The sequence below is a fragment of the Fimbriimonadaceae bacterium genome (genome assembly GCA_019454125.1).
Lineage (GTDB): Bacteria > Armatimonadota > Fimbriimonadia > Fimbriimonadales > Fimbriimonadaceae > JALHNM01.
The window spans coordinates 1,657,553-1,885,803 of record CP075365.1; the positions used below are offsets into that span (position 1 = coordinate 1,657,553).

220 protein-coding genes, 2 tRNA genes, 2 rRNA genes, 1 pseudogene and 1 riboswitch (2 of these 226 running past the window's edge) are annotated in these 228,251 nt (G+C 63.7%); of the genes and pseudogenes, 114 read left to right on the forward strand and 111 right to left on the reverse strand.

The window, feature by feature from the left end; all coding sequences use genetic code 11:
* On the forward strand, positions 1-13 hold the 3' portion of the coding sequence (locus tag KF733_08205; protein QYK54985.1) for a VCBS repeat-containing protein. 617 nt of this gene lie to the left of the window's left edge; only the last 13 of its 630 coding nucleotides appear in the window; the start codon falls outside the window, past its left edge; the stop codon is at positions 11-13.
* 7 nt (positions 14-20) lie between these two features.
* On the opposite strand, the gene KF733_08210 is transcribed toward KF733_08205, so the two are convergent.
* Positions 21-494: a cyclic nucleotide-binding domain-containing protein gene (locus KF733_08210; GenBank protein QYK54986.1), complete on the reverse strand. Its 474-nt coding sequence runs from the start codon at positions 492-494 to the stop codon at positions 21-23.
* Between the two features lie 105 nt (positions 495-599).
* Positions 600-1,274, reverse strand: coding sequence for a PEP-CTERM sorting domain-containing protein (locus KF733_08215; protein ID QYK54987.1), 675 nt, complete (start codon positions 1,272-1,274; stop codon positions 600-602).
* 173 nt (positions 1,275-1,447) lie between these two features.
* On the opposite strand from KF733_08215, the gene KF733_08220 reads away from it, so the two are divergent.
* On the forward strand, positions 1,448-2,293 hold the full coding sequence (locus KF733_08220) for a hypothetical protein (GenBank protein QYK54988.1): 846 nt from the start codon (positions 1,448-1,450) through the stop codon (positions 2,291-2,293).
* A gap of 135 nt (positions 2,294-2,428) precedes the next feature.
* Here KF733_08220 and KF733_08225 read toward each other — a convergent pair whose 3' ends face one another.
* From KF733_08225 to KF733_08245, 5 genes and pseudogenes are all read right to left on the reverse strand, one after another.
* A complete protein-coding gene (locus KF733_08225; protein ID QYK54989.1) occupies positions 2,429-2,659 on the reverse strand; it encodes a DUF2243 domain-containing protein in 231 nt (76 codons plus the stop codon).
* Positions 2,660-2,661: 2 nt separating this feature from the next.
* Positions 2,662-2,889 (reverse strand): annotated as a pseudogene (locus KF733_08230) (DUF2243 domain-containing protein).
* Between the two features lie 71 nt (positions 2,890-2,960).
* Complete coding sequence (locus KF733_08235) at positions 2,961-3,161, reverse strand: hypothetical protein (GenBank protein QYK54990.1); 201 nt, start codon at positions 3,159-3,161, stop codon at positions 2,961-2,963.
* A 56-nt stretch (positions 3,162-3,217) separates the two neighbouring features.
* Positions 3,218-3,769 (reverse strand): LemA family protein, encoded by a 552-nt coding sequence (locus KF733_08240; protein ID QYK54991.1) that lies wholly within the window; start codon positions 3,767-3,769, stop codon positions 3,218-3,220.
* 25 nt (positions 3,770-3,794) lie between these two features.
* The gene (locus KF733_08245) at positions 3,795-4,172 is read right to left on the reverse strand and encodes a hypothetical protein (protein ID QYK54992.1); all 378 of its coding nucleotides are present in this window, start codon (positions 4,170-4,172) and stop codon (positions 3,795-3,797) included.
* Positions 4,173-4,189: 17 nt separating this feature from the next.
* On the opposite strand from KF733_08245, the gene purL reads away from it, so the two are divergent.
* The 8 genes from purL (at position 4,190) to KF733_08285 (ending at position 12,974) form a co-directional block, all read left to right on the forward strand.
* A complete protein-coding gene (purL, locus tag KF733_08250) occupies positions 4,190-6,457 on the forward strand; it encodes a phosphoribosylformylglycinamidine synthase subunit PurL (GenBank protein ID QYK54993.1) in 2,268 nt (755 codons plus the stop codon).
* Between the two features lie 96 nt (positions 6,458-6,553).
* Complete coding sequence (locus tag KF733_08255) at positions 6,554-8,479, forward strand: tetratricopeptide repeat protein (protein QYK54994.1); 1,926 nt, start codon at positions 6,554-6,556, stop codon at positions 8,477-8,479.
* The gene (locus KF733_08260) at positions 8,476-9,333 is read left to right on the forward strand and encodes an NAD(+)/NADH kinase (GenBank protein ID QYK54995.1); all 858 of its coding nucleotides are present in this window, start codon (positions 8,476-8,478) and stop codon (positions 9,331-9,333) included. Before KF733_08255 ends, KF733_08260 begins: the two co-directional genes overlap by 4 nt.
* Positions 9,334-10,284: an ABC transporter ATP-binding protein gene (locus KF733_08265; GenBank protein QYK54996.1), complete on the forward strand. Its 951-nt coding sequence runs from the start codon at positions 9,334-9,336 to the stop codon at positions 10,282-10,284.
* A gap of 71 nt (positions 10,285-10,355) precedes the next feature.
* Positions 10,356-10,994: a phosphate signaling complex protein PhoU gene (gene phoU, locus KF733_08270; protein ID QYK54997.1), complete on the forward strand. Its 639-nt coding sequence runs from the start codon at positions 10,356-10,358 to the stop codon at positions 10,992-10,994.
* A 1-nt stretch (position 10,995) separates the two neighbouring features.
* Positions 10,996-11,370, forward strand: a complete 375-nt coding sequence (locus KF733_08275) for an FKBP-type peptidyl-prolyl cis-trans isomerase (GenBank protein QYK54998.1) — start codon at positions 10,996-10,998, stop codon at positions 11,368-11,370.
* A 9-nt stretch (positions 11,371-11,379) separates the two neighbouring features.
* Positions 11,380-12,249 carry an ABC transporter permease gene (locus KF733_08280; protein QYK54999.1) on the forward strand — a complete coding sequence of 290 codons (870 nt, stop codon included), beginning with the start codon at positions 11,380-11,382 and terminating at the stop codon, positions 12,247-12,249.
* Positions 12,246-12,974, forward strand: coding sequence for an ABC transporter ATP-binding protein (locus KF733_08285; GenBank protein ID QYK55000.1), 729 nt, complete (start codon positions 12,246-12,248; stop codon positions 12,972-12,974). Before KF733_08280 ends, KF733_08285 begins: the two co-directional genes overlap by 4 nt.
* Here KF733_08285 and KF733_08290 read toward each other — a convergent pair.
* Positions 12,965-13,972 carry a glycosyltransferase family 2 protein gene (locus KF733_08290; GenBank protein QYK57162.1) on the reverse strand — a complete coding sequence of 336 codons (1,008 nt, stop codon included), beginning with the start codon at positions 13,970-13,972 and terminating at the stop codon, positions 12,965-12,967. The two genes, KF733_08285 and KF733_08290, sit on opposite strands and share 10 nt — an antisense overlap.
* A 93-nt stretch (positions 13,973-14,065) precedes the next feature.
* On the opposite strand from KF733_08290, the gene KF733_08295 reads away from it, so the two are divergent.
* The 4 genes from KF733_08295 (at position 14,066) to KF733_08310 (ending at position 18,618) form a co-directional block, all read left to right on the forward strand.
* Complete coding sequence (locus tag KF733_08295) at positions 14,066-15,076, forward strand: prepilin-type N-terminal cleavage/methylation domain-containing protein (GenBank protein ID QYK55001.1); 1,011 nt, start codon at positions 14,066-14,068, stop codon at positions 15,074-15,076.
* Positions 15,077-15,217: 141 nt separating this feature from the next.
* Positions 15,218-17,332, forward strand: a complete 2,115-nt coding sequence (locus KF733_08300; protein ID QYK55002.1) for a catalase — start codon at positions 15,218-15,220, stop codon at positions 17,330-17,332.
* A gap of 274 nt (positions 17,333-17,606) precedes the next feature.
* Entirely contained in the window at positions 17,607-18,083 is a 477-nt protein-coding gene (locus KF733_08305; protein QYK55003.1) for a VOC family protein, read from the forward strand.
* Positions 18,084-18,102: 19 nt separating this feature from the next.
* Positions 18,103-18,618, forward strand: coding sequence for a DinB family protein (locus KF733_08310; protein QYK55004.1), 516 nt, complete (start codon positions 18,103-18,105; stop codon positions 18,616-18,618).
* 83 nt (positions 18,619-18,701) lie between these two features.
* Here the strand turns inward: KF733_08310 and KF733_08315 are convergent, their stop codons facing one another.
* Together KF733_08315 and KF733_08320 are read right to left on the reverse strand one after the other, a co-directional pair.
* Complete coding sequence (locus KF733_08315; protein QYK55005.1) at positions 18,702-19,637, reverse strand: metallophosphoesterase; 936 nt, start codon at positions 19,635-19,637, stop codon at positions 18,702-18,704.
* A 153-nt stretch (positions 19,638-19,790) separates the two neighbouring features.
* Entirely contained in the window at positions 19,791-22,463 is a 2,673-nt protein-coding gene (locus tag KF733_08320) for a hypothetical protein (GenBank protein ID QYK55006.1), read from the reverse strand.
* 187 nt (positions 22,464-22,650) lie between these two features.
* Between KF733_08320 and KF733_08325 the strand changes: the two genes are divergently transcribed.
* The gene (locus tag KF733_08325; protein ID QYK55007.1) at positions 22,651-23,115 is read left to right on the forward strand and encodes a hypothetical protein; all 465 of its coding nucleotides are present in this window, start codon (positions 22,651-22,653) and stop codon (positions 23,113-23,115) included.
* A gap of 67 nt (positions 23,116-23,182) precedes the next feature.
* On the opposite strand, the gene KF733_08330 is transcribed toward KF733_08325, so the two are convergent.
* From KF733_08330 to KF733_08345, 4 genes are all read right to left on the reverse strand, one after another.
* Positions 23,183-24,970, reverse strand: a complete 1,788-nt coding sequence (locus KF733_08330) for a hypothetical protein (protein QYK55008.1) — start codon at positions 24,968-24,970, stop codon at positions 23,183-23,185.
* A 243-nt stretch (positions 24,971-25,213) separates the two neighbouring features.
* Positions 25,214-27,136 (reverse strand): PhoX family phosphatase, encoded by a 1,923-nt coding sequence (locus KF733_08335; protein QYK55009.1) that lies wholly within the window; start codon positions 27,134-27,136, stop codon positions 25,214-25,216.
* Between the two features lie 641 nt (positions 27,137-27,777).
* On the reverse strand, positions 27,778-28,083 hold the full coding sequence (locus tag KF733_08340; GenBank protein QYK55010.1) for a DUF1905 domain-containing protein: 306 nt from the start codon (positions 28,081-28,083) through the stop codon (positions 27,778-27,780).
* Positions 28,084-28,187: 104 nt separating this feature from the next.
* The gene (locus tag KF733_08345; GenBank protein QYK55011.1) at positions 28,188-29,453 is read right to left on the reverse strand and encodes a type II/IV secretion system protein; all 1,266 of its coding nucleotides are present in this window, start codon (positions 29,451-29,453) and stop codon (positions 28,188-28,190) included.
* Between the two features lie 212 nt (positions 29,454-29,665).
* Here KF733_08345 and KF733_08350 point away from each other — a divergent pair, with 212 nt between their 5' ends.
* Positions 29,666-31,600 carry a hypothetical protein gene (locus tag KF733_08350; GenBank protein ID QYK55012.1) on the forward strand — a complete coding sequence of 645 codons (1,935 nt, stop codon included), beginning with the start codon at positions 29,666-29,668 and terminating at the stop codon, positions 31,598-31,600.
* Positions 31,601-32,473: 873 nt separating this feature from the next.
* Here the strand turns inward: KF733_08350 and KF733_08355 are convergent.
* Together KF733_08355 and KF733_08360 are read right to left on the reverse strand one after the other, a co-directional pair.
* Positions 32,474-32,983: a GNAT family N-acetyltransferase gene (locus KF733_08355; GenBank protein QYK55013.1), complete on the reverse strand. Its 510-nt coding sequence runs from the start codon at positions 32,981-32,983 to the stop codon at positions 32,474-32,476.
* Positions 32,984-33,048: 65 nt separating this feature from the next.
* Entirely contained in the window at positions 33,049-34,719 is a 1,671-nt protein-coding gene (locus KF733_08360) for an alkaline phosphatase family protein (protein ID QYK55014.1), read from the reverse strand.
* A gap of 220 nt (positions 34,720-34,939) precedes the next feature.
* On the opposite strand from KF733_08360, the gene tuf reads away from it, so the two are divergent.
* The 22 genes from tuf (at position 34,940) to KF733_08470 (ending at position 51,791) form a co-directional block, all read left to right on the forward strand.
* Positions 34,940-36,148, forward strand: coding sequence for an elongation factor Tu (tuf, locus tag KF733_08365; GenBank protein ID QYK55015.1), 1,209 nt, complete (start codon positions 34,940-34,942; stop codon positions 36,146-36,148).
* Positions 36,149-36,668: 520 nt separating this feature from the next.
* Positions 36,669-36,983, forward strand: coding sequence for a 30S ribosomal protein S10 (gene rpsJ, locus KF733_08370; protein ID QYK55016.1), 315 nt, complete (start codon positions 36,669-36,671; stop codon positions 36,981-36,983).
* Positions 36,984-37,290: 307 nt separating this feature from the next.
* Positions 37,291-37,839, forward strand: coding sequence for a hypothetical protein (locus KF733_08375; GenBank protein ID QYK55017.1), 549 nt, complete (start codon positions 37,291-37,293; stop codon positions 37,837-37,839).
* 476 nt (positions 37,840-38,315) lie between these two features.
* Positions 38,316-38,945 (forward strand): 50S ribosomal protein L3, encoded by a 630-nt coding sequence (gene rplC, locus KF733_08380; protein QYK55018.1) that lies wholly within the window; start codon positions 38,316-38,318, stop codon positions 38,943-38,945.
* Positions 38,942-39,568 (forward strand): 50S ribosomal protein L4, encoded by a 627-nt coding sequence (gene rplD, locus KF733_08385; protein ID QYK55019.1) that lies wholly within the window; start codon positions 38,942-38,944, stop codon positions 39,566-39,568. Before rplC ends, rplD begins: the two co-directional genes overlap by 4 nt.
* On the forward strand, positions 39,565-39,912 hold the full coding sequence (gene rplW, locus KF733_08390; GenBank protein QYK55020.1) for a 50S ribosomal protein L23: 348 nt from the start codon (positions 39,565-39,567) through the stop codon (positions 39,910-39,912). Before rplD ends, rplW begins: the two co-directional genes overlap by 4 nt.
* 3 nt (positions 39,913-39,915) lie before the next feature.
* A complete protein-coding gene (rplB, locus tag KF733_08395; GenBank protein ID QYK55021.1) occupies positions 39,916-40,758 on the forward strand; it encodes a 50S ribosomal protein L2 in 843 nt (280 codons plus the stop codon).
* Positions 40,759-40,767: 9 nt separating this feature from the next.
* Entirely contained in the window at positions 40,768-41,055 is a 288-nt protein-coding gene (rpsS, locus tag KF733_08400) for a 30S ribosomal protein S19 (protein ID QYK55022.1), read from the forward strand.
* Between the two features lie 104 nt (positions 41,056-41,159).
* Entirely contained in the window at positions 41,160-41,747 is a 588-nt protein-coding gene (rplV, locus tag KF733_08405; GenBank protein QYK55023.1) for a 50S ribosomal protein L22, read from the forward strand.
* Positions 41,747-42,601, forward strand: coding sequence for a 30S ribosomal protein S3 (gene rpsC / locus KF733_08410; protein ID QYK55024.1), 855 nt, complete (start codon positions 41,747-41,749; stop codon positions 42,599-42,601). The genes rplV and rpsC overlap by 1 nt, the downstream gene beginning before the upstream one ends.
* Positions 42,588-43,118, forward strand: coding sequence for a 50S ribosomal protein L16 (rplP, locus tag KF733_08415; GenBank protein QYK55025.1), 531 nt, complete (start codon positions 42,588-42,590; stop codon positions 43,116-43,118). The genes rpsC and rplP overlap by 14 nt, the downstream gene beginning before the upstream one ends.
* 32 nt (positions 43,119-43,150) lie before the next feature.
* A complete protein-coding gene (gene rpmC, locus KF733_08420) occupies positions 43,151-43,360 on the forward strand; it encodes a 50S ribosomal protein L29 (GenBank protein QYK55026.1) in 210 nt (69 codons plus the stop codon).
* On the forward strand, positions 43,357-43,635 hold the full coding sequence (gene rpsQ / locus KF733_08425) for a 30S ribosomal protein S17 (GenBank protein ID QYK55027.1): 279 nt from the start codon (positions 43,357-43,359) through the stop codon (positions 43,633-43,635). Before rpmC ends, rpsQ begins: the two co-directional genes overlap by 4 nt.
* Before the next feature lie 55 nt (positions 43,636-43,690).
* Complete coding sequence (rplN, locus tag KF733_08430) at positions 43,691-44,062, forward strand: 50S ribosomal protein L14 (protein ID QYK55028.1); 372 nt, start codon at positions 43,691-43,693, stop codon at positions 44,060-44,062.
* Positions 44,063-44,064: 2 nt separating this feature from the next.
* A complete protein-coding gene (rplX, locus tag KF733_08435) occupies positions 44,065-44,478 on the forward strand; it encodes a 50S ribosomal protein L24 (GenBank protein QYK55029.1) in 414 nt (137 codons plus the stop codon).
* An 11-nt stretch (positions 44,479-44,489) separates the two neighbouring features.
* Positions 44,490-45,077 carry a 50S ribosomal protein L5 gene (gene rplE / locus KF733_08440; GenBank protein QYK55030.1) on the forward strand — a complete coding sequence of 196 codons (588 nt, stop codon included), beginning with the start codon at positions 44,490-44,492 and terminating at the stop codon, positions 45,075-45,077.
* 112 nt (positions 45,078-45,189) lie between these two features.
* Complete coding sequence (gene nusA, locus KF733_08445) at positions 45,190-46,302, forward strand: transcription termination/antitermination protein NusA (GenBank protein ID QYK55031.1); 1,113 nt, start codon at positions 45,190-45,192, stop codon at positions 46,300-46,302.
* Positions 46,215-46,556 carry a DUF448 domain-containing protein gene (locus tag KF733_08450; GenBank protein QYK55032.1) on the forward strand — a complete coding sequence of 114 codons (342 nt, stop codon included), beginning with the start codon at positions 46,215-46,217 and terminating at the stop codon, positions 46,554-46,556. The genes nusA and KF733_08450 overlap by 88 nt, the downstream gene beginning before the upstream one ends.
* A gap of 11 nt (positions 46,557-46,567) precedes the next feature.
* Positions 46,568-48,496 (forward strand): translation initiation factor IF-2, encoded by a 1,929-nt coding sequence (infB, locus tag KF733_08455; GenBank protein ID QYK55033.1) that lies wholly within the window; start codon positions 46,568-46,570, stop codon positions 48,494-48,496.
* A gap of 75 nt (positions 48,497-48,571) precedes the next feature.
* Positions 48,572-49,564 (forward strand): tRNA dihydrouridine synthase DusB, encoded by a 993-nt coding sequence (gene dusB, locus KF733_08460; GenBank protein QYK55034.1) that lies wholly within the window; start codon positions 48,572-48,574, stop codon positions 49,562-49,564.
* A gap of 13 nt (positions 49,565-49,577) precedes the next feature.
* Complete coding sequence (locus tag KF733_08465; GenBank protein ID QYK55035.1) at positions 49,578-50,849, forward strand: hypothetical protein; 1,272 nt, start codon at positions 49,578-49,580, stop codon at positions 50,847-50,849.
* Positions 50,850-50,870: 21 nt separating this feature from the next.
* A complete protein-coding gene (locus KF733_08470) occupies positions 50,871-51,791 on the forward strand; it encodes a proline dehydrogenase family protein (protein ID QYK55036.1) in 921 nt (306 codons plus the stop codon).
* Here the strand turns inward: KF733_08470 and KF733_08475 are convergent.
* From KF733_08475 to KF733_08495, 5 genes are read right to left on the reverse strand one after another with little or no spacing between them, the layout of a single operon-like run.
* On the reverse strand, positions 51,788-53,650 hold the full coding sequence (locus KF733_08475; GenBank protein ID QYK55037.1) for a hypothetical protein: 1,863 nt from the start codon (positions 53,648-53,650) through the stop codon (positions 51,788-51,790). The genes KF733_08470 and KF733_08475 overlap by 4 nt on opposite strands.
* Positions 53,651-53,662: 12 nt before the next feature.
* On the reverse strand, positions 53,663-54,049 hold the full coding sequence (locus tag KF733_08480; protein QYK55038.1) for a hypothetical protein: 387 nt from the start codon (positions 54,047-54,049) through the stop codon (positions 53,663-53,665).
* Positions 54,046-55,203 (reverse strand): hypothetical protein, encoded by a 1,158-nt coding sequence (locus KF733_08485; GenBank protein ID QYK55039.1) that lies wholly within the window; start codon positions 55,201-55,203, stop codon positions 54,046-54,048. Before KF733_08485 ends, KF733_08480 begins: the two co-directional genes overlap by 4 nt.
* Entirely contained in the window at positions 55,200-56,117 is a 918-nt protein-coding gene (locus tag KF733_08490) for a hypothetical protein (GenBank protein QYK55040.1), read from the reverse strand. Before KF733_08490 ends, KF733_08485 begins: the two co-directional genes overlap by 4 nt.
* Positions 56,089-57,117 (reverse strand): hypothetical protein, encoded by a 1,029-nt coding sequence (locus KF733_08495; GenBank protein QYK55041.1) that lies wholly within the window; start codon positions 57,115-57,117, stop codon positions 56,089-56,091. The genes KF733_08490 and KF733_08495 overlap by 29 nt, the downstream gene beginning before the upstream one ends.
* Positions 57,118-57,270: 153 nt before the next feature.
* Here KF733_08495 and KF733_08500 point away from each other — a divergent pair, with 153 nt between their 5' ends.
* Positions 57,271-57,996 carry an outer membrane lipoprotein-sorting protein gene (locus tag KF733_08500; protein QYK55042.1) on the forward strand — a complete coding sequence of 242 codons (726 nt, stop codon included), beginning with the start codon at positions 57,271-57,273 and terminating at the stop codon, positions 57,994-57,996.
* A 324-nt stretch (positions 57,997-58,320) separates the two neighbouring features.
* On the opposite strand, the gene KF733_08505 is transcribed toward KF733_08500, so the two are convergent.
* Positions 58,321-58,563 carry a hypothetical protein gene (locus KF733_08505; protein QYK55043.1) on the reverse strand — a complete coding sequence of 81 codons (243 nt, stop codon included), beginning with the start codon at positions 58,561-58,563 and terminating at the stop codon, positions 58,321-58,323.
* 253 nt (positions 58,564-58,816) lie between these two features.
* Between KF733_08505 and KF733_08510 the strand changes: the two genes are divergently transcribed.
* Positions 58,817-59,425: a hypothetical protein gene (locus KF733_08510; GenBank protein QYK55044.1), complete on the forward strand. Its 609-nt coding sequence runs from the start codon at positions 58,817-58,819 to the stop codon at positions 59,423-59,425.
* Positions 59,426-59,523: 98 nt separating this feature from the next.
* On the opposite strand, the gene hrcA is transcribed toward KF733_08510, so the two are convergent.
* Positions 59,524-60,537 carry a heat-inducible transcription repressor HrcA gene (hrcA, locus tag KF733_08515; protein QYK55045.1) on the reverse strand — a complete coding sequence of 338 codons (1,014 nt, stop codon included), beginning with the start codon at positions 60,535-60,537 and terminating at the stop codon, positions 59,524-59,526.
* A gap of 46 nt (positions 60,538-60,583) precedes the next feature.
* Between hrcA and KF733_08520 the strand changes: the two genes are divergently transcribed.
* From KF733_08520 to feoB, 6 genes are all read left to right on the forward strand, one after another.
* Positions 60,584-61,360: an N-acetylmuramoyl-L-alanine amidase gene (locus KF733_08520; protein QYK55046.1), complete on the forward strand. Its 777-nt coding sequence runs from the start codon at positions 60,584-60,586 to the stop codon at positions 61,358-61,360.
* Positions 61,361-61,364: 4 nt separating this feature from the next.
* Complete coding sequence (locus KF733_08525; GenBank protein QYK55047.1) at positions 61,365-62,066, forward strand: WecB/TagA/CpsF family glycosyltransferase; 702 nt, start codon at positions 61,365-61,367, stop codon at positions 62,064-62,066.
* Positions 62,063-62,611, forward strand: coding sequence for a cob(I)yrinic acid a,c-diamide adenosyltransferase (locus KF733_08530; protein QYK55048.1), 549 nt, complete (start codon positions 62,063-62,065; stop codon positions 62,609-62,611). Before KF733_08525 ends, KF733_08530 begins: the two co-directional genes overlap by 4 nt.
* On the forward strand, positions 62,608-63,315 hold the full coding sequence (locus KF733_08535; protein QYK55049.1) for a hypothetical protein: 708 nt from the start codon (positions 62,608-62,610) through the stop codon (positions 63,313-63,315). Before KF733_08530 ends, KF733_08535 begins: the two co-directional genes overlap by 4 nt.
* Before the next feature lie 90 nt (positions 63,316-63,405).
* Entirely contained in the window at positions 63,406-63,606 is a 201-nt protein-coding gene (locus KF733_08540; GenBank protein QYK55050.1) for a FeoA domain-containing protein, read from the forward strand.
* Between the two features lie 4 nt (positions 63,607-63,610).
* Positions 63,611-65,764, forward strand: a complete 2,154-nt coding sequence (gene feoB, locus KF733_08545; GenBank protein ID QYK55051.1) for a ferrous iron transport protein B — start codon at positions 63,611-63,613, stop codon at positions 65,762-65,764.
* 40 nt (positions 65,765-65,804) lie between these two features.
* Here feoB and KF733_08550 read toward each other — a convergent pair whose 3' ends face one another.
* The 4 genes from KF733_08550 to ahcY all read right to left on the reverse strand — a co-directional run bounded on the left by KF733_08550 (position 65,805) and on the right by ahcY (position 70,912).
* Positions 65,805-67,640: a S8 family serine peptidase gene (locus KF733_08550; protein ID QYK55052.1), complete on the reverse strand. Its 1,836-nt coding sequence runs from the start codon at positions 67,638-67,640 to the stop codon at positions 65,805-65,807.
* A 137-nt stretch (positions 67,641-67,777) separates the two neighbouring features.
* Positions 67,778-68,230, reverse strand: a complete 453-nt coding sequence (locus tag KF733_08555; GenBank protein QYK55053.1) for a hypothetical protein — start codon at positions 68,228-68,230, stop codon at positions 67,778-67,780.
* Between the two features lie 68 nt (positions 68,231-68,298).
* Entirely contained in the window at positions 68,299-69,270 is a 972-nt protein-coding gene (locus tag KF733_08560; protein ID QYK55054.1) for a hypothetical protein, read from the reverse strand.
* A 175-nt stretch (positions 69,271-69,445) separates the two neighbouring features.
* Positions 69,446-70,912 (reverse strand): adenosylhomocysteinase, encoded by a 1,467-nt coding sequence (ahcY, locus tag KF733_08565; GenBank protein QYK55055.1) that lies wholly within the window; start codon positions 70,910-70,912, stop codon positions 69,446-69,448.
* Positions 70,913-71,072: 160 nt separating this feature from the next.
* Positions 71,073-71,158: riboswitch (S-adenosyl-L-homocysteine riboswitch) on the reverse strand.
* A gap of 147 nt (positions 71,159-71,305) precedes the next feature.
* Here ahcY and KF733_08570 point away from each other — a divergent pair.
* Positions 71,306-71,926 carry a hypothetical protein gene (locus KF733_08570; protein ID QYK55056.1) on the forward strand — a complete coding sequence of 207 codons (621 nt, stop codon included), beginning with the start codon at positions 71,306-71,308 and terminating at the stop codon, positions 71,924-71,926.
* A 105-nt stretch (positions 71,927-72,031) separates the two neighbouring features.
* Here the strand turns inward: KF733_08570 and KF733_08575 are convergent, their stop codons facing one another.
* From KF733_08575 to KF733_08620, 10 genes are all read right to left on the reverse strand, one after another.
* Positions 72,032-72,592: a thioredoxin family protein gene (locus tag KF733_08575; protein ID QYK55057.1), complete on the reverse strand. Its 561-nt coding sequence runs from the start codon at positions 72,590-72,592 to the stop codon at positions 72,032-72,034.
* A gap of 51 nt (positions 72,593-72,643) precedes the next feature.
* Entirely contained in the window at positions 72,644-74,140 is a 1,497-nt protein-coding gene (locus KF733_08580) for a NapC/NirT family cytochrome c (GenBank protein ID QYK55058.1), read from the reverse strand.
* An 80-nt stretch (positions 74,141-74,220) separates the two neighbouring features.
* On the reverse strand, positions 74,221-76,116 hold the full coding sequence (locus KF733_08585) for a cytochrome b/b6 domain-containing protein (protein ID QYK55059.1): 1,896 nt from the start codon (positions 76,114-76,116) through the stop codon (positions 74,221-74,223).
* Positions 76,117-76,188: 72 nt separating this feature from the next.
* Positions 76,189-76,518 (reverse strand): hypothetical protein, encoded by a 330-nt coding sequence (locus KF733_08590; protein QYK55060.1) that lies wholly within the window; start codon positions 76,516-76,518, stop codon positions 76,189-76,191.
* 5 nt (positions 76,519-76,523) lie between these two features.
* Positions 76,524-78,836: a cytochrome c biogenesis protein CcsA gene (gene ccsA, locus KF733_08595; GenBank protein QYK55061.1), complete on the reverse strand. Its 2,313-nt coding sequence runs from the start codon at positions 78,834-78,836 to the stop codon at positions 76,524-76,526.
* A 132-nt stretch (positions 78,837-78,968) separates the two neighbouring features.
* Entirely contained in the window at positions 78,969-80,405 is a 1,437-nt protein-coding gene (locus KF733_08600) for a cytochrome c3 family protein (GenBank protein QYK55062.1), read from the reverse strand.
* A gap of 50 nt (positions 80,406-80,455) precedes the next feature.
* Positions 80,456-82,108, reverse strand: coding sequence for a hypothetical protein (locus KF733_08605; GenBank protein QYK55063.1), 1,653 nt, complete (start codon positions 82,106-82,108; stop codon positions 80,456-80,458).
* A complete protein-coding gene (locus tag KF733_08610; protein QYK55064.1) occupies positions 82,105-83,094 on the reverse strand; it encodes a hypothetical protein in 990 nt (329 codons plus the stop codon). The genes KF733_08605 and KF733_08610 overlap by 4 nt, the downstream gene beginning before the upstream one ends.
* Positions 83,095-83,356: 262 nt before the next feature.
* Positions 83,357-84,307 (reverse strand): tRNA-dihydrouridine synthase family protein, encoded by a 951-nt coding sequence (locus tag KF733_08615; protein QYK55065.1) that lies wholly within the window; start codon positions 84,305-84,307, stop codon positions 83,357-83,359.
* 104 nt (positions 84,308-84,411) lie between these two features.
* Positions 84,412-85,836 (reverse strand): vanadium-dependent haloperoxidase, encoded by a 1,425-nt coding sequence (locus KF733_08620; protein QYK55066.1) that lies wholly within the window; start codon positions 85,834-85,836, stop codon positions 84,412-84,414.
* 70 nt (positions 85,837-85,906) lie between these two features.
* Here KF733_08620 and KF733_08625 point away from each other — a divergent pair.
* Positions 85,907-85,991, forward strand: a tRNA-Leu gene (locus KF733_08625).
* Between the two features lie 126 nt (positions 85,992-86,117).
* On the opposite strand, the gene KF733_08630 is transcribed toward KF733_08625, so the two are convergent.
* A complete protein-coding gene (locus tag KF733_08630) occupies positions 86,118-86,789 on the reverse strand; it encodes a hypothetical protein (protein QYK55067.1) in 672 nt (223 codons plus the stop codon).
* Positions 86,790-86,992: 203 nt separating this feature from the next.
* Positions 86,993-87,505 carry an LmeA family phospholipid-binding protein gene (locus KF733_08635; GenBank protein ID QYK55068.1) on the reverse strand — a complete coding sequence of 171 codons (513 nt, stop codon included), beginning with the start codon at positions 87,503-87,505 and terminating at the stop codon, positions 86,993-86,995.
* 21 nt (positions 87,506-87,526) lie between these two features.
* On the opposite strand from KF733_08635, the gene KF733_08640 reads away from it, so the two are divergent.
* The gene (locus KF733_08640) at positions 87,527-88,960 is read left to right on the forward strand and encodes a family 10 glycosylhydrolase (protein ID QYK55069.1); all 1,434 of its coding nucleotides are present in this window, start codon (positions 87,527-87,529) and stop codon (positions 88,958-88,960) included.
* Here the strand turns inward: KF733_08640 and KF733_08645 are convergent.
* Complete coding sequence (locus tag KF733_08645; GenBank protein QYK55070.1) at positions 88,935-90,176, reverse strand: ATP-binding protein; 1,242 nt, start codon at positions 90,174-90,176, stop codon at positions 88,935-88,937. The two genes, KF733_08640 and KF733_08645, sit on opposite strands and share 26 nt — an antisense overlap.
* 33 nt (positions 90,177-90,209) lie before the next feature.
* Between KF733_08645 and kdsB the strand changes: the two genes are divergently transcribed.
* Together kdsB and KF733_08655 are read left to right on the forward strand one after the other, a co-directional pair.
* Positions 90,210-90,953 carry a 3-deoxy-manno-octulosonate cytidylyltransferase gene (gene kdsB / locus KF733_08650; protein QYK55071.1) on the forward strand — a complete coding sequence of 248 codons (744 nt, stop codon included), beginning with the start codon at positions 90,210-90,212 and terminating at the stop codon, positions 90,951-90,953.
* A 14-nt stretch (positions 90,954-90,967) separates the two neighbouring features.
* On the forward strand, positions 90,968-93,655 hold the full coding sequence (locus KF733_08655; GenBank protein ID QYK55072.1) for a hypothetical protein: 2,688 nt from the start codon (positions 90,968-90,970) through the stop codon (positions 93,653-93,655).
* Between the two features lie 54 nt (positions 93,656-93,709).
* Here KF733_08655 and nhaA read toward each other — a convergent pair whose 3' ends face one another.
* Positions 93,710-95,065, reverse strand: a complete 1,356-nt coding sequence (gene nhaA / locus KF733_08660; GenBank protein ID QYK55073.1) for a Na+/H+ antiporter NhaA — start codon at positions 95,063-95,065, stop codon at positions 93,710-93,712.
* Positions 95,066-95,158: 93 nt separating this feature from the next.
* Here nhaA and KF733_08665 point away from each other — a divergent pair, with 93 nt between their 5' ends.
* Positions 95,159-95,944, forward strand: a complete 786-nt coding sequence (locus tag KF733_08665; GenBank protein ID QYK55074.1) for a hypothetical protein — start codon at positions 95,159-95,161, stop codon at positions 95,942-95,944.
* Positions 95,945-95,947: 3 nt separating this feature from the next.
* Here the strand turns inward: KF733_08665 and KF733_08670 are convergent, their stop codons facing one another.
* From KF733_08670 to KF733_08705, 8 genes are all read right to left on the reverse strand, one after another.
* Positions 95,948-99,439, reverse strand: coding sequence for a hypothetical protein (locus KF733_08670; GenBank protein QYK55075.1), 3,492 nt, complete (start codon positions 99,437-99,439; stop codon positions 95,948-95,950).
* Between the two features lie 115 nt (positions 99,440-99,554).
* The gene (locus KF733_08675) at positions 99,555-100,682 is read right to left on the reverse strand and encodes a Gfo/Idh/MocA family oxidoreductase (protein QYK55076.1); all 1,128 of its coding nucleotides are present in this window, start codon (positions 100,680-100,682) and stop codon (positions 99,555-99,557) included.
* 138 nt (positions 100,683-100,820) lie between these two features.
* Positions 100,821-101,234: an EamA family transporter gene (locus tag KF733_08680; GenBank protein QYK55077.1), complete on the reverse strand. Its 414-nt coding sequence runs from the start codon at positions 101,232-101,234 to the stop codon at positions 100,821-100,823.
* 686 nt (positions 101,235-101,920) lie between these two features.
* The gene (locus tag KF733_08685) at positions 101,921-102,460 is read right to left on the reverse strand and encodes an endonuclease/exonuclease/phosphatase family protein (protein ID QYK55078.1); all 540 of its coding nucleotides are present in this window, start codon (positions 102,458-102,460) and stop codon (positions 101,921-101,923) included.
* A 437-nt stretch (positions 102,461-102,897) separates the two neighbouring features.
* Positions 102,898-103,290 (reverse strand): 50S ribosomal protein L7/L12, encoded by a 393-nt coding sequence (gene rplL / locus KF733_08690; GenBank protein ID QYK55079.1) that lies wholly within the window; start codon positions 103,288-103,290, stop codon positions 102,898-102,900.
* A 7-nt stretch (positions 103,291-103,297) separates the two neighbouring features.
* A complete protein-coding gene (gene rplJ / locus KF733_08695; GenBank protein QYK55080.1) occupies positions 103,298-104,005 on the reverse strand; it encodes a 50S ribosomal protein L10 in 708 nt (235 codons plus the stop codon).
* Positions 104,006-104,218: 213 nt separating this feature from the next.
* Positions 104,219-105,193, reverse strand: a complete 975-nt coding sequence (locus KF733_08700; protein ID QYK55081.1) for a hypothetical protein — start codon at positions 105,191-105,193, stop codon at positions 104,219-104,221.
* Positions 105,186-105,605 carry a hypothetical protein gene (locus tag KF733_08705; GenBank protein ID QYK55082.1) on the reverse strand — a complete coding sequence of 140 codons (420 nt, stop codon included), beginning with the start codon at positions 105,603-105,605 and terminating at the stop codon, positions 105,186-105,188. The genes KF733_08700 and KF733_08705 overlap by 8 nt, the downstream gene beginning before the upstream one ends.
* Positions 105,606-105,749: 144 nt before the next feature.
* On the opposite strand from KF733_08705, the gene KF733_08710 reads away from it, so the two are divergent.
* Entirely contained in the window at positions 105,750-106,100 is a 351-nt protein-coding gene (locus KF733_08710) for a hypothetical protein (protein QYK55083.1), read from the forward strand.
* A 57-nt stretch (positions 106,101-106,157) separates the two neighbouring features.
* Here KF733_08710 and KF733_08715 read toward each other — a convergent pair whose 3' ends face one another.
* The 4 genes from KF733_08715 to KF733_08730 form a co-directional block, all read right to left on the reverse strand.
* Positions 106,158-108,017, reverse strand: coding sequence for a glutamate mutase L (locus KF733_08715; protein QYK55084.1), 1,860 nt, complete (start codon positions 108,015-108,017; stop codon positions 106,158-106,160).
* A 143-nt stretch (positions 108,018-108,160) separates the two neighbouring features.
* A complete protein-coding gene (locus KF733_08720) occupies positions 108,161-109,243 on the reverse strand; it encodes a hypothetical protein (GenBank protein ID QYK55085.1) in 1,083 nt (360 codons plus the stop codon).
* Positions 109,240-109,392: a hypothetical protein gene (locus KF733_08725; GenBank protein QYK55086.1), complete on the reverse strand. Its 153-nt coding sequence runs from the start codon at positions 109,390-109,392 to the stop codon at positions 109,240-109,242. Before KF733_08725 ends, KF733_08720 begins: the two co-directional genes overlap by 4 nt.
* Positions 109,393-109,578: 186 nt before the next feature.
* Positions 109,579-110,715 (reverse strand): DUF892 family protein, encoded by a 1,137-nt coding sequence (locus KF733_08730; protein QYK55087.1) that lies wholly within the window; start codon positions 110,713-110,715, stop codon positions 109,579-109,581.
* A gap of 281 nt (positions 110,716-110,996) precedes the next feature.
* On the opposite strand from KF733_08730, the gene ugpC reads away from it, so the two are divergent.
* Positions 110,997-112,139, forward strand: a complete 1,143-nt coding sequence (gene ugpC, locus KF733_08735) for a sn-glycerol-3-phosphate ABC transporter ATP-binding protein UgpC (GenBank protein ID QYK55088.1) — start codon at positions 110,997-110,999, stop codon at positions 112,137-112,139.
* An 84-nt stretch (positions 112,140-112,223) separates the two neighbouring features.
* Here the strand turns inward: ugpC and KF733_08740 are convergent, their stop codons facing one another.
* Together KF733_08740 and KF733_08745 are read right to left on the reverse strand one after the other, a co-directional pair.
* Positions 112,224-112,769: a PEP-CTERM sorting domain-containing protein gene (locus KF733_08740; GenBank protein ID QYK55089.1), complete on the reverse strand. Its 546-nt coding sequence runs from the start codon at positions 112,767-112,769 to the stop codon at positions 112,224-112,226.
* Between the two features lie 146 nt (positions 112,770-112,915).
* Positions 112,916-114,358, reverse strand: coding sequence for an aldehyde dehydrogenase family protein (locus tag KF733_08745; GenBank protein QYK55090.1), 1,443 nt, complete (start codon positions 114,356-114,358; stop codon positions 112,916-112,918).
* A 46-nt stretch (positions 114,359-114,404) separates the two neighbouring features.
* Here KF733_08745 and pyrF point away from each other — a divergent pair, with 46 nt between their 5' ends.
* Together pyrF and KF733_08755 are read left to right on the forward strand one after the other, a co-directional pair.
* Positions 114,405-115,124, forward strand: coding sequence for an orotidine-5'-phosphate decarboxylase (gene pyrF, locus KF733_08750; GenBank protein QYK55091.1), 720 nt, complete (start codon positions 114,405-114,407; stop codon positions 115,122-115,124).
* On the forward strand, positions 115,060-116,133 hold the full coding sequence (locus KF733_08755) for an A/G-specific adenine glycosylase (protein QYK55092.1): 1,074 nt from the start codon (positions 115,060-115,062) through the stop codon (positions 116,131-116,133). The genes pyrF and KF733_08755 overlap by 65 nt, the downstream gene beginning before the upstream one ends.
* On the opposite strand, the gene KF733_08760 is transcribed toward KF733_08755, so the two are convergent.
* Entirely contained in the window at positions 116,079-116,372 is a 294-nt protein-coding gene (locus KF733_08760) for a hypothetical protein (protein ID QYK55093.1), read from the reverse strand. The genes KF733_08755 and KF733_08760 overlap by 55 nt on opposite strands.
* Before the next feature lie 39 nt (positions 116,373-116,411).
* Between KF733_08760 and KF733_08765 the strand changes: the two genes are divergently transcribed.
* Entirely contained in the window at positions 116,412-117,023 is a 612-nt protein-coding gene (locus KF733_08765) for a phosphatase PAP2 family protein (protein ID QYK55094.1), read from the forward strand.
* On the opposite strand, the gene KF733_08770 is transcribed toward KF733_08765, so the two are convergent.
* Together KF733_08770 and KF733_08775 are read right to left on the reverse strand one after the other, a co-directional pair.
* Positions 116,953-117,576: a GerMN domain-containing protein gene (locus KF733_08770; GenBank protein QYK55095.1), complete on the reverse strand. Its 624-nt coding sequence runs from the start codon at positions 117,574-117,576 to the stop codon at positions 116,953-116,955. The genes KF733_08765 and KF733_08770 overlap by 71 nt on opposite strands.
* Positions 117,566-119,113 carry an N-acetylmuramoyl-L-alanine amidase gene (locus KF733_08775; protein ID QYK55096.1) on the reverse strand — a complete coding sequence of 516 codons (1,548 nt, stop codon included), beginning with the start codon at positions 119,111-119,113 and terminating at the stop codon, positions 117,566-117,568. The genes KF733_08770 and KF733_08775 overlap by 11 nt, the downstream gene beginning before the upstream one ends.
* 97 nt (positions 119,114-119,210) lie before the next feature.
* Here KF733_08775 and KF733_08780 point away from each other — a divergent pair, with 97 nt between their 5' ends.
* Together KF733_08780 and KF733_08785 are read left to right on the forward strand one after the other, a co-directional pair.
* Positions 119,211-120,044, forward strand: a complete 834-nt coding sequence (locus KF733_08780) for a polysaccharide deacetylase family protein (protein QYK55097.1) — start codon at positions 119,211-119,213, stop codon at positions 120,042-120,044.
* Between the two features lie 35 nt (positions 120,045-120,079).
* The gene (locus tag KF733_08785) at positions 120,080-122,665 is read left to right on the forward strand and encodes a hypothetical protein (GenBank protein ID QYK55098.1); all 2,586 of its coding nucleotides are present in this window, start codon (positions 120,080-120,082) and stop codon (positions 122,663-122,665) included.
* A 123-nt stretch (positions 122,666-122,788) separates the two neighbouring features.
* Here the strand turns inward: KF733_08785 and KF733_08790 are convergent, their stop codons facing one another.
* From KF733_08790 to KF733_08800, 3 genes are all read right to left on the reverse strand, one after another.
* Entirely contained in the window at positions 122,789-122,935 is a 147-nt protein-coding gene (locus tag KF733_08790; protein QYK55099.1) for a hypothetical protein, read from the reverse strand.
* A gap of 129 nt (positions 122,936-123,064) precedes the next feature.
* The gene (locus KF733_08795; protein QYK55100.1) at positions 123,065-123,961 is read right to left on the reverse strand and encodes an acetylxylan esterase; all 897 of its coding nucleotides are present in this window, start codon (positions 123,959-123,961) and stop codon (positions 123,065-123,067) included.
* Positions 123,958-124,197, reverse strand: coding sequence for an NIL domain-containing protein (locus KF733_08800; GenBank protein QYK55101.1), 240 nt, complete (start codon positions 124,195-124,197; stop codon positions 123,958-123,960). Before KF733_08800 ends, KF733_08795 begins: the two co-directional genes overlap by 4 nt.
* A gap of 76 nt (positions 124,198-124,273) precedes the next feature.
* On the opposite strand from KF733_08800, the gene KF733_08805 reads away from it, so the two are divergent.
* Positions 124,274-124,537 (forward strand): UBP-type zinc finger domain-containing protein, encoded by a 264-nt coding sequence (locus tag KF733_08805; protein ID QYK55102.1) that lies wholly within the window; start codon positions 124,274-124,276, stop codon positions 124,535-124,537.
* Between the two features lie 6 nt (positions 124,538-124,543).
* Here the strand turns inward: KF733_08805 and KF733_08810 are convergent, their stop codons facing one another.
* Positions 124,544-126,211, reverse strand: coding sequence for a hypothetical protein (locus tag KF733_08810; protein QYK55103.1), 1,668 nt, complete (start codon positions 126,209-126,211; stop codon positions 124,544-124,546).
* A gap of 130 nt (positions 126,212-126,341) precedes the next feature.
* On the opposite strand from KF733_08810, the gene KF733_08815 reads away from it, so the two are divergent.
* Positions 126,342-126,818: a hypothetical protein gene (locus tag KF733_08815; protein ID QYK55104.1), complete on the forward strand. Its 477-nt coding sequence runs from the start codon at positions 126,342-126,344 to the stop codon at positions 126,816-126,818.
* Between the two features lie 28 nt (positions 126,819-126,846).
* On the forward strand, positions 126,847-127,512 hold the full coding sequence (locus KF733_08820; GenBank protein QYK55105.1) for a hypothetical protein: 666 nt from the start codon (positions 126,847-126,849) through the stop codon (positions 127,510-127,512).
* Positions 127,513-127,564: 52 nt separating this feature from the next.
* Here KF733_08820 and mqnC read toward each other — a convergent pair whose 3' ends face one another.
* Positions 127,565-128,707, reverse strand: coding sequence for a dehypoxanthine futalosine cyclase (gene mqnC / locus KF733_08825; GenBank protein QYK55106.1), 1,143 nt, complete (start codon positions 128,705-128,707; stop codon positions 127,565-127,567).
* A gap of 168 nt (positions 128,708-128,875) precedes the next feature.
* Between mqnC and KF733_08830 the strand changes: the two genes are divergently transcribed.
* The 4 genes from KF733_08830 to KF733_08845 are packed head-to-tail and all read left to right on the forward strand — an operon-like array spanning position 128,876 to position 133,227.
* A complete protein-coding gene (locus KF733_08830) occupies positions 128,876-129,664 on the forward strand; it encodes a fumarylacetoacetate hydrolase family protein (protein QYK55107.1) in 789 nt (262 codons plus the stop codon).
* A 17-nt stretch (positions 129,665-129,681) separates the two neighbouring features.
* Complete coding sequence (locus KF733_08835) at positions 129,682-130,899, forward strand: insulinase family protein (protein QYK55108.1); 1,218 nt, start codon at positions 129,682-129,684, stop codon at positions 130,897-130,899.
* Positions 130,900-130,909: 10 nt separating this feature from the next.
* On the forward strand, positions 130,910-132,508 hold the full coding sequence (locus KF733_08840; protein QYK55109.1) for a GAF domain-containing protein: 1,599 nt from the start codon (positions 130,910-130,912) through the stop codon (positions 132,506-132,508).
* A 5-nt stretch (positions 132,509-132,513) separates the two neighbouring features.
* Entirely contained in the window at positions 132,514-133,227 is a 714-nt protein-coding gene (locus KF733_08845; GenBank protein ID QYK55110.1) for a GNAT family N-acetyltransferase, read from the forward strand.
* Here KF733_08845 and KF733_08850 read toward each other — a convergent pair.
* From KF733_08850 to KF733_08870, 5 genes are all read right to left on the reverse strand, one after another.
* On the reverse strand, positions 133,224-134,003 hold the full coding sequence (locus KF733_08850; GenBank protein ID QYK55111.1) for a hypothetical protein: 780 nt from the start codon (positions 134,001-134,003) through the stop codon (positions 133,224-133,226). The two genes, KF733_08845 and KF733_08850, sit on opposite strands and share 4 nt — an antisense overlap.
* A 2-nt stretch (positions 134,004-134,005) precedes the next feature.
* On the reverse strand, positions 134,006-134,848 hold the full coding sequence (locus KF733_08855) for a hypothetical protein (protein ID QYK55112.1): 843 nt from the start codon (positions 134,846-134,848) through the stop codon (positions 134,006-134,008).
* An 86-nt stretch (positions 134,849-134,934) separates the two neighbouring features.
* Positions 134,935-135,738 carry an adenylate/guanylate cyclase domain-containing protein gene (locus KF733_08860; GenBank protein ID QYK55113.1) on the reverse strand — a complete coding sequence of 268 codons (804 nt, stop codon included), beginning with the start codon at positions 135,736-135,738 and terminating at the stop codon, positions 134,935-134,937.
* Between the two features lie 105 nt (positions 135,739-135,843).
* Entirely contained in the window at positions 135,844-136,401 is a 558-nt protein-coding gene (locus tag KF733_08865; GenBank protein ID QYK55114.1) for a PEP-CTERM sorting domain-containing protein, read from the reverse strand.
* Between the two features lie 144 nt (positions 136,402-136,545).
* Positions 136,546-137,568 carry an endonuclease/exonuclease/phosphatase family protein gene (locus KF733_08870; GenBank protein QYK55115.1) on the reverse strand — a complete coding sequence of 341 codons (1,023 nt, stop codon included), beginning with the start codon at positions 137,566-137,568 and terminating at the stop codon, positions 136,546-136,548.
* Between the two features lie 37 nt (positions 137,569-137,605).
* Here KF733_08870 and KF733_08875 point away from each other — a divergent pair, with 37 nt between their 5' ends.
* Positions 137,606-138,418 (forward strand): PD-(D/E)XK nuclease family protein, encoded by an 813-nt coding sequence (locus KF733_08875; protein QYK55116.1) that lies wholly within the window; start codon positions 137,606-137,608, stop codon positions 138,416-138,418.
* Positions 138,419-138,432: 14 nt separating this feature from the next.
* Positions 138,433-140,121, forward strand: a complete 1,689-nt coding sequence (locus KF733_08880; protein QYK55117.1) for a polysaccharide deacetylase family protein — start codon at positions 138,433-138,435, stop codon at positions 140,119-140,121.
* Here the strand turns inward: KF733_08880 and KF733_08885 are convergent.
* The gene (locus tag KF733_08885; protein ID QYK55118.1) at positions 140,118-141,887 is read right to left on the reverse strand and encodes a M61 family metallopeptidase; all 1,770 of its coding nucleotides are present in this window, start codon (positions 141,885-141,887) and stop codon (positions 140,118-140,120) included. The two genes, KF733_08880 and KF733_08885, sit on opposite strands and share 4 nt — an antisense overlap.
* Positions 141,888-142,028: 141 nt before the next feature.
* On the opposite strand from KF733_08885, the gene KF733_08890 reads away from it, so the two are divergent.
* Positions 142,029-142,847, forward strand: a complete 819-nt coding sequence (locus tag KF733_08890) for an Fpg/Nei family DNA glycosylase (protein QYK55119.1) — start codon at positions 142,029-142,031, stop codon at positions 142,845-142,847.
* Here KF733_08890 and dtd read toward each other — a convergent pair.
* The 5 genes from dtd to gcvH form a co-directional block, all read right to left on the reverse strand.
* Positions 142,844-143,269 carry a D-tyrosyl-tRNA(Tyr) deacylase gene (dtd, locus tag KF733_08895; GenBank protein ID QYK55120.1) on the reverse strand — a complete coding sequence of 142 codons (426 nt, stop codon included), beginning with the start codon at positions 143,267-143,269 and terminating at the stop codon, positions 142,844-142,846. The genes KF733_08890 and dtd overlap by 4 nt on opposite strands.
* Before the next feature lie 8 nt (positions 143,270-143,277).
* On the reverse strand, positions 143,278-145,491 hold the full coding sequence (locus KF733_08900) for a bifunctional (p)ppGpp synthetase/guanosine-3',5'-bis(diphosphate) 3'-pyrophosphohydrolase (GenBank protein ID QYK55121.1): 2,214 nt from the start codon (positions 145,489-145,491) through the stop codon (positions 143,278-143,280).
* Positions 145,492-145,568: 77 nt separating this feature from the next.
* Positions 145,569-146,873 (reverse strand): hypothetical protein, encoded by a 1,305-nt coding sequence (locus tag KF733_08905; protein ID QYK55122.1) that lies wholly within the window; start codon positions 146,871-146,873, stop codon positions 145,569-145,571.
* Positions 146,874-147,040: 167 nt separating this feature from the next.
* Positions 147,041-147,814 carry an exodeoxyribonuclease III gene (gene xth, locus KF733_08910; GenBank protein ID QYK55123.1) on the reverse strand — a complete coding sequence of 258 codons (774 nt, stop codon included), beginning with the start codon at positions 147,812-147,814 and terminating at the stop codon, positions 147,041-147,043.
* A gap of 68 nt (positions 147,815-147,882) precedes the next feature.
* On the reverse strand, positions 147,883-148,263 hold the full coding sequence (gene gcvH / locus KF733_08915) for a glycine cleavage system protein GcvH (GenBank protein QYK55124.1): 381 nt from the start codon (positions 148,261-148,263) through the stop codon (positions 147,883-147,885).
* An 89-nt stretch (positions 148,264-148,352) separates the two neighbouring features.
* On the opposite strand from gcvH, the gene KF733_08920 reads away from it, so the two are divergent.
* Positions 148,353-148,913: a hypothetical protein gene (locus KF733_08920; GenBank protein QYK55125.1), complete on the forward strand. Its 561-nt coding sequence runs from the start codon at positions 148,353-148,355 to the stop codon at positions 148,911-148,913.
* Between the two features lie 54 nt (positions 148,914-148,967).
* Here the strand turns inward: KF733_08920 and KF733_08925 are convergent, their stop codons facing one another.
* Genes KF733_08925 through gcvPB form a run of 5 tightly spaced genes read right to left on the reverse strand, consistent with a single transcriptional unit; the run spans position 148,968 to position 153,639 of the window.
* A complete protein-coding gene (locus KF733_08925) occupies positions 148,968-149,765 on the reverse strand; it encodes an HAD family hydrolase (GenBank protein QYK55126.1) in 798 nt (265 codons plus the stop codon).
* Positions 149,766-149,768: 3 nt separating this feature from the next.
* The gene (locus tag KF733_08930; GenBank protein ID QYK55127.1) at positions 149,769-150,893 is read right to left on the reverse strand and encodes a hypothetical protein; all 1,125 of its coding nucleotides are present in this window, start codon (positions 150,891-150,893) and stop codon (positions 149,769-149,771) included.
* 29 nt (positions 150,894-150,922) lie between these two features.
* Positions 150,923-151,594, reverse strand: a complete 672-nt coding sequence (locus KF733_08935; protein ID QYK55128.1) for a hypothetical protein — start codon at positions 151,592-151,594, stop codon at positions 150,923-150,925.
* On the reverse strand, positions 151,566-152,138 hold the full coding sequence (locus KF733_08940) for an antibiotic biosynthesis monooxygenase (protein ID QYK55129.1): 573 nt from the start codon (positions 152,136-152,138) through the stop codon (positions 151,566-151,568). Before KF733_08940 ends, KF733_08935 begins: the two co-directional genes overlap by 29 nt.
* 10 nt (positions 152,139-152,148) lie before the next feature.
* A complete protein-coding gene (gene gcvPB, locus KF733_08945) occupies positions 152,149-153,639 on the reverse strand; it encodes an aminomethyl-transferring glycine dehydrogenase subunit GcvPB (GenBank protein QYK55130.1) in 1,491 nt (496 codons plus the stop codon).
* A gap of 193 nt (positions 153,640-153,832) precedes the next feature.
* Between gcvPB and KF733_08950 the strand changes: the two genes are divergently transcribed.
* The 6 genes from KF733_08950 (at position 153,833) to KF733_08975 (ending at position 158,107) form a co-directional block, all read left to right on the forward strand.
* The gene (locus tag KF733_08950; protein ID QYK55131.1) at positions 153,833-155,077 is read left to right on the forward strand and encodes a D-alanyl-D-alanine carboxypeptidase; all 1,245 of its coding nucleotides are present in this window, start codon (positions 153,833-153,835) and stop codon (positions 155,075-155,077) included.
* 4 nt (positions 155,078-155,081) lie between these two features.
* Positions 155,082-155,417 (forward strand): hypothetical protein, encoded by a 336-nt coding sequence (locus KF733_08955; protein QYK55132.1) that lies wholly within the window; start codon positions 155,082-155,084, stop codon positions 155,415-155,417.
* A gap of 47 nt (positions 155,418-155,464) precedes the next feature.
* Positions 155,465-155,555: transfer RNA gene (locus KF733_08960), tRNA-Ser, on the forward strand.
* Positions 155,556-155,562: 7 nt separating this feature from the next.
* Positions 155,563-155,910, forward strand: a complete 348-nt coding sequence (locus tag KF733_08965; protein ID QYK55133.1) for a hypothetical protein — start codon at positions 155,563-155,565, stop codon at positions 155,908-155,910.
* 26 nt (positions 155,911-155,936) lie between these two features.
* On the forward strand, positions 155,937-157,577 hold the full coding sequence (gene carB, locus KF733_08970; protein QYK55134.1) for a carbamoyl-phosphate synthase large subunit: 1,641 nt from the start codon (positions 155,937-155,939) through the stop codon (positions 157,575-157,577).
* A gap of 29 nt (positions 157,578-157,606) precedes the next feature.
* The gene (locus tag KF733_08975; GenBank protein QYK55135.1) at positions 157,607-158,107 is read left to right on the forward strand and encodes a bifunctional nuclease family protein; all 501 of its coding nucleotides are present in this window, start codon (positions 157,607-157,609) and stop codon (positions 158,105-158,107) included.
* Positions 158,108-158,164: 57 nt separating this feature from the next.
* On the opposite strand, the gene KF733_08980 is transcribed toward KF733_08975, so the two are convergent.
* The 4 genes from KF733_08980 to KF733_08995 all read right to left on the reverse strand — a co-directional run bounded on the left by KF733_08980 (position 158,165) and on the right by KF733_08995 (position 161,719).
* Positions 158,165-159,412, reverse strand: coding sequence for a hypothetical protein (locus tag KF733_08980; GenBank protein ID QYK55136.1), 1,248 nt, complete (start codon positions 159,410-159,412; stop codon positions 158,165-158,167).
* 101 nt (positions 159,413-159,513) lie between these two features.
* Positions 159,514-160,158, reverse strand: coding sequence for a hypothetical protein (locus KF733_08985; GenBank protein QYK55137.1), 645 nt, complete (start codon positions 160,156-160,158; stop codon positions 159,514-159,516).
* Entirely contained in the window at positions 160,155-160,814 is a 660-nt protein-coding gene (gene radC, locus KF733_08990) for a DNA repair protein RadC (protein ID QYK55138.1), read from the reverse strand. The genes KF733_08985 and radC overlap by 4 nt, the downstream gene beginning before the upstream one ends.
* Entirely contained in the window at positions 160,811-161,719 is a 909-nt protein-coding gene (locus tag KF733_08995) for an RluA family pseudouridine synthase (protein ID QYK55139.1), read from the reverse strand. The genes radC and KF733_08995 overlap by 4 nt, the downstream gene beginning before the upstream one ends.
* Before the next feature lie 44 nt (positions 161,720-161,763).
* Here KF733_08995 and KF733_09000 point away from each other — a divergent pair, with 44 nt between their 5' ends.
* Positions 161,764-164,751, forward strand: coding sequence for a leucine--tRNA ligase (locus KF733_09000; GenBank protein QYK55140.1), 2,988 nt, complete (start codon positions 161,764-161,766; stop codon positions 164,749-164,751).
* On the forward strand, positions 164,741-165,379 hold the full coding sequence (locus KF733_09005; protein QYK55141.1) for a hypothetical protein: 639 nt from the start codon (positions 164,741-164,743) through the stop codon (positions 165,377-165,379). The genes KF733_09000 and KF733_09005 overlap by 11 nt, the downstream gene beginning before the upstream one ends.
* On the opposite strand, the gene KF733_09010 is transcribed toward KF733_09005, so the two are convergent.
* The gene (locus KF733_09010) at positions 165,372-166,049 is read right to left on the reverse strand and encodes a 16S rRNA (guanine(527)-N(7))-methyltransferase RsmG (GenBank protein ID QYK55142.1); all 678 of its coding nucleotides are present in this window, start codon (positions 166,047-166,049) and stop codon (positions 165,372-165,374) included. The genes KF733_09005 and KF733_09010 overlap by 8 nt on opposite strands.
* Positions 166,050-166,070: 21 nt before the next feature.
* Here KF733_09010 and KF733_09015 point away from each other — a divergent pair, with 21 nt between their 5' ends.
* Entirely contained in the window at positions 166,071-166,340 is a 270-nt protein-coding gene (locus tag KF733_09015) for a hypothetical protein (GenBank protein ID QYK55143.1), read from the forward strand.
* On the opposite strand, the gene KF733_09020 is transcribed toward KF733_09015, so the two are convergent.
* Together KF733_09020 and KF733_09025 are read right to left on the reverse strand one after the other, a co-directional pair.
* Positions 166,337-167,185 (reverse strand): tetratricopeptide repeat protein, encoded by an 849-nt coding sequence (locus KF733_09020; protein QYK55144.1) that lies wholly within the window; start codon positions 167,183-167,185, stop codon positions 166,337-166,339. The two genes, KF733_09015 and KF733_09020, sit on opposite strands and share 4 nt — an antisense overlap.
* Positions 167,186-167,235: 50 nt before the next feature.
* Positions 167,236-169,041: a hypothetical protein gene (locus KF733_09025; protein ID QYK55145.1), complete on the reverse strand. Its 1,806-nt coding sequence runs from the start codon at positions 169,039-169,041 to the stop codon at positions 167,236-167,238.
* A 128-nt stretch (positions 169,042-169,169) separates the two neighbouring features.
* Here KF733_09025 and KF733_09030 point away from each other — a divergent pair, with 128 nt between their 5' ends.
* Positions 169,170-169,559, forward strand: coding sequence for a VOC family protein (locus KF733_09030; GenBank protein ID QYK55146.1), 390 nt, complete (start codon positions 169,170-169,172; stop codon positions 169,557-169,559).
* Positions 169,560-169,563: 4 nt separating this feature from the next.
* Here the strand turns inward: KF733_09030 and KF733_09035 are convergent, their stop codons facing one another.
* Positions 169,564-170,166: a hypothetical protein gene (locus KF733_09035; GenBank protein ID QYK55147.1), complete on the reverse strand. Its 603-nt coding sequence runs from the start codon at positions 170,164-170,166 to the stop codon at positions 169,564-169,566.
* A 216-nt stretch (positions 170,167-170,382) separates the two neighbouring features.
* Between KF733_09035 and groES the strand changes: the two genes are divergently transcribed.
* Entirely contained in the window at positions 170,383-170,700 is a 318-nt protein-coding gene (gene groES, locus KF733_09040; protein ID QYK55148.1) for a co-chaperone GroES, read from the forward strand.
* A gap of 3 nt (positions 170,701-170,703) precedes the next feature.
* Positions 170,704-172,299, forward strand: a complete 1,596-nt coding sequence (gene groL, locus KF733_09045; protein ID QYK55149.1) for a chaperonin GroEL — start codon at positions 170,704-170,706, stop codon at positions 172,297-172,299.
* Between the two features lie 163 nt (positions 172,300-172,462).
* Here the strand turns inward: groL and KF733_09050 are convergent, their stop codons facing one another.
* Together KF733_09050 and KF733_09055 are read right to left on the reverse strand one after the other, a co-directional pair.
* Positions 172,463-172,705, reverse strand: a complete 243-nt coding sequence (locus tag KF733_09050; GenBank protein QYK55150.1) for a hypothetical protein — start codon at positions 172,703-172,705, stop codon at positions 172,463-172,465.
* A 1,330-nt stretch (positions 172,706-174,035) separates the two neighbouring features.
* Positions 174,036-175,289: a hypothetical protein gene (locus KF733_09055; protein ID QYK55151.1), complete on the reverse strand. Its 1,254-nt coding sequence runs from the start codon at positions 175,287-175,289 to the stop codon at positions 174,036-174,038.
* Between the two features lie 202 nt (positions 175,290-175,491).
* Here KF733_09055 and KF733_09060 point away from each other — a divergent pair, with 202 nt between their 5' ends.
* A complete protein-coding gene (locus KF733_09060; protein QYK55152.1) occupies positions 175,492-176,628 on the forward strand; it encodes a hypothetical protein in 1,137 nt (378 codons plus the stop codon).
* A 74-nt stretch (positions 176,629-176,702) separates the two neighbouring features.
* Here the strand turns inward: KF733_09060 and KF733_09065 are convergent, their stop codons facing one another.
* A complete protein-coding gene (locus tag KF733_09065; GenBank protein ID QYK55153.1) occupies positions 176,703-177,026 on the reverse strand; it encodes a hypothetical protein in 324 nt (107 codons plus the stop codon).
* Positions 177,027-177,187: 161 nt separating this feature from the next.
* Here KF733_09065 and KF733_09070 point away from each other — a divergent pair, with 161 nt between their 5' ends.
* Positions 177,188-180,073, forward strand: a complete 2,886-nt coding sequence (locus tag KF733_09070; protein QYK55154.1) for a tetratricopeptide repeat protein — start codon at positions 177,188-177,190, stop codon at positions 180,071-180,073.
* Positions 180,074-180,729: 656 nt separating this feature from the next.
* On the opposite strand, the gene KF733_09075 is transcribed toward KF733_09070, so the two are convergent.
* Positions 180,730-181,491, reverse strand: a complete 762-nt coding sequence (locus tag KF733_09075; GenBank protein QYK55155.1) for a hypothetical protein — start codon at positions 181,489-181,491, stop codon at positions 180,730-180,732.
* 290 nt (positions 181,492-181,781) lie between these two features.
* Here KF733_09075 and KF733_09080 point away from each other — a divergent pair, with 290 nt between their 5' ends.
* A complete protein-coding gene (locus tag KF733_09080) occupies positions 181,782-182,147 on the forward strand; it encodes a hypothetical protein (protein QYK55156.1) in 366 nt (121 codons plus the stop codon).
* 91 nt (positions 182,148-182,238) lie between these two features.
* On the opposite strand, the gene KF733_09085 is transcribed toward KF733_09080, so the two are convergent.
* The 3 genes from KF733_09085 to KF733_09095 all read right to left on the reverse strand — a co-directional run bounded on the left by KF733_09085 (position 182,239) and on the right by KF733_09095 (position 183,495).
* The gene (locus tag KF733_09085) at positions 182,239-182,394 is read right to left on the reverse strand and encodes a DUF1508 domain-containing protein (protein QYK55157.1); all 156 of its coding nucleotides are present in this window, start codon (positions 182,392-182,394) and stop codon (positions 182,239-182,241) included.
* A 185-nt stretch (positions 182,395-182,579) separates the two neighbouring features.
* On the reverse strand, positions 182,580-183,188 hold the full coding sequence (locus KF733_09090) for an ImmA/IrrE family metallo-endopeptidase (GenBank protein ID QYK55158.1): 609 nt from the start codon (positions 183,186-183,188) through the stop codon (positions 182,580-182,582).
* Positions 183,178-183,495, reverse strand: a complete 318-nt coding sequence (locus KF733_09095; protein QYK55159.1) for a helix-turn-helix domain-containing protein — start codon at positions 183,493-183,495, stop codon at positions 183,178-183,180. Before KF733_09095 ends, KF733_09090 begins: the two co-directional genes overlap by 11 nt.
* 309 nt (positions 183,496-183,804) lie before the next feature.
* Between KF733_09095 and KF733_09100 the strand changes: the two genes are divergently transcribed.
* The 5 genes from KF733_09100 (at position 183,805) to KF733_09120 (ending at position 190,495) form a co-directional block, all read left to right on the forward strand.
* Entirely contained in the window at positions 183,805-184,467 is a 663-nt protein-coding gene (locus tag KF733_09100; protein ID QYK55160.1) for an N-6 DNA methylase, read from the forward strand.
* Positions 184,464-186,101: an Eco57I restriction-modification methylase domain-containing protein gene (locus KF733_09105; GenBank protein QYK55161.1), complete on the forward strand. Its 1,638-nt coding sequence runs from the start codon at positions 184,464-184,466 to the stop codon at positions 186,099-186,101. Before KF733_09100 ends, KF733_09105 begins: the two co-directional genes overlap by 4 nt.
* 45 nt (positions 186,102-186,146) lie before the next feature.
* Positions 186,147-187,058, forward strand: a complete 912-nt coding sequence (locus KF733_09110; GenBank protein QYK55162.1) for a DUF3644 domain-containing protein — start codon at positions 186,147-186,149, stop codon at positions 187,056-187,058.
* A gap of 8 nt (positions 187,059-187,066) precedes the next feature.
* On the forward strand, positions 187,067-189,607 hold the full coding sequence (locus tag KF733_09115; protein QYK55163.1) for a hypothetical protein: 2,541 nt from the start codon (positions 187,067-187,069) through the stop codon (positions 189,605-189,607).
* 174 nt (positions 189,608-189,781) lie between these two features.
* Positions 189,782-190,495, forward strand: a complete 714-nt coding sequence (locus KF733_09120; GenBank protein ID QYK55164.1) for a hypothetical protein — start codon at positions 189,782-189,784, stop codon at positions 190,493-190,495.
* 101 nt (positions 190,496-190,596) lie between these two features.
* On the opposite strand, the gene KF733_09125 is transcribed toward KF733_09120, so the two are convergent.
* Positions 190,597-191,130 (reverse strand): hypothetical protein, encoded by a 534-nt coding sequence (locus KF733_09125; protein ID QYK55165.1) that lies wholly within the window; start codon positions 191,128-191,130, stop codon positions 190,597-190,599.
* 195 nt (positions 191,131-191,325) lie between these two features.
* Between KF733_09125 and KF733_09130 the strand changes: the two genes are divergently transcribed.
* Together KF733_09130 and KF733_09135 are read left to right on the forward strand one after the other, a co-directional pair.
* Positions 191,326-192,912: a choice-of-anchor B family protein gene (locus KF733_09130; protein QYK55166.1), complete on the forward strand. Its 1,587-nt coding sequence runs from the start codon at positions 191,326-191,328 to the stop codon at positions 192,910-192,912.
* A gap of 129 nt (positions 192,913-193,041) precedes the next feature.
* Entirely contained in the window at positions 193,042-193,326 is a 285-nt protein-coding gene (locus KF733_09135) for a hypothetical protein (protein QYK55167.1), read from the forward strand.
* Between the two features lie 45 nt (positions 193,327-193,371).
* Here KF733_09135 and KF733_09140 read toward each other — a convergent pair whose 3' ends face one another.
* A complete protein-coding gene (locus KF733_09140; protein ID QYK55168.1) occupies positions 193,372-194,082 on the reverse strand; it encodes a hypothetical protein in 711 nt (236 codons plus the stop codon).
* A gap of 106 nt (positions 194,083-194,188) precedes the next feature.
* Here KF733_09140 and KF733_09145 point away from each other — a divergent pair, with 106 nt between their 5' ends.
* Genes KF733_09145 through KF733_09155 form a run of 3 tightly spaced genes read left to right on the forward strand, consistent with a single transcriptional unit; the run spans position 194,189 to position 196,070 of the window.
* Positions 194,189-194,644 (forward strand): hypothetical protein, encoded by a 456-nt coding sequence (locus KF733_09145; protein ID QYK55169.1) that lies wholly within the window; start codon positions 194,189-194,191, stop codon positions 194,642-194,644.
* Between the two features lie 24 nt (positions 194,645-194,668).
* A complete protein-coding gene (locus KF733_09150) occupies positions 194,669-194,866 on the forward strand; it encodes a hypothetical protein (protein ID QYK55170.1) in 198 nt (65 codons plus the stop codon).
* A gap of 55 nt (positions 194,867-194,921) precedes the next feature.
* Positions 194,922-196,070: a 2-isopropylmalate synthase gene (locus KF733_09155; protein QYK55171.1), complete on the forward strand. Its 1,149-nt coding sequence runs from the start codon at positions 194,922-194,924 to the stop codon at positions 196,068-196,070.
* A 74-nt stretch (positions 196,071-196,144) separates the two neighbouring features.
* Here KF733_09155 and KF733_09160 read toward each other — a convergent pair whose 3' ends face one another.
* Entirely contained in the window at positions 196,145-198,514 is a 2,370-nt protein-coding gene (locus tag KF733_09160; protein ID QYK55172.1) for a hypothetical protein, read from the reverse strand.
* 117 nt (positions 198,515-198,631) lie between these two features.
* Between KF733_09160 and KF733_09165 the strand changes: the two genes are divergently transcribed.
* From KF733_09165 to KF733_09190, 6 genes are all read left to right on the forward strand, one after another.
* On the forward strand, positions 198,632-199,081 hold the full coding sequence (locus KF733_09165; GenBank protein QYK55173.1) for a hypothetical protein: 450 nt from the start codon (positions 198,632-198,634) through the stop codon (positions 199,079-199,081).
* Positions 199,082-199,106: 25 nt separating this feature from the next.
* On the forward strand, positions 199,107-199,991 hold the full coding sequence (locus KF733_09170; protein QYK55174.1) for a carbon-nitrogen hydrolase family protein: 885 nt from the start codon (positions 199,107-199,109) through the stop codon (positions 199,989-199,991).
* Between the two features lie 8 nt (positions 199,992-199,999).
* Positions 200,000-200,704, forward strand: a complete 705-nt coding sequence (locus tag KF733_09175; GenBank protein QYK55175.1) for a hypothetical protein — start codon at positions 200,000-200,002, stop codon at positions 200,702-200,704.
* Between the two features lie 108 nt (positions 200,705-200,812).
* Positions 200,813-201,352 carry a PEP-CTERM sorting domain-containing protein gene (locus tag KF733_09180; GenBank protein ID QYK55176.1) on the forward strand — a complete coding sequence of 180 codons (540 nt, stop codon included), beginning with the start codon at positions 200,813-200,815 and terminating at the stop codon, positions 201,350-201,352.
* 73 nt (positions 201,353-201,425) lie between these two features.
* Positions 201,426-201,641 (forward strand): hypothetical protein, encoded by a 216-nt coding sequence (locus tag KF733_09185; GenBank protein QYK55177.1) that lies wholly within the window; start codon positions 201,426-201,428, stop codon positions 201,639-201,641.
* Positions 201,631-202,509, forward strand: coding sequence for a hypothetical protein (locus tag KF733_09190; GenBank protein QYK55178.1), 879 nt, complete (start codon positions 201,631-201,633; stop codon positions 202,507-202,509). Before KF733_09185 ends, KF733_09190 begins: the two co-directional genes overlap by 11 nt.
* Here KF733_09190 and KF733_09195 read toward each other — a convergent pair.
* From KF733_09195 to KF733_09215, 5 genes are read right to left on the reverse strand one after another with little or no spacing between them, the layout of a single operon-like run.
* Entirely contained in the window at positions 202,484-203,221 is a 738-nt protein-coding gene (locus tag KF733_09195; GenBank protein QYK55179.1) for a dihydrodipicolinate synthase family protein, read from the reverse strand. The genes KF733_09190 and KF733_09195 overlap by 26 nt on opposite strands.
* Complete coding sequence (locus tag KF733_09200) at positions 203,218-203,949, reverse strand: class I SAM-dependent methyltransferase (protein ID QYK55180.1); 732 nt, start codon at positions 203,947-203,949, stop codon at positions 203,218-203,220. Before KF733_09200 ends, KF733_09195 begins: the two co-directional genes overlap by 4 nt.
* Before the next feature lie 11 nt (positions 203,950-203,960).
* Entirely contained in the window at positions 203,961-205,217 is a 1,257-nt protein-coding gene (locus tag KF733_09205) for a hypothetical protein (GenBank protein ID QYK55181.1), read from the reverse strand.
* A 40-nt stretch (positions 205,218-205,257) separates the two neighbouring features.
* A complete protein-coding gene (gene rplI / locus KF733_09210; protein QYK55182.1) occupies positions 205,258-205,830 on the reverse strand; it encodes a 50S ribosomal protein L9 in 573 nt (190 codons plus the stop codon).
* A gap of 30 nt (positions 205,831-205,860) precedes the next feature.
* Positions 205,861-207,264 (reverse strand): MCE family protein, encoded by a 1,404-nt coding sequence (locus KF733_09215; GenBank protein ID QYK55183.1) that lies wholly within the window; start codon positions 207,262-207,264, stop codon positions 205,861-205,863.
* 75 nt (positions 207,265-207,339) lie between these two features.
* Between KF733_09215 and KF733_09220 the strand changes: the two genes are divergently transcribed.
* From KF733_09220 to KF733_09260, 9 genes are all read left to right on the forward strand, one after another.
* Positions 207,340-207,798, forward strand: a complete 459-nt coding sequence (locus tag KF733_09220; protein ID QYK55184.1) for an arsenate reductase ArsC — start codon at positions 207,340-207,342, stop codon at positions 207,796-207,798.
* Positions 207,795-208,859, forward strand: coding sequence for a TlpA family protein disulfide reductase (locus KF733_09225; GenBank protein ID QYK55185.1), 1,065 nt, complete (start codon positions 207,795-207,797; stop codon positions 208,857-208,859). The genes KF733_09220 and KF733_09225 overlap by 4 nt, the downstream gene beginning before the upstream one ends.
* Before the next feature lie 31 nt (positions 208,860-208,890).
* Positions 208,891-209,535 (forward strand): class II aldolase/adducin family protein, encoded by a 645-nt coding sequence (locus KF733_09230; GenBank protein ID QYK55186.1) that lies wholly within the window; start codon positions 208,891-208,893, stop codon positions 209,533-209,535.
* On the forward strand, positions 209,532-210,788 hold the full coding sequence (gene hisS, locus KF733_09235; protein ID QYK55187.1) for a histidine--tRNA ligase: 1,257 nt from the start codon (positions 209,532-209,534) through the stop codon (positions 210,786-210,788). The genes KF733_09230 and hisS overlap by 4 nt, the downstream gene beginning before the upstream one ends.
* Positions 210,767-211,654: a hypothetical protein gene (locus KF733_09240; GenBank protein ID QYK55188.1), complete on the forward strand. Its 888-nt coding sequence runs from the start codon at positions 210,767-210,769 to the stop codon at positions 211,652-211,654. Before hisS ends, KF733_09240 begins: the two co-directional genes overlap by 22 nt.
* Positions 211,655-211,660: 6 nt before the next feature.
* Positions 211,661-212,377 (forward strand): hypothetical protein, encoded by a 717-nt coding sequence (locus KF733_09245; GenBank protein ID QYK55189.1) that lies wholly within the window; start codon positions 211,661-211,663, stop codon positions 212,375-212,377.
* Complete coding sequence (locus KF733_09250; protein ID QYK55190.1) at positions 212,374-212,802, forward strand: J domain-containing protein; 429 nt, start codon at positions 212,374-212,376, stop codon at positions 212,800-212,802. Before KF733_09245 ends, KF733_09250 begins: the two co-directional genes overlap by 4 nt.
* Positions 212,803-212,890: 88 nt before the next feature.
* Positions 212,891-213,685 (forward strand): SDR family oxidoreductase, encoded by a 795-nt coding sequence (locus KF733_09255; GenBank protein ID QYK55191.1) that lies wholly within the window; start codon positions 212,891-212,893, stop codon positions 213,683-213,685.
* A 5-nt stretch (positions 213,686-213,690) separates the two neighbouring features.
* Positions 213,691-213,930, forward strand: coding sequence for a hypothetical protein (locus tag KF733_09260; protein ID QYK55192.1), 240 nt, complete (start codon positions 213,691-213,693; stop codon positions 213,928-213,930).
* Positions 213,931-213,957: 27 nt separating this feature from the next.
* Here the strand turns inward: KF733_09260 and KF733_09265 are convergent, their stop codons facing one another.
* Positions 213,958-214,440, reverse strand: coding sequence for a redoxin domain-containing protein (locus KF733_09265; protein QYK55193.1), 483 nt, complete (start codon positions 214,438-214,440; stop codon positions 213,958-213,960).
* 39 nt (positions 214,441-214,479) lie between these two features.
* Positions 214,480-215,235 carry a helix-turn-helix transcriptional regulator gene (locus KF733_09270; GenBank protein QYK55194.1) on the reverse strand — a complete coding sequence of 252 codons (756 nt, stop codon included), beginning with the start codon at positions 215,233-215,235 and terminating at the stop codon, positions 214,480-214,482.
* Between the two features lie 159 nt (positions 215,236-215,394).
* Here KF733_09270 and KF733_09275 point away from each other — a divergent pair, with 159 nt between their 5' ends.
* Both KF733_09275 and KF733_09280 read left to right on the forward strand, forming a co-directional pair.
* Positions 215,395-216,681 carry an NHL repeat-containing protein gene (locus KF733_09275; protein QYK55195.1) on the forward strand — a complete coding sequence of 429 codons (1,287 nt, stop codon included), beginning with the start codon at positions 215,395-215,397 and terminating at the stop codon, positions 216,679-216,681.
* A 26-nt stretch (positions 216,682-216,707) separates the two neighbouring features.
* Complete coding sequence (locus KF733_09280; GenBank protein QYK55196.1) at positions 216,708-217,661, forward strand: ROK family protein; 954 nt, start codon at positions 216,708-216,710, stop codon at positions 217,659-217,661.
* A 242-nt stretch (positions 217,662-217,903) separates the two neighbouring features.
* Here the strand turns inward: KF733_09280 and KF733_09285 are convergent, their stop codons facing one another.
* From KF733_09285 to KF733_09300, 4 genes are all read right to left on the reverse strand, one after another.
* Positions 217,904-218,824: a PEP-CTERM sorting domain-containing protein gene (locus KF733_09285; protein ID QYK55197.1), complete on the reverse strand. Its 921-nt coding sequence runs from the start codon at positions 218,822-218,824 to the stop codon at positions 217,904-217,906.
* 181 nt (positions 218,825-219,005) lie between these two features.
* A 5S ribosomal RNA gene (gene rrf / locus KF733_09290) occupies positions 219,006-219,122 on the reverse strand.
* Between the two features lie 97 nt (positions 219,123-219,219).
* Positions 219,220-222,117, reverse strand: a 23S ribosomal RNA gene (locus tag KF733_09295).
* Between the two features lie 298 nt (positions 222,118-222,415).
* Positions 222,416-224,575 carry a S8 family serine peptidase gene (locus KF733_09300; GenBank protein ID QYK55198.1) on the reverse strand — a complete coding sequence of 720 codons (2,160 nt, stop codon included), beginning with the start codon at positions 224,573-224,575 and terminating at the stop codon, positions 222,416-222,418.
* A 271-nt stretch (positions 224,576-224,846) separates the two neighbouring features.
* On the opposite strand from KF733_09300, the gene KF733_09305 reads away from it, so the two are divergent.
* Entirely contained in the window at positions 224,847-225,476 is a 630-nt protein-coding gene (locus tag KF733_09305) for a hypothetical protein (GenBank protein QYK55199.1), read from the forward strand.
* Here the strand turns inward: KF733_09305 and KF733_09310 are convergent.
* The 3 genes from KF733_09310 to rpsL form a co-directional block, all read right to left on the reverse strand.
* Positions 225,455-226,615, reverse strand: a complete 1,161-nt coding sequence (locus KF733_09310; protein QYK55200.1) for a Gfo/Idh/MocA family oxidoreductase — start codon at positions 226,613-226,615, stop codon at positions 225,455-225,457. The two genes, KF733_09305 and KF733_09310, sit on opposite strands and share 22 nt — an antisense overlap.
* Before the next feature lie 111 nt (positions 226,616-226,726).
* Positions 226,727-227,197, reverse strand: coding sequence for a 30S ribosomal protein S7 (gene rpsG / locus KF733_09315; protein ID QYK55201.1), 471 nt, complete (start codon positions 227,195-227,197; stop codon positions 226,727-226,729).
* A gap of 5 nt (positions 227,198-227,202) precedes the next feature.
* A complete protein-coding gene (gene rpsL, locus KF733_09320; protein ID QYK55202.1) occupies positions 227,203-227,586 on the reverse strand; it encodes a 30S ribosomal protein S12 in 384 nt (127 codons plus the stop codon).
* Positions 227,587-227,917: 331 nt separating this feature from the next.
* Here rpsL and KF733_09325 point away from each other — a divergent pair, with 331 nt between their 5' ends.
* Positions 227,918-228,251 carry the 5' portion of a hypothetical protein gene (locus KF733_09325; GenBank protein QYK55203.1) on the forward strand. The gene runs 32 nt beyond the window's last position, so the window shows 334 of its 366 coding nt (coding positions 1-334); it begins with the start codon at positions 227,918-227,920; its stop codon lies off the right edge, out of view.

Genomic DNA, 228,251 nt, shown 5'->3' on the forward strand with positions numbered 1-228,251 from the left:
CAAGCGGGGGTAGCGCAGCGTCAGCTGGCGAAGTCCCAGGGGTCGCGCTGCTTCCCGGCCAGCTCGTCCACCACCGCGTCGGTCTGCCGCAACCGGGCGCTCAGCACCCTGGAGAGGTTGGCAAGCATGTGGAAGCCAACGTCCTTGTGGGTCACCATGTAGTTCCGCAGCTCCCTGGCGGGCAACCGCGCATAATGCACGGCGCTCTTGCAGACGGCGTTCGCGCTCCGCGGCTGGTCGTCCACCAGGGCGACCTCGCCGATCACCGACCCCGGCCCGATCTCGGCCAGCTTTTCGCCGTTCAGGCTGGTGATGGTGACCGTGCCGTCCAAGACGACGAAGAGGTCGCAACCCTTCTCCCCGCGCCTGCAGATGTCTTCGTTGGCCAGCTTCGTCTCGAAAGAGGCCAGCTCGATGAGCTCGTCGATCTTGTCGTCCGGAAGCCCATAGACGAGGTAGTTCTGGCGGAAGACATCGTGGCGGCCTGATTCCATGGTCGCCTTGCATCTTACCGGCCAGGCTATTCCGGAAGTACCGATACGAGCGCGGCCCCGGAGGAATCTTCCCCCAGGGCCGTGCAGCGAAGGATGGCTGGTGCCTCAGCGAGAGCGGCGGCGGCGGATGAGCGCCACGACGCCAAGACCGAGCGCGGTCATCGTGGCGGGCTCCGGAACGACCTTCAGCGCAAGGTCGTCGTAGTAGACCGAGGTCTGACCGTTCGCGAAGAGGTCGATCGCGCCGACATTCAGGGCGCCACCGTTCTGAGTCCAGGTGCCCGTCGAAACGGTCTGGTTCATCAGCGAGACGGTGCGGAAGTCGTTGGTAAGGTCGATGGCGACCTTGAAGTCCATCCAGGTGTCGCGCAAGAAAGCGACCGGGGTGGCGGTGCCGTTGTCGTCCGTCACCGTGCCCAGCGCACCCTGGAACTTCATCTGCACGCTCCAGTGGGCGTTGATCGTGCCCGGGTACGTGTTCATCATGATGAAGTAGGAGTCGCCGCGCATCGCGGTCGGGACGTAGACCTTGCCCGTGAACTCCCAAAGGCCGCTGTTCGCGCCCGTGAACTTCTGGACGAGGTCGCTCGCGCCGCGGATGTCGACCGAGTTCGGGTTGCTGGCGGACTGGGCGTTGGTGACGAGAGCGCCCGCGCCCGCATTGCCCTCCCAGCCTTCCCAACCGTTCACGTTGTGGAGTTGCTGGCCGTTTTGGTAGCTGTCGAAGTTGTCGCTCCATTGGGCGTTGGCCAGTACGGCGCCAGTGATAGCAGCGAGCATCGCAAATTTCTTCATGTAATCCTCTGAGACTAGAGCCACCTAGAAAGGTGCTACCACCGATTATAGTAGAACGAACATTCCAATTACCATAAGAAAAGTATAAGCAGGTAAATGTCTCAGCAGACACTTTTTATTCAGCGCCGAGCGGCCCTCGCCCGCGTAGAATCCCGCGAATGCCCGAGTTGCCCGAAGTCGAGGCGGTGCGGAGGCTGCTGGAGCGCGTTGTCGCTGGGCGGCGGATCGTCCAAGCAAACGCCGCAGACGACCCGATCGTCTTCAAAGGGTCCTCCGAACCCGTGGTGGCCGCGCTCCTCGGTGCGCGCGTTAAGGCGGTCGGGCGGAAAGGGAAGGTTTTCTGGCTGGAGTTGGAAGACGGGCCCGCCGTCATGGGGCACCTCGGCATGAGCGGATGGATCCGCGAGGTGAGCGGGACGGGGCCCGAAAAGCGCCTCGTCAGCCACGGGAACGCGCCCCTCGACGACCCCGAGGGCCAGCCGCGGTTCCTCAAACTTCGGCTCGCCACGGACGAGCAGCGGACGGTCGCGTTCACCGACGCGAGGCGGCTGGGTCGGGTCTGGCTCGCCTCCAGCGCGGCAGAAGACCCGATGCTCAGAGCGCTCGGCCCAGACGCTTGGCTCGAACCCTACAACCCGCCGCGCCTCGCGAAGGCCCTCGCCGGACGCACCGCGCCCATCAAGTCGCTGCTGCTGGATCAGCGCCTCTTCGCGGGGGTCGGCAACTGGGTCGCGGACGAGGTGCTCTACCAGGCCCGCATCGCGCCGGCCCGCCCGGCGGGCACCCTCAACGCCAAGGAGAGGGGCGCCTTGGTGCGGGCGCTCAAGACCGTGCTCGACCTCGCCGTGGAGGTGGAGGCCGATGCCGACCGCTACCCAGAGGGCTGGCTCTTCCACCACCGCTGGGGAGGGCGCAGGGGCAAGGACGAGATCGAGGGACGGCCGATCCGCCGCGAGACGATCGGCGGCCGCACGGCGGCATGGGTGCCCAGCCTCCAGCGCTGAAGAAGCCGCCGCGATTTGGCCCTGTGATCGCATTTGCAGGTCTTCGTTCGTCCATCCATCGGGAACGAAACACGGCGGTGGGGAAAAGGTGGTGATAGCCTCGCAAGTAGCCGTGAAGGATTTCGTGACTGCGACCTAAAGAGGGGTGCCCGCCCCGGCAGGTGCGTCGGCCACGGCGAGCCAACCCGTCTTCCCGCTCCTTTGGAGGCTCCACCCGACGAGCAGGAGAACCCCGCCAGCGGTAAGGAACGCGAGGTCCGCGAAGGTCTGCGCGTCGCGGTCCGCATATTCCAGGACGTGGTGCAAGCGAAGGATGTGGTGGTCGACGATGCCTTCCACCAGGTTGAAGAGGCCCCAGCCGGACACCCACCGCCGGCGACGACGCGGCCAGACCACGGGACGTCGCGCCGGAGACCCGCTCGGTAAAGGGCCACGAGCCCGATCATGGTCACGAGCCAGACGCCCCCGTGGAACAAGCCGTCCCAAACCATGTTCGTCTTGGCGCTGGCGAGGTCCGTGACCGGGACCACGGCCGAGAGCATGTTGTGGACTTGGAAGACCTGGTGGAAGACGATGCCGTCCACGAAGCCGCCCATGCCGATGCCGAGCAGGGTGCCGGCCGTGACAAGGGGGCCGAAGTGGTAGGCCCGGGAGCCAGTGCCTCCGTTCACTTGGCGATCGGCCTTTCAAAGCGCCCGAGCGCAACGGCGGCCATCCCCATCAGGGCGAGGGGGAGGAGCAGGATGGTTAACGTTTGCCCGAGGGCGGGGGTGAACACCTCCGCCATCGCCTGCAATCGGCACTCGGAACACGACTTGGCAACCGGGCAGCAGAGGACGGCGGCGCCCGCAAGGCAGAGAAGTCTCATGGTCGTTCGCGGCAAGCTCCAAGCTTTAACCGATAAACGACAGAACGGGCGGGAAGCTAGAACTTTACGCTGACCGGCTCGCGGTGGGCCGAGTCTTCGATCTCGAAAAGCTCGCGCGGCTTGAACCCAGCCGTGGACGCGAAAATGCTCGAAGGGAAGCTCTCGATCTTCGTGTTGTAGGCCGTGACCACGTCGTTGTAATATTGGCGAGAGAAGGAGATCTTGTTCTCGGTGCCGCGCAGCTCCTCTTGGAGCTGCATCATGACGCTGTCCGACTTGAGTTGCGGATACCCTTCGACAAGCCCGAAGAAGCCTTGCAGGGCGGCCGCCACCTTCGCCTCGGCCTCGGCCTTCTCGTGGACGGTGTTCGCGGCGAGGGCCTGGTTGCGGGCTTGGATGACGCGCTCGAGCGTGTCCTTCTCGTGCTGCATGTAGCCCTTGACGGTCTCCACCAAGTTCGGGATGAGGTCGTAGCGCCGCTTGAGCTGCACGTCGATCTGGCCCCAGGCGTTCATCGTCTGCCGCCGGAGCGAGACGAGCCCGTTATAGGTCGCTATCGAATAGACGAGAACGATCGCTAGAACCCCGAGGACGACCCAAACGTACACGACTTACGGTACGGGCGAGGAGGCCTCAACGTTGCGCCTCTCTGCGCAATTCTACGGGTTCCACCCCTTTCCGCCAGAACTTTAGAGTTCCGTCCTCGTTCATTTCGAGTTTGCGTTCGCCCCCCATGCCCGCCGCCTCCGAGCCCATGCGCTCGGGAACCCGGCCCATGACGCGCTCGACGACCAAGGTCGCGGACTTCCCGGAAGAGAGCACGCGCCCGGTCTTGTCAAATCCCGCCTCGATCAACGTGAAGGAGCCGTCCGGCTTGATCGTCAGGGTCACTTTGGCCAGGCTCGCCTCAACGGGGTCGTTCTCGTGGCCCTTGGGCAACTCATAGCGGCCGACCCATTCTCCGGACCAGTTCTGACGGTCGGCGCAGCCGTATTGGCCCAGCGCGACCAACGCTATACTTACCTGCAGTGCCCACGATCTCACCAGATACCTACCGATCTATGGGTTTGACGACGGAAGAGTACGAGACGATCCTTCGGCTCTTGGGCCGCGAGCCGACGCAGACGGAACTGGGCATGTTCAGCGTGCAGTGGAGCGAGCACTGCTCCTATAAAAGCTCCCGCTCCGTCCTGAGCCGGTTCAAGCGCTACCGCGAGGCGATCGAGGGCGACGGACTGGAGAACGCGGGCGTCATCGACGTCGGCGACGGGCTCGGCATTGTCATGAAGGTCGAGTCGCACAACCACCCCTCGGCGGTGGAACCTTACCAGGGGGCGGCGACCGGGGTCGGCGGCATCATCCGCGACATCCTGACGATGGGTGCGCGGCCCATCGCCTCGCTGAACTCGCTCCGCTTCGGGCCGATCCGTGAGGGCATGACGGATGACCCGACCGTCGCCCGCAACCGCTACCTCTTCGAGCGCGTCGTGGCCGGAATCGGGGGCTATGGCAACTGTGTGGGCGTGCCCACGGTCGGGGGCGAGGTGGACTTCCACCCCGGATATTCCGGCAACCCGCTTGTGAACGCGATGAGCGTGGGCGTGGTGCGGCTGGACGCGGTGACGACGGCGGCGGCGGGCGGGGTCGGGAACCCCGTGCTCTACCTGGGCTCGGCGACCGGGCGCGACGGTATCCACGGGGCGAGCTTTGCCAGCGAGAACCTCGGCGAGGACAGCGAGGCGAAACGGCCGAACGTCCAGATCGGGGACCCCTTTGCGGAGAAGCTCTTGATCGAAGCCACGCTTGAGGCGCTGGCCACGGGGGCGGTGCAGTCCATCCAGGACATGGGCGCGGCTGGGCTCACTTGCTCGACCACCGAGATGTCGTCCAAGGGCCAGGTCGGCATGGAGATCGACTTGGACCTCGTGCCGATGCGGGAGCCGGACATGACCGCCTACGAACTCATGCTGAGCGAGAGCCAGGAGCGCATGCTTTGCGTCGCTTATAAGGGGCGGGAGCACGATGTGGTCGAGGTCTTCCAGAAGTGGGGGCTGAACGCGGTCGTGATCGGCACCGTCACCGAGGGCGACGCCGTCCGGGTCTACCGGAACGGCCGGCTGGAGGCTTCCGCGCCTGCGGCCGCCTTCACGGACGGGTGCCCGGCGCGGAGCCTCTCGGGGAGCGCGCCAGAGTGGTTCGAGCAAGCGAAGGCCTTCGACGCCGGCGCGCTGCCGGACGTCGACCTGACCGTTTCACTCAAGCGCCTGCTCTCCTCGCAGACCGTCGCGAGCAAGCGCTGGGTTTTCCAGCAGTACGACCAAGAGGTCCAGACGCAGACGAAGACCGGTCCCGGCAGGGGTGATGCGGCTGTCCTCGCCTTGCGGGGCACCAAGCGCGGGATCGCGGTGACAATCGACGGCAATAGCCGCTGGGTGGCCCTAGACCCCTATGTCGGCGGCCTCCTCGCGGTCTGTGAAGCGGCGCGCAACGTCGCCTGTGTCGGGGCGAGGCCGGTCGGTGTTACCGACGGCTTGAACTACGGCGACCCCGGAGACCCCGAAGTGTTCTGGCAGCTTGACGAATCGGTGCGAGGGATCGCGGAGGCGTGCGAGGCTTTCGCCACACCGGTCGTGAGCGGCAACGTCAGCCTCTACAACAAGAGCGACCTCGGCGCGATCCCGCCCACGCCGATGATCGGCATGCTCGGGCTCCTGGAGGACGTGGACCACTCGGTCAGGATGGGCATCCGTCCGGGGTCCCGAGTCGGGTTGCTCTGGTACCCGGTGCCGCTCGGGCCCGGCCAAGGGCTGGGGGCGAGCCTCTTCCTCAGCGTGTGCCACGGATTGGCGATGGGGGTGCCGGTCCCCCCAGACATCGCGATGGAGAGGCAGCTCTGCGACGTCTGCGCCCGGCTAGCTGAGGAGAAGGCGGTCAGTTCGCTGCACGACGTCTCCGACGGCGGGCTGCTGGTGGCCTTAGTGGAATCAGCCCTGGCGGGCGGTTCCGGGCTAGACTTGCAGATACCGAGCGCTTTCCTAGAAAGTCGAAGGTTGGAGTCCACGTTTTTCGGCGAAGTCCCGGGCCTGATCGTCCTATCCGCCGGCCCCGAAAACGTGGAAAAGATCGAAGCGGCGGTGCCGCAAGGACTCAACCTCGCCTGGATTGGAAACGCGGTCGAGCCAGAAGCCGGGTTGGCGTTTAACCTTGAGAACGGCTTACGAGTGGAACTTTCCTATGGTGAAGCCCGTGGCCTTTATGAGGACAGCCTGTCACGGATCATGGACGATCAAGGATAGTCTAACATTGGTAGGTTCCTTACACCAGGCCGCTGTGATGTTCGTAGGAACCTGCCAATAAACATACGAGGAGCCCGTTTGGCTTCAGAGTTATCGATGAGAAGTGCGTTTATCGTCGCCAGTTGTCTGGCAGCCCTGCTTGCGCCCACATCTGGAATGGGACAATCGTCCCCGCAGAAGCAAGAGGTCAAGCCGCCCCGGGCATACCTAAAGAAGCTCCACGACGCGGTCACCCTCTTCACCGAGAAGGAAGACGCCGAAGGCTCTATCCAGGCCCTGAAGCCGCTCGCCCAGCAGCAGCCGGACTTCTTCGAAGTCCACGCCTGGCTCGGCTATGTCCAGCTCCGGAGCGGACGGACGGCGGAAAGCGTACCGTCGCTCGAACGGGCCAGGGCTATCCGGCCTGGGAACGAGGACACCCTCGTGAACCTCGCGGTCGCGTACACCGCCCTCAACCGCAGCGACAACGTCATCAGCATCTACCGTGACCTCGTCGAACTTCAGCCCGCGAACCCGAACTACCAGGCGAACCTGGGCGCCGCCCTGCTCGCCGACAACCGCCCGCAAGAGGCGCTTGTCCACCTGGAGCGCGCCCACGAAGCCGTCCCGGACGACCCCACGATCTTGGCGAACCTGGCCAGGGCCAGCGTCCAAGCCGGCAACGGCGATAAGGCGGAGGCCTATTTCAGGCGCGTCCTGTCCCTGGAGACCGATCGGGAGACCCGGGCCACAGCCCTGGCTTGGCTCGGCTATTACTCCCTCCAGGACGAGAACTACGCGGAAGCGGTGACCTCTCTGGAAGAGGCGGCGTCGCTGCGCGAGAACGACCTTGAGATCCTGAACAACCTCGCCCACGCTTACGCCCGGTCGAATCCCCCGCGTCGCGCCGAGGCCGCCCGCCTCTATAAGAGGATGTCCGAGCTGGATTCGGACCAGTTCACGCCTTGGTACAACCTCTCCGTCCTTTCCATCGAATCCGGTGACGCCGACGAGGCCGTTCGCGCAGGCGAAGAGGCCCTCAGGCGAAAGCCGGGCGACGCCCACACCCTCAACAATCTGGCGAAGGCCTACTCGATGAAGGGCGACGATCGCAAGGCGGCCGATGCCTACGGCAAGGCTGCCGACGCCGAGCCTTCGAACGCCGTGTTCCAGCGCAATGCCGGTGCGGCCTACGCCGCGATCGGGGACGTTGACCGAGCCTCCAAGTACATCGAGCGGTCGATGTCGATGGGCGAGAGCGACCCGACCCAACGCCAGGCCCTCGCCAGCGTGCGCTTGCGCCAAGGGCGATATGACGAGGCCATCCGCCTTCTTGAAGGCATGGAGGGCCAAGTCGGGAACGATCCGAAGGACCAGTCCACCTATTGGTACAACCTGGGCTACGCCCGCCAGCAGACCAACGACCTGCCCGGCGCACGCACCGCCTATGAAAAGGCGCTCGCCCTGACGCCGGACGACCAGGCCGTCCTGCGCAACCTCTCCAGCGTCTATATGGCGCAGAACGACTACGACGCCACCCTGCCGGTCTTCCTGAAGCTGAGCCAGATCGACCAGAACGACATGGAGGCGAAGCTCAACCTCGCCGCCGTCATGTACCGTTCGGGCCGCACCGCCGAGGCGGTGGAGTTCTGGAAGCAGTTCATCCGCGCCAACCCCGGCCGGAGCGACGTCCGCCTGAACCTGGCGAACGCCCTTTGGGACCTGCAGGACTTCGACGGCGCACGGTTCCACTGGCGCACGGTGCTGAAGCAGGACCCGAACAACGCCGAGGCGAACAACGGGGTCGGGCTCTACCAGCTCCGAGCTTCCGAGAATAAAGCTGCGGAACAGTCCTTCCGGACGGCGATTTCGGCACGACCGGACTTCATGCCACCGTATAATAACCTGGCAGTGACTTTGGAGCGTCAGAACCGCCGGAAGGAAGCGATCCAGGCCTTGGAAAAGGCCCTCTCCATCAATCCCGGCTTTGACGCGGCTCGACGCAACCTCGACCGCATGAAAAAAGCCGAGAGCGGCGGGTGACGTTCCACCTCCTGGTCAACCTCTTCCGCCCGGACGCCAGCCGGGCGGCGAGGACGACGGTGAGGTGGCTCAAAGAACGGGGCCACACCGTGGCCACAGACCGTGAAGCGGCGGCAGTCCTGGAAGTCGAAGGGCTGCCGCCGGAACGTCTGGCCGAAGCAGACCTCGTCATCAGCTTCGGCGGAGACGGGACCCTCATCCGGGCCGCGCACGTCTGCGCCGCCCGGGGGACGCCGATCCTGGGCGTTTATTACGGACGCTTCGGCTTCGTGACCCAGGTCAAGCCTGACGAGGTCGGGGCGGCGCTCAGCCAATTTATCGACGGCGTCTGCCGAATCCAGGAGCGCATGATGCTCCAGACCGATTTGCTACGGGGCGATAAGGTCGTCGCCTCGCTCCACTGCCTGAACGAATCCGTGCTGCAAAGGGCCGCGACCGCACGGATGCTGACCTTTGAGGTGAAAGTGGACGGTCGCCGCCTGAGCCGCTATCCGGCGGACGGCATCATGGTCTCGACTCCGACCGGCTCCACCGCGTATGCGCTCTCGGCGGGCGGGCCTGTCGTTGACCCCTCCCTTTACGCCATGCTGATCACGGCGATCATGCCGCACACCCTTTCGGCCCGGCCGCTCGTGCTCCATCCCGATTGCCAGGTCGAAATCGGTGCGGAAACGCGCGGCGACAGCGTCCTTTCTTGTGACGGGCAGAGTCGGTTGCACCTCTTGAGCGGCGACCGGGTGCGGATCACGCGCTCGCCGCGGGCCACCCGCCTCATCACCTTCGACGAGCATGACTTCCTTGAGAAACTCTCCGAACGCCTCCACTGGAGCCATGGCGACCTGTCGCGCGAATAGATGAGCGTCCTCGAAGTCAAAGACGCCTGTGTGGAGTTCCACACCGCGGGCAGGGTCGTGCTTGCGGTGGACCGGGTTTCGCTCTCCGTCGATGCGGGCGAGACGCTTGCCGTCGTCGGAGAATCCGGCTGTGGCAAGACGACGCTCGCCCGGGCCGTCCTCGGCCTGCAACCCCTTGTGCGAGGCGAGATCCGCGTCCAAGGCGAGCCCGTCCGCGGCGTCACCCGTCGCCAGGCCGAGCGGGTCGGCATGGTCTGGCAAGACCCCTTTGCAAGCCTTGACCCGAGGTGGCGCATCCAGGCCGCGATCGCCGAGCCTTTCCGACTTTCCGGCCGGCCCCCAAAGGTGGAGGAAGTGATGGAAGAGGTGGGGCTGGACACCGCGCTTGTATCTCGATTTCCCCACGAGCTCAGCGGAGGCCAGCGCCAGCGCGTCGCCATCGCCCGGGCCCTCGCCCTCAAGCCGCCCCTTGTCATCTGCGACGAACCGACCGCCGCTTTAGACCTCAGCATGCAGGCGCAGATTTTGAACCTGCTGCGCGACCTGCAACGCACGCTCAATTGCGCGTTCCTCTATATCTCGCACGACCTTTCCACCGTGCGCTTCCTGGCGGACCGCGTCGCTGTCATGTACATGGGCCAGATCGTCGAGAGCGGGCCGATCGAAGACGTCTTCGACCGCCCCGCCCACCCTTACACGGCCGCGCTGCTCGCCTCATCACCGACGCTTGAGACGCTTGGCAAGCTGCCCGCGGAAGTCGCTGGAGAGGTCCCGGATCCGCGCCAACTTGGTGCCGGGTGCCGGTTCGCCGGTCGGTGTCCGCGGGTCCTAGACTCGTGCCGCAGCGCTGGGCCTGAACGGCAACAGTGGACTACTCGTCTCGTCCTTTGTAACAACCCTATCCCGCAAAGCCAAACGACCAGTAGCGTTGCCGGGCCGGGGGTAAGTTAGGAGCTACCGAAGCTTTGCGAACTGCAATGCCCCCTGATCCGGTCGAATCATCACAACTTTACTCGCGCGAAATGCGTGAGTTGGAGCAAGACGTCTTGCAAATGGCCAGCCGCGCTGAAGCCATGGTCACCAAGGCGATCGCTTCCTTACAGTCCCTCGAAACCAGCGCCGCCTATGAGGTGATGGACGACGATGACGAACTGGACGTCCAGGAACTCTACGTCGAGCAGCGCTGCCTGAAGCTTCTTTCGGACCATCAATCCGACGAGAGCGAGCTCCGCGAGATCGGCACCGTGATCCGGCTTATCACCGACCTCGAGCGGATCGGGGACCTGGCCGTCGACGTCGCGAAGATTACTTTGAAAGTGGAGAAGGAACTTGGAGCGACGGACTATGTCGACATCCCCATGATGGCCAACGTCGCATGCAAAATGCTCCGTATGGCGATCCAGATGTTCGTCAAGAAGTCCGACGCGGACCTCGAAGAAGTCAGCTGCCTGGAGGAGCAGGTCGATTCGCTCTATCGCGATATTCGTGGCCAGATCTTCGCCTACATGATCCAGAACCCGGACAAAGTCGTGCCGGCGGGCTGGATGCTTTATGCGATCCATCACGTCGAGCGCATCGCGGACCACTCGCTCAACATCGCGGAGCGCGTCTCGTTCATGGTGACGGGCAAGCCCGCCGCCCACCCACGGGGGATCCGGTAGCGTGCCCCTCGTCTTGGTCGCGTTGCTCAGCATCCTCTCTCAGGAGGCGCCGCCCCAAGTCGTGAAGGTCACCGTGCGGGACGAGGTCGTCGGAACGGGGGAGGTCGCGGAACGGGGCACGGTGGCCACATGTGAGCTCGCCGTGTGGGTGGACGACCGCCTGAAGGTGGACACCGCCACAAGGCGCATGCCGTACCGGTTCAAAGTCTCGACCGAAGAGCGCGGGAATTGGCGCGGCCGGGTCGCCGGGCTGCGGGTGGGAGGTGTGCGCACCATCACCGTGCCAAAGGAACTTTTCGGCGAGGAAAAAATCAGCGTTTTTCAGGAGCCGGGCGCCGTCCGCATCCGGGTCGAACTGTTGGCTGTGACAAAATAGGCCCGCACCGTGAAGGCAGAGCTGGTCGAACTTTACAGGTTTCGGGAATTGCTCGCCGCTATGGTCGAGCGCGAACTGAAAATCCGCTACAAGAACAGCTTCTTAGGGTTCTTCTGGTCGCTCGTCAATCCTCTCGTGACCGTCATGGTCATGTGGTTGGTCTTCAAACTTTTCTTGCGCAATGGGACCGAGAACTATAGCGCCTACGTCCTGAGCGCTTACATCCCGTTCATGTTCGTCAACCTGGCGATCCTTGACTCGGCACAATCAATTATCGCGGCGCTTCCCGTCGTGAAAAAGGTCTATTTTCCGCGAGAGATCCTTCCACTTGCCAGCGTGATCGCAAACTTCATACACTTCATTCTCGCGATGACCGTCTTCTTCGGCTTTTTGCTCGCGGTTTGGGCGAGCACGGGTTTCACAACGACCCCCTTCACCTGGCGCATCACGTTCTTGCCGGTCTTGATGCTCGTGAGCCTGAGCCTGGCCACAGGCGTCGCGTTGATCGTCTCCGCACTTAACGTCTATTACGAAGACGTAAAGTATGTGATGAGCGTCTTCCTTTATCTGGCGTTCTTTTTGACGCCCATCATGTACTTCAGCGAGAACGTTTGGTACGCGCTCAGAGACAAGGGCTCGTTCGGACAATTCGCCTTCGTGCTCTTCCACTTGAACCCGGTGGCGATGCTAGCAACGGCTTACAAGAAGACGCTCGTGCCGCCCGGCCCGATCGACGTCGGCGGGGCGGAGGGCACCGTCGCCGCCCTTCAGTTCGATTGGGCCCTCTTCTCGGTGACTTGCGTGGTCTCCGTGGTCTGCCTTGTCGGTGGGTATGCCTTGTTCAACCGCCTGAAATGGGGGTTTGTGGAACGCCCATGACCCCAAGCGCCATCGAGATCGAGGGGCTGAAGAAAAGCTTCGTCTTATCCCATAGCGGAATCGGATCCCTAAAGACGGCTGCGCTCTGGTGGAAGAAACGGAAGGTGGAAAGGCTCGAGGTTCTGAAAGGCCTTACGTTCACCGTTCCTAAAGGACAATGTGTTGCAGTTGTCGGCAAGAACGGTGCGGGGAAGAGCACGCTCCTATCGCTCTTGGCGAACGTTTACCGCCCCGACCAAGGGACGATAAAGGTCCACGGCAGGATCGCTCCCCTGCTCGAGCTTGGCGCAGGGTTTCATCCAGATCTTACCGGCTTAGAAAACGTCCTGTTCAACGGCATGATCCTTGGCCTAAAGCGCAAGGAAGTGGTCGCACGTTTCGACGATATCGTAGAGTTTTCCGAGCTGAGCAGCCATATAGACTCGCCCGTGCGGACCTATTCTAGCGGCATGCTCGCACGGCTGGGTTTTGCCGTCGCCGTCCACGTCGACGCGGAGATCCTGATCGTGGACGAGGTGCTCGCCGTCGGAGACTACGCCTTTGAAGAAAAGTGCTACCGCTATATCGAGGGATTCAAGGCCCAGGGCGGCACCATTCTCTTTGTCTCGCACAATCCGGACAGCGTCCTGAGGGTGGCCGACCGTTGCCTCTGGCTGAAAGACGGCCAGGTCGAGATGGATGGAGAGCCCCGAGCCGTCCTTGGAGTCTACGAAAGTCAGGGCTGAGCGTCCCGGGGCATAGCCGGTCCCCGGAAGGGAGCGCTGAGGACCCGTGCGAAAAGCGTGACCCCCTGCCAACCCCGGCCGGGCTTCACGAGTGAGAGCGCCAGATAGCCAAAGAGCCGCATCAGCGCCCCGAAGCGATCCATCACGAAGCAGGCCGCCATCGCCGCGGGCCCATGGTGCTTCAAGAAGTAGAGCTCTTTTCCCCGGTTGTAGCGCGCCACCGACATCCACCGGTTCCCCGTGCTGGAGGCACCGAGTTCGTGTTCGAAGACCGCGTCCGGCACGTAGAGGATGCGCCCGTGACGCCGGAGTTTTCGGCAGAGGTCGGTGTCCTCGACGTACAAGAAATAGTCTTCGTCGAAGCGCTCCAACGGCCGGAAAAGGAGGCACGCGCCTTGGACCTGCCCGACTGGACGGGGCTCGCTTGAACCTGTGGAGAGGATTGCTCTAGTCGTCCAATAGGGGGCGAGGACGGGGTTGCGAGGGAAGGCCTTCTCCAGCAGGGTCTGCTCGCAGAACACGGCCCAGAGGGTCAATTCGTTCGCACAACTGTTTTGGGGCCGTTCTGTCCCGGGGTCTACGAGCTTGCCGCCGACTGCCACGACGCCAGGCTCGGCCGCTACCTCCAGCAGCCTGGCGACGGCGCCCGGCCTGGCCAGTGCGTCCGGGTTTAGCAAGAGGGCGAAGTCCGTCGCGACCGAGTCCAGTGCCTGGTTGTTCGCGACGCCAAAGCCCGCGTTGCGGTCGTTCGCGATCAGCCGTACCCAGGGGAACTCTTGGCGCACCATTGCGACCGAGTCGTCGTGGGAGGCGTTGTCCACTACCACGACTTCGGTCACGACGCCGGCACTGTGGTCGGCCGCAAGGCTGGCGAGACAGCGCCGCAAGGCGTCAACCGTGTTGTAGCTGACGACGATGACGGTAAGGCTCGGGGCGGGCGAGGGAGTGGGCAGTCCGCTATGAAAGACGAAGGGTGGTTCCTTGGAGTTGCCGGGAATTCCAGGTCAAACGGTACCTACAGTGAACGGACCGGTCCTAGCCGGACCTTTCCCTTAACATGCGCTTAACATGCGGGCTAAAAAATGTTCGGTATGCGTGGAACCCGTCCCGCGAGAGCCTTTACCCTTATCGAGCTCTTGGTGGTCATTGCGATCATCGCCATTCTTGCCGCCATTCTCTTCCCGGTCTTCGCCCAGGCAAAGGTCGCGGCCAAGAAGATCTCCGATCTCAGCAATACAAAGCAGCTCGGCGTTGCGCTTCAGATGTACCTGAACGACAACGACGACACGTACATGCCGAGCAACCACCGCGAGGACAACAACGCGGGGAACGAAGTCCACTGGAGCTGGATGCTGCTTCCTTACGTGAAGAGTGAGCAGATTTTCGTGAGCCCGGCCGACTCGATCAAGGGCTGGGCCCCCGGTTGCACGGACCGCTCCACGAACAACCGGGGCTATGGCGAGCCGCCGATGCAGCTCACCGTGGACGGCTGCGCCGCCCAGGGTTACCAGGCCGGCGTCTACACCAAGCAGGTGGGCCGCATCAGCTATGTGGCGAACCAGTCGGTCATCGGTCGCAAGCGCCAGGCAAGCGACACCGCAAACGTCGTGGTCGCCTCCGCGCTCGACCGCCCGTCCGGAACGATCCTGCTCGCCCCTGCCACCGAAAAGCAGTTCTGCATGCAGGTCTCTGCCGGTGGTGAGTTCCGCACGTATCGTCCGGCGTTCGGCATCGGCCGACGCAACCAAGGCGACCTCTCTGGCACCAGCGTCCCGACCAGCCCCTCGGATCTCCCGCTTGAGGCGCTCACCATCAGCGGCAATGTGAACGGCCAGCTAGGCAAGTTCGTCGGCAAGGGAATGGTCGGCGCCATCTTCAGCTGCGAACTCCGAACGACCAATGGCGGCCCTGCCCACACGCTGCGCTATACGCACAGCGGCCGGTTCGACCAAGGCAACAACTATGTCTTCGGCGACACCAGCGCCCGCTTTGTCCCGCTCTACCGAACGTTCGACGTGAAGAACTTCCTTTGGGGCATCCGCGCCTATTCGCTGAACGGCCTCCCGGTCGTCGATCCGGTTACCAAGCTCGAACTCGAGTAGACAGTCTCGCATCCAGGCCCCCCCTTCCCATTCCACGGGGAAGGGGGCTTCTTCGTGCCTGGACCTGCCCCCAGAAGCCTCTTGATGATTCCGCCAAGCCCCAGGCGCCCTTGAGCGGGAAGACGTTAGGGGAGGAAAGCCATGAACGACCGCTTTCCACCTCCCGGACAGGATCGAGAACACGAGACGCTGACTACGAACCAAGGCTGTCCCGTCGCCAATAACCAGGACCAGCTGACTGCCGGCCCGCGCGGCGGCACGCTCATGGAGGACTTCATCTTCCGCGAGAAGATGACCCAGTTCGACCACGAGCGCATCCCGGAGCGGGTCGTCCACGCCCGCGGGTCGGCGGCGCACGGTGTGTTTCGGGTCTATGACGACTCGATGAAGGAGTTCACTCGCGCGCGCTTCCTCACCGACCCCAGCCTGGAGACCGAGACGTTCACCCGGTTCTCGACCGTGGTCGGCAGCCGAGGCTCGGCCGATACCGTACGTGACGTCCGCGGTTTCGCCACGAAGTTCTACACGGTCGAAGGCGTCTACGACCTGGTGGGCAACAACATCCCAGTGTTCTTTATCCAGGACGGCATGAAGTTCCCGGACCTTGTGCACTCGATAAAGCCCGAGCCGCACCACGAAATGCCCCAGGCCAGCGCTGCCCACGACACCTTCTGGGACTTCATCTCGCTCACCCCAGAGGCGATGCACATGGTCATGTGGGTGCTTTCCGACCGGGCGCTCCCCACGAGCTACGCGAAGATGGAGGGCTTTGGGGTGCACACCTTCCGGCTGACCAACGCGGAGGGGCGGTCGACACTCTGCAAGATCCATTGGAAACCTACCGAAGGGCTCTCTTCTTTGGTCTGGGACGAAACACAAAAGATCGCGGGCAAGAACCCCGACTTCAATCGAAAAGACCTTTGGGAGCGCATCGAACAGGGCACCTTTCCCGAGTTCGAACTCGGCCTACAGCTCTTCACCGAAGAGGAGGCGGCGGGGTGGGACTTCGACGTGCTGGATGCCACCAAGATCGTGCCGGAAGAGCTAGTCCCGGTGCGCCGGGTCGGCAAGATGACGCTCAACCGCAACCCCGACAACTTCTTTGCCGAGACCGAGCAGGTCGCCTTCCATCCCGGCCACCTTGTGCCGGGCATCGACTTCACGAACGACCCGCTCCTCCAGGCGCGACTCTTCTCCTATCTCGACACCCAGCTCAACCGGTTTGGCGGCGTCAACTTTCACCAGGTGCCGATCAACCGCCCTCGATGCCCGGTCTTCAATAACAACCAGGACGGCTTCATGCGCATGGAGCAGGACAAGGGACGCGTCAACTACGAGCCTAACTCGCTGGCTGGGGGCAAGCCCCACGAAGACCGTGAGCGGGGATTCACCAGCCACCCCGAGCCTCAAGAAGGCGTGAAAACGCGCGGCCGGCCGGAAAGCTTCGACGACCATTTCAGCCAGGCCGAACTCTTTTGGAACTCCCAGTCCGAGCCCGAAAGGGAGCACCTCGTCGAGGCGATCAAGTTCGAACTTGGCAAAGTTGAGCATATGCATATCCGCGAGCGCATGATCCAGCTTTTCTACCGCGTCTCACCCGAGATCGCCGAGCGTGCCGCCCCCCACGTCGGAGTGGAGAAAGTAGATGGCGATATCAGCTACCTGGAGGAGACGACGTCTCGGACTCCGCGAAGCAAGCTTGCGCCTATTGGTTCGTCACCAGCGCTCAGTATGGAGAGGTCGCAGCGGACGGCCAGAGGGCGAAAGGTCGCGATCCTTGTCGCCGCCGGTGTTGCCGGCAATCAAGCGAATGAGCTTAAGCAAGCGCTGAAGCAGCACGACGTGACCTGTGAGGTGGTCGCCCCAATGAGCGGAAGGGTCGAGACCTCCGACGGTTCCGAAGTGATGGCCGACCATAATTTTTCAACCGCGGCCTCGGTGCTTTTCGACGCGGTCTACGTCCCCGGCGGCACCGGTGCGCTGGAGAAGCTCAAGTCGCAGGGCGACGCTGTGCACTTCGTGAACGAGGCGTTCAAGCACTGCAAGCCGGTCGCGGCGAGCGGCGACGGGGTCGGGCTTCTGGAAGCCTCCAACATTGTCGGCGTGAGCTTCGCTGAGGGGGCCAGCCTCCTCGAGGACAAGGGCGTGCTCACGACCCGGGCCGACTCAGCCGCCGAGCTGGCGCATGCCCTCGCCAACGCGCTTGGCCAACACCGCTTCTGGCAACGGGACAGAAAGGACGAGGTGCCCGCTTGAGGCTCTTTTGCGGTTCGGTTGCTTGAGTATTGGCCGGAACGGGCCGGGCGGCGTGGAAGCAAGGTGATCTCGCCCCGTTCCGGAGCCCCCTCTCCTACCGCGAAGGAGAGGGGGTTGGATGTGAGGTTCCCTGGCGCTTGCCGCTCGGTGAGACGTCCCGTTTCCAAGCGGTGTCCTATAACTCCAGGACGCGACCCAGACCAGTGTGGTCAAAATGGCGTCTCACTCGTCAGCCAAGCGTTTCGGCTGGGCTGCAAGGAAACACGGATACACCATGACACCAAAAAACACGATCTGCCTTTGGTACGACAAGGACGCGCTTGAGGCGGCCGAGTTCTATGCCAAGACCTTCCCGGACAGCGAAGTGATCGCGGTCCACCGGGCGCCGTCCGACTTTCCCGGGGGCCAGCAGGGCGACGTCCTCACGGTGGACTTCACCGTTTGCGGCATCCGGTGCATGGGCCTTAACGGCGGCCCCGTGTTCAAGCACTCGGAGGCGTTCTCCTTCCAGATCGCCACGGACGACCAAGAGGAGACCGACCGCTATTGGGACGCCATCCTGGGCAACGGCGGGGAAGCGAGCGAGTGCGGGTGGTGCAAAGACCGATGGGGCCTTTCCTGGCAGATCACGCCCCGCACCCTCACCGAGGCCATGGAGGCTGGCGGTGACGAAGCGAAGCGCGCTTTCGAGGCGATGATGACGATGCAGAAAATCGACGTCGCCAAGATCGACGCCGCTCGCCGGGGATAAAAACCCTCTCGCACGGGCGATGGACCTATCCCGATATACCGAACCTCTCGGCCGCACCCCCGCAATGCTGGCGGCGGCCCTACGCGGGCAGCCTGACGAGTGGCTGGACGCGAAACACACGCCCGACGTCTTCAGTCCTCGCGAGGCCGTGGCCCACTTGCTCATCGTGGAGCGCGAATGGGGCTGGATCTTTCGGATCAAACGGGTGATGGATCCCAAATACCGGGAAGACGGCCAGGACATCCTGGAGACCGACTATGCCCAGGCGCACACGGTCGAGGACATGCTCCGCGAATTCGAGGCGGTGCGGCGTCGGTCGCTCCAGCTGTTGCTCGAGCTCGGGCTTGCCGAAAGTGACATGGAACGGTCGGTCCATGACCCGGAGTTCGGCACGGAATCGGTGCGGAACCAGCTGGCCGGTTGGGTGGCGCACGACCTCTACCACCTAGGGCAGATCTATAAGTCGTACGCCTCGCTCTACCGGGAGGAGATCGGCCCCTACCAGCAGCACCTCAACTTGCCGGACTTCAACTAGCGTTCCGAAGACAGGGGGGCGAGCACGGAAGGGGCGGGTGGCGAAGTTCCCTCGTTCGCCACCCGCTCTCCCATGGCCCTTCCTCAGCCGCGAGTCTTCCAGCCGTAAGGTACGTAGCGGTTTTCGAAACTCCCGTCGTCGAACAGGTCGACGAGGGCGTAGCCGTAGGTGCACTCGTGGTAGTCGCCGCCCCACCACCCGCCAGAGACCGCCCCGTTGCAGAAGTAAGCGACGTTGTTGTAGACCACTTGGTCGGTCAAGTGCTCATGGCCGCTGACGCAGAGCCGCACGTTCGGGTTCTTCTTGAAGAGGTCCTTGATGCGGCGAGCGTCGATGTGGACCCAGGAACCTGGGATGACCCAGTTGCCAGACTTCTCGTTCTCCCCGTCGAAGAAGCTGCACACGGCTAGGATCGGGATGTGGCTGACGACCATCACGTTCGTTTTGGCATCCACCTTGGCCAGATCGTCCGCGAGCCACTCGAACTGCTCATCGTCGAGCTTTGCCGTGTAACCATTGCCCGCGCGGAACGTGCTGTCCAGCACCACGAAGTGCCAGCCCGCCTGGTCAAAGCTGTAGTAGGGCTTCTCCAAACCCAAGGCGTGGCACGCCCACGCCTTGGCAAACATCGGGTGCTTCTCGTGCGCGTCCCCCAACCCCCAGGCCCAGACGTCGTGGTTGCCCACGGTGTGCCGCACCGGCAGTTCCGCGTTCGCCTTCATCACCCGCGTGAAGATGTCCCATTGCGTCTTGGTCCGCTCTTCGCTCGCGCCGAAGGCGTCCATGATGAGGTCGCCGCCTGTGACGATCAGGTTGGGCTTGTCCTTTTGCGACTGCGCGTGGGCGAGGCACGCCTCCATGCCCTCCGGCGCGCCCTTCTCGGGCTGCACGTGGATGTCGGTGAGGTGCGCGATGCGAAGCACGCGTTTACGGTCGGGCCGCGGTGCCGGCAAGCAGACGGCGGGCAACAACACTCCGGCCGCGGTCGCGGCGAACAGGTCTCTTCGGGTCAAGGCCATGCCTCAGATGGTACTCGGAAGAACCTGGCGAAAACACTGTTCGGCCGGATTCAAACGCTACCTTTCTGACATGCGCCAGCCGTCCCTGGGGGGCTTCGGAACGGTGGCGCGGAGGTGGCGGTGCGGAAAGCCTAGGTTTTGGCTTTCGTTGGGTTAGTCGTCATCGTCCTTGAGGCCTCGCTTGTTCATCCATTCCATGAAGTCGGGATCGTCCATCTTCGTCTGGGCAGGCATCCACTTCCGGTCTTTGAACCGAGGGTCGCCCGGTTTGTACGCGAGTTCGGCCTGGAAGACGCGGGGGTCCGAATCGACGTGGGAATAGCCGGTCAGGTTTGGCTCGACCGTGAACATGTCCCGCAGGTCGGTCGCCAGGGCGTCGAACATGTTGTTCGGGCCGAGGCCGAAGATCTGGTAGATCGTCTTATGGATCGACATGATCGACGTGTGGTCCCGGCTGATGTAGCCTCGCTTGGCATAGGGGCCGAGAACGAGCACGAACGATCGGTGCCGGTCGACGTGGTCGTTGTCCCCGCCCGAGTCGTCCTGCGTCACGAAGACGGCCATGTTCTCCCATTCGGGCTGCTGACTGAGCCACTCGACCAGGCGGCCTAGCGCGAGGTCGTTGTCGGCCATGTAGCTACAGACGTAGGGGTAGCCCCACTCGGGCCGCTTGCCGTCGCCATGGTCGTTGCACAGGGTGATGTTGATGAACTGCGGCAGCGGCTTACCCTTGGCACGGAAGTTCTTCTCGACGTCCTCTTTCAGCCACTCGACCCGGGCGATGTCGGGAATGTTCGTGTTGTAGACGGGGTACTCCCAGCAGGTGCTGTCCCAGAGCGCCTTGTTCAGCGGATGGTTGACCTGGAGGACCGAGCCGGTCTTGGGCGGGTTGCCGGGCTCGATCTGACCGGGGAACTCGAAGCCCTCGCCGTAGTTCCGGAAGCTGATGCCGCCCCGCTCAAAGTGTTCCCACATCGAGCCGTTCTCGAGGAAGTCCTCGGGGATCTGCGACCCGTCGCTGCCGATGCCCGGGAGTCGTCCCTTGGTGGCGTCGTCGGCGCGGAAGTTCCACCCGGCGTAGTACTGGCGCGTGGTCCAGAGCGAGGGATAGACGCCGATCAGCCACCGGTGCCCGTCCCCGCTCGCCTGCGGCTCCATGTAGAAGTTGTCACTGATGGCGAACTGCTCGGCGAGCCGGGTGTGGTTCGGCATGATCGGAAGGCGCTCGCCCTTGCCCTTCTCCGTGATCCACCCCTCCATGCCGAACTCGGCGTAGTCGGGCTCGCCCTTGGCGCCCTTCAGCCCGCCGAAGATGCCGTCGAACGTGTGGTTCTCTTTCGTGATGAAGACCACGTGCTTGATCTGCTTGCTCCTTTGCCCAGGTTGGGTCGGAATCGGGCTCGGGGCGTTCTCGCGGTCGGCGTCGTACACGTTGACCAGGCCGTTGTTCTTGAGCACCTGGGCCGTCAGCTTGGGAAGGGAACTGGTGCTGGGAACCTCGGTCTCCAGTACCATGCCCGGCATGTCGGACAAGCCGTGGCGCTCGTCGCTCTCCGGTCGCGGGTGCTTGGGTCCGCGGGGCCCTCGGCCCAGCCCCTTTTGGCAGGCGACGTAGAGCTTGGTCTCGTCTGCGTTCAGTCTCAACTGCATCGGGAACCAACCGGTCGGCAGCATGCCCTTCACCTCGCCCTTCTTAGGGTCGATGACGACGACGGCGTTCAGGCCGCTGGCGCAGACGTAGAGCGTCTTGCCGGCCCGGTCCATGGCCATGCCGCTGGGGATCACGCCTCGCAGGGCGTTGACTTCGGGGATCGGAGAAAGACGGATGTTCTTCACCGTCTTCATCGAGGCCGCATCGAACACCTGGACCGTGTCGTTGTTCGCGTTGCTCACGTAGAGCAGGCCGCCCTGCAGGAGGAGCGCGTTCGGGGCGCTGCCCCCCACGGCGATCCCCCCTTCCGTGATGCCGCGGATCATCGTGCCGCACTTGGCGTGGAGCTCAAACTTGGGCGCCGTCGGCGTGGAGACGTCGAACCGGTAGACCGATTGGGCGCCGGGGGCTCCGTCTTCGCCGAGGCCGGGGACAAAGCGGCCCTCGAACTGCACGCCCTTCGTCGCTTCCTCGCTCGGGTAGGCGAAGGCCGGCCGCGTCAGGCCCGCCTTCTCGAACTCGGGGTCGTTCGTCGTCGGGATCTTGCTGTAGTCGAAGAGCCCGATGTTGGCGACGAACAGCTTCTTCCCGTCGCCCGAGAGGGCCAAGGCGTACGGCTGTCTTCCCCCGTCCACCTGCGAAACGATCTTGCCGCTGGTGGAGTCGAGCGTGAGGACTTCCTGTCGCGCCACGTCCAGGGCGAAAACGTACCGGCCGTCCCGAGAGTAGGCCATGTCCACGATGTACCGCCCGTAGGTGCCCGCGTTGACGTCCCACTCGGATTTCACCGACCAGTCCGCGGTCGAGAGGACCGCGACCTTGCCCGCGTCGCCTCGGCTGGCCAAAAGAACTGTCCCGTCAGGCGAGAACACGCCGGCGGGGGCCAGCTCCTTCAGGGCGACGGCCCGCCTCTGGGGCTTGGGCTCGTCGACCCGGTAGACCGAGAGTTCGTTCTCAGCAAACGCCACGAGGGTCTTGCCGTCGCGCGAGAGGAGCGTCTGCCAGACGTCCGGGCCCGTATAGAGCCGCCTTCCGCTCGGGGTGAGAAGACGTCCGTTGGGCAAGATGGTCGTGCCTCCCGGCACGACTTTGGCGTACTCCTTGTCCGCAGGAGCACGGAAGACGAATGGAACGTCAGCCGCCTGACAAGCGAGGAGCATGAGAGTCGCAAGCATGAACCCGTGAAGTGTACGGGCCTCCTGTTAAATTCGCGTTAACAAGCGATGTCACGCCTCCACCCCGGACAGAGCCCCGGTTCGGCCCCAGAGGAGCCGCGCCGGGCATCGGCCCGACCAGGCTGACTCGGTACCCGTCGCGACAAGAAAACCTCCGCGGTTTGCGGCCATGATTGGGGGTCGTTCCATGGTGCCTGCCCCTCAAAAGCCTTCGCCGGAGAAGCGGCGCACGCGGGTCTTGCTCGTGTCCGTGGCGCTCTTCCTTGCGTCCTGCGCCCTGCCGTGCCTGCATTGGCAGAACGGAGACTCGATGTTCGGATGGGAGGTGCTGCTGCTGGGGTGGATGGGCGTCCTCTACGGCCAATTAGCCTGGTTCGCGAACCCGCTTTATGCGCTGGCCATGCTCTGCTCTGTCTTGTCCCGCGGCCGTTGGGTGACCCTGCTTTCCCTGGGCTGTGTCTTTGTCGGGCTCTTGACGGTCACGCTCTTCTTCACCGAGTTGCCCGCGGACGAAGCGAACGTAAACAAGCTTCGCCTCCAGTCGCTCGGCCCCGCCGCCTGGCTCTGGATGGGATCCTTCCTCACCCTTGTTTACGCCAACGGCCGACGCGACCCCATCCGCGGCACCTTCCAGGGCATAGGACAGGCTTAGGATAGGCAGAGGCGGTTTTTGCCCGGTGAGCGGCCCGCACCAGGTACGGGCCGCTCGTCGGGTCGCGTCAGTATCCTACGACTTCGAAGTGGGAGTACGTCGTCGTGATGCCGGGGAAGAGCAGGGGGCCAGTCCGCGTACTGCGCAAGCGCATCGAGAACCGTCCCTCGCCGTCCAGGAAGTTCGTCGCGTCCACGCCGAAGATCTGGATGAACCTGTCGCTCGTCGTGAGGTTCGCCGTTCCGACCGTGACGTACTGGTTTTGGTTACGGTCTAGGATCTCGACCGTCAGGTTCGCCGTGACTTGGTCCACGCGGGCGACACAACGGATGTCGAGCCGGCGTTCGGGAATCGCAGTCGCCCGGCAGTCAAGCTGGAAAAGGCTCGTGTACGTCGTGCGCGACTGTTGCGGGCCGCCGGTCTTGATCGTGAGGTCGAGGTCGGCCGAGTCCTCGGGCGACCACACTCCGTAATCGAGGACGGAGCCAAGCACCCCGACGCCGTTCTCTATGAGGACGGGCTGCACGTTCTCGACGACCGAGACCATGCGCTGTCCGGGAATGTCGAACCTAATGGTCGGCCCGACGAAGCTCGGCGGGATCGGCGTCCAGTCGTCTGCCACGAAGTCGTAGAACATAGGCGTGATGCGACCCGGATTGCCGATGAACTCCAGTTCGTAAGTGAGCAGTCCGGTGGTCATGTTCGTGACCCCTGCGTCCCGGAAATCGAAGATTCCGCTGCAGAAGCGCCCAAACGGAGCGGGTTTCGGTGGTTCGAAGATGTCGAGCTGGAACGTTTCGACCTCGACGAGGTCACCGGGTTCTGCGATGACTTTTGCCGTGAGCATGGAGATCTGAGGGTCGAACGTATAGACAAAAGCCATTCCAGCGTCGTACTGGGCCACGGGCTCGTAAATCGGCGGGTCGATGCCAAAGTCGACCGGGGGATCCGTGCGGTAACGCAGTCCGACACACGCGCCGGTGTTCCGAATCAGGTCGTTGAGAAAGGCGTAGGCGGTGCCGGCAGGCAGGGAGTTGATGAAAGCGCTGACGTTGGCGTCTTCGACCTTCGTGCTGTTCGGCGGCATGAACCCTCGCTCCTTCGCCTCTTTCTTGAGCTTTCGCAACGCGGCCGCCCTTTGCTGCGGGGTGCCTTTGGTGAACTCCCAATCAATGTAACCCGCCAGTTTGCGAGGGAAGTCCTCGACCGTCCCCACACCCGGGACACCCCCGAAACTCTGGCCGACTGACTTCTTTGGTCCGCCCGGCCCGTCCGGGTCGGTGCCGCCGTTGCAGACGTAAAGCGTGACTTTGATGTTCGCACCCGGGCGGGGGGTCAGTTCATAGCCGCCGCTCGGGTTCTTGGGCGGCTTGTTGTTTTGGAAGCCTGCGCCCGTGCCGCCTTGCTGCCCCTGGGGCCGGACGCCGTCGAAGGTGCGGCCGCCGTCAAGGTGGACTCCTCCACCTTGAGTGCCGTTCCTGCCACCGCCGTGCTTCATCACGACGAAGCAACCGTTAGGGGCCACGGCCATCCACGCCATGTTCGTGGTGGTCCGGTTGACATCGTAAGCCTCCTTCGTGCCGTCGAGGCTGCGGTAGCCGATCACACGGCCCTGCCCGTCCTTGATCACGGAACCGATCTTTTGGTTCTGGCTGTTCGTGATATCGCCGTTGGGTTGGATAGTCCCCGGCTTGCCGTCCGGCTCGAGCAAGCCGAGGTCTTGCCAGATGTAGTTCTTAGCGAACTGGTTGGCCTGGTCGCGGTCGTCGTTGAAGACGTAGACCTTGTCAGGTGCCGCAAACGCGGCTGACAGCAGGAACTGCAGAAGCATCAGGATGACGATGGGCCGTTTCATGGTTCTGTCTCTCTATGCAATCCGTGAGTTCGAAACCCCTGCCAGACGACCGCGTTGTAGTCGGTCGTCTCCCATACCGATTCCTCACCAGTACAGGGGGCAATTGTAGCAGACATTCTACGAAAATTCTCACTATTTTCAGAAGAAAGATTAAACCAAGCCTGACCCCACACGTCAGGCCAGGGGGTGAGAGCACGGCTTCCGGGCGGTCGAAGATCGCGTGCAACTGGGGCCCGGCACCCGCTACGATCCGATCACGCCGCCCGACTCTGACTGGACCGCGATCACGGATGGGCGCGGGACGCCGGTGCCGTCCGGCCACTTCGTCGAGGGGTCCGAAAAGCTCGAGCCTTCTCCGGGGTGCTGGATCGCCAGGAACGCGGTCGTGCCGTCCGGGGTGAACTCGGGGCCGCAGACCTCGCTGCCCACCACGCTCGCCATGAACTGCCGCAGCTTGCCCCGCTCGGGCCCCTCGGTCGGCACGGCGAAGAACCCGTCGCGGAACTTCAGCGCAGACTCCATCCCGTCCGTCGCGATCCAAAGGTTGCCCCGAGGGTCGAAGCAGATGTTGTCCGGGCAGGAGATCGGGCTCAGGCCCTCCTTCGGGTAGCCCGCGAAAAACGTCCGGTCGTCCGCCGGGTCGCCGCACACCATGAAGAGCTCCCAAGCGAACGTCGTGGCCGCATGGTCGCCATCGGCCTCGACGAGCTCGATGATGTGACCGTGCCGGTTGCCTTCGACCGGGTTCGCGGCGTCCGTGCCGGGCTTGCCCTCCTTCGCCCGGTCCACGTTGTTCGTACAGACGACGTAGACCTTCTCGTTGACCGGGTTCACCTCGATGTCCTCGGGCCGGTCCATCTTGGTGGCCCCGACCAGGTCGGCGGCGATCCGTGCGTCGATCACCACGTCGGCCTGGCTGTCGAACCCGTTCTCGGCCGTCAGCGGCCCTTTTCCGTGGACCAAGGGCAGCCACACGCCGGTGCCGTCCTCGTCGAACCGGGCGACGTAGAGCACGCCCTCGTCCAGCAGGCTGCGTTTCGCCTCTCGGTCGCTCCGGTCATAGGGCTTGTCGCAGACGAACTTGTAGACGTACTCGAACCGTGCGTCGTCCCCACTGTACATGACCACGCGGTCGTTCTTGGTGACGTGCGAGGTCGCGGCCTCGTGGCGGAACCGGCCCAAGGCCGTCCGTTTGACGGGCGTCCAATCCGGGTCGTAGGGGTCGATCTCGACGATCCAACCGAAGGTATAGGCCTCGTTCGGCTCCTTGCGACAGTCCAGCCGGTCGATGTGCCTTTCCCAGGCGTAGGACGATTCAGCCTTCCCAAGCCCATACCGCTCAGCGCTGCGGCGGTCCTTCTCGCTCGTGTAGCTCGTGGCGTGGCCGAACTGGCCTTGGAAGTTCTCCTCGCCGCTCAGCACCGTGCCCCAGGGCGTCTTGCCAGCCGCGCAATTTTGCATCGTGCCCCGGCACCAGCGCCCGTCTGGGTGGGCGCTCGTCCGCATCCGCGGGTCGGCTTTGGCCGGGCCGCTCACCCGCATGGGCGACGTGGCCGTGTAGCGCGCGTTGTAAGGACTGTCCACCACGGTGGCCCACCGTCCGTCCTTCCGCTCGACCTCGACGACCGAAAACCCCATCGCTTCCATGCAGGCCGCCGCCATCTCCGCGGTGACCTCCTTCTCGTTCTGAATCGGGAACATCAGTTCCGGGTTGGCGTACTCGTGGTTCACGCCCAGCAGGCCGCGGTCCGAGTTTTCAGATCCGTAGGGAAGCGGCAGGAACCCGACGAAGTCGCAGTTGTAGCCGAAGCACCGCGCTTGGGTGGCGGCGTCCATCTTGCCCGGCTCGGGCTCAGCCTGGCCAGGGAACATGGGGTCGCCCCAGCGCAGGAGCGGCTGCCAGCGGTATCCCGGCGACAGGACCACGCCTGGAGCCGTGCTCGGGCCGATCGGCTTGAAGTCCAGCCCCGTCGGGCTCTTAATCACCGGGTGCGGCAGGCTGAAGGCAGAGGCGCCGCTCAGCGTCAAGAACGTCCCGAGCGCGCCCTTCAGCACGTCCCGCCGTCGCAAGCGCCGCTCGACGATCTCGGCGAAGGGAAGTCCCGACCCTCCGGTGGACCGCACGATCGGGTCGTCGTCGTAATGGCGCTGCGTTGAATCGGACATCCGTCAAGGATGCCCTCATCATTGTTAAAATTGCGATAAGGCCGGGTCCCCCAGCCCGGCTAAAGCCCCCGCACTCCAGGCTAACTCATGCTACGTGGCCTGACCCGGGATGAAGGCCAGACAACTGATCGCAGGACTGTCCCTCCGGAAACCGGCTCGCGTGGCCGGTTCTTCAAAGCTCCTTCGGTCACTCACCGTCGTGGCTGAGTGTAAACCAGGGTGGCCTGGCCTGGTTGCTCCGGCGACAGGCCAGGATCCGCAGACTCCTGGCAGCTCGGCTGTTGGCCACGCTCCCTGGCCCCCGGCCTGTCCACCGGGCCAGACCGCGCCACCCGCCACGTGCAAACCACTGCGTTGGCACGGCTGTGGCACGGCTGTGGCACGGCTACGGCACGGACCGGGCCCTGCCAGAGTCGCGGCTGGGCCGGGGGGACTGCGGGCCATGCACCTCCCCTTGCTGGTTCTCGGTCGCCTCGACACGCGACGTGCCTAGGCATTCAAATGCTCCCCGGAGTGAGGGTGGCCTGGTCTGGTCGCTCCGGCGACAGGTGAGGGTGCGCAGGCTCTTGCCCATACGGCCGGTGGTCCCGCGACCTGGCCCCCGGCCTGCCCTCCGGGGCAGACCGGGCCACTCGCCGGGCCTATTCCCCCGGGGGGCCAGTTAAGCCGATCTCGACTTCGAGCTCGACCTCATGCCCTTCGTCGAGCCCTTTCGGCTTGCGGACGCTTGCCCGGATCGGGACAAGGTAGAGCCCGTCCTTTGGCATGAGCGAAGTCGACCACTCGGTCTCGTCGATCCGAACCCGAACCGGAATGCACCCCCAGCCATAGCTGGCGAGCTTTTCGACCGCCTTGATCTCTGCGGACAGGTCGTCCGGCACAACGACAAAGTAGTGCGGCGCGGGCCCCCTCCAATAGATGATCTTTCCTTTGAAGCCGATCGTCATGCGAACGTGAATGATGCCTCAGACATCAGGCATGGAACTCGCTCCGATCCCTATCTACTGCCTTCCAAAGGCGACTTCATGCCTCGGCACGCCCCGTGCCGCGGCTACTCCAGTGCCTGCGTATACACGGCCTTCACGACCTCGTCCGGCGTCGTCACGCCTGCGAGCACCTTCTGCTTCCCGTCCTCGAGCATGGTGCGGAAGCCTTGCTTGCGCACCGTCTCCATGAACTCCGCGTAGCCGGCGTTGCGGGCCACGGCTTCTTTCACCTCGCGGTTGGCGACCATGAGTTCGAAGACTCCGACTCGGCCTTTAAAGCCGGTGCCGCGGCAGTTCTCGCAGCCGGCGCCTTTAAGCAGCCGTGCCCCGGCCATGTCGGAGGGGCCGATTCCGATGGCGGTGAGCTCCTCCTTCGAGTAGGGGTGGGGGGCGCTGCACTTGGGGCAGTTCGTGCGGACGAGGCGCTGGGCCATGATCGCCACGAGCACGCCCGCGATGAGGTACGGCTCGGCGTTCATGTCCACCATGCGCCCGACCGACTCGATCGCGTTGTTGGTGTGCAGGGTGCTGAGCACCAAGTGGCCGGTGAGGCCGGCCTGGATGCCGATGGCGAGCGACTCGGGGTCGCGCATCTCGCCGACCATCATGACGTCCGGGTCCTGGCGCAGGAACGAGCGCATCACCCGCGGGAAGCCGACCTTCTCGGTCACCTGCACCTGGGCGATGTTGTGGTCGAACTCGTACTCGACGGGGTCTTCGACCGTGACGATATTGCGCTTGCGGCTGTCGAGCTGGTTGAGGCTGGCGTAGAGGGTGGACGTCTTGCCGCTGCCGGTAGGGCCGGTGACGAGGATAAGGCCGTAGGGGACTTGGATCACCTGGCGCCATTTCGCCTCGACGTCCGGCGGCATGCCGAGCGCGGAGAGCTCGACCTTCATCGACTGCGGGTCGAGGAGGCGCATGACGAACTTCTCGCCGTTGAGGCAGGGCACGCAGCTGGCGCGGGCACTGAGGCGGCGGCCGTCGTTCTCCATGTCGATGCGGCCGTCCTGGGGCTCGCGGGTCTCGTCGATGCGCATGCCGGCGGCGAGCTTGAGGCGGGCGAGCACGTTGGCGGCCTGCTCAGGGGGCAGGAAGCCGGTCTCGGTGAGCACGCCGTCCTGGCGGAAGCGGATCTTGAGCTGGTCGCGCTCGGGCTGCAGGTGGATGTCGCTGGTCTTGCTCTCCAGCGCCTGCATCATGATGTTGTCGACGATGCCGACGGCGAGCGACATCTCGTTCCCGCCCATCTCGCGCGTCTGGCCCGACTCGCGGAGGATGAGGCGGAACTTCTTAGCCGCCCCCCAGTTCCCTTGCTCTTGCACGCTCATCTGTGTGTGATGTTAGCAGTTGGCGGTTGGCGGTTGGCGATTGGCGGTTGGGGTTGGTTCGGGTTGGATCGGGTTGGTTCGACCTGTGGCAAAAATCTTTCATCGCAGGCTTGACTTTAGACCCACTGTCACGGTAAAAGCCTGGGCATGATCGCTCTGTTCGCTGCCGTTCTGATGTTGGCGCCCCCCCCCCCCCAGCGTATCTTGAGTCTGTGCAGCTAGCGCAGGACTTTGTGATCGGTTCGACTCAGACGGTCGGCACAGTGGTGATGAGCCAGAACGTGGGCTCGGCCACGGTCGTCCAATTGGAGACGACAGACGGTTCAGTCACGACGCCGCCGACTGTGACGGTGCCGAATGGCCAGAAGACCGCTACCTTCACGGTGACTGTCGATAACCCAGGCGGCCCGGTCGTGGCCCAGGTCATCGCCCACACCCCGGGTTACAGCCAAAGGGCGAAGATGGCCGCAGTCTCTGCGCAAGGAGACCTTGCCATCACGGCATTGGAGGCGCGGTCTGGAAAGGGGGGAGTGTGGCTAGGCTGGACAGGATTCCCTGAAGACGTCTACGGCAAGACGCTACCCGGCTACAAGATACTGAGGAAGCAAGGCACGGGCCAGTTCTTACAAGTGGGCAAGGTGACCGACACCGCCCAGTTCGTGGACACGACTGCCGCCGAGAACACTGCGTACACTTACAAGGTCGAGCTACGCAATGCGGGAGGGACGCTCCTCGCGGCCTCTCCAGAAAGGACCGTCACGAAGACAGGGGGCGGTGCCACGATCAACTGGCCCCCAACCGGCGGTACGACCTGGAGCGGCACGAAGACCGTGCTCCTCGCCAACCCGGACCCGAGCCAAGAGCATTACGACGTTTACGTCAACGACCGCCTCTACGGAACGGCGTCCGCCACCGAGTCGAACGGCGGCTCCTCACAGACTATCCGCCTCGACCTCGACACCACGCAACTGGCCAATAGCGTCGATATGAGCGGAGGCGAGCTCAATCGGCTCCTCGTCGGCGGTGGGACGTACAAGATCGTGCTGTCGTCGACCGACGAGCAGACGGCCCTGCACTCCAGCCCGCCGCTCTACTTTAACGTGTCGAACGAACTGTCCTCAGTCTCGAACGACGGCGTATGTCAGACGGGCGGCAGCGAGTACGGCGCGATCCAGGGCACGTTCCGAGAGGCGGGAACGACGACGATCCAACTTCAGAGTCAAGCCGGGCAGACGCTTAGGACATGGACGTTCGACGACCGCCGCTTCGCGATAGTCTGGGACGGCAAGGATAGCCAAAACAATGCGGTCGGGGATGGAAGCTATAAGTGGAGAATAGAGGGCACTGGCGGTGGAGGCACCTTCTTCTACCGCATTGTCAAGGTCGGGCAAAGTCCCCAATTCCTTTCCATCATCAACTATCCAGCCAACGAACCGCTAAGGAGTGAAGGGATAGCTTATGCCTCCCGAGTCGCCGCGTACCTTCAACAAATGAGTCAGACGACGACCAGCTTTAGCTGGCTAGTATACACCTTGTCTGAGAATGAAACAGTTAGCCGAACCATGGTTCAAAAGATATGCAAATGGATTCGATTTAGCTGCGACTTCTTTCACCTCGATGGTCACGGTTACCGAGCAACCGAAGGGCAAACAGAAAGCACGGCCAAGATCGGAGCCAACGTATACGTACGTAATTTTGGATCGGCTGTGAAAGGCTGGAGCTTTATTACAGTTCCATATTGGACTCAGGGCCGCCAGTACAGGTTTGCGTGGTTGGACACCTGCCACTCTGGAGGATGCAACAAGAGTGGTGTGCCGGCTGATCCCTGGCAGACCTTTATGACTCGACAGCCGCACGACCGATGGGCAGATGCTTTCAACATTGACCGAGAGATTTTCGAGGGTGCCTTCCTCGGGTTTAACGGACAAGTGTCATTCAATGGACCAAGCGGGCCCGCGAAGTCCTACCGTGATTGGCGAGACTTTTTCTGGCAGGCGCTTGCAAATGGCTTGACGTTCCGAGAAGCTCTAACCCGTGCGGATCAGCGACTGGTTGGTAATGCGCCTCAACCTAATCCTCGGTCAATCTGGGTTTACCAGCAGAGCCAGTTCCCCAAACGAGTCACAAGTGGGGAGTATAAGTGGTGAGGGGCTTAGTAGTCACTTGTTGCTTTCTGATCCTTTGTGCGGGATGCACTGGCAGCGTTCAGCACGAAGGAGACAAGAGCCCTGCTGCGCCGCGCTTGATCGCTAACGATGACGTAAGATCACTTGCCACAAAGATTGCCCTTCAAAAGCCAGATCAATGCACGATTCATTTCACAGTTGGGCTGGGAAGAAATTGGGAGGAGGGCTTTGCTGAGCGCACAGATACGGGTTCCGATGTGTCAGGCATTCGCCACATAATACAAGATCGGATTGTGATCGAAGCAGTACTGGTCGCCCTGGGCAAGAGCGCAAGGACTATCAAAGTCGCACAGTCTCCGCTAGCTAATTATACAAAAGAGCCTCACGACCGACTCGTCTTTAGCCGCTTAAAAGAAGAGATCGCAACTGTCCCATTTCAAGTCGAACAACTAAGAGATCATTGGGGCGCAGATTTAGCTAACCTCATCGAACCATTGTACAATCGAGAAACGAAGGCGTCCCAATCGAAAGAAGGTCCTAAGTGATTGCGCACCCGCCGTGCTCTAGACACTGATTGCGGGTAGCTCGACCTTCATCGACGGGGGGGCGAGCAGTCGCATGACGAACTTCTCGCCGTTCAGGCAGGGCACGCAGCTGGCGCGGGCGGGGGATCTCCACCCCCTGGCCCCCTATTCAGATGGCAGGGACATCCATCCGAGGAGGAAGAAGGCCGTCTCCATGTCGATGCGGCCGTCCTGGGGCTCGCGGGTCTCGTCGATCCGCATGCCCGCGGCGAGCTTGTCTCCACCCCCAACTCCCTCGTCATTTCGACCGGCACGAGCCATCCGGCGCGAAATGAGGAAGGGGTCGAGGAGCCGGCCTGGATTGAGGCCGTCAGGCAAGGGGCTTTGAGAGCACGAGGCTCGCGTAGTTGACGCCTGGACGCCAGTCGTGCTGGCCGATCACCGCGTACCCCCAGGATTCGTAAAGCTTGACGAGCCCGGGGGCGTCCTCGCTCGTGTCCAGCGCCATGGCCCGGTAACCGTGCTCGCGAGCTTCGGCTTCTGCAAGCTCGACGAGCCGCCGTCCCAAACCCTGGCCCCGAAAGCTGGGCAAGACGCCGAGCATGCCGAAATAGGCCACTGCCGGATCTCGGTAGTGGGCGACATCGTGGTAAGGCCGCGGTTCGTACCACGTGACGGTGCCCACCCACTCTCCGCCCGAGCCGGCCAGCCAGCACCGCCCGCCCTGCAGGCGTCGCCGGGTCGTCGCGTCCGTCTGGTGGGTCGCCGTGAACCGAAGGCCTTGCTCCAGAAGGCTCGCATAGCAAGCGTGGAGCAGGCGGGTCAGCCGCGCGACGTCGTCAGTCCCGAGTTCAAAACGCCGGAATTCGACCTCAGGCACGAGGCGAGTATACAAAGTGGGAGCGCTCCCCCTTGCGGGCGACAAAGGGGAGCGAAGCGATATGGTCAGCGAGCGAGCGCCGGCGCCAGGGGTACGCCCGTGCAGCCAGACGGGTACTCGATGCCGAGCAACAGACTCAGCGTCGGCGCGAGGGCCGTGGTGTAGACGCGGTCGTAGTGCCAGCCCCGCTTGATGCCCTTGCCGGACAGCACGAGGGGCACGTGGGTGTCATAGACCCAGGGGGAGCCGTGGCCCGTGCCCGTCCCCCCGCCGAAGTAGGTGCCGACGGCCTCAAAGACCAGAACATCGCCGCTTAGCGGGGCAAAGAACGAGTTGTGGGCGAGTTCGGCAAGGCGCGTCCAGGGAGTCTCGCCGCTCTGAATCTGGTGCCGCGTGAAGGCCGCGGCCACACCAGGCGCGGCGAGGGCCGCGTCGCGCGCCACCTTCTCGACCTCGATCGGATCCAGCCCCTTCTGCTGCATGAGGCCGCGGTTCAGGTAGAGGTTCGGCAGCGCGCCCAACGCCCAGTTGCCTTCGCCGTAACGGGCGGTTAGGGCCTTGGCGACCGCGTCCACCACAGGCTTTTCGGGCTGTCGCTCGCTGCTGGTGATGTTGAAGTGCTCGTGGGCCTCTTCGGGGATCGGCACGACGCCGTGGTCGGCCGTGACCGCGATGACGACGTTCTTCAAGCCCCCGCGGACGTGGCCGTTCAAGAAGTTGAACATCCGGCTGAGCATCCGGTCCGTACGGACGCTGACGTCCGCCACTTCCGGGCTGTTAGGGCCGTAGCGGTGGCCGACATAGTCGTTCGTCGAGAGGTTGATGACGAGGATGTCGGTGGTCTCCGCCCTGCCCAGGAGGGTCTCGTTCAGGGCGCGCTCGACAGTCTCCGCGATGTAATCGTTACCGAAGCCGCTGGTCGTGAACTCGGAGTAATAGGCGCGGTCCGGCTTGGTGCCGAGCTCGTGGCGGAAGACGCCCTCCGCCGCGGGTTTCTCGGCCGGGGCCTTGCGGGAGAATCGGTAGCTCTCGGCCGGCAGCAGGGGAACCCAGGCCTTGCCCAGTTGCCTGTCGATGACCCGCTCCTCGTTCATCTTGGCCGCCCAAGAGGGAAGCTTCTTGTCCGGGCAATAGAAGGTGCTGCTCGTCCAGTTGCCGGAGGCCGAGTCGAACCAGACGACCTGGTCGGCGGCGTGGCCCGCCATGAGGATCGAGGCGCGGTCCTTGAAGGCGATGCCGACCACGCGGGACTTGCCGTTCGTGGCCATCTTGAGCTCGTCGCCCACGGTCGTCACCTTTAGGTTGCGGGGGCTCATCGGCTTGCCTCCGGCGACCGCCTGGACGCTGGGGTCTTGGACGCAATAAGTCTCGTGAGTCTTCGAGAGGTCGGACCAGTCGATGGTGGCGGGGTCGTACCAGTCGTTGCCGACGATGCCGTTGCTGCCTGGCCCTGTCCCGGTCATCAGCGTGGCGTGGCCGGGGCCGGTAGCGGTCGGGACGTGGTTGTGGTGGGCGTCCGCGAAAACGGCGCCATTCTCCATCAGGTATCGGAAGCCGCCGACTTTGTTGCCGGTTCGGGCGGGAAGGTAGAGGGGCGCGAAGCGGGTCAGATAGTCCGCGCGGAACTGGTCGATGCTGACTACCACGACTAAGCGGGGCGGGTCGATTCCGATCGAGGTTTGGGCGGTGGCGGCCCCCGCAAGGAGGGCTCCAGCCAGGAGCAATGTCGGGCGCATTACGCCCATATTGATACCGTGCTGAACAATCAGCGGTCCGTGGTGCCGCTCACAAGGCCCAGAAATAGGGCTAATGATGCAAGGGGTAGCCCATGGGCCCGGGCTCGCCCCCGGATATGTGAGGTATCGTTTCGGGGCTCGGGAGCGTGCATGCCCGCAGTCTTCATTGAAGCTGCGACTTGGCGCACGGTCTCACCTGAACCCGCTTAGAGTAACAGACATGGCACGAGCGAAATTCGAAAGGACGAAGCCGCACGTCAACATTGGCACGATCGGCCACGTCGACCACGGCAAGACGACCCTGACCGCCGCTATCACCGGCGTCCTGAGTGAAAAGGGCCTTGCCCAAAAGCGCGGCTACGACGAAATCGACTCGGCGCCTGAGGAGAAGGCCCGCGGCATCACGATTAACATCAGCCACCAGGAGTACGAGACCGACAGCCGGCACTACGCCCACGTCGACTGTCCTGGCCACGCGGACTTCATCAAGAACATGATCACGGGCGCCGCCCAGATGGACGGCGCGATCTTGGTCGTCGCCGGCACTGACGGCCCGATGCAGCAGACCCGCGAGCACATCCTGCTCGCCCGCCAGGTCGGCGTGCCGTACATCGTGGTCTACATCAACAAGGTCGACCAGGTGGACGACGAGGAGCTCATCGAGCTCGTCGAGATGGAAGTCCGCGAGCTTCTCAGCGCCTACGGTTTCGACGGTGACAACACGCCGATCATCAAGGGCTCGGCCCGCAAGGCCCTCGACCAGGTCGAGGCCGGGTCGGTCGACTTCAATGAGAAGTACGTCAAGTCGATCATGGACCTGATGGACGCGGTGGACAGCTACATCCCGACGCCGGAGCGCGAGAACGACAAGCCGTTCCTGATGGCGGTCGAAGACGTCTTCACGATCACCGGCCGCGGTACCGTCGCCACGGGCCGCGTCGAGCGCGGCACCCTGAACGTCAACACCGAAGTCGAGATCGTCGGCATCCGCGACACGCGGAAGACCGTTTGTACCGGCATCGAGATGTTCCGAAAGCTGCTGGACACCGCCACCGCCGGTGACAACTGCGGCCTCCTCCTTCGCGGTATCGACCGCAAGGACATCGAGCGCGGCATGGTCATCTGCAAGCCCGGCTCCATCAAGCCGCACACCAAGTTCGACGCCGAGGTCTACGTCCTCTCGAAGGAAGAAGGCGGCCGGCACACCCCGTTCACCACGGGCTACCGACCCCAGTTCTACTTCCGCACGACGGACGTCACCGGGACGCTCAACCTGCCGGAAGGCGTGGCCATGGTCATGCCGGGCGAGAACATCACGATGACCGTCGAGCTGATCGCCCCGATCGCGATGGAGCAGGGCTCCAAGTTCGCGATCCGCGAAGGTGGCCGCACCGTCGGCGCCGGCGCGATCGCCAAGGTCTACGAGTAATCGCAAACGTTCAAGAGGGCGAGCCGTGGCTCGCCCTCTGCGCGTTAGGCTCAAGGTTGCAATCTTCTCAAGAGGACTAATGCGGCTAAGTGGAAGGCGATGATCACTAGTGTGGTTCCGATCGATAGTGTTCTGTTCTGTCCACTTGACCCGTTCGCCAGGGACAGGTCGACCGTGGGATTCGGTAACCACCTTGTGACAAGTTACATACACTTCCCAACCTTAGGCCCTGGCCAGAGCACACCTGTTTCACTCCCATCCACCAGTGATCACTCGTCCACCATACTCATGGCCGATGACGCTTCTGGTCGGCGGCAGCGTCCTGATGGCGTTTACGATTCGCTCGGCCCTCACAACGGCCTTGCGCACGCCGTCTATTTTGACGGCAGAATGGGATCGTTCAAACCTTGGGCCAGTTAGATCCAGCTCGCAGGCTTGAGAGTGGTATAACACATTCGGCCGGGAGGTGGAGCCATGCTGGGCAAGCGGGCTGAAATTTCCGGCGGAGAAACAAAAGACCATGAGTGGAATGCCCGTCGTTCGTATCCGCATCCGCGCCTACGACCATCGTATCCTCGACCAGAGCGCTGCGAAGATCACCGACACCGCCAAGCGCACCGGCGCCCGCGTCGCCGGCCCCGTGCCGCTCCCGACCCGGCTTCGCCGCTTCTGCGTCATCCGCGGCCCGCACATCGACAAGGAGTCGATGGAGCACTTCGAGCTGCGCACCCACAACCGCCTGATCGACATCCACGAGCCGACCAACAAGACGATCGACGCCCTCATGCGGCTCGACCTCTCGAGCGGCGTGGATATCGAGATCAAGACGGTCTGAACCCGAGCCCGCAAGACGGGTCCATCTCAGCGGCATCCCTTGCCCCACGAAAACCAGTAAAAGTACGGTGTCAATTGGGGGGGTAACGTCTCGGCGTGAGGGATTTTGTGAAGGCTTATTGGGCTGGTAAAACTGGCGTCTTGCCTGCTGCAACCCTACTATTAGTCGGTAGCATGGGGATTGCGCTGTCCTTCCAACCAGTGCCGCCGGTTCACAGCGCCCGGGACGGATGTGCGGCGCGAAATGAAACGCCCGAGCGACTCCGGAAAAGCCTTGCGAATCCCTTCAGGCAAAGAGGAGACCATAAGTGACTTTTATCGCATTGATCAATCGCACGGCAGCGGCCATGGCAGTTGTCGGCGTCGCATTCGTGGCGACGGCCGCCTTTCGATCGCCCCAGCAAAAGGATCCGAAGGAGGCGTTTGAAAAGCTGCGTCGAATCGGGGTGGCACTGCAGCTCTATCGGGCCGAGTACGGCTCTAAGCCCATTGGGGAAAGGTCCTGCTTTGCGGACGCGGGGCTCCCAGCAAACATCGTCACGCTTACGGAGCCTGGCCACAGTTGGACCTTGCCAATGTCGGATTTCCAGTTGAGTTACAGCCGTTACGGCGACAGCAGTAACCAGCCAGAATTCGTGGCGCTGTACTGGCCTCAGGAGTTCTATAGCGAACTGGGTGACATCAGCAGGTATTACGCTCAAAGGGGCGACAAGCTACCTATACTCGTCGATGAGGACTTCAATCGGAAACTGCCAGAGGGGGTCTTCGTTCGCAAGAGCCCCGCTCTGCGGCTAGACGGTTCGGTGGGTTGGATCGAGTACGACGTGCGAGATTTGCCCACGCGCCTGGAGAAGTAAGTGAGCAAGGCTGCCACGGCTCAGTTGCTTGCGCTGAGCCTTGCTCTGGAACGTCTCAGCAAAACTTAGCTTGCCAATCTGCGACGTCAGGGCAATTACCAGCACTGACGTCATCGGCATGAAGTCAACGAGGGCCACGCCCGTTTACGATCAACGCCAGTAACAGTGGCCCCGTTGACCAAAGACCCCCCGCCACGACCGTGGGAGACCAGTTCGAACCTTTGCAGATCGGATCGGCGGGGAAGTGGTGAAGACAGGCCCAGGCCCGTTGCAATCTGCCGCCAAGCCGTGTGATAATCCGCAGGCTCGGAACAGAGCGACGGCGGCTTTTTGGCCCCGCCTGACGGAGGCCCTGGCAAAGACCAGGGGGACGCCGGCAAAACAGGCGAGACGGCCCGCAAAGCTGACTTGAAGTTCGATTTCGGTAATTCCAGGGTGCCCGTGGCTGACATGCCAGAGGGCGGCCAGGAGGGCGCATGCTGACAGGCATTCTAGGCATCAAAGTGGGGATGACCCACATATACGACGAGAACGGACGGTCGATCCCCGTGACGGTGGTGCAGGCCGGGCCCGTCTATGTCACGCAGGTCAAGACTCCCGACAAGGACGGCTACAGCGCGGTCCAGGTCGGTTATGGCGACCAGAGCGACAAGCACCTCACGTTCCCCAAGTTCGGCCATCTCAAAAAGGCGGGCCTTACCAAGAACGTCCGGCACATGAAAGAGTTCCGCGTCAACGACACGGGCAGCTTCGCGCCGGGCCAGGAGATCAAGGTGGACATCTTCGCCGAGGGCGAGGACGTCAGCGTGACCGGGGTCAGCAAGGGGCGGGGCTTTCAGGGCGGCGTCAAGCGCTACGGCTTCAAGGGCCAGCACATGACGCACGGCTACATGACCCACCGACGACCGCTTTCGAACGGTGCGACCGGCCCGCAGAGGGTCTTTAAAGGCAGCCGCCGGCCGGGGCACATGGGCGACGCCCAGCGCACCCAAAAGGGCTTGAAGGTGGTGAAGGTGGACGCCGAGCGCGACCTGCTGCTGATCAGCGGCAGCGTCCCCGGTGCCAACGGAAGCCTTGTGACGGTCAACAAGGAGGGCAAGGCGTGAGCAAGTTTCTCGACACCCTGAAGGGCCTCGGCGTGAGCGGCAACCTGCTGCACCGCGTCGTGGTCGCGGAGGAGGCGAACGCGCGCCAGGGCACCCAAAGCGCCCAGACCCGCGCCGAAGTCGCCGGCGGCGGCAAGAAGCCGTACAAGCAGAAGAAGACGGGCAACGCCCGCCAGGGCTCCATCCGCGCCCCGCACTATGCGCACGGCTCCATGGCCCTGGCCGTCAAGCCGCGCAACTACGACAAGAAGGTCAACAAGAAGGAGCGCCGCCTGGCCCTCATGGTCGCTTTCGCGGCCAAGGCACAGGCGGACAGCCTGGTCGTGGTCGACAAGATCGCTTTTGAGAACCCGAAGACCAAGGACGCCATCGCGCTGCTGGCCAAGCACAAGCTCGGCAAGACGAAGCGGGTGCTGATCCTGATGGCCGAGCACGACGAGGCGACCTATCGAAGCTTCCGCAACCTGGAGGGCGTCGAAGTCCGCACGGTCAACGGCCGGGACGGTAAGGGCGAGGGCTTCTCGACGCGCGACGTCGTGGTCGCCCACAAGATCCTGATCGACAAGGCCGGCCTCGACAAGCTTGAGCAGACCTACATCTCCAAAGAGGAGGCGAGCAAGTGAAAGACCCGCACGAAATCATCGTCCGGCCGCACATCACGGAGAAGTCCGTGAACCTGAGCTACGGTGACGAGAAGATCACCGACGACAACCTGCTCCAGCGGCAGTACACGTTCATCGTCGCGCCGAGCGCGAACAAGATCGAGATCAAGCGTGCGCTCGAATCGATCTACAACGCGGGCAAGCGGGCCAAGGACGACCTTATCCAGGTCGAAAAAGTCCGCACCATCACCGTCCGGGGCAAGATGCGCCGCGTGGGCTCGCGCGCCAAAGGGAAGAAGGCCGATTTTAAGAAAGCCATTGTCACGCTTGGCAAAGGCCAACGGTTGGAGGATTACGGAGTCTAAGCCATGCCAATGCGACGAATGAAACCGACCTCGCCGGGGCGGCGACACATGATCGCCTCCACGTACGAGGAGGTCACGAAAGGTAAGCCAGAGAAGTCGCTGACGGCTTCGCTCCGCAAGAAGGGCGGCCGGAACCACACCGGGCGCATCACGATGAAGAACCGTGGCGGCGGCAACAAGCGGCGCTATAGGATCATCGACTTTAAGCGGAACAAGGACGGCGTCATGGCGACGGTCGCGGCGATCGAGTACGACCCGAACCGCACCTGCCGCCTAGCCCTGCTCGAGTACGAGGACGGCGAAAAGCGCTATATCCTGGCCCCGCGCAACCTCTCGGTGGGCACCAAGATCAGCAGCGGCGAAGGGAGCGACATTCTCCCGGGCAACTGCCTTGCCCTGAAGAACATCCCGCTCGGCACGCTCGTCCACAACATCGAGCTGCAACCCGGTCGGGGCGGCCAGATGGTCCGCTCTGCGGGCGGCGCCGCGCAGGTGATGGCGAAGGAAGGGAGCTATGTCACGCTCCGCCTTCCCAGCGGGGAGATGCGCATGGTGCACGCGACCTGCCGCGCCACGGTCGGCGAGGTGGGCAACGCGGAGCACGAGAACGAACAGTTCGGCAAGGCCGGCAAGAAGCGGGGCATGGGGCGCAAGCCGCACGTCCGCGGCGTCGTGATGAGCCCGCGCGACCACCCCCACGGTGGCGGCGAGGCGAAATCCCCGATCGGACGCCGCAAGGGGCCGGTCGATCGCTGGGGCAACAAGGCGCTTGGACGCCGGACCCGCCATAACAAGCGGACCGACTCGTTCATCGTCCGCCGACGGCACGAGGCCAAGAAGAGGTAAGGCTGAAGAATGGCAAGAAGTCTTAAGAAGGGCTACTTCATCGACGACCACCTGGCCAAGAAGATCGAGGCCATGAACGCCGCCGGTGAGAAGAAGATCATCAAGACGTGGAGCCGTCGCTCGACGGTCACGCCGGACATGATCGGCCACACTATCGGAGTCCACGACGGGCGCAAGCACGTGCCCGTCTTCGTGACGGAGAACATGATCGGCCACAAGCTGGGCGAGTTCGCGCCGACGCGCACTTACCGCGGCCACGACGGGTCTATCCCAGAACGGGGGATGAAGCTTCGCTAAGTCCCAAGGGGGAGTAAGCGAAAGGGTATCGTTAGGGGCCTTGCGCGCAGGGTGGAACCGGTGGAAAAGCCGGGGAAAGCCCGCCCATGGTCGATAAGGACGCAATGGAAGTCAGAGCAGTCGCAAAATACGTCCGGGTGCAACCTAGAAAGGTGCGCATCGTCGCGGACGAGGTCAGGGGCAAGTCCGCCCAGCAAATGGTGGACGTGTTGCGCTTCCACCCCAGCAAGGGCGCTTTCTACCTGTGCAAGGTCATCAAGAGCGCGATGGCGAACGCGGTGGAGAACCACGGCGCCTATCCGGAGGGTCTGCGCATCCAGACCATCATGGTCGACGAGGGCCCGCACATGAAGCGGATCCAAGCCCGGGCCATGGGCCGCGCGAACCGCATCTTGAAGAAGACCAGCCACATCACCGTGGTCGTCGAGGATTTCGAGCCTGGCGCAAAGCCGAAGCCGCACGGCACCAAGGCCAAGTCCCGGCCCAAGTTCGTCGCCCCGAAGAAGGGCAAGGCGGCCAAGGCTGAGGAGGCCGCGGCCGTCGAACCGGAAGAGGTGGCCGAAGCCGCTCCCGTCGCCGCGGCGGAGCCTGAAGAGGCGACTCCGGTGACTGTGGCCGAAGCGCCCGAGAGCGAAGGCGGCTCGACCCCCGAGGAAGAAGCCACCGAGACCAAGGAGGGCGAGAACAGCTAATGGGCCAAAAAATCCACCCCGTCGGTTTCCGGCTTGGCGTGATCCGAGGCCACGATAGCCACTGGATCTACCCGAAGAAGCATTACCGCGAGGCGCTCGCCAGCGACCAGCGCATCCGTGCCTACCTTCGCGAGAAGATCGGCAAGGGGCTGATCAGCCGCGTCGAGATCGAACGCGCCGCGAACCGCGTCAAGGTGACGATCTTCACGAGCCGACCGGGCGCCGTCATCGGCCGGGGCGGCAAGGGCATCGACGAGATCAGCAACGAACTGAACCGGCGGATGCGTAGCGAGGACCCGACCTCCCAAGTCCAGGTGAACGTAACGGAAGTCCGACAGCCTGAGCTGGACGCCCAGCTGGTGGCCGAGAACATCGCGATCCAGATGGAGCGCCGCATCAGCCACCGAAGGGCCATGCGCCAGTCGATGACCCGCGCCCAGCGCATGAACGCGCGAGGGATGAAGGTCATCGTCAGCGGTCGCCTCAACGGCGCGGAGATCGCCCGCATCGAGCAGGAGAAGATCGGCAAGGTGCCGCTCCACACGCTCCGCGCGGACATCGACTACGGCTATGCCGTGGCGAACACGGTCGCCGGCTCGGTGGGCATTCGAGTTTGGATCTATAAGGGAGAAGTGTTGCCGGAAAGGCAGCTGATGGCCGCGATCGCTGCGGAAGCCGCCAGCGAACAACCGCGCCGACGGCGAGACCGGGGCGACCGGGGGGACCGCGGGGGATACCGTGGCGACCGTGCGCCGAGAGGCGACCGGCCCGACTATCGGGGTGACCGAGGACCGCGGCCGCCGCGGGCCGAAGAGCAGCCGAGCACGGAGGTGAAAAGCGATGTTGATGCCTAAGCGGACGAAGTACCGCAAACAAATGAGGGGCCGCATGCGCGGCCGCGCCAAAGGTGGCACCGAGATCAGTTTCGGCACCTACGGCCTGGTCGCCATGGAGCCGGGCTGGATCACCGCGCGACAGATCGAGGCGAGCCGTATCGCGATGACGCGACACGTGCGCCGCGTCGGCCAGGTCTGGATCCGCATCTTCCCGGACAAGCCGTTCACGAAGAAGCCGTTGGAGCAGCGCATGGGCAAAGGTAAGGCCGGCGTCGAGGGCTGGGTGGCCGTCGTCAAGCCGGGCCGCGTCATGTTCGAGATGAACGGCGTCCCGCCGGAGGTCGCGAAAGCGGCCATGCGGCTCGCCCAGTACAAACTGCCCATCAAGACGAAGTTCATGATCAAAGAAGGGTTCGTCTACGTGCCGCCGACGAAGGCTGCCATTGCGGCCAGCCGGGCCGGCGAACGGGACGAAGCCATGACCGCTGATCAGGCGCCCGAAACGGTGGAGACCGTGGAAGAGGGCCAGTCCTGAGCGGCACGGAAAGAGAACGAGGAGACGAATCGATGAAAGCGATCAAAGCGACCGACCTGCGCAGCAAGACTGTGCCGGAGCTTGAGGAAATGTTGAGGGCCGAGCGGGCCGCCATATTCAAGGCGCGGCGCGACCTCGTGTTCCGGCAGACGACCGACGTCGCGAGCTTGAAGACGCGACGGCACAACATCGCTCGAATCCTCACTCTCATCAATGAGAAGAAACGAGGCGGAGAAGCGTGAGCAAGGAAGTCCAACCGGATAGCGGCGAAAGGAACTCGCGAAAGGTAAGAAGGGGCGTCGTGGCCTCCAACAAGATGACCAAGACTGTGGTCGTCCGGTTGGAGAGGACAGGCGAGCACCCCCTCTATGGCAAGACAGTGCGCGATAGCCAGCGGGTGAAGGCGCACGACGAATTCGGTTGCGACGTCGGCGACACGGTCGAGATCATGGAGACTCGGCCCTTGAGCCGGGACAAGCGCTGGAGAGTGTCGAGGATTATCGAAAAGGTGAAGTGACGCCCCTCGGCCAAACGGCCAGGGACGACCACGGACAGTTTTCAAGGAGCGAATTATGGTTCAGCAGTTTACGAGGCTAAGAGTCGCCGACAACAGCGGCGCGCGGGAGGTCATGTGCATCCGCGTGCTTAAAGGGTCGCAGCCAAAATACGGCGGGGTCGGCGACGTCATCGTAGCCAGCGTTAAGAGCGCGACGCCGAACATGCCCGTCAAAAAGGGCGATGTCATCAAGGCCGTCGTCGTTCGGACGAAGAAACCGATCCGTCGACAGGACGGTTCGACCCTGCGGTTCGACGACAACGCCTGCGTCGTGATCAACCCCGCGAACAACGAACCCCGCGGCACGCGAATCTTCGGCCCCGTGGCCCGCGAACTGCGCGACGTGAACTTCATGAAGATCGTCTCGCTTGCACCGGAGGTGCTGTAAGAATGCCGACTAAAGCCGAATTGAAAGCGAAAGGGAAAAAGGTCAAACTCAAGGTCAGGACGGGCGACAAAGTCGTCATCATTGCCGGAAAGGACAAGGGCCAGGTCGGCTTCGTCGCCGCCATCTCCCCGGAGAAACTGAAGGCCATCGTGCTGCAGGAGAACGAAGAGAACCCCGAGCAGCCGAACCCCCTCAACGCCGCCACCAAGCACTTTAAGGCCAAGTACCAGGGCCAGAAATCAGCCCGGATCCGCATTCCGGTGCCGATCCATATCAGCAACCTGATGGTGATCGACCCCGCCACCAACGAGCCGAGCCGGATCGGCCGCCGCACGGAGGAAGGGAAGATCGTCCGCTATGCGAAGAAGAGCGGTAAGACCATCGTCGACACGCCGAACATGAGCCAACGCGACTAACGGAGACCACAATGGCGAGGAAAGATAAGGAACAGAAAGTGAGCGGGCCGCAGGGGCCCTTGCCTCCGGCACGGTTGCGAAAGGTCTACCGTGAGCAGGTCGTGCCCAAGCTCATGGAGCAGTTTAAGTATAGCACCGTGATGCAGGTGCCGCGCCTCGTCAAGGTCACCGTCAACATGGGGACCGGCTCCGAGGAGAAGGAGCTCGACAACTCGTTGCGCGACATGCAGGTCATCACGGGCCAAAAGCCGGTGCCCACCATCGCGCGAAAGTCGATCTCGAACTTCAAGCTCCGCGAGGGCATGAAGATCGGGTGCCGGGTCACGCTCCGCGGCGACCGCATGTACTACTTCTTCGACAAGCTGTGCACCGTCGCCCTCCCGAGGATCCGCGACTTCCAGGGCCTTTCTCCGAAGTCGTTCGACGGCCGTGGCAACTATTCGCTCGGATTAAAGGAGCAGCTCGTCTTCCCGGAGATCGACTACGATTCGTTCGACAAGATCCGAGGGATGGACATCACCGTCGTCACCACCGCCAGGACGGACGAAGAAGGCCGTGCCCTGCTGAAGATGCTGGGCATGCCGCTTCGCGAGAAGTAAGGCGACTGGCGGGACTTCCCGCCTCCACCGAGGCCGCTCGCCCTCCCCTATGGGAGGGCTTCTGTGCTAAAATTCTCGGTTATAGTCAGATCGGAGCCACGAGGCTGGCCGAGTGGCGAGCCTCGTTTTTCGTGGCAGGTCGATGGGAACGATGGATATCCTACAGGAACTGAAGCAGATCGCGACAGAGCGAGAGATCCCGGTCGAGGAACTCAAATATGAACTCGAGCAGGCTCTAGCGGTCGCTTACAAGCGCTTCCGAAACTCTTCGGGAGAAGCTGTCGTTCGCCTCGACCCTTCCAAGAAATCGGGCGCCGTGGTGGAAAAGGAGGTCGTCGGCGAGGTCCTCGACCCCGCTGTCCAAATCGGCCTGGAATCCGCAAAGCGCTACAACCCAAACACCCAGATCGGGGACTTTGTCGACATCGAAATCGACACCAACACCTTCGGTCGCATCGCCGCGCAGACCTTCAAGCAGGTCTTGACCCAGAAGCTGCGCGAAGCGGAGCTGAGGCGAGTCCACGAGCAGTTCAGCGAAGAATTGGGCGAGGTCGTCAACGGCCTCGTCACCCGCCGCGAAGAGGGCAGCGTGATGATCCAGGTCGGCCGCCACGAAGTCGAACTGCCAAAGCGGGAACAGGTCGGGACAGACGACTATCGGCCCAACGAGCGCATCAAGGTCTACGTCCTGAAGATCGACGACACGTACCGGGGGTTCCGGGTGATCGTCAGTCGTTCGCACCCGAACCTGCTGAGGAAGCTGGTCGAACTCGAGGTGCCGGAGATCGCCGAAGGCCTCGTCGAGATCAAGAGTGTGGCGCGCGAACCAGGTCAACGGGCCAAGATCGCCGTCCTCTCGCACGATGAGCGCATCGACGCGGTCGGCTCCTGCGTCGGCCAGCGGGGTAGCCGGATCCAATCGATCATGGACGAGCTTCGGCCTGAGAAGATCGACGTCGTTCCGTGGAGCGAAGACCCGCGCCAGTTCATCATCAATGCGCTGAGCCCAGCGAAGGTCAACACCTTGCGCTTGAACGAAGAGGAGCGGAGCGCGTACGTCATCGTGCCGGACACGCAACTTTCGCTGGCGATCGGCCGGGGCGGGCAGAACGTGCGGTTGGCGGCACGTCTTACAGAATGGAAGATCGATATTCGAAGCGAGGGCCAGGCAGCCCAGGAAGCGAAGGAGCAGCTGGGGACGAAGACAGAGGCGGCGGAAGCCTGAGAGCACCGGTCCGCACCTGCGTCGTTTGCCGGGCCAAGCGGCCCCAATCCAGCTTGGTGCGGGTGCGCCAGGGCTGGGACGGCTTGGCCGTCGGGCTGGCCCAGGGCCGCGGGCGCAGCGCCTACTGTTGCTTCGCGGCGGAATGTCGCCGGCAACTCGGTGAAAAGGGGCGGCTCGAACGCGCTCTTCGAAGACAAATCCCGGGCGCAGAGAAAGCGAGAGTCTTGACAGAGGTTACGAATTGGCAGAATTAAAGGAAGCAGGTATGAGCATCGCGATCCAGGAGTTTGCAAAGAAGCACGGTCTGACTGAAAAGCAGGTCACCGGCGCGCTGGACGAACTCGGCATCGCACACGGCAACGGCACTTTTGAAGCCGATGCGGACGAAGTCGAGCTCATTCTGGAGCAGGCTAAGACGCTCGAAGGAGAGGCCGACGGCAACACCCTCATCCTGCCTCCAAACCGCACCCCGCGCGACCTCGCCGTCGCCATGGGCAAACCGGACAAGGACGTTCTGAAGACGCTCATGACGAAGGTGAAGGTCATGGCGACCCTGACCACGGCGCTCCAGCCTGCCGTCGCCGAGCGCCTGGCGAAGGAATACGGCTTTAACGTCCGGTGGGAAGAGCCAAAGCCGGAGCCGAAGAAAGGCGCTAAGCCGACGAAGCCCGGCGCGAAGACGGGCGAGGCCGTCCTGCGCCCGCCGGTGGTCACGATCCTGGGCCACGTCGACCACGGCAAGACGTCGTTGCTGGACTACATCCGCAAGACCAACGTCGTCGCCAAAGAGCACGGCGGGATTACCCAGCACATCGGCGCTTACCAGGTCAGGCTGCCAGAAGGACTGATCACCTTCTTGGATACCCCGGGCCACGCGGCTTTCACCGCGATGCGCGCCAGAGGAGCCCAGGTGACGGACATCGCGATCCTCGTGGTGGCCGCGGACGACGGCATCATGCCGCAGACGATCGAGGCGATCAGCCACGTGAAGAACGCGGACGTGCCGATCATCGTCGCGGTCAACAAAGTCGACAAGCCGGAGGCCAACCCCGACCGCGTCCTGCAACAGCTCACCCAGTACGAACTCATCCCGGAGAGCTTTGGCGGTGAAGTCATCACCGTGCCCGTCTCGGCGGTTACGGGACAAGGGGTCCCCGAGCTTCTTGAAATGATCCTGCTCCAAGCCGAGGTGATGGAGCTCAAGGCCAATCCTCGCGGCGACCTGGAAGGGGTCGTTATCGAAGCGAAGCTCGACAAGGGGCGCGGCCCAGTCGCTACGGTGCTCATCGAGGAAGGCACGCTCAAGATCGGTGACGTCGTGACCGTCGGCAACACCTGGGGCAAGATCAAGGCGATGAACGACTGGAAGGGGGAGCGCCTCAAGGAAGCGGGCCCCTCCACTCCGGTCGAGATCCTCGGCCTCTCCGAGGTGCCCCATGCCGGTGACCGGCTCGATAGCGCGAAGGACGAGAGGGCGGGCCGGGACATGAGCGAGACCCGGCTGCTGGACGTCCGCAACAAGGCGATGACCACCGGCAAGCGGAAAGTCAGCCTCAAGGACATCCGCAAGTTGGGCGAAGAAGACGACATCAAGGACCTGAACCTGATCGTGAAGGCCGACGTCCAAGGCTCGGTCGAAGCGGTCAAGGGCTTGCTGGACAAGATTGAGAACGAGGAGGTGAACGTCAGCGTCATCCATACCGGGGTCGGTAGCGTCACCGAGTCCGATATCCTCCTCGCCAGCGCGGCCAACGCGATCGTGGTCGGTTTCAACGTCAAGCCGGAAGGGCAGGCGAAAGCCGAGGCCGAGCGGCAGAAGGTCGAAATCCGGACCTACAACATCATCTATGAGCTGATCGAGGACATCGAGAACGCCGTCAAGGGCATGCTCGAGCCCAAGTTCGAGGAGCAGTACATGGGCACGATTGAAATCCGGGTGGCGTTCAAGCTCTCGAAGGCGGGCAAGGTCGCCGGCTCCCACTGCACTGACGGCAAGGTCACGCGCAACGCGAGCGTGCGGGTGCGCCGAGCGAACGAGGTCGTATACCAGGGCAAGCTCGCTTCTTTGCGCAACGTCAAGGAAGACGTGCGCGAGATCATTGCGGGGCAGGACTGCGGCATGAAGTTCGACGGCTGGGAAGACTTCAAGGAAGGCGACGTCGTCGAAGCCTACGAGCTCGTGCAAGTGAACTAGGCGGGCTCGCCCGGGAGGAGAGGATTGGCCACGCCTGGGTTTCGGATCGGAAATGTCCGCGTCGACCCTCCCCTGGTGCTTGCCCCCATGGAGGACGTCACGGCCCTCCCCATGCGCCTCATCGCAAAGCGGGTCGCGGCGCCCGGGCTGATGTTCAGCGAGTTCGTCAGCGCCATGGCCATCCATTACGGCGCGAAGAAGACGCTGAAGAAACTTCGCGTCCATGAGGAGGAACGGCCCCTCGGAATCCAAATCTTCGGCGCGGAACCCGACGTGATGGCCGAGACGGCCCGGCTCTGCGAGGAGGCGGGGGCGGACCTCATCGACATCAACATGGGTTGTTGGGTGCCGAAGGTGTGCCGGACAGGCTCCGGCGCCGCGCTCCTCAAGGATCCCGACGCGGCCGAAGCCATCGTCCGCGCCGTCGTCCGAGCGGTCGCCGTTCCCGTGACCGTAAAGGTGCGCGCAGGCTGGGATTATTCGCTCTTCGCCGCGCCCGAGCTTGCCAAGCGGTTTGTGGGCGTGGGCGCCCAGATGATCACGCTCCACGCGCGTTTCGCGAAGCAGGGCTTCGAGGGCGAGGCGGACTGGAGCCTGGTGCGCGAACTGCGGAAGGCGGTCGAGGTGCCGCTGCTGGGCAACGGCGATGTCAAGACGGCCGATGACGCCCGACGGATGGTCGAAGAGACCGGGTGCGACGGGGTCATGGTCGGCCGGGCCGCCATTAGCAACCCGTGGCGGCTCCGCTCGATCCGTTGCGGCCTGACCGGCGAGCCCGCGCCCCCCGAGCCGGGCCTCTCGGAACGAGTCGCGACAGCGCTGGACCACGCCAAACTGATGGTCCAGTACGAGCATGAAGCCGACGAACAGACCAGCGCGAAGACCAGCGAGGCGGACGTGGAGCTTCGCGCGATCCGCGCCCTGCGCGGCCAACTCCCCCTCTACATCAAAGGCGCACCTGGGGCGAGCGATGTCCGTGGTCGCCTCAGTACGGTCTCGAGTGTCGCCGAGCTTGAGGACATCCTAACCGGCTTCTTGCAGAGAGCGTCGGCCGCCTCCGCCGTTTAGAAGGGCAAGAGGCATGCTGGAATACACCGCGTACACCCTCTTCCACCTCGTGCTCAGCCCGGTGCTCGCCCTGCGGGGCCTCGCGCGCGCGCGGCGTCGCGGCTACGGGCGCTTGATGCGGGAGCGGCTCTTTGGGGGCGGGAAACCGCCTCACAAGGCGGACTGGACCGCGGTCTACGCGGGCTACATGGGGGAAGCCCGTCTTGGCGAGCGGATCGCCAGAGAATTGGCCGCGGAGCTAGGTCTCGACACCGTGCTCCTGGTTGCGACCGACGAGGCGGCAAAGACCAGGGACGGGGTGCTCGTACGAGGCGCCCCGTTTAACAGCCCTTTCTCAGTCCTCCTCTTCCTGGCGCGCTGGGGGCCTAGAGAGCTCATAGCGGTCGGCTCGGTGGACGCTTGGCACGTGAAGGCGCTGGCCCGGCTTACGGGGACTTCGGTCTTCGTGGTCGATGGGGACCTGACGGGCGAGGAGGCCGCGCGGCAAAGCGGCCGTTTCGGCCACAGGCACCAGTTCGCCCTGCCGAACGGCTACACGGTCTCCAGCGCCGCGGGCAAGGACCTCTTGGCGAGCCTCGGGGCGGATCCCGCCACGATCTTGGTCGAGACGCCGCTGAGCCTCAACGTCAGCCCGCCTAAGGCGGCCTTGCCGTGGCACGCCGTTCTCGGTAGCGACGCGGGAGATCTTGTCATCGTGGCGGGGTGCACCCACCCGGAGGACGAGGGTCCCGTGCTCACGGCCTTCGAAGCAGTCCGCCAGGTCATTCCAGATGCGCGGTTGATTCTCGCCCCTCGGCGGGTCGAACGCGCACCCGAGGTCGCGGCTAAGGTGAAAGCCGCGGCGATCCCGTGCGTCCTGCGCACGGAAGGCATATCCGCTCCGCCCGGTGCGGTCTTGGTGCTGGACACCATCGGTGAGCTACGCGACGCCTACTCAGGCGCCACAGTGGCCTTCATAGGCGGCACGTTCGGCGCATCCCGAGGGGGGCACTCGCCCAGCGAGGCAGTCGCCTGGGGAGTCCCCCTCACCCTGGGCTGCCACTTCGAACAGCACCGGTCCGCCTACGAGTTCCTTCGGGAAGCGGGTACCGCTACCTTCTGCCCTGACGCGGAGCACCTCGCTAATGCCTGGAAAGAGGCCTATGAAAACCCTGCCGTGAAAGAACGGGCCGAAGCACTAGCCCGGCGGCTGGCTGAAGAGGGGGAAGGCCAGATTGCCCGCCTTTACCGCAAGCTGACCGGTTTACGTCCCTCTGGGGCCAAGGCTCGGCCTTCGGGCCAGTAGAATCGTCTCTGGACACCAACGATGCTGTTCCGCACCTTGATCCTGCGCGCCTCAGCCCTGCCGTTCGTCAAGGCGTTCATGACTCGGTCGCCGCTGGTCCGGCCGGTCGTCCGAAGGTTCATCGCGGGCGAGACGGTCGAGCAAGCCATCCAAGTTGGCGACGGGCTCGCGGCCTCGTGCTTTAACGTGTCCTTGGACCTGCTCGGCGAGAACGTGGCGTCCGTCACGGAGGCGGAGCGGGAGCGCGACGCCTATGTGGACCTCGTCCGCCGCATCGGGCAAAGCCCGCACGTCGAGAAGATCAACGTTTCGATCAAGCTGACCGCGCTGGGCCTCGACCAAGGAGATGAGATCGCCGAGAAACACTATCGCGAGATCGTCGCCGAGGCGGCGAAGTTCGGCATGTTCGTCCGTGCAGACATGGAAGCGAGCGCCTATACCGAGCGGACGGTGGCCATGGTGGCGCGGGTCTTCGCCGACCTCAAGAACACGGGGACGGTTCTGCAAAGCATGCTGCACCGCACCCTGGACGACGCCCGCACGATGATCGCCCTCGGCGCGCGTGTCCGCATCGTCAAGGGCGCCTACCTAGAGCCGGCCACGGTCGCCTATCAGGACAAGGCCACAGTCGACGCGAAGTACGTCGAGGTGGCGAAGATGCTGCTTTCGGAGGGCAACTACCCGGCTATCGCGACCCACGACGAGCGGATCATTGGCGAGCTCAAGGCGTTCGTGCGAGAGAAGGGGATCGACCCTGCGAAGTTCGAGTGGCAAATGCTCTACGGCATCCGGCGCGACCTGCAGGACCGCCTTAGGGAAGAGGGTTACAACGTCCGGGTCTATGTCCCGTTCGGCTCGGCTTGGTACCCCTACTTTTCGCGCAGGCTGGCCGAGCGCCCTGCAAACCTGGCCTTCATCGCGAAGAGCCTGGTCCGCCGCTAGGGGCGGTAACGGACAAGGAAGAGCTGGCTGCCCTCGTAGACGACCTCGCCGTAAGGTCGCAAGTCGGCCAGCGGTAGCGTCTCTCCCGCGAACTTCTGGTTCTCGAACGCGACCGGGTTTGGGGCGACGATGAAGTCCGGTTTGATCTCGCGAAGGATCGCCTTGCGGTCGGCGTCGGAGGTCGTCGAAAGAAAGAGGAGGGTGGCGAGCGTGCGGCGGCGGCCGTAGTCGGGCGTCTCGCTCCAGTGCCCAGCGAATGTGTAGGCGCCGGTCATGCCCGAGATGATCGAGTTGAGATCGGCGAGGATCGGCGTGTCAAAGTCGGCGGGGCCCACGGGGTTGGGAATGCCAGGCATTGCGACCACCACCTTGCGGCCCGGGGCGCGGTCGATCTCCTCCAGGACCCGCACCGCGTCCTGTGAGTAGTAGACCGAATGAACGGTCGTGCTGCTCACGTCCTTGCGGATGAAGACGATCTCGCGCTGGAACCACAGGATCGAGACCGCGCAGGTCATCACTAGCGCAAGGGCGGCGACCAGGTTGCGGGTGGAGCGGTCGCGGTGGGTGAGGATTTGGGGCAGGCTGAGGGAGGCCAAGATCGCCCACGGGACGACCAGCCCCATCGAGAGCTTGCGCTCAAAGAGGGCGGGGAAGTAAATGGCGACGAGGCCCAGGATTGCCCAAGACCAAATGAGGTTCCAGCCCGCGTCGGCTTTGGCCAGAAGAGCCAGCAACCCGAGCGCCACGATAAACACCGCGATCCACGGCCCCAAAGTCAGGAAGTAGCCCTGGCCGGGGTCGTGGGGGCGGGCGAGGACGTAGAGCGCCAGTAAGAGCCCGCTGAGGCCGAGCGTCGCGAAGGGCTTCCGCTCCCCCCCGCACTTATAGAGCGCCACCAGGGCTAGGAAGACCGGGGGCAGGATGCCAAACAGGACTTGCTGGAAATTCGCCGAATAGGTCGGCGTGGCCGCCCTCATTTGAAAGACAGGGTCGTGTTGCAGGACGTAAAGGAACCAGAGGGCGGAAGGCAGCGCCCCGAGTCCGATCACCAGGACGCGCCCCACCCAGGGCCAGGTCGCCTGCTTCGAGACCAGCTGGGTCACGAGGAAGCCGACGAGCACGATCGCGATGAGGAGCACATCGTAGCTGTGGATGTTCATCAGCACGCCATAGGCGAGGGCTCCGCCCAGCACGCCTTTCCAGGAATCGCGGGCGGAAAGGACGGCGTTGAAGACCGTGACCATCAGGCAAAGGCTCGCCATGAAGAGCCCGTTCGTGAGCGCGGAAGGGAACACGAACGCCTCCGGTTGCCAAACGTCGATCGGAGCACGGCCCGAGACCAGCGTCGCCACCGTCCTCGACCCGTTGACCGCCGCCTGGCCGAACCGCTCCCAGAAGAGAAACCCGAGGCCGCCGCCAAAGCTCGCGAAAATGAGGCCGAACTTCGCTTCGAAGACCCGCATGTTCAGTCGGATCAAAAGCCGCGACAGCAGGTACACAAACCCGAACGTGAAGACGGCCCGGGAAATCGCCATCGCCGCGGGAATGCCGACCAGCTTCGCGACCAATCCCAGCGCGAAGAAGTAAACGTGCACGGTCAACCCCGGTTGCGGGTCGATGGCAAACCGATTGTCCATGAGGAACCGGCCCTCCATGGCCTGGCGCATCCATGCGGCATAGACCATGTGGTCGTCCAGGTTCGTCTGGATTCCGAAATAAAGCGAGCCCGTAGGCGCGCTCAGCCAACCGATCAGGGCCGGCAACAGGGCCAGGAACGTGACGGCTAGGCCGAGGCGGACGGCAAACCGGGTGATCTCCTCGATCCGGTCTTCTTGTTCTGCGCTGACGTCACGATCCACCGGGCGCGGATTCTACTTGGGGATGGGCCGGTTCATGCTGCGATAGATGTCTTCGATGAGCTTCTTGTTCTCGAGTGCGTGCTTGTTCTTCGGGTCGACGGTCAAGACCTCTCGGTAAAGCCGCAGGGCCTTGGGATACTTGTCCTTCGGCGTCAGAGACTTCGCGACCAGGACGGCGTCGCCATAGTCGTTCGTGGCGGAGACGTAGGCTTTCCGGGCGGCGGCGTCGTCCTTTCGCTTCCCGTAGGCCGCTTTGGCCGCCGTGTACTTTTTGTCGAGCGCTTCGAGCTTCTTCTTATCGGCCTGGATGCTGGCTGCTTGGGCGTTCGGCTGCGGCTGCTGGCCGAAAGCAGGCACGGCGAGCAGCACGAGGGCCAGGAGCGGGAAAACGCGTTTCATCGTGCCATTCTATCCCCTTCTGCCCGACGCCTTTCCCGCAAGGAAGTGCGCGTCCAGGTGCGCGACCGCTCGGTCAGCTCGCCGGCGACTTTTACCGCCGCCTCTCGGGAGAAGCCTTCCTCGTAGAGCGCCGCCTGGAGCAAGCGCCGATCCTCCCAAGGGAGCGACTGCAGGATGCGCTGCTCCGAAGTGCCGGGCGGCACCCCCAAGAGCTTCCGCGCCTCGTCCAAAGTGTTCTGCCCGAGGACGCGTACGGCCAAGTCCTGCTTCTTGGAAAGGCGCATCGTCTCGGAGACGGCGTCGATCATGTCGCGGCTGCCACGTTGGTGGGTGGTCTCAGGGTCTGGCCGGCCAAAGCGCGCGCCGAGGCTGAAGACGACCACGCCTAGCAGCAGGATCAATTGCCATTGGGCGGCGACTGCCCACGAGCCGAGCGCTCCCAGAAAGCCTTCGCGGTCGATGTTCCCGAAGGAAGCCTCAGTGAAGACGACGCGCCCACCAGGGCGGCCCACCCGGGAAACGAGGTCCGCGATGTACTCGGCATTGTCCTCTCGCCCAAGAAACCTGTTGGTGGCCGCGATGCCGTTTTCCACCTGGATTGCCACGCCCGTGCCCTCGAGGTAGCCGCTGGCCAGGGGTTCGCCCGCGGTCCAAAGGACGTAGGGTTCGGACTCGCCGACTTCTAGCGAAGACGTGCCTTCGACCTCGACGGTCGACAGCGCCCTGGGTTCGGGATCGTTGAGGAGGGCGGCTTCCACCGTCCGGGCCTTGGTGGAGGCGTCCGCAAAGTCGCCTGGCAGGACGAGATGGATCACGGAGCCGCCCTCCGAAAGGAAGGCGTGCAAGTTCTTGTTGAACGGCGGTTCCTGAAAGGGAATCGGTTCTTGGTCGAAGATGCCGAGGAGCTTCTGCGGGATCGTGACCGCGATCGCCACGTCCTGCGGACGGAGGCGGGGACGCTCGCGCCGGTCGATCACGACGTCGTAGCCTTGCTGCCGGAGAAGCTCGGCCAAGCCGGCGAGGCCGCTGGGGCCGCTGTTCGTGGCGCTTGGGTTCGTCCTCCGCTCCTGCCGGGCCACGCTCAGCACGAAGTACGACGCGGCCAGCAGTCCGACCAAGACCAAGGCGACGCGCAGGTAGGAGTTGCCCCTCATCGCGGTGCCACCTCCTTCGTGGCGTCCTTCAAGAAGACGTAGAACTCCCGCATCCGGTCAAGGTCCGGCTGCCCCTCCAGCATGTTGCCGTACCAGACTTCCTCAAAGTGCCGGGTCGGCGGGAGGAAGTCGATCGACTCCGGTTTGAGGGCGCTGTCGTGGATCCGGCGAAGGTGCTCCCGGTTGGTCTCGGTGCGGATGAAGCGGGCGATGCCCGCCTCGTCGATCCGCATCAAGCAGGCGAGGTAAAGGCAGCGAACGGCGTCGCGGTAGCGGCCCTCCGCCTCTAGCTGCCCGGCCCGAAGCAGCCATTCGTCGGAAGAGCGGTCGGGCTCGTCTTCGTCCAGGACGCCGCCGCCCCGTACCTTGCGTTGCCACTGCCACCGAAAGGCCCGCACGAACAAGAACACGAGGAGGCCGAACCCGACCGCGACCAATCCCCAGATAAGGGGCGCGAGGCCGGGGAAGGCAAACCCAGGCACGCCGGCCGCGGCGGTTGGACGGAAACGTCCCAACAACTCCCTCAGCCAAGCGGTGAGCCGGTCCCCCGCATTGGTCGCAAGGGAGCGGTTCTCGGCGATCCCGGGATCCTTGTAACGGGGCGAAGAGAGGATATCTTTCGCGGTCTGCCCCGCCTTGTCGTTGGGCGACTTTCGGGCGGAAAGCCGCTCGCGGAGCTCGATCTGGTTGGCGAGGTTCTCCCGGTTAAGCGGCACGTCGGAATCGCTCGAGAGGGCGATCTCAATCTCTTCCGCGACGTTGAGGTCTTCGGCGATCTCCTTCGGCAGGGAGTTTGCCACCCGGGCGAGTTCTTCGCCCGTTTTCGTCGCGCGGACCTTGCTCGCCCAGTCGGTGTGCTGGGCGAAGGCGAGCGCGGCCAGGAGGCTAACGGCCGCGAGCGCCTTGCTTCGCAAGGATGTCCTCCGTCAAGAGCCGAATGTCGTAGGCTTCGAGCCTGACCCGACGGTCGAAGTAGAGAAGCGTCACGACGCTCGTCCAGATGGGGGTCAGGAACCAGAGCGTGACGTAAGTCGGCAGCGCCTGGACGACGCCGGAGAGCAGCTCGCCCAGGCCGAACGGGCTGAACGTCCGCTCGATCAAGCTCTGGAGCCCGAACGCGCCCAGAATGAACTCCATCGAGCCCCCAAGGCCGAAGCCGACCAAGAGCAGCACGGTGATCGCGCCGACCACCGGCCCATAAGCGTTGGACTGGCCGCGGGCGGTCCGCATCAGCTTCCTTGCCCGTCGGAGCGAAGCCAGCGGCTTGGCCGATTCGAGCAGGCACACGACGGGTGCCACGGCGAAGACGCAAAGGCCGACCGGGATGAGGATCCATGCGACGGTCGCGAGGCTCAGCCAACTCAGGGCGGTCACCGCGTCGGTCGCGACATTGTGCGCGCCTGTCCGCTCCGCATAGGCGCCGGCTAAGATGCCGATCCCAGAAAGGACGGCGACCCCGCAAGAGGCGGCGATGACCAGCAGGATCGTCTGGGCCGTCCGCAAGGCGGCCCCACCGCCGACTGGCGGAGGATCTGTCAGGTCTCCTCGCACGAGCGGCGCAAGCTTCGAAACGGTGGCCGCCATCGAACTGCCCAGTCCGAGGGCGAGGAGGGGAAGGGCTACGCCAAGCGCGGTGCCCATCGTGACCATGATCTCGGTCGCCTCGATTCGGAGGTCGCCCCCGGCCCGGGTCGTGAAGAGCCCGTTCAGGACGAACGTGTTGTAGAACGTCAAGCCGGCCAGGCAGAGGATCATGGGCACGGCCGTCGCCTTGAGCACGGGGCGCGCGACCTTTTGATAAAGGCTCAGGGCCGTGTCCACCAACTCGGTCGCGGCGTAGGCGCGGACGAGGGAGCGCCGCTCAAGCGCACCCATCCTTTTCGCGTACGATTCGAGCGGCGTCGCCCGCGCCATTTCGCAACTATACGCGGTTTAGGGCCGGACGGTCACTGGCCCGACCGCCCTCGGCATAGGGCCGATAGCCGGCTTCGGCCGGGGGACTTTCGACGCAAGCCGGGAATCGTTGGCGGGCTGGAGCGTCTTGGCCCCATAGAGGAACCGCGCAGGATGACCGCACTATTCGCCGCAATTGCCACCGCCGCCTTGGGGCAAAGCAGCCCGACGATCGAGTCCTACATCAACACAAACTTCAAGGACGTCTCCTTCGTCGCCCAAGTCCAGAACGCCAAGCAAGCCGAGTTGCGCAAGATCAACAAGGACTTTGCCGATTCCTATCGGTTCAAATCCAGCCAGGTTTGGATGAAGGAGCCGCTGATGCTACGCATGGAAGGGAAGGTCGAGGACACCTCGATCTTCTTCATCGTGAACGGCACGAAGCGCCTCGTGCGGGTGCCGCGGGCTAACATCAACCAGAAGGAAGACCTCAGCCGGAGCCCGGGCAAGCGGCAGACCCCGCTTGACTTCGGCCTGCTCACCCCCTCGCTCTTCAAGGACTTCTTCCAGTCGAAGTTCGTCCGGTCGGAGACTCGCGGGGATTTCGCAGGCTGCCAGGTGTTCGACCTCACCTACATCCCGCGACTCGACGACACCAGCCGCCACCGGGTCTGGGTGGACTCGCAGATGAAGTTTGTGCGTAAGCGCGAGTGGTACAGCCAAAACGGCGGCAAGCTTCTCGCCATCTTCACGTACGACAAGCCGCAGCAAGTCAGCGGGGTCTACGTCCCCACCCGCGTGACGGTCATGAACTCAGAAGGCAAGGTCGGCGGCTCGACGACCTATGGCAGTTTGAAGGTCAATACCGGCCTCCCGAACTCCCTGTTCGAAATCAAGTAAGGGCATGGCCGGGGTGGTGTCTTCTGCACCCCGGTTCCTGCGGAACCTTCACGCCGCATAGCAGTGCGTGGCCGGGGTGGTGTCCTTAGGCACTCTGGCCACGCAGCCGGCATTTACCCGGTCTCCCCGACGGTTCCCCGAGGGTTCCCCCCGGGTTCCCCACGGCACCGGTGCCGTGGGGAACCCTCGGGGAACCCGGGGGGAGTGCGGGGGCAGTTGGCTGGGCCGTGGATTTAATGTTTAATGTCTCGGCACGCTCCGTGCCGAGGCTATTCTCGACCGTGCGATCCCTTCGACGTGGTAGAGCCTGGCCGAGGACCAGCGCTACTCCTCTCCCCGGGCGCAGAGCCCAGCCCTGACCGGGTTGTCGTGGACGTGCCTCACCTTCTGGTCAAACACCGCCCTTTCCTCGCACCAGGTGCAGGTGATTCGACAGACGACGAAGGCGTAGAGCGGCGTGCCGTACCTCTGGCGGTCGGCGAGAAGGGACGCCGCCCCCAGTTCCTTCAGCCTTGGCCTCGCGAACACGGGCGCGAAGTCAAGTGCGGTAGCGGCCAGGAACGCCACCGGCCGCCTGCGCCCAGTTCGTCCGGTGCCGCTTGCGCAGGGCAGGAGTCTAGCCTCAGCACGGGGCGTGCCGAGGCATGAGAAGTTTGTGTCAAGACATCCTGAGGATGCCACCCGCGGGAAAGGCCGTTTCCAGGTTCGGCGAGGGGGCTCTTTGGGGACGTCCCGGGCTTGTCACGGTTTCGTAACGGTCGCAGGTGGATCATGCGCTTGTCGATGGCGCACTGGCTCCGGAGACGCATCGAGGAATCGCATGAACCTTAACACTTGCTTCCGTTCTCTTCGGGCTGCGATGGCCGTTGCCCTCGCTTGCTCGGCCGGTTCGGCTCTTGCCGTCACCTGGTATTCGCAGCCCTGGACCCCGCCGCGCGCCTCGACCCTTTCGGTCGTCGCCAACATCGGCGGGGTGCCTTTTCCCACCAAGGCTTACGACGACTTCGTCATCGCCGCGCCCCAAATCCTCCGCAAGGTCGAGTTCTGGGGGACGCTGCCCGTCGGTTCCGTGGTCCGCTTCGAGCTCTCGTTCTATCAGAACCTGAACTGCAAGGTCGGCGCCCGGACCTACACGACCGCGATCTATCCGCAGAAGACCCCGGTTGGCATGGACTGCCAGGGGCGCACCGTCTACCACTTCCTCGCCAATACGTCGCCTGTCGTGGTCCCGGCGGGCAAGTGGTACGTCTCGATCGCCGAGGACGACTCGACGAGTTCGATCGTCGGTCTCGCCCAGTTCGGGTGGTCCGGACGCAGGCCGTTGACAGGCTGTCCCGCTTGGCTCGAAAAGCCGGGCCCAGCTTTCGACTACGTGAAGGACGCCTGCGACGGCAACCGGAACGACTTGGCCTTCCTGTTCGGCAACTAAACAGACTTACCTCCCGGGGGGGCTTTCCCCACCCCCTCTTCGTCCGGCCCCCCGAAAGGGGGGCTCTTTTGTTGGGGCAGACCCGCCATGCGGCGTCGTTACTTCAAGAGCCGGGTGAGGGTCTCGGAGACCGCCCGTGCGGTGAAATCGAGCAGGGCGCTGGTGCGGTCGTAGGGCAGCCGGGTGGGGCCGATCACGGCGAGGGTGCCCGCCTCGTCCTCGCCCACGAAGAACGTCTTCCGGATCACGGAGAGGCCGTGCATAGATTCGATCGGGTTCTCGCGCCCGATCGTGACGCCCTCGCCGATCGCGGCCGAGTAAAGGGTCTCCTCGTCCTCCAAGCTATCGAGCAAAGCGGCCATTGACTCCATGTCGCGCTGGAACTCGGGCTGGGCGATCACGTACTGCTGGCCGTCTGCGACCAGCTGGCCCCGCATGATCTCGCGTGCCGTCGTGCGAAGGAGGGCGAAGGCGTTGCGCATCAGGACAGAGAGGACCGGGTCTTCGACCGAGGGCGTCTTCGCCCGCGAGACCGTCCGCAGGCTCGAGCCCTCGACCAACGCCCCGAGCGCCGCGTTCGCTTTGCCGAGATGCTCGAGGGTCGTGCCGGGCGGGCAATCGAGGATGCGGGTCTCGACGTGGCCGTTCTGCAGCACGAAGACGAGCAAGGCGCGGTCCGGGCCGATGGCGGTGACGAGCACGTTCCGCACGGTCACCTCTCCGTTGCGGATCGTGGCCGCGATGCTGAGGAGCCGGGTGAGCCGGCTGAGCGCCTTCGTGGTCTCCCGGAGAAGCTCGTTGAGGGTGTCGTCCTCGGAGGTCGCGTCCCCAATGCGGCGCTGCTCCGACGCTTGGAGCACGACCGGGATCAGCAGGTGGTCGACATAGTAGCGATAGCCCAAGTCGCTGGGGATACGCCCGGCACTGGTGTGAGGCTGCTCAAGATAGCCGAGCTCCGTGATCTCGGCCATCTCGTTGCGCACGGTCGCGCTCCTGACCCCGAGCTCGTACTGGCGGACGATCTGCTCGCTGCTGACCGGCTCCGCGCCTTCGACGTATTCGACGACGACCGCCCGCAGAACCTGGCGCTTCCGGGGGCTCAGATCGCTCACAGGCTCTATTTTACTTTGGCCCGGGTTTGGTATCGTGCCGCAACCTATGGTCGCATGCGCCATCCTCGCCGCTTTGCTGGGCGCCAGCCCAAAGCCGGTGGTCTGCCTGGACCCAGGGCATCCGAGCGAGGTGGGCCGCGGGGCATCGGGAAAGCGGGTGACTGAGTTGGAAGTCGCCTGGAAGGTGGCGCTAAAGCTGCGACCGCTTCTGGAGAAGGGCGGGTACACGGTGGTGCTTACGAAGAGCAGCCAAGGGCAGAAAATGACGAACAGGCGGCGGGCCCAGATCGCGAACGAAGCGAAGGCCGACCTCATGCTGCGGCTCCATCTCGACGCAGCAAAGGAGTCCGGGCTCGCGACCTTCTACCCGGCCCGGGAAGGGAGGGCGCAGGGCGTCACGGGGCCCTCGAAGGCGGTACGGGAAGCCTCCAAGCGCCTAGCCCCGGTCTTTCACAAGGCAGTCATGGAAAGTCTCAAGGGCAAGCTGAAAGACAGGGGGGTGCGGGACGAAGGGCAAACGACCGTCGGGGGGAAGCAGGGCGCCCTGACCGGCTCGATCTTTAGCAAGGTGCCCGTCTTGCTGGTCGAGATGGCCGTCATCACGAACCCCAATGACGAGAAGTTTGTGGCGACGAACGCCGGGCAGAACGCGCTTGCGGAAGCACTCAAGGCAGGCGTGGACGCGGCGCTCGCAAAAGTGCGGGCAGGTTCGAAAGAACCGGGATCCAGCGGAAGAAAGGGGACGGCCCGTTTCGAGCATCTCGGTACAATCGCGGATGGCGATGACCGGTCAGAGGACGCTTTCGGCGTATCCAACGATTAACGTCTTGGGAGTCCCCATTTCCACCCTGGACATGGATGGGACGCTGGACGCGGTGGAGTCGCTTATCGCGAGCAAGACCGCGCACCAGTTGGTGACCGCTGACGCGGCTGGCTTGGTCCAGGCCCTGGAAGACGCCGAGCTTGCCCGGATCTACCGCTCCTCCGCCATCGCGACCCCGGACAGCCAAGGCGTCGTCTGGGCGATGAAGCGGGCGGGGGCGAACGTCCAGCGGGTGAGCGGCGTCGACTTGCTCGACCGTATTTGCGCGTTGAGCGCGGACAAGGGCTACAGGGTCTTCTTCCTCGGTGCCGAACCGGGTGTGGCCCAATTGGCGGCCGAGCGGCTGATGCTGCGGCACCCCGGTTGCAACGTGGTGGGGACCCATCACGGCTTTTTCCCGGCGGAAGACGACAGCCTCGTCGCCCAAGAGGTCGCCCGGGCGAAGCCGGACGTGCTCTTCGTCGCGATGGGCATCCCGCGCCAGGAGAAGTTCATCGCGAGGACGCTGGGCGCCACGGGCGCCAAGGTCTCGGTCGGAGTCGGCGGCTCTCTGGACGTCTTCAGCGGCCGGGTCAAGCGGGCCCCGCGCCTCATCCAGGCGGTAAAGGCCGAGTGGGTTTGGCGGCTCCTCTTGAACCCGAAGAAGCTGGACAAGGTCCGGCTCTTGCCGCGCTTCGCGCTCGAAGTGCTCAGGTCGTCGCGGTGAGGATTTACACCCGGACGGGCGACAAGGGCGAAACGGGGTTGATCGGCGGGGCGCGCGTCGGCAAAGACGACGTCGTGATCGAAGCCCTGGGCGACCTCGATGAGCTCAACGCCGCGATCGGCATTGTCCGGTCACTTGGCGTCAGTGCCGAGCTCGACCACCTCCTCGCCCGGGTCCAGAGCGCCCTCTTTGACTGCGGGGCAGAGGTCGCCGCCGAACCGGGGAGCCGCTTCGCCAGGCCCGCGCCGGTCCAAGGGCTGACCGCCTCATTGGAAGGCTCGATCGACTCGCAAGAGAACGCCTTAGCCCCGCTTCGCAACTTCCTTCTGCCGGGGGGAGCCGGGCCAGCCGCCCACCTCCACCTTGCCCGGGCCGTGTGCCGTCGGGCCGAGCGCCATTTGGTGGCGTTAAACCGCCATCGGCCGGTCCGGCCAGAACTCATCGCCTTTGTCAACCGTCTTTCTGACTGGATGTTCCTTGCCGCGCGAACCGAAAACGCCCGATTAGGCACGCAAGAGTCCGTGTGGCGGGGAGGGTCGGAATGACCCCCCTTTTCGTGCTTCTGGCCGCTTGCCAGAACGATCCGCCGACGGCCAGCGAGCTCATCAGTCGGATGATCGCCCACTATTACGAAGCCAAGACGATCTCCGGCACGATCGACACCACGATCCAGATCGGGGTGGAGAAGGCCACGATCACGTCCGTGCTGGTCTTGGAGCGCCCGACGAGGCTCTTTATCGGGCAGACCACCTCGGTCGCGCCGAAGGCCAGGTTCCTGTTGACCTCCGACGGCAAAGAGTTCAGCTACAACAGACCCGTCCAGACCTCCCAAGACGTGGTCGGCTCCGGGGCCCGGCTGATCGAGCCGGTGACCGAGGAGACGACGCTCGGCGACATCTATCGCGCAGCCGGCCTGAGCCTGGCCGAGCGCTCTGTCCCGATCGACCTGGCCATCGCCGACGTCCGCGACCTGCGCCTCTTTAAGGAGCAGCTCGTCACGCTCGGCGAACCGGTCGAGGTTCCGGGCACGGAACCCAAGCAATACCGGATCGAAGGGGACTGGCGGCTCACCGCGCTTGAGCCGGTCACCGCCCAGTACCGCATCACGTGCAATGAGAAGGGCGACCTTCTTGAGTACGAACTTGCCCAAGGCGCAGAACAAGCGGGGGCGGTCGTCCGTAGAATCTGGAAGGTGGACTTTAAAGTCGACGAACCGGTCGAGAAGAAGGCGTTCACCGTGGTCCGGTAGGAGGGATCCTACGCCGTTTGTGGTATGAAGGAGGTGGACGTGGAAAAGCCGAAGGGTTGTAAGTCAGATAGCTTCAAGCCTTGCGCTGGCATGCGGTGCCGCATTGTCGGCGTCGATATCCTCGCGTGCGGCGCGTGCCGCCTCATGGAGATGGGCCTGACCCCGGGCACCGAGTTCACCGTCCTTAAGATTGCGCCGCTCGGCGACCCCTTTGAGATCGACTTGCGAGGCGGCCGCGTGTGCCTGCGAAGGCGCGAAGCGGAGTGCCTGACCGTCGAACCGGTGGTATAGCCCTTTGCCCAAGCCGGTCGCCTCTGTACGAAGGGCCGCGGTCGTCGCCCTGGTCGGCAACCCGAATTCCGGCAAGACCAGCGTCTTCAACGCCCTCACGGGCTCCCGCCAAAAGGTCGGCAACTATGCGGGCGTGACGGTCGAGAAGGTGACCGGCCGGTTCGAGGCGGACGGCGTGCCGATCGATCTCCTGGACGTCCCGGGCATGTACAGCATGCGTCCGGTCTCCACCGACGAGACCGTGGCGGCCGACGTCATAGCCGACGACGACAAGATCGAAGCCCTCGTCTGCGTCGTCGACGCCTCCAACCTCGAGCGCAACCTGTTCTTCTTCAGCCAGCTTCTCGGGGCGGGCCAACCGACCGTCGTGGCTCTAACCATGACCGACGTCCTCGCCCAAGAAGGGGCCGAGATCAACGTGGGCCGGCTTTCCGAGATCCTCGGCGTGGAAGTGGTCCCGGTGGTCTCGCACAAAGGCAAGGGGCTCGCCGAACTCCGTTCTGCGGTCGTCCGGAGCCTGGAGGCGCAGCGCCGTCCAGACGTCGACTTGGGCTTTCCGAACGTGGTCCGCGAACCGGTCTTCCGGCTCCACGAGCGGCTCGCCATGGCCGGCATCGACGCCACCAAGAGCCAGGTGCGTGAAGCCCTGCTGGACGAGAACGCGGCGCTCAACCGCCGTCTGGCGAACCTACCCGAGTTCGTCGAGGCCTTTGTCGAGGCCCGTCGGGAGGCGCTAGGCGCATCGGGCGACGGGCGGACCCTAGACGCCCAGACCCGCTACGCTTGGGCAGGGAGGGTGACCCGCGAAGTCCTGATCACGAGCGTCCAAGCCACCCGCCGCGTCAGCGACCGCATCGACGCCGTCCTCACCCACCGCATCTTCGGGCCGCTTGTCTTTTTCGCCCTGATGTACCTGGTGTTCCAGAGCATTTACACCTTGGCAAAGCCTTTGATGGACTTGATCGAGGCGGGAACGTCGGCTGTCTCTAGCGCGGTCTCCCCGGCCCTGGCCTTCAACCCGATCCTGCAATCGCTGGTCGTCGACGGGGTGCTGACCGGGATCGGGGCGGCGCTCGTCTTCCTTCCCCAGATCTGCATCCTTTTCTTCTTTATCGCGTTGCTGGAAGGCACGGGCTACCTCGCGCGGGCTGCCTTCCTCATGGACCGCATGCTCGGTTGGGCTGGGTTGAACGGGCGGGCGTTCATCCCGCTCCTCTCCTCGTTTGCCTGCGCGGTGCCGGGCATCATGGGGGCGCGGGTGATGCCCGACGAGCGGTCACGGCTGGCCACCGTCCTCGTGGCCCCGTTGATGTCGTGCTCCGCCCGGTTGCCGGTCTACGTGCTCATGATCGGAGCCTTCGTCGAGCCAAAGTTCGGCCCTATCGCGGCGGGTTTGACACTCTTCGGCATGCACTTCCTCGGGCTCTTGATCGCGGTGCCGACGGTGTGGGTGCTGAACCGTTTCGCTTTCCGGGCCCGTCGCATCCCGTTCGTGCTCGAGCTGCCCCGGTACCAGTGGCCGCGTGGCCGCGACGTGCTCCTCACCGTCTCCTCCCGGGCGAAGGTCTTCCTCACCACGGCCGGCACGGTGATCTTGGCGCTCTCTGTCGTCATCTGGGCTCTGACCTATTTCCCAAGGTCGGCCGAGGCGGAGGCCCGCTACGAAGCGGAGTACGCGAACGAAAGCGCGAGCTTCCGCTCAGAGGTCTTGGTCGAGAACTATGTCGCCCAACACCAGATCCGGGATAGCTATCTGGGACAGTTCGGCCGCTTCGTCGAGCCCGTCTTCCGGCCCGCCGGGTTCGATTGGCGCCTTACGACGGCGGTGTTGGCCGCTTTTCCGGCCCGAGAGGTCGTGGTCTCCGCCATGGGGATCATCTTCGACCTAGGCGGGGAAGTGGACGAGACGAGCCGCAGCCTGCCGGAGGCGCTGAGCAAGGCGACATGGCCCGACGGAAGGCCCTTGCTGACCCTTCCCACCGCCATCGCGCTTATGGTCTTCTTCGCGCTCTGCGCCCAGTGCATGGCGACCCTCGCCGCGATCCGGCGGGAGACCAACTCCTGGAAGTGGGCTGCCTTCTCGTTCGGATATATGACGGTGCTGGCATACGTCTTCGCCGTGCTGGTCTACCAGGTGGGAACCCGCATCACAGGATAGCTGCAAGGAGGCCGGGCCGCGGCCCCCTTGCGTATGGCTCCTAGCGACGAAGCTGCAGGCGGAGGCTGTCCACGAGCAACCGGGCGTTACCGGGCTGGTTCGGCACCACGATCCGGGCGTAGACGGACCCTTCGGGGTCGATGTACTTCGCGATGTCCGGGACGGAGACCAGGGTGGTGGTGTCGGTCGTCGGCACGGGCACGGTCGATACGGTGTCCCAGCTCCCATAGGGATAGGAGTTCGAAGACCAGTCGTAGAGCCGCACCGACTCATTGCCACTCGCGCCCGTATAGCGCCGCCGGACGCGGAGCTGCATGCCCGAGTTGGCGGGCACCTTGCGGAAGACCACCTGCAAGTCCAGGTTCGCCCCGTTCGTGGTCGCGGTCAAGACCTGGGCGTCGTCGTTCAAGGTGGAGAAGAAGTCGCCCGTCGCTGATCCGCCGGGCGTGCTGAACTCGATTGCGGGGAAGGCGAGACGCGGCACGACCGGGGGCTGGACGGTCGCCAGCAGGGTCTGGCCGTCCCAGACCTGGACCGGGGCGTTGACCTTCACGTCGTGCCGGTAGTCGACCCAGTCGCGGTCGCGATTGACGAGAAAAGCCTCGACCGCCCCTTGCGTCACGCGAAGGTTGGCGACGCCATTGAAGCCCCGGCCATAGATCCGGGCGATGGAATAGCGGGCGGGCAAGATCGACGAGGTCGAAAGCGAAATGCCGAAGTTCGTGATGTAGCGGACACGGACGCTCTTCGGGGGCGCCGGCGCCCCGAGAATGGCCCGCATGGCAGCCTCAGCGTCGACGAGACCATAGTTCGCATACTCGCCGAACGGAGCCTGGTTGAGGGTCGTGGCCGTGTCCTCGATCGCTTCGCGGACTTGGCGCGCGGTGGCGTTCGGGTTCGCGCTGAAGAGCAGTGTGGCGAGGCCGGCCACGTGGGGGCAGGCACCGCTCGTGCCGCCGAACCAGCCGTAACCGCCGTCGTTGTGGGTCGTCGTGAGGTCCTCGCCCGGGGCGGAGACGTCGACCCAGGTGCCGAAGTTCGAGAACCCAGACTTGTTGACCGACTGGTTCACGGCCGCGACGCTGACGACGTTCTCATAGCCGGCCGGGTATTGAGGGACGGCCGAGGCTTCATTGCCTGCGGCCGCCACCGGGAGCACGCCTCGCGAGACCGCGTAGTCCATGGCGTCCTTTTCTGCGGCGGAGACGCGGTCAGACCAGTAGCTCATGGAGAAGACCCTCGCCCCGTTGTCGGCCGCATAGATGTACGAAGGGATCAAGTAGCTGTCGAAGAGGTATCCGTCTTCGTTCGTGGCCTTGATCATCATGACCCTGCCCAAGGGGGCGACCCCGCTGACCCCGAGGTTGTTGTCCTGCGTGGCCGCGACGATGCCGGAACACGGCGTCCCGTGGCCGTAGTTATCGGCCAGGTTCTTCGTATCGTTGACGAAGTTCCAACCGTGGACGTCGTCGATCTTGCCGTTGCCGTCATCGTCGATCCCGTTGTTGGGGATCTCGCCAGGGTTGGTCCAGAGGTTGTTGGCCAGGTCCGGGTGGGTCTCCAAAATGCCAGTGTCGATCACGGCTACGGTGACGGGAGTGGTGCCGCGGGAGACGTCCCACGCCCGCTCGACCTTCAGCGTGCGAAAGTGCCACTGTTGCTGCCAGAGGGGGTCGTTCGGAGTATAGGCAAGGCGGGCGGCACGGTCGAACTCGACTCGCTTGACCCCGGCCACGCCGAGCATCGTCTGACGGGCCTTGTTGAGATCGCCGGGGAGCTCGACCACGCTCCAACCGATCTGGGGGACATTCGTGACCACGCGACCCGCGACGCGGGCGGCAGCGGCCGAGGCGACAGGGGCGCTCGCCTTGACCAACAGCCGGTGGGGGTGTTGATTTAAAACAGGCTGTTGTGCGAGTGCAGGCAAAAAGCCAAGAGTAAACATGGTCAAGCCTGATGATAACATGGCGTTGGCCCACACGCCCTGGTTTAGGTACCGGAAATCGGCTGTACCTAATCGTTCGAGCGAAGCAGGGCTCCGCCCGCCAAAGCGAGGGCAAGGACGGCATAGGTCGCGTAGAGCGACCGCCTGCAAATCCGGTGTTCGAAGCCGGGGCTGAGCCTCGGCGGCACGAGGTGGAAGTCCGTGACATAGGCGATCCCGGTCACGGCGGCGCTGACCGCCGTTTTCTCCGCCGCGGACGGTTTCCCTCCACGGGCGCGGAACCAGAGCTCGGCCAGGCCCGCCCAACCGAACAGGGCAAAGGCGTTCAGCACCAGCCCAGTTACGAAATACTTGGGCTCCGGCTCATCGACCGTCAGCGCCTCGTCGCCGAAGGCAATGTGGCTGACCGCGTTGATCGGGGCAGCCGCGCTACGGTTCTCGGCCTTGCCGAACGCGAGGAGTGCGACGGTCGTGGCGACCGCGGCGGGCAGGCCCATGAGTGCCGTATTGCGCAGGAACATCTTCTTACCGTACGAAGACGCCGGGAAGGGATCGGCAGGCTAGGCCCGCCGATCGCCGTGGGCAATCGCTACCGCCCCGCCCTTGCCTTCAAGTCACAGAACCATTCTTCGGTCCAGATCGCCCGAGTGGCCATGTTCACGCAGACCGCCTCCAGCACGGCCGGGTCGTAAAGCGCGTTCGGCATGAACATGCGGAAGGCCAACTTGCCGTCGTGCTCGCACCAGGAGCCAAGGCTATGGCAGCGCTTGTACTCGGTCTTCTCGTGCGTGTTCAGGTCGATCACGAGGTGCCCGATGGCGGCCGTGTTCAAGGGCATGGGGACAGTCAGGGTGCAATGGAGCCCGTTGCCCAGTTTTGGATGGGGCTCGTCAGTGCGGACCTCCAAGTGCATGGTGCCCTCGCTGCAACTCCAGTCAAAGTCGGCGGCCAGCCGGCTGTGTTCGTCAGAGTCCAAGTGCCGAGCCTCCCGCTCCATGATCCAGCCTGCCCGCTTCCAGCCTTCGTCCCCGATCCAGCGGCTGGGGCCGTCACCCGAAGGGTGGAAGAAAGAGACCGCCCGGTCGACCATGGGGTCGTGGTCGCTCCGAATGCCCGACTTGGGATGCTCGCTGCAGGCCCGCGTCGCGTGGAACCGCTGGCTCAGCCGCTGCACCATGTCGTAAGCTTCGGTGGCCTGCATCGCGACTGCCGCCGCGAACGTCTTCTTCAGCCAGTCCGAGTCCTCGTCGGTGGCGTAGACGCAACAAAAGAGGCGGATGGTGTCCGCTTTCTCATCGTAGACCGGCCCGCTGAACGTGCAGTGGTCCATTTCATGCTCGAGCGCCTCGGCCAATTGCTGCAGGTGGCCGCGGCCCTTGAGCATGTCTGTCTCCGCGGTGATGCGGTAGACACATTGGGAGTGGCGGAAGACGCCCATGTCCGTGCTTACTCGGGTGGCGAGGTCGCTCGGCCACCAGGTGAAGCCGTCGATCGAATCCGCGACGTATTGGTCATCGACGTGCAGCACGTCGTGGGCCAGCTTCACGAAGCTTTCGCCCAACGATCCCGCGTTCCTCCAGGGCAATCTGTTTACCTCCTCTTCATTATCACGGATTAGGAAGTGTTATAGTTGCGTGCTTCGTCGCTGGCACCCAGCCCTGAGACGAAAAGCAGGTGCCCTAGAGGGGAAGACTCTTGTCGAGCCCCTCCCTTTTCTGCGGCGAGGGGCTCCTGAATTAGTACCGATAGCTCTCGGTCTTGTATGGGCCCTCGACCGGCACGCCGATATACTCCGCCTGCTTGGGAGTGAGTTTGGTGAGTTCGACTCCTAGCTTGCTCAGCTGGAGCCGCGCGACCTTCTCGTCGAGGTGCTTTGGCAGGACGTAGACGCCGGGGGCGTACTCGCCGCGCTTCGTCCAGAGCTCGATCTGGGCCAGAACCTGGTTCGCGAACGAAGACGACATCACGTACGACGGGTGCCCGGTGCCGCAGCCGAGGTTGATCAGCCGGCCCTTGGCGAGCAGGATGATCCGCTTGCCCTCCGGGAAGATGACGTGGTCGACCTGCGGCTTGATCTCGTCCCACTCGTACTTCTCGAGCGAGGCTACGTCGATCTCGTTGTCGAAGTGGCCGATGTTGCAGACGATGGCGTTGTCCTTCATCCGCGCCATGTGGTCGTGGGTGATCACGTGGTAGTTGCCAGTGGCGGTGACGAAGATATCTGCCTTGTCGGCTGCGTACTCCATCGTCACGACCTTGTAGCCTTCCATCGCCGCCTGCAGGGCGCAGATCGGGTCGACCTCGGTGACCCAAACCTGGGCGCTGAGCGCGCGGAGCGCCTGGGCCGAACCCTTGCCGACGTCGCCATAGCCGCAGACCACGGCCACCTTGCCCGCGATCATCACGTCGGTCGCCCGCTTGATCCCGTCTACGAGGCTCTCCCGGCAACCGTAAAGGTTGTCGAATTTTGACTTGGTGACTGAGTCGTTCACGTTGAAGGCGGGGAAGGGGAGGTCGCCCTTCTTCATGAGCTCATAGAGCCGATGGACGCCCGTGGTGGTCTCCTCGCTCACGCCCACGATGTTCGCCTTGATCCGGCTGTAGTAGCCCCCTCCTCGGCTTTCGGGGATGGCTTGTGCCCCGGAAACTGAGGAGGGGGTTGGGGGAGGAGAAATCCGCTTTCGGATGCTCGCGTAGAGGGCCCTCTCCTCTTCACTGGTCGGGTTGTCGAGCACGCTCGGGTCTTGCTCGGCCCGCGAGCCGAGGAGCACGAGGAGCGTCGCGTCGCCCCCGTCGTCGAGGATCATGTTCGGGGTGCCGCCATCGGGCCACTCGAAGATGCGGTGGGTGAACTCCCAGTACTCGTCCAGACTCTCGCCCTTAAACGCGAAGACAGGGATGCCGGCGTCCGCGATCGCGGCGGCGGCGTGGTCCTGCGTGCTGTAGATGTTGCAGCTGGCCCAGCGCACCTCGGCGCCCAACGCCTGCAGGGTCTGGATGAGCACGGCGGTCTGGATCGTCATATGGAGCGACCCGGCGATGCGTGCGCCTTTGAGCGGCTGGCTCGCGGCGAACTCGTTCCGGATCGCCATGAGGCCAGGCATCTCGGTCTCGGCAATGGCGATCTCTTTCCGCCCCCAATCAGCGAGGGCGAGGTCGGCCACGTGGAAATCGGTCTTGATCGGGTTCGTGACGGTGTTCATCGTTTCTGTGTCTCAATTTTCGGTCGGCTTCGGCCAAACCACGCGGCGGGCGGGTCTCCACCCCCAACCCCCTCCTCAGTTTCCAGCGCACGAGCCATCCTTGAAATCCGAGGAGGGGGCTCCGGACCCCTTTGACGAAAAAGGCGCCCGTGAGCGGTTTGCCTCACGAGCGCCGTTCTGCTTTCGGCCCGTCGGGCCGGACGCCGAGCCTGGTCTCATTTCGAGATCGCAGCGCCCCTCGGTGTCCCCAATCAATTATACGGCACAGATTGGCGGGTCCTCTCAAGGACCTGTCTGAGCCTGCCAAGTCATGGCCACTTTTCGAGGAAGCCAACTTTTTGTTGACTCTGCAAGGTACAAGGGAGAAGGCCCGGCAGGGTCTCCAGACTGACCATGTTCAACCAAATACTAGGGCGGGTTCTCGCCATAACCGTGCTCAGCGTCGTAGCAGTTCCTTCCGTGTTGGCCCAGGCGGATTCGCGAGGCTCGATGCTCGTTTACCCCGTGATCTTCGATGAAACCGGCACAGACGGATCTCGAGCAAAAGCGCAGGACGCCTTGACAGAGATCTTCAAGAAGGGCGGATTCAAGGTGGTCGACGACTCCAAGGCCGGTTCCGTTTGGAAGGCCAAGGGCTTCCGTACGCCCACCATCACTCGGCCGCCGACCGTCCAACAGCTCGTCGCCCTTGGTAAGACGGTCGGCGTGCGGTACGTTTGCACGACCTCGGTCACCTTCCACACGCGCTCTATTTGGGTGAACCTTGGCCCCAAGACGATCTCAACGTGTAACATGACGGTGACGATCGTCGATGCGAAGGCTGGCAAAGTAGCCTACGAAGCCGAGGGCGAGGCACGCAGCGACGAGAAGTCTGACAAGCTGAAAGTGGCCGGAGCTCTCTTGCTGACTCCGCTCGTCACCGCGGTGAGCGGTGGGCCAAAGACGCCGCAAGAATCCAGGGCAGCTCAAATCGCAGCCGCCCACGCGCTAGAAAAGTTCGTCGTCGTCCAATAACCAGGATGCGCCCTCCCTCATGGATCCGGGGAGGGCGCGGCACCACACGGGAGGAGCAAGGGCGCCCTCACCGCTTTGCGTGCACAAAGAAGGGAAATCGCGCGGTTACGACTTAATTGTCTTGGCGACGGCTTCCAGCTCAGCTTTGAGCGTGGCACGCTCCCCCGCGGTCATCTTCGGGGCGGCCCTTTCGAGCATGGTCATGAACCAGGCGATCTCTTCAGGCGTGGCAGGATAGCCGATGTTGCCTACCGGCTTGTCATCGACGACGCGCCTGGAATCCACCAAGACTTTGCCTTCGGCGGTGAGGAACGCCGTATAAGGAATGCCCTCTTCGGCGCCGTTGAGCTTCTTGAGCCACATGTCGCCCCCCGGGTTCTCGAGGTCCTTCTTGTCGTCGCTTTCGAGCACATCGAGCCAGAGCGTGACGAAGTGCTTGTCCCAAATCTCGTGCACCTTCGGCATCGCCAGCCATGCTTCCATGCGCTTGCACCATCCGCACCACGAGGCGTGGAAGCCAAGGAAGACCGTCTTGCCCTCGGCCCTGGCCTGCGCTCGGGCGAGCGAAACGGCCGTTTCAGCGGGCATCGGCTTGGGTGATTGCGCGAAGGCGCCGACAGACGCCAAAGCGAAGAGGACGACGGCTAAGCGGGCATGAGTTCGCATCCTGTTAGGATAGACGTTTCACGCCCCAAAACGCGTGCGGCCAGGGCCGCGTCACTCTTTCGCGGGCCCGGGTTCTTCAGGCGTGTAGCCGTGGCAGTCTTTGCAGGGTGTGGTCTTCCACTCGTCGCCGATGTCGACCGGGTGCTGGAACTCCACGCCTTTCATGTTGCCCTTGTTGTCGTGCGCGACAAAGGTGTGACAAGTATTGCAGTCGTTACTAATGACCCTGCCCGTGTCACTCTTCAGACGCCCGTTGTGGCAACGGAAGCAGCCGTTACCCCGTAAGTGGTCAAGGTTGTTCCGGTGCGACCGCCAGTCCGTGTTCATCGCGGGGAAGTAGTTGTTCCGATAGATCTTTTGGAGTTCGGCTATCGCTTTGTCGAGCTTCGCCCCGTCTTTTGCCATAAACTCGGCATAGTTCTCCTTGTAGTACGCCTTAAGCGTCTCCAAGATCTTGCTAAGCCCTTCTTCCTTCGTCGCGTACTTTGCGTCAAGCGCTTCGACGCCTTTCATCTTAATTTCGGGAACGGCCCTGTCGATGGTGCCGGCGCTGATTGCCAGGTTCACAGACTCGTCGGACGGGTGGAAAATGTGGGTCGGCCGGTTGTGGCAGTCGATACAGTCCACTTTGCGCGACACACCCTTCGCCACGTCGTTCGGGCCGAACTTTACGGTCTTGTCCCAATACTTCGTGACCTTGCCATCCTTATCGACCATTTCGACATAAGGAATCTCCTGTCGCTCAAAGTCGCTGGCGATGTAGCTCACGGTGCTGTTCAAGTACATGTGGGCATGGATGCCTTGTGCTTCCGGCCCTTCGCCACCGCCGATCTTAACGAGCATGCCGACCTGGGCGTGTGTGTTATCGGGATCAGAAAGGTAGTAGTCATGCATCCGCAACTTTTGCGAAAAGAAGTGCTTGGGCCAGTGGCACTTTTCGCAGGTTTCTTGAGCCGGGCGGAGGTTCGCGATGGGCGTTTTTATCGGCCGCTCGTATTTGTTAAAGATCGTTGAATAGACCTGGTAAGTCCCGGAAAGTTTTGACTTGACGTACCAATCGACGCCCTCGCCGATGTGGCACCCGGCGCACGAGACACGGGCGTGGGGCGAGTTCTGATAGGCCACGTGCTCCGGCTCCATGAGCGAGTGGCACGTGGTGCCGCAGAACTCCACCGACTCGGTGTACTCATACCCCTTATAACTCCCGAAACCCGAGATCGCCATAAGGAGCAGGCCGCCTACCGCAATCGAGGTGGCTGTGGCGCGGCCCCGCGGCTGGTTAAGGTCTAAGACCGGCAAGGTAGCCGTGGCGAGCCCCTTCTTCTGACGCCGTCTCTCAATGATGAGCCCGATGGCCGCCACACCAAGGCCGAGGAACATCAAGCCCGGCAGCGCGATGTAGGTGACCAACCCGCTATACGCGTTTGCAAACCCTCCAAAAATGTCGAACGCGATGAGGATAAGCGCGAGGATGAACATGACCGTGGCGAAGGTCATCCCGAACATCGTTATCGCGTTGTTGAAAATGGAAGGTAAGCGCCTTTTCATAATCCAGCCCCTATCCGCGTTTCACGCGGTTTCTTTGTTGGTAGTATAGCTTGATGGAACATAGTGGTTGCAGCGTAATCTCAGGAAAGATCGGGCTCAGGCGTTTCCGTCGGAGGTTCCTTTGAGCCTTGCTCGACGTCATTCCCACCTTTTTGATCAGCTTCTTGTTCAGCTTCTGGCGGGGTGCCCGGGGGTTCGGGCTCGACCATCGCAGTCCCCTGACTTTGGGGACCCTCGGCCGCTAGGATCCTTTCCAGCTCAAGGGGGTGCTCGGCCCGCATCTCTTCCTCGGTGAGAGTGCCCTTAAGCCATACCGGATTCATGGGGAAGTGGTGCGGATTGAAGTGAGTGTTGTAGAGGTGCCAAGTCACGATCGTGAGCAAGGAAAGCACCGGTTCATAAGAGTGCGCGATGTACGCGATGGGTATGCCCGTATCCGGGAAGAACTGGCTGAAGTAGACCGGGTACCAAAGAATTAAACCCGTAACGATCATGATGGGCGTTCCCCACCCGACCGCTAGGTATTCGAACTTTTCGCGGAAGTTATAGCGTTCGTATTTTGGCGGTTCAGGGGAAATGCCAAGGTGGTACCGAATGGTGCCCGCGACGTCTTCGAGGTCTTTCTTTCTCGGCATCATCGTCATGGCCGAAGCTTTGAATCCGTTCCGCTTCCAGCGAACCATCAGATCCAAGATGTGGTACAGCCAAGAGATGATGAGGACGACACCGGCGACTCGGTGCACGACGCGCAGGACGGGCATGCCGCCGAGCGCGTTATAGAAGGCGGTCAGTAGGTCGTTCTCAGGGAAACGGATCGGCAAGCCGGTGATGATCAGGAGGCTGAAGCTCACGACCAGGATCCCGTGCTGGATCCGTTGGGACTTGTCCATCCGGACAAACTTGCGCCCCTCGACCTCGACATGCGTCTTTTTCCGGCGTTGGAGGTGGCTATAGAGGGCGAGGCCAGCCAGGGCAAAGGCGACAATGGTCGCGAGCAGGCCACTGGCCTGCCCGAGGGCACCGAGCACGATCGCCACGACGAGGGTCAGGAAGCCGAGGCTGATCAGGATGGCGACAGGACGGCCCGTGGGGGGCGGCTCCTTGGCCGCGATCGCGCGACGAAGGTCGAGGATGATGCCGGTGGAGAGAAGCGTGATGACCGTGAAGGTCAGGACTTTGAAGAACATCTCCAAGCCGGCGAGGATCGGCTTTTGGTTGATCGTCAGGTACATGTGGTTCGCCCCAGAAGCCGCAAAGTTCATTTGGGCGCCGGGGTGGCAGTTGGCCTGCCCACACGTCTTAGGAAGGTTCGCTCGGAAGGTGCGCGACGTCGGGTCGGTCGAGTGCTTCACGTCGTGATATCCGTGGCAATCGGTGCAGACCGCCGTGTGAAGCTCGCCGAACTTCAGGAAAGCCTTCCCGTGGAAGCTGAGTTCGTAGCTGTGGACTGCGTCCAGGCTTGGGCCATAGCGGCCCATCGGCTCCTCGCTCCGGTGGCACGTGCCGCAGTTCTCAATGCGGTCTCGCTTAGGGAGGTTGACCAAGGGCACGATGCCGTGCGGATCGGAGTAGCTATGGCACCGGACGCAGGTGGGATGATCCCCCGGTCTTTTGTCGGGCCGGGCGTGGACGCTCGAGGCCCAGAGATCGGCTTCCTCTGAATGGCAGTCCGCGCAGGCGGGCGTGCTCTTCCGGGCCTCTTCAGAGTGCGACTCGTCCGCCTTGAAAAGCGAGTGGCAGTTGGTGCAGTCCAGCTCGCGGTGCGGGGAAGCGGCGAGCGCCTCGAGGTGCATCGCGGGGCCGACTTCGGCTTTGGGGTCGTGGCAACTCAGGCAGGCTTTGTTTTCTTCGCTCTGTTCGACGGTCTTTGTCTGGACGTTGGCTTGCTCCTGTCCGAAGACGAGTGCCACGAGCAGAGGCACGCACGCGAAGACGAGGAGCGCGGCCGGCCGAGCTTTCCCTGCCGAGATGGCCATCAATCAGAGTCCTTTCTTGAGGATCCCGCCCTGCCCGACCACCTTGTCGAGCAGGGCGGAAGCGCTCGGTCCTTACCCTTTGCCGCCGGGAAGTTTGCCTTTCTTGATGGTGTCGAGGTTGTTCACCCCGTCCTTGTTAGAGTCCATCTTTTCGACGGCCTTCAGGTCTTCGACCAGCAGCTTCTTTCGCTTCGCCTTATCGACGACGACCTTGAGGTCGGCGCCGTAGGGGTTGAGCTTGCCTCCCTTAGCGCTCACGTGGCAGACCATGCACTTGGCCTTGCCCAGATCGGAGCCGGGGTCGACCTTGTAGAAGTCGTTGAAGGTCTTCGTCGCGGTCGCGAAAGCCATGGCCATCGCGGCGGCGGAAAGGACGGTGACGATCGTCAGTGTTCTTTTCATTAGGGTTATGTCCTTGTTGTTATGAGTTCTCGAGAGGCAGGGGACGTTTCTGTCCGGACAGGTTGGGCCGCCGTCTTGGGCACGCGTTGGCGTCGGTAGAGGGCGGCGAGGATGCCACCAAGGGTCATGGTGCCGGTTCCAAGCCACACCAGGCCCGTGAAGGGTTTGTTGAAGACCTCGACGGGGTAGATCATCGCGTCCTGTTCGAACACGATGCGGACCGATCCGTCCGCGGCGTCCATACCGGTCATCTTCAGGCGAAGGTCTTGACCCACGCCGACGGGATGGTTGATCGGGCCACCCTCGCCTAGCTCCATTTGGGGCTGGAGTTCCGTGACGTTCTCACCGTCGGTCAACTCGATGCGTGCGCCGAACTTCGTGCCTGTCACGCCGGCCTCACCTTCGCGGGTCATGCCCAGGTACTTGATCTTCCTTTTGTTGTCGATGGTGAGTTCTCCACCTTTTTTGAGCGAGAACTCGCGGCTCGTCTGGGGCTGCGGCGGGTAAAGGGTCACGTAGACGTCGTGGGCCGCATAGCGCTGGATCGAAGGCCACTGAACGGGGGTCAGTTCGCCGCCACCCATTTGGGTGTAGTAAAGGCCCGGCTTGGCGACGAAGAGGGGCTTTGTCGCATCCTTGCCCTTCGCGTCGAAGACCTTTATGAGCACTTTGTTCTCCTTGTCCGTAAGGTCAGACGTTCGACCGTCCAGCATCAGCACGTAGTCAAGGATCCGCGCCGGGTGGCCCTCCATCACGACCCCTTGCTCATGCCGTTCGAAGCCGCGCGAGAGAATGAGGCCGGCCAGAAGGACTGCAACGCCGATGTGGGACACGAACGAACCCATCCCGAGCTTTGAGGCTCTGGCCAACTCGACCATTCGCACGCCGTTTGCGACCAGCACGAAGAGGCAGGTTCCGACCAGGATCAAGACCCAGGGCAACCCGGGGACTTGCATGTTCATCGGGAAGGTGACCGACTTCGTCAAGTCAGCAATGCCCGCCATCGGCGTGAACTTGAGCCCGATGAGGGCGAAGCCTAGGAGGCCGATGGTCACGCAAAACGCGGTGTAGGCCCGGCTAGCGAGCTCACGGGCCTTCATGCCCTTCCACGCGGCGAACGGCGCGACCGCCATCACCAGCATGAGTGGCACGAAGATGTACGGCAGCACCATGTGATAGGTGTGCTCCTCGACGACCGCCGGTTTGCGCCCGGAGAGCGCCATGAAGAGCGGCACGCTCATGCCGATCATGGTGGCCACGCCCATCGCCGAGAGCAGGAGGACGCCGGTCCGGTAGAAGCCTTCACGGTTAAAGCCCTTGACCTCGTCCTCCGGCGCGTTCCGCTTGTCCTGGAAGTAGCGGACCCCCCAAAGGCCAAGGAAGCCCAGGGTCATGACGCTCATGAGGCCGATCAGGAGCTTCAGCGCGGAGCGGTCCATTTCCGCGAAGCTATGGACGCTGGCGTCGGCCAGGAAGCCCGACCTTGTGAGGAACGTGCCGTAAAGGAACGCAAGGAACGGCAGACCGCCAAGGGCGAGGTTCGTGAGTTTCCACTTGCCCCGCGAGGCTTGCACGATGAGGCCGTGGATGAACCCGGCGGTCAGCACCCAGGGGACGAAACTGACGTTCTCGACCGGGTCCCACATCCAGAACCCACCCCAACCGAGGGTCTCATAGGCCCAGAACCCGCCCATGCAAAGCCCGAGGCCGACTAGCGTGGTCGAGACGATGGCCCACGGTCTCACGATCGGCACCCACTTGTCATAGTCGCGGATGATGAGCGCCGCCGTGGCGAGGGCGAAGAGCGCGGTCAGCGAACCAAAGCCCAGGAAGATCGTGGGGGGGTGGATGACGACCCAGTAGTTCTGGAGAGTCGGGGCGAGGCCGACGCCGTTGAGCGGCACCAGCGGCCTGCCCTCAAGCATGTTCAGCTTGAAAGGCGACTCATAGGCGAGGATGCTCGCGATCGACCCCAAAAAGAGTGAGGTGACCGCCACATACCAACGCTTGTAAACGCCGGCTTTGGGCAGGACAAGGAGGCCGAAGACGGCGGCGCAAACCCCCCAAAGAAGGAAGGAGCCCTCTTGGCCGGACCAGATGCCGGCGATCCGGTATTGCAGGGCGTTGCCGTGCTCGGCGTGCGCCCAGACATACGAAAATTCGAACCGGTCGTTGACGAACAGTGTCGCAAGGGCCGCGAACACGCCGAAGATTCCGGCGCACCCCGCGACGAAAGCCCACGAAGCGGCCTTCTCGCGCCACCTCGCGGGCGCGAAGACGGCCAGCAGGAAGGAGGCGGCAAAAAGGGTGGCGGTCAAAAGGACGAGCCCCCTGCCTATGTCTCCTGTTAACAGGGACCAGGATGGGGGGCTCGCGAAATCTGTGTGGGGCATCGTATCCATGTCGAATTAGAGGGTGGAGGGGCTTGCGCCCCTCCACAGGTCAGTCCGTCAGAAGCCTTTGGCGTCTGCTCGGTTCGATCGGGCGCGGGTTTCTTCGATCACCTTGCGCATCTGGGCGACGCTCACGCCCTTTTTCTGCGGCCGGCCGACGTTGACACTGTCAAGGTTGTCGTTGGCGACCTGGATCAGGTGCTTGGCGTACGGGGCGTTGTGGACTCCGTAGTCGCCCGAGCGCACCACGAAGTAGTAGTTGTGCCGGGCACGCTTCAACTCGATCGGGACGAGGTTCTGGTCTGGCGGGGTCTTGCCCTCCGCCGTGATGACGCTCGTGTAGTCCCAGAGGTCAGCGTCGCCATAGTTCGCTTGGGCATAGGCTTCCATGCGGTTCTTCAGGGCGAAGAGCTGGCCGATGACGTCGTCGCGAGTCGATGTGGCGCGGGCCGCCGCGTCAGCGGGGGTATGGCAGGGGTTGCAGCCCTTGTCATAGCTGACCGTGAACGTGTGGCGCGAGTCCGGCATGTGGCACTTGGAGCACTGGCCGGGAGCTTGCGAGTGGGCCGTGTTCCTCTTGACGGGGCCTCCTCCTTCCACGCCGCCGAAGCCCAGCAACATGTTGTACTGGTTGCTGTCGTGCATGTTCGGTCGGGCGGTGCCGTTCTGGAGCGCTTGGTCAGCCGGGTTGGCACCGCGACCGTTGTGGCACTGGGCGCAAATGTGATTGAACTTCGTGAAGTCCGCCGGCCTGCTGCCTGCGCCGACCGTCGTCGTGTCCGTGCTGAAGACGGCGTGCCGAAGCTGGGCTTCTTTGCCGTTGTCGGTCAAGTTCTTCGTCTGGGCGTGCGGGTTGTGGCACGTGGCGCAGGTGGCCGTGTGCGGAGACTCGGTCAGCGTCTCATCGGCGAGCTTGATGATCTCCTCGTCGGTGAGGCTCCCCAGGTCCACTCCCTTGTCGTTCTCAACGCGGAAGATGTTGCTGTGGCACGCGACGCAGCGGTTGGTGCGGCCATAGCGATCGGGGTTGTTGACCGCCTCTTCCACCGGGGATTGCAGTAGCTTGCTGTGGGCGCTGGCCTGCCACTCGTCGTAGGTCTTGCCGTGGCACTGGGCGCAGACGACGGCGGAAAGGCTCTTCGGCGAGGTCAAGATGTTCTCCGCCGAGGGATTGGCCTGGTGGGCGCTTCCCGGCCCGTGGCATCGCTCACAGGTGACCCCGACGCTTGCGTGCTTGGTCTCCTGCCAGTGGGCGAAGATCTGCTCGCCGCCCTCGGCCCGGCCGTTGTGGCACGTACCGCAGGCGTCGGCCCCGATGTAAGAGGCGTTCTTCTGCGCGGGCGTGAGGAGGGCAAGGAACTGCTCGGTGACCCCCGGAAGCCCGCCACCGTTACCGCTGGTAGGCCCTCCTTCGCCGCCGCAGCTCGATACCGAGATGAGCGCTGCCGCTAGCGGCACGACAGCGAATAGAGTGACGAACCACTTAGCTTTCATGATGTTCCTCTGCTTGTCCTGTTTCCTTGATTGCGAGATGGGATTGCGTTTCAAAACTTCACCGTCCAGTTGAGCCCGAAGAAGGTGGCGCGGTAGCCGTACGTGTCGTCGACGCGGTCTTTGTACGCCCACGGGGCGACGAAGAGTTCGAGCGTCTGGCGCTCGCCCAAGTCGCGCCGCAAGGTGGCGGTCAATTCCGTGTTCCGCACGTTGCCCTCTGGCAAGCCCAAGGGGTTGTCGTTGTTCGCGAACGTGTGCTGGATCGCGAGCGAGAACGACGTCGCATCGTCGAACTGGTGGGCCGCCCCGAAGGCGATGCTGGTGGCGGAGGGGAAGTACCCGTCCAATTCCGGGTTCCCGGCCACGCGGTACTGCTCACCATAGACCTCGGCGTACGCTTGGGTCCGCTCGTTGAACGTATAGGCCGCACCGACCGTCAGCGTGTTGAGCGAGATCTCGACGTTCCGAGGCTCGTTCTGCCGGAAACGGTAGCCATAGCTCGCATAGGCGTTCAGCCTGTCCCAGTCGAAGTCGATGCGGGCGTCCAGCTTCGACCTATCGTCCCACCAGAGTGAGCGGAAGTCGGTGCCGGTCTGGACCTTGGGGAGGCTTTGCATGTGGTCGATCGAGCCCCGCACCGTGTAGTGCCAGGCGCTGCCCAACCGGCCAGAGACCCGCGCTTCGAACTCGTTCCACTTGGGGACGTCGACGTAGGACTGGTCGCTGCGAAGCCGCTCGTACTCACGGTGCCGATAGGCCAGCTGCACGTTCGCAGCCCGGGAGAAGCGGTGCGAGAGCTTGGCGCCCGAGACCCATTGCTGGCGGACGAACGCGTTCTGCACGGCCGGCAGCGAGAGGTCGACCCGGCGGAACTCGGCGCTCAGGTTCGTTTCCGGCCCGATGTCCCAGCCCCCGCGAAGGGCGAGGCTCTTGACGTTGCTGTCCCGCTCGTTCCGTTGCTGGATGCGGGTGGTGGCGTAGACCCCTTCCAGGCTGACGTCCGGGGTGACGTCGATCCCGTAGGAAGCGTCGACCCGGCGATAGATCGTCAGCGGCAGGGCGTCGTTGCGCTCGTTGAACCTCTCCTCGCTCGCGGTGACGGCCAGTGTCCCGCCGAGGACCTGGCCCTGGGTGCCGACGGCGGTCTCACGTGTGTAGGTGTCGAGGGACGGCTTCGGGCCTTCGTAGTTCTTGTTCTGCTTCCGCTCGCGGTAGCTGGCGAAGGCTACGATCCCCGGCGTGAACCGGTACGAAAGAGCCGCACGCGTGAACTGGTCGCGGCTGTCCGGGAAGACCACCGGCGAGGGGTCGTCATAGTTGAACCGGTTTGCATCGAGATCGATCCGGGCGCGCCCGTTCGCGAAGATCAGCGTGCCCTGTTGCACGTTGTCGCTGAGCCACGTGCCGTTAAGCCGCAGGCGGCCCCAAGGTTGGCTCGCGCCGTCCCCCGGCAGGATCGTGGAGAACTCGACGAGGTCGAACCCTTGGACGGGGGTCGCGTACTGGAACAGCTTGTGCGAGTTCCGCGTAATGTCCCGACCCCGGTAGCCGATGGTCAGCTTGGACCAAGCGGGCGGCGGGGTTTCAGGTTCGTCCGTCGCCGTGGCCGACCCTTCCTCTTGGGCGACGGCGAGGACCGCGGTCGTCAGGAGGGCAAGGATCGTCAGGCGTCGGGAAAGCCAAAGGCTGGAACCGGTGGTCATCGCTTAAGCAACTCCGGGCTTGTGTTGCTCCCGTGGGGAGCGGTATGGCAGCCGGCCGTCCAGCAAGTCCGGCCCGGGTAGTGGTTCTGGAGCCGGTCGGTGTGGCACTGGGCGCAAAGGCCGCGGGAGAAGGAGTTCAGCATCTTCGGGTTGTTCGAGCCGTGCGGTTTGTGGCACTCCATGCACCCGTCGCCGCTGTGCCCCGCCACCGGGTCGTGCTCGAAGACGAACGGCCCTCGGAACTCGGTGTGGCAGGTGACGCACTTGTCCCGGTCGTCCTTCACCTTCACCTTGTCGCCCTTGGTCGCGTGGACGGTGTGGCAGTCGCTACAGAGCATGCGGCCTTCAGGGACGGGATGGTGCGTGGAGAGCCGGAACTGCGCGGCCTGGGCGCCGTGGCAGGAGCCGCAGAGCGTGGCTTCGTCCGCGCGGAGAAGGTTCTTCGATTCCCGCCTTGCCGTGAAGACCGGCGCCTTGGTCTCGGAGACTTTGCGCAAACCCTTCATCGGCAGGGCCGGGTCGGAATCGGGGTGGATCTGGTGGCAGCTCACGCAGGCGAGGTCGGCCTTGGCGTGCTCGGAGCGCTTCCAGTGGGTCGGGCTCAAGGTCGCCTCGTGGCAACGCAGACAGGCCGCCGAGGATTCTTTCGGGTCCATCTTGCGGAAGGCGAGCACCTCGGCGTTCTCGTCCGCCTGGTGGATGGCGCCCGGCCCGTGGCAGCCCTCGCAGCCCTGCTTCTCGATCGAGAGGCTGGCGTCGTGCATCACGGCCGAGTGGGCGCTCCCCGCGAAGGCCGTGACCTTTTCGCCGTGGCAGCTGCTGCAGAACTCGTCGCCCATGAAGTCGTCCGCCTTGGCGCGGGCGAAGAGCTTCTCCGCCTGCGAAGGCTCGTGCTTCGCCTGCTGCGCTTGCGAAGCCGCCCCATAGAACAAGGTGCCGAGGCCAAGGAGCAAGACGAGCGTCTGCGCCTTAAAAACTTGCCTCAAAACCGACTCCTTTCGGTCATTTCGCTCCTTTAGAGATTTGGGAACTGACCTCCCTTGACCTCTGTGCGGAAAAGTTAGCCGTTCTGAGGAAGGCAAATATATACCCCCCAAGGGTCAATTTCCGGAGAAAGTGTCGTTATGGACAAGATATATCGGTCTTGCAGGTTCAAATGGTGGCCGCGCGGCGAGTTTGCGTGTCCCCAAAAATCAGGGCACGCCATTGTCTCCCCCGGGAGTACCGAATGCTGATAGACCTACCAGGTCAGCCTGCGAGGAACTCCTCGACCGAGGTGGCGCGCTTAACCCGTTCGAACCCCGTCCAACCGCCGAACCGGTGGGCGAGGCTGCCCCACTGCTTCAGCCGCATGAGGGCTCGGCCCTCGACCTTGAGCGAGTAGTGCGCCGTCCAGGGCAGAAGCCGCCGGAAAGTGGAGGGCCAGTCCGGGCCCGGACTTGACGGCACTCCCGAAAGCCCGAGTTCTGCCGCCACGAGGCCGGGCAGAAGGGGGTTGGCGAGGGCGCTGCGCCCCAGCATGAAATGCCTTGCCCCGGTCTCGTCCTGGCACCGACGGAAGTCGTCGAGGTTCCAGATGTCACCGTTTGCCACAACCGGGATCCCAAGAGCTTTCGCCACCCGCCCGACCGGCTTCCAATAGACGGGCGGCTGATACCCCTGCACTCGCGTCCGGGCGTGGACGGTCAGCCAGTCCGCGCCGCCTTCGGCCGCCATCTCCGCGTTGCGGTAGACGTCCTCCACCGTCTCCCATCCGAGCCGTAGCTTGGCCGAGACGGGCACCCCGCGGGGCACTGCCTGGCGCACGGCACGGACAAGTTCTCGAATGCGGCAGGGGGCCTTGAGCAACGTCGCCCCGCCGTCGTTGCGGTTCACGGTCTTCGCCGGGCAGCCGAAGTTGATGTCGATCGCGGTCGCCCCGGCCTTCACGGCGTTCAGGGCCGAGGCGGCCATGCGGTCAGGGTCGCCGCCCAGAATCTGCACCTGAATGGGAAGGCCGGTCGGGGTGGCGGCGCCCGTTAGAAGTTCGGGCACAGCCCGGCGGAAGACTTTTGCGGGGAGCGCCTCTTGGCTCACCCGGACGAACTCTGAGACGGCGAAGCTGAAGGCGCCCATCTCACCCATCAGGGCGCGCATGGGGGCGTCCGTGACCCCGTCCATGGGGGCAAGCACCAGCGCCGGCAGGTCCGCCTTCAGCATTGCTCTGCTGGATACCGCCTCGGCGCGGTGCGCCCTGGGCCGATCCGCGGGCAAGAGGAGCGCCGGGCGGCGAGGATTCAGCGGCCCGGCTTCATGGCAAGGATCTAAGGCGTGGCGGCGGTGCCGTTAAAGTAGGTCAAGGCCTTCTCCCAGACCTGGCGGCCGACCTCGCGGCCCATCGTCCGCGCGTTCAGGTCACCGTCCGCGAAGTGGATGCCACCCAACCGGCGGGAGAGACCCGCCTCGTCTGCCGCGGCGCTGAAGGTGGGCCAGGAGAGGGTGGTCGCCGTTTGCGGCGTCACGCCGGGCTCCGTGGTGGACTGGCCGGGACCCCAAGAGACCGAGGCGCCGAACCGGTCGCTGCCTGTGAACCGCTTCAAGACCTCCGCGCTAGCCGCGCTGAAGGTGCTATGGCCCGACGTGTACTCGGCGAACGGCGGGGTGATGAAGGTCGAAGGCTGGTAAGGGACCCATTCGGAGCCGTCCATGTCCACGACGCCCTTGCCGGGGCCGCCCCAGCCCTTAATGGTCTTGCCCGCGTAGAGGAAGCGGATCGCCGTGATCGGGCGGCAGAAATCATAGAAGCGCTTGGACTCCCAGCAGCAGATGCCCGCGTCCAGCACCGCGTTGCCCACCAGGAAGAACATCTTCACGTCCTCGTCGATCCCGTGGCCGTCGCGTTGCGAGACGTACTGCGCAAAGAGGCACCAGTGCCCCGGGGGCAGCTCGCTGTGGGGACCGTTCGCCCAGTATTCGGCGATCATCTTCTCCTTGTCCGTCAGGTTCGCGGTGAGGTTCAAGACCTCGTCCGCGCGCTGCTTGTACATGGGATCCGGATAAAGCTTCGGCGGGGCAGGGCGCAGAGCGGCCGCGTTCGTAATGGCGAACGACCTGACGTTGCCCCAATGCGGGGTCAAGAAGCCGGGCGCCTTTCCGTTCGAGAACCGCAGTGGCTGCCAGCGGTTGGGGTCGTTGATCGTGTCCACCGTGTTGACGGGGGTATAGCCGCTGGTGTCCGCATAGCCGTTCTGCTGGTTGCTGCCGTCCGTCTTGCGATAGTCCAGGACCGCCTGGGCGGCACGGTTGCCGATGCCGGCCGGGGTCGTGCCGAAGCTGGTGAAGTTCGCGTCGTAGCCGAGCTGCACGAGCAAGGCGTCGAACTTCGCCTTCTCGGTCGGAAAGAGGTCCGCCAAGGCGCGGCGGGCGGCAAAGCTCACCGCCTCCTCCTTGTTCTTCGTCGTCATCTCGATGCGCGGGCGGCGGAGGCTGCCCCCGAGCCGGGTGCCGACGGCGACCTTGTCATAGGGCGCCCAAGCCTCGTACATCGCGGTGTGGACGATGGCGATGGCTCGCGAGCCGGGCGTGGGGCCCGGGCTCACATCGCGGATCGCTTGCAGCAGGGCTTCGTTCCAGAGAACAACGACGGTCTTGGATCGGGGGCCGGGAGCGGCCTGGAAGGACGAGCCACCGCACCCGATTGCAGAAAAGGCAAGCGCAAAGACCAATGCACGGCCAGCGAATTGAGCCATGTCCTTATTATTAGCCACATCGGCACCCTCTGTAGCGATTTTTAGCAGCAGGTAAACTTTTTTGTGGACTGGGCGAGTGGCGGAATTGGTAGACGCGCTGGGTTTAGGTTCCAGTGCCGCGAGGCGTGTGGGTTCGAGTCCCACCTTGTCCACCAATGGCGAAGGCACCCTCGCCCCTCTGGGGGAGAGGGTCGGTGAGCGGAGCGAACCGGGGTGAGGGGTGGCTTTCCCAGGTGCGACGCAAGTGAAGCCGCCTCAAGCCGCCGCGCTCCGGGCTCCTCTCAATCCCACTCTGTGACCGTCGCCCGACCGATAGGCACTAACTTTGTGGCCCTTCCCGTGGCCGATTCCACGAACCGCGTGGCGCAGGCATAGGGAGCGGCGTAGCGGGTCGCACGGAAGGTCTCCCCCGCCCCCGCGAATTCAACGAACCCCAGGGTGCGGTAGCCCCGCTCCTTCGGGGCGTTGTGCGGGCCCATCAACCGCTGGGCCAGAAGTTCGGTCAGCACGCCCGGCTGGTTGGCCGCACTGGCCGTGAATACGAGTTCCGCGTTTTCCCCGGCCACGGTGACCTGGACGGTGTCGCCTAAGAATGTGCCTTGCGGAGGCAGGAGGGGCGGCGTGGAGGGCCCGTGGACCTGATAATACTTCACGCAAAGGCCGACAAAGAGGTTCACCGCCTTCGGCACCGTGAGCATCCCGGTCGCCGGGTTCCGCCGGACCTGCCTGCGGGCATAGGCGCGCCACGCCTCGACTTGATCTTCGTCCAGCCCGTACCAGAATTCGTTGGCCCGCGCCATCGCATAGTTCACGGCGGCTCGCGCATCCGTGTCCCGCCCAGAACGGCCCGGCACATCGCGCACGACGATCCCGTACTCCGTGTTCGAATAGACGGCGTTGCCCACCCGCCCCGAGAGAGTGCCGAACCCCGCTCCTGGTTTTAAGACTGCCATTGCTAAGATGGATGGTCGGTCGCCAGACAAGTCTTCTGGACGCCAACTTCGTCCGTCCTTCGGTCGCGACCGGTGGTCGATCCGTGGTGCACCGGTCGTCCACCCGTGCCCGACCCGCGGCGCAGACGGGAAAGCCTTGTGGCCCCACTCTGAGCGCTGGCCGGTGCTGCTTGCTGAGGGCCGCCCTGGAGAGGGGGAAGAGCCTACTGGACGGGGGCTTCGGCCCGGAGGGTGATCGCGCCGCTCTCCGCCGTGACCTCTCGCAGAAGGAGGGTCAGGGGTAGGTCGGCCGCGTCGATGAGCGGGTTGATCTTGGCGAGTTGGCCCTCGACCGCGCCACGGGCCAGAGGGACGGAAACGTCCTCCAGTTCCACCACGAGCCGCCGGTCGTCTTCGATCACGAGCCGGCATGTGACGGTCGCGCGGACCTCGAAAATGAGCTTCGCGGTGGCATGGATCTTCACCAAGCCGCCGCCGATTTCCGCTTCCACTTGGCGCAGGACCCCGTCGGACTGGCGCTCGATGAAGGCGGCCACATCCTGTTCCCGCACGACGGCGGTCGCCGATCCCTCCTCCGCGAGGGTCAGGCGGTTTGTCGCGAGGTCGAACGAGGCCCCGCCGAGGTCGAGTTGGAGGTTGCCGATGCGCAAGCCCACGGGCAGGACGAGCCCCTCCGACGAGGCCGTTAGGCTGTTGAGCAGGTAGGTGCCGTCCATTCGCTCGGGTAGTGTGGCTTGGTGCTGAGCCTAGTTGTCGGGGCCATGCTGGCGGTTGAGCCGTCCGACCCAGCGGACTGGCCGAGGGAGTTCCGCGGGGCGTGGGTGGCGACCGTGGACAACATTGACTGGCCCAGCAAGCCGGGCTTGCCCGCCGCCCAGGCAAAGGCCGAGCTCGTGAAGCTCTTCGACGGCCTGCAGAATGTGGGGATCAACGCGGTGGTCTTCCAGGTGCGGCCGATGTGCGACGCCTTGTACGTCTCGGACCTGGAGCCTTCCTCGTGGTTCTTGACCGGGCGCTCTGGCGCGCCGCTGGAGTTCGACCCCCTGGAGGAAGCGGTGCGCCTGGCCCACGAGCGGGGGATGGAGCTGCACGCCTGGTGCAACCCCTTTCGGGCGCGTCACCCCGCCATGAAGGACAACGTCTCGAACGCCCACGTTGCACGGTCTAAACCCGGCTTAGTGCGTAAGTACGGCAAACAGTTGTGGCTCGACCCGGGGAGCGCGGAAGCAAGGGAAGCGACCCTTAAAGTCTTTGAGGACATTGTGCGCCGGTACGACATCGACGGCTTCCACATCGACGACTATTTCTATCCTTACCCGATCTATGAGTCTGGGAAAAAGGTGCGTTTTGACGACGACCGGACGTTCGCCAACGCGGGCACGGGCGACCGGCTGGCGTGGCGACGGGCGAACGTCGACGGCTTCGTCGAGTCCATGTATACGCGGCTTAAGAAAGTGAAGCCGTGGGTGAAAGTCGGGGTGAGTCCCTTCGGGATCCTAAGGCCTGGGGTGCCGCAAGGAATCCAGGCAGGTCTGGACCAGGTCGCCGATCTCGGCGCCGACCCCGTGCGCTGGTCGCGGGAAGGATGGGTGGACTATTTGGTGCCGCAGCTCTACTGGAAGTGCGACTCCAAGGGGCAGCCCTTCGAAAAGCTGATGGAGTGGTGGGCGAATGAAACGGTCCAGCCCCACCAACTCTATGCCGGGCTCTTCACGAGCCAGACGAACAACGGTTGGCCCGCCGCCGAGATCCGGCAGCAGATCTTGATCGCGAGAGGGAAGGGGCAAGGGCAGGTCCACTTCAGCGCGAAGGCCCTCTTGAACGACTGGGGCGGGGTGGGCCGCACTGTCAAGAGCCTCTATAGTACGGTGACCTTAGCTCCTTCGGTGGCCAAGGAGGCGCGGCCTGTGTCCCGCCCCGAGTTCTTTAGGTCGCAAGCGACTGCCGAAGGGCGGAAGATCGAGTGGACCGCGGTCGAAGGAGCGCGGTTTTACGCCTGGTCGGAGTCTTCTGCAGGGACGCTGATTCGGAACGGTGTCAGTACGGAGACCGAAGCGACTGTCTCCAGCGAGTCTGTTTTGGTGGTGCGTGCAGTGGATCGCTACGGGAACCTGAGCAAACCGCTCACGGTGCTGGCGCCTTCGCCTACCCCACGGGGAGACGGACGGTAAATTCGCTCCCCCCGTTTAGGACGCTTTCTACGGTGACCTTACCGCCGTGCGCCTCGACGATGTGGCGGACTATGCTCAGCCCCAACCCAGTGCCGCCCGTCACGCGAGAGCGGCCCTTGTCGACGCGGTAGAACCGTTCGAAGATGCGGGGCAGGTGCTCGCTGCTGATCCCGATCCCAGTGTCCTTAACCTGCAGCCTGGCTTCCTCTTCGTCGGAAGCAAGCGAGACTTCGACGCACCCCTCATGGGTGTAGTTCAGCGCATTATCTATTAAGTTGATCAGGACTTGGGTGAGTTGGGCCTCATCGCCCAATACCGACACATCCTTGTCTATATATAGCTTAATGTCCAGCCCTTTATCCTCTGCCTTCGGCCGCATTTGTTCGAAGACTTTTCGCAAAAGCTCGCTTAAGGCGACGAGGTTCTTGACGGCCGGCTGCGATTCGGCGACGCTGAGGGCCAGGAGGTCGTCGGTGAGGGCGGTGAGTCGGTCGACCTCCTTCAGCACCTTCGTAAGGTAGCGCTGGGAGGGGTCGGTGGCGGGGAGCTCGTCCTGGACTGTCTCGGCCATTGCCCGGATCGTGGTCATGGGGGTGCGCAGCTCGTGCGAGACGTTGGCGACGAAGTCGCGCCGGACGCGCTCTAGCCGTCGGACGTCGGTGATGTCGTAGACGGAGACGAAGTATCGAGGTTGGCTCGCGCCCTCCTTCCACACCCGGGCCACGCCGACCCTCTCGACCGGGTGTCGGAAGGCGATCTCGGCCCGCTGGGGGCGGTCTGTCCGGGCCGCTTCTGCGATCAGGTCGTTGAGCTCGCGGGAGAGGGTCACGGCCAAGATGGACTGGCCCTGGGGGTCTTCGAAGCCGAATGCGGCGACGGCGGCCTCGTTCGCATAGCGGATCTGCCCGTCGGCGTCCGTAAGAAAGATCATGACGTCCAGGCCGTCGGCCAGATCGTCGAGGGCGTCGCGGCTCCGCTGGATTTCGACTTCCAGCACGTTTGACCTGGCCTCGACGCTTTGGGCGAGGTCTTCGGCCTCGCGCAGGCCGCGAAAGGCGAGCGCCGCAGCGGTGCCTGCCAAGCCGAGAAGCACGGTGAGGACTCCGACGAGCACGGGGCCCGTGACCCGACCGACCAGCAGCCAGCCGCTGAGAACGGCCAGGACCACGAGCCCGGCCGTGGCCGTCAGATAGTTGGAAGGCCGCAGCTCACCCACGCCGACCAATTATGAATCGGTATCTTGTCGCCAATGTCCTGTGCGATCGTGATTCCGGCCCGAATGGGCAGCACGCGCTTTCCTGGCAAGCCCCTCGCCGACCTTTGCGGCAAGCCCATGGTGCAGTGGGTCTATGAGGCGGCGGTCGCTTCCGGGGTCGCCGGGCGCGTCTTGGTGGCCACTCCGGACAAGGAGATCGTCGCGGCCTGCGGCGCCTTTGGGGCGGAAGCGGTGCTTACGAGTGCGGCCCATGAGACGGGCACCGACCGGATTGCCGAGGTCGCCCGCACGGTGGAAGCGGACTTCTACATCAACGTCCAGGGCGACGAGCCCCTGATGAGTTCCCCGACCATTGCCGCGGTCGCCGGGCCCATGCAGGATGCCGCAGTGAAAATGGCGAGTGTCTACGGCGAAGGGGAGGAGGGCGACGAGGAGAACCCCGCCGTAGTGAAGGTCGTGACGGACTTAGAGGGGTACGCGCTCTATTTCTCGCGCTATGCAATCCCCTTCGCACGGAACCCGCGGAAGACAGGGATCAAGAAACACATCGGACTTTATGCCTATCGAAAGGATGTTCTAGACGCTTTTGCGAAGTGGCCCCCGAGCGAGCTGGAACAGGTCGAGAGCTTGGAACAGCTCAGGTTCATGGAGCACGGGGTCAGGATCAAGATGGCACGAGGGAGCGCCCCCGCGCTGGCGGTGGACACCCCTGCCCAGGCAGACACAGTCCGAGCAATTCTAAGTGCACAGTTGGGCGTAGGACCAGGCGCCATCTGATTTAAACTTCGCGCGTGCTCACGAGACGCTTCGCTTTTGCGATAGTCCCCCTACTCGGACTTTCTGCGCTTGCTTCTGCGGCCGGTCAAGAGTGGTTCCGGTCGGTCAACGTCAACGTCCCTTCAACGGAGAACGGGTATTCGATCCGCACGGACGCGGCAGGCAACATTTTCACCCTGAGCCTGCGCGGCAACAAGGCCGCTTTTTGGTACTTCGGCCAAGTCGTGCTGCGCAAGTACAACTCGTCTGGTGTGCAGCTTCTGGAGGTGCCGGTGGCGGGCCGCTCGGGCGGGACGCTCGGCCCTGGGGATTTCCGCGTCGATTCGGCCGGCAACGTCTACACGCTGGCCACCGAGTACGACGCGGTGAACTTCACCCCCGGCGCGGTGCTCACGAAGTACAGCGGCGCCAATCTCACCCAGCTTTGGAAGTATTCGCTCGGCGCGAACTTCTTGGATTCATTCACCGGACGCGCCAGGCTCGCCATCGACCTTGCGAACAACCCGGTCGTCGCCTCCAGCCAGCAGTCGCTGAACTCGCAGAGCCGATTCCGGGTCGTGAAGCTCAACGGCTCAACCGGAGCGGTGCTTTGGTCGAGGCTCTACACTCGGAACGCCCCCACCCGCTGGGATTCGGCGACCGACCTGGCCCTGGACGCTTCGAACAACGTCATCGTCGGCGGGACGACCTCCACCGACCCGACGTGCAGCCAGCAGCAGCAAGTCTGGGCGTTTGCCCAGAAGTTCCGCGCCAGCGACGGGGCTCCGCTGTGGGCCACGCCTTATACGTCTGCCACGAACATTCAGGGCAACTCGGTGCGGGTGGCTCGGGACTCGGCCAGCGTGCCGTACCTCGCGACGCTCACCAAGGCGAACAACGGGTTTGGCCAGGCGACCGTGGTGAAGCTAAACGCCTCAACCGGCGCGGCGACTTGGACGAAGAACGTGAGCGACGCCGGCTTCAACGGCATCACCCTGAGCCTTAGCGGCTTCTTGATCGGGACGAACAACGAGGCGGTGGTGTCTGCCGACGCTTTCGGCATGAGCTCTGGTGCGGTGGTCGCCCGCTTCACGACGGCGGGCGTCCAAAAGTGGTTCCGCTTCGTCGAAAACTTGACCTACTCAAGCGGCTTCGGCTTCCTGTTCTTCTTTGACTCCCAGCGGTTGGTCGCCCTCGCGGACGATGGCATCTGTGTGACGGGCTCCAAGCCTGGCGCCGAGGTCAATGGCCGCGTTAGCGCGAACCTCTCCACGGTCAAGCTGAACGGTACGACAGGCGTCCAGGTTTGGCGGCGCGACTTCGCGACCTCGGCGACCAACACCTATGGCGCCAGCGCGATCATCAAGGCCCCGAGCGGCAACCCCTTGGTCGTCGGCGGGGTTGACAACGGCACCGAGAGCCAGCCGAACCAGACTTCGGTGATCCTCGCCATGAACCCGGGCACGGGCGCCGCGCTCTGGAACGTGGCCGAGGCGCAGGACGCCATTGGCGGCTTCGACACCGGCGCTTCGGTCGCGCTGAACGGTTCCGGCGGCACCTATGCCACCGGTTCTCGCGGCGGGCAGATCGTCACATACAACTACAACGCGACCGGGACCCTCGTCTGGTCCGCAACCTATGACGGGGTGGCCGGCGACGGGTTGCGCGGCGTCTTTGAGGGGGGCAGCAAGGTTCTCGTCGATGCGCAGAACAACGCGATCGTCATCGGCCGCAACCGAGGCAAGCTCGTCGTGCTCAAGTACAGCCCGACGGGAACGCGGCTTTGGTTCCGCCGCCTTGATTCCATCTCGGAGACCGCGGCGTCCGTCGACAAGCAGAACAACGTCCACGTCGGCTATGAGGTCAACGGGAACGAAGTGGTCGGCAAGCTGAACGGCGCCACCGGCGCGACTCTCTGGACCCGGATCTACAAGGGCCCCTACAGCTCGAACGATATCGCCGCGATCGTCACGGACGGTTCCAACAACACCATCGTCACGGGCGTCAGCTCCGACGATTCCGGGGCTTGCCCGAACGAGACGAACGCGCGGGTCCACACGATGAAGCTCAACACGGCGAACGGCGCCATCCTCTGGCAGCGCACGACCCAGCCGCCCGCAGTCGGCGACGCGCACCCGATCGCGGTCTTCGTGGACTCTGCTAACAACCCGATCGTGGTGGGGGACATGCAGGCGACCGCGACGCAGACCGACTACTTCGCGCTGAAGCTCAACGCCGGCACCGGCGCGCAGACCACGCTCACTCGGTACGACACGGCCACGATGCAGCAATATGCGACGGCGGCGGTGAAGGACGCGGCGGGCAACATCTTCCTCACGGGCATTGTCCCAAGGTCTGCCGCTGGCACGACGGGCGATTCGTTCACGGTGAAGATCAACGGTTCCACCCTTGCCCGCATCTTTGGCGTGGTCGCCCCGGTAGGCAACGACTTCAACTTCGCCACGTCGGTCGCGGTGAACTCCGACGCGTTCTATCTCGGGGGCTACTCCCTGAGCCAAGGCGCGCCGAAGTTTTTCGCCTCGAAGCTCAACGCAAGCACCGGCGCGGTGCAGCAGACCTTCTCGTTCGGAACTCCCACCGGCTTCTTCGGCCACCTTGCGGCGGTTGCTAGCCCGGCCGCGAACAAGCTGGTCTTAGTCGGGACGGTCGCGGGTAGCAACGCAACGAACGCGGACTTCTACATCACGAAGTACGGGTTCTGACGACTCGGCCCGGTGACCTGCGTAAGCACGTCACCGGGCCTTTCCTTTTGCGCCTCAGGCGCTGGCTTGCGCGGTGTGGGGATGCCGCGAGGGGCGCAACGCGAACTTCAGCAACACGGAGCCGAGGATGCCGCTCACAAGCGAGCCCATGAGGATCCCGAGCTTAGCGGCGTCCAGGATCGGGCCAGGGGGGAAGGCGAGAGTCGCAATGAAGAGCGACATCGTGAACCCGATCCCGCCCAAAGCCGCCGTGGCATAGATTTGGGGCCACCGGACCCCGGACGGCAGGATGCTGAGCTTCGCCATGACGCCGAGCTTCGCGAAGATGCTGATGCCGACGGTCTTACCGACCACCAGGGCCAGGGCGATGCCGAGGGCGACGGGGCTCGTAAGCTCTTGCAACCAGTTCGAGCCGAGGGTGACCCCCGCGTTCGCAAGGGCGAAGACGGGCATGATGAAGAACGCCACCCACGGGTGCAAGTCTTCTTCCAAGATCTCCAACGGAGCGTTGGCCTGGTAGACGCGGGCCCTGAGCTCAGAGATCGCCCCGGGGTCGAGACGGGTGGCTTCTTGTGGGACGAGGACGCCGATCAATTCCCGGCCCCGTGAGACGAACTGGTCGGCGGAAAGCCGCGGGGTCGCGGGGATGGTCGCCGCGCAGAGGACGCCCGCAATGGACGCGTGGATCCCGGACTTCAGCACGAAGAACCACGTCACCAAAGAGAAGATGAAGTACGGCGCGGCCTTCCGGATCCCCGTTTTGTTGAAGACGACCATCACGGTGAGGGCGGCCGCCGCGGAGAAGAGGTTATAGGTGGAGATCGTGCCGGAATAGAACAGGGCGATCACGATGACGGCGATGAGGTCGTCGACGATCGCGAACGCGGTGAGGAAGACTTTTAAGCCCAGCGGGGCACGGCTCGCGACAAGGGCAAGGACGCCGAGCGAGAAAGCGATGTCAGTCGCCATGGGGATGCCCCAACCTCGAGCCAGGTCACCCTCCCGGTTGATGGCCAGATAGATCAGGGCGGGCAGGACGGCTCCGCCCGTCGCCGCGAGCAACGGCAGCATCGCCCGCTTCGGCGTCCGCAGCTCTCCGGAGAGGACTTCGCGCTTGATCTCCAAGCCGACCACGAAGAAGAAGATCGCCATCAGCCCGTCGTTCACCCAGTGGCCGAGCGTATAGGACAGGCTAAAGAAGTCGCTGAACGCGACGGTGAGCTTTTCCTCGTGGAAGAGGGAATGGTAGGAGGCGGCCCACCCCGAGTTCGCCCAGACCATGGCGATGACGGTCGCCAAGATCAGGAGAATGCCGCTGGATGACTCCCTCGCGGTGAAGTTCACGACGGGCCGCAAGACGCGCTCAGCCGGAGTCTTGCCGCCAATTGGTTCAAATCGTTTTCTTGCCATTGCCGTCCTTAGCTGGTCTCACCATACGGCCGAGACCGTCAAAACGCGTCACATACCCGGGCCGCGCGCGTCTGATATAAAGGTATGCCCGCCATGACCACTATGACCCTCGCCCTAGCGATGCTCGGTATCCTACCGACCGTGGACGACGCCGTGCCCGCGGTTCGCAACTGGATCCAGCGGAACGTGTCTGGTGTGGTCACCGTCGATCCCGTCCCCTTGAAGGACGACGCCATGGAGGGCGACCCCCTGGGGTTCCGCGCCGTGGCCCTTCACTTTCGCGAGTTTCCCGTGCAGATGATGCCGCCTGCGCCCCTTGCGCCCCGCAGCGTGTTCCTCGTCGACCGCCAGGAGCGGGTCAGGCTGCTGAAGAAGCGGGAGGAGCTGGACGAGCTCTACAAGTCGGCGAAGCCGACCTTTGCCACGGCCGAGCTCGCAGCCAAGTTTGCGGCCGCGTTCCTCGTCGTCTCGCGTGAGTTTTCGCAGGACGGCTTCTTCAAGTTCGAGAAGCCGCAGGTCCAGCCGGTTTCCGATGGCAAAGCGGACCTCTCCCTCCGCGGCGTCGCCGCCGTGGTGGAGCAGGCCGGCGATAAAGGGGCCCTGACCGTGAACTTCCACTTCGACGGGATCGAGGGGGGTGGTTATCGCCTGGTCGGGCTCAAGTCGTCCGACGACATCCTGCCTGGAGTCCGGCCGGTCTGCCAGTCGACCCTCTTGCTGGATCCCAATCCGGTGGTCCGGCGCATGGCGGAACGCGACCTGCTGGTGATGGGCGAGGCATGCTTGCCATACCTGCAAGAGCAACGCGAGAAGGTCTCGCCAGAACTGCAGAAAGAGATCGACCGGGTCGTCGCCCGCATCAAACGCGGCGAACGCTAGACCCTAGAACCGCAGGCTATAGTCGAACCGAAGGTTCCAGTTTTGGATGCCTTGGTCTCGGGGTCGGCCCAGCTCCCAATTGAGGTTTCCGAATCGCAGTGAGAAGGACTGGTTCGGCCCTGGGCGCTGGTCCAGCCGGACGTTGAAGCCGAAGCTTCGGCGCAGCTCTCCACTCTCGTTCGACTCGCCCATCCCGTATTCCAGGAAGAGGGGGGAAGGGTTGTTCGCAAAGAGGGTCAGCCCGGCCTTGAGACTGGTGCGCAATTGGTGCGTCTGCTCGTTGTAGAACTCTTCGAACGTGAGGGAAGACTTGGTGCTGGCGCAACCGTCGTAGGCCACCGTCCACTTGTTGGAGCGGCCAGGAGTCGCCACGTCTCCGAGCAGCACGTTTGGCTGAGCCTGCAGCGGGTTGGTGATCAACTGGTGGCTCACGTGCAGACCCTTGGTGGGTTCGAGGGTCAGGCTGTAGTTACGGACCATCACTTGATCGCCCATCGGCATCGTACGCAGGTTGTACTTAATGTCGGCGCGAATCCAGCTCTTGCCGGTCGTGTCCGTGGTCACCGTGAACTGCCGGTCTATCGCCCGGTCGCCCGAAGGGATGGCCTGGCTGCGATAGTCATAGCCAAAGGCGAACGCGCCGACCCTGCCGCCGAAGCCCATGGTCCGGTTTTCCCGTTGCCAGAGGTCCAGATCGTGGACCGTGTCGGCCGTGTAGTGGAAGCGGACGTCTTTCAGGAATCCCCAGTCAAGCGGCTTGATGTTGGCCAGTGAAACGTTGCCGATATGCTGGTCGCGCTGGTCGTCCCACCCGTTCCGGGTGTAGGACATGCTCTTCATGTCGATCCCTTGGAACTGGCCGGGCGTGATCGAAACGTTGCTGTTCAGCGTCCCGCTCCCGTTGAGCGCATCGCCCACCAACTGGCGCGAGCTCTTGTAGTCCAGCCGGATGTTCCGGCCGAAATCGATCCAGAAACCATAGTCCCGGCGGGTTTCGTCGGGCCGCTCGCCGTCACGCCGAATCTCCGTGTTCGTGACGCTGACGCCCGTCCGGGAGGTGAGGTTTTGGGCCACCGAGTTGCTGGTCAGCGTTTCTTCTTCGCCGGTCTCGTATCGGGTACGGCTGTGTTCGGTCCGCAGGCTCGTAGTCTTGGTGAGCTGGCCCTCGTAGAGCACGGTCTGCTTGGTGGAGTCCGGCGCGGTGTCCTGGACCCCGGTGTACTTCTGGTCTTCTTCGGCGAGCGTCACCACGCCGAAGGTGCCGAAGTCGCGGCGGACGCTGACCGTCTCCTTCCTCTGGTCGAAGAGCGTCTCGTTCGGGCCCTCTTGCACATAGCTCGATTTCGACGCCACGATCTGGGTGGCCTTATCGAGCGCGAACCGCGCATTGGATTGGCTGAACGTCTTTTGCTGCTCGTTCAGCACGTCCACGCCCTGGAACTGGCGATGGTCGAAGGCGAGGTTTGGCAGGATCTGCCAGGCGAGGCCCAGCTCGGACTGGTCGTACCCCATCATGCCGAGCAGGTAATCCCGCTCCGGGTCCATGACTCCGCGGAGGCCCTCGAAGCCAGAGTCCACCGAGCGGCGCGCGTAGTTCAGCTGGAAGCCTTTGTCCGAATAGCCAAACCTCTGTCGGGCCGCTTCGCCGGAAAGGTCGCCCGCGCTCATGCGGTTGAATGAGAGCACCCGCGATCCGCCGAGCTTTAGGGAAGCCTCGAGGTCCGTCTTGTCCAGCCCCCTCGTGTAGCCGAAGCGCTGGTTCTCGGTGAAGAGGAGTTGGCTCGGGTCGAAGTCGGCCGTCTCCGACTGGTCGCGATAGGCCAGGTTGAAGGCCGGTGTGGTGACCTGGTAGCTCTGCGCCTTGAGCGCGTCGGTCTGGGAATCGACGGAAGTCTGCTGGGCTTGGACGGTCGTGCCCCTGCCAAAGTCGTACGACAGGCGCAACCCGCTGCGGTTGAGCCCCGCGGCCCGGCCCCAGTTCTGCCAGTCTTCGTTGCGTAGCCGCGCGTTGGGGTCGTACATCTGGGCGATGGCGTCCAGGTGGCCGCCGATCTCCTCGCGAGAGAGCGTGTTCAGGGCGCCGAAGCCGGCGTCGGCCTCGCGCCGGGTGTGCTGCAGGCTTAGCCGGCCGAACTTATAGCCCAGGTCGATGGCGTTAAAGTCGCCGGTCTCAGTTCGGACGCTGGCGTCGTTGTACGAAAGCAGGGGACCGTTCTTCGGATTAATGGAAAGGCCGAAGGACTCCCGGACCAGGCCCTGTTCACGGGAAAGCTGGTCGCGATCGTTCTCCCGCAGGTCGCCAAAACGGGTGAAGCCGGCCGCGACGCGCTGGTCGCCGAACGACATCTTCATCCAAGGCGTCTCAACGCCCGCACCGCGACGGTAGAAGCCTTTGCCGTCCAGCTGCAGGACCTTGAGCGAGTCGAACTTGAGGTTGCCGCCCGCGAAGTTTTTGCCGAGCGAAAGCGTCTCCCGCTCCATGCCGCGCTCTTTGCCGAGCTGCTTCTTGTCCTCCTCACCCAGGTCGTTGAACCGGTTGAAGCCCGGATCGACCTTCTGGTTCCGCCAATCCATCTCGATGCCGCCCAGCCGCGCTTGGTAGCTGCGCCAAGTGATCGCGCCGTCGTCGTCGCCGACCGACTTCTGGCCAAAGCCGAGCCCGAGGGCGGGGCCGCCAAGGCCGCTCGCCTGGAAGTTGGTGCGCTTCAGGCCCTTCTCCGCGGCCATTTGTTGGATCTCGGCGGCTTCGTAGCCGGCGCCCTCGAAGGCTTGGAAGCCGGAGAAGTTCGCGCCGATGTCGCGGTAGTCGACCCTGATGCTTCCGCCCAGGGCCCTGGATTCCATCGATTGGACGATCGCGGTGGCCCGGCCCTCGTCGACGTCGGTCTTGGCCGTTTCCTCGCCCATGAGGCTGGTGGACTGGACGCGCTCGCGGCTTCCGACCATGTAAAGCCCGCGAAGCTTGCCGCCCCCTCCGAAGCTGAAGCTGTTCTGCAACCCGTAGACGTTGCTTGAGACGACGGTGCCGTCGCCAAGCCGCTCGGTGAGCCCGAGGCCGAGCACCATCGAGGTGTTGTTCGTGAGGCCCAAACGGAGGGAGCTGAAGCCCTTGGCCCCGTCCGAGGCGCCGACCCCGAATGTCCCCGCCTTGCCTTGCTCCTCGTCGTACCGGTATTCGACCGTCACGGGCGACCCGTCGCGGACGGTGGTCTTAAGATAGACCACGCCGGCCTCGTAGTCCATAGCGTAGTCCCGCTCGCGGACAAGGGTGCGGCCTTCGACCGTCACCCGCTCCGAACCGACCTTCACCTTGCCATAGCGAAGCGGCAGGGAGGGCCGGTCGCTCCGGGCCCGGAGCTGATCCATCGAGTTGCGGCCGCCGACCTCGTCCTTGGGCCCCTCGCTTTCGCTGGAGGAGTTTGGCAAAGCGATCTGCCCTGGGGCCACGATGGGCGCCAAAGCCAGAAGCGCGATTCCGATTCTCCAACTACGCATGGGTCAAACGAGTATAGAAACCCTATTGTTAGTATGGCTCAAAAGGCGACTATGACTCCCCGTTTTTTACGAGAACCAGGTACGCAAACGGTCAGTTTTTTTGCGGTTTAGCGTGTCACGCGTCCAGGCTGACCCAGCCGCGAGAATGATGGCTCCTTTCGACGGCGTCCAGCACCCGCTGGTTTTGCAGGCCGTCTTCCAAGTCCGGACGGAACCGACGCCCCTCGTGGTGTGCCTTCGCAGCCTCGGCAATCAGGTTCACGAACGTGTGCTCGTAGCCTAAGATATGGCCGACTGGCCAGTAGTGGCCGGCATAGGGGTGGGCTTCTTGCGTGGCCGGCAGGAGCCGGAAACCAGCCGTTTCGGCTGGGTCGGAGGCGTCGAAGAACTGCAGCTCGTTCATCCGCTCCAGGTCAAAGACAATTGAGCCTCCCGAGCCGTTGATCTCGAACCGGTTCTGGTTCTTACGGCCCAGGGCGAACCGGCTGGCCTCGAAAGAGCCCAGCGCCCCGCCCTGAAACCGGGCGAGCCAGACTGCCGCGTCGTCGACGTCGACCGTCCCGGTGCCGCCATGCCCGTCCGGCCGCTCGCTGATGAACGTCTCGGTCGTCCCGCAGACCTCTGCGAACTCGCCGACGAGGTGGCGGGCAAGGTCGATGATGTGCGAACCGATATCGCCCAGGGCGCCGCTGCCCGCGTGCTCCCTCCGCAGCCGCCAAACCATGGGGAAGGCGGGGTCGGCGATCCAATCCTGTAGGTAGACCGCGCGGAAATGATAGATCCGGCCCAATCGGCCCGATTCCAGGAGCTTCTTGGCCAGGGCCACGGCGGGGGCGAACCGGTAGTTGTGGAAGACGGCGCTGGGCCTGCCGCTGGCCCGGACGGCTTCCGCCATCCGTTTCGCCTCGGCCAGGGTGTTACCGATCGGCTTCTCGCACCAGACCGCCTTGCCCGCTTGGGCGGCCGCCACCGCGATCTCGCAGTGGGAATCGCCCGGGGTCGCAATATCCACGACGTCGATCTCCGGATCCTCCAAGACCTGGCGGTAGTCCGTGGCGAACCCCTCCCAGCCCAGGCTCTGCGCAGCCTCCCGCACTGCCGCCTCGTGACGGCCGCAGACCGTTTTCATCCGGATCTCGACGGGAAGGTCGAAGAAGCGGCCCACCTGGCGGTAGGCGTTGCTATGGGCGCGGCCCATGAACTGGTATCCGATAAGGCCGATCGTGAGGCAGGGGCGGGGCACGCCCTTGAGTCTAGCAAACTCGCCCTCCTAGTTCGCCGCGGCTCGTCGGCGCAGTCACAGAGCTCTTTCGGTGTCTTCAGTTCCACGTAAACGGCGTTAATAATGCCAGTCGTGGGAGAACATTGAAACACGAAACCTTCACGCTAGGGTTAAGAGAACACCCACCACGATAATCGCCGAGCCAGCCAACACTTTGGGTGTTATTGGTTCATGGAGCACCAAGAGTCCGAGTACGACGGCCATGACAAAACTCAGCTTGTCAATTGGTGCCACGACTGATACGGGGCCGCCTTGCAGGGCGCGGAAGTAGCACGCCCAAGAGAGGAAGGTTGCGAGCGCCGACAGGCCTAAGAAGAGCCAAGTCGTCCCTTTCAAGGTCGTCACTTCAAGATCCTTGGTGCCCCACGCAAGGGCGACTGCGAAGACCAGGACAAAGGCCACCCGAACAGCGAGCGCCAGGTTTGGCGGGACGCCTTCCACACCCTTCTTCGCGAGGATGGCAGTCAGGCCGGCGAAAAGCGCCGAGAGCAAGGCCCAAGCTCGAAAGTCCATGGGGTCCGGAGTATACGAGAGGGTTCGACGCCGCCTGGAGGCATAAGCGGTGGGTGGTTGTAGCAGCGGGAGAGGGATCGCAAGGGCTTATCCGAAGTGAGACCGAGCGGTAGCCGCACGCCCCTCTGCGTCTCACACCGCCCTTGTGACGACACAAACCATGACTATCGCCGGTGTGTAACTTAGGTTCGGTACGGGACGTTAAGAGGAGCGACATAGGACTTGTGACCTACCCCAGGGTTCGCCTTATAATGCTCTTTATTATGAGAAACATGCAAGTAGGCAAAGTGCTCCTCGCAGGCTCCTTGGGGCTTAGCATCCGACGCGGGGGCGCTCTTAGTATCCGCGGCGCTGATCTTGTCCCAGTCCCCTATATGCCAGACGGATTTCTACACCGTCGAGAAACAACTGCCGCCTGGTACGCAAGTCGTCGATCTTCGGGGAGAGGAACCGCGAGCCCTGGTCTACAGTGGTTCATGGCCTGCGCAAGCCGCCGAGGTGCCGGCCGCCTTTCATGGCCCGAGGCCGTGGCATCTGGCCCTGGCTGGCAGTATCGCCCTGTGCGTCCTCGGCTTCGTCAGCCTCGGCAAGTCGCGACGTCGCGCCTGACCGAGTTTTGTATGCCTCGGCACGCCCGTGCCGAGGCATAGGAACCGTTCTCTCGGCCGGGGCCTCCTCGCCCGCCGCTATTCCTGCCAGCGAAACTCGGTGAAGACAGCAGAGTGGTCTGACGGCCAGTGTGGGTCGGCTTCGTCAAGCATCCGCGACTCGACCGGCTTCAACTGGTCCCCCTTCCAGTAGACAAAGTCGATTCGGTCTTGGATCTGTTCAGGATAGCGAGGTGTCCAAGTCCTGTCGCGCATGCGGTCGATGACTGGGTTGCACTTGCGGTAGGAGTCGCGATAGCCGCCCTCTTCCATGAGCTTGGTCACGGGCCACTCGATAGGCTCGCCGTAGATTTCTCTTGCGCTCTCGACATAGTCGAGGTGGGAGTTGCTGTTGAAGTCGCCGCCGATGATGACTGGCATCGATTCCTCGTCCTTGAGCTTTTCGGCGATGCCGTCGAGGATCGCGCGGATCTCCTTCTTCCGGCTGTCTCCGTCTTTAGCCAGCAGGTCTTCGACCGACCGCCCGTCCCGCGAGCGGGGGGTCTGTCCAGATGTCGTCCACGTAATGGATCCAAACCGAGTACACGGCGAACCGCTTCCCGTCCGGTCTGCGGACAATCGCCCCGACGCAGTTGAACGGCTGATAGACCGAGACGTCCCGTTCGATCGGCCACCGGCTGAAGATCGAGACGTTGGTGCCACGCGGGTGGTAGTGGAACTTCAAGCCCTTCGCAAAGGCCTCGCCGCTGCCGTATGTCTCGACCATAGCGACCACGTCGGCCCGCTCGCGCACGATGACGTCCATCACGCTTTTTTGACGCCTCGCCTTATCGGCCGGGTCGGTGGCGTCCATAGCCTCGTCGCCGCCGCGAAAGATGTTCCGGGCCAGGAAACGGACGTCGGCGGGCGCCGACGAGAACACCGCCGACGCGATCAAACTGACAAGCATGGCTAGAGTGTGCCACGCCTGTGTTAAGAGTCCGACACGCCGGCTGAAGGCTTAGGCGATGGGACGGCCGCCAGCTCCAAATGGGCTGGCCGCCGTCCGTTCTCGGTTACTTGACCTCGACTTTGCCGCCAGCCTCTTCGAGCTTCTTCTTGAGCTCGTCGGCGGCGTCTTTGCCGATGCCTTCCTTGATCGGCTTCGGCGCGCCGTCGACCAGGTCCTTGGCTTCCTTAAGGCCGAGGCCGGTGACTTCGCGAACGACCTTGATGACGTTGAGCTTGTTGGCTCCGGCTTCAGCGAGGATGACGTCGAACTCGGTCTTCTCCTCGACCGGGGCGGCGTCTGCACCGCCACCCATTCCCGGCATCATCATGGGCATGCCCATCATGGGGGCGGCGGCGGTCACGCCGAACTTCTCTTCAAGCGCGGTCTTGAGCTCACTGAGCTCGAGGGCGGTCATACCACTGATCTTTTCGACCAGTTCTTCGACTACGGTGGCCATTTCTTAATTACTCCTTGTTTTCTTCTGGGGTGGGGGCGTCGCCCTCCGGGGTCGGGGCGGCTTCGGCCGCAGGGGCTTCGCTTTCTTCGGCGGTGGCGACGACGACGGCGGGCACCTCGTCATCGGCGCTTGGAGCCTCGGTCGCTTCCGGCGCCGACGGGGCAGCTTCCTCCGTCGGTTTTTCGGGGATCGGGGAGCCTTCGGCGACCTTGTCCGCCACGGCCCCGATCACCCGGATCGGATCGGCATAGAGCGCCTCGACCACACCCACCAAATTGGAGAGCGGGGCGGCGACGGCTCCGATGACCTGCGCGATGAGGACATCTCTCGGCGGGAGCTTGCTCAGCGACTCAACCTGCTTGTCGTTGAAGCTCTTACCGTTGATGAGGCCTCCCTTAACGATGAGAGCCTTGTTCGTCTTCGCAAAGTCCATAAGGACCTTGGCGAGGTCGGTCTCGTTCTCGTAGAGGTAGACGACAGCGGTCGGGCCGCTGCCAAGCTCCTCGGGGAGGTTCTTCGCGTGGTCGCCGATCGCGATGCGGAAGAGAGTGTTCTTCACGACCTGGAACTCGCCGCCCTTGTCCTTCAGCTGCTTGCGCAACGTCTGGAGCTGGTGGACTTTGAGCCCTCGATATTCGCTGAAGATCACCCCCGCTGCCTTGTCGTACCTTGCCTTCGTCATGTCAATGACGTTCGCTTTTTGGGCAGTCGGCATGTTGATCGTTCCTAAAGTTAAAGCTCCCGTCCAAACATGGGAAGCGGGAGCCTTAAGCTTATCACGACCCTGGGAATCCCAGCGCCGATTAAACTGTGTTCCGCCACCTCGGTCGGCCCGTCTTTCGACGGATTAGAGCCAATGGCCACCGACTGTCTCTGGAGAGCATTGCGAGTATGGCAGTCGCCGTCACTCCGGTTTAGGGCTTGTGGGCTAAGGAAGAAGATGGTGGGCCAGGCTCGAGTTTGGGCCGGGTGAGAAGACGAGGTACAGCCCGACGGCCACCGACTCTACGCGAAAGTCGGCCAAGTAAGCGTCGATCGCGGCAGGGTCGAGCTTTCTCGAGGCAAGCTGGTCACGAAGCAAGAACCTTGCCGCGGCAAGGCCGGACGAGCCGCTTAAGCCGGATTCGCCCGAGTAGACTTCCGGCAGGGTTCCCTTGAGCTGGGCCAGAAGATGGGTCACAGCCTCCTCCTTGACCATTTTGCGGCGTGCCTCCCACTCGGTCTCATACTCCAGCAAGAACTGGCCAAAGGTTTGCCAGCAGTCGGCGCGTCTCTCTTGGGAGACGAACGGGCCGAAGTAGCTCGCCTGAAGGCTCGATTGGACTGATTCCGTGCCGGGCCATAAGAGCGGCAATTCAGGGCCGGAATTGGTATTGGTCAGGGAAGTGCTTCCGCTCTTGCTGAGCGACTCATAGAACTGATCGGCCTTGGGAAGGTCGGCCGTCATGCGCAAAAACTCGGTCTTGCCACCGCTCGAGACGCGGGCAAGACGGGCTGGCAAGAACCCGACCCTCAGGTCGGCGCGCACCGGGACCGAACCATTCTTCATCTTAGCGGTTGAAACCTCGGAACCGACCAATCGTTTGAGGGAGGGCGGCAGGGCATCGTATCGAATCGTACCATCGCTTTCCAAGCGGACATCGCGCAGCTCCTTTAGAGCTTCGCAGATAATTTCTCGCTCCTGGCCCCTCAGGATCGAGACGTCCACGAACAAGTCGTAGTCCCGCCCCTTTACCTTCCTCGCCCCTCGTTTCAACAGCAGGGCTTCCCGCTTCTGAGGGGTTTCTTTGTAGAGTGCCGAGATGTCGGAGACCGCGCCGACTGCAGCGATCAGCGCCTGCAGCTCGGCAGGCGCTTCCTGACGTGCCAGAGCCACGGCGAGTAGATAGGAGAGCTCAATCATTGGGCCAAAAATACTCCTTGAAGTGCGTGATGTGAGCGCCGGAGTAGTTGACCAAATTCCGGCTGACTATGGCGTTTCCATTCTCCCACACCTGCCAGGCCATCTCTTTCTTCCAACGAGCTCGAACCACCAATTGCCAGCCAGGGAGAAGATCGTACGTAGGTATTGAAGCAGGGTCAGAATACACCGTCTCGACGAAGTCCCACTCATCAAGGTAGCTCGCCCAAGTAGGAGGATTTTCAGTGGGGGAGCCAAGAATGCTGTGCACCCTTTGCGAAGTATGGTCGTAACCTCCACCGTATATGAGGTTAGACCCGTTATTCGGCACGACGGTGTCGTTTCCGGTGACCTGTACCGAGAACGGTACCTGATCCACAGTCAGCACCCAGGTAAGAAGGGCAGCCTCTAACATGTTTCTATTCTGCAATTTGTTTCGGGTGGGTGCAACAGTATTTGTGCTAGTTTGTTTTGCGTACTGCCGGGCCTGCAGGTGCTTGGCTAGGTGGCCTCGAACCAGCCATGAGACCTGAGCTAAATTGCACCGACAATCGATGATGTGGACCGAAGTTTGGACACATTTGACTGGCCCGCGGTGGTCGAGATGCCGATCCATGCGGTGGTGGCCGACCGGATCTGGCGTCCGATCCTGACCGAGCGGCGACTGCGCAACCAAGAGGTGTGGGATGACGCGGCCCGCTGGCGCATGGGCTTCTACTTCGGCGAGGGCGACACCAGGCTCTGGGTCCCCCGCCGCCTCGAGAACGGCAAGGCTAACGAAGAGGACCGGGTCATCAACTTCGCCCATCCCCTCGGCCGCCGTGCCTTCCGCATCCTGATGCTGGCCTACGGCATCGCCGCGGTCGCCGGAGTCTTCTTTGCGATGGCTCTTGCCGGCGTCCGCTGGTAGAGGGGGCCGCAGTCGGTTTCGCGGGGGAGCGACCGGACTAGCTGCGAAAAAAAGTCCCTAGGTTGGAAGCGGCAAGCCCATAGCCGCGAGCCACTCCCGGTGCTTTTTAATCCTCTCGCCCTCGTCGCTTGCCAGGTTGAAGGGGCGTCCGCGAGAGTCAATGATGATTCCGATGGTGCCACCTTCCAGCCGCATCTGCCTTGACTTGCCCTTGCCCGCGCCGACGTCCATCGTCTTGCAGGGCTCGATCGTGACGTCCTTAAACTCTCCCCGGCCGAGCGGGATGACCTTGATCTGGCCGTAAGGAAGCGCCTCGTTGATGCCGTCTCCGCGGAGGGTGACGACCGGCTCGGTCGAGTTCTTCGGGGCTGGGCCGACCGGCGCGACGCAGTGGCCAGCCTTCACGATGCAGTCGTATTCGAAGACCTCGCGCGCGGCCTGGTAGTGGTGCTCGCTGAGCACGCCCAGGTGCGGCATCATGAAGATCGAGTCGACCGTGAGCATGGTGACGCCCTCGGGCTCATAGGCGTCCATCATCATGAGCGCCGATTGGGCGCGGAGCGGGGCGTGGCTGAGGACGCCGCCCGAGCCGATGATCATGTCCAGCTTCATCATCTTGATGAGCGTCTCGCCCGTCGTCGCCTGCTCAAAGATCTGGCCGACGTCACGCTGCTGCTGGGTTCCTTTAAGGGTGCGGGCGAGCGACTTGTGGTGGTAGAAGGCCAGGCGCAGCGCCTCACGCGCGACGGCCTGCTCGATGAGCAGGTCTTCGTACGTCTGGGGAATCGTGGTCGGTCGGATCATCTTGTTCCGAAGCCGGTTTCGCACTTCGAACGGGTCGATCTTGAAGGGCAGCCAACGGGCGATGTTCTCGGTGCCCGCCTCCTTCAGCACGTTGCAGATCGAGTAGCTCATGCCGAGGTTGGCCGAGACCGTGCGGTTATAGATGCCGTCGAAGACAGAGAAGACGTCCGTGGTCGCGCCGCCGATGTCGACGCCCAGGATGTTGATCCCCTCCTCGCGCGCATAGCTCTCCATGAGCTTGCCGACCGCGTTCGGGGTCGCCATCACTTCCTCGCTGGCCCAGTCGAGCAGCTTCGAATAGCCCGGCGCCTGTTGCATGACGTGCTCCAGGAAAAGCTCGTGGATCTCGTCGCGGGCGGGGCCGAGGTTCTCCTGCTCCAGGGTCGGCCGGATGTTGTCGACGACCTTCACCGCGATCGATTCGCCGAGGACTTGCTTGACCTCTTCGCGCACCTCGCGGTTGCCCGCGAAGATGACCGGCAGCTGCATATCGCCGAACCGCGGCTTGGGGTCGGCCCGGTGGATGACCTCGGCCATCTCGATCAGGTGGCTCTTCGTGCCGCCGTCGGTTCCGCCCGACATCAAGATGATGTCGGGGCGCAGCTTCCGCAACCGCTCGACTTTCTGGAAGTCTTTACGGCCGTCGTCGACCGCAAGGGTGTCCATCAAGATCGCGCCTGCACCCAGGGCGGCGCGCTCGGCCGATTCCGCGCTCATGGCCTTGACGACCCCCGCGACCATCATCTGCAGGCCGCCGCCGGCCGATGATGTGGAAACGTACATATCGCTTCCGTCGAGCTCGCCGGCCCGCGGCTGGGCTGGTTCGCCGTCCTTCAGCAGCCGCCAGACGGTGCCGTCCTTGATAAGCTTGCGGCGGCCGGGCTTGAAGCCTTCGGCTTCGGGAACGTCTGACTCCGTGATCTCCTCAAGCTCGGTCATGGCGTTCAGCACGCCGACGGTGACGTCCTCGAACGGCTTTTCAACGGTCGTCGGCGCCTCTCCGCGCGCGACCAAGCGATACTGGCCGTTTGGGTTGCGCTCGATCAGGATCGCTTTGGTCGTTGTGGAGCCGCAGTCAGTGGCGACGATGCGCAGGACGTCCGGCTGGGACATGGGGCAGAGTATAGCCTTTGGCCGATCGCGGATGCGGCTTGAGGACGCGGCCATGCTTTCGGGGCCACCACAAGGGTGGCCCCGCTGGATTGTCTGCGGTGCATTACCTGCGACCGCTCTGGCTGGTGGTGCCTAGCTAGGCCTTAGACAAAGCGGCCGTACTCGTCACGGTCGCGGTTGCGTGCCGCGCGCGACCGGTTGTCGTCATCGTCGTCATACCGACTGCGACTGCCGCCACGCGATCCGCCGCCGTAGTTAGATCGGCCGCCCCGGTCATCGTCGTCGTCGCTCGTGAATCGACCGTACTCGTCCCGGTCACGTTGCATCGCCGCGCGCTGGGCGCCTTCGGAACGGTGTCGGTGCTCCTCCGAGCTGATGTTGCGACCCCGGTCGTCGTCGCGGCCGCGGTATCCGCCCTGTGATCCGCCGCGATATTCATCGTTGTCATACCGGCCACCGCCACCGTTGTTGCCCCGGGAGCGATCGCCGCCACCGCCGTTTCGAGAGCGGCCGCGGTCGTCGTCGTCGTCCTGGCTCACGAAGCGGCCGTACTCGTCGCGCGGCATGTTCTCCGCACGGCGGGACCGGTCGCCATCGTCGCCGCCACGGCCCCTGCTCGAACCGTAACCGCCGCGGTCGTCGTCGTTGCGGCCCTGTCCGCCGCTGCGTCCATAGCTGCGCGATCGGCCGCGGTCGTCGTCGTCGTCCTGGCTCACGAAGCGGCCGTACTCGTCGCGCGGCATGCTCTCCGCACGGCGGGAGCGGTCGCCGTCGTCCCCGCCACGGCCCCTGCTCGAACCGTAACCGCCGCGGTCGTCGTCGTTGCGGCCCTGCCCGCCGCCGCTGCGGCCATAGTTGCGGGATCGGCCACGGTCGTCGTCGTCGTCTTGGCTCACGAAGCGGCCGTACTCGTCGCGCGGCATGCTCTCCGCACGGCGGGAGCGGTCGCCGTCGTCCCCGCTACGGCCCCTGCTCGAACCGTAACCGCCGCGGTCGTCGTCGTTCCGGCCCTGTCCGCCGCCGCTGCGTCCATAGCTGCGCGATCGGCCACGGTCGTCGTCGTCGTTACTCGTAAAGCGGCCGTACTCGTCGCGAGGCATGCTCTCCGCTCGGCGGGAGCGGCGGTCATAGTCGTCGTCCTGGTTCGAACGGCCGCGCGAGCTTGAGCGGTCGTCTTCCTCATAGCGACTGCGGGACCGGCCACCACGGTCGTCGTCATCACTCACAAAACGGCCATATTCGTCGCGCTCTTGAGAGCGGGCGTTCCAGCCACGGTTGTCGTCGTCGTCGTTACGACCGCGCCCATAGCCGCCGCGATCCCGATCGTCGGACCGGCCGCCTCGGCGCTCGTCTTCGTCGCTTCGATATCGTTCACTTGTTCTCGGCATTGTGATCACCGGCTTGGGCGCTTCACAGCCCTCGCCATTGGGAGATTCACGGGCAGAGCGCTAAAAGCCCGGACAGAACCCTGGAGTGCCGCCTAGAAATCCCATAAGAACTGCGAGGTAATAAACTAAAACGCAAGGGCACCACACATTCTGGTGGCGCCCTTCTCGGTTTTTCAACCTATTCGGCATCGTCGGGAGCGGGAGCGGTAATCGCCCTCATCCTCGTCGTTGAAACCTCGCCCACGGTCGTCCTCGTACCCGTTGCTTTCACGGCTGGAACGGCCCCAGTTCGAAGAGGCTGGCCGGCCCTGGCCGGATCGCTCGTACCGACCCTCTCCGGAACCCCCGTAACCGCCTTCGTACGACTCGCGATTGCCGCTGGATCCGTAGGAGCCGCCCGCCCTCCTGCCGCGTTGCTCGCCATAGCCGTCGCCTGAGCCGCTGCCATAGCCCTGGCTTGAGCCGCCACCCGAGCCCTGTCGATAGGAGTAGCCCTGATCGTCGTCCTCGGAGAACCGGCTGCGCCGATAACCGGCCTCGCGAGAGCCGTCGTTGTCGTCCTCGTAATACCCGCGGCTATAAGAGTCTTGGTCGCCGCCCCGTCGGTAATCGTCTTGCTGGCCGGACGAACCACGTCGGGTGCCTTCCGACCGCCCTTCGTCATAGCTTCGCGCACTCTGCTGGTCGTAGCCGCCGCTGTATCCGCCGCGTCCGTAGCCCTCTTGCGAAGACTGCCGGCCGTACTCCTGCAACGAGGGGCGGCGCAAAGAAGGGCCGCGATAGCGCTGGCTCGGAGTCATGTCGAAGGTTTCGACGACGACCATAAACCGTTCCGTCTGCCGCTTGTTCTGCATCAGTTCGTCGCTGGCGAAGTCGAAAAGGTCCGAAGCGGCGTTGATCTCTTCTTGGAGCGATTGTTTGAACACATCGACCATCTCTTCCTTCTGAAGGCACTTGGCTAGGACGACAAGCGCGCTGTAAGACGCGATCTCGTAGTGCTCGATCTTGAGCAACCAGGCCGCGAGGGTCGGGTCGTGCTCGTCCCCAGTGGGCAGGGACGCCATCATTTGGTCGCCTTCCTTAAGAATCGCTTCCATTGCTTCGCACTTCTTTCCGTCCGCCTTCTCGCCTAAGCTCGACAAGATCTTTTCAAGTCGGTCGCACTCTCTATCCGTCTCCTTCCTATGAGACTCTAACGACCTTTTTAACTCACGGTTTTTGACTTTGCCGATCATCTCCGGCAGCTTCGCCGCGATCTGTTGTTCGGCACTCAGCATGTCCTTCAGCTGCGTGACGAAAACCTTTGACAATTCGCTCTGGGAATTGTTCTTAGAGCTGGTCTTATCGTTGCGCTGGGAAGTGGTTTCGGTTTCGGTTCCTTGCTTGTCCGCCATATAGCAGGCTGACGCAAACCCTTGTAAGAAGAGTATAAACGACCCAGTGCTTTTCGCGGGCCCACACAGAGAGTGACTTCCGGCGAACGACGAGGCGGCTGGAGCCGCGCGCCGGTCTGCTGTGGAGCGCCCCGGCCACAAAATCGTACGAACTCGCACTTGAAGCTGCGGCTCTCGGTGGTAGACTCGATCCCTCAATGGCGAGCGTCACCTTCCGCGGTGTCTCGAAGATTTTTGGGAAAGACGTTCGTGCTGTGGACAACCTGGACCTCGAGATCCGAGACGGGGAGTTTATGGTGCTGGTCGGCCCTTCCGGTTGTGGCAAGACCACGGCGCTGCGCATGATCGCGGGGCTGGAAGAAGCTACGGACGGAGACATCGCCATCGGCGAGCGCCGGGTGAACGACGTCCCCCCGAAAGACCGCGACATCGCGATGGTCTTCCAGAACTACGCGCTCTATCCGCACATGTCCGTCTATGACAACATCGCCTTCGGCCTTCGGTTGCGCGAGCTTAAGAGTTTCTGGTGGCAGGTCGCGCACTATGGCGAGGCCAGGCGCATCCGCGAGGACATCGACAGCCGCGTGCGCGAGACCGCCCGTATGCTCTCCATCGACGGCCTCCTCGCACGGCGGCCGAAGGAACTCTCCGGCGGACAGCGCCAAAGGGTGGCGCTGGGCCGGGCGATCGTGCGAAAGCCGAAGGTCTTCTTGATGGACGAACCGCTTTCCAACCTGGACGCAAAGTTGCGCATCCAGACCAGGGCGGAGCTCATCCGGCTCCACCGGAACCTGGTCACGACCACCGTCTATGTCACCCACGACCAGGTGGAGGCGATGACGATGGGCCAGCGGATCGCAGTGATGAGCGAAGGCGTGCTCCAGCAGTGCGACCGTCCCGACGAGGTCTATAACCGGCCCGCTAACAAGTTCGTCGCCAGCTTCATCGGCTCGCCGCCCATGAACATCATGGAAGGGGAAGTCTTGAACGGGCACGTCCGCGTCGGTGCGCTGAACATCGGCCTCCCCCCACGCAACCCAATGCGGGGAAAGGTGGGCTCCAAGGTGTGGATCGGGATCCGCCCCGAGGACATCTATGCGAGCGAGCACAGCAAGGATGTGCCGGAGAACTCGGAGAACGCGTTCGAAGCAAAGATCGACGTGGTCGAGCGGCTTGGTGCGGAAGACACCGTCTATCTGGACGCAGGCGGCCTTGCTCTGACCGCGACCCTGGACCCTGTCGTCTCAGCCCAGGAGACAACGACGCGCAAGTTCCTGTTGGACCTCGACAAGGTGCACGTCTTCGATTACCAGACCGGCGCGGCGATCCGCACGAACTGAGGCGGAGGTTCGCACGCCTTCCATGAGGGCTGAAAGCAGAAAAGCCGGGCGCCTAAGCGTCCGGCTTCTGGATAAGCGACAGCCTTACTTGCTGCGTCGGCGAGCAACGAGAGCCGCGAGGCCAGCGCCCAGCGCGATCATCGAAGCCGGCTCCGGCACGGCGTACGTGCGGAACGTGTAGTCGAACGTCGGGAACGGCTGGTAGCCCGGGTTGGCGTAAACCTGGCCGCGGCTGTACGGGTCGTTGACCGAACCGGCGATGCCGAGGCTGGTGTTGCCGTCGAACACGAGGAAGTAAGTCGTGTTCGGGGCGATGTTGACCTGGCTCCAGAACACGTCTACCCAAGTGCCGGCCGTGCCGCGGGCGCTGCCCGAAGCGAGCATGACGCCGCCAGCGTTCGGCAGCTTGTCCCAAAGGGAAATGCGAACGTTGTCGGAGGAACCGATGCCAGGCTGCAGGAAGATGCCTGCGCCGACGATGTTGTTCGCGCTCTGCTGGAACGACTGAGCGAGGTCACCCTGCGAGAACGCGGCCATGTAAACCGAGTTGTCGGGCTGGTTCTGGTCAATAACTTGGGCGGCAGCCATTCCGGCGACGCCAGCAAGCGCAACTAAGGCGAGCTTTTTCATCTTTTATCCTCTTATTGGAAGCACATGGTCTAACGACCCTTCGGAATATATCCCAATTTTCTTGCCGCTTTCACGGTTAACCATATAAACACGTAGTAATACCTAGGACGAGTCGTCACATGTTCGGAGGTGATGTGCGGTTGGGCTCAGCCCTGGCGGGGACAGAAGACCAGGGAACGGGGTTCCGTTAACTCATCGAAGGCAACGGCCGTCCCTTCTCGGCCGAAGCCGCTGCGCTTCACGCCGCCATAGGGCACGGCGTCGAACCGCAGGTTCGGACAGTCGTTCACGACCACCCCACCGACCTCCAGTTCCTGGAAGAACTGCTCGGCAACGTGGTAATCGTTGGTGAAGACCCCGGTCTGAATGCCGAAGCGTGACCGGTTGACCCGGGCGATTGCCTCCTCGTCGCTGGTGAACGGGGCGAGCGTAAGGACCGGGCCGAACACCTCGTCACTATCGAGCCTTGAACCTGGTGGGACTCCTTCCACGAGGGTCGGCTCGATCACGAGGCCGTGCCGACGACCGCCGGCCAAGATTTTCGCTCCGCCCTGCACCGCTTCTTGGAGCCAAGCCTCGATGCGGTCGGCCGCCTGCTCATTGATCACGGGGCCGCAGACGACCTCGGGATCCTCCGGGTCCCCCCACTTGCAGGCCCGGGTGCGTTCGACGAGCGCGTCCCGTACGTCGCCGTAGCGCGACTCGTGCACGAGGCAATGCTGGACGGAGATGCAGATTTGGCCTGCGTACCCATAGGCGGCGGGCACCAGGCGTTTCACCGCATAGCTCCAATCGGCGTCCTGGCACAAGACGGCGAAAGCGTCGCCGCCGAGTTCCAGCAGCACCTGCTTGTCGTACGCCTTCTCCTTGATCGACCATCCGACAGCCTCGGACCCGGTGAAGCTGACGACCTTGACGCGCGGGTCGGTGACGGCCTTGCTCGCGACCGCCGACGGCACGTTGACGGCGTTGAGGACGCCGTCCGGGCAGCCCGCCTCGTGGATCAGTCGGGCGAGGAGCAGGGAAGACTGGGCGGCAGCCTCGGCGGGCTTCCAAACGATCGTGCAGCCTGCCGCGAGGGCTGGCGCGATCTTGTGGGCTGCGAGGTTGAAGGGCCAGTTATAGGGCGTGATCGCCAAGACGACTCCGCGCGGTACGCGCTCAGCAATCGCCCGGTGGCCGACTCCGCGCTCGTCATAGTCAACGGGCAGGACATGCCCCTTGGGCGAGGTCAGGTGCTGGGCGGCCAGATCGAAGGTGTGGGAAAGCCGGGCGACTTCGGCTTCCGACCACTTTATAGGCTTGCCGACCTCAAGTGTGAGCACTTCTGTTAATTCTTTTGCCCGTTCGCGGCTTAGTTCTGCTATCCTATGGAGCAAGTTGACACGTACATAAATTGGAGTCCGTCTCCAAGAAGTGAAGGCTTTCTCGGCTGCATGCAGGGCGGCGTCCATTTCAGAAGCCCCGCCTTCGGCGACCGAGCCGATTATCCGGCCGTCATAGGGGGCGCGAACTGGGTTCTTCGGAGTTCCTTGGTCGCAAACGCCGCCGAAAAACTGGCCACCGATCAAAAGTTCTTGATGTCGCATGCTGAAAACTACGCACACTATAACGGATAGACTGAGCGGAAGGCCGATGAACCTTAAGAGAAAGCTGGTTTGTGCGCTCGACATGAGCGACATCGACGTGGCGATGGACGCGGTGCGGCGCATCAGCCCCTATGTCGGGGCGTTCAAGGTAGGCCACGCGCTCGCCCTCCCTTATGGGCTCGACGTCATTGAGCGCTTGCGCGAGGCCGGCGCTGAGAGGATCTTCCTCGACCTGAAGTTCCACGATATTCCCAACTCGGTCGCCCTCGGCGTGAGGGAAGCGGCGAAGCGCGGCGTCTGGATGGCGACGCTCCATCTTTCGGGAGGCCGCGCCATGATCACCGCCGCGATCGAAGAGGCCCAAGCCTATGCGGCCGACGAGGCCCCCCTCCTGATCGGTGTTTCGGTGCTCACCTCGCTCGACCAAGAGTGCCTTTCGCACGACCTGGGCGTGAGCCGGTCGCTGCACGAACACATGGTCTGCCTGAGCAAGATGGGCGTGGAGAACGGGCTGGACGGCGTTGTCTGCTCAGCCCAGGAGATCAGCCAAATCCGACCCGAGATCGGCAGCCATGCGGTGATCGTCACCCCGGGCATCCGCCCAGCCAACTACGAGCGCCACGACCAGCAACGGGTCGGGGACGCCGTGAGCGCCTTAAAGGACGGCGCTGACTACCTCGTGATCGGCCGGGTCTTGACCAATGCCGCAGACCCGCACCAGGCGATGCTCGACCTTGGCCTGCTGCAAGACGAGTACGTCGGTTAACGACCTCCAGCGGCGACTGCTGGACTGGTACGACGGCGCGAAGCGCGACCTTCCTTGGCGCGTCTCACGAGACCCGTACCCCGTGCTCGTCAGCGAACTGATGTTGCAGCAGACCACGGTCGCGGCGGTCGGCCCGTACTTCACCCGCTGGATGGAGCGCTTTCCAGACGTCCTCGCCCTGGCCAGGGCCGAGGAGGGCGAGGTGCTCGCCAAGTGGCAAGGGCTGGGTTATTACATCCGGGCCCGCAACCTGCACGCGGCCGCCCGGCACGTCGTCCGAGAAGGCTGGCCGACCGGCAAAGACGCATGGCGGCGCCTGCCCGGCATCGGGGACTATACGTCCGGGGCGCTCGCTTCCATTGTGGACGGCCAAGCGGTGCCCGCCGTGGACGGCAACGTCGTGCGCGTCTATGCCCGCTTGTGCGGCGACGGGACGACCGGGGCACGCCTCCTCGCCTCTGCCCGCGATTGGGCGGCGCAGGCCGTGGAACCCCGGCGTCCGGGAGATTGGAACCAAGCCCTCATGGAGCTCGGCGCGACGGTCTGCCGGCCCCGGAGTCCCCTTTGTGGCAGGTGCCCTCTGGCCGAGCTTTGTACAGCCTTCCGAGAGGGCACGCAGGCAAACCTTCCGGGCAAGAACCCGAGGCCCGAGACAGTCCGCGTGCCGCTCAGCTGGCGCGTAACGCTCGTGGGTGGTGCGCTCGCGATGCGACAGGCAGGGAAGGGCGAATGGTGGCAAGGGCTTTGGCTCTCGCCCTATTCGCGCGATGCCTTCGACGAAGGCTTGGTGCTCGGCACGGTGCGCTGCGCCGTGACGAAGCACCGCATCACGGCCGGCGTCCGCCTCGTCCGCGCCGAAACTCTTCCACCGGGGTTTACGAAAGTGCCGCTCGCCCGGCTTGAGGAAACCCCTCGACCGACTCCAGAACGAAAGGCCTGGGCCATCGTCGAGCCCTATCTGTTCCCGAACCGCAGTTCGGGCCCGATCACTTCCGAAAGCAGCGAATAGATCACGACCAGTGCCACGAAGTACAGGCACAAGGTGAAGACGCCGTGCAGCACCCGGAGCCCGATCTGTCGGGCGAGGCGCTCTTGGCGCCGGAAGCTCGCGCGGGCAGACTCGCGCTTCGCGCCTTCGGGCCAAAGGTTGATCGAGGCGCGCTGGACCCGCTTCATCCAGGGCCGCCGCATGAACCAGAGCATGGCCCACCAGACGCGGCGCGCGATCCAAAGCGCCGTCTCGCTCAAGGCGCTGCCCCCAGTGCCGCATCCTGGTAGCCTCGTGGGGTGAACGCCTTGGACCGGGCAGTCTTCGACTGGATCAACCGGTGGCCCGAGTCGCTGAGCGGCTTCTTTGTCTTCTTCAGCCTTGGGATCAAGCTCCTTGGTGTCCGCATCGGTTTTCTATTGGTCGTCCTTGCCCTTCTTTATCGAAAGGAGACGCGCAAGGCACTGTTCCTGGCGCTGGCCTCTTGGCCCCTGGCGAACGGCCTGACCGAAGCGCTGAAGTACGGCCTGCAGTGGCCGCGCCCCAGCGGCGCGCTGGCGGACATGGTGGACGCGGGCCACAGCCTGGCCTCCGCCCTGGCCGCGCACCCTGAAGTGGTCGTGCGCGTGGAGCCGCTCGGCAGCTTTGGCACGGCCTCCAGCCATGCCGCCAATATGGCCGCCCTGGCCACGGTCTTCACGATGCTGCACGGCAAGTGGGGCTGGCCCTGGATCGCGATCGCCCTTGTCACCGGTGTCTCACGCATCTATGTGGGCGTGCACTGGCCGTCGCAGGTTCTCCTCGGCTGGGCCTGCGGCGTCTTCTGCGGCGTGCTTACGGTCAGGACTTTTGAGGCCGGGTCCCGGCTTTGGCAGGGGCGCCGCCGATCGCGGGAGCCTCTTCCGGACTGACGCCGAGGCCGGAAGCATCGACGGGTTGGAGGCCGGTGAGGTCGAGGTTGCCGAGCGTCTCCAGGGGCTTGCCCTCGACCGTAAGTCGAACCTGCTTGACTCCGAACTGGCTCGCCGTGGCGAGGAGGCCTTTCACGATCGTCTGTTCGTCTTCCGTGCCGTAGGTCGTCTCAAAGTCGCGGGTGAAATCGATGGTTGCGATGCTGCCGTTCACGGTGAAGGATTTCGCGCGGGCCGTCTTGGGCACCACGGTCAGCTCCGCGAGGTACGAGTTGATCGCGTGCACCTTCTGGTCGACGCCTCTCGGCGCGCGGGTCGCACTTTCGTGCAACTTCAGCTCGTTGCCGTCGTAGCTAGGCCGGTAGACCTTGACGGTGTCTGAGTGGGCCCCCGGAGGACTCGGGCGCGGATCGGTCCGGCGCATCTCCTTGGGCACGTCCAGGGCGGGGCTCGTCTTGACGTAGTACGCAAGGCCCGCGAACAGCGACCCGCCCGCGACCAGCACGACCGCGGGAAGAAGAAGAGAAACTTTGCCGTGCCGTTTACTTGCCACTGAAGAAGACCTCCACTCCGCGTGCCACTGCTTGACCGATCACCTGGCGGAACTGCTCCTGCTGTGCCCTTGTCCGGTCGGTCGCGTGGTTGACGAACCCAAGTTCCAGCAGCACAGAAGGCATCTCTGCACCCCTTAAGACGGCAAACCCGCTCTTGTAGATGCGTTGGTCGCTCCAGATGCCCAGATCGGGGAGGCCACTGACCTTCGCCACTTCCTGATTGATGCAGGCCGCGAGAAGCATGTCCATTGAATTCTGCGCATGGTAGAAGGTGATGGTCCCGGACCGGCTGTTGTTGATTGAGTTCGAGTTGAAGTGGACGCTGATAAAGGCGTCCGCCTTGCTCCGGTTCGCGATGCTGGGGCGCTCGGTGAGCGAGATGAACTCGTCCGTGCTCCGGGTCATGATGACCGATGCGCCGCGACTGGATAGCTCTTCCGCGATCTGGGTCGCGGTCTTCAGCGCGAGGTCTTTCTCCCGCACGCCCGCCGTGGTCGCGCCGCCGTCCTTGCCGCCATGGCCGGGGTCGATCACGATCACCCTGCCGACCAGACCGCTCGCGAAGACGTTGGGACTGCGAAGCCGCAAGGTGGCGGCGCTCCCAGTCGTCGTGAGGTCGAAGGCCATCGGCCGTTCCAGGTTCCAGACCACGACGACGCGTCCCGCACCGTCTTCAGTCGACTCGATGCTGGCGACCCCGTCGATCGGGCGCTTCACGATCCCGGGGGAATCGGCGCGCGCTCCTGGGAAGGTCAATTGGACCGTCCGGGGGTCAAGGAAGACGGCCGAAGGTTTCTTGTCCGACCTGCCGGTGACCGCCATTCGGAAGGATGCGCCCCTTTCGTCCGACGCGACGATCTCCGGCTTGCCGACCGTGACCACCGTCTGTACATTCTGGACCGGCACCGCCGCAGGCAAGGCGAGCTCAAATCGGCGTCCTGCCGCGAGGTCGGGCACGGCCATGGTCGCGACCGCCGGGTTCTCGACCACAAAGCGGACCACGTTCGGCTGCCACTGCATCACGCGCCAGCCGCTCGGCAGACTGCCGGCGACGCGATCGTCCAGCTTTGCGCCCGTGAAATCGACCACGAACCGGTCGGGCCCGGTGAGCAGGTAAGCCCGGGGCTGGATGCCAAGGGTCGAGTCGATGCGGACGCCCTCCGGGGTCGACTCGATGTTCCGGACCGAACCGAGGACCGTCATCTTGGATTCCCCTTCGCTCCATGAGTAGGCGGCGCCGACGAGCTTCAGGGCAATTTCGAGGGGTAGGTAGGGCTTGCCCTGGAAAGCTTTGACCTCTAAACTGAAGTCGCGGCCCTCGGCGGAAACTTTGGCGGTCTCGGAGGAAAGCTCCACCGACCATCCGATCTTCCGCAAAAGGACTGGGGAGACATAGGTGACATCCCCACTCCGGTACCAAAGGGCGTCTTTGAACACACCGAGGTGCGCATACTCGACCGACAGGCTGGGCCCGCTCTGTGCCCAGGCCGTGGCCGCCGCCATCCATAGCAGCAAACCGAGCGTCCTGACTCGCATCTCGGGCAATGATACTAGTTTTCCACACAGAGAGTTTCGGACTTTTTCTTCGTTTGCCCGTCCGGGCTGCCCGCCGCCCGGGTGCCAAAATTCAGGGGTGGGCCGCTCTTCGCCGTTACTCCCCTGGCCTCTCGTCTTCCTGGCGGTCTTCGGCTGTGGGCGCGAGGAACCGGTTTCCGAGCGGATCCCCGACCCCCAGCCAAAGAGCACCGTGTCCGTCCCAGCCGAACCTGAGGAACTCGTGGAAGGCTTGGCCACCCGCACGGTGGTGCTGACCTATCACGACATGGTGCCAAAACGGAATCGGGACGCCCTTTGGTTCGACTGCACCCCCCAGGAACTTGAGGATCAGCTCGACTCCTTAGCCAAGGGCGGCAAAGCCATCGTCCGCCTCTCAGACGTCGTCGAGGGCTTGGCGGGGAAGAGGGAGATGCCCAAAGACGCCGTCGCGATCAGCTTCGCGGACAACTACGAGGGTTTTTACACCTACGCATGGCCGATCTTGAGGGATCGGAAGGTGCCCGTAACCCTGTTCGTCCACACCGACTTTGTGGGTTCGCGGCAGGGAAGGCCGAAGATGACCTGGGAACAGCTGCGGGAGCTTTCCGCCTCGGGGCTGGTGGACGTCGAGAGCCAGACACGGTCGCACCCGGCCGATCTCGGGAAGCTGGACGACGACGCCATCCGCCGCGAGCTCGAGGGTTCCAAGAAGAAGGTCGAGGAGGAAATAGGGAAGCCGTGCCTCCTGCTCGCCTATCCGAACGGGAAGTGGAGCGCGCGGTGTGAGGAGATCGCAAGGGAAGTGGGCTACCGCGCCGCCTTCACCGAGGAGCAGCGCCCCGCGGAATCTGCGACGAACCTCTTTAACGTCCCCCGATATGTCCACACCAAGCTCCGCAAAGCGGTGCAGGACTCCGAACACGCGAACTAAGCCGCGCGATTCGCGGTAATGTCAAGAGGTCACAAATGAGAGCCCTCTCAATCCTGGCCCTGTGCTTGGGCGCCGTCGCCTATGCACAGGAGGCCACGCCCCAAACGACCGTCGCCCCCGCACCGAACGTCCTCGCCCAAATGCTGGGCCGGCTCGCCCCGCGCGAGCTCGGGCCGACGACGATGGGCGGCCGCATCATGGATATCGATGCCGACCCCAAGGCCCCCCGCCGGTTCTACGTCGCGTTCGCCAGCGGCGGACTCTGGAAGACGGAGACCGCCGGCACCGTGATGACGCCGGTCTTCGACCGGATGCCGACCCAGTGCTTCGGCGCGGTGGCCATCGACCCGAACGCGCCGAACACGGTGTGGGCCGCAACGGGCGAGGCGAGCAGCCGCAACTCGACAAGCTGGGGCGGGGGAGTCTATAAGTCGTCTGACGGCGGCGAGACCTGGAACCTCACCGGACTCACCGAGACTGAGCACGTGGGCCGCATCGCGGTGAACCCGAAGGATTCAAGACAGGTCCTCGTGGCTGCGCTTGGTCGGCTCTGGGGCGAGAACCCGGACCGAGGGATATATAAGACAAAGGACGGCGGCGCGACCTGGAACAAGGTCTTGGACGTCGGTCCGAAGGCGGGGGGCGTCGACGTCGTCTTCGACCCGAAGAACCCGAAGGTGGTCATGGCCGCCACTTGGCAGCGGCAGCGCATGGCCTACAACTTCTATTCCCGAGGGCCGGGATCGGGCCTCTGGCGCAGCACGGACGGGGGCGACACCTGGAAGCGCGTGACCGGCGGCATTCCCGAAGGCGACTTGGGACGCATAGGGATCGCGGTGATGCACAACAACCCTAAGATCTGGGTGGCCACGATCGACGCCAAAGAGGGCGGCGTCTACCGAAGCACAGACGGGGGCCAGAACTGGGCCAAGGTGAACACCCTGAACCCGCGACCGTTCTACTTCAGCCGACCGGTGCAGGATCCCCAAGACGAAAACCGGATCTACCTTTGCGGGGTCAACGTTCACTACAGCGACGACGCGGGGAAGACCTTCCGCACGATGAACATGCCCGTCCACCCGGACCACCACGCGATGTGGATCAATCCCCAGGACAACAACCACTTGATCCTAGGCAACGACGGGGGTCTTGCCCAAAGCTACGACAGAGGGAAGACCTGGAAGTTTATCAATAATATGGCGGTAGGGCAGTTCTATGCCGTATCGTTCGATTTCCGCAAGCCGTACTATGTCTATGGCGGATTGCAGGACAACGGCTGTTGGGCCGGCCCGACCCAGACCCGCACTGGCGGGGCGACCGCCCAGGATTGGATAAGCATCGGGGGCGGCGACGGCTTTTATGCCGAGGCCGATTGGGAGAATTGGCAATGGGTCTATACCGAAAGCCAGGGCGGCGCACTCGGCCGCCTGAACCAACTGACCGGCGAGAGCAAGGGCATCCGCCCGCGCGCCCCGCGTGGCGAGACCTACCGGTTCAACTGGAACTCGCCGCTCCTCATTTCGCCCCACAACTCCGCGACGCTCTACTTCGGCGGGAACCGACTCTTCAAGTCGGTCAACCGGGGCGACGCGTGGGATCCAGTCAGCCCCGACCTCACCACGAACGACCCTGAGAAGCTGAAGCCGCCAGTGGGCGACGCGATCGATTCGGGCGCGGAGAAACACTGCACCATCGTCACGATCGGCGAATCGCCGAAAAAGCGCGGCGTGCTCTGGGCGGGCACGGACGATGGCAACCTCCAAGTCTCGGAGAACGATGGGGCGACCTGGACGAACGTCCGCCCGAACGTGCCCGGAGTGCCTGAGTTCACGTGGGTGAGCCGGGTCGAGCCGAGCCGGTACGAGGATGGCCGTTGTTACGTCACCTTCGACGGCCACCGGAACGACGACAAGAACCCCTACGTCTACGTCACCGAGGACTATGGAAAGACATGGAAGGCGTTGACCGCGGGGCTGCCCCCAAGCGCTGTCGCCTACGTCGTGCGCGAAGGGACGAAGAACCCCGACTTCCTCGCCCTAGGGACTGAGCGCGGACTCTATTTCTCGCTGGACCGGGGCGCGACCTGGGAACAGTACACGGCAAAGGGTTGGCCCATCGCCGTGCGGGTGGACGACGTCCGCATCCATCCGCGGGAGCTCGATCTGGTCGTCGCCACCCACGGACGCAGCCTTTGGACGGTGCCCATCAGCGCCCTCGAGCAGCTGACTAAGGAGAACCGGGAAAAGGACGTCTTCGTGTGTGCGCCACAGACCGTTTACCTTCTTGGGCGCGTGAACAGCGGCGCTTGGGGCGGGACGGGCGACTTCCAAGCCCGGAACACGCAGCCGGGAACGGTCATTTACTACTGGCTCAAGGAAGCGACCCAAGAGAAGGTCGAGGTCTATGTCCGTGACGCCGCCGGTAAAGAGATCGCAAGGCTGGACGGCAAGGGCGAAGCAGGGCTTAACGCGATCCCATGGTCGCCGGCGCGCCGCACCTCGATGCAGTCCACCGATTACGGCGTCTCCTTGAAGATCGGCGATAAGGTCCACCAAGGGCCGTTGCTCCGGATCGAAGACCTTTCCGTCAAAAGCGATCCGAACAACGCGATCGGTCAGTAACGGACCACCTGGTCAGGACGTGGTTCTGGCCAGGGAAGACCCCTACCACTGGCCTTTGTCACATAATAATGATTATCGGCAGAAGACTTCTAGCCGAAAGAGACGGGGGAAGTGGTCCGGGGTTCAGCTGGCCTGGCGCCGCGGAATGAAGAGGACTTCTTCCAGGGCGTCGGCGGCGCGGTCGCACGCGTCGATGAGGGTATCGACGTCCAAGCCCTTCGCGCGCTTGCGCAATGCGACAAAGGTCGCGACCGCGGCGACGCTTATCACGGCCGCCGTAGCCCAAATTTGCCATCCGATTCGTGGTTGCTCGCTCTGTTCTTCCATGAAAACTGCCGCCTTAAGGATTCGACGTTAGTCGCATTCTCGGCGTTCCACGGTCGCAAGACTAGGCTGTGACTAGAGATTTTTATCGAGCCACGCCTTGTTTCGCTGGACCATGCTCTCGTGCCAATCGTGGCCCCAGTCGATTTCGGCCAGCTCCTTCTCGCCGGGGAGCGCGTCATAAACGGCGCGCACTTGCTCCGGTTTCACCGCAGGATCCTTGGCGCCGAGCGTGACGAGCGTGGGCACCTGGCACCGGGTGGCGTGGTTGACGGTGTCGAAGTAGGCCAGGGTATGGGCGACCACTTCCCTCCCCAGAGGCAAACTATCCCTGAAATCCGCTAACTCTTTGAGCGGGTAACGATGGACGCGTTGGTTCATCACCCATTTCATCGCGGAGAGGAACGGGAAGTCGGCCGCCACGGCTTTGACCTTGTGGCACCACGCGGCGAGCCAAATCGCGAGCCCGCCCCCCTGGCTTAGGCCCATCGCGCCGATCCGGCCCTCGTCCACCTCCGGCTGCGCTTCGAGGATCCGCACCGCGATCACGGCGTCTTGGAAGAGGCGCCGGAAAACCCAGGTGGCAGGCGACTCGGCCCCTTCCGCAAAGTAACCCCTCGCCGGGGTGTAGCTCTCCTCGTGGAAGGCGCCTTCGCCGAAGAAGTTCAGCGAGATGCTCGTATAACCCTCCCGGGTACCGTACTCGTTTGGGGGCATGGACCAGCGGCCATAGGGCGGCAGCCAGATAAAGGCGGGCATGGCGTGGCCCCCGACGGGCGAGGCGAGCCAGCCGTGGCGGGTCGTTCCGCCATAACCCCGGAAGGTGAACGACTCGATCGTAAAACCCTTTCGCAAGTAGTCGTTCGAGCCCGAGCGGCGGAAGTCAAGCGGCTCCGCCAGCGCCTCGGCCACCGTGTCCTCCCAAAACGAGGAGAAGTCTTCGGGCGGGTATGGAGCGAACTCGTCCGTCATGCGCCGACAGACCGCTGGAGCGCGTCGACGTGCATGCCTGTGGTCATGAGCCACGCGGTCGCCCGCTGGATCTCCTCGACCGGCCCATCCAGCCGAACCTGCACCCATCCATAGTCCGCATCGACGTTCGCCTTCAAGATGATCACCTTTACGTCGAATTCTCGACTGAGCCGCCAGAGCCACGGCTGGTCCACCTGATCGCCGCGCGCGGTTAAATTGACGTCAACTTCCGCCATTGAGGAGCCAGTGTACACCGCAAGATCGGGCCGGCTCTCAGGGCTCTTCGGCAATAAGGGGGATAGACTTGGCCGCATGGCTCTGTGTAAACATCTCGAGGCCCTTGTCAAGGTCAAGCTGCCCGACAAACTCGTGTGCGAAGAGTGCGTGCCGATGGGGGCACGTTGGGTGCACCTGCGCAGGTGCCAATCGTGCGGCATCACACTGTGTTGCGACTCCTCGCCGAACCGCCATATGAGTCGCCACGCGGCGGCGGAAGGCCACCCCGTGGCGTGCTCGGCGGAACCCGGCGAACGCTGGCTCTATTGCTACGTGGACCAGGCGTTCGCCGAGTATTGAGGAGGGTCAGCTGCGGACCGTAACGGTCGTAGCCTTCGACCGGTCGCCGTTCTGGCGAAGCGCGGTGGCCTCGATCGTATAGGTCGTGTTCTGGCCCCGGACAGGGGTCGTCAACTCGATCGGCTCGCTCTCGAACGCACCGTTCTCGTTCGTCTGAACGGCGACGCTCGTCAGCACGCCTCTCAGCACCACGCCCCTTTCGACCTCGGTCTTATAGCTGATCTTGAGGACCACCGCCGAAGCCCCCGGAGCCCGGCCGCGAATGGTCAGCGGCGAGGTGACCTGGGCGTTGTTTTCCAAGCCATTCAGCACGGGGGCGCTGAACTGCTGGTTCGCCGCCTTGCCGACCTCATAGCTCGCCTGCATCGTGGTGGTCTGGTTGTTGGAGTTGGTGAGCGTTACGGTCGCGACTTCCCCGTTGATGTCGTCGTCGCCGCGGACGGTGTACTCCCCGCGGTACTTACCAGTCGAGATCTCACGCAGTGGGATCTCGCGGTCGTTCTTTTGCAGGTGGACGACGGCGGAAGAGCCGGCCCGGCCCACGACGTTGAACTGGATCACGTCACCCGGTTTGAGCGTGCGGATGCCGTTATGGGAGAACGACTCGATCATGCCGGCCGCTCCTGGCAAGGTCGTGAAGCTCCAAGTCGCGCGGTTGACATTGCCGGCCACGTCCCGGACCTGGACCTCGACCGTGTGGACGCCAGCCTTCATATCTGCCGCCGGCGTGTACGTCATCGAAGTCTCTGTGAGTTTTGCCTGGGCGGTGACGTCCACTCCGTCCACCATGACCTTCATTCCGCGGGTCGTGACGCCGCTTCCCGCTCCGTCGCTATAGGCGAGGCTGATGGTGGGTCGCAGGGTGCCGACTTGGGCGCCCTCGCCCGGGCTCATGCTGCTGTACGTGGGCCTGACGTTGTCAATGCGGACAGAACCGCCTTGGGCGACGGCCCGGTCCGAGCCCCTGTTGAGAGTGGCGATAATACTCGCGTCTTCCAGGGTGAGCGGCTTGCTGTCCCCGCTGGGCACGATGATCGTCCCCCGATAGACGCCGGAAGGCGACTCGGTGAGGGCGACATCGGTTTGGACGCCGACGAGCGTCGCGGTCACGTTTGCGCCCGGGCTGCCCCGCACGATGACTTCCAGGTTTCCGTTCGAAGTCAGCCACTGGCGCGTCGGGACTTCGACGTTCGTGATCCGGGCGAGGCCCGTTCCGGTGCCTCCACCCGTGCCACCGGTCCCCAGCCCTCCGCCAGTTCCGCTGGTGGTGATCGTGACCGTACGGGTGGATTCTTCCCAGCGGACTTGCGCCCCCAGCGCTTCGCTCATGAACCTCAACGGCACCATGGTGGTGGCGTTGATGATCATCGGAGCCTGGTCAAGCTGCATGACTTTGTCGCCGACGGTGGCGAAATCGGAACCGATGCGGACCTTTATGGAAGTCCCGTTGCGCTCCGCCGTCGCCGTCTCGGTGCGGTCTTCCCAGCTCACTTTCGCGCCAAGCTTTTCAAGCACGCCCCGCAGCGGCACGAGGATTCGACCGCGGACCATCTGGGGCTGCTCGGTCTTGAAGTAGACACGCTCACCGTCCACCTGGACAGTGATCGACTGGGCAGTCGCGCCAAGCGCGGCTGAAATTAGTGCCGTTCCTACGGTAATTCGCGTAAATTGCATTCAACTTATTGACGAACTTCGACCTTTAGGACAAGCAATCATGTGGCCAAGCGGCCTAAGATTTGCGTAAAGAAATGGGCCCCCGGCCAGACTACGGGAACCTCGGCTGAGTTCCGATAACTAAGTCACCATGCGTCGTTTTCGAACGTTCGCTCTCGCCGCGGGGATAGTCTTGGCCCTGGGCGCGACCGGTTTCAAGATGATCCAAGACCCCGGCTCCGTTGATCGGGCACAGCTCCGAGAGATGCTGGTCCAGCTTGGTTACGAAGTCAAAGACTTGAACCTGGAGGTCGGCAAGGAAAAGTACGTCGTGACCTTCACGCGGGACGGGCTCGATATCCCCGTCGGATTCGAGATCAGCCCCAGCAACTCCTATATCTGGCTGACCGTCAACCTTGGCAAGGCGCCCGAGGACGGTGCCAAAGGGCTCGAGCTCTTGCGCGAGAACGCCAAGCGACAGCCCACCCAGTTCTACATCACGGACGGAAAGCTCCTGATGGCGGGCCTGCCCGTCGAAAACCGTGCGATGACGAACGCCATCTTGCGCCAGCGGGCGGAAGCCATCTCCAGCACGGTCGGCGCCAGTCAATCGACTTGGAAACAATAGCGGGGCCCTGGCAAGTATTATCTTGCCAATGACGATCCTGGCCGCGTCGGTGTTGCTGTGGGTGATGGTCGCACCGACGCCCCAAAAATACACCTTCGGCTTTCTCGTCCGAGGGCAGAACCCGCCGAAGCTGGAAAAGGCGGAGGCGGAGCGGATGCAGGGCGAGCACTTGGGCAACTTCGGCCGCCTCAACGAGCTTGGCAAGCTGGTCACGGCAGGGCCGGTGCAGGATCCGACCCAATACCGGCGCGGGATCCTTGTCTTCGTCCCCGCCACGAACGAGGAACTGGCGGAGTGGCTGAAGCCGGACCCATACGTGCAGAACGGCGTCATGGAACTGGACAGCTTCTCGATCGAGACTGAGGCGGGCGCCCTCCATACCGAAGGGATCGAGCCGGACAAGATCGAGGAGTTTCGGCTCGTCTATTGCTTAGCGGGGCCGCACACTCCGAACGAGAAGATCGAGGCCGCCCATAAGTCGTACCTTGCTGAGCACGGCCGGGGTTCTGGGCTGGCCTTCTGGGCGAAGGCCACCGAGACAGGCCCCACGCGTGCCGTCGGGTTCTTTGTCACGAAGGACGATGCCGCGATCTACAAGTTCTTGGCTGCCGACCCCATAGTTCGGCAGGGCTGCTGGACCCCCGTCGTCGTTCCTCAGTGGCTCTCGCCGGGCATCTTAAAAGCGATCGACTGACCTGACGGTTCCCTCGCTGTCAGCGGCCCAACCTCACCCCGGTTCGCTTCGCTCACCGACCCTCTCCTTCGCTGGAGGAGAGGGTGTCCGGAAGGATCTCATACCGCGTGTTCCTGCGCCTCGGTACATAGCCCGCGTCGCGGATCAGGCGCTCGAACTCCTCGGCGTTCAGGATGAACTTGTTCCCCGCCGCGCTCACGACGTTCTCCTCGATCATCGTCGAGCCAAAGTCGTTCGCGCCGTAGCGAAGGCCGAGCTGGGCGATTTTGGGGCCCTGGGTGAGGATCGAGAGCTGCACGTTCGCGAAGTTGTCCAGGAAGATGCGCGAGACCGCCAGCGTTCGCAGGTAGTCGAACGCCGAGGCCTTGCGCTCGATCGGCAGGTTCGTGTCCTCCGGCTGGAAGCTCCAGGTGACGAAGGCGCGGAACGGCTCGCACTCGTCCTGCAGGTCGCGTATGCGGCCGAGGTGCTCGACCCGGTCCGCCAGGGTCTCGACGTGCCCGAACATCATGCTTGCGGTCGAGCGCATGCCGAGCGACGCGGCGGTGCGCATGCACTCGAGCCACTCGTCGGTCGTGTCCTTGTAAGGCGCGATGATCTTGCGCACCCGGTCGACAAGGATCTCGCCACCGGCGCCGGGGATCGAGTGGTGCCCCACCGCCTTAAGCCTCTCGAGGGTCTGGCCCAAGGTGAGCTTGCTACGATTGGCGACATAAATCAGCTCCGCTGGGCTGAGCGCGTGGAGGATGACGTCCGGGAACCGCTCCTTTATCTTGGTGAAGATGCGCTCGAAATAGTCGATCTTGAGGTCGGGGTTCAGCCCGCCCTGGAAGAGGATCTCGACCCCGCCCTGCTCGACCGTGTCCTGCACCTTCGCCAAGATCTCATCGTCGCTCAGGGTGTAACCCTCCTCGTGCCCCGGCACCCGGTAGAAGGCGCAGAACTTGCACCGCACCCAGCACACGTTCGTGTAGTTGAGGATCCGCCCGACGATGTAGGTCACCACCGGCTTCCGGTCTCCCTCGGAGGGAACCCAGACGGCGTGACGCATGCGGCAATGGTCCGCAAGCGCGGAAAGGTCGTTGAGGTCAGGGTGCTCGAAGAGCGCCAGCGCGTCCTCGGCATTGATCCGCTCGCCCGCGAACACCTTGTCCGCGATCAGGTCGATTCTCCGCTGGGCGATCGCTGTGGCCATTAACCCATTCTACGCGCCCCGCACCGGCCAGGATTCTGCATTGGGCCGAGACCTGGGGCCGACACGCCGGGTTGCCTGAGCCCTGCAGTCACCGATTCCAGCCCGAAGGCGGGGGTCCCGAAAGGGTCTTTGAAGCCCCGACAAAAGGTGACAGGTACAGTCGGTGGCGTGAAGCTGTGCCGATTTGAGCTGCGCTCGCAACCTGGTCCGATCCGTTCCGGACTTGTATATGACAGCCGTTACTACGAGACGGACGGCGAGCGCGCGATCGGGATCCATGAGCCGGGCGCCGTGACCCTCTTACCTCCGATCGGGGTCGCACCGTCCCTGCGGCTCTTCGACGTCGCGTGGCAGGTCAATGGCGGCTATTCCATCTCCTTCGACTACCTGAACCCATCGGCCTACGCGGGGCCGGCCGCGACGGTCGAGATGCCCGAGTCCACGACGGGCATGGACTTCGAAATCCGCGTCGCTGGCGTCGTCCACGAAGGTGGCCGTTCGATCACCCACGACGAGGCCCCGTCGTTTATCTTGGGCTACGGGATCCTCGTCAGCCTCTTCGACCCCGAGGCGGTGGAGACGGCAAGGGTCGAGAACCGGGCGACGACCCCGGCACGCGACCTCGGCGGCTTCTTCGGCCCGTTCTTAGTCACCCCGGACGAACTCAGCGAATCCGTCATGGAGGGCGACCCCACCCGTTTCCGGTGGACGGTCGAGGCGCACGTCAACGGCGAGAACGTGATGGAAGACAGCGCCCACGAAGACCACGTTTCTTTCTCCGACCTGATCCATGTCGCCAGCGCGACGACCGCGGTCAACCCGAGCGACCTTCTTGCCTGGCCCGCGATCCGCAAGCCCCGGCTGGATTCCACCGCGTTCGGACGGCTCTTGGCCCCGGAGGACGAAATCCGGGTCACGATTGAGCCTCTGGGAACCCTCGTCGGCCGCATCGGCTAGTATCGTCCAACGAGAGAATGGTCAAGAGAACCTTATCGAACAACGTGCGCGTCCTGGTCGACCCTGTCGGCCATGTCGGCTCGGTCAGCATCGGCGTCTGGTGCCAGACAGGCAGCGTCCACGAGACTCCGCACGAGGCCGGAATCACCCATTTTATCGAGCACATGCTGTTCAAGGGCACCGAGCGCCGGACCGCGAAGCAGATCGCCGAAGAGATCGAGGGCCGGGGCGGCAACCTGAACGCCTTCACGGACAAGGAGGCGACCTGCTACTACTGCCGCGTCCTCGCCGAGGACGCCGAGGCGGCGATCGACGTCCTCTGCGACATGGTGACCGGCTCGCTTCTCGACCCGGAAGAGCTCGAGCGCGAGAAGGGCGTCGTCCAGGAAGAGATCAAGCGTGGCGAGGATGAGCCCGGAGACCACGTCCACGACCTCCACATCCAAGGGATTTGGCCGGAAAGCGTGCTGGGCAAGTCCGTCATCGGCACCCGCGACTCGGTCGCTTCGTTCAAAAGAGAGCACCTCGCCAGTTACATCGGCCGCCGCTACAAAGGCGGCAACGTGCTGGTCTCGGCAGCGGGCAACGTGGAGCCCGACCGGATCGTGAAGGCGGTCGAGGAGCGGTTGGCCGGCCTTGAGCCTTCTGAGGGCCGGGACAAGCCGGCCCGCCCTGCCCCCCATCCGGGAGAAAACCTCGTGGCAAAACCCGTCGAGCAAGTCCACTTCTGCATTGGTGGAGAGGGGGTCGGGATCGACGACGACGAACTCTTCCCTGCCGTCGTCTTAGACGGGCTCGTGGGTTCGGGGATGAGCAGCAGGCTCTTCCAAGAGGTCCGCGAGAAGCGGGGGCTGGCCTATGCGGTCGGGAGCTACAACCTGGTTTACAGTGCGGGGGGCGCCTTCACCGTCTATGGCGGAACTGGAAAGGCGACGTGGGACCAAGTCCGCGAGGTCATCCGCGCCGAGCTCGACAAGGTCATGGCCGAAGGCGCGGGCGAGGACGAACTCAAACGCGTGAAGAAGAACCTCACGGGGACTTTGGCGCTCTCCCTCGAAGGGATGAGCAGCCGCATGATCCGCATGGCCCGGAACGAGATCAACTACGGCCGGGAAATCCCGCTCCAAGAGACCATGGACAAAATCAACGCCGTCACGAACGCCCAAGTCATCGAACTGGCCCGACGCATCCTGCCGGGCGAGAAATTACGGACGACTGCGATCGGCCCCTTCTGAGTCCAGTACCGTGGCCAACGCAAAAGCCTCCAGCCCACCCCTCGCCGAGGCCCTCGCGGGCGCGACGAGCGAGGCAGTGGCGCTTGCCTTGGCCGTAGAATGGGCTCGTGAACGGTTCGGGGCGGACTCTTGCGACCTGCTGGAAGCCGTGCCGGGCGGGGGGCTGGTCCTCACCGCGAGCACCCACCTCACCGAGCTCGTCGGCCGGGTGCGGGTCGGCCGAAACGTCGGCCTGGTCGGGCGCGCCCTAGAATCCGGCAGGAAGCAGACTGTGAGCCATGGGCTCACCGACGACGATCGCTTCGCGGCGATTCCGACGGTCGACGAGCCGGCCTACAACTCTGGGATCGCGGTGCCACTGCGGGCCGGCGAGACGAAACTCGGCGTGATCTTCTTGCGGCGGGCGGGCAGCTGGGTGCCGACCCCGGCCGAATCGCGCCGCCTCGACGAGGCCGCGAGCCAACTCGGACTGGCCTGGCGTGTCTGGCGCGTGGCGCACGAGTCTGGCTCGCACAGCAACAGGCTCCAAGCCTTGGCCGAGGTGACCGACATGCTCACGGGGACGCCATACCTGGAGGAGATCCTTCAACACCTGGTGAACCTCACTGCGCGCCGCTTTAACTATGGCGTTGTGAGCCTGCGCCTGCTGGACCCGGCCCGCAACGAGCTTGTCCTTCGAGCCGCGTACTCTCTGCACCGCGCCTATCCGAGGAGGCCGGTCGTGAACCTGGACGAATCCATCCATGGGCGCGTGATCAAGCGCGGGCGGCCGGTGGTCGTCGAAGACGTGGCCGCGGAACCGAGTTTCGCGGGCCAGGACCTCGCCCTAGAGCACGGCCTGCGGAGCATGGTCGCCGTGCCCTTGAAGCTACATAACCGCACGGTCGGGGTCATGAGCTGTTATGCGGCCCAAGTGCGAGAGTTCCCCAGCGACGAGGTCGCAATCCTCGAGACCATCGCCAAACAGGCCGCGGTCAGCATCGAGCATGCGAAGCTGCAAGTCCGAGACACCCTGATGCAAGAGATGCACCATCGGGTGAAGAACAACCTGCAACAGGTTGCCTCCCTACTCCGCATCCAAGCCCGGCAAAGCCACTACCGGACGCTGGAGGAGGCCCTGCACGACACTCTGGGACGGATCGAGGCCATCGCCTCCGTGCACGACCTCTTGAGCCGCGAAGACCTGGACCACGTGAGCATACTCAGCATCGCCGAGGCGCTCGTGCTTGCCCAGCAGCGCTCTTTTGTCCGGCCCGACCGTCAAATCGAGTTCTGCGTCCGGGGGGTGGACGTGCACCTGGACACAATGCAGGCGACTCAGATCTCGTTGATTCTCAACGAACTCGTCCAGAACGCGGTCATCCACGGTTTCAACAAGACGACCAGCGGCGAGATCCACGTGACGATCGAACAGGAGCAAGACACCGTCCACGTTTGGGTTAGCAATAACGGCGATCCGCTGCCGGACCAGTTCGACCCGAAGAAGTCGCGCCTCGGGCTGCAGATCGTGGAAGGTCTCAGCCGATCGTTGCTCGGCTCCTTCACGATGGAAGAGAAGCTCGGTTGGACGATCGGCAACGTGAGTTTCCCGCGCACGGCGGGGGCTTAAGCCCGATGACCGTGCCGCACGCCGTCCGCGTCTTCGCGCTTGGGTTTGCCCAAGTTCGGAACCGCACCTTTCCCGCCCGTGCCGAGTGGCACGAGGGGCTCTGGGTGATCCAGGACGCCACTCCCCGCCGCAACCGGCGCAAGGCCGAAGTGGTCGCGGCCGAGATCGATGCAGCGGACGCCGTCGCCCTCTGCCGGCGGTTAAACCCAGGGAGGCATTTCCTCTGCCATATCGATCCGACGCCATCCCCGCTGCCTTCCACGAAGCACGCCTACAAAGCTCTGGGATATCGCTTTCTCGGGACGGAAGGGCTCTTCGTCCACGACCTTAAGAACGTGCCCGACCTCGCTTCCGATCCGCCCGTCCGGGCCTATCCCGAAGAGCTCGCCCGCACGCTGAGGTGCCAAGGCAAGCCCGGGCTGCCCTGGGTGACCGGGGCACGGCACTACGCGGTCGTCGAAGGGGGCGAGGTGCTCGGCCGGGTGCGGAGCGTCCCCGTCGACCATGACTCCTGGGTCTCGGACCTTGTTGTGGTCGCGGAGCGTCGTGGGCAGGGGTATGGCCGGGCCCTCATGTCCGCGATGATGCAAGACGACGTGCGGCACGGGGTCCAGACCAGCGTCCTCCTCGCCAGCGCGGACGGTGCGCGCCTCTATCCGCACCTGGGGTATCGGTGCATCGGCACCCTCCAGCTGTTCGGCCCGGTCTCGGCGCGCTAAGCGCGGTACTTCGCAATGATCTCGCGCGGCGCATCGACCGTCAAGATCTGCACGCGGCCACGGTCCGCGACGCTCAGCGGCCCATTGATGACCGCCAGGTCTAGCGCCCGCTCCAGGTTCAAGCGTAAGGCGATCCCTGACTCGGTAGGGTCGTCCGGGTCTCCGATTCCCACCAGCAGGAACGGCTCTTCGCCCGTGAAGAAGGCCTCGCCACCAGCGTGAAATTGAAAGCTGAGGGCTAGCGTCACCGCGGTCTCTTCGACCGCGCTCGCGCTCCGGCGATGCGCAAAGTGGCTCACGATGAAGCCGTTGGCAAGGTAAGGATCCTTGGAGGGGTTGAAGCACATCGGCGCGGCGACGACGTAGGTGACCCGCGCCTCGTGTTGGCGGGTCACGAACTGGTCTGGCCCAATGTGGCCCGCGTAGACGCAGCCGACATCGTCGGCGATCTCCTCAGTCTGCTCCCGCACCCAAGCGTCCAATTCCGCCGCGTCCGCAGCGGGCCGGCCCCGCTTGCGCTCGAAAGCGATGCCGCCCGCGCCGCACTCGCTGTGGCTCGTGATGCCCTTCGCCCCGGACCGTTCGAGAAAGGACGTCCGCTCTTCGGGAGAGAGCAAGAGCATCGAGCCCGCGCAGCACAGACCGATCGGGACCCGGCTGTCCGTACAGCCCAAGACGTCGGTCTGGCCGAAGACTTCGTCCGGCCGACCTGTCTTGAAGATCGATGCCGGGTCTCTTCGGAGGCGGTCATAGGCTTCCCTCTTTTCAGAGGTCAAGCCTAGTCGACCACCTGGACGTCGACGGGCGGGACCATGCCGATCCGTGCCCCCTCGCTTAGGAGCAGGCGGATCGCCTTGACCCCGTCTTCGCCCATGTCGCGGGTGCGCTCGTTCACATACATTCCTACGAAGCGGTCACTGGTGCCGCGATCCATGCCGCGGGCGAACTGCAGGGCGTAGTCAAGGGCCTTCTGCCGCTCCTCCAGCCCGCGGTCGATGCTGAGCCGCATACATCGCGAGACCTCTTGGCAGACCTCTTCGCCAAGGTCTTTGCGCACCACGTTGACCCCCAAAGGCAACGGCAGGCCCGTCTTGTCGCGCCACCACGCGCCCATGTTCGCGACTTCGACCAGCCCTTCTTCCTCGTAAGTCAATTGGCCTTCGTGGATAATCAGACCCAGATCGTACTTGCCGGCCTTGACGGCAGGCATGATCTTGTCGAAGGGGAGCACCTCGAACTTGGGCTTGACCCCCGCTCCAAAGCGGTCGTCGAACCAAAGATTGAGTTGCAAGAAAGCGCTGGTGAGCTCTCCCGGGACGGCGATGACCGTCTCTCGGACCTGGCCCTCGTCCATCGCCTCACGCGCGATAAGCATGGGGCCGTAGCCTTCGCCGAAACTGCCGCCGTGGCGCAGCAGGGCGTACTTATCGGCCACGTAAGCGAAAGCGTGCACGCTCACCGCGCTGGACTCCAGCCTCCCCTCGCGAGCCCATTCGTTCAGGGTCTGGATGTCCTTCAGAATGTGCTCGTACTCGTGCGGCGACTCGACCAGCCCGTTGGCCAGCCCGTAAAACATAAAGGCGTCGTCAGAATCCGGCGAATGGCCGATGCGGATTTGCATGTGCCAAGAAGGCTACCGAAATCCCCCAAAATTGCACTGCGACCCTCACCACATGACCGGGTCTGGCGGAATGTCGATCGCCGGATTCACCCGCAAGGAACTCGACGTCGGCAAGATTTGGACCCACTTGGAGGCACCGTTTCGCACAAGTGCAGCCGTTTGGCCAAGTTCGCCGTTTCGCCTGCGCTGCTCCAAACTTCTCGGCCACCTTCCGAGACGTAAGCGCCCGAGACGCGGCCGAACTCCATTCCCAGGCTTGATTTCGCCAGAGTCGCCGTGGCGGTGAGGATTTCCTCGGCCGCCTTCACCGCACGGTCGACGGGATGATGACGATGGGGGCGGAAAACGGCGACGAACCCGTCGCCCGTCGTCCGTTCTAGTTCGCCGTCGTTCCGGCGGACCACCGAGTCGCTGGTGGCGATGAACTGGGCGTAGAGGGCCTGGTAGCCCTCCGGGCCCAACCGACGGGTCAGGCCGGTCGAATCTTCGATGTCGCAAAAGAGGATGGCCGCCTCGGTGAGGGCTCCTTCCGACTGTTTCCAGAGCGACGCGGTGGCACCCTTTCCCGCCCAGGTGAGACCGCAGCCCAGGGCACAGCCGAGCAGAGGAACGATGGGATCGATCACAAAGCCGGTCTGCCGCACGGCCAAGACCACCGCACCGAAGAAGGCGCCCGCCAGCGCCACAGGGAGCACTACGGTGCGCCACCCCAAGCCAAGCATCCAATCCTCGGTATCGCCGTAAAGACGCTGGGCGGGACCGACCTCGGACACGAGCCAATAGCTCAGGGGCGCGATGAGGGCGGCCAGCACCAAGGGCAACGCCCTTCTGACCAGGACGGCACTGCGCTTGATCCATTTGGTCGCGGCAGACCGCATCACTGGCGACACTAGCAGATTTTTCGGGACACTGGCCCTATTGCATCCGACGAGTCTCAGAAAAGAAAGCGCCCGCCTCCTAAAAGGGGGCGGGCTTCTCTGTCGGGCCGAAGCGCCTTACTTGCGGCGGCGTCGGGCGGCGAAAGCCGCGATGCCGGCGCCGAGAGCGACCATGGTGGTCGGCTCCGGAACGACGCCGAGGTTGACCCGGCCGTTGCCGAGCGGGCGGATCACGTTGTCGTACTCGAACCTCTCGCCGTTAGCGAACGACGTGGTGATCGCGAAGTACTGTCGGTTGGCGTCCAGCACCAGGTTGCCCGGGGTGCCTTCACCCTCGCCGATCTTCGACGTGGTGAAGTCCAGCCAGTCGTCGTCGCCGCCCTTCCAGTTGACGAGCGCGTTAGCCGGGTTGAAGCTGTCTTGATAAATGAACGCGAACGTGTCCTCGCCGCCGTTGCGAGCGCGAATCTCGAACGTGTAGGCGCCGGTGACGGTCACCCAGAACGGCTGGACGTCGTAGTAAACGTTGCTGCCAACGCCGGAAAGGAACGAACCGTCCTCACCGGCCCGGTTGTAGGTCGGGTCGTTGGCCGTGAGCGCGCCACTCCAGTTGGCCTGCTGAGCGAGCGAGAGAGCCGAGGCGGCGACGAGCGCCAGAACCATGATCTTCTTCATTTTCTTCTCCTAATGGACAGGGGTAACCGGGAATGATCCCGATAACGCTATCTTAACACGGCTCAGCCAGGGAAAACTAGACTCTGTCTAGCACAATCCTGGAACTCGTTATGTAATCCGGTTATTTTACTTGTCTTAAATCTGCTAGAGGCCTATTTCCGCCGAGACCGGTAGGTGGTCGCTCGCCAAGTCGCCCAGTTGTTCGTACGAGACCTTCTCGTCGGCGACCTTGACCGATCCCTTCTTCCCTTCCAGCGCGTCGCCGCCGCTATAGACCTGGGCTGGGGCCGCGCCATCCGCCAGGCTCGGGGAGACCAGAATCTGGTCGAACATGATCTGGCGGACCTTCACGTCGTCGGGATACCGGTAGTCCTGGCCCCTCAAGCGGGCGTTGTCCGCCTTTGCGCCCGGGACGCGGGCCGCAACAGCACGACCTGTATAGAGCTCGTGGAGCCCGAACGTCACCGCGTCGTTCTTCCACGCGTCGAGGTTCAAGTTGCGAAGGAACTTGGTGGGAGCGCCTGAGTCCCCAGCCTGGGCGAGCAGGTCGCCCGTCTCCAAGATCTTTAGGCTCCGATCGTCCGGCGCGTCGTTAAAGTCGCCGAGCACGACCACGTCCTTCTCCGTATAGCGGGCCGCAATGAAAGAGGCGAGAAGGCCTGCGGCCGCCTCTCTGCGAGGGTCCGTCTGGCGTCGCCCGCCGCCCCGGCTTTTCATGTGCACCACATAGAACACCAGCCGCTTGCCGGTCGGAGCCTGGACGACCGCCCGGAGCACGTCCCGACCGCCCGGGAACGCGTCTTCGAACAGGGGGCCCTTAAAGACCAGCTCGTAGTTCACGAGGACGAACGGCTTGCGGACGACCAGGGCCAACTCCTGGTTCTCCTCCGGTAAGTCCGCAATGCTGATGTCCCAACCCTCGCCGAAAACCTGCTGGAGCGCCTTGCGGCTCTGAATCTCCTGCAACGCGATCACGTCCGCGTTCAGGTTTTGCACCACACTCTTAAGGCGGTTGATCCGACTCGGGCTCGCCCCTTCTGAGAACCACTCGATGTTGTACGTGGCGACCCGTGCAGTCGCCCGCGGGGTGGCCTGGGCACGGCTTTGGTCGTGGCAAGAAGTGGCGGCCAGCAGGGAGACGAGGGCGAGGGAGGCGGCGTAGCGCATGGCACCGTCAAAGGTACCTGCGGGTACAAACGGGCTGTTGAGTAGCAAGCCGACCTTAAGCCCTTCCCGCATCAGCACCTATCTGGCCTGCCCCGTCAAATACCGCTGGACTTTCGTGGACAGGCGCGGCAAATGGTTGCTCCGGAGCCGCTCGTACTACTCTTTCGGGACGACCCTCCACAGCGTCCTGGAGCGGTTTCACGACTCCGATGACAGGGGCGTGACCACGACCCTCGAAGCCATCGCCGCCCTGGAGGAGAGCTGGATCGACGCGGGATACGAGAGCCAGGAGGAGATGGCGCAGGCGATGGCGGAAGGAAAGGCCATCGTCGAGGCCTACACGGAAGCCATGGCGGCGGAGCCCGCGACGAGCAGGACGCGGTTCGTCGAAATGTCGTTGCGGGCCGACTTAGGCCCGTTCGAGCTCGTCGGGCGGATCGACCGGCTCGAGGAGCACGAGGACGGCCGGCTCGAGATCGTGGACTACAAGACCCTGCGGGAAACCGTGGCCGAAGACGAGGTGCGATTCGACCTCGCGATGGGCTGCTACCAACTCCTCGTCAGCCGCAACTTCCCCGACCGGCCCGTGAGCGCGACCATCGTGGCTCTGCGTGGGCGTGCGAGGGCGACCGTCGCGTTCACCGCCGAGGAGCTTGCGGAGTTCGAATCTGCCCTTGTGGAGCTGGGGAAGGAGATCATCGCTAGGGAGTACGAGATGGTCACGCCAAAGCCCAAGGAGCTGTGCCGCGGGTGTGACTTCCTCTCGCTGTGCAGGAAGCACGAGGACTTCATCCTGCCAAACGAACCGGGTTCCGGTAGCGATCCATCGATTCCCCTCGGTGAAACGTAATAATCCTGGAACCTGTGGCGAAGTGGACATTAGCCCGTAACGCTCTTTCTGTATTCGGCGCCGTCTTGGTGGTCTCGATCGCCGTGCTTGCCCTCACGCCCTTGGGCAGCCGGCTAAAGAGCTCGCCGCCCCGGCTCGATTTCGCCGTTCTCCCGCGCCCGGCGCCGCCGGAAGCCGATCCGGAACCGAGCTTTCGCGAACTTAACGTGGAAGCCGCGACGAGTCGAGTGATCGTGCTGATGTACCACGACGTGGTCCCGCGCCGGAACCGCGACACGGTGTGGTTCGACGAGACCAGCGACGGCATGCGCGAGACCCTGCGGTTCATCCGCGACAACGGCGGCACCGTGATCTCGATGGACGATCTCTACGCGCACCTCACCCAAGGGACGCCCGTTCCGGAACGCTCGGTCGTCATCACGTTCGACGACAACTACCAGGGGGTGGCGGACAACGCCGTCCCCGTCCTGCAAGAGTTCGACGCGCCGTTCACGGTCTTCGTCCACACGGACTTCGTCGGCGATACCTCAAAGGGTCGGCCCAAAATGACGTGGGAGACCCTCAAGACCCTGCGCGACCAGGCCAAGTGCACGGTCGGCGGGCACACCGCTTCGCACCCGGAGAACCTGGCCATGCTCTCGACCGAGCAGCAACGCCAGGAACTGGAGAAGTCGTACCAGGCGATCAAGGACAACCTGGGCGCCGGGCCGGACTCGATGGCTTGGGCCAACGGCGAGTTCGACCAGACCAGCATGGACCTCGCCCGGGAAGCCGGCTATAAGATCTCGTTCGCCATGGTGAGCGGCATGGCCGAAGACTCGCCCTCGATCCTCGCCGTCCGGCGATACCCGTTCAACAAGTTCAAGCAAGGCTGGGAGGCCCGAGAGCAGATGTACGAGAAAGGCATCTCTTTTGGCCGCTCGCCCCTCGTGGTCTCGCCCGTCCGGACCGAGAAGTTCCGGATCGGTCGAGCGGACTACATCGCGGCCATCGGCGGCGAACCGACCACCGGCCTCGCGGACGGCCGGCAAGGCGTGAAGGAGTTCGTCGAGCAGTTGGGCGGTGTCGCCGGCATAAACGGCGGCTTCTTCGCACTGGCCGCCATCGCGAGCGACGACAACCAGATGATCGGGCCGTGTTTGGCCCCGAACCGCGGCTCGTTCACTCCCAGCGTCCGGGACGCGAGTCCGGACCGCTTGCGTGACCGCCCCCTCGTGCTCTGGAACGGCAAAGAGATAGCCTTCCTGCCCTACCTGCCGGAGGCGATGAACAACGAAGCGGTTTTGCGCGCCTTCATGCCGGACATGACGGACTGCTTCCTTGGCGGGGCTTGGATCGTCAAAGACGGGGTCGCGCAGTCCCGGAGCGAGATCTTCGCCCATGGCCCGAAGGACGCGGCCGATTACCGGCGCCGGGTTTGTTTCGGGGTCAATGGCGCAGGGGAGCCCGTGTGCCTGGCCGCGGACGATTCCGTCAGTTCGGCCGACCTGGCGCAAGCCGCCGTGAAGATTGATGTGAAGTGGGCCGTGCTCCTAGACTCCGGCTTCAGTACGTCGTTGGTCGTGGACGGAGAGATCCTGGCCTCTGGGCACTCGAACCGCCAGCACCCGTCGCGCCCCGTTCCCCACGCGATCGTCCTGAAGGGAGTCTTGGCCTCCGCCTCCACTCAGGAGACGGAAGCCGCGTCGACCCGGCGCGACTAGGCGCCGGCCGGCATCGTCTTTGCCGCGCCCTTGAACCAGGCGCGTCGCGTCGCGAGCTGCCGCTCGGTGGGGTTTTGCACCTCGATGACGCTGCGGACGGTGCGGGTCTCCTTGGTGACAGCGAGTTTCTGGTCCGAGACCGTGTCCCCCCGGCGAACCTTGACCGTCACCAGGTCTCCGACCTTCGCGCCGCCCAGGATGGCGTTCGTGGCCGTCCCACGCGCTCGGTTGCCCCGGGCTTCGGTGAAGTCTTGCGAACCGACGCCGACGAGGACGTCGCCGGCCTGGACGGTCGAGCCAGAGCTTTCGGTCACGGACTCGATGGGAATGCCCTTCGAGCTTTCACTGGCAGGGCCGAAGACGGCCCCGAGGACCGGGAACTCGCGCTCCTCCGCATCAAGCTTGAGGCCGACCTTGGCCAGTTGCTCTTCGACGGGAAGTTCTCCCGGCTGCATCACCCACTTGTCGTAGATAGCGCCCATCTCGGCCCCGCCGATCCGCACAAGCTGCTTGCGGATCTCGTCTTCTTCGAAGCCCGGCTGGTCGTCCTTGCACATCTCCCACAGGGCGTAGACGACGTCGTCGAGCGAGGCGCGACCCTCCGTCCGGGAGCGAAGCTCCAGATCCAGGCACAGCCCAAGCACCCAGCCCGTGTTGTAGTAGTTCACGCCAAAGCCTTGGCTGTTCCCGCGCCCCCCTGCCGCTTCGCCGACCCGATAGCTGGCGTCATAGGGGCTGACCTCCATCCGCTGTCTGTTGGCGCGGGTGCGGTCCACGTTTCTTACCAGGGAACCGTACAGGAAGTCCTTGTCCAGGTGGCCGTAACGATAGGGCAAGAGCGAGGCATAGTAGTCGGTGACGCCCTCAAGCCACCAGAGCGCGCCCGTCTTCGGTAGGACCGTGTAGTCAAACGGGCCGAGCACCTTCGACCGGATACGCTTCACGTTCCAAGCGTGGAAGTACTCGTGCACACAGACAGACTGGACGCCCGTGCCGAGGCCCGTGGCAAGCGTGATCGTGGTGCTGCTCAGGTGCTCAAGGCCGCCCCCGCCATCCGGGGCCTCGATCAGCCGGAAGTGCCAGACGTACTTCTTGAACGGCAGGCCGCCAAAAAACTCGCCTTGATAGTCCGAGATCTTTTGGCACATTTCGACCACTGCGCCGCGGTCGACCTTCTCCGGGTCGCCGCCGAAGTAGACGATCGTGTGGGGCACACCGTGCGAGGTGTAGCTGTCCGTCGTGAGCCTGCCCACCGAGACGGGGGCGTCCGCCAGGACGTCGTAAGTCGGCGCGGCAAAGCGGTGCCGAGTGGGCTCTTCGAGGCCGCAAATGGCGTCCCACCCGTCCGGCACTTTGAATTCGACCGTGCAGGGCTCCTGGATCCGGCCGACCGCATAGCAATAGGTCGAGGGGCCGGTGAGGTGCGCGCGATCGTCCGTGAAGGTCTGGTCAAGCCGGTATCGGAAGGTCACCGAGTCGGCCGTCGCGTCCGTGACAGACCACGTGTTCGCGTTCGGTTTCTCCACGTCGAGATCTTTCCCGCCCGAGGTCGCGGTCATCTCCTTGACGCGGCCTGACGGGTTCGAAAGGACGTAGGAGCCCGGTGCCCAGTTCGGCATCTGGACGGCCGCGTTTCCGTCTTCGGCGGGAAAAGTCAAGCTGACGAAGACGGCTTTGGCTTCTTTGTCGACCGTGACGGTGTACGAAACGTCCGCGAAGGCGCAGGCGGCAAACAAGATCGGCAGAATGCCGAGCAGTCGCTTCATGTGGCTCGTTATACGCTTTTTGCGGCACCAGTGGTGCCGCCTCCCCCCTTCAAGCGAGTTTGGGGGGCGGCAGACCTCCCGGCTTGCCCCGTTTCGAGGGCCCGAGCGGCCAGAGGGAGGCTGATGCGCCAAAATGAGCCGGTGCCAGAGCTGCCCGACATCCAAGTCTATGCCGAAAAGATTGCAGAACGGTTCGGCGGCGAGGTGCTGGAATCCGCCGAAGTCCACGGCAAGTACACCTTAAAGACCCAAGATCCGCCGCTGTCCAGCCTCTTCGGAACCCGGCTCGAATCCACCGAGAGGCTAGGCAAGCAGGTCGCACTATGGTTCGAAGGTGAGCGGTGGGCGCTCATCCACCTCATGCTCTCCGGGCGCTTCCGGGCTCTTGAGCCCGGAAAGTCGCCGCCCGGCGCGATTACGATGGCGACCTTCCGGTTTGAGACGGGCACGCTTGTCCTCACTGAGGCGAGCCGGATGAAGCGGGCTTCCCTGCACCTGGGCATGGGCCGCCCTTCCCTCGAGGCCCACCGGCCCTCAGGGCTAGACCCCCTGGCGGCGACCGCCGCAGACTTCAGGAAGATCCTCACCGGCCGCGCCGCGAACATCAAGGGCCTGCTCACAAACCAGAAAGTCTTTGCCGGGGTCGGCGGGGCTTATTCCGACGAGATCCTTTTTGCCGCCCGCGTCTCCCCGTTCGCCAGCGCGAAGGACCTCTCCGAAGATCGGATCGACGCGCTCCACGCCGCGACCCGGGAAGTCTTGACCGAAGCGCTCGGGCGACTGCGGACGCGCTTCAAAGACAGCTTCCCCGGGGCGGGCGACGTCACCGCCTTCCGTGAGGAGCACAAGGTCCACGGCCGCGCCGGCGAGCCGTGCGCGGTCTGCGGGAACCCCGTCCAAGCCGTTGAAAAGGGGCCGCACCGCGAGACGAACTACTGCCCCGTTTGCCAGCCTGGTTAGCTCTCGGCGACCAGCGTCACCGGCCCGTCGTTGGCGATCTCGACCAGCATGTCCGCGCCGAAGACGCCGGTCTCGACATGGGAGCCGAGCGCGCGGAGGGCGGCGACGAAGTGGTTGAAGAGCCGCTCGCCGATCTCATAGGAAGCTGCGGACGTGAACGAGGGTCTGCGCTGGCTCGGGTCACCGAGCACCGTGAAGTTGGAGACGGCAAGCACCTGCGGACTTTCGCGGTCCTTGAGGGCCACGTTCATCTTCCCCTCTGAGTCAGGGAAGATCCGCATCCCCCAGACCCGGTCGGCCATCTTCTCGGCGTTCGCCTCAGAGTCGCCCACGCCGGCCGCGACCAGGACGCAAAGCCCCGCCTCGCAACGACCCACGACTTCCCCGTCGACGGTCACTCGGGCGGAAACGACCCGTTGCACCACGGCCCTCATCGCGTCGCGCTGCCACCAAAGACGCGGAGGATCGAGAGCACGTCGGAGAGCATCCCGATGCGGTTCATCACCGATTGTAGGTGCCCAATATCCGTCACCTCGATCGTCGCGTCGATCTCTGCGGTGTGGTTCGGCATGGTGCGGATCTTCGCTCCGCTCACGTTCGTCTTCGTCTCGCCGAAAATGGTGGAGACGTCCATCAGCAGCCCTTGCCGGTTCACGGTGATGATGCGAAGCTCCACCGAATGAGTGGACTTGTCCGCGGGCCACTCGATGGGGAGCACGCGCTCCGCGTCGGTCTCGGCGAGGCGCATGGCGTTCGGGCACACGCGCCGGTGGATCAGGATTCCGCGGCCGCGCGTCACATAGCCGATCACGTCCTCGTTCGGCACCGGCAGGCAGCACTTGGCCCGGCGGAAGAGCACGTTGTCGATCCCGCCCGTGACGAGCGTCGGCTCCTTGGAGGTCGCCTTGCCGACGGTCAGGCCCTCGGGCTCTTGCTCGCGCGCGGTCTTTCGGATCTTGTCGACCACGTGCTGGACGCTGAGCAGCCCCTCGCCAACACGGGCGAAGACGTCTTCCCCCGTCGTGCAGTGCTTGAACTCGGGGGCCAGTTCGTTCATTCGCTCTTCGCCGACGAACTGGCGAGGGTCGAGCCCGGCCGATTTTAGGCCGCGCTCCAGCGCCTCTTTGCCTTGTGCCACGCTGTCCGCGCGGTTCCGCTTGCGGAAGTAGGTGCGGAGCTTCGAGCGGGCGTGTTGACTCTTGATGTGCTCGAGCCAGTCCAAGCTCGGCTGCGCGTTCGACCGCGTGATGAGCTCCACGACGTCGCCGTTCTTGAGCGTCGTGCTCAGCGGCACCATCGAGCCGTTCACCTTCGCGCCGACCAGGGTCACGCCAAGGTTCGTGTGGATGCGGAAGGCGAAGTCGATCGGCGTCGAGTCCTTCGGCAGGTCGAGCACGTCGCCCTTCGGGGTGAAGACGAAGACCTGCTCGCTAAAGAGGTCGGTCGAGACCGCCCGCAGGAAATCTGAGGAGGTGCGCGAATCGCTCGACCAGTCGAACAGCTGCCGGCGCAGGTCGCTCAGCTGCGAGCCGTCGTTCTTGTCCTTCCCTTCCTTATAGGTCCAGTGGGCGGCGACCCCGAATTCCGCCACCTCGTGCATGTGCTCCGTGCGGATTTGGATCTCGATAGGGTCGTTGCGCGGGCCGATCACCTTCGTGTGGAGCGACTGGTAGCCGTTCGGCTTTGGCATCGCGATGTAGTCGTAGAAGAGGCCCGGAATCGGCAGAAAGAGCTCGTGCACGAGGCCAAGGGCGAGATAGCACTCGTAAGACTCCCGCAGAATGATGCGCATCGCCTGCAGGTCATAGATCTCTTCAAACGGGACGCCGCCCTTCACGATCTTATTGAAGATGCTGTAGAGGTGCTTCGAGCGGCTGTTGATCATCGCATGGCCGAGACCCCTTTCCGCGAGGCGGCCACGGATCATCTCGGTCGCTTCCGTCAGTTCCACGTCCCGTTGCTCGCGGCTCTTGGCGACCTTGTCGGCGATCTCGCTGAACTCTTTCGGGTGAAGCGTGCGGAAGGCAAGGTCTTCCAGCTGCCACTTCACCTGCCAGATGCCCAGGCGGGCGGCGAGCGGCGCATAGATGTCGAGCGTCTCGTTGGCGATGCGGATCTGCTTGTCCGGCGGCATCGCGTCCAGGGTGCGCATGTTGTGGAGGCGGTCGGCGAGTTTGATCACCATCACGCGCACGTCCTGCGCCATGGCCAGGAGCATCTTGCGGAGGCTCTCGGCCGCCCTTGCGCTCTCGGCGGCGGCCCGCTTGCGCGGCGTCTCTTCGACCACCGGGCTAAGCTTCAGCTTGGTCACGCCTTCGACAAGTTGGGCGACTTCCTCGCCGAACTTGCTGGAGACGCTTTCGAGCGAGAGCTGCGTGTCCTCGACCACGTCGTGCAACAGCGCGGCGATGATGGAGGCGTCGTCCATGTGCAGGTCCAGCACGATCTGGGCGACGGCGACGGGATGGGTGATGTAAGGCTCTCCCGTGACGCGCTGCTGGCCTGCGTGGGCAAGGGACGCCGCCTCAAAGGCTTCGAAGATCGGCCCGAGGTCGCCCTCTGGGCGAGAGGCAGCGTAAGATTCGGCCAGGGGAAGGAAGGTCGCTGGCCAAGGGTCGCCTGCCAACCGAGACGAAGCCGCCATACACAAAAGGCCCGAGCAACGCGCACCGCTCGGGCCCTTCGATTATAGCCGCCTCCGGACTTCCGGAGCGGAGCCTTTTACGGCCGGGACGTGATCCAGTTGAAGAGATCGAGCCGACACGCCCAAATCTGCTTCTGGACCGGGGCGACCTGCCGGTAGCTGACCCGGGCGCGGACGGTCCCCGTGCCCGACTCGACGTAGTCGGCGGCCACACCAGGGACGTTAAGGAGCATGCGGCTGTCCGCCGTCGTAGCCCCGCGGGAGTCCACCGCGATCCATTGGCCGGTGCGGAAGTTGAAGGCCTCCGTGACCTGGCCCAGGCCAGCTGTGTCGACGCCGCTCGAAAGGTCGAACTGGATCCCCGTGAGGTTCGTGGCGCCCGAGAAGCCATCAATGATGATCTGGATCGGAGCCTCGACCTGGTTCTGGACCAGGAACTTCTGGACGCGGTAGTAGTTCAGGTCCACGTTGTGGAGACTGCCGACGTTGCCGCCCACGGCCTTGCCTCGGACGACCTGTACCCCGATCGGCTTCAAAGTCTCCTGCGTCCCGGACTGGGCGACCGTCGCCTTGAAGAGGAAATTCGACTCGTTCGGAGTGCCGCCAAAGAAGTCGGTCTCCGTCTCGTCGAAGATCATGTTCGGCTCAAGGTCGTACCAAAACTGGTCGTCGCTCGAACCGGTCGTGGGGTTGCCCCCTCCGCTAAAGAGGGGCGACATCACGCCCACAAGGAAGGCGCCCTGGCCCGTGATATTGAACTCGCGCCAAGTCTGCGAGGTGAAGGCGTTCGTTCCAGGGACGGTGATCTTGTTCGGGCTGCTCGACCAGTCAAAATCCAGGGTGTACCCACCCTCCCCGAAGAACTGGCTCGTATTCACGATGAGGCCGTAGTCGTTCACGAACCGGCGGTCGAAAGCGCTGTTGCCCGCTCCCCGGCCGGTCGTGTAGGTTTCCCAGCAGCTCATATGCAGGAGCACAAGGCCGGAGCTTCGCCGTGCATAGACGCCGACCCGCATCTGCGACCAGGGTTTGCCGCTGCCAGCCCCGGTCGGGCGCAGATCGTCCAGCGCGCTGCACATGTCCGGGTCGTAAAAGTAGTAGTCGGGTCGGTCGTTCTCATAGACGGTTGTCTCTGCTTGCGGAGTGACGTCCACCGGCTTGTTGTCGAGCGGGCGCCAGCCCCACTTGACGTTGTAAGCGTCGACCTTGCGAATTGTCAGAGGGATCTCCGTCCCAGTCAGGTCGACGTAGCTGCCGTCCGGCTGTTGCGCATAGCCAAAGGCGACGCGTGCGGTGGTCCGGACCTCTTGGGCCACGCCCGCCATGGCGAGAAGCGAGAAAGTGAGGAGCGCCACAAGGCGCGACCAATATCGATGATTCATGTCGGCCAGAACCTATTGTACGACCAAGGTGGTCCGACCGGATACCAGTTTTCCACCAAGGCCGTCGCGGTTCTTATGACTCACCCTCGGCGGAACCTGTTCCCTCCGCGTCACGCAACAACCGTGTCTTTATCAGCATCTTTCTGTCACGGGGCAGGGTTTTAGGTTCAAAGGTCAAAGGTGGCGATCAAAGGCGTGTGGTCGCTTGGCCGGTCCATGGCCCGTGGCGCTTTGTCGACGACGCACTCCACGCACCTTTCCGCCAGGGGCGGGGTCGCATAGATGTGGTCGATCCGCCAGCCGTAGTTGCGTTCGAGGCTTCGCGGGATCAGATAGTCCCAGAACGTATAGTGGCCGGGGCCCTGTGTGTGCTTTCGGAAGCAATCGGTCCAGCCCCATTCGACTGCGCGGGCCAAGGCCGCCTTCTCTTCGGGCTGGAAGCCGACGTCTTTGCGGCGCTTTTCGGGGTGGTAGACGTCGTCATCGGTGGGAGCGACGTTGATGTCGCCGAGCCAGACCACCCTCTCCTCGGGCTGGAAACGCTGCTCGATGTAGCGGCGGAAACGGTCGAACCAGGCGAGTTTATACGCGTATGGCTCGCTGCCGACCCGAGTGCCGTTCGGCACGTAGGTGCAAACCACCGAAAAGTCGCCGAACCGTGCGCGGAGGAGCCGTGCGTCGTCCGGCCACTCGGGGTCTTCGAACCCCTGGACGGACTCCAGGGCGGGCGTGAGGCTCAAGATGGCCACGCCGCTGCGCTGGGGCTGGCCGTGGAAGACGGAGTGGTAGCCAAGGAACTCGAGGTCCATCAGCGGAAACTTGTCGTCGCTGACTTTTGTCTCCTGCAGGGCTACGACGTCCGGGCGCTCGATCTCCAGCCAGGCCGTGAGGATCGGCAACCGGGCGCGAATCGAGTTCACATTAAAGGTGGCGATCCTCATCGTGGCGGCGAGGTTACCGTCTTGCTCCGGGCCCTACCTCGAAAGGCACGGACAGGGTGCGGACAGCCTTAGCCTTCCGCGACGGCCCGATAGGCCTCGGGATCGAGCAGTCCCTCGACGGACGCGGGGTCAGTAAGCTTCACCTTGACGATCCAGCCCGCTCCATAAGGGTCGGAGTTCACCAACTCCGACTGTGCCCCGAGGGTCTCGTTCACGGCTACGACCTCTCCAGAGACCGGCGCATAGAGGTCGGAGACCGTCTTCACGCTCTCTACCGAACCGAACGTCTCGTCCGCGCTGACCGCGCGACCGGGGGTCGGCAAGTCGACGAAGACGATGTCGCCCAGTTCCGATTGGGCGTGGTCGGTGATGCCGATCGTGGCCGTATCGCCTTCAATTCGGACCCATTCGTGGGACTTCGTATAGCGGAGGTCGTCTGGTACGTTCACAGGGACTCAAGGTTACCCCTTGCGGGCACCACAGACCACCCTGGGAACTCGCTCGGGAGATCTGCCGTTCAATACCGTGAGGCAATTACATGAGTTCAAAGCTGATCCTTGGCGCCGTCGCAATCGCCGCCCTCGCCCTTCCCGCGTTCGCCCTTTTTTCCCGGGAAGTGACGTCGGGACCGGAAATCGGAGAGACCGTCACCCCGTTCCACCCGCAGCATGTGACGGGCCCTGACGGAGGCACGGACAACTGCCCGCCCTGCACTTATGGCAACTTGCCCGCAGTCCAGGTCTGGCTCAACGGGGACAGCGACGACAACGTGGCCGCCATCGCGGGCTTGCTCAATGGGGCCGTGAAGTCTCCGGACTCCAAGCTGAAGGTGTTCGTGATCTTCCTGAACGAGCCCGGCCAGGAGGCTGAGATGGCCACGTCCATCCAAAAACTCGCTGACAAGACGGGTTACAAGGACATCGATATGGCCTATGTCCCCAAGGACAGCGAGTACGTCAAGGACTACAAGATCGACCTCAAGGCCAAGAACACGGTCTTCGTCTACAAGAACCGCAAGGTCACGGCGAAGTGGGTCGATATGAACGCTTCGCAGAAGGCCGAGAAGCTCACGGCCGCGATCAAGGCCGTCAACAACTAAGCCGCTTCAAGAAGCCCCTTCGCAGGAATGCCGAGGGGCTTTCTCGTGCCTCGCTCACTCGTGCTGGGCGTGGACGCCAAGGATCTGGAACAGCGCGCGCAGGTCGTCGGCGACCGCATCGGGCACCCGCGAGCCGGGCGGCGCCTCCTCCGGCTTACCCGTCCTGCTGCTTGGCGCAACGTCAGAGTTGCGACGGATCCAAAACGTCTTCCAACCGCAATCCATCGCCGGCACCATGTCGTGCGCATAGCTGTTGCCCACGAAGAGCATCTCGTGCGGCTCGACGCCTGCCATCTCCTCGGCGCGTCGCATGACCGCGATGTCCGGCTTCCCTTTCCCGAACTCGCCTTCGATAAGGATGTGCGAGAAGTAGTCGTTGATCCCCAAAGTCGCGATCTGCTGCCGCTGAATGTCCGCGGGGCCGTTCGTGATCATGCCGAGCGGATAGGCCCGCTGGAGCACGGTCAGCACCTCGATGGATTCAGGAAAGAGCCGCAGGCGCGCGTTGCGTTCCCGGCCATAGCTGTCGCTCAGGCGCCAGGCGAGCTCGGGGTCATCGATCCCAAGGCTCAGAAGGACTTCGTTCATGAGCTGCGTCCGGGTCACGCCCCCTTGGCTCAGATAGATCTCGTACCAGTGCGAGGTCTTCAACTCGGAGGCGAAGCGGCGGAACTCTTCCGACCACGTCTTGAGGAGCGTCTCCTTGGTCACGTTGGGAACGGGGACTTCGTCGAGGGCCGCCCTGAGGCCGCCTTTGGCCGCGTCCCAATAGGCGCATAGCGTGTCGTCAAGGTCAAAGAAGACGGCGCGGACCTTCGAGAAATCGGCCCCTTCTTTGACCTGTGTTTCCATGGGTTACTTCCGGACCAGGGTGGATTTGATCGTCTGCGTAAGGCTCATCCCCATAAGCCCTTGGACGTCGATCTGCCCCTGGTAGTCGATCTTTGATGGGATGCCGGACTTTGCATCGACAGTGGCGTTGCCGGTCGTGTCGATCACAAACGTGGTGCGCATCTCTCGCGCCTCGCTGATGGTCTTGCCCTCCTTGTCCTTCATGGCGGGCATCTTCATGATCATGACCGGCCTTCCAGAAAGCTTGAACGTGATGTTCGCCGTTCCCTTCGCCGAGTCATAGGAGTTCAGCGTGAACTTGATGGGAACGTCACCCTTCTCAAACGTCGCGCCCTGCATCGGCATCATCGCCTGGAGCATTTTCGGAAAGTTCATCACGCCGGACCAGGTGTCGCCCGCCTTAACCGCGGATTCTGGGTAAGTGAGCCCGAAAAACCCGGTGTTCGAGGAGAGCCCCGCTGCGACGATGTCGGACATCGAGCCCTTCGTCACTTCCTGGTTTAGGGCATTGCCGCGGGCGTCGTATGTGGAGACTACCGACGCACCCTCCATCTTCTTTGTGGCCTGGTCGACCTGGGCCTGCATTGCGGCGTCGCCCGCGTCCGACTTCACCTTCGCGATCATCATTTCGACCTTGGTTTTGCCGTCCTTGACTTCCAGCACCTTGAGCTTCAAGTCGGTCTCGCTCTTGCTGGTGGTCGGTTTCGGCATGTTCTTCTCGTCGCCCTTAAACTTCTGGGTCGACTCGCTGTTCGAGCGGAAACTGATCTCCTTGCCAGATTCCATGACAAGTTTCAACGTGACTCCTCCGGTGGAGACTGGAGTCGAGGGCGCCACGGGCGCATCCGTGACCTTCGACACCGTGTCCGGCCGGGCAACCTGGTTCGAAGTCGGGGTGCTCGGATCGGTCGGGGGGGGCGTGGTCGTCGTCGTGCCGGTGGCAGTGGGTTCGCTCGTCGCAGCGACCAATCCGTCAGAGGGACCGCTCTCGCGCACGACGTCCGTCTTCTCCTTCTTCGCATCGGGATCGAACGAGACGTTCATTTTTTCGCGCGGCTGGCAACCGGCGAGGAAGAGCGCCAGGGCGCAGAAAGTCGGGACGGCTAGCGCCCATCGGGAGTTCTTCACGGTTCCTTATTGTACGTTTCTTTCGAACATCACGATGCGAACTGGGCCAACACGCGCTCCATAGCCCCAGCGAGGGCCTCGGGCGAGAGTCTGACCCAGTAGGCGGGCGCGCCGTTTCGAATGACGCTTGCAGGTTCGCAGAGGGGCGGCCCGGCGGGGATAGACGCTTGCGCGAGCACACTTCCCCGATAGATCCGCAGCGCGCACCCGCAGACCTTTTGTCCGGACGCATCCACCAGGTCGGTCGCGGCGACGTGGGCAAAGCAGTCGGCCCCGGGGCCATAGGGCGTGCGGCTCCCGTTCTGGGCCGCGCCGACCCCGCTCAGCCTCAGCGCTTCGCCGAGCAACGGCACGATCCGCTGGTAGACCTTGCGAACGCTGCGGCCTTCCCCCTCTGCGAGCCCCAGGCTCGCCAAGGGCATCGCCAGCCCGAGAGTCACATCGTGCCCGTGAAGGACAGCACGACCACCCGTCGGGCGCTTCACCCAGCGAGTCGCGCCAGGGTCCACCAGGGCCCGCTCCGGGCTTTGCCCGGTTCCCAGGCTGACCCAGACGCCGTCCCATCGGTAGACGCGAAAGCGCAAGCCGCTCCCCAGCAGGGCCGCGTCGCGCAGCATGTTCTCGATGCCGCCGATCGGCCCCTCGAGCGAGCCGAACCGATAAGGCCCCGGGTTAGAGCACGCGCTGATAAAGGTCGACACGGTAAAGCGATTTCGCGGGGAGGCTTTGCTCGTAGGACTGGCGCGACCCCCAGAAGCAGATGCCGACGATCTCTTCCGCGACGTCGTCGTGCTGCAGCACCATGCTGCCCTTGTAGCCCTTGATCATCGCGAGTTCGTCGAAGATCGAACTGAGCTCGCCGACCAGTTCGTCCTCCATCCCCGGGTCGGAGATGCGGATGCTTGTGGAAAGGAACGTTCCGGCCCTCATCTGCTCGAGCGTGCCGCCCTTCTTTTCCAAGACTACGAGCCGAAGGATGTCCGGAGAGCCCACAAGCAGCCGCTCGAAGGCTTCATAGACGTCGCTGCTGACGAGCGTCTCGAAGGCTTGGAGGGCGTCCGCTTCCGACCGATAGTGGCCGAGCGTGCAGAACGCGAAGGGATCGTCAAACCGTTCCCAGAGGCTCATCGAGATGAACCCCGGGACGATTTGAAGGTGTTCCAAGACCTGTTCGCGCAGGTCCCTTAAAGCGTCGGGGTCGATTTGACCGAACCGAGCCCGAGTGAAGACGACGACCTCGCGCATAGGCCCCGCTTTATACCGTGACCGGGTCTCTCCCTGGCGACCACTTGACATCGAGCCTCTTCACGGCGCTCGCTTCATCGAGCCGCCCGACGATTTGGCTCGTGGGTGCGGAGTGGAGGAGGTTCGGATCGGCCTTGGCTTCCTCGCAGATGCTCACGAGCGCGTCGCAGAAGGCGTCCAGCGTCTCCTTCGCCTCCGTCTCGGTCGGCTCGATCATCATGGCTTCCGGCACGATTAGCGGGAAGTAGTTCGTCGGCGGGTGGAAGCCGTAGTCGATCAACCGCTTGCTGATGTCCAGGGCGCGCACCCCGCCCTTCTTATAGGGCGTGGCCGTGAGGACGCATTCGTGCATGCAAGGGCGGTCGTAAGCGGCCGGAAGCACATCCTTCAGACGCGCTTTGACGTAGTTTGCGTTCAGCACGGCAAAGCGGCTGATCTGGGGCAGGCCCTCCTTGCCATAGGCCAGCAGGTAGGTCAGCGCGCGTACCGCCATAAGGAACTGGCCGTAGTAGCCGCTCACCCGGCCGATGCTCAGCGGCCGCTGGCGGTCGAAGTACGGCTTCCCGTCTTCGCCGCGTTGCAGGACGGGGGCAGGAAGGAACGGTTCCAAGTGGCTCTTGATTCCGATCGCTCCGCAGCCGGGGCCGCCCCCGCCGTGCGGTGTGCTGAACGTCTTGTGCAGGTTCAGGTGCATGCAGTCGAAGCCGTGGTCGCCGGGCCGGGTCGTGCCGACCATCGCGTTCATGTTCGCGCCGTCGCAGAAGACTTGGCCGCCCGCGGCGTGGACGATCTCGCAAACCCGCTGGATATGCAGTTCGAAGAGCCCGAGCGTCGAAGGGTTGGTTACCATGAAGGCGGCGACTGTGTCGTCAAGCGCCTTTTCTAGTGCGGCGAGGTCCGTGTTCCCCTCCGCGTCCGTGGGGATGGTCTTGACGTCATAGCCGCAGCGTGCCGCGCTGGCCGGGTTCGTCCCGTGGGCCGAGTCCGGCACGAGCACCACTTTGCGCTGGTCGCCCTGGCCTCGGCTCTCGTGGTAAGCCTTGATGAGCATCAAGCAGGTCAACTCGCCGTGAGCCCCCGCGACCGGCTGCATGGTGATCGCGTCGAAGCCCGTGATCTCCTTCAAGAAGTCGTAGACCGAGGCGAGAACTTCGAGCGCCCCGTCGACAGTGGGCTCGGGCTGCAACGGGTGGAGCATGGCGAAGCCGCTAAGCCAACCGGTGCGCTCGTTGATCTTCGGGTTGTACTTCATCGTGCACGAGCCGAGCGGATAGAACCCCGTCTCGATCCCGTAGTTGATCTGGCTGAGGTTCGTAAAGTGCCGCAGCAGGTCGAGCTCGGCGATCTCGGGCCAAGGAACCTCCGCGCGGACGTTGCCGAGGACCGCCTCGAGGTCGACCTCTGGTGTGTCCGCCTTCGGCAAGTTGCAACCGATCCGGCCCGACCGGCTCCTTTCAAAGATCAACTTGGGTTGGGGGACGCTCTTCGCCACCGTGTCCATCTGCTAACCAGTCTACCGATGAGCGAGACCAGAGATCGGCACGGTGACTAGGCGAAGGCCCATCCAAGAGGCGGCGGGCGTGGGACCCTTCGTTTCCCTTCCGCGCCCTCCAGTCTCCAGACTGAAAAAAGTCGGGCCGCTTCTTCGTCTGTAAGCTTTGAAGGAGGGGCTTCCGCCCGGTAACATTACGCCCTTGTTCCCTTTGCTGGTCAGTCTCGCGCAAGACGCGTTGGCACTGGACGAGGTCTTCGCCAGTCCCGCGTTGAAGAACGCCGCCCTCGGCGTTTGCGTGCTCGACCGCAATGGCAACACGGTCTACAACCGGAACGCGGACATGCTCCTGGTGCCGGCCTCGAACCAGAAAGTCTTCACCGTGCTCTTCGCGCTCTCGCGCCTGTCGCTCGACGAACAACCATTGACCCGCTTCTGGAAAGAGGAAGGCTCGATCTTTGTGGACGCTCCGGGCGATCCGGACCTGAGCCGCAGGCAGTTGCTTGAGGCAAAGAAATCGCTGGGGGTCACGCCCGGCACACCGATAAAAGTGCGCGAGGCTTACCATCCCGGCTTCGGCCCGGACTGGGAACTGGACGACATCCCCTGGTACTACGCGGCGCCGACTTACGCCTTCGCGTTCGACAAGGGCGTCTTCGACCTCACTTGGGACGGGAAGAAAATGATCCAACCTCCCGAGCAGCGCCTGACCTTCTCCTGGGTGGGGGGCGACGGCCGGTTCGACATCATCTATGACCCGCAGGCGAAAACGGCCTCGCTCAAGGGCTCTCCGCCACGCCGCCGGGCCGGGTTCGGAAAGTACGCGATGGCGGAACCGGACGCGAGTGCCGCCCGCCTGCTCGGAGGAGAGCTCGTCCGCACGAACGAGGAGCCCCCGCTTCGACCGCCCGACTTCTCCGTGCTCGGAAAGACCTTCGAAGAGCGCGCGCAGTTCTGCCTGGAGCGCAGCGACAATTTCGTCGCCGAACACCTGCTGATGCGGGCGGCGCTGGCCGAGGGGCCGATGCCGGAGGACTGCTATCCCACCGCGGCGGCAAGGTTGCACACCTTCCTCGTCAGCGAGGTCGGCCTCGACCCTAGCGAAGTCCGCCCCATGGACGGCAGCGGGCTCAGCCGCCACAACTACGCCACCGCCCGGGCACTGTGCCGGGCTTACCTCTGGGCGAACGACGGGCCAAACGCCGCCACCTGGCGTAAACTCCTGGCCGCGCCGGGGGAAGGAACCCTCCGGTCAAGATTGCTGGATTGCCAGTTTTTCGGGAAAACCGGCACGCTTGATGCGGTATCAACGTTGACCGGACTGCTGATAACGAAAGACGGCCGCGAACTTGCGGTCGCCATCCTTATGAACGGTCCGTCCGCAAAAGGCGCCACGTTGCACGCGATCCAAGACCGCTTCGTGAAGCGCCTTGAGCAAGGCCGTTAAACAGATGGAAGGAGCAACCTTGACGATCCCCGCATGGCGACGACTCTTGCCGACCCGGGCGATCGGTCTTCTCATGGCGATTGGTTTCGTCGACCTGCTTGTGACGGCCGTCCTGCACTCTGCGGGTCTCATCGTGGAGCTCAACCCGGTGATGCGGCCTTTCATCGAGCAGAGCGAGCTCCTTTTTGCCTTCGTGAAGGGGACGACACTGGTCGCCGCCTGGGGCGCCTTGGTCGCCTATTCCAAGATCAACCTCGACTTCGTCCGGAAGGCTTCCCTGGTCGGCAGCGCCGCCTATTGCACGCTCTGGGTCTCCTGGTTCCTTTTCGGAAGCCCCTAGCCCTAGCCCCCCTGCGGGGCTGAGTCGGTGCCACAATGGCACGGCGCGGAGTGGTGTCCGAGTGGTCGAAGGAGCGCGACTGGAAATCGCGTATAGGGCAAAACCCTATCGTGGGTTCGAATCCCACCCACTCCGCCAGAGTCTTGTGAGCTTCTTGCCAACCACCGAAGAAGAACTCGCCCGGGACCGCGTCTTTGCCGCCGTCGTCGAAGCGGTCGTCGCCGCCCGCCAGATCCCTGTCTCGACCTCGCCCGAGTCCCCTTACGTGGCCACAGCCGGAGGCTTCACCTATGCCTTTGAGGGCGAGGAGGACCTGTTGCACCTTGAAGTGCGCCGCCTAGATGGCGGCGCAATCCGTCTCGAAGACGCCCGGAAGGTGGCCTCCTTCGCCCTTCCGGACGTGCCTGTGGGGCTGGTCTGGGTCAAGCCTGCGGAGCACTCGGTCCACTTCTATCTGGGACACGACGTCCTCGTAAAGGACCGAGGCCAGTGACTCGGCGTGTCAGAATGCCCCGCTAGATGGCGAAGGGCACGGTTGTCGTTCTCGGCTCAGGTCCGATCCGGATCGGACAAGGCATCGAGTTCGATTATTCCTGCGTCCACTGCGTTTGGGCCCTGAGAGAAGCCGGCTATCGGGCCGTGATCGTCAACAACAACCCGGAGACGGTCAGCACTGATTTCGACACCGCCGACGCGCTCTACTTCGAGCCCGTCACGCTCGCCGATGTCCGGAGGGTGGTCGAACACGAGAAAGCGGACGGGGTTATCGTGCAATTCGGCGGCCAGACCGCGATCAACCTGGCCGGCCACCTCGAGGAAGCCGGCATCCCTGTCATCGGCACCGCCCCTAAATCTATCGCGGCGGCCGAAGACCGTAGCCAGTTCGACACGCTCTTGTCCGGGCTAGGCGTCTCACGGCCGCCAGGCAGGGCCGTCCGGTCCCTGGCCGATGCCCGCGTGGTCGCGGAGGAGATCGGCTATCCCGTCCTCGTCCGGCCCAGCTTCGTCTTGGGCGGACGCGCGATGGACATCGTCTACGACGCGGACTACTTAGACGCCTTCTACTCCCACGCGGAAGAGGCGAACCCCGGCCAGCCCGTGCTCGTCGACAAGTACTTCCTCGGCGTGGAGGCTGAGCTGGACGTCGTGAGCGACGGGATCGACACCTTCATCCCAGGCGTCATGGAGCACATCGACCGGGCCGGGGTCCATAGCGGCGATTCCATGACCGTGATCCCCCCTGTCGGGCTTAGCGCCGAGGTCGTGGGGCAGATGGTCGAGGTTTCTTCCCGGATAGCCCGGGCCCTGGAGGTCCGCGGCTTGATGAACGCCCAGTTCGTGGTCTCTGGCGGGGTGGCCCACGTCATCGAGGTGAACCCGCGCGCCAGCCGCACGGTGCCCTACGTGAGCAAGGTCACCGGCATCCCGATGGTGAGCCTGGCGACCCGGGTCACGATGGGGGAGAGCCTTGCCTCAATGGGCTACCGGAGCGGGCTTTGGAGCCCCGCGCCAGAAGGGGAGCGGCCGGAGGGATCGCGGGTCGCGGGCCGCTTCATCACCGATTTCAACCAGCCCCTCCCCGAGCCGAGGCTTTACGCCGTGAAGGCGCCCGTCTTCAGCTTCCAGAAACTGGCGCGGGTCGATCCTGCCCTGGGCCCGGAGATGAAGTCGACAGGGGAGGTCCTCGGTATCGACCGCACCTATGAGGCCGCCCTTTACAAGGCCCTTGTCGCCAGCGGCGTCCAGTTCCGGCCCCACGGGCAGGTGATTTTGACCGTGGCAGGGGAAGACAAGGAGGCGGCCGTCACGATCGCCCAGAAGTTGGCCGCGCGGGGCTATAACATCGCGGCCACGCCCGGGACACACGCCGCCATCGTTCAGAGCGGCACTGCTTGCGAGCGGATCAACAAGATCCAGGAAGGCGAGCCGAACATACTCGACCGCGTCCTTGGCGGCGAGGTGAGCCTGATGGTGAACACGCCCGGGCCAGCCCAAACCGCGACCGAGCAGGCGTCACGGATCCGCCGAGCCTGCATCGAGACAGGGGTCGCGTGCGTGACCAGCATCGACACGGCCCTTGCCCTGGCGGACTCTTTGGCCGTCTTCGAAGACCCGGAGCGGGCGGATTGCCGAACGGTGGGCGAATACCTCACCGGCTAGATTTGGCCAAGGCTGGTATCTTGCAAAGAATGGCAGAGGAGCGCCCCGGAGATTCCGACGACTTGGAGCGCCCACCGTCGTTCTTCCCCTACGACGAGTCTGACCCTGGGCCCGACCACCCCGCCGATTACGGCGAGCCCGTGGAAGTCCAGGTCAATGGCGTTTATGCAGCCCAAGCGGGCGAGCAAGTCCAGCAGTTCGTCCTCCTGAACGACGAGGAGCGGCGTCTGCCGATCGTGATCGGCATCTACGAGGCGACCGCGATCACCTTGGCCCTTGAGGGCCAGCAGCCCGACCGCCCGATGACGCACGACCTCATCCGGAACATGTTGGATAGGCTGGAGGCCACCCTAGACCGCATTGTCATCGACGACCTCTGGGGCAGCACCTACTACGCGAAGATCTACTTGCGGCAGGGCGACAAAGAGCTAGAGATCGATAGCCGGCCGTCCGACGCGATCGCTTTGGCGATCCGCTTCGAGGCGCCGATCTTCGTCGCTGAAGGCATCCTGGATCAAGGGTCGAACTAGCGCGCCGGGCGGCAGTCAGGAGGCTGGTGCCGGTTTCCCGACACCAGCGCTTCCCGTTTAGTTACCGACGGTCCAGTTGACCAGGTCGGTGTCGTGGCACCAGTTGACGACCGCAGCCGGGCCGGTCTGGCGGACCGTGTAGCGCATGCGGATGGCGCTGCCCGCCCCGACGTAGCGGCCGAGGGCGCCCGTGCCCGTCAACTCGCGAGTGGCGTAGGCCGTGTTGATCGCGTCGCTTCGGGTGTCCGTCGCGTCCCAGGTGTTCGTCGTGAAGTTGAACATCTCAAGGGTCTGGCGGAAGGAGCCCGTATGGACCATGCGGCTCTTGACAGCCGTTTTGAGCGAGCTGGGGTTGGCGGTCGGCGAGACGCCGTTGACCTCGACGTTCACCGGCGGGACCACGAGGTTCGGGACGATGAACTTGCAGACGCGCAGGGCGTTGTTGTCCTCGGTGAGAAGGCTCTGGAGGTTGCCCGAGTCCAATCGGCCGAGGCGGACCTGGAAGCTGCTCGGGCTGACGACGACCTCGGTGGTCTCGCCGATCGGCGTGCCGACCGGGCCGAGGCCCGCGACGAACGTGCCGTCCAGGACCTGGTCGTAGTTGACGAGAAGGCTCACGAAGCCAGCGCCCCGGTCAACGTCGTTGTCCGCGAAGAGGTCGTAGTGGTCCGCGTCCGGATCCTCGTCGTTCCAGGTGTAGATGGCGAAGCGGCCATCGATGCCGCCCTGACCGGTGACGGTTTGGGCCAGCGCCCCGTTGACATAGTATTTGAACGTGCCGGTGAGCGCCGTGTAGGTGATCACGATTCGGTTCCAGACGTTCGGGGAGATCTCGCCGGCATACTGTCCGCTGATGCCGATGCGGCCGATCGGGTTGCCGTTGCCGTCGTCGTCCCAGCGGATGAAGGTGTCGCCGTCGTTGCCGTTGTCGGCCGTCGTGTTAAAGAGCGAGGCGAAGCCGCCGATCGCCGCGTTCGTAAACTTGACGTCGACGACGAGCGAGTACTCGTTCAAGTAGAAACCGCCCCCGTTTCCGTTCATCCCATGGTTGACGCGGAAGAACGAGTCGACCGGAAACTGGGCGACCATCTTGTTCCGAGTGCCGACCGTGTCCATCACGAAGTTGGTCGGGCCGAAGAGCTGGGTCGGACGCCCGCCGGTGCGGTGCTCAAGCGGCAGGACGTAGGGGGCGTTGTTGTCCAAGTAGGCGTCCAGGTTGCCACTGAACTTGTATCCGCTGACCGGAGTCTGAGCGGAAGCGACGGCCATAATCGCCGCCAGGGCGAGAATCAAAGAGTTTCGCATTACTACCTCGTCGGGGCCGCGCGAAGCAGCCCTCAAAACTCAAGCTACTTCGCAGAAGTTAAGCCTGGGTTAATAGCAGGACGCAGTAGTATTGCGGGCTCCTAAAGGATGACTTCTCCCTTGCGCGCGCGCTTCAACTCTTGCATGAGTTCCCATTGGACTTGGGTCATGGTGACGTCGCTCCGCGTCCGCTCGATCACCGCCCGGAGCGCGTCGCAGGTGCGTCTCAGACCGCCTGTGAGCGCGTCGGGATAGTCAAACGTGACGAGATCGTCGAAGATGCCTTCCATCGTGCCCAGCACCCGGCCCGCGGCGGCGAGGTTCCCTTTCCGCAGGTCGTCCAGCACGTAGCGGCGGCACTCTGACGCGGCTTCGCCCATCCCGTTCAAATAGGTGCTCGCGCCGACCCCCAGGCTCTCAGGGTTTGGCACTGCCTCGCCGCGCACGATCGCCAGCACGGCGGCAGCTTCGACCAGTTCCTTCTCGGCGTCTTGCAGATAGCCCGCGTAAAAGAGGGCGGGGTGCTCGCCCAGCGAGCGCCTCGCCTGTGAGCACACGCCCTTCGCATCCTCCAAAAGCACGACAGCCTCGTCAAACTGGCGGCGGTGGATGTGGCGGATGCACTTCGCGCTCGCCTGGATTATCGAGCGACAGAGCCGCAGGCCCGCCTCACGAGCGTGGTGCATCGATTCCAGCGATTGCCGCAGCTCGCCGACGACCTCTTCCCATCCTTGCGGTTCTGTCATATCTGGCCCGTTTCTTGGAGACTGGTGTAACGGCCATTGTGACCGACTATGAGGTGGTCCAGCAGGGGGATGTCCAGCAACCGTCCCGCCTCCGCAAGATGCTTGGTCACGCGGATGTCTTCCGGCGAGGGGGTCGGGTCCCCGCTCGGATGGTTGTGGGCCACGATGATGCTCGCCGCGTTCTGGCGCACGGCCTCGCGGAACACTTCCCTTGCCCCCACCACGCTCGCGTTCAGGGTTCCGATGTGCACCACCTTTCGGGCCAGCACGGCCGCCTTTGAGTCTAAGAAGGCCGCGCAGAAGTGCTCCTGCTGCTGGTCGGCAAGGTCCTTGAAGACCTCGTAGGCGTCTGCCGGCGACGCCACCGTCTGTCCGCGCAGGCCCTGGCTCGCAAGGCCCGCGCGCCGCCCGATCTCGATCGCGGCCAGGACGCGCGTCGCCTCGTAAGACTCCATGCCCGTGACGTTCTTAAGCTCCGCCGGCGTGAGGTCCTTGAACTGCGTGATCTGGTAGTCGCGGAACGCCTGTCGCACGAGAGGCTCGTTCGCGCCGACGTCGCGCTCCTCACGGGTGAGGGCAAGGGTCAGCAGGTCGAAGTTCGAAAGACTCCCCAAGCCCACCGTCAACGACCGGTGCCAAGCCGAATTCTCCGTCATTCCACCGCCTCGAGCCGAGCCCGGTCCACCAGCTCATGGCCGTAAAAATCGTGTGGCGGGGGGTCGAACACGGTGGTGCGGACTTTCGAAACGGGGTGGTCGAACGAAAGCAGGGCCGCATGGAGCTGGAGCGGGTGCTCGCGCAGACTCTTCGGAGAATAGAGCGGGTCGCCCAGCACCGGCAGGTTGCATGCGGCCAGGTGCACCCGGATCTGGTGGGTGCGGCCGGTCTGGAGCGTCACGGCAAGGAGCGTGCCGGCCTCCAGCCGGTTCAAGACGTGGACGAGCGTCCGCGCCCCCTTCCCTTCCGGCACGACCGCCATGCGCGTCGGGTGCGACCGGTCTCGGCCGATGGGGGCATCGACCACAAAACGTTCTGAGGCTGGCTCGCCTGCGACAATGGCGACATAGCGTCTCAGGGCCGTCTTTGCCTGGATTTGTTTTGCCAGGGCCACATGGACGGCATCGGTCTTCGCCACCAAGAGCAACCCGGTCGTGTCCTTGTCCAATCGGTGGACGATTCCGGGCCGGAACTCGCCCGCCACACTGCTCAAACCGTGCGACCGCGCCAGCAAGGCGTTCACCAGGCTCGGTGAGGACGTGCTGGGGGCGGGGTGGGTCGCCATGCCCCTCGGCTTGCTCACCACGAGCAGGTGCTCGTCCTCATAGGGGACGTCGAGCAGAACAGCATAGGGAGTGAGGTCGTGGGCAGGAGTCTCCGGGACTTCCTCCAAACCCACGACCATGCCGGGCCGTAGGTCGAAGCCGGTCTTCGTCACGACCTCGCCGTCGACTTGCACAAGGCCGTGTGTGACCAGCTTCGCCAGCTTAGAACGGCTGTGCTCCGCAAAGCGGTCGCTCAAGAATCGGTCGAGCCGTCCGCGCTCGCTTACGGTGAAGGTCATGTCCTAGATTTACCCTTTGTCGGTCAAAACGTCAAAATGGGCTCGTGACCGACCGATACGAGCCGCAGTCCTTCGAAGCTAAATGGCGGGAAAGGTGGGCCCAAGCCGACCTCTTCCGCACGCGGGAAGCACCAGACCGACCGAAGTTCTACGGCTTGGACTTCTTCCCTTATCCCAGTGGGGCCGGTCTCAGCGTTGGCCACTGCCGTAACTATATCCCCACGGACGTCCTCTGCCGGATGCGGTACATGCAAGGTCACAACGTTTTGCATCCCATGGGGTTCGACGCCTTTGGCCTCCCGGCCGAGAACGAGGCGATCAAGAACAAGACCCACCCTGCGCCAATGATCGACCGGTACGCGGCCCGCTACCAGGAACAGATGACCTTGGTCGGCATCAGCTACGACTGGTCTCGCTCGTTCAAGTCCTGTGAGCCGAGCTACTACCGCTGGACGCAGTGGATCTTCGAACTGCTCTACAAAAAGGGGCTCGCCTACCGGCGCAATGCCGAGGTCAACTGGTGCCCGAAGGACAAGACGGCTCTGGCGAACGAAGAGGTGGTGGGTGGCCTTTGCGACCGCTGTGGCACCCCGGTCGTGAGACGTGCGATCCCCCAGTGGTTCTTCAAGATCACCGACTACGCGCAGCGCCTCATCGACGACCTGGACACCATCGACTGGCCAGAAGGCATCAAGCAGATGCAGCGCAACTGGATCGGACGCAGCGAGGGAGTTGAGTTCGAGATGGAGGTTCGGATAGCCCGTCCCTCGGTTTATGGTGATGCTCCTGCCCCGAAAACTGAGGGAGCGGCCGGGGAGGGAGATCCGGAGTCTCCACCCCCAACCCCCTCCTCATTTTCACCCGCACAATCATCGGGCAAAAACGAGGAGGGGGCTCCGGAGAACCTCGCATTGCGCGAACGCGCACTCTCCATCCGCGTCTTCACGACCCGGATCGACACGATCTTCGGCGTCACGTTCTGCGTCGTCGCGCCGGAGCACCCGCTTGTCAAGCAAGTGCTTCGAGACGCGGACGAAGGACGGCGGGAGGAGGTCGAGGCTTACGTCGCCACGGCCCAGCGCCTCACAGAAACGGATCGGCAGGCCGAGGGCCGCGAGAAGACCGGCGTCTTTTTGGGCGCCTACGCGCTCAATCCCCTGAGCGGGGAGCAGGTGCCCATCTACGTCGCCGACTACGTTCTGATGGGCTACGGCACCGGCGCGATCATGGCCGTTCCCGGCCACGACCAGCGCGATTTTGACTTCGCGAAGAAGTACGGGATCGCGATCCGGCCCGTGATCTCTCCGGAAGCCCCTCCCTCGGTTTTCGGAGATGTCCGTGCCCAGGAAACTGAGGGAGGGGTTGGGGAGGGAGACTCCGGATCTCCACCCCCATCGGGCAAAGACAAGGAGGGGGCCTTTGAATCCAAAGACGGCTTCCTCATCAATTCCGGCCTGTACAGCGGGTTGAGCGTCGCCGAAGCCCAAGAGAAGCTGGGCGAATGGTTCGAGCACAACCAAATCGGCGAGCGCAGGGTCAACTATAAGCTGCGCGACTGGCTAATCAGCCGCCAGCGATTCTGGGGCTGCCCGATCCCGGTCTGCTACTCCCCGGACGGCGACATGATGCTGATCCCGGAGGACCAACTGCCGGTGGAACTGCCGCACGTCGAGAGCTACGAACCCGGCGACGACGGATCCTCCCCGCTCGCCGGCATCCCCGAATTCCTCAACTGCACGACGCCCGAGGGAACGCTCGGTCGACGCGAGACGGACACGATGGGCGGCTTCGCCTGCTCCTCGTGGTACTTCCTGCGCTTTGCCGACCCATTCAACGAAGCCGAGCCCTGGGACAGGGCGAAGGCCGACTACTGGATGCCGGTGGACTGCTATGTCGGCGGGGCCGAGCACGCGGTGATGCACTTGCTGTACGCCCGGTTTTGGACGAAAGTGCTCTACGACGCAGGGCTGGTCAGCGTCACGGAGCCCTTCTCCCGGCTCAAGAACCAGGGCCAGGTCCTTGGAAACACCCCCTACCGCGCTCCTCGCGAGGGCGAGACTTTGGGTGTCGGCGAGGACGGCATCTTGGTCTCTTACGCTGAGGCGTCCGCAATGCCCGACGAGGAGGTCACCTGGAAGTGGGTCCGCATGAGCAAGTCGAAGGGCAACGTCGTCACGCCGGAAGAGGCGGTCGAGGCGTTCGGCGCCGACGCCCTGCGCTTGTTCGAGCTCTTCGTCGCGCCGTTTGAAGCGGACGTCCAGTGGACGAACGAGGGAATGAACGGCACCTCGCGCTTCCTGACGCGCGTCTTCCGCCTCGTCGCAGAGATTCGGGACGACTTCGTGCCGGACTGGAGGATGAGGCTCGGCGAAGCCCCCCCCTCGGTTTTGGGGGATGATCGTGCCCCCGAAACTGAGGGGGGGGTTGGGGGGGGAGACTCCGGGCTCGCCCGCGACATCCGCCGCGCCACGCACAAGGCGATCGCCAAGGCGACCAAGGACATCGAGGCCTTCGCCTTCAACACCTACGTCTCCGGCTTGATGGAGTTTGTAAACACGCTTTATGACCTTCGCAAGCGGATGGCCGCCCCCTCTGCCCCAGAGGGCCGAGGGGGTTCCGGATCTCCACCCCCAACCCCCTCCTCATTTTCACCCGCACAATCATCGGGCAAAACCGAGGAGGGGGCTCCGGAGGCCTTTAGCGAGGCGGTCGAGACTCTCGTCCTGCTCCTTTCCCCGGGTGCCCCGCACAGCGCGGACGAGCTGTGGGAGTCGCTGGGCAAGGAGGGCTTCACCTACCAGCAAGACTGGCCGACCGCCGACCCAGCGCTCGCCAAGGACGACGAAGTGACCATCGCCGTCCAAGTGAACGGCAAACTTCGCGACACGATCCTCATGCCGGCGGAGGCGACCAAGGACGAACTGGAGGCCGCCGCGCTCGCCTCGGCCAAGGTACAAACCTTTACGGATGGAAAGACGGTCAAAAAGGTGGTCGTCGTGCCCGGAAAGTTGGTGAACATCGTTGTCGGCTAAGGGCCTTGCGCTAGGCCTCATCATCATTGCGGCGGGTTGCGCGCCCGACCCGAACGCCCCGCCGATCATCCGTGACGACCGCGAGTACGTCGCCACGCTCGACAAGGTCCGCACCCTGACCCAGAGCGCGTTCGCAAAGCGCGACCGGCATGAGGGACTGACGTCTTCGGAGGAACTCGACTTAAAGGAGGCCGCGCCCCTGATCGAAGGCATGGTCGCCTACAATCCTCAAAGCTACGGCCCCTACCTGCTCAAGGGGATCCTGCGCCGGACGCTCGGCGACGACGAAGGTGCGGAGCAGGCGTTGCAGCAAGCGCTCTTGTTCGTGCCGGACGAGCCTACGCCCGACGACGACCTCGCCATGGCCCAGATCCACTCCGAACTGGCGCGCATCTATTTCGACAAGCTGGACTTCGAGAACGCCGAGACGAACGCCATGACCGCGCTTGACCTGGCGCCCGAAGACCCGGAGTCCCTCGTCACCGCGGCTTCGGTAAAGATCCAGCTGAAGAAAGGCGGGGAGGCCAAGGCGTACCTCCAACGCGCCTTGAAGGTCGATCCGGACAACCCACGCGCCTCTGAATTGCTCCGCTTCATCCAGATGGGCAGCGACAAGAAGCCTAAGTGAGCGGCGCCGCCTTGATCTCCGCCCAACGCCGCGGATAACGAGAGGGCGTCTTCGTGCGCTTCACGTAGACCGGGAAGAGGCGCACGACTTCCGTGCCGGCAAGTGGCACCTCCTCGATGCGTTCTAGCTCCAGCCCGAGCGTCCCGACGTTCAGGGCTTCCACCTGTGCCCGCTCAGAGGGGGTGCGGAACGGCACGAGGCGCCCCCCGACCGCGACCCACGGCGCCGAGACCTCTAGCTGCACGGCAAGCGGGGCCAGCGCCCGGCCCGTGACAAGTTCGAACTCCTCGCGGCGAACCCATTCCTCGGCCCTGACTTGGACGATCTCCAGGTTCGGGAGCGGGAAGCGGCGCAGGAAGGACAACCCCTTGTTCGAGCCGTCCATTGCGGTCACATGGAGGTCCGGCCTGGCGCAGGCCAGGGGCCACGCCGGAAAGCCCGGCCCCGCGCCGACGTCCAACACAGTTGACCCTTCCGGGGCAAACCGCGCGACCAGGAGCGAATCGACAAAGTGCCGCACAGCGCAGTCCTCATATGGCACCCGTGTCAAGTTCATCACCCGGTTCGCTTCGTAGAGCCCTTCGCAGAACTGCTCAAAGTCGGCGATCTGCCCTGTGGCCAGGAGCATGCCTTCCTGGGCACAAAATCGCAGGAGTGCGCTCAAGTCCATGCCAGGATCAACCTAGAGACGATGCCGGCGTTCTTGCTAAACCCGTACCTTGCATTCGGAACCGCCATCCTCGGCCTGCTCATCGCGGCGACGAGCTTGCTTTCCGTCAATAGAGACCTCCCGATCGCCATTTTCATCGGTGCGGCGGTGTACCTGATCGGCGGGTTGTGGCTCACGCTGGTAGTCCGGGGCAAGGATGTTAAGGTCTGGCAACTTCGGCTGCGCTTCGTGCGGCTTGGGTTCGTCGCCGTCTTTCTCCTGACGCTCTTCCAGATCTCTCGCCCGAGCTAGGCGAGGCTGAAGCGCTGGAGCGCCTTGCGGGCGATCTCCCGGTCGAAGGGGGCCGCGTTCTCCACTGCCTTGGCCTCCCGTTCCGCCTCGGAGGCGAAGCCCGACTGGCGCAAGAACCGCTCGAGGACGATGCGATACGCCGCAAAATCCGGCTCGATGTCACAACTCAGGCGGATCGCGCGGATCGCTTCCGCGCTCCTCCCTGCGCCCCAGAGCGCTTGCCCGGCCAAGAAGAAGAGGTTCGCCTCGCCCGGCGAAAGCTCGATCGCTGCGTGCAACGACTCCACGCTCTCTCCGAAGCGCCTCATTTCGAGCAACAGCTCGCCTAGCCAATAGTGGTAGAAGGCCTGGTCCGGGGCGCACGCCACCGCGACCCTCGCCGCCGTTAGCGCGTCGGTTCTGAACCCATAGTGCCGCAGAGCCTCCGCCAGTTTGTGGTGCGGGAAGGGGTTTTCCGGCTCGAGCTCCACCGCTTGGCGGAGGGCCTCCAGGGCGTCCTTCGCCTTGCCCCCAAAACGCTGGTAGAGCGAGGCGATCGCCACCATCAGTTCCCCGCTTTTCTGGATCCGCTTCGCCTTCTGATACTGGCGGAAGGCTTGCGGGATCAGGTCCGCCTCGGAATACGCGTTGCCAAGCTGCATGAGCGCCCACGGGTTCTTCTCGCTGCTCTGCTCCACCGCGTTGCGGAAGTGCGCGATCGCGGCTTCGTAGTCGCCTGCAAGGATCGCCTGTTCGCCCAAGCGGGAGCTCTCCGCCGCGTCCGCGCCGGTCTTCCTGCCTTCCGCCGCGACTTGCGGCTCCTGAGGTTCGAATAGGTCGTGGATCACGGCGAAGGACGCTTGCATCGGGCTCTCAGAAATACTGGACGCGCGCGAGGCCCATGCATTTCGAGGGCCTACTCAATGCCGACTTGTTGCAGGGTGAGCGTGCCCGGATAGTTCGCTCCGCTCAGGGGGATCGTCTTTAGGACGACGTCCTTCGTCGCCCCGGGCGAGAGGCGGACGTGCCCGACGACCGCCTTTTGCTTAGGCTGCATCGTGCCGCACTTGACGAGCGTGTCGTTCATCACGAAGATCCCGGCCGAATAGCCCGCGCTGGCCTCGTAGCCGACCTCGACCTCTACCGGCTCCGGCGTGGGGTTGCTCAGCCGCCCTGTGATCGTATAGACCACGCCGAAGTTGCCTTCCAGCTTCCCTTCCAGGTTCATGCTGGCTATGGGCGTCTCGCCGATCCGCAAGTATCCGACCGGGCCGCCGACTTCGTAGCTGAAGTTCACGTCTCGAAAGGGCCTGGGATAGACATGGCGCTGGACCCCTTCCAGCGGCAGGTTATATCGGTCCAACCAACGCGGCCGGACGTACCGCCACGCCCCGATGGAGCGGTGCGCCGCCCACCACGGATCCCACTGCTGCTCCAGCCAGTTCGCGTCGCCGACCACGACGACCCGCTCCGGGCCGCCATCGAGGAGCGTGAGCGAGGCGAGGCCGCTCATCGTGTCCCCAGGGGCCACGCGCCGGACGGTCATCGGGACGATGGCGCCCGGTGGCACATTGACGACTTCCCCAGCCTGGCGCAAGAGCTTTGTAAGGAACTGCTCCGCAGCCGAGTACCCTGCCCGCGTCGGGTCGCTCTCGGGGTTGCTGTCGCCCAGCGTCACGACCACCCGAGCCGTCCGGTCGCTCGGGTTCGCGAGCAGGTATCGGAAGGTGAGCTCGCGAGTCGCCACGTTCTTGTGGTGGTAAAGCAGTCGGATCGACCGATCCGGCACGAGCTGCCCCCAATAGAGGTCGCTCGGCAACGGCACGTTCTCGGGGTCGTTGCTGTACCAAAGCTCGGCCTCGCGCTCCGGGGTCGCGCCGACGTTGGCCACGCGCACCGAGACGGGGCCGATGAAAGGCGCGTAGCCTTGCCCGGTCGCCTGGACCGACGCCGTCACCGTGCGGCTCTCGCCCAGCGCGAGTCCCCCGGGTGCGCCCGGGTTGACCTCGATCGTGGTCGCTCCGGGGACGTTGGGCTGGTTCTGCAGCGCGTTGCGGACCGCGTCCGCGACCTCTTCGCTCGTCGCAAACCTCCCGAAGACCTCGGCCATATAGCCCCCCTGCGGGTTGAGTGCGGGGGCGAGGACGGCGATGGCGACCTCCGCCTGGATGGTCGGGCCCTTGATGCGCAAGACCGTCCGGCCGATCGCCAGCGGCGAGACGATCAGTTCTCCCGTGCCTCGCTCAATGCGCACAACGCCGGTCGGCGAACTTTCCAGTACGGCCTTGCGCGCCTCGTGTCCGACCACCCGGAGCCGCACCGGGGCGCCCATCGTCATCGTCAGCGACTCTTGCCCGACCTGCAGGGCGGGCAGCCCGACCGCGAGGTTCAGGCGGCGGGCGAGGGTCGCGGCGAGGTCTTGCGGAGTCGTCTTGAAGGCTGCCGCCTCCTGGGGGCTGACGTTCACCACGGTCTGGTTACCGAGAAAGACCTTCCAGTTCGGACCGGCCGCCTTTGCCCCGAACTCGGTACCAGCCTGCCATCCGCCCACGACTTCGGCCGCATGCTGCGCGCGCCGCGGAGGGTTCCAACCGCCGAAGCTGGTGGCGAAGGTGTGCACGAGCTGCTCGTTGACGATGAGCTGGGCGCCGTTAGCGCGCGCGTCCGCGGCAAAACTCGACGCACAGCCAAGGCAAAACAGAAAGCCAAAAAAGTGCCGCATCAAACCGTCACCAAGCTACCCGAAGTCCCGAAACCTCCCAGGGGACGCACGATTTCCCTGGTAACCGGCCCGTTCTCAAACGGGTATTACAGGAGCGCGGAGCTCTGGCCCGCAGGAACAGGAAACACATGGACGAATTCATCACAGCCGTTGGAAAAACGTTTGTCTGGCACGAGGTGTACACCCCGAACGTCGAAGCCACGACCCAGTTTTATAGCGCCCTCTTTGGCTGGGAGCCGACCCAGATGGACATGCCTGACGGCGCCTACACGATGATGAAGTCGCACGGCCAGGGCGTCTGCGGCGTCTTCGACACGGCGAACACCCAAGGTGCCTCGCCCCACTGGGCCGTTTATATGGCGGTCGACAACCACGATGCCAAGGTCGCCGAGTGCGAGGAACTCGGCGGCAAGATGGTCCACGGCCCCATCGACGTACCGACGGTCGGGCGGATGAGCCTCGTTTCAGATCCCCACGGGGCGATGTTCTGGATCTTCCAGCCCGAGCCCCAATCGTAGGACGCTAATCGCTCGTGAGCGGCGGGTTGCGCATAAGTGAGATGAGCACCAGGAGCGCGACCCCCGTTGCGAACAGATACCCCTCGCTTCCCTCCGGAATCTCCACATTAAACTCAGGGTAGTGGCGCGCCGCCGCCGGCGAAGGTTCGGGAGGAAGAACCCGCTTGCGGGGAGCACTTGCGAACCGATTGTCCCGGGCGACAGGAAGGGGACGCGCGTTCTGGCCCATGGCGGACGAGACCATAGGGCCCGAACTCGGGCCGGCGATCCGTTCTTCTAGGCCCGGCAGGGCCCGGGGGAGCAGCGCCCCGTCGCCCTTTGTCACAAAGATCACGGGACTGCCGGGATAGGCCCGCCCGACCCGACGGAGCATCTTCTCGACTTGCGGCGTCCTAAGGGGCGCCTCGACCTGCATCACCACGACCCGCGGGGAGAGCAGTTCCAGCCAGCTCGCACGGCTGACCCGGGGAACCCAAGGCAGCACACCGGAAGCGGCGTCCACACGCACTTCCGGGGGCAGGTTGGGCGGGGGGACCCTGCCGTCCTGCGGAGTCTCCGCCCGGGCTGCCCCTGTCGCAAGGGACAGCCCTGCCATAAGGATCGCCATTGACCCTGCTTTTTGCACGCTAACCTCTCAAGCGGTGGCGGTTGATGGTCCGCCGTCCATCCCTTTATAGACGAGGTTTCGTGGGGACGGGCAAACATTCCGAGATTTTCTGAAAAGTTTGCGGAGGCGGTGCGTCTCCAGACCTGGGCGGTTGGCACTCTCGCGGATATACTGCCAATCGCATTATCACTCTCACTCAAGGAGTGCCAAACCACTATGAAGCTTCAACCTCTGCACGACCGCATCGTCGTCGAAGCCGCGCCGAAGGAGGAGACCACCGCGGGCGGCATCATCCTTCCTGACACGGCCAAAGAAAAGCCGCTGAGGGGCACCGTCATCGCGGTCGGCCCCGGCAAGCGGATGGACTCCGGCACGCTCGCCCCGATGGACGTCAGCGCCGGCGACACGGTCCTTTATGGCAAGTACTCGGGCACCGAGGTCACCGTCGAAGGCAAGGATTACATCATCCTACGCGCCGACGACGTCCTGGCCGTCTTGACCGGGGTGAAGGAAACGGTGGGGGCGTCGAGCTAAGCCATGGCTGCCAAGGACCTTAAGTTCAGCCAGGAGGCCCGCGCCCGTCTCGAGGCCGGTGTCGATAAGCTCGCCAACGCGCTGAAGGTGACTCTCGGCCCCCGCGGCCGCTACGTCGTGCTGGACAAGAAGTTCGGCTCGCCGCAGATCATCAACGACGGAGTCACCATCGCGAAAGAGATCGAGGTCGAAGACCGCTTTGAGAACATGGGCGCGCAGCTGATCCGCGAAGTCAGCAGCAAGACCAACGACACCGCGGGCGACGGCACCACCACCGCCACCGTCCTCGCCCAGGCCATCTTCAAGGAAGGCGCGCGGAACGTGGCCGCCGGGTCGAACCCGATGCAGATCAACAAGGGCATCCAGACCGCCGCCGCCGCCATCGTCGAAGAGCTCACCAAGATGAGCAAGCCGGTCGAGGGCCAGAAGGGGATGGAGGAGGTCGCCACCATCTCCGCCAAGGACAAAGGCATCGGCTCCCTTGTGGCGGAGATCATCAACAAGGTGGGCAAAGACGGCGTCACGACCGTCGAGGAAGGCAGGACCGCCGAGACCACCTTTGAGATCGTCGACGGTCTGCAGTTCGACAAGGGCTACATGTCGCCCTATTTCGTCACCGACGCCACCCGCATGGAGGCCGTCTTCGAGAACCCGATGATCCTTCTCCATGAGAAGAAGATCAGCTCCGTGCAGGACATCGTCCCGCTACTAGAGAAGGTGCTTCGGATGGGCCGCCCGCTCGTGATCGTCGCCGAGGACATCGAGAACGAGTGCCTTGCCACCCTCGTGCTCAACCGTCTGCGCGCGAACCTGCCTGTCGCCGCCGTCAAGGCGCCCGGCTTCGGCGACCGCCGCAAGGCGATGCTGGAAGACATGGCCATCCTCACCGGGGGCCAGTTCATCAGCGACGACCTCGGCATCAAGCTCGAGAACGTCACGCCCGACATGCTCGGTCAAGCCGCCAAGGTCGTCATCACAAAAGACCACACCACCATCGTCGACGGCAAGGGCGAGAAGGGCGCCATCGAGGGCCGCTTGAGCCAGATCAAGCGCCAAATCGAGACGACCGACAGCAACTACGACAAGGAGAAGCTGCAGGAGCGCCAGGCCAAGCTCAGCGGCGGCGTCGCCGTCATCAAGGTCGGCGCGGCCACCGAGACCGCCCTCAAGGAGCAGAAAGCCCGGATCGAGGACGCCCTCTCGGCCACCCGAGCGGCGCTGGAAGAAGGCATCGTCCCCGGTGGCGGCACCGCGCTCATCACGGCGGGCAAGGTCCTCGATGGCATGAGGTTGGAAGGCGACGAGCAGATCGGCCTCAACATCCTGCGCCGGGCGATCGAAGCGCCCCTTCGCACGATTGCGGAGAACGCGGGCGCCGAGGGCAGCGTGATCGTGGAGAAGGTCAAGACCGAGGGCAAGGGCTTCAACGCGGCCACGCTCGTCTATGAAGACCTGCTCGCGGCCGGTGTCGTCGACCCCACCAAGGTCGTCCGCACTTGCCTGCAGAACGCCTCCTCCATCGCCGGGCTCCTCCTGACGACCGAAGCGGCCATCGCCGAGGTTCCGAGGCAGGAAGACGAAGGCCACCACCACCACTAATTTGCATGCCGAACCCTCGCCCCTCCGGGGGAGAGGGTCGGTGAGCGAGCGAACCGGGGTGAGGGTGCCCGGATACCCGGCTGGACAGGGTGTAGCTGGGAACTTAGTCAGGCTCCATGCCTAGACCCTCAGAAAATTAAGGCATGGAGCTCGGAAGGCGGTGCTAGCCGCCGGTCGTCCCTGCGGGCGGGTCAGGGGTCTTGTCCTCGATAACCACGTCCGGAGTCTTGTCCTCGACATGAACGTTCACATCGGGCGGCTGGGCGGGAGGGTTCACCTCGACCTTGGCGGGCGGATTGATGACCGTGTCGGGGTCACTGTCCTCTACGAAGCACCCTGTGGCAAGCAATCCGATGCCGGCCATAGCGATGCAGCGAACGACGTTCTCATGCAAGGTGAAAGGCATGATGCGAACAACGGAGCGACTGATAAGGGTTCGGTAAAGAAGCTAACCGTTTGGCTAAGAAAGCGGTGAAGGCCCCGGGCCTCGCACCGGGGTGCCCCCGGACCTCAGTCAGGCGTTGTGCTCCTGAACGGAGCCGTGCAACTCGAAAACTTCGGTTGCGGGAGACCGGTTGCCATGTACTGGAGTCAGGGTTTCGTGGGCGATATCGTCGCACGAATGGCACGCAGGCCACCGGAATTCGGGATTCACAGGACATCATCCCGACCATGCGCCGAGGTATGTTACGGGGGAATTTGCGTTCCGTCGGTTTCCAGTAACGGGCCCGAAGATGGAAGGGGTCGTCGCTTTGGTCTTCAGCGACCAATTCATCCAGGAACTCTAGCCGGGACTGATTAGGCCGCAAGGGCTCATAATGAAACACTCTTCGACTCTTTGCTTCCGTGCAACGATAAGTTTCCTGGCTCTTGGCCTTGCTACTGTGGGGTCTGCAGACACATACGCTTATGCATTTGCTAGCGTCGAACTGTACGATGTTGGCTTTACGAAGGTTGCATGGCAATATGTGCAATACCAGCCTGATCACGCATACGCGTACGTCTCTAGAAACTTGTCGTTTGGACAAGCACTCGCAACGACTAACATCTGCCATCCTTCCGCTTCGTCCGACGCCTACGTAGCGAGTTCTATCAACCGGCCAGACCCGATCGTAAACAGTCAAGCCAAATCGTGGGTCGAGACTTATGACCGTGTCCACGTGACTTCTCAGTCCCGGCCCCATGGGAGCCCGGTGCGCCTGAGGATCGGATTCGTACCGTCTGTGGGCTGGCGGTGTTCTTTGCCGGATTGGCGTGCCGACGCCACGGCCTCTGGAACGTTAAGCGCAGCCGGGCAGCAGTCAGGATTTACCTGGTCGCTCAAGACTGGCCCGGTCGATTATCTTCCTGCTATCGTCATCGACACGACTATCGGTGCTTCTTTTATATTAAGCTCGAAGCACCAAGTTGCCGCATATGCTCAGGTTAACAGCTGGTACGACCCGCTAGACAGCATTTCCACGGTCAAGTGTCAGTCGACAATCTATATCGAGGGGCCGACTTCTGTAAAGTGCCAAAGTGCGCACGACGGGTCTGTGTACCCTTCAAGGCCTTACACCCTGGCTAACGGGGATTGGCAATAGAACGTGGACAATACCGCCTAAATCCTTAGATTTGGCGGTGGCACGTGGCCGGAGCGATGTCTTCGGCACCCAAGCCCCTCCTTCCGCGAGGGAGAGGGGGGAACGCCTTGCCAAGCTCCGCTGTTGGCGATCGACAATTCCGGCGGTTTGAGCTTACGGCTTCTTCTTGATCAAGAACCCCGAACGATCGTCGACTTGTCCGAATACGATCGGTTGACCCCGCTCGTTCAAGACCGTCAAGGTCGTGCCGTTCTCCTCGACTCTGTACGTCCTCTTAACGTTCTCCGCCTTCCGGTTGCCTTGGTTGATGTCGCTGAGCGTATCGACCAGGTAGTACTGGACCGCGCCGCTACGGTCCTTGAACGGGGTGATCCCTGTCACAAAGGCGGTGTGCCCTTCGATGGGGACCTTGATCGGGTTCAGAGCGGTGCCTTTCCACTGGAAGATCGCGTAGTTCATCGTCAAGTCCGCCCCGTCCTTGAGGTCGTCGAGGACGTTGCGGGCGAACTGCTCGTATCGGATATCGAGCCCGAGCCTCTTCCGATCGCTGTAGGCCTTGGCCCCCGCAAGAGCGTCGCTAAAGATCGTGCCAGAGACGTTTAACGCGTTGGCACCGGTCTTGTAGTCTGTCTTAAGGGCGTCGGTAATTGTTTGGACGTCGTCTTCCAGCGTGATCTTGCCCAACTTGACCAGGTACTTAAGCGACCGGGCCGAAGAAGCGGGGGTGCACATCCACGGGGCCTCATCGACCTTTTCGACCTCGGTCTCCTTGATGCCGATCGCGACCCGCTCGCCGGGCTTCTCGCCCGCGTCGCCCAACGTGTACCCGTGAAGATCGAGCGGGAACGGCCTGGGCACGGGCCCACGCCCGGAAGCGAAGACCGCCAGGTCATGGGCGGCGGTCGTGTTCACCCAAGGTCGAGGGAACTGCTCGTTGAGTCCTCCACCTGCGAGGTGCGTGACCTGGGTCACGGGCGAGAACGTCCGACTCCCGGACGGGGCGTCAAAAAGGGGCTCGCTCCCGAACGAGGCCACGGTCCAGCAGGCTCCTAGGAACTCGATCGACGCGCACGGGAGCGGCGCCTCGAGCGTCCAGGCCTCCCGTCCGACGAGGTCGGCCCCGTCGCGCAGGACGACCGTGAGGTTCTTGACCACCCACTGCGCGGGGCCGAACACCGAGTTTGAGGCCAGGACGTTGAGGTAGCCGACGTACTGGTCGGTCTCCGGGTCATACGCCATTCGGTCGAAATCCTGCCGCTCGAGTCGGAAGACGTACTGCCCCGTGTCCGAGCTCGCGTGGTAGACCGTGAGGTTCTCACGGAGCCAGCTGACCTGCTGGACCTCCAGATCGAACGGAAGGACGAGACTCGGGAGTGCGAGCGCCAAGAAGGCTGTTGCCGGACGCAAGGGACGTGTCATGAGAGTTCCTCGGAAGGATTCCGTACCCGTCACTATACGCAATCTTTACTGAGGACGGCCTAAAATTCTATGGCAGTCGCCTCCCAACCCCCAGATGGGGCCGAAGGGCGCCAGAAGAATGAAAGTCGCCGCCCGCGCGCGGAAAGCTTGTTTTATCGTGTACGCACTTCTTCAAAATGCGGGTGGCCCCATGAAAACTCGCGCTTTCAAACTCGCTTCTTTCTCCCTCGTCGTCACGGCCCTGGCCGCTTCCCCGGTCGTCGCCCAGGTCGGTGGCGGTCTGCCGGGATTCGTGCAACTGCAACCTTCCACCCCTGGGACGGCACAAGTCGGCAACGCAAACCTCGACGGTCGTCTCATTGCCAGCAGGGTCGGCCTCGGCGTCTCGCCCAACTATCCGCTTTCCTTCCCGAACACCCTTGGTAACAAGGTCGTCCTCTATGGGCAGTCCGGCAGCGTTTACGGACTGGGCATCGCCGACAATCAGATGCGGATCTTCTCGGATTTCTCGACCTCCTCGATCGGCTTCGGCACCGGGAACGCGCTGAGCTTTAACGAGACGATGCGGTTGACGGGCACGGGCCGTCTCGGCATTGGGACGTCCTCGCCGCAAGGATTGCTGGACGTTTCCGGATCGGCCCTGTTCCAAAGCTCCGTCCTGGCTCAATCCGCCAACAAGTCTGTCCGCACCCACTTCTCCGGCCTCAACGGCGTCATCGAACTTGACGGGACAAATTCCTCGAGAGGGATCTACCTCGGCCCGATCAATGAGAGCGGCAACGAGGTCCTAGGGATCACAACGTTGAACAACGCCGGTAACACATTCACCGGCGGCTTCCTGCGCACGAGTGACACGACCTCCCGGATGGTCGCCACCGTCAAGAACTTCATAGAGGTCAACCCCGACGACCCATCGACCGACATCGTCTACGCTTGCATCGAAGGGCCGGAGGCGGCGATGTACGTGCGCGGTACGGGCCAGCTCGTGAACGGCCGGGCCATCATCGAGCTCCCCCAACACTTCCGGGTGCTGGCCGACGGCGACAGCATCACGGTGATCCTCACGCCAGGCTCCTTGAGCTCCAAAGGCCTCGCCTATGAGCGCAAAGGCCTCGGCGGGATCACAGTCGGCGAGATTGGCGGGGGGCGGGGCAACTACCGCTTCGATTGGGAGGTCAAGGCCACCCGCGCTCGTTTCCGCGACTACAAAGTGCTCCGCTCTTGGGAGGACAGGCTGCCCGCCGACGCCTTGCCTGCCAAGGCCTGGGCCGACCGCATGACCGGCTTCCAGCGCGACCAAGCCGCGCAGCACCGATCCCGCCCCTGACCCCCTCCCCGGCCTCAGGGATCGGTGTGCCGCAGAGCCCCCTCTCCCTCCGCGAAGGAGAGGGGGGCCGGAACCTAAGAAAGGGCTCGGTACAGGAGGAGGGCAAGGGCGAGCGCGAAGAGGGTTCCGAAGGTCGGAACCGTGTAACGGGTAAGGCGCTCGGGGATGAACGCGTCGAAGACGTATCCCTTTTCGGCTCCGTGCTCCTTCGCCAGGGTCGTCAAGGGGCACTTCATGCCGTTGCCGACGAAGACGACGCACTCGACGACCACCAAGCCCAAAGCGATGTACGTGCCGGTGCCAATGCGGGCGACGATCCCGCAGTAGAGGATGTAGACGACCGACCCCGCCATCACCAGATAGATCAGCGTATGCACCAGCCGGATCGCTGAGAGCATAGGCAGATTATGTCCGTCGTGCGGCCGAGGGCGCGGTCCGATCCAGAGGGAGCGCGGGGGGAACGTTACGCCGGGCGTTGGTGCCCGGAGGGTCGATCCTGTGGTTGCCGGTTAGAATACAGGACGCGAGACGGGCACCGGCTTCGTCGTCGGGCGATCCTATGGCGGCAGACTCCAATACGTACAGCTTCCTGTTCACGGACATCGAGGGCTCGACGCGCCTTTGGCAGGAGAGGCCCGACGCCATGCGGGTGGCGTTGGCGAGGCACGACGCCCTGTTGCGCGCCTGCATAGAGGGGCACGGAGGCGCCGTTTTCAAGACCGTGGGCGACGCCTTCTACTCCGTGTTCACCGACCCTCGCGGCGCCTTGGAGGCTGCCTCCGCCGCCCAGCGGGGGCTCATCGAGGTCACGATCGACGAAGGCGGGGTCGCCTCCCCCTTGCGCGTCCGCATGGCCCTGCACACGGGGGTGGTCGAGGAGCGCGACGGCGACTACTTCGGCCAGCCCCTCAACCGGGTCGCCCGCCTCCTTGCGACCGCCTCCGGTGGCCAGACTCTGCTCTCGGTGGCGACTTACGAGCTCATCCGCGACCGGCTCCCACCCGGCACGACCGTCAAGAGCCTCGGCGAGCACCGCCTCAAGGACCTCGGGCGCCCGGAGACGGTGTTCCAAGCCTGCTTCCCAGACCTGCCCTCCGACTTCCCCCCGATCCGCTCGCTCGACAACCCTGAGCTCCGGCACAACCTGCCCCTCCAGGTTACGAGCTTCATCGGAAGGGACAGCGAGCTCGCGGCCGTCCACAGCCTCTTGCAGGCGAAGCGCCTCGTGACCCTGACCGGCTCGGGCGGCACGGGCAAGACGCGGCTCGCCTTGCAGGCTGCGGCTGACGCGATCGACCGCTTCGAGGATGGCGTCTGGCTCGTCGAGTTGGCGGCGCTGGCCGACCCAGGGCTGGTGCCGCAGGCCACGGCGCAGGCCCTCGACCTTGCCGAGGAGGCCGGCAGGCCGGTCCTGCGGACGCTCGTCGAGTTCCTTGGAGCCAAGCAGCTCCTCCTCGTCCTCGACAACTGCGAGCACTTGCTGGACGCCGCCGCGCGCCTTGCCGACGCCGTGCTCCGCGAGTGCCCCGGGGTCAAGGTGCTGACGACGAGTCGCGAGCCCCTCGGCATCTCCGGCGAGACGACCTTCCGGGTGCCCTCGCTCTCGCTGCCGAACCCGGCGCAAGACCGGTCCCCCGAGGCCCTCGCCCTCTTCGAGGCCGTCCGCCTCTTCGTCGATCGAGCCGTCTCGGTCCACGCCGGGTTCCAGGTCACGAACGACAACGCACCGGCGGTCGCCTCGATCTGTCACCGCCTCGACGGCATCCCGCTCGCCATTGAGCTCGCCGCCGCGCGGGTGCGAAGCCTGACCGCCGAAGAGATCTCGGAGAGGCTCGACTCCCGCTTCCGGCTCCTCACGGGCGGGTCCCGGACCGCCCTGCCCAGGCAGCAGACCCTGCGCTCCCTCATCGACTGGAGCTACGACCTGCTGAGCCCGCAGGAGCGGCTCCTGCTGGCCCGGCTGTCCGTCTTCGCCGGAGGGTGGACGCTGGAGGCGACCGAGCGCGTCGTTTCCGGCAAGGAGATTGAGGACTGGGAGACCCTGGACCTGCTGACCAGCCTGGTCGACAAGAGCCTGGTCGTCCCCGAACCGTTGGGCGACGCCATGCGCTACCGGCTGCTCGAGTCGGTGCGCCAGTACGCGAGGGAGAAACTGGACGGAGGGGGCGAAGGGGCGGCCGTCCGTTCCCGGCACCGAGACTTCTTCCTGGCCCTGGCCGAAGAAGCGGAGCCCCAGCTCAAAGGAGCGGGCCAAGCGGAGTGGTTGAACCGGCTGGAACAAGAGCACGACAACCTGCGCGCCGCCCTCGAGTGGAGCACGGGGGAGGCGGACCCGGCGCAGGCCCTCCGGCTGTGCGGGGCCTTGTGGAGGTTCTGGATGGCCAGGGGCCACTTCACCGAGGGCAGGAACTGGTGCCGCCAAGCCCTGGCCCTTGCGAGCGGGGAGGGGCCCGATCCGGCCCGGGCGGAGGCCCTCAACGGGGCGGGCGTCCTCGATTTCATGCAGGGCGAGTTCTCGGCCGCGCGCGCGAGCTTCGAGGACAGCCTGGCCGAGTACAGGGCGCTCGCCGACCGGCAGGGCCTCGCCAGCCTTCTCAACAACCTCGGGAACGTGGCCAAGGTCCTGGGCGACTTCCCCTCCGCGCGCGGCTCCTACGAGGAGAGCCTCGCCATCCGCCGCGACATTGGGGACAAGTATGGGACAGCCGCTTCGCTCGACAACCTCGGCAACGTGGTCCACAACCTGGGCGACTACGAGACCGCACAGGCCCACTATGAGGAGAGCCTGGCCATCCGACAGGAGATCGGAGACCGGTCCGGGGAGGCGAACGCCCTCAACAACCTCGGGATCGCCGCCAGCGCAAACGGTGACAACCAGGCGGCCCGCGCCTACCTGGAAGCGTGCCTCCAGATCCGCACGGAGCTCGGAGACCGGGTCGGAGTCGCCACCGCGCTCCTAAACCTCGGGCTTGTCGCGCACGAGCAGGGCGACACGGACGCGGCCAGGGCCTTCTTTGAACGGAGCCTCGCCATTCAAAAGGAGACCGGCAGCCGCACGATCGAGTCCGACACCCACGCCCAGCTCGGCTACTTGGCGCTCTCGCTGGGGGACACGGCCGCCGCCAGCCGCCACCAGGCGGAGGGTCTCCGGGTGAGAAGGGACCTCGGCGACCGCCTCGGGATCGCCGGCTCGCTCGAGGCGTTCGCGATCCTGAGCGTCATTGGGGGCGAGGCGGAACTCGCGGCCCGACTCTTGGGGGCGGCCGCCGCCCTGCGCGAAGCCCTCGGCGCCCCGCCCGAACCCTCGGAACAGCGGGACATCGACGAGAACACCGCCCGAGCGCGGGGATTGATCGGGGACGCGGAGTTCGAGCGGCTTGTGTCAGAAGGCCGCTCCCAGCCCCTGGAGCAGGCGGTCGAGCACTTGCTCCAGATGCACGCTTAAACCCCCTCCCCACGCTTGGGGAGGGGGAAGGGGGGAGGGGCAAAAGAAGCACTTCCCTCCCCACGCTTGGGGAGGCTCCAGATGCACGCTTAAGCCCCCTCCCCACGCTTGGGGAGGGGGAAGGGGGAGGGGATGGACACACCGCCGCTCCCAGGCTTGGGGAGGCTCCAGATGCACCCTTAAAACCCCCTCCCCACGCTTGGGGAGGGGGCAGGGGGGAGGGGCAAAAGAAGCACTTCCCTCCCCACGCTTGGGGAGGGGGAAGGGGGGAGGGGATGGACGCCCCGCCGCTAAGGGCACTTCCCTCCCCAGCCCCTGGAGCAGGCGGTCGAGGGCTTGCTCCAGATGAACGCTTAAACCCCCTCCCCACGCTTGGGGAGGGGGAAGGGGGGAGGGGCAAAAGAAACACTTCCCTCCCCACGCTTGGGGAGGGGGCAGGGGGGAGGGGCAAAAGAAGCACTTCCCTCCCCACGCTTGGGGAGGGGGAAGGGGGGAGGGGCAAAAGAAGCACTTCCCTCCCCAGGCTTGGGGAGGGGGAAGGGGGGAGGGGCAAAAGAAGCACTTCCCTCCCCACGCTTGGGGAGGGGGCAGGGGGAGGGGCAAACGATGCGCCGCCGCTCCACACGCTTGGGGAGGGGCGGGGAGTGAGGATCCCCCTAACCGCTAGCCACTGACACCCTTCCCACGACCAGAACCCCGGTCTGCTGCCCCGTGGCCGCGCGTACGAAACGGGTCGCGACGACGTACACTCCCGGCTCGACCGGCAGCGTGTAAGAGAGCGCCCCGGGCTCGAACCGGTGGAAAGCGGCCGAGGCGAAGCGGCCGGTCGGCTTGCGCCGCACGTTCGGCAACCGCTCCAGAAGGATCTCGGTGACCGACCCCGGCAGGTTCGGCCCGCTCGCCTGCACCACCAACACCCCCTCCCCAGGCTTGGGGAGGGGGCAGGGGGGAGGGGTGGACGAGGAGCCGCTGCTCCCAGGCTTGGGGAGGGGGTAGGGGGGAGGGGTGGAGAGCGCCTCCGCGACCGACACCGTGAACGTCACCGGATCGCCGGTGAACTCCGAAGAAGGTGGCGCCACGGGCACCTCGGCCGTGGGGTCGACCTGCAGCACCTTGGTCCCCAAGGCGCAGAAAGCGTTGAAGCCGCTGGGCCGGTACTCGCCGCCGGTCAGCCGGTTCAGCCGCACCACCGTCGCCGCATAGTCGTCCCAAGCCCGGGCCCCGTCGTGGCCCAACTCCTGCCACACCGCCGATACCTGCCGCATCCGCTCCGCCGCCGCCCGCTGGGTCGGGGCCAGCACGCGCCGAAACCGAGGCGGACGCCGAAAGACGAGCCCGCCCGCGCCGTTGACGACGACGATGCCGCCAACTTGACCTGCCACGTCCGAGACCAGCGCGCCCGGTGCTCCCTTTGCCATAAGTCAATTGTCGGCCGCCTCTTCTGCCCTCAACACGCCGTCGAGAGGCCCACGAGATGCCTACAAACCCGGTTTGTAGGCAGCATGTAGGCATGTTGTAGGCAGTTTGAAGGCATGTGCCCCCCGCCCAAACCCACCGCCCGCCCGGCTTGACGAACGACTTTGGCCCCGGCCATACTGCCAGTGAAGAAGGCGGGACACCCGCAGGGTCGAGACCGCCAGCCGACCGCAAGCCGACCGGTCCAGAGCCAGGCACCACGAGGGAAGCAAGCGACAAGAGGCATCTGCCATTGGACGACGAGGGCCGACGGGAAGGCTCGCGACTGGCGCTCCTCCCCTACACCACCCTCTCCCAGTCGAGGGCCAGGGAGGTCTATCGCTACCTGCGCGACGAGGTGCTCGCCAAAGACCGGGAGAAGGTGACCTACGGAGAGGCCGCCCAGGCCATCGGCTGCCACCCCCGAGTGCTTTCCCAACCCCTTGGCGTTATCCAGGAACAGTGCCGCGCCATGCACGCCCCGACCATCACCGTCCTGGTCGTGGACGCGGCGACCGGACTCCCAAACGCCGGCTGCGACGCCACCAACCCCGCCGACGTGGCCGAAAAGCTCGCGGCCGTGCAATCCACAACCTGGCCCCCCCGCCCCTGGTGGTGACGGAGCCAGATAAAGGCAAAGGAACAGGCACCGGAGGATGGATAGCCCGCCCCCAAACGTTGGGGACGGGTAGTCTTTGAGGTCGTCCGGGTTAGTTGCCGGTGTAGCCGTTTCGCCGGGCGTTCGCCACGCAGTCAGCGCGGTTCCTGTACCCCTCGGTCGATGCGCCGACGATCTGGCCGTTAGGCGCGTAGCGCGTCCATCGCCATTCGTTCCGCGAGTCTTGGTAGATCTTCCATGTGTCCATGGTGCTTGATGTTCCTCCTTCCCAAGTCGCTTTCGGTCGCCTGAACACGGCCCTGACTCGGGAAGGGGCCTGCAAGAAGGGCTGAACCGGGATTCCCCATGACTGAAATCCCGACACTCGTCCACCGTTCAGTGCTCACTGAACATTATGACGTCGGATGAGCTTGGATCGATGCGCCTCTCTCGCTAAACTTTCTTTGTCGAGGGAAGAAGGCTGAGTTGCCCCAGCCGGATCCTGGCCGCTGCCCGGCTCACTTTGGCCAGGTCGGCGAAAGTGTGCAGTGCCACTTCGATCCCGAGCTGGCTCGCAAGGTGGCGGAACTCCCTTGTTGTCAGATCCGACGGCATCAAGAGATGAGCCGCGAATTTATTGGCCTGAGCCTCAACCTGGTCGTACTTGTCCACGACCCCGCGCCAGACAGCAGTGTGCTGATTTGCGGCTCCGGGGCAAAAGTCGAGCGCGAGCTGACCATAGAAGGGTCCGTGGAGCAAGTGGTGGCCGTACTCGTGGGCAAGAGTAAACCGGCGGCGGCCCTCATGGTTTATCTGGTCGTTGATGTAAATGGTCTTCTCAGGGAATACGTAGGCCCCCAGAACGTCGTTACCAAAGCGGTCTGGTGGCGAGAAGGACACGACGGGTACGCCTTCGACAATCTCCACCATCTCGTCGACGGGGATGGGGAAGCCACAGGGCGCACCCTGGCACCGGTGATAGCGAGCAAGCAAGTCGGCCACTCGGCGCTCCAGGCGCGCTTCAGGGAGGAACTCCACGCCTACCAAGAAATCAGGAGCCATCGTTGCTCCCTGCCCCCTCGTCCGCCTTCAGTTGACGCGCCGCTTCTGTGACTCGACGGACTTGCTCGGGTGTCATATCTTGAACGGCACGAAACAACTGGAGCATTTCTGTTTGTTCTCCGACCTGATCCCGGGCGACATCTTGCCACCGTCCGGCCAAAGAAACGTACCGGTCAAGGGGCTGCTCAAGCAGTCGGCACATCTCCTGGAGCCGCTCTATCGTAGGGGGGGCGATCGTCCCGTTCTCGACGCCGCTTATGTAGGTTGGGCTAACCCCAACGGCAGTGGCGAACTTGCGTAGGGTCAAACCTCGTGCCACTCGGTCGGCTCGGAGGGCTTCCCCAAAAGAGGGCACGTCGGAGCAGTCATCACCCATCGTTCACTCGCGAGTGTACACTTCCGGCGGTACCCGAGCATCCTCGGTCGGCTGTCGTGAACGAAAGGCGGCTGAGCCATGCTTCGGGGATAATCGGCGACAGAACACGGATGGACACTCGAGCTTCCGGTCAACCGAGGACTTATTGCCGGGTCCGCACCAAAGGCACGGCTAAGAATTCGACCACGGCCGGGCCGAAGTAAGCTAGTTTGCAGGCGATGCACCTTATGAGGAGAGTACGTGAAGCTCATCAAGTCGAAAGATAGGGTCGCCGAGCACGGGGAGGTGTTCACTCCGGCGTGGTTGGTCGAGGCCATGCTTGACCTCGTCAAAGGCGAGACGGAGAGGATCGACTCTCGGTTTCTTGAGCCGGCTTGCGGCAGCGGGAACTTTCTTGTGCCGATCCTGAAGCGGAAGCTGGCGGCGGTGGAGGCGAAGTACGGCAAGTCGGACTTCGAACGGCGGCAGTTCGCGCTCTTTGCGCTCATGTGCATCTATGGCATCGAGCTGTTGGAGGACAACATCGCCGAGTGCCGGGCAAACCTCTTGGAGGTCATCACTGAATACCTGAACCTCGAGGCGACCGACGACCTCTACTGGGCGGCTTCCTACGTCCTCTCGCTGAACATCGTGCACGGGGACGCCATGAAGATGACCACGCACCAGCGCAAGCCGATCTGCTTTGCGGAGTGGGGCTACCTCGGCAAGGGCAAGTTCCAGCGACGGGACTTCAGCTTGAAGACGCTCACCCAAGCGGCGGCCTATAGCCAAGCATCAACGGCCCAAGAGACAGGATCGCTGTGGGCAGACAAAGGGAAGGACGCGATTTTCACGCCCGAGCGCACCTTCCCGCCCATGACGATCGCCGAGATGGCGGCCCTGGCCCAAGCGGAGGCGGCGTGAGCCTGCAAGCGGGATTCAAGATCAAGGGCCGGAACCCGGACGTCCTCAGTTGCATCGCCAACCTCTCGAACGACGAGGTATTCACCCCTCCGGAGTTTGCCAATCGGATGCTCGACACGGTGGCGGAGGCGTGGGCAACAGACCACGGCGGGGCGGATATCTGGTCGGACAAGACGGTACGATTCCTTGACCCATGCACGAAGTCGGGCGTCTTCCTGCGGGAGATCACACGGCGGCTCGTCGACGGCCTTGCCGAGGCGATACCCGATCTCCAGGAACGGGTCGACCATATCCTGTCCCAACAGGTGTTCGGGATCGCGATCACCCAACTGACGGCGATGCTCGCCCGACGGAGCGTGTACTGCTCAAAACATGCGACGGGCAAGCACTCCATCGCCAAGATATTCGACTGCGACGACGGGAACGTGTGGTTCAAGCGAGAGGAGCACTCTTGGCGGGGAGCGAAGTGCAAGTACTGTGGTGCCAGCCAGGAGACGCTCGACCGAGGCGAAGGACTAGAAAGCCATGCTTATGCGTTCATTCATACGGACGACATTAAGGCCCGCGTGGCCGAAATCTTTGGTAAAGACATGCAATTCGATGTGATTATAGGAAACCCGCCGTACCAATTGGACGACGGGGGTTTTGGCACGAGTGCGGCACCGATCTACCAACTTTTTGTCGAACAGGCGAAAAAATTGGAGCCACGTTATCTAACAATGGTCATCCCGTCGCGGTGGTTCTCGGGTGGAAAGAGGTTGGAGGAATTTCGAGCTTCGATGTTAAGGGACGACCGCATTCGCACTCTGAACGATTACCTGAGTGCTGCCGACGTATTTCCGGGTGTTGGACTGAAGGGTGGCGTCTGCTACTTTCTTTGGAACCGGGACTTTCGAGGCAAGTGTGAGATATCGACCCACTATAAGGACTGGCCTGTTTTGACTACAGCTAGACCACTCTTGGAGGAGGGCGCGGACGTATTTATCCGTTTCAACGAGGGCCTCTCTATCTTAAAAAAGGTCGTCCAGGTCGAAACGCAACAGAGCGAAACGTTGGCCCTGTCGGCGGCGAAGAGATTTGATAGCCTTGTTAGCTCCCGAAAACCTTTTGGTCTGGACACAACGTTTAGAGGACGCCGAATGGCGGACGATGGTGACATCTTAGTCCATCAGAACAGTGGAGTCGGGTTCATTGCCGGGGCGTCGATTCTGACGGGTCGGGAGCTACTTGATCACTGGAAGGTTTATATCGGCCGCGCTGCGCCGGGAACCGGAAATCGAGACACATATCCCCATCGCATAATCAGCACACCATTTATCGGAGAGCCGGGCACGATCTGCTCCGAGACCTATCTTTGCGTTGGCCCACTGAGCTCGAAGACGGAAGCCGAAAGCGTTCTCTCGTACTTAGCTTGCCGACTAACGCGGTTCCTTATCTTAATGCGAAAGCCGTCAGCAGATACGCCGAGGCGTGTGTATAAATTTGTGCCATTACAGGAATGGACGCACGAGTGGACGGACGAAGAACTTTACGCGAAATACCAAGTTACTTCGGAGGAAAAAGCCTTCATCGAGAAGATCGTCAGGCCAATGGATCTTGACTTGTTCAGAGAACTTGCAGACCACGGTGGCTAGATGAAGTCTCGGTCACGAACATTGCTTGATCGCTCGATCGCGGCCATGATCGCGGCCATTGATGCATACAATAAGCCTGATTCTAGGTATCGCGCTGAAAGCTTCACAATTTTAGCTGTCAACGCATGGGAGTTGTTATTGAAGGCGAAGTGGCTGCTTGACCACAGTAACAGGAGATCAAGCCTATATGTTCGAACCAGTAGCCGGTCGAATTCGCCGTATAAGAGAACAAGATCGGGGAATCCGATGACTCTCGCAATCGATCACCTTGCTAAGAAGCTAACTGAATCGGGCGCCATCACGGAGCCGTGCAGGAGAAACTTGGAGGCTCTGATCGAACTCCGCGATACATCTGTTCACTTCTACCATCACAGCCCGAAGTTTGAGGAGCATTTGCTAGAGGTTGGCATGGGCAGCTTAAAGAACTTCGTATCCGCCGTCCAGGACTGGTTTGACGCCGATTTATCACAGCACAATTTTTATTTAATGCCGCTGTCCTTCGTGTCCGCTCCGAAGTCGGTCCAAGCCATAACTCTGAGCCGCGAAGAGGATGGGTTTGTGCGATACTTGAGATCCCTTATCGAACCAGGGGCTGATCCGGCCGCGCGATACGCCGTTGCGATAAACGTTGAGACGCGCTTCATTAGGTCTAAGACGGTTTCAGCCACTCCTGTACGATCAAGTAATGATCCTAGCGCTGTCCCCGTCGTATTGACAGAAGAACAGGTTCGAGAGCGCTACCCCTGGGACTACAGGGAACTTACCGACAGGTGCAGCAAACGCTACGCTGGCTTCAAGGAGAATCAGCTGTATCACGAAAGACGAAAGCCATTAGAGGTCGAGCCAAGGTTAGTTAACGTACGCCGACTAGATCCCGGAAACCCGAAGTCTTCAAGCAAGAAGTTCTACTCCTCCGCTGTTCTTGAAGAGCTTGATAAGCTCTACACATTAAAGTAGCTCTCCCGATGAAGAAGCAGACAATCGATCGGTTGCTAACTCCGAAGCCTGCGTCGATCCCTAGCATCTACGCCTACTCCATCGCTGACGAAGCCCATCAAGGTCTTCTGAAGGTCGGGCAAACGACCCGAGATGTCCGGCAGCGGGTCGCGGAGCAGCTGAAGACGGCCGCGATTCAAAACTACACTATTGAGCTGGACGAGTCGGCCGCGTGTGAGGACGGCTCTGTCCTTACCGACCACCAGGTGCGGGCTGCTCTTGTCCGCAAGGGCTTCGCCAACGAGCAGTTGGAATGGGTGCGGTGCTCTGTTGCCGATGTACGGACAGCCCTGACCGAACTTCGGACAGGCCAACGCTTCACGGGCACCCACCACCTGACGTTCCCGATGCGGCCAGAACAGGCCGAGGCGGTGGCGATAACGGCAGCCTACTACAGGTCACGGTGGCAAGAAGACGAGAAGGCGGTTCCCCGTTTCTTGTGGAATGCAAAGATGCGATTTGGCAAGACCTTCGCCACGTACCAACTCGCCAAAAAGCTTGGGGCCAAGCGGGTGCTCGTGGTCACGTTCAAGCCGGCGGTAGAGGACGCCTGGCAGACGGACTTGGAATCCCACGTCGATTTTGACGGGTGGCAATACCTCTCGCGAAACAGCGGTGGCGACCCGACCTCAGCGGACAAATCCCAGCCCCTCGTCTACTTCGGTTCGTTCCAAGACCTGCTCGGGACAGACGCCGTTGGCTACATCAAGCCGAAGAACGAGTGGCTCCATGCGGTGAACTGGGACTTGGTCGTCTTCGACGAGTACCACTTCGGCGCCTGGCGAGATACGGCTAGGGAGCTCTTTGAAGGCGAGGACGAGGCGGTCGCCAAGAGGGAGGCCAAGCTCGAGTATGGCGCGGGGCTCGAGGACGTCAATGAAGAGTTCGTCGAGCTCTCTGAGGCGGAACCGGAGTTCTTGCCGATCACGACAAGGGCGTATCTTTACCTCTCCGGCACCCCGTTCCGTGCGCTTGCGACCGGCGAGTTTATTGAGGAGCAGATCTTCAACTGGACGTATACGGACGAGCAACGGGCAAAAGAGCGTTTCGCAGTCGAGAACCCCGGTGACTGGAACCCCTATGGCGCACTGCCCCAAATGCGCCTCCTCACATACCAAATGCCGGAGGAGCTTCTCGCCGTCGCGAGCGCGGGTGAGTTCGACGAGTTCGACCTCAACGCCTTCTTTGAGGCTGAGGGGCGGGGGATCCTGGCCCAGTTTAAGCACAAGAGCGAAGTGCAGAAGTGGCTCGACATTATTCGGGGCGGATATCTGCCTAAGGAAGTCGAGCACCTCAAGGCGGGCACTCGGCCGCCCTTTCCTTATTCAGACGTGCGCCTCCTGCCCTACCTTCAGCACTCGTTCTGGTTCTTGCCAAGCGTGGCGGCTTGCCACGCCATGGAGAACCTGCTGGGAGAAAAGCAGAACACGTTTTGGCACGACTACAAAGTCATCGTGGCGGCAGGGGCGGAGGCAGGAATCGGGCTGGCCGCGTTACCGCCAGTCCGTCGAGCGATCGGAAGCGGATTTGACACCAAGACGATCACCCTTTCTTGCGGCAAGTTGACGACGGGGGTCACAGTTAAAGAGTGGTCGTCAATCCTGATGCTGAAGAACCTGAAGTCGCCGGAAACTTACTTCCAGTCCGCGTTCCGCGTCCAGTCGCCCTGGTCAATCAAGAATCCGAACGGGGACAACCCGAACGAAGAAGAGGTCTTGAAGCCGATCTGCTTCGTGTTCGACTTCGCCCCGACTCGCGCCCTTCGGCAGCTCTCTGACTATGCCATCGGGCTAAGTCCCAACGAGCCGAACCCCGAGAACGCAGTACGCGACTTGGTTTCCTTCCTCCCCGTGCTTGCTTATGACGGGGCGAACATGACTCAGATCGATGCCGGGGGCATTCTGGACATTGCGATGGCGGGTACCTCGGCGACGCTGCTGGCTCGCAAGTGGGAGAGCGCCCTTTTAGTGAATGTCAATAACGATACGCTCCGGAGGATCATGAATAGCCCAGAGGCGATGGCCGCCGTAGAACGGATCGAAGGATGGCGTGCGCTGGGGGACAACGTCATCGAGACGATCATCAACAAGAACGACAAAGTCAAAGAGTTGAAGAACAAGGGCAAAAATGGAGAGCTCACCGACGGCGACCAGCGACAGCTCTTGGAAGAAGAGAGGGAGCTCAAGTCGAAGAGAAAGCGAGTTCAAGAAAAGCTCATCAAGTTTGCCACTCGGATTCCCGCTTTCATGTACCTGACGGACTATCGAGAGAACACCCTGCAAGACGTCATATTGCGGATTGAGCCCGAGTTGTTCATAGCGGTCACCGGGTTGAGTATCCAGGACTTCCATCTCCTGGTGCAGCTTAAGGTGTTCAACACCGAGCAGATGAACCAAGCTGTGTTCGCTTTTCGACGGTATGAAGACTCTTCTTTGAGATACACAGGCCTCGAGAGCCACGAGGGTTTGAGCCAGTACGGTGGCTGGGACACGGTTATAGCCGTCGAGTGACGCTTTACGGTGGCGGTTACGATCGCAACCCGCAATAGCTGACAAAGTCAAGAGGCCAAGCCCACGGTACCCAAAGGACCCGTGTCCAGACCGAAGTACGGAATGAGGCTCGTGAGGGCCTCTGGGTGGCTGTGTTCCGCTTTGCGGGGGTGGGCGCTGGGGGCGAAAGAGCACATGGCAAAGATCGCTTACAGCGCACTCGTCGAAGAAGTACGAGGCAAGATCGGCACAATCGTCTTTTCGGCCGCCGAGGTCGGGCCGACGGTGAGAATCAAGGCATCCGTGAAGAACCCGAAGACGAACGGACAGCGGGCGATCCGCAGTTATCTGTCCAAGGCCGCGAAGACCTTTGAGAACATGACGAGCCAGCAGGCGGCCGCATGGAACGCCTTTGGCAAGACCCAGCAGCGGAGCAACCCGGTGACGGGCGAAAGCTACACGCTGAGCGGGATCAGCGCGTTTGTGGAGCTGGCGGTCAAGTTCTTGCAGATCGCGCCGAACGGGTCGCTTCCGCTGGCCCCTCCGACTACGGACTTCACGGGCGACACCATCACGGTCTCGGCCACGGCGGGGACGGGGCAGATCACCTTCACGGGCAGCGGGCCGAACTCGCTGGGCGTGACGACCGAGTTCCTCATCCAGCGGCTGCCCAGCCGCAACCGGAGGCCGAACCCTGAAGGCTATGCTTCCGCGGGGTTCAAGGTGCTGGCCACCAACAACCTGGACTTCGTCGCGACGGTGCCGGCGGGCTTCTATGCCGTGGGCTACCGCTTCGTGCGCACGGGCACGGGCCAGGCGACCGATATCGTGACCCTCCCGCTGCAGACGGTCGCGCTCTCGGTCGAAGACTCGGGCCAGGTTCCGAGCACCAAGAAGAAGGCGGCCTAAGAGGCGCGCGCTTCGGGACCCAGGGCCTGGTCGGCGACGGCCAGGCCCTTGACTTTCGCGGGGGAAAGGGGCTGAGGACCTGCCCCTGGAGAGGCGGCCGCTCACCAGTTAGGGAGCTCGCAGCAGTGGGTGCGGACGTCTTCGGCGGCCGAGGGCGGAGGCATATCCGAGGGCGGGGCCACGGCGCGGACTAAGGCCACCTGTCCCGCGTGGTAGGCGTCGTGCAAGGTCACGGTCTGGACGATCCGCCATACCGGCCACCGCTGCCCGGAGAAGTGGGGCGCCTCGGCCCGCAACCCTTCCCCATCGAGGTGCGCCCACGAGTCCAACCAGTAGCGGTGCGCTTCGGCCAGGTAGGTCCGGGCAGTCTCCCAGGTCTTCTCGGCGGCCTCCAACTCGTCCGCGATGTCGCGCCAGCGCAGCTCGCCGCCCCGGAAGGCGATGCTGCCGAACGCCTTCTTGCCCCCCGCCACGTGGAGGACGATCCCGTGGACTGAGCCGTCTGTGTTCAGCCACTCCTCGGGCCGCAGCGGGGGGAGCCCCCAAGCCTGGGGTTGGGCCAGGCCCTCGCATGCGCGGGCCAGCTGCCCGAAGGCGTCCGCCGCCGCCTCTCGCAACACCTCGACCGTAGTCACAGGCGCACCTTACCGCGCCGGCGCGACCGCGGCATCGGCGCCGCACAAGGACTAGTCCCTTGAGAGGTCCGCACCAAGCGCTTCCGTTCAAGCGAAGAAATCGTTAGAGAGGGATTTTGAACTCCCTGCATTTTTATGGGACTCTTCCGGGCAGATGAACTTTTCAGGCCCCTGGAGCGCACAATACAGCCTGCCATGGCTCCAACCCGCCTTTTCTTGCTGTTGGCCACTCTAGCGGTGTCCGCAGGCTCCGCCCTAGCTCAGTACCAGTTTGACAAGATCCGACTGATCCGCCAGTTCACGCTCTCCGAGTTGCAAGCGGGTAGCGGCAACACGTGCTGGGGCTATGTAAGCCCGAGCGGCCGTGAGTACGTGTTGATGGGCACGGACCGCAACACGACGATCGTGGAGGTCACGAACAACGAGAACCCGACGATCGTCACCCGCGTGGCCCACTCCAGCGGCGGGATCTGGTCCGACATCAAGACTTACCGCAACGCGATGTACGTCGGCACCGAGAATTCGGGCAGCGGCATCCAGGTCATCGACCTGAGCAACATTGACAACGGGGTCGCGACCCTGGTCCGCACCATCTCGAACCCGGGCCGCACGCACACGCTCCACGTCGACCAGACGAGCGGCTTCCTTTACGCCTGTGGCGCGAACGAAGGCAGCGGGACCACCATGTGCTGGGACCTTACCAATCCGCTGAACCCCGTGCGCGTCGGGCAGAACAGCCTCACCAACGTCTATCAGCACGAGACGCAGGTCCACACCTACACCAGCGGGCGATATGCAGGCAAGCAGATCTTCTTCGGCGGCGGCGAGGGCCGCGGCCTTGAGATCTGGGACGTGACGAACAAGAACGCCGTCACCCTGATTCGACGCGTCTCCTACCCCTTCGTCGGCTATTGCCACCAAGGCTGGTTGAGCCCGGACTTGAAGTACTTCTACGTCAACGACGAGTTCGACGAGTCTAACGGGTTGCCGACCGTGCGGACCCTTGTGTTCGACGTTAGCGTGCTTGAGACGGCCGACCTCGTCGCCACCTACTCCAACAACCGCCCGACGATCGACCACAACCTTTACAACAAGAACAACTTCATCTTCCACTCGAACTACACGAGCGGCTTTTGGATCTTCGACGCGAACGACAACCCCTTGAACCCGCGGCTCTGCGGCTTCTTCGATACCTATCCGAACGGCGATCCTAAGCAGTACGCGGGCAGCTGGGGCAACTATCCGTTCTTGCCGAGCGGCGTCTGCGCGATCAGCGACATGCAGCGCGGCCTCTTCATCGTGGACGTGACCGAGGCGACCCAGGTCAAGCGGGACACCACGGCGTTCCGCATCTTCCGGGGTCGGAACGTGGGCGGCGACCTCCCCGACTTGCTCGTCGAGGACGGCAATGTCCTCCGAATCGGCAAGGGCGTCGTCCCGAACCAATCCGAGCCTCCGATCAACGTGGAGTTCGATGCGGACGGCCGCTGGGAGGACATCAGCCGTCTCCGCGTCACCGTGCGGCACAGCGTCAGCACCTCCGGGCTGACCCAAGCCATCGAAGCGTTCGATTGGGTCGCTAATAGCTGGGTCACTCTGCAGACCGGCCCTGCGCCGACGACGCCGACGACGCTCACCGCAATCGCTCCCAATCCGGACCGGTTCGTGCAGGCGGGCAACAAGACGGTCCGCACCCGCCTGACCGTAAAGCAGACCGGCCCGACCAGCGCGAGCGACTGGACGAGCAGCATCGACCTGGCGAACGTCACGATCAATCCGTAAGTGCACTGGGGGCCTTGGATTCGGCTACGGCCGATTCAGGGCCCTTTCTGCGCTCGGCCGTCCATTCGCACTGCCGCAAAGGGCCCCCTTTTCACACTATTCTTGCAAGGGATCTCGTTCCATGTAGGCATGAACACAGGTTCTATGACTTCGAAACTGGAAGACTCTCCGCAGACGGAACCCCGCGCGGAGCATCGCGAGGGGCCCCTGGCCCGAACGATCGAAAAGCAGACGGCGAAGTTGCCGTCCGACACGTTCCTTTGGGCCGCGCTCGGCGCCATGGGTGTTTCTCTCTTCCTCGAAATGAGCAAGAAAAAAGACACCGCGAACTTCATCGGCCAATGGGCGCCCACGCTCCTGATCTTTGGCCTCTATAACAAGCTTGTCAAGCTCGCGGGCTCAGACGGACGCTGAGCTGGCCCTACCGCTCAAGGGAGCCGTCAACCCGGCTCCCCCTTTCTATTGGATCGTGATTCCCGCCTTTCCTGGCGCGGGTATCGGCCCGGCACCGGTCCGCACCGACCAATGCGACCACTCAAGCCGAGCCTGGGCGGAGGTCGTGTTGTCACCGACGAAGAGCACGTTGGGGATGATGTAGGGGTTCGGGAAGCCCGCAAACGCGGTGTAGTCTCGACGCGGCCCTCCCAAGACGTAAGCTCCGTCGACAAAGAGCGTGTACGAGCCGCCGAAGAAGTGCAGCGTGCACCTTCGCAGGTTCGCCCGGCCCAGTCCGAACGCAGTTGTATTAAGCAGGGCCTCTTCCGCATGGACGAATAAGGGGGAGTCGTCTTGCGCCCACACGCGATCCGGCCAAAACGAGAGTTCCAGCCCTTTCTTGTCCTGGCCGATCACGATGACCGCGAGACCGGCGCGGTCGTAGGAGACGTGCGTCTCGGAGACCAGCCGAACGTCGAAGGTGACGCTGTACCCCTTCGCCGCGTCCAATGGAGCGAGGCTGACGTTGATCCACCCGGCTTGGCCCACGAGAGCGGCCGTGGTGTCGAGAGTGGTCTTCTGGCTGCCGTTGGGCGGGGTCACGACGCCACCAGTCCCGGCGTAGCCCCAGACCCAGGGAGATTGGCTAGGCAGAACGTTCGACGCGCCGTCATAGAGCACGGTGGCGAAGGAGACGGCAGGAAGCACAAGCAAGGCAAAAGCAACGGGTCGCACACTCTAAGTGTTACACGCGAATTCGGGACCTGGCGCAAAACCGGTTCTTTGCCCGGGGCCCGTGGCGGCCTATATCGGGTGCTGCCCCCGTCCTGCATAGTTAGGAATGGCTTCCCTCCTCGCCCCGATCGAAGTGGTGCTCCCGCCCCGAAGCGTCCTGCTCGAAGGGGAGGATATGGACGAGCGCACCAGGGCCGTCCTTTGGCTGTTGCTGGAGGCTGCTCCAGGCGCGGGCGTCCCTTTCTCCCCTGAACCGACCGCCTGCCCCAATTGCGCCGCGCCGTGCCTCAGTTCACGGAGCCCCTATTGCAGCGAGGGTTGCAAGGAAGAAGCGGCCTTCGTCCGGCAGTTGCGCTCCGCGATCGCAAGCGGCGCGGTGCGCGACCCGGAACGCCAAGCGGCCCTCGGCCAAAAACTTTGGCACCTCCTCGGGGGCGGATACCCCCGCCGGCTCGCGATCGCCCCGCCCCGCGCCATCGCCCAGGCCATCAAGCGCGAGGACGGCAAGTGCCAGGTTTGCGGAGCCGCGGCGACGACGGTCGACCACACCGGCAGTGGGTGAAACCGCCCGATCAATCTGCGCGCCGTGTGCGCGCGGTGCACGGTGATCCGACCCTATGACGACGCAGATTTCCTGAGATCCGACCGGGTCGCGTCAAAGCTGGCCGATCTGGCGGCGCGCCTCTCGGCCGAAGGCTGCCTGCGAGCCTCGGACGACCCCGACGCTTGGGATTGGCGCGCTTTCCTGGCGCTGCGCCAGGCGCGGATAAGAGGTCTGGGCTAACCCCTTTCGCCAAACTTTTGCTGGCACGCTCACCGCGAGCCCGTATAATAGACGGATGGCTGACCAGGTGTACGTCTTCGACACCACCCTCCGCGACGGCGAGCAGAGCCCCGGGGTGAGGCTCGACATGGCGCAGAAGCTGGAGATCGGACGAGCGCTGGTGGAGCTCGGCGTGAACGTCATCGAGGCCGGGTTCCCGATCAGTTCCCCTGGCGACTTCGAGAGCGTGAGCACGCTTTCCAGGGAACTCAAGGGCGTCACCGTATGCGGTCTGACCCGCGCCCGGGAGAAGGACATCGAAGTGGCGGCGGAGGCGCTCAAGCCGGCGGAGCGGCCGCGCATCCACACGGGCCTCGGGGTGAGCGACAACCACCTTGAGTTCAAACTCAAGATGTCGCGAGAGCAGGCGCTGGAAACGGGCGTCAAGGCCGTGAAGCTGGCCCGTAACTTCGTGGACGACGTCGAGTACTTCATGGAAGACTCTGGCCGGGCCGACCGCGAGTACGTGTACCGCGTCGTCGAAGCGGTGATCGCCGCGGGCGCGACCGTCGTGAACGTGCCGGACACCACCGGCTACACGACACCGGACGAATACCAAAACCTTTTCGCGGGGATCATTGCGAACGTTCCGAACAGTGACAAAGCCGTCTTCAGCTGCCACTGCCATAACGATCTCGGCATGGCGACAGCGAACACCCTTGGCGGGGTCCTCGGGGGCGCCCGCCAGGTCGAAGTGACGGTGAACGGCATCGGCGAACGCGCGGGCAACACCTCGCTGGAAGAGGTCGTCATGGCCCTCCAGATCCGGAAGGACAAGTTTGGGCTGGAGACTTCGATCGACAGCAAGCAGTTGCTTAACATCTCTCGGTTGGTTTCTCGCCACACGGGCATGATCGTGCAACGCAACAAGGCCGTGGTCGGGGCGAACGCCTATGCCCACTCCAGCGGCATCCACCAAGACGGCGTCTTGAAGGAGCGCTCGACCTACGAGATCATCGCGCCTGAACTGGTCGGCGCGGAAAAAAGCGAGATCATTTTGACCGCGCGCTCGGGCCGGCACGGCCTTCGCCACCGTCTGGGCGAGCTCGGCTTCAACTTCCCGGAGGAGCGGTTTGAGTCGCTTTACGAGAAGTTTCTGGTCATGGCGGACACCAAGAGCGAGGTCGACGACGCCGACCTCCGCGAGCTCGTCGAAGCGCGCTAGCCCCCGTTCCTAAAAAAGAAACCGGGCCGGTCGATTTCTCGACCGGCCCTTTTGCTATGCGAGCGGAGCGTTCCTTATGGAGTGAACTGCCACTCGGCGTAGTCGGTTCGGTTGCACCACAGGTTGACGCTGGCCGGACCCGTTTGGCGGATCTGGTAGCGCGCTCGGACGGCGTTGCCCGCACCAATGTAGCGGCCGATGCTGCCGGTCGCGTTGAGGGTGACCTCCTGGAAGGTCGTGGTCCACGTGTCGTTTCGGAAGTCGGTCACGTCGAACGCGTTCGTCACGAAGTTGAACATGTCGAGCCGCTGCGAGAACGAACCCGTATTAACCATGGCACCTCGGATCAGGAAGCTCAGCGCAGAGGCAGAGCTACCCGGAGCGGTCCCGTTGATCTCGACCTGGACGGGCGGGACCACGAGGTTCGGGACGATGAACTTGCAGACCACGAGGTAGTTCGTGTCGCGAGCCCGGATGCTGTTCACGTTGCCGCTCTGCTGACGGCCAAGCCGGACCGTGATCGACGACGGCAATGCCCGGTCCTTAACGATCAGGCGAGCCGAGCGGGTCGCCGTGGCGCCGCCATCGCAGTTCGTGAAGACCACGTTGCTGTTGTAGATGCCATAGGCGAGGGTGTTCGCATTGGCCGTGGTCGCGACGTTCACGTTACGGGAGCTACCAGGGTACTGGATGCCTCCGTTCGGCGTTGCGCTGAGCCAAGTGGGGGTGCTGGCTTCCCACGCGAAGCCGACTTGGCCGCTCGCGTGGTTCACCGAATAGTTGGTAGAGTTGTTGAACTCGCCGCGGAACGCGGTGAAGGTCAGGCCCGTTCCCGGAGTGACGGACATCACGCCCGGGGCAACGCCCGCCGAGACGGTGGATCCGACCCGGGTCGCCCAGCTAGAAGAGCCGCCGACGTACTGGTGGTAGAACCAAAGTTTCTGGCTCGGGGCGCTATTGTTAAAATCGCCCCAGTCGAGGTCTCCGGCAAAGTAGTCGCCCCAACGTTGGACGCCGCTGGTGCCGTAGTTGGAGGTCGACTGGAAGTGCAGGGAGCTGGAGTTAGGAAAGCCACTCGGCTCATAGTTGACGTAGCGGGCTTGCTGCTGCAGCGAGGTGCCGCTGCGGGAGAAGGCCCACACGCAGGTGCCGTTGTAGTTGACAGCGGGGCTGGCGAACCAAGAGCTCGTGCCGCTGGCCCAGAAGTTCCAGGACCAGTTGACGCTTCCGGCCGGGTTGAGGTTCAGCAGGAATGCGCTGGCGTTGCCAGGCTCAGAAGGATTGTCCCGAGTGAGCGAGGTGAACAGCTGCCACGTGCTATTGGCACTTACGAGGGTCGCCGGCATCAGACGGCTGTCGATCGTGTCCAACAGGCTGGAGTTGGGCTGGCGCGCATCCGGAGGAGCGGCGTAGGTGCCGACCGTGATGTCGCGCTTCGCGATCGTGTGGGCGCCGAGCGGGTCGGTGATGTCCCAAACGGTGACCTTGTCACCGCCTCCAGCGCGCGAGTTGACGAACTGCGCACCGCCGAAGTAGACGTTCAGGTGGCGGACCGCGCGCGGCCCGAAGCAGGTCGAGCCGTCCGGGTTGGTGAGGCCGGTGTCCTTGATGGTGAACGCCGTCTGAGCGTTGTAGATCTCGGTCGGGTTCCACGTGTAGAAGCACGCTGTCTGGAAGCCGCCGGAATACCGGAACTGGTTGCCGGAGGCGTAGACGGTGCTGGAACCGTAGCCGAGGTCTGCATAGTCGCACCAGGCGAGCGTGGAACCGCTGCCCGTGTTCGAGTTGAACCGGTACCACCACCAGTTGCCCTCAGGGTTGTTGTCGTCACTAACCTGGAGCACCAAGCGTGAATCCTGGGCCGCGTCGTTTCGGTAGTGCCACATGACCAGCCAGCGGCCGCGCCACGGATCGTAGGCGACCTTCGGGTCGAAGTAGAACCCGCCCGGATCACCGAGGAAGTCGCCGGCGTTGACGGCGTAGATCTGGTTGCCGCACTTGTCATAGATCGCCCAGCGCGCGTTGACGGCGACGACGACATGGCTCGGGCCGACCGACATCGCCGGGTCCGGAGGACTCAGGTTCGTCTGGCCAATGCCATTGAAGTTGCCAAGCAGGGCTTCCGCTTGGATGTTGACTCCAGACTGGTCAGGCGGGTTGGTGAAGACGGCGGGGCCGGTGAGTTTCAGGCGCGGACCCTTCCAGCCCGTCTCCTCGTTCGGCTCAAAGACCGGAGTCGGCGTGGTGGGGTGGAAATCAAAGGTCGAACCGAAGGTCGGTTTGACTCCCTTAAGGCCCTTGATCAGTTTTGGATCCCATTCGGTCCTTCCCGTTTGGATTGCAGGTTCTCCCGCTCTCGGGGGAGTTTGTGTGCTCGGCGTTTGTGCGAGCACTGCGTGCGCGGCAAGAATTGCCAGCGTCGCAGATAGCAGGCGAAGCTTCATTTGAATTTTCCTTTCGTGGCCGCAAAATCGGCCACTGTATATACTATGCTATTTGCGCCTTAAGGCCCAGGACGGAACTTTCGGAAAGGCTCAGCCCTCGTGTTGCATAATCGGCTGGTGAATCCGCAAGAAGCGGCTGATAGCCTTGCTCGCCTGATGGAGGAGTTTGGCTTAGAACAAGCCAAATGGAAGGCTGACGAGTGGACGGTCGAGTTCGACCGGCGGCCCGAGAAGGCGCGCGCGCCCATCGCCATGGTCGCGGGCGAAGCCCATTCTGAACAACTCGAGGAGGAGTTCGAGCCCTATGAAACGCCCGTGTCCGCGGGCCGCAAGGTGGAAAGCCCCACGACCGGCGTCTTCTATGCCGCCCCCAGCCCCGGTTCCCCGCCTTTCGTGAAGGAGGGCGAGGACGTGGCCGCGGGCCAAGTGATCGGCCTGATCGAGGCGATGAAGGTCTTCAACGAGGTCACGACCCCCTTCTCCGGCAAAGTCCTGAAGGTCGTCGCCCAAAGCGGGCAGCTCGTCTATCCAGGGGACGCCCTCTTGATGCTCGAGGACGCGGTTTGACCCCCCGTCTAACGTCTTGAGTGGAATGCGACTGGCTTGCGTGCAGTGCGACCTGGAGTTCGACTCTCCCGCCAAGAACGCGGCGTTCTGTGCCGAAAAAGTCCGGGCCTTGGCCGCTGACGAGAGTTGCGACTTTTTCGTCTTCCCCGAAGCCTTCCTTACGGGCTACTGCGTGGCAAGCGCGGACGAGGCCCTTCAGATCGCACTCCCCTTCGAGACCGACGCGGGCGGTGACCTTTGCTCCGGGCACGACAGCCTCGCCACCCTTATCGCTGCGGCAAGAGAGACCAAGACGTACCTGGTGTGCGGATTCATCGGCTTAGAGAGCGAGCGGCTCTACAACTGCGCCCTCTTTGCCCGGCCGGACGGGACGGCGGGGATCTACCGGAAGACGCACCTCCCCGTCCTTGGGGCGGACCGGTTCATGACTGCTGGCCGGGAGTTGCCCGTCTTCGAGACGCCCTTCGGCCGGGTCGGCACGCTGATCTGCTTTGACCAACGCTTGCCCGAGCCCACCCGGGCCCTCGCGCTTCGCGGCGCCGACCTCGTGGTCCTCCCCACGAACTGGCCGGTCGGGGCCGAGGTCGCGGCCACCCACATCTCGATCGCCCGCGCCGCCGAGAACCGCATCTTCTTTGCCTCCTGCAACCGGGTCGGCCAAGAGAAGGGCTTCACCTTCATCGGGCAAAGCGGGGTCTACGGCCTTGACGGCACGACCCTCGCCAAGGCCGGCCGGGAAGCCGAAGACCTGATCGTCGACCTTGACCTTTCGCTCGCCCGACAGAAGCGGCGCATCGTCGTCCCCGGCGAATATGAGACGGACGCCTTTGGCGCGCGACAACCAGAACTCTACGGGATCTTGGGCGAGACCGCGGCCGAATCCGGCGCGACGAGGCCCCAGGGGAACTAGAATCGCCTATGGCATCGCACCGGGAGATTTTCAGCGAGAGTGAAGCGGGCGAGATCGTCCAGCGCGCCGTCGAGCTTCAGGAAACGACGCGCGCCCAAGAGTACACGCCCGGGGTCACCCGCGAAGAGCTCGCGAAGATCGCGTCCGAAGTGGGCATTGACATGGACTACCTGGAGCAAGCCATCCGCGAGCGCTTCAATCCGCCCGCCAAGAAGGGGCTCGGCAGCGTCTTCCCGCAGCCGGTCGAGCGCGTCACCGAGGGCGAGCTGCACCCCGAAGACTACGACCTCCTGGCCGAAGAACTGCCGACCCGGGCCTCGCAGGCGCCCCCTTCCCAGGTCGGACGCACGCTTTCGGCAAAGGTCATGTCCGGGCTCACTATGGCGGACGTCTCCATCACCGCGCGCAACGGCCGCACCCGGGTCAAGGTCAGCCCGTTGCCGATCTTGCCCCTGATCTTCGGCGGCCAGATGGCCCTGATCGGCACGATCGTCGGCTCTTCGATGATCGCCGAGAACGGGCCTCTCGCGGTGGGCGTGGCCGTTATCGCCGCCGGCTTGGCCGGGGGGCTCTCCCTTGGGCTCTACGGTCTGCGCCAGGCGAAGTCGGTCGCCCAACGACTTGCCGAGAAGCTCATCCGCAGGATCGACGAGGAAGCGACCCGCAAGGCCGTCGAGGAAGCGGAGAAAGCCAAAGAGGCGCCCTCATCATAAGAGGAGCGAGTCACGCATTTTCTCGACTTTCTGCCTCACTGAGATGTAGAATGACCTTGGCTTGCAGCTCCACTAGGCGTTGCAGCTTGATTCAGAGAGGTATCCAAAATGAAAAACCTGTCTCTCGTAGTCTTTGCGGCCCTTGGTGCCGCTTCTAACGCCCAGAACCTCGTCGGCACCTACACTTGGAGTGCCAACGGCCACACCTATTCCCTTTACGAGACGCCCGGCGGCATGTCCTACCTTGACGCGACGGCTTTCGCCGAAGCGCAGGGGGGCTATCTGGCGACCCTCGTCACCGAGGACGAAAACCGTGAGGTCGTCGGCTCCTTCAGCAACTTTCCCACGACCTGCTACCTCGGCGGGTTCCAGCCGGAAGGCGAGACCGATCCCAACGCGAACTGGCAGTGGGTGACGGGCGAGGCGTGGTCCTTCTCGAACTGGAACGCCGGCGAACCGAACGACTTCGGCGGGCCGGGCCAGGAGCAGTACCTGCAAGTCTATGCGGACGGCACCTGGAACGACATCTCAAACGACTACCCTGGCTTTAACGTCGGCTTCATGGTCGAGACGGTTCCGGAGCCCGTCACGATCCTGGCCGCCGCCCTGGGCGGGGCGGCCCTCCTCACGCGCAAGCGCCGAGGCTGAACGGCCCGGCCCCTCCCTATTGCAGCTGGATGTGAGCGAATGGGGAGGGGCGGAACGTCAATAATAACGTTCCATGTCCCGCGACAACCCTTCTGGACTCAAGCGCGAGGAATTGTCATGGGCGCTCACCAAGCCCCGCTTAGTCGCCGCGGCGTGCCGCTCTGACTCCTGCCTGCTCTGTCGGGGCACGGGTGTGGACTCATCTGGCCTCTGCGGCGGCTGCACGATCCTGCTCACAGACGAGGAGCTGCGGCTTGTCGAGCGATGGAGGGCCGGGATTGGGCCCTAGCGCCTTTGGCTGGGGGATCTTCCTCGGGTTCGTCCTCGCCTTCGTCGGCGTCCTTCTCTGGCGCGTAGTCGTGGGCCGGCGGCAGCAGGGCTATCTCGCCGTCACCGAGTATTGGATCTATGGGTCGGCCGAGCGGCTGCCCGCCATCGAAAAGATCATGGACCGCATGGTCGCCGCCAACCCCCACAACCGTCCGGGATTGCCCAGCATCGGCGCCCGGGAGGGCATGCTCTTCAGCGACCTCCGGCTGCACATGGCCGTCGCCCAGCGGGAGCGCAATCCCTTCGCCTTCCGCCCCGACCTCTTCGAAGAAGGGGTCGTTCCGAGCGCGGAGGCCCTTCAGGCCCTCGCGAAGTCCACGAGTCTGGTGAAGCTGCGCTACGCCAGCCGCGAGCCCTTGCGCGACGACCGGCACCTGCAGTTCATGCCGCACCTGGCCGACACCTTGGCCGACTTGACGAACGGCCTGGCCGTGTTCGACTCCATCCTGGAATCGCTGCAGCTGGCCCCCGATTTTCGCGCCCAACTGGAGCGCGACAACCGAGCGGCCCGTCCCGAACTCCATCTGCGCGTGGTCTGGGGAAACGGGGAGAGCGGCTATCGAGGCGAGACGCGCGGCCTGCGCAAGATCGGCAAGCGCGAACTTCGCAGCCTGCCCCAAGAGGCCGACCACGAAGTCCTGATCAAGGCCGTGCTCGCTGCCGCCGCCGAGAAGATCTTCCGCAAGCCTGACTCGGAATGGCCGCTCGAAGTGCTTGCCGCCTCGGACGCCTTCCGGCTCGAGATCGCCGGCTCAGAGGACGGCTTCTCCCTGGTCCGCATCCTCCGCCTCCAACCCGAGGCTAGCCCGCCGTCAGGAGCGCCGTGATCATCTCCCTCGCCTGTCCGACGGGTGCCTGGGTCGGGCCCCGGTGAGGGCCGCACTCCTGGCCCAGCTCCTTGAGGACCAACCTCGCGACGCGGTGCGTTCCGCTCTGCGAGAACGTCGCGCGGATTCGGAGTTGGAGCTTCGCCCAACTCTCGACGAATGCTGCCATCCGCTCCAAGCCGAAGACGGCCAGGGGCGAGACGGTGCCCTCTGGCAAGCGGACTTCCTCGGTCGTCGCGTGCTTATAGACGACGGGCTCGATCACGATATGGCTCTCCAACTGGCCGTGGTTTTCGTTCGCCTTGCCGATAAAGGCGGTCGGCAGGTTCCCGTGGCGGTTCACCGAGCGGATCAGGGAATCGATCTCTCCCTCCGAGTGGCCGCCAAACCACGGCGCCCCATAAACGGCGCCGCGCGCCCCGTGCCGTTCGGCGCTCTGGCAGAGGTCGATCACCGCCGCCGTCGTCATGGCGGTCGCGTCGACATAGACGGGCATGCCACGAGCCTCGCGCATCGTCCATTCGAGCATTTGCTTGCGCTCGCTGAGCGAGAGCGACCAGGGTTCCCCTGCCGAGCTCCCGACGAGGAAGCCCGCCGCGCCTAGCTCGGCATAGAAGCGGACGAGGCGTGCGACCCGCACCTCGCTCAGCGAAGTCGAATCGTCCGTGAACGGCGTGACGAGCGGAACGATGAGCTTTTCGGGGAGTGTCACTTTGGCTTCCTCGCGAGAAGGGTCAGTTCAGCGAGATGGAAGAAGTCGTGCCCCGGGGCAAGGTAGTCGCGGAACGCCCCCGTTGACTCGGCGATCATGGCGGTCACGCTTCGCCGCTCCTCCGGTGCGACGCTCATCCGTTCGAGCCATTCCGTCAGGGCTATCCGCTTCGGAACGACGGTGGCCGATTCGACCCGCAGGCCCGCATTCTCCGAAAGAGAGCGCCACTTTGCCAGCGTCAGGTTCCTTCGGTGGCTCGGGTCGCGCCGTCGCTCCAGCTCGTCCAGAAGCCCGTCCGCCTCTTCATCGTCCGCCCCGATCGTGTCAACGAGGAGAAAGACCCCGCCCGGGGCGAGCACCCGCACCGATTCCCGGAGGAAGGCAGCGACGTCGTCAAAGTGGTGGGCGGCGGTGCGGCTTGTGACGTAGTCAAACGCCCCGTTTCGGAAGGGCGCGCGTTCGGCGGCAGCCAGAACAAGCGCCAGGTTCGCAACGCCCTGTTCTTGGGCTGTGCGCCCTGTCACGCGGAGCATCTGTGGGGTGAGGTCGCTCGCGACCACGCGCGTGACGTGCGGGGCGAAGGCAAGACCGGTGTGGCCCGTCCCGGTCCCCACGTCGAGCAACCAGCCTCCCGCAGGCTTCAACAGGTCGACCAGGGCGGCAAGCGCTGCAGCGTCCGCATGGACGCTGCTCGTCACGTACTTCTCGGCCTCGCGACCGAACTGCACCCTGGGATCTTTCACGACTGCCCGACGGGGATGTAAATGGTGCGCTTGACCTCGCGGTCGCCGATCTTGGCGGTAAAGGTGAGCGGATAAGTGCCCACCGTGTCGCCCGGAATGATGAGCTCGAGGGGAATCCGCTGGATGCCCTTGGGATGGTAGATGGTCAGGTTCGCGTCGGCGCCCCGGGTAACCGTCCATTCCTTCGGGATATCGAGTTTGAAGCGGCCGTTCACGCTCCGGACCCCGTTCGAGCGGAGAGTGACCTTGCCCTTGACCAACCGTGCCTTGGGGTCAAGCGGGAGCGACTTGGGCAGATCGACGTCAAAGTCGATAAGTTCGGCCACCCGGAAGCTCGAACGAAGCACCGTCTCGCGCCCGTCCGCGCCGCGCAGGGTCGCCCGGACGACCCGGTAGCCGACCTGGGTTGTCGGCGAGAGCGGGGTCTCGTACACGTAGTTCGCCTTGCCCTTGGCGTTCCACTCGGGGAACGGGAGGCGGGCCGAGGTCAACGACTGGAGCACGGGGCCCTCCGCCCGGACTTCAATCTCGTTGAACCGGAAGTCCGCCTCCGACTGCCGGCGGAAGTCGAACGTCATCTTGAGCTTGTCCTCCACCGGGACGTGGCGGGCGACGTAGCCCGGCTTCCAAGAGAAACCGGTCGGCAACCCTTGGCCAAAGTCCACCTGCAGGTTGACGACAGCCACCTGACGCGGAATGTACGCTTCGCCGACTCCCTGGCCCGCGGGCACGGCGTCGATGCGCACACCGTAGTGGCGGCCGATCGCCGGGGCGACGGGCGCAGGCGGATCGTAGCGAGCCTCCAGAATCCAGCTGTCGCCGTGGGAGGTGCAGGCGAAGCGCAAAGATTCGCCCAGGATGCCTGAGGGCACCCACGTCGGCCCCGCCGGGTCCGAGGCGTCCAAGCGGCGGACGCTCACGACAGGTTGGCCGTTGCTCATGCCGACGCGGACCTCCACGTTGTCGTCGCCGACGAGCCAGCCATCGCCGCCCTCGTCTAGCGAAAGGAGGACGTCCTCACCTTCGGGGATGGTGGCACCCCAATAAACGGAACCTGGCTCCCACTGGAAGTAGGAGGCGCAGCCGCCGTCGTCCGAGAGGAAGTCCCACTCCTCCATGCCGATTTGGCCGTCGAGGGTGGGGGTCATGGCGAGCCGGACGGGCTGCTCGGTCTGGAAGACGCCGAAGCTATGGTCTGCCTTTCCAGGCACGACCGCGGCCGCCGCCAACGAAAGCAGGCAAAGGACGTTCATACCAGACAAGACTTTCTTGCCGGGCGGAAAGCGTCGCGACCTAGGCTTCTTCTTCCGGAGTCTCGGCCGCGTCGGCGGCTTCCGCCTCGACGGGGGCTTCGACCTTCGGCTTCGGGGCGTTCGCGGCGTCGGCCGCCGCCTTCGCCTTGGCGGCCGCGAGGGCCTCAGGGTCGAAGACGTGGACCGTCATCCGGATATCGACCAGGCGGTGGACGTCGAGGTCGACCGTGTGGTTTCCAAGCTGCTTGATCGGCTGGGCGAGGAGCACCACCTTCTTTTCGAAGTCGACGCCGAAGTTCGCCTTGATCGCGTCCGCAATGTCTTGGCTCGTGATGGCGCCGAACAGCTTCGTAGAGCCCTTGGCGACCTGGCCTTCAATCTCGAGGACTTTGCCGTGGAGCACGTCGCGGAGCTTCTCCGCGTCCGACTTCGTCTCGGCGAGCTTCGCCTCGAGCCGGGCGTTGCGGCGGTCGAGCACGCCCATCTGCGCCTTATCGGCCACGATGGCAATGCCCCGGGGGAAAAGATAGTTACGGGCAAAGCCGTCCTTCACATTGACGACCTGACCCTCTTTGCCGACTTTCGGCACCGACTGCTTTAGAATAACCTTCATCGCCGCTCTCCCGAGCCCTCTTCCCGTTGCCTAGCGGCGGATCGTGACCCCGATCGCGGCTTTGTTGCCGCCGAACAGGTCTTCCACACCGCCCCAGCCCGAGATCCCGCCGCCAAAGTCGTAGCGGAGCCGGAGGTCAAGCCGAGGGTCGTTCAACCCATAGCCGTCCGCTCGCAATCCAATTTTGGGCGCGATCGCGTAATCTACCCCGAGTCCGGGCTTGCTTGCGTAAACTCCGTACCGAAGCCCCAGTGAAGTGCCGAACAACCGTTCCATTTGCAGGTTGATCCGGTTGGATTCGAAGGCGTCATAGAGCCCAGCCACCACGTTCTGCTCCCCGACCGGGAACCGGACGTTCAGGTCGCTCCGGAAGCGGCCCGGGTTCGATTCCCTCGTGAGCCCCGCCTCCACCTCGACCCCTTTGATCAGGCTGGAGCCCCGCTCGCTGATCCGGCCGACGGTCTGGTTGAACTTCTGGACCAAATCTTCCACGTCGTCCGCGATCTTGTTGGCCTTCTTCATCAAGGTGGCGGTCTCCTCGCTCACGGTGACGCCGTTCTTCGCCATGACCTCCGCGTCCGTGGCGATCCTGGCCCCGCTAGCGCTCATCTGCTGCACGTTCACCAAGGTCTCGTCGATGGAAGCCCTCATCTTGGGGTCGTTGGCGAAGGCCTGCAGGTCGCTGACCAGGCCCCGCCCCTGGGTCACGGCCGCGTTTAAATTATCCAGGAGGGCGCCGGCCTTCCCCTCCAGTTCCCCGCTGCTCACCATCCGGCGGACCTCTGCGCTGACCGCCTGCAGGTTCACCAGCATGCCCCGGGTTGTCGTAAGGAGGCTGGAGAACTGGGTCGAGTTTGCCGCGACGAGTCCGTCAACGCGCTGGGCCAGGTTCCCAAACTTCTTCGTCGTGTCGGTGACCTCCTTCATGAGGTTGGTCACGTCGCCCTTGAGCTCTTCGTCCTCGAGCAACCCTCGGATGGAGACGAGCGTCTTGTTGATCTCGAGCAGCGTTCCCTCGGCCCCGGGCGCGAGGCTGTCCAAGGGGTTGCCCAGCCTGCCCGGGATCGTGGCACCGGGCTGTAGATATTCGCCCAATTGCTCTGGCGGCGTGATCTCCAACCGCTGCTCTCCCAGGGCCACGAATGATCTCGGCAAGATAGCCACGCTGCCGACCGGGATCTTGTGGGCCTTCTCGATCGATAGCCTGGCCACTGCTTGGCCCGGTTTCGAGAGTTCGACAGTCTCAACCTTGCCGATCACCACGCCGGACATCATCACCAAGGATCCCGGAGTGAGGCCGCCCGCGTCGACGAACACCGCCGAATAGGGGGCGGTCGGCTTTGCGAAGATGCTGCGTTGGAGAAGGGCGAACGCCGCCACGAGCAGGCCGACGAACACCAGCACGAAAGCGCCTACCTTCCAAGCCGATGCCATCTGCGTATTCTAGCCGCCTCGCCAGATCGACCCCTTGAGGCGCGGGCGTGAAGGCCGGCTGGTACTCTCGCCGACATGCCCGAACCTTACCGCCTCCTCGTCATCTGCACCGGAAACCGGGCGCGCTCGCAAATGGCAGAGGGGTTCCTGCGGCATTACGCCAAGGGCCGGTTCGAAGTCTTGAGCGCGGGGACCTGGCCCAAGGGGGTCCACCCGATCGCGATAGAGGTGATGCAGGAAGTCGGCATCGACATTTCGAACCAGACTTCCGACCACGTGGCGGAATACCAGGACCGCAAGATCGACTGCGCGGTGACCGTCTGCGACGCGGCCAAGGAGGCCTGCCCCGTCTTCCCGAATGCGGTGAAAAAAGTCCACCACAGCTTCCCCGACCCGGACCAGCCAGGCAGCCACGAAGAGGTCCGCGCCCTCTTCCGCACCCTCCGCGACCAGATCGGCGAATGGGCCAAGGGCTTCGCCGAAGAGACCGCCGCGGAAATCGGCGCGGCTCCTGCCGCGTCAGAAGACGTATGACCCTCGCGGCCCTCGCCCTTCTCAGCCTCCGGCCCGACCTGAAGTTCGGGATGCCGGCCCCGCCCTTGCAACCGTTCGAGTGGGTCGGCGGGAGCGCGCCGAGCCTGGGCGCCAAGCCGCGCGTCGTCTTCTTTTGGGCGACTTGGTGCCCCTATTGCCGCCAGAGCCTGCCCGTTCTGCGCGGCTTGAAGGAACGCTATCGCGACCGAGTGGACTTTATCGCCCTCAATGTTAGGGACCAGGACAAGGAGTCCCCCGATTCCTCCGTTTATGTCAGTCGGATCTCCGCGTGGGTGAAATGGATGGGCCAGCTCTTCCCGTTCCAGACCGGGATCGACGGGCCGCGGAAGGAAGTCCAAGCGGCTTACCTTGACGCCTCGGGCTCCCAGGGCGTCCCGGCCGCTTTCGTGATGGATGCCGCTGGCACGTTCGTTTGGCGAGGGCATCCCATGGACCGTCTTGGCGAAGTTCTGGAACGCGTCCTGGCGGGCGCGTGGACGGCCACCGACGCCCTCGCCCGCGAGGCCGAGGAGAAGGGCGCAGACCAGCACGTGAAGGCGCTTGTGACGGAGGCGGGGAACGCCCTCGCCGAGGGCAAGCGGGAGAAGGCCGCGGCGATAGTCAAGGCAGGGGCGGAGACGGTGCCTGCCTGGTTGCAGAACGACTTCCGACTGGCTTGGCTGGACGCGCAAGTGGCCCAAGGTTCGCCCGCCGCTTGGAGCGACGCTCGGAGCCTGGTCGAAGGGCCCTTCGCCGAGAAGCCGGAGTACCTCTACCTGGTCGGGGTCACGATCCTTCGCGCGCCCGCGATCGCCAAAGATCCGGACTACGGGCTGGCCGCCAGGGCCCTGCACAAGTCGTTCGAGGCGAACGGCGGCTGGGACGCGCCGATGCTGGCCCAGGCGGCGGAAGCCGCCCATATGGCGAAGAATAAGGGGGACGCGGTCGCCTGGCAGAAGCGGGTTGTGCAGATCTACCGCGAGATGGGCGGCGCCGCCGACCCGCGCGAACTGCCGAAGGCGGAGCGTGCCCTCGCCCGATACGAGCAGGCGGGCGGCTAGCCCCGGCGTCCTTGCGGTCCATAATGCGGGCGTGAAGTCGGAGTTGCAGTTGCGCGCGGCCGTATGCGAGGTTGGGCGCCGGCTTTGGCAGCGAGGTTTGATCGGCGCGTGTGAAGGCAACCTCAGCGTCCGGCTGAGTCCCCAGCGCCTCCTCTGCACGCCCCGCGGGACCAGCAAGGGGCACCTGAAACCCGACGACCTCTGCGTGATCGACCTAAAGGGGCAGCCCGTGGGCGACAGCCCCGCGCCCAGCAGCGAGATCAAGCTGCACCTGGTCGCCTATGCCGTGCGTCCGGACTGCCAGGCCGTGGTCCACGCCCATCCCCCCGTCGCGACCGCCTTCACGCTTGCCGGTGAGACCATCCCGGACAACCTCCTCCCCGAAGCGGGCTACGTTCTGGGCAGCGTGGCTGACGTGCCCTTCGCCTTCCCCGGCACGGAGGAGGTGCCAGAGGCGATCCGCCCATACCTTGAAGACCACAAGACCTTTCTCTTGAGCCACCACGGGGCGGTCGTCCTTGGCCGGGACATCTACGACGCCTACGACCGCATGGAGACGCTTGAGCGCATCGCGACCGTGATCAAGCACGCGCGAGAACTGGGCGCGACACGCCCCATGCCTGAGGCCGCCTTCGACCGGCTGCTGGAAGTCGCCCTGAGCGGGAGGCTGGATTGAGGTTCCAGGCCCCGCGCGGGACGGAGGACACCCTTCCCTCCCAAGTCGCGGCTTGGCGCGCGGTCGAAGAGGCTTGGGCAGAGACCGTCAGGCTGTTCGGCTACGAAGAGGTCCGCACTCCCATCTTCGAGGACTACGAGCTCTTCGTGCGGTCCAGCGGCGAGACGAGCGACGTGGTCTCGAAGGAGATGTACGACTTCTTCGATAAGGGTGACCGGCACGTCGCCCTTAAGCCCGAGATGACCGCTCCCGTCGTCCGCGCGTTCTTGGAGCACTCGCTTGGGGCGGGTGGATTGCCCGTACGGCTCTATTACTGCGCGCCGATCTTTCGCTATGGCCGCCCCGGCAAGGGCAGGCTTCGCCAGTTCCACCAGGTGGGGCTTGAGCTCATCGGCTCCCCGACCCCCGAGGCGGACCTGGAGGTGATCGACGCCACCTATCGCTTTTATCGAGCAATCCAACTCAAGAAGGTGGAACTCCGCGTCAACAACATTGGCCGCTTCGAAGACCGCGCCCGCTATGGCGAGCAGATCCTCGCCCACATGGAGGGTTGGCTGCGCGACCAGAGCGAGGAAGACCGCGCCAAGGCCCAAAAGAACCCGATGCGCCTGCTCGACACCAAAGACCCGAACTGCCGCGCGGCCCTAGGCGGGGTCCCCGCCATCTCGGCTTTCCGGGGGCAGGCGAGCCAGCAGCACCACGCGCGCTTGGTCCAGTTGCTCGCGGAGTCGGGGATCCCCTTCGTCGAGGACGAAGGCATCGTCCGCGGGCTGGACTACTACACGGACACCGTGTTCGAAGTGGTCGCTCCCGAGCTCGGCGAAGGGCTCTCGCTTTGCGGGGGCGGTCGCTATGACACCCTGATCGAGCAGCTCGGCGGCCCGCCGACTCCCTCGGTGGGCGTCGCCCCCGGGGTGGAGCGTGCGCTGCTCGCCCTTGAGCTACAGGGAGTCGCCTTCAGGGCCGAGCCGCTCGCCTGTTACCTGGTCGCAGCGACCGACGCCGCACGTGAGGCGGTCCGGAAGTTGGCCGCTTCCTTGCGCGACGAACATGTCTCCTGCTCTCTGGACCTGGAGGGCAAAGGGATGAAGGCCCAGTTCAAGCAGGCCGACCGGTCTGGCGCGAGCTTTGCCGCGATCCTTGGCGACGACGAGTTGGCGGGCGGTTACGTCAGCCTCAAGGACCTCAAGACCGGCGAACAGCGCCAGGTCAAGAAGGAGGAGTTGGCCCGGTGCCTCTGCGACACGCATTAGCCCTGCTGGGCGGGACCGCCCTCGCCGCGCCGCTCGCGTTCCCCCAGGTGCCGAACCTCGCGCCCTTTGTCGAGCTGCACCCGACGTGGCAGGTGCGGACGGGCGCCCAAAACCGCTTCTCCTGGTACGACCCGATGGGACGCTACAGCATCGTCGGTGTCAGGATGATCCTGGAACCCGGTTACCGCGCCTACTTTGCGCAACGCCTGCAGAAGGTCGAAGGGTCGGGCGATCCCAGCGCGGTCGACGAGGCGTACATCGAGGACCGCGGCTATTGGCGGGTCGGCAAGCAGTACCTTCCCTTTGGCAGACGCCTCATCCTGCGCGAATCGGTGCTCGCCGCCAGGGGGGACACACGGTTAGTCTTCGACGACGCCCCGCTCAGCATCGCCTTTTGCGACGGAGGCAGCGGGCGGCCTCGGGGCGTCACGGGCCGCATTGGGCGCGAACTCGGTGTAAGTTTCGCCGCCGGCGACCATTTTGGGATCCAGCCGACTTCCCTCACCGCCGTCCAAAACCCCGAGGACGCGGCCGGATCGGGCCGGGGGCACAGCCTCATTCTGGGAGCGGACGTCTCCCTGCCGGTCGGGCCGAACCTCGTCACGGCCGAGTGGGCCGGCTTTCGCGAAGGCAAGGACGAGCGCGACCGGAACCGCGACGTCTCGGTGTTGGAGTTCCGCACCCGGACGCGCGGCACCGACTACGGCATCGGTCTCTCCTGGGCGCGGGACTGGACCGCCCAACGCGACTTCTACCGCCTGGAGGCGGAGCTGCTTGGGCAGGACCGGATCAACTATCTGCCCGCCATCCGATTTGAAGGGGCGCGCTTCCGGGACTTTTCCCTCTCGGTCGTCGTACGGTTCTAAGGCGCTATGCTTAAGGCCCGCGATCTCTTCCTCCGCCCCGTCCCGGTCATCGCTGGGGGGCTGGCCCTATTTGGCCTGGCCACCGCACGAATGGAACTGGTGCTCATCGGCGGCGTCGTCTGGGTCGTGAACGCCTTCTTCGCCGCGATGCGCGCGCAGCGGGCAGAGGGCGCCGACCAAGCGGAGCTCGGCGCTGAGGCCCTCTCCATGGTCCGCCCGATCCGCGAAGCTCGCGACAGCCTTCGAAAGACGGCGGCGGAGGCGCGCAACCAACCTGAGGTCAGCGTGATCGCGGGCGAGGCCGCGGAAGAAGCCGACCTCATCTACGCCGAGGCCGCCAAGGTGGCGCTGGCCCGCCAGAAGCTGAAGCAGGCGATCCGGGGGCGAGGCGCCGCCGCCACGGCCGTCTCGCGGCTAGAACGGCAGATAGCCGACTCCGCAAACCCCGAAGAGCGGGAGGCGCTGGACCGCGCCCTCGCGAGCCGAAGAGTCGAACTTGGGCACTTGGACGAAGCCCAACGCAAGATCGACGTTCTGGCGAGTAAGCTACGCGAAGCCGAAGCCGCTCTGAGCGAGATCCGCGCCATGGTCACCCGCGCCGTCGTTCAGTCCGATGTCGATTCGGCCTCCCAAGACGAAATGACCGGCATGCTCCAAAGACTCAAGACCCTCGGCAAGTCGTTCGAAGAAGCCTCCGAGCTCACCGAGGACCTGCGCGCGTGAGCGACTTCCAGCGCGCCTACGACCTCCTTCGCGGCTACGTGAACCGCGAATGGGACCGCATCCGACAGATCGACATCGACCGGGCCTGGCAAGAACTGAACTCGGGCCAGACCCACAGTGCCGCTGGACACGCCAAGGAAGGATCCGAGACCGAGCCGTCGAACGAGGTCGAAGAACTCACAGCCGAGGAGAAAATGAAGATCGCGTGCCGGATCCTGGGCGTCGAGGCGACCGCAGACTTTGAGGCGGTGCGCTTCGCCTACCAGAAGCTCAGCCGACGTAGCGATCCCAGCGGCTTCCCAGAGGGCTCGCACGAGGCCACCCAAGCGGCCATGATCCAACGGCGCGTGACCTGGGCGTACCGCGTGCTCACCGAGAACACCAGCGACACCGAGAAGCGGTTCCGGTCGCTGGAGATCGATTGAGGGCCACCGCCCGGGCCCAGGCGCCCCGCCAGCGTCCATCTGCAATATGCGACAGGACGAGGCGGGAAAACAAGCGGAACAAGAGGGAATGGGCGACCAGCCCCGCACCTCAGGCCCCAACCACAAGGGCAGCGGCAAGCTTGAAGGTCGAAAGGCCATCGTTTCCGGCGGGGACAGCGGCATCGGCCGGGCGATAGCGATCGCCTTCGCCCGTGAAGGAGCGGACGTCGCCATCCTCTACCATTCCCACGATGAGGACGCGGAGGAGTGCCTGCGCCTGATCGAAGAGGAAGGCGCCAAGGGGATCTCGATCAAGGGAGACATCGGCGACCCTTCGTTTTGCGAGCAGGCGGTCCAACAGACCCTCGAGGAACTGGGCGGGCTCGACGTGCTGGTGAACAACGCGAGCGAGCAACACCCCCAGGCCAAGCTCGAGGACATCACGCCCGAACAGCTTGAGCGCACCTTCCGCACGAACGCTTTCGGCTACTTCTACCTTACCAAGGCCGCCCTTCCCCACTTGGTGGAGGGTTCGACAATCGTCAACACGACGTCGGTGACCGCCTATAAGGGCAGCCCGGAGCTGCTCGACTATTCGGCGACAAAAGGGGCGGAGCTCGCCTTCACGCGCTCTCTCGCGATCTCGCTCGCCGAGAGGAAGATCCGCGTGAACGCGGTCGCCCCGGGCCCGATCTGGACGCCGCTCATCCCTTCCACGTTCGAAAAGGAAGACGTGGAGAGTTTTGGGAAGGACACCCTGCTCGGTCGGCCCGGTCAGCCCGACGAGGTCGCGCCATGTTACGTTTTCCTGGCCTCGAACGATTCTTCCTACATGACGGGCCAGACGCTCCACCCCAACGGGGGAACGGTCGTTAACGGATAGTAACCATGAAAGGCACCTGCACCGTTTGCGGCAACACCTACGACCGTGCGTTCCAAGTCACCGACGCCGAGGGAAAGAGCCACGTCTTCGACAGTCTTGAGTGCGCGGCGCAACTCTTGGCCCCGGCGTGCGCCCACTGCGGGTGCCGCATCTTGGGCCACGGCGTGGAAGCCGAGGGGACGATCTACTGCTGCGCCCACTGCGCCCGAAAGAAGGGAGAGGACGAGCTGGTCGACCGCGTCTAGAGCAGACGCGGTCTTGTTCGTGCGGGCCTACGAGAGGCTCTGCAGAGCTTCGGTGACGGGGGCCATGTCGGGCAATTCGCCGGGGTTCGGCGTCACCTGGCTGTAAACGACTTTGCCCTGCTTGTCGATGACGAAGACGGCCCGGTTGCTGGCCGCTCCGCCAGTCCCCGCGAAGTCGGGGAGTTCGACACCATAGGCCCTCGTCACTTCCCGTGAAAAGTCGCTGAGCAACGGGACCTTGATGTTGAACTTCTCTGCCCACGCCTTCAGTGCGAAGGGCGAGTCGACGCTGATCCCATAGACCTTTGCGTCGGCGGCTTCGAAGCCGCCGAGCCCGTTGGTCGCATCGCAAAGTTCGGTGGTGCAAACGCTGCTGAACGCAGCCGGGAAGAAGAGGAGGACCGTGTTCGCCTTACCGCGGGTATCGGACAAAGCGACGTCGACAAAACCGTCCGACCCAGGAGACTTGAGCTTGAAATCGGGTGCCTGTGTGCCAGGGGCGAGAGCCATCGAACCATTATTGCCGAGACCCGGGGCCGGGCCCTTGGGCTAGGATTGGAGCGCTCGGACCGCCCTGGGACTCATGCCCACCGATCTGCGGACGAGTTTGTTGAACTGGTGCGCGTCCGGGACCCCGACGCGGGCGGCGACCACCTTTATCGGCAAAGACGTCTCGCTCAAAAGCCGCACCGCTTCGCGAGCGCGGCGCTCCGCGACATACTTCTGGATCCCCATGCCGTGCTCGGACTCGAAGAGTCGGGCAAGGCTGCGGTAGGGCACGCCCACCGCTTGACACACATGGTCCACCCGAAGAGGTTCGCGCAGGTTCTGCGCGACATAACGCTCTGCTGCGACCAACTTGTCGTCCGTCCCGGCCAGGCGCTGGTGCTCCGCGATCGACCATAAGAGGCTCCAGATGAACGCGCGTCCCCGCGCGTGGCTTTGCTGGACTTGGTGGATGAGAAAGCCGCACTCTTTTAGGCGCTGGTCGTCGAGTTGCGTCTGGACCGGAACCGCGTGGAAGTCGGTCGAGTCCTCTACCAACGAGAACTGGAAGGCCGTGTGCAATTTGCCGTTGCCGACGCTCGCATGGGCGCCCCTGGCACCCGGGGGGAACAAGATCATGGTTCCCGGCGAAAATTCCAGGCTTATGTTGTTGTGGTACGCGAGGCCCGTGTGCTCGTAGACGATGAGCAAATGCTTCATCGGGGGCTGGATCCATTCCCGACGGTGTTCGGGAAGGTCGCTTCGATCGATGAACAGGTGCGACGGCGGCTGCGAAAGGCAGAGCTTCACAAAGCGCATTTGTGGTCACAATTATAACCACCAAGAGAAGGAAGACTTCTGGTTTGTTTGCACCCGTCTTAAGTCTGCACTGGCAGTTCTTGACCACTCTTGGCAGGAAGCGACAAATAAGAAGGAAAATGGGGCGGTCAAAATCTTTGCATCCGCAAAGGATGTCCCATGAAATGCTCTCAATGCCTGCCTGTTCTCTTCGTCCTGGCCGCACCCGCGCTCAGCCTGGGCGACTACTACACGTGCTCCAACGACGTCCCCAATGAGATCGGTGCGATGTACCGGACCGACGAGGGCGACAACCTCGTCGAAACGTTCGGCGAGTCAGTCCTCTCGTACCCGATTTACCAAACGTTCGATTCCAAGGGCGAGCTCTATGTCGCGGACTATGGAAACGGCAAAATCCAGCGGTTCTCGGCGGACGGGACCTACCTCGGCGTGTTCGCCGAGAACCTTGGCCAAATGGGTTCCATCCAGTTCCTTCCGGACGGTTCGCTTCTTTCGGCCCGCTACGAGGGCGGCCCCATCCTGCATTTCGCCGAGAACGGCCTTCGCCTGCCCGACTTCGTCTCTAATACTGGCCTGAATCGTCACGGCCAAATGGCGGTCGATTCGTCCGGCAACGTTTATGTCTGCTCGTGGGTGGAGAACACCATCCTGTGGTACGACCCGGCCGGGAACCCGCTGGGTGTGTTCTCCGACTTGGCCTCATCGGGCATCGAGGGGGTCGTTGGCATGCTCTTCGATGCCAACGGCGACATGTACGTCTCCGAATACTTGACCTACAAGATCAAGAAGCTCGACGCAAACGGCTCCTACCTCGGCGACGTGTTTTCGACGAACGGCGAGTGCGAGTACCTAAGCTACGATTCCGCTGGGAACCTCTTGGTGCCCCAGTTCTTCAACAACTTGGTCGAGCGCTACGACCCCGCAGGCAACCTCCTCGGAACAGCCTTGGAAGCCCCCGGCCCCTACCTTACGATCGCAGGCCCCGAGACTTTCGCTCCTTCCAGCGTCTCGATCCGTCGCGGCCGCTTGGAGTCAGGAAACGTCGGCAGCCTCGTGAACGTGGACGGCGACGCCCTTCGGGTCTGCAAGTTCATCGTCCCGAACCAGGTGATCCCGCCTGTCGAAGTCGAAGTTTCTGGGCTCACCACCAACCTCTCCCCCAGCCACCTAAACTTCTACCTCTCCTCGCGGATGGTCCACTCGGGCGCCTTCCGGCAGGAAGTGGTCATGGTCCGCGCCGACGGGACGCCGAGCACGACTGTTCGCCGCGCCGACTCGCTGAGCGGCTCGACCAAGACGGTCGCGCTTTACGCCGACGTTCCCAGCAACTTCGTGACCGTAGACGGCCTTGTTCGGGCGCGCTACTTGATCCGGCAGACCGGCCCCGCCTCCGTCTCCGCCTGGTGCCACGAGGCCGATCAGGCGTCCTGGACCATCGTCCCGTAACCCGCCGATCTGGTTCAATGCCCTAAGTGGAACTTTGGGGCATCGACCTCGGCGGCACGAAGATCGAAGGGGTGGTCTTGAAAGGCGACTACGCCCTCAAACAACGGAAAGGTGGAGGCGCCCGCGTCCTAGCCCGCCTGCGGATCCCAACGCAGGCCGAGCGCGGCTATGAGGCGATCGTTGGTCGCGTCCAGGAGCTGGTGCGGCTGATGGAAGAGGAGACCGGGCTCTCCCGCCCCGACGTGATCGGGATCGGCACTCCTGGTTCGGTTGATCCCGTCACCGGGCTCATGAAGAACTGCAACACGGCCTGCCTCAACGGGCGATCATTGCAAGACCACCTCACCGCGGCCCTGGGGGCAGAGGCCCGAATCGCGAACGACGCCGACTGCTTCGCCCTGGCGGAAGCCCATGCCGGCGCTGGAATGGGCGCCAAGACCGTCTTCGGCGTGATCATGGGCACGGGGGTCGGGGGCGGAATCGTTGTGGACGGCAACCTGCTCACCGGGCCGAACGGTATCGCGGGAGAGTGGGGCCACGCCACTCTCTGGCCCGATGGCGAGCCCTGCTATTGCGGTCGGAAGGGCTGCGTGGAGCGTTATCTGAGTGGCCCGGCCGTGGAACAGTTCCACGCACGGAAGACTCTCTCGCTTGATGGCGGCGTGGCCCATGGCGAAGGGCCGCTGTCACTCCGCGAGATCGCAGCTCGGGCGGAAACGGATGCCACCTGCCGCGAGACGGTTGAGCGCTTCTGCGACGACTTTGGGCGGGCCCTCTCGCTCGTCGTGAACATCCTGGACCCTGACTGTGTCGTCCTGGGTGGTGGGGCGGGCCAAGTGCCGCAGCTGCGGACTCTGGGTCGCGAGCGACTTGCCGCAAACGTATTCAACCCCCGTCTTGCGACGCCGTTGCTCGCCCCAGCTTTTGGCGACAGCGCGGGGGTATTTGGTGCCGCGTGGCTAACGGCGCGACCGTGTTAACATAGCCGGGAGCCGAGTTGAACCGTACTTCAAGGCTCGTGTTAAGAGCGCTTTTTCTCCCGCACCTTTTCGGGGCTCAGCCAAGTATTGTAAGCAAGGAGGAGGAAAACAATGGCCAAGCTCGCTACCCTTTTCGGTCTGCTCGGCATTCTCGCCGTCGTTCTCACGGGCTGCTCGTAAGCCCGCGGGAGACCGCTTCGTAGTTTGGGGCGAGCTGTGAGGCTCGCCCCCTGTCCTTTTGGTCAGGCCTTACGCCGGCGGGCAGCGAGGCCCGCGAGGGCAGCGCCCAGGGCGAGCATCGTTCCCGGCTCCGGCACCACGTTCACAGAGAAGTAGGTGTTGTCCGGCATCGTGAAGTTCACGACGCCGTTCTGGTAGTTGCCGTTGCCGTCGCCTCCCAGGTTGTTGCGCTGGAAGCCGTTTGCGTCTCCGGGCAGACCGCCTTGCGGGTTGTCGGCCAGGAACTGGTTGCTGGCGTAGTCGTGCTTGCCGCCGTTCACGAACGCGGCCACGAGGATGTCGCGACCGGCGATCGCTCCTAGCTGGTCGAGCGGGATCAGGAACTCCATGCCAGTGCCCACCGCGGCGATTCCGGGGTCGTTCTCCGGCAGGAGCGGAGTGTCGGCTTGGAAGCCACCGACGCCGCCCGTGTTCGAGTTGTCATAGCCGAACTGGATCCCGAGCACGCTATTGTCGAGCTGGGTCGCGTTGCCCGACCCACCGATGGTCGCCCAAAACGCGGTGAGAGTGTTGCCGTTGCGACGGAACGTGAGGTAGTAGTCCGCGGCGAAGCCAGAGCTGAAGCCGAGGCCGAGCATGCGGTTGCTTCCGAGCGATCCACCGGCGTCCTGTGCGCCGTCTGGGTCGACGACCTGGTTCTCACTGGTGATGCGGTCTTGGCCGCCGCTCTTCGAATCGAAGAACATCTCGAAGGCGTTTCCGTTGCCTTCCAAGTTGCCGCCGATAAAGACGTGCAGGTTGCTTCCGTCAGTGTAGGCATAGGCGTTGTCAAGCTCTGAGAAGTTGTCGCCGAAGCCAGTCGCGGTGCGTTGGGTCGCGCGCAAACTGCCGTCATAGGAGCCGTCGCGGATACCGTCGAGTTGCGCCATTGCGACGCTGGAGGCCACCGCGACGAGCGCAGCGGCGAACAGACGAGTGTTCATGTTTTTGTCCCTTCCGAATCTCAAGTCGATCGCGCCAAAGGCGGCACGAGCAAAGGCAATTTACATCTTGCGGGCCCCTTATGAATACGTATTCACCGGGTTTCTTTCGAAACCTAGCTCATCTGCGGGGCCTTGGACAAACGAAAGAAGCCCCCTGTTGGGGGCTCCCTCAAATCTTCTATCCGCGCAACGTGCTTATCTCCCGGGAGGTCGCCCTCCAAGTACTTCCGCCGCTGAGGGTCTTCACTTCCGTGTTCGGGATGGGAACGGGTGTTTCCCCCTCGCCATGATCACGCGAATAGAAACCGTTTTTAGCGCCTTCGGTGACGAAGGTGCTTTGACATCCGCACATTGCGAAGTAGACGCGCATTTAAAGCACCGAGAAAAGAAGCTTTGTATTTAAGCCCTCGGCCAATTAGTACCGCTCAGCTGAACATGTTGCCATGCTTACACGTGCGGCCTATCACCTGGTGGTCTTCCAGGGGCCTTACTAATATGGGAAACCTCATCTTGGAGTCTGCTTGGCGCTTAGATGCTTTCAGCGCTTATCAGATCCGAACTTGGCTACCCAGCGTCTGCGCCTGGCGGCACAACTGGTACACCATAGGTTCGTTCACCCCGGTCCTCTCGTACTAAGGGCGACGCTCCTCAAGTTTCCTACGCGCACAGAGGATAGGGACCGAACTGGCTCACGCCGTTCTGAACCCAGCTCGCGTGCCACTTTAATCCGTGAACTCCGGAACCCTTGGGACCCTGTGCAGCCCCAGGATGTGACGAGCCGACATCGAGGTGCCAAACCATGCCGTCGCTGTGAGCGCTCGGGCAAGATCAGCCTGTTATCCCCGGGGTAGCTTTTATCCGTTGAACCCTGGCGTGCCCACGCACCACCAGAGGGTCACTTAGACCTGCTTTCGCACCTGCTCGACTTGTAGGTCTCGCAGTCAACCGCCCTGTATACCTATACGCTCGACGCCTGATTTCTGACCAGGCTGAGGGCAGCTTTGTACGCCTCCGTTACACTTTGGGAGGCGACCGCCCCAGTCAAACTACCCGCCACGGAGTGTCCCCAACCCGGATAACGGGTCAGGTTAGTCGTCCAGATGCAGAAGGGTGGTGTTCCATTGGTGCCGAAGCTCCCACCTACGCTCTACATCCACACCCAAACGACAGTCCGAAGGTGTAGTGAAGCTCCACGGGGTCTTTCCGTCCATCTGCGCGTAGCCCGCATCTTCACGGGCACTACAATTTCACCGAGCTTCTCGTTGAGACAGTTCCCAAGTCGTTACGCCTTTCATGCGGGTCGGTATTTAGCCGACAAGGAATTTCGCTACCTTAGGACCGTTAGAGTTACGGCCGCCATTCACTCGGACTTCGATTCAGTGCTTCGGTTGCCCTAACACCTCCTGTTAATCTACGAGCATTGGGCAGGCGTCAGCCCCTATACTTCGGTTTTCACCTTAGCAGAGACCTGTGTTTTTGGTAAACAGTCGCCTGGGATGCTTAGCTGCGGCCCCTTGCGGGGCGCCCCTTATTCCTAAGTTACGGGGCCCATTTGCCTAGTTCCTTAACGAGAGTTCTCTCGAACGCCTTAGTCTCCTCGACTCACCTACCTGTGTCGGTTTACAGTACGGTCGTACACAGCTGAAGCTTAGAGCTTTTCTCGGCCCCCCCTCACCTTACGTGGAACTACCAACAGTCCACTTGGAGCTTGGGAAAGCGTCCCTCATCGCACTGTGCACGGGGCAGGAATGTCTACCTGCTATCCATCGGCTACGCCTTCTGGCCTGGCCTTAGGACCGCCTAACCTCCGTCTGACGAACATAGCCGGAGAAACCTTAGGTTTTCGGCGCAAAGGATTCTCACCTTTGTTATCGCTACTCATGCCTGCATTCTCACTCGAGTGCGCTCCACGGCTGCTTACGCTACCGCTTCGCTGCACACACGACGCTCCCCTACCGACCTCCGCTCTTGCGGGGTCCCGTAGCTTCGGCGGGCGGCTTAAGCCCCCTTACATTATCCGCGCGAATCCACATTCGGCCAGTAAGCTGTTACGCACTTTTTAAAGGGTGGCTGCTTCCAAGCCAACCTCCTGGCTGTTTACGCGGACTCACATCGTTTCACACTTAGCCGCCGCTTAGGGGCCTTAACTGACGATCTGGGTTGTTTCCCTTTTGACCACGGACCTTATTGCCCGTAGACTCACTGCTGCCTTAATCACACGGTATTCGGAGTTTGGTAGGGTTCGGTAAGCGGGTAAGCCCCCTAGCCCTTCCAGTGCTCTACCCCCGTGTGACAACAGACAACGCTGCACCTCAATGCATTTCGGGGAGAACCAGCTATCTCTGCGTTCGATTGGCATTTCACCGGACTAACCACAGTTCATCCCGAGACTTTTCAACGTCAATGAGTTCGGGCCTCCATGGTGTGTTACCACCACTTCACCCTGACCATGGCTAGATCACGCAGTTTCGGGTCTGCTGACAATGACTAGACGCCCTATTCGGACTCGGTTTCCCTCCGGCTCCACGGCTTAACCGCTTAACCTTGCCACTGCCAACAACTCGCAGGCTCATTCTGCAAAAGGCACGCCGTCACGCTTGACCGGATCACTCCGGACATGGCGCTCCGACTGTTTGCGGGTGATGCGATTTCAGGTTCTATTTCACTCCCCTCCCGGGGTTCTTTTCACCTTTCCCTCACGGTACTGGATGCACTATCGGTGACAAGTCGTACTTAGCCTTACCCGGTGGTCCGGGCAGATTCACGCGGAATTCCTCGTGCTCCGCGCTACTCGGGTAGACCCTGAATCCGTCTGGGATTTAATAGGTACGGGGCTGTCACCCTCTATGGCCGTCCTTTCCAGAACGTTCCGTTATCCCAAAACGCGTCTTCTTTTCCAACCTCCTCAAGCTCAAGGCTCGTCTCGAAGGCAGGCAGGTCAGTCCCTGCTCGCCCCTTCAAAGCCCTCAGCTTGAGGGAAGTTGGTGGATCCCCCACGACCCCAGTGGGCAAGCCCACTGGTTTAGGCTGGTCCGCGTTCGCTCGCCGCTACTTACGGAGTCCCTTCGGTTTCTCTTCCACGGGTTACTAAGATGTTTCAGTTCACCCGGTGCCCTCCTCACTCCCTATGTGTTCAGGAGTGGGTGACGGGGCATTACCCCCGCCAGGTTTCCCCATTCGGAAATCCCCGGATCATCGCGTTCGTGCCGCTCCCCGAGGCATATCGTTGCTTGCACGTCCTTCATCGGCAACTTGTCCCTAGGCATTCGTCGCACACCCTACGTAGCTTATATTTCGTAAAGCGTTCTTTTACTCGGTGCCTTAAACGCGCGTCCACTTCCCTTTATGCGGATGTCAAAGAACCCTCGCCCGGAGGCTTCGTCTCCAGGTGCTACACCCGGAGGCGGAACGGCATGATACCAGGACATTCCACGTGAATCAAGCGTTCCCGGGCCCTGGGCCAGAAATGGGGCCTTCGGCATAGGCTTCTCGCCCCTCAGAACGCCCCCGTGAACCTGACAGGGCCCTGGAACCGGCCCGAAAAGGGGCCGGATAATCCATCAGGGGTCCCCCCGCGAAGGGGGACCAAGGTCAATAAGAGCCGGGCTGGACTAGGGTCCAGGCGAGGCTCTCGCCATAGGAGTTCGAGAAGACTTCCGCTTTCACGACCGGAGCGTTCGGGCTGATCCGCCGCTTCGCGATGAATTCCAGGACCCGCTCCTCGCCCGGGCGCAGGTTGCCGATGTTCCTCGGGTTCTCCCCGTTCACGATGTCATAGCCGCTCACGCGGACCTCGGTGTTCGACATCTGAAGGTCGCCCGTGTTCTTCACCGTGACCCGCCAGACGAACTGGCCCAGGTAAGAGCCGCTCGGCTGCCGGAAGAAGGTCGCCGACGCGACTGGCCCCACCGCCTCGCTGAAGTTCTCCTGGGTCGCCAGCGCGTAGCGCTCCGAGGCCACTGCGGGGTCGAAGGCGCCTTGCGTCTCCACCTTCAGCACGACCTCACCGTCTTGACCGACCGAGACCTGCTCGACGTTGTCGATCGCCGAGGTGCTCCCGGCCAGGAGGCTGTTCGTCTCGGAGCCATAGGCGAGGAGGTTTAGGTTGCTGAGCGCGCGGACGATCGAGGGATAGGTGCTCCCGTTGTACGCGACATGGCGGTTCCAGACCAGGGTCGCCTTCTCGTTCCGGAACATCTGGCCCTTATAGAGCTTGAAGTTCTTCCCTCCCGGTGCGGGCCTGTCCATCGTCCGAAGAAAGACGTCCGGCACGTGGATCAAAGCGGAGGACATGTTCGCGTAGCCCCAGCCATAGCGCTTGTCCCAGAAGGAGCCCGGCACTCGGACGTCGTCCGCGGTGGTCGAGGTGTTCCGAGAGTCGATCGCTTCCGCCGTGTTGATCAAGAGCGCCTTGGCCGCCATGGGGCCAGGAACGCCGGCGCTGATGCAGAGTACGACGCAGCCCCCGATGTGCGGCGCGGCCATGCTCGTGCCCGTCAGCGACGCATAGCCGCCGTTGTTGTACGGGGCCGTGATCGCCGTCCCCAGGCCGCCGATGTCCGGCTTTTTCCGACCGCCAAAGGTCGGGCCCGTACTGCTGGAGCTGCTGATCAAGTCGTCCGCGCGGTTCGTGTTCTCTTGGTCGCTCAGGTTCGCGCAGGCCAACAGGTTAAAGGCAGGCGCGGGGTGGGTGATCGTGATCCCCGTGCTGAAGCCCCCGTTGCCGGTCGACTTGGAGACCATGACCTCGAAGGTGTCGCAGACGCCGTCGAAGAACTGGTCGATTCCCGCATAGTCGTTCGAGTTCGCCGTCCCGTTCCCGAAAGAGTAGTTCACGCTTTCCGCCCTTTCCAGGATCGTTGTCATGAGGGCGTTCATACCGACCATCGATGTGGAGTCCGCACCCGCCTGGGCCACGCTGATCGTGTCCACCCCGGGGGCCATGCCGCGGTAGGTGGAATTGTCACTGGCCATGATGCCGGTCACGTGCGTCCCGTGGCCGTCCGGGTCGACGGTCTGCGGCCCCTCGAACCGTTTGCCCGCGAACGCGGCGTGGGTGCGGAGGCAGCCCGTGTCCAGGGTGCCGACGTCATAGGTGCCGCCCGTGAAGCCAGCCTGCCAGAAGGTGGTGGCGCCGATGGATTGGGCCGACGTGTTGAGTTCTGGCGCGCCCACGTGGTCCAGGCCGACGAAGGCCACCATCGGGTCCGCCGCCAGCGCCCGGATCCCGGCCGGGCTCAAGCTTGCCGCGAGCGTACTCACTGCGGTGGTCTCCCCGATCACCCGCCCGCCGTAAGCGTTGACCATGCCCCGCAGGTGGGCAAAGTCGAAGATCGCGGCGCCCTTTGCATAGGCCGCGACCTCGTCGCCATAACTCTGCCGCAACCGGTCGACGCTGCGCGCGGTTCCCGCAACGTTCGCGGGATCCGCCAAGTACCTCCCTGCCGCGATCGCCGCCCTTTCCTCGGCCGGTGAGAGCGACGGCATGGCACGGAGGTCTTCGACCTGGCGACGCGCCCGCTCCATCTCAAGATCGATTAAGGTGCGGTACTTCGGTGCCAAGAGCTCGGCCGCCTCGGCCGCGTGCTGCCGACGCAGGTAGAAGACGACGCTAAGCGGTCGATTGCTGGGGGAAGCCAGCCTCTGAGCAAGGTCGTCCTCGAACTTCATGCTCGCCGTAGCGAACGAGCCGGAGACGACTAAGGACAGGGCGGCAAGCGCCGTCCTCCTGGCGAATTTCGGGGTGCACATGGTACGGAGTTCCAAAGTGCGGCCCAGGATACACGACAACTTGGGCCCATTGCCCCAGCATTTTCATCACTTCCGGCAGGCGCCTACCCTGTCCGGACTCGGCCCGTTCGCGCGGAAGGCCGCAAATTGTTATCTAGATGCAATGTCTTGCGCCAGGGTGAGGTCGGGCCTGGAACGAGTCCGCGCTCCGCTGGATCAAAGGCCCGAAACTTTATCGGAAGGGTCCCCTAAGCTTTCCTTGCCAGCGGCATAAAAGGCGTTCAACGACAGTATGCGAATACTAATTCCTACGGTCGCCGTCCTCCTAGCCGCAGTCGGATGCGCGCCCACCGAGGGCGATATGGCGACAGGCACGGATCCCACGAGAGCCAACACCCCGGCAACGACTTCGGGGACGACGACCGACCAAGGGCAGCTCACAAACTACTCTGGCCTGCTGCGAGGCACGGGCACGCTGTCGCGCGGCACCAACAGCCAGAACCTTGAGGTCGCCGAAGTGAGAATGGAGAACGACAACACCCTACGTTTGGCGTTCTGGGGGCCGATGCTTGGCCAGACCACGTTCTCCGGCCGGTGGGGACAAGCCAACAGCCAGGAGATCCCGATCAAGATCGACACGGGCGGAGGGCAAGCTGCCGTCATGGACGCCACGGGGACCGTCACCTTGGGGGTCGACGGACGGCCAGACACCATCACCATCTCCGCGAACAACGCGTCGGCGGACGTGATGACGCTCCGGTTCGTGGCTGACGACAACACAGGCTACACAGACATGACCGGGGGCACGAGCAGCATGGGGGCCCCTAATGGAACCGGAACGGGAACAGGTACCGGGACGAACACCCCGGGATCCAGCACCGCTGGCTCGCCGACCGAGAACTACCCTTCGACCGGCAGGTAAGGCGGGGAGCCCTGGTCTCCAGGGCTCCCTTGCCGCGCCATCCGGTCGGCCGCCTCCGCCATCTCCAGCGCCCTCAGGCCATCCTGTTCGGTGAGCAAGCGCTGGTTCTCGCGGTTGCGGATCCAAGCCCACTGGTCGGCGAAGAGGCTCCGCACACAGTTGCTGTAGACCGAGTACTTGCTCTGGTCCCAGCCCTTGCGGATCGTCAGCTTCTCGCTCGCGTCGTACACCTTGAACCGCCCTTCGACCTGACGGTCTTGGCCACGGTAGAGCTCCTCGGCCTCGAGGTGCGCGCGGTGGAAGATTTTCTTGAGCTCTCGGATTTCCCGGTCGCCGGTCATGGCCGTCAGAGTCATCCGCGTCGGCACCCACTCCTCCGTCACGATCTCGCCCCGCTCGAAGACGATCCGCATTTGCTGGCGGTCGGCACGGCTCGGCTGGGTGAAGCTGTGGAAGAACCACGCGTCGACCTCGCCGAAGCGGGCCATTGACGTCACCTGCTCCTCAACGTTGGAGCCCGGGCGGAGCGACCGGCTCGCGCCTCGGACCTCCCCAGGGCCGAACCACATCGCGAAAAGGTCGAAGAAGTGCACGCCGTGCTCGATGAAGATGCCTCCGCTCTTTTCCCTGTCCCAAAACCAGTGGTCGGGCTTCAGGCCGCCGTCGGCGGCGAGGTTCTCGAACCGCGCGTACAAGACCTCGCCCAGCGGCTTTCGGTCGATGACCGCCTTGATCTGGGCCGCGAGTGGGTTGTAGCGCTGCATCTGGTTCACGACGCAGAGGAGGTCGCGGCTCTCCGCCAGAGCCACAAGCTCCCGTCCTTGCTCCACCGAGATCGCGAGCGGCTTTTCGACCAAGACGTGCTTCCCCGCTTCCAGCGCCTTCTTCGCGGCGTCATAGTGGAGGAAGGGAGGCAGGGCGATGTAGACCATGTCCACGTCCTCTTGGGCGACCAAGTCTTCGATATCGATCGGCTCGCCCACCCCGAACCGCTCGGCCGCGGCATAAGCCGCCTCCCGGTGAGTGCCGGCCAAGCCCGCTACGCGCACGCCCTCCTGCTGCTCGAACTGCTGCACCGCGAACATGGCAAAGCTGCCAAACCCAATGACCCCCAGACCGATCTCTTCGTTAATCGACATCTATGCCGTCGTAACGTCGGAAGCGGGCCCCGGCCCCGTGACCGGGCCGTAAAAAAGCGCAACCCCTCTCTGAACGAGAGGGGTTGCACACGGCTGCGGAAAACGCAAGCACTAGAACCGGTAGTGCGCGAACGCCTTGTTGGCGTCGGCCATCCTGTGCGTGTCTTCCTTCTTCTTCACCGAGTTGCCGGTGTTGTTGAAGGCGTCGAAGAACTCGCCGGACAACTTGTCCACCATGCTCTTGCCGCTTCGACGTCGGGCGTTGCCGACCAGCCAGCGTAGCGCAAGGGTGCGGCGCCGGGCGGGGCGAACTTCCATCGGCACCTGGTAATTCTGGCCGCCGACGCGTCGGGGACGGACTTCCATGGTGGGCATCACGTTCTGAATGGCCTTGTCGAAAAGCTCGATCGGCTCGACCTCTGCCTTCTTTGCGGCAATGTCCAGCGCGGCGTAAACGATACGCTCGGCCTTCGACTTCTTGCCGGCCAGCATGAGGCGGTTGATAAACCTTTGTAGAAGCTCCGAGCCGTGCATGGGGTCCGGAGTGATGACGCGGGGTGGGACGGGTCCTTTTCTCGGCATAGGTCTTACTTAGCGGCGGGCTTGGCCCTCTTCGCGCCGTACTTACTTCGGGATTGCTTACGGTTAGCGACCCCGGCGGTCTGCTGGGTGCCTCGAACGATGTGGTACCGGACGCCGGGAAGGTCCTTCACGCGGCCTCCGCGAACAAGCACGACCGAGTGTTCCTGCAGGTTGTGCCCGACACCGGGGATGTAGGCCGTGACCTCGATCCCGTTCGTGAGGCGCACGCGGGCGACCTTTCTCAGGGCTGAGTTCGGCTTCTTAGGGGTGACCGTTCTGACGACAGTGCAGACTCCGCGCCTGAAGGGGTTGCGCTTCAGGGCCGGCGACTTGCTCTTCGTCTTCTGAAGCGTCCGCCCATTGCGGACCAGCTGGTTGACCGTCGGCATGTGTTCTCGTCTACTTCCCGTTCCGGGGGCACGGACTTTTCAGAACCAAGAAGCCCCTCGCGTGCTTTCCGCAAGAGGCCCCGATCGGATCAATTCGGCTCGTTTTCAAGTCCGGTTGCTTCCCATGGGACGACCTTCTCGCGAAAGCCCGCGCCCCAGCCTCGGCTGGGCGGATCGGTATTGTGCCTGATCCTGCCCGCAATGTCAAGGACCTTTTGGCCAACCTGCCCTTCCAGCTCAGCCCCGATCCCTACGCCTCCTAGACCCCCGCCAAAATTCAGGCAGGCCCTTATACCCAAGCAATAGTTGATGGTTCGGCGTTCCTAAGAATGTGAGGCTTGCCCTTACCACGCTTGTTTTGTCTGCATTTGGGTTCGGTGCCCTTGCTGGCTTCCGCTCGATTCCGGCTGAGTCGGAAATGTGCGGCCAGCAGGGCCCGAGCTGTCAAGCCTGTAACACCAACACGTGCGGCGACTATTCCTACATTGATCTTGAGGCCACGTACCAGATCTATCGGTGCATCGACCGGGACATGATCGCTCCGGGCCACTGCGCCCTCGTCACCGAAAGCCGTTACCGGATGTACGACAAGTTCGACCTCTATATTGGTGACTGCATTAAAGCCGTCTGCTGCAACGGCGTGGTCGACCCCAATCGCGCCTGCC

What these genes read in the sequence shown, in the direction of transcription:
- KF733_08210 (QYK54986.1), bottom strand. Translation starts at nt 494, where the DNA reads ATGGAATCAGGCCGCCACGATGTCTTCCGCCAGAACTACCTCGTCTAT.
- KF733_08215 (QYK54987.1), bottom strand. Translation starts at nt 1,274, where the DNA reads ATGCTCGCTGCTATCACTGGCGCCGTACTGGCCAACGCCCAATGGAGC.
- KF733_08220 (QYK54988.1), top strand. Translation starts at nt 1,448, where the DNA reads ATGCCCGAGTTGCCCGAAGTCGAGGCGGTGCGGAGGCTGCTGGAGCGC.
- KF733_08235 (QYK54990.1), bottom strand. Translation starts at nt 3,161, where the DNA reads ATGAGACTTCTCTGCCTTGCGGGCGCCGCCGTCCTCTGCTGCCCGGTT.
- KF733_08255 (QYK54994.1), top strand. Translation starts at nt 6,554, where the DNA reads ATGAGAAGTGCGTTTATCGTCGCCAGTTGTCTGGCAGCCCTGCTTGCG.
- KF733_08265 (QYK54996.1), top strand. Translation starts at nt 9,334, where the DNA reads ATGAGCGTCCTCGAAGTCAAAGACGCCTGTGTGGAGTTCCACACCGCG.
- phoU (QYK54997.1), top strand. Translation starts at nt 10,356, where the DNA reads ATGCGTGAGTTGGAGCAAGACGTCTTGCAAATGGCCAGCCGCGCTGAA.
- KF733_08285 (QYK55000.1), top strand. Translation starts at nt 12,246, where the DNA reads ATGACCCCAAGCGCCATCGAGATCGAGGGGCTGAAGAAAAGCTTCGTC.
- KF733_08295 (QYK55001.1), top strand. Translation starts at nt 14,066, where the DNA reads ATGCGTGGAACCCGTCCCGCGAGAGCCTTTACCCTTATCGAGCTCTTG.
- KF733_08300 (QYK55002.1), top strand. Translation starts at nt 15,218, where the DNA reads ATGAACGACCGCTTTCCACCTCCCGGACAGGATCGAGAACACGAGACG.
- KF733_08305 (QYK55003.1), top strand. Translation starts at nt 17,607, where the DNA reads ATGACACCAAAAAACACGATCTGCCTTTGGTACGACAAGGACGCGCTT.
- KF733_08310 (QYK55004.1), top strand. Translation starts at nt 18,103, where the DNA reads ATGGACCTATCCCGATATACCGAACCTCTCGGCCGCACCCCCGCAATG.
- KF733_08315 (QYK55005.1), bottom strand. Translation starts at nt 19,637, where the DNA reads ATGGCCTTGACCCGAAGAGACCTGTTCGCCGCGACCGCGGCCGGAGTG.
- KF733_08320 (QYK55006.1), bottom strand. Translation starts at nt 22,463, where the DNA reads ATGCTTGCGACTCTCATGCTCCTCGCTTGTCAGGCGGCTGACGTTCCA.
- KF733_08325 (QYK55007.1), top strand. Translation starts at nt 22,651, where the DNA reads ATGGTGCCTGCCCCTCAAAAGCCTTCGCCGGAGAAGCGGCGCACGCGG.
- KF733_08330 (QYK55008.1), bottom strand. Translation starts at nt 24,970, where the DNA reads ATGAAACGGCCCATCGTCATCCTGATGCTTCTGCAGTTCCTGCTGTCA.
- KF733_08335 (QYK55009.1), bottom strand. Translation starts at nt 27,136, where the DNA reads ATGTCCGATTCAACGCAGCGCCATTACGACGACGACCCGATCGTGCGG.
- KF733_08340 (QYK55010.1), bottom strand. Translation starts at nt 28,083, where the DNA reads ATGACGATCGGCTTCAAAGGAAAGATCATCTATTGGAGGGGGCCCGCG.
- KF733_08345 (QYK55011.1), bottom strand. Translation starts at nt 29,453, where the DNA reads ATGAGCGTGCAAGAGCAAGGGAACTGGGGGGCGGCTAAGAAGTTCCGC.
- KF733_08360 (QYK55014.1), bottom strand. Translation starts at nt 34,719, where the DNA reads ATGCGCCCGACATTGCTCCTGGCTGGAGCCCTCCTTGCGGGGGCCGCC.
- tuf (QYK55015.1), top strand. Translation starts at nt 34,940, where the DNA reads ATGGCACGAGCGAAATTCGAAAGGACGAAGCCGCACGTCAACATTGGC.
- rpsJ (QYK55016.1), top strand. Translation starts at nt 36,669, where the DNA reads ATGAGTGGAATGCCCGTCGTTCGTATCCGCATCCGCGCCTACGACCAT.
- rplC (QYK55018.1), top strand. Translation starts at nt 38,316, where the DNA reads ATGCTGACAGGCATTCTAGGCATCAAAGTGGGGATGACCCACATATAC.
- rplB (QYK55021.1), top strand. Translation starts at nt 39,916, where the DNA reads ATGCCAATGCGACGAATGAAACCGACCTCGCCGGGGCGGCGACACATG.
- rpsS (QYK55022.1), top strand. Translation starts at nt 40,768, where the DNA reads ATGGCAAGAAGTCTTAAGAAGGGCTACTTCATCGACGACCACCTGGCC.
- rplV (QYK55023.1), top strand. Translation starts at nt 41,160, where the DNA reads ATGGAAGTCAGAGCAGTCGCAAAATACGTCCGGGTGCAACCTAGAAAG.
- rpsC (QYK55024.1), top strand. Translation starts at nt 41,747, where the DNA reads ATGGGCCAAAAAATCCACCCCGTCGGTTTCCGGCTTGGCGTGATCCGA.
- rplP (QYK55025.1), top strand. Translation starts at nt 42,588, where the DNA reads ATGTTGATGCCTAAGCGGACGAAGTACCGCAAACAAATGAGGGGCCGC.
- rpmC (QYK55026.1), top strand. Translation starts at nt 43,151, where the DNA reads ATGAAAGCGATCAAAGCGACCGACCTGCGCAGCAAGACTGTGCCGGAG.
- rplN (QYK55028.1), top strand. Translation starts at nt 43,691, where the DNA reads ATGGTTCAGCAGTTTACGAGGCTAAGAGTCGCCGACAACAGCGGCGCG.
- rplX (QYK55029.1), top strand. Translation starts at nt 44,065, where the DNA reads ATGCCGACTAAAGCCGAATTGAAAGCGAAAGGGAAAAAGGTCAAACTC.
- rplE (QYK55030.1), top strand. Translation starts at nt 44,490, where the DNA reads ATGGCGAGGAAAGATAAGGAACAGAAAGTGAGCGGGCCGCAGGGGCCC.
- KF733_08450 (QYK55032.1), top strand. Translation starts at nt 46,215, where the DNA reads ATGGAAGATCGATATTCGAAGCGAGGGCCAGGCAGCCCAGGAAGCGAA.
- infB (QYK55033.1), top strand. Translation starts at nt 46,568, where the DNA reads ATGAGCATCGCGATCCAGGAGTTTGCAAAGAAGCACGGTCTGACTGAA.
- KF733_08465 (QYK55035.1), top strand. Translation starts at nt 49,578, where the DNA reads ATGCTGGAATACACCGCGTACACCCTCTTCCACCTCGTGCTCAGCCCG.
- KF733_08470 (QYK55036.1), top strand. Translation starts at nt 50,871, where the DNA reads ATGCTGTTCCGCACCTTGATCCTGCGCGCCTCAGCCCTGCCGTTCGTC.
- KF733_08480 (QYK55038.1), bottom strand. Translation starts at nt 54,049, where the DNA reads ATGAAACGCGTTTTCCCGCTCCTGGCCCTCGTGCTGCTCGCCGTGCCT.
- KF733_08485 (QYK55039.1), bottom strand. Translation starts at nt 55,203, where the DNA reads ATGAGGGGCAACTCCTACCTGCGCGTCGCCTTGGTCTTGGTCGGACTG.
- KF733_08495 (QYK55041.1), bottom strand. Translation starts at nt 57,117, where the DNA reads ATGGCGCGGGCGACGCCGCTCGAATCGTACGCGAAAAGGATGGGTGCG.
- KF733_08500 (QYK55042.1), top strand. Translation starts at nt 57,271, where the DNA reads ATGACCGCACTATTCGCCGCAATTGCCACCGCCGCCTTGGGGCAAAGC.
- KF733_08510 (QYK55044.1), top strand. Translation starts at nt 58,817, where the DNA reads ATGAACCTTAACACTTGCTTCCGTTCTCTTCGGGCTGCGATGGCCGTT.
- KF733_08520 (QYK55046.1), top strand. Translation starts at nt 60,584, where the DNA reads ATGGTCGCATGCGCCATCCTCGCCGCTTTGCTGGGCGCCAGCCCAAAG.
- KF733_08535 (QYK55049.1), top strand. Translation starts at nt 62,608, where the DNA reads ATGACCCCCCTTTTCGTGCTTCTGGCCGCTTGCCAGAACGATCCGCCG.
- KF733_08540 (QYK55050.1), top strand. Translation starts at nt 63,406, where the DNA reads ATGCGGTGCCGCATTGTCGGCGTCGATATCCTCGCGTGCGGCGCGTGC.
- KF733_08555 (QYK55053.1), bottom strand. Translation starts at nt 68,230, where the DNA reads ATGTTCCTGCGCAATACGGCACTCATGGGCCTGCCCGCCGCGGTCGCC.
- ahcY (QYK55055.1), bottom strand. Translation starts at nt 70,912, where the DNA reads ATGAACACCGTCACGAACCCGATCAAGACCGATTTCCACGTGGCCGAC.
- KF733_08570 (QYK55056.1), top strand. Translation starts at nt 71,306, where the DNA reads ATGTTCAACCAAATACTAGGGCGGGTTCTCGCCATAACCGTGCTCAGC.
- KF733_08575 (QYK55057.1), bottom strand. Translation starts at nt 72,592, where the DNA reads ATGCGAACTCATGCCCGCTTAGCCGTCGTCCTCTTCGCTTTGGCGTCT.
- KF733_08580 (QYK55058.1), bottom strand. Translation starts at nt 74,140, where the DNA reads ATGAAAAGGCGCTTACCTTCCATTTTCAACAACGCGATAACGATGTTC.
- KF733_08585 (QYK55059.1), bottom strand. Translation starts at nt 76,116, where the DNA reads ATGGCCATCTCGGCAGGGAAAGCTCGGCCGGCCGCGCTCCTCGTCTTC.
- KF733_08590 (QYK55060.1), bottom strand. Translation starts at nt 76,518, where the DNA reads ATGAAAAGAACACTGACGATCGTCACCGTCCTTTCCGCCGCCGCGATG.
- KF733_08600 (QYK55062.1), bottom strand. Translation starts at nt 80,405, where the DNA reads ATGAAAGCTAAGTGGTTCGTCACTCTATTCGCTGTCGTGCCGCTAGCG.
- KF733_08605 (QYK55063.1), bottom strand. Translation starts at nt 82,108, where the DNA reads ATGACCACCGGTTCCAGCCTTTGGCTTTCCCGACGCCTGACGATCCTT.
- KF733_08615 (QYK55065.1), bottom strand. Translation starts at nt 84,307, where the DNA reads ATGCTGAAGGCGGACCTGCCGGCGCTGGTGCTTGCCCCCATGGACGGG.
- KF733_08620 (QYK55066.1), bottom strand. Translation starts at nt 85,836, where the DNA reads ATGGCTCAATTCGCTGGCCGTGCATTGGTCTTTGCGCTTGCCTTTTCT.
- KF733_08630 (QYK55067.1), bottom strand. Translation starts at nt 86,789, where the DNA reads ATGGCAGTCTTAAAACCAGGAGCGGGGTTCGGCACTCTCTCGGGGCGG.
- KF733_08635 (QYK55068.1), bottom strand. Translation starts at nt 87,505, where the DNA reads ATGGACGGCACCTACCTGCTCAACAGCCTAACGGCCTCGTCGGAGGGG.
- kdsB (QYK55071.1), top strand. Translation starts at nt 90,210, where the DNA reads ATGTCCTGTGCGATCGTGATTCCGGCCCGAATGGGCAGCACGCGCTTT.
- nhaA (QYK55073.1), bottom strand. Translation starts at nt 95,065, where the DNA reads ATGGCAAGAAAACGATTTGAACCAATTGGCGGCAAGACTCCGGCTGAG.
- KF733_08665 (QYK55074.1), top strand. Translation starts at nt 95,159, where the DNA reads ATGACCACTATGACCCTCGCCCTAGCGATGCTCGGTATCCTACCGACC.
- KF733_08670 (QYK55075.1), bottom strand. Translation starts at nt 99,439, where the DNA reads ATGCGTAGTTGGAGAATCGGAATCGCGCTTCTGGCTTTGGCGCCCATC.
- KF733_08680 (QYK55077.1), bottom strand. Translation starts at nt 101,234, where the DNA reads ATGGACTTTCGAGCTTGGGCCTTGCTCTCGGCGCTTTTCGCCGGCCTG.
- rplL (QYK55079.1), bottom strand. Translation starts at nt 103,290, where the DNA reads ATGGCCACCGTAGTCGAAGAACTGGTCGAAAAGATCAGTGGTATGACC.
- rplJ (QYK55080.1), bottom strand. Translation starts at nt 104,005, where the DNA reads ATGCCGACTGCCCAAAAAGCGAACGTCATTGACATGACGAAGGCAAGG.
- KF733_08700 (QYK55081.1), bottom strand. Translation starts at nt 105,193, where the DNA reads ATGATTGAGCTCTCCTATCTACTCGCCGTGGCTCTGGCACGTCAGGAA.
- KF733_08705 (QYK55082.1), bottom strand. Translation starts at nt 105,605, where the DNA reads ATGTTAGAGGCTGCCCTTCTTACCTGGGTGCTGACTGTGGATCAGGTA.
- KF733_08715 (QYK55084.1), bottom strand. Translation starts at nt 108,017, where the DNA reads ATGTCCCAGCCGGACGTCCTGCGCATCGTCGCCACTGACTGCGGCTCC.
- ugpC (QYK55088.1), top strand. Translation starts at nt 110,997, where the DNA reads ATGGCGAGCGTCACCTTCCGCGGTGTCTCGAAGATTTTTGGGAAAGAC.
- KF733_08740 (QYK55089.1), bottom strand. Translation starts at nt 112,769, where the DNA reads ATGAAAAAGCTCGCCTTAGTTGCGCTTGCTGGCGTCGCCGGAATGGCT.
- KF733_08745 (QYK55090.1), bottom strand. Translation starts at nt 114,358, where the DNA reads ATGCGACATCAAGAACTTTTGATCGGTGGCCAGTTTTTCGGCGGCGTT.
- pyrF (QYK55091.1), top strand. Translation starts at nt 114,405, where the DNA reads ATGAACCTTAAGAGAAAGCTGGTTTGTGCGCTCGACATGAGCGACATC.
- KF733_08755 (QYK55092.1), top strand. Translation starts at nt 115,060, where the DNA reads ATGCCGCAGACCCGCACCAGGCGATGCTCGACCTTGGCCTGCTGCAAG.
- KF733_08775 (QYK55096.1), bottom strand. Translation starts at nt 119,113, where the DNA reads ATGCGAGTCAGGACGCTCGGTTTGCTGCTATGGATGGCGGCGGCCACG.
- KF733_08785 (QYK55098.1), top strand. Translation starts at nt 120,080, where the DNA reads ATGAGAGCCCTCTCAATCCTGGCCCTGTGCTTGGGCGCCGTCGCCTAT.
- KF733_08795 (QYK55100.1), bottom strand. Translation starts at nt 123,961, where the DNA reads ATGACGGACGAGTTCGCTCCATACCCGCCCGAAGACTTCTCCTCGTTT.
- KF733_08800 (QYK55101.1), bottom strand. Translation starts at nt 124,197, where the DNA reads ATGGCGGAAGTTGACGTCAATTTAACCGCGCGCGGCGATCAGGTGGAC.
- KF733_08805 (QYK55102.1), top strand. Translation starts at nt 124,274, where the DNA reads ATGGCTCTGTGTAAACATCTCGAGGCCCTTGTCAAGGTCAAGCTGCCC.
- KF733_08810 (QYK55103.1), bottom strand. Translation starts at nt 126,211, where the DNA reads ATGCAATTTACGCGAATTACCGTAGGAACGGCACTAATTTCAGCCGCG.
- KF733_08815 (QYK55104.1), top strand. Translation starts at nt 126,342, where the DNA reads ATGCGTCGTTTTCGAACGTTCGCTCTCGCCGCGGGGATAGTCTTGGCC.
- KF733_08820 (QYK55105.1), top strand. Translation starts at nt 126,847, where the DNA reads ATGACGATCCTGGCCGCGTCGGTGTTGCTGTGGGTGATGGTCGCACCG.
- mqnC (QYK55106.1), bottom strand. Translation starts at nt 128,707, where the DNA reads ATGGCCACAGCGATCGCCCAGCGGAGAATCGACCTGATCGCGGACAAG.
- KF733_08835 (QYK55108.1), top strand. Translation starts at nt 129,682, where the DNA reads ATGGTCAAGAGAACCTTATCGAACAACGTGCGCGTCCTGGTCGACCCT.
- KF733_08845 (QYK55110.1), top strand. Translation starts at nt 132,514, where the DNA reads ATGACCGTGCCGCACGCCGTCCGCGTCTTCGCGCTTGGGTTTGCCCAA.
- KF733_08855 (QYK55112.1), bottom strand. Translation starts at nt 134,848, where the DNA reads ATGCAAATCCGCATCGGCCATTCGCCGGATTCTGACGACGCCTTTATG.
- KF733_08865 (QYK55114.1), bottom strand. Translation starts at nt 136,401, where the DNA reads ATGAAGAAGATCATGGTTCTGGCGCTCGTCGCCGCCTCGGCTCTCTCG.
- KF733_08870 (QYK55115.1), bottom strand. Translation starts at nt 137,568, where the DNA reads ATGCGCTACGCCGCCTCCCTCGCCCTCGTCTCCCTGCTGGCCGCCACT.
- KF733_08885 (QYK55118.1), bottom strand. Translation starts at nt 141,887, where the DNA reads ATGAAGCGACTGCTCGGCATTCTGCCGATCTTGTTTGCCGCCTGCGCC.
- KF733_08900 (QYK55121.1), bottom strand. Translation starts at nt 145,491, where the DNA reads ATGGCGGCTTCGTCTCGGTTGGCAGGCGACCCTTGGCCAGCGACCTTC.
- KF733_08905 (QYK55122.1), bottom strand. Translation starts at nt 146,873, where the DNA reads ATGAATCATCGATATTGGTCGCGCCTTGTGGCGCTCCTCACTTTCTCG.
- xth (QYK55123.1), bottom strand. Translation starts at nt 147,814, where the DNA reads ATGAGGATCGCCACCTTTAATGTGAACTCGATTCGCGCCCGGTTGCCG.
- KF733_08920 (QYK55125.1), top strand. Translation starts at nt 148,353, where the DNA reads ATGAGTTCAAAGCTGATCCTTGGCGCCGTCGCAATCGCCGCCCTCGCC.
- KF733_08925 (QYK55126.1), bottom strand. Translation starts at nt 149,765, where the DNA reads ATGGAAACACAGGTCAAAGAAGGGGCCGATTTCTCGAAGGTCCGCGCC.
- KF733_08940 (QYK55129.1), bottom strand. Translation starts at nt 152,138, where the DNA reads ATGCGCGAGGTCGTCGTCTTCACTCGGGCTCGGTTCGGTCAAATCGAC.
- gcvPB (QYK55130.1), bottom strand. Translation starts at nt 153,639, where the DNA reads ATGGACACGGTGGCGAAGAGCGTCCCCCAACCCAAGTTGATCTTTGAA.
- KF733_08955 (QYK55132.1), top strand. Translation starts at nt 155,082, where the DNA reads ATGGAAGGAGCAACCTTGACGATCCCCGCATGGCGACGACTCTTGCCG.
- carB (QYK55134.1), top strand. Translation starts at nt 155,937, where the DNA reads ATGGCGAAGGGCACGGTTGTCGTTCTCGGCTCAGGTCCGATCCGGATC.
- KF733_08975 (QYK55135.1), top strand. Translation starts at nt 157,607, where the DNA reads ATGGCAGAGGAGCGCCCCGGAGATTCCGACGACTTGGAGCGCCCACCG.
- KF733_08980 (QYK55136.1), bottom strand. Translation starts at nt 159,412, where the DNA reads ATGCGAAACTCTTTGATTCTCGCCCTGGCGGCGATTATGGCCGTCGCT.
- KF733_08985 (QYK55137.1), bottom strand. Translation starts at nt 160,158, where the DNA reads ATGACAGAACCGCAAGGATGGGAAGAGGTCGTCGGCGAGCTGCGGCAA.
- radC (QYK55138.1), bottom strand. Translation starts at nt 160,814, where the DNA reads ATGACGGAGAATTCGGCTTGGCACCGGTCGTTGACGGTGGGCTTGGGG.
- KF733_08995 (QYK55139.1), bottom strand. Translation starts at nt 161,719, where the DNA reads ATGACCTTCACCGTAAGCGAGCGCGGACGGCTCGACCGATTCTTGAGC.
- KF733_09010 (QYK55142.1), bottom strand. Translation starts at nt 166,049, where the DNA reads ATGGACTTGAGCGCACTCCTGCGATTTTGTGCCCAGGAAGGCATGCTC.
- KF733_09015 (QYK55143.1), top strand. Translation starts at nt 166,071, where the DNA reads ATGCCGGCGTTCTTGCTAAACCCGTACCTTGCATTCGGAACCGCCATC.
- KF733_09020 (QYK55144.1), bottom strand. Translation starts at nt 167,185, where the DNA reads ATGCAAGCGTCCTTCGCCGTGATCCACGACCTATTCGAACCTCAGGAG.
- KF733_09025 (QYK55145.1), bottom strand. Translation starts at nt 169,041, where the DNA reads ATGCGGCACTTTTTTGGCTTTCTGTTTTGCCTTGGCTGTGCGTCGAGT.
- KF733_09030 (QYK55146.1), top strand. Translation starts at nt 169,170, where the DNA reads ATGGACGAATTCATCACAGCCGTTGGAAAAACGTTTGTCTGGCACGAG.
- KF733_09035 (QYK55147.1), bottom strand. Translation starts at nt 170,166, where the DNA reads ATGGCGATCCTTATGGCAGGGCTGTCCCTTGCGACAGGGGCAGCCCGG.
- groES (QYK55148.1), top strand. Translation starts at nt 170,383, where the DNA reads ATGAAGCTTCAACCTCTGCACGACCGCATCGTCGTCGAAGCCGCGCCG.
- groL (QYK55149.1), top strand. Translation starts at nt 170,704, where the DNA reads ATGGCTGCCAAGGACCTTAAGTTCAGCCAGGAGGCCCGCGCCCGTCTC.
- KF733_09050 (QYK55150.1), bottom strand. Translation starts at nt 172,705, where the DNA reads ATGCCTTTCACCTTGCATGAGAACGTCGTTCGCTGCATCGCTATGGCC.
- KF733_09060 (QYK55152.1), top strand. Translation starts at nt 175,492, where the DNA reads ATGAAAACTCGCGCTTTCAAACTCGCTTCTTTCTCCCTCGTCGTCACG.
- KF733_09065 (QYK55153.1), bottom strand. Translation starts at nt 177,026, where the DNA reads ATGCTCTCAGCGATCCGGCTGGTGCATACGCTGATCTATCTGGTGATG.
- KF733_09070 (QYK55154.1), top strand. Translation starts at nt 177,188, where the DNA reads ATGGCGGCAGACTCCAATACGTACAGCTTCCTGTTCACGGACATCGAG.
- KF733_09075 (QYK55155.1), bottom strand. Translation starts at nt 181,491, where the DNA reads ATGGCAAAGGGAGCACCGGGCGCGCTGGTCTCGGACGTGGCAGGTCAA.
- KF733_09085 (QYK55157.1), bottom strand. Translation starts at nt 182,394, where the DNA reads ATGGACACATGGAAGATCTACCAAGACTCGCGGAACGAATGGCGATGG.
- KF733_09090 (QYK55158.1), bottom strand. Translation starts at nt 183,188, where the DNA reads ATGGCTCCTGATTTCTTGGTAGGCGTGGAGTTCCTCCCTGAAGCGCGC.
- KF733_09110 (QYK55162.1), top strand. Translation starts at nt 186,147, where the DNA reads ATGATCGCGGCCATTGATGCATACAATAAGCCTGATTCTAGGTATCGC.
- KF733_09115 (QYK55163.1), top strand. Translation starts at nt 187,067, where the DNA reads ATGAAGAAGCAGACAATCGATCGGTTGCTAACTCCGAAGCCTGCGTCG.
- KF733_09120 (QYK55164.1), top strand. Translation starts at nt 189,782, where the DNA reads ATGGCAAAGATCGCTTACAGCGCACTCGTCGAAGAAGTACGAGGCAAG.
- KF733_09130 (QYK55166.1), top strand. Translation starts at nt 191,326, where the DNA reads ATGGCTCCAACCCGCCTTTTCTTGCTGTTGGCCACTCTAGCGGTGTCC.
- KF733_09135 (QYK55167.1), top strand. Translation starts at nt 193,042, where the DNA reads ATGAACACAGGTTCTATGACTTCGAAACTGGAAGACTCTCCGCAGACG.
- KF733_09145 (QYK55169.1), top strand. Translation starts at nt 194,189, where the DNA reads ATGGCTTCCCTCCTCGCCCCGATCGAAGTGGTGCTCCCGCCCCGAAGC.
- KF733_09155 (QYK55171.1), top strand. Translation starts at nt 194,922, where the DNA reads ATGGCTGACCAGGTGTACGTCTTCGACACCACCCTCCGCGACGGCGAG.
- KF733_09160 (QYK55172.1), bottom strand. Translation starts at nt 198,514, where the DNA reads ATGAAGCTTCGCCTGCTATCTGCGACGCTGGCAATTCTTGCCGCGCAC.
- KF733_09170 (QYK55174.1), top strand. Translation starts at nt 199,107, where the DNA reads ATGCGACTGGCTTGCGTGCAGTGCGACCTGGAGTTCGACTCTCCCGCC.
- KF733_09175 (QYK55175.1), top strand. Translation starts at nt 200,000, where the DNA reads ATGGCATCGCACCGGGAGATTTTCAGCGAGAGTGAAGCGGGCGAGATC.
- KF733_09180 (QYK55176.1), top strand. Translation starts at nt 200,813, where the DNA reads ATGAAAAACCTGTCTCTCGTAGTCTTTGCGGCCCTTGGTGCCGCTTCT.
- KF733_09185 (QYK55177.1), top strand. Translation starts at nt 201,426, where the DNA reads ATGTCCCGCGACAACCCTTCTGGACTCAAGCGCGAGGAATTGTCATGG.
- KF733_09205 (QYK55181.1), bottom strand. Translation starts at nt 205,217, where the DNA reads ATGAACGTCCTTTGCCTGCTTTCGTTGGCGGCGGCCGCGGTCGTGCCT.
- rplI (QYK55182.1), bottom strand. Translation starts at nt 205,830, where the DNA reads ATGAAGGTTATTCTAAAGCAGTCGGTGCCGAAAGTCGGCAAAGAGGGT.
- KF733_09215 (QYK55183.1), bottom strand. Translation starts at nt 207,264, where the DNA reads ATGGCATCGGCTTGGAAGGTAGGCGCTTTCGTGCTGGTGTTCGTCGGC.
- KF733_09220 (QYK55184.1), top strand. Translation starts at nt 207,340, where the DNA reads ATGCCCGAACCTTACCGCCTCCTCGTCATCTGCACCGGAAACCGGGCG.
- KF733_09225 (QYK55185.1), top strand. Translation starts at nt 207,795, where the DNA reads ATGACCCTCGCGGCCCTCGCCCTTCTCAGCCTCCGGCCCGACCTGAAG.
- KF733_09245 (QYK55189.1), top strand. Translation starts at nt 211,661, where the DNA reads ATGCTTAAGGCCCGCGATCTCTTCCTCCGCCCCGTCCCGGTCATCGCT.
- KF733_09255 (QYK55191.1), top strand. Translation starts at nt 212,891, where the DNA reads ATGGGCGACCAGCCCCGCACCTCAGGCCCCAACCACAAGGGCAGCGGC.
- KF733_09260 (QYK55192.1), top strand. Translation starts at nt 213,691, where the DNA reads ATGAAAGGCACCTGCACCGTTTGCGGCAACACCTACGACCGTGCGTTC.
- KF733_09265 (QYK55193.1), bottom strand. Translation starts at nt 214,440, where the DNA reads ATGGCTCTCGCCCCTGGCACACAGGCACCCGATTTCAAGCTCAAGTCT.
- KF733_09270 (QYK55194.1), bottom strand. Translation starts at nt 215,235, where the DNA reads ATGCGCTTTGTGAAGCTCTGCCTTTCGCAGCCGCCGTCGCACCTGTTC.
- KF733_09275 (QYK55195.1), top strand. Translation starts at nt 215,395, where the DNA reads ATGAAATGCTCTCAATGCCTGCCTGTTCTCTTCGTCCTGGCCGCACCC.
- KF733_09285 (QYK55197.1), bottom strand. Translation starts at nt 218,824, where the DNA reads ATGAACACTCGTCTGTTCGCCGCTGCGCTCGTCGCGGTGGCCTCCAGC.
- KF733_09300 (QYK55198.1), bottom strand. Translation starts at nt 224,575, where the DNA reads ATGTGCACCCCGAAATTCGCCAGGAGGACGGCGCTTGCCGCCCTGTCC.
- KF733_09305 (QYK55199.1), top strand. Translation starts at nt 224,847, where the DNA reads ATGCGAATACTAATTCCTACGGTCGCCGTCCTCCTAGCCGCAGTCGGA.
- KF733_09310 (QYK55200.1), bottom strand. Translation starts at nt 226,615, where the DNA reads ATGTCGATTAACGAAGAGATCGGTCTGGGGGTCATTGGGTTTGGCAGC.
- rpsG (QYK55201.1), bottom strand. Translation starts at nt 227,197, where the DNA reads ATGCCGAGAAAAGGACCCGTCCCACCCCGCGTCATCACTCCGGACCCC.
- rpsL (QYK55202.1), bottom strand. Translation starts at nt 227,586, where the DNA reads ATGCCGACGGTCAACCAGCTGGTCCGCAATGGGCGGACGCTTCAGAAG.